Annotated in this window: 194 protein-coding genes, 3 tRNA genes and 1 riboswitch; of the genes, 110 read left to right on the top strand and 87 right to left on the bottom strand. The window is 73.1% G+C overall.

Annotation, left to right across the window (positions count from 1 at the left end):
• From CXR44_RS40170 to CXR44_RS17745, 5 genes are all read right to left on the bottom strand, one after another.
• The coding region (locus CXR44_RS40170) for a DUF7158 domain-containing protein (RefSeq protein ID WP_219601862.1) at positions 1-606 on the bottom strand (606 nt) is incomplete at its 3' end.
• Positions 603-4,829, bottom strand: coding sequence for a glycoside hydrolase family 38 N-terminal domain-containing protein (locus CXR44_RS17760; RefSeq protein ID WP_101787178.1), 4,227 nt, complete (start codon positions 4,827-4,829; stop codon positions 603-605). The genes CXR44_RS17760 and CXR44_RS40170, both read right to left, overlap by 4 nt.
• A gap of 100 nt (positions 4,830-4,929) precedes the next feature.
• The gene (locus CXR44_RS17755) at positions 4,930-7,437 is read right to left on the bottom strand and encodes an endo-beta-N-acetylglucosaminidase (RefSeq protein WP_219601861.1); all 2,508 of its coding nucleotides are present in this window, start codon (positions 7,435-7,437) and stop codon (positions 4,930-4,932) included.
• Positions 7,438-7,448: 11 nt separating this feature from the next.
• On the bottom strand, positions 7,449-8,669 hold the full coding sequence (locus CXR44_RS17750; RefSeq protein ID WP_101787177.1) for a glycoside hydrolase 5 family protein: 1,221 nt from the start codon (positions 8,667-8,669) through the stop codon (positions 7,449-7,451).
• Positions 8,670-8,715: 46 nt separating this feature from the next.
• Complete coding sequence (locus tag CXR44_RS17745) at positions 8,716-9,747, bottom strand: LacI family DNA-binding transcriptional regulator (RefSeq protein ID WP_101787176.1); 1,032 nt, start codon at positions 9,745-9,747, stop codon at positions 8,716-8,718.
• A 98-nt stretch (positions 9,748-9,845) separates the two neighbouring features.
• On the opposite strand from CXR44_RS17745, the gene CXR44_RS17740 reads away from it, so the two are divergent.
• From CXR44_RS17740 to CXR44_RS17725, 4 genes are read left to right on the top strand one after another with little or no spacing between them, the layout of a single operon-like run.
• Complete coding sequence (locus CXR44_RS17740; RefSeq protein ID WP_101787175.1) at positions 9,846-11,135, top strand: ABC transporter substrate-binding protein; 1,290 nt, start codon at positions 9,846-9,848, stop codon at positions 11,133-11,135.
• A complete protein-coding gene (locus CXR44_RS17735; protein ID WP_101787174.1) occupies positions 11,132-12,031 on the top strand; it encodes a carbohydrate ABC transporter permease in 900 nt (299 codons plus the stop codon). The genes CXR44_RS17740 and CXR44_RS17735 overlap by 4 nt, the downstream gene beginning before the upstream one ends.
• 1 nt (position 12,032) lies before the next feature.
• A complete protein-coding gene (locus CXR44_RS17730) occupies positions 12,033-12,902 on the top strand; it encodes a carbohydrate ABC transporter permease (RefSeq protein ID WP_101787173.1) in 870 nt (289 codons plus the stop codon).
• A 30-nt stretch (positions 12,903-12,932) separates the two neighbouring features.
• Positions 12,933-15,947 (top strand): alpha-mannosidase, encoded by a 3,015-nt coding sequence (locus CXR44_RS17725; RefSeq protein ID WP_101787172.1) that lies wholly within the window; start codon positions 12,933-12,935, stop codon positions 15,945-15,947.
• A gap of 57 nt (positions 15,948-16,004) precedes the next feature.
• Here CXR44_RS17725 and CXR44_RS17720 read toward each other — a convergent pair whose 3' ends face one another.
• Positions 16,005-16,505, bottom strand: coding sequence for a MarR family winged helix-turn-helix transcriptional regulator (locus tag CXR44_RS17720; RefSeq protein WP_101787171.1), 501 nt, complete (start codon positions 16,503-16,505; stop codon positions 16,005-16,007).
• Positions 16,506-16,600: 95 nt separating this feature from the next.
• On the opposite strand from CXR44_RS17720, the gene CXR44_RS17715 reads away from it, so the two are divergent.
• A complete protein-coding gene (locus CXR44_RS17715) occupies positions 16,601-17,842 on the top strand; it encodes a flavin-dependent oxidoreductase (RefSeq protein WP_101787170.1) in 1,242 nt (413 codons plus the stop codon).
• Positions 17,839-18,294, top strand: a complete 456-nt coding sequence (locus tag CXR44_RS17710) for a DUF3237 domain-containing protein (RefSeq protein WP_101787169.1) — start codon at positions 17,839-17,841, stop codon at positions 18,292-18,294. The genes CXR44_RS17715 and CXR44_RS17710 overlap by 4 nt, the downstream gene beginning before the upstream one ends.
• Here the strand turns inward: CXR44_RS17710 and CXR44_RS17705 are convergent.
• A complete protein-coding gene (locus tag CXR44_RS17705; protein ID WP_101787168.1) occupies positions 18,279-19,355 on the bottom strand; it encodes a LacI family DNA-binding transcriptional regulator in 1,077 nt (358 codons plus the stop codon). The two genes, CXR44_RS17710 and CXR44_RS17705, sit on opposite strands and share 16 nt — an antisense overlap.
• Positions 19,356-19,513: 158 nt before the next feature.
• On the opposite strand from CXR44_RS17705, the gene CXR44_RS17700 reads away from it, so the two are divergent.
• The 8 genes from CXR44_RS17700 to CXR44_RS17665 all read left to right on the top strand — a co-directional run bounded on the left by CXR44_RS17700 (position 19,514) and on the right by CXR44_RS17665 (position 31,945).
• Complete coding sequence (locus tag CXR44_RS17700) at positions 19,514-21,130, top strand: ABC transporter substrate-binding protein (RefSeq protein ID WP_101787167.1); 1,617 nt, start codon at positions 19,514-19,516, stop codon at positions 21,128-21,130.
• Positions 21,131-21,138: 8 nt separating this feature from the next.
• On the top strand, positions 21,139-22,089 hold the full coding sequence (locus CXR44_RS17695) for an ABC transporter permease (protein ID WP_101787166.1): 951 nt from the start codon (positions 21,139-21,141) through the stop codon (positions 22,087-22,089).
• The gene (locus CXR44_RS17690; RefSeq protein ID WP_101787165.1) at positions 22,086-22,946 is read left to right on the top strand and encodes an ABC transporter permease; all 861 of its coding nucleotides are present in this window, start codon (positions 22,086-22,088) and stop codon (positions 22,944-22,946) included. The genes CXR44_RS17695 and CXR44_RS17690 overlap by 4 nt, the downstream gene beginning before the upstream one ends.
• Positions 22,946-23,914 carry an ABC transporter ATP-binding protein gene (locus CXR44_RS17685; RefSeq protein ID WP_101787164.1) on the top strand — a complete coding sequence of 323 codons (969 nt, stop codon included), beginning with the start codon at positions 22,946-22,948 and terminating at the stop codon, positions 23,912-23,914. The genes CXR44_RS17690 and CXR44_RS17685 overlap by 1 nt, the downstream gene beginning before the upstream one ends.
• A complete protein-coding gene (locus CXR44_RS17680; protein ID WP_101787163.1) occupies positions 23,907-24,791 on the top strand; it encodes an ABC transporter ATP-binding protein in 885 nt (294 codons plus the stop codon). Before CXR44_RS17685 ends, CXR44_RS17680 begins: the two co-directional genes overlap by 8 nt.
• On the top strand, positions 24,788-26,206 hold the full coding sequence (locus CXR44_RS17675) for an amidase (protein WP_101787162.1): 1,419 nt from the start codon (positions 24,788-24,790) through the stop codon (positions 26,204-26,206). Before CXR44_RS17680 ends, CXR44_RS17675 begins: the two co-directional genes overlap by 4 nt.
• Positions 26,207-26,244: 38 nt before the next feature.
• Complete coding sequence (locus tag CXR44_RS17670; RefSeq protein WP_101787161.1) at positions 26,245-27,876, top strand: amidohydrolase; 1,632 nt, start codon at positions 26,245-26,247, stop codon at positions 27,874-27,876.
• A 211-nt stretch (positions 27,877-28,087) separates the two neighbouring features.
• Positions 28,088-31,945: an nSTAND1 domain-containing NTPase gene (locus CXR44_RS17665; protein ID WP_101787160.1), complete on the top strand. Its 3,858-nt coding sequence runs from the start codon at positions 28,088-28,090 to the stop codon at positions 31,943-31,945.
• Positions 31,946-32,078: 133 nt separating this feature from the next.
• On the opposite strand, the gene CXR44_RS17660 is transcribed toward CXR44_RS17665, so the two are convergent.
• Entirely contained in the window at positions 32,079-33,434 is a 1,356-nt protein-coding gene (locus CXR44_RS17660) for a lactonase family protein (RefSeq protein ID WP_101787159.1), read from the bottom strand.
• 416 nt (positions 33,435-33,850) lie between these two features.
• On the opposite strand from CXR44_RS17660, the gene CXR44_RS17655 reads away from it, so the two are divergent.
• Positions 33,851-34,252, top strand: coding sequence for a spore-associated protein A (locus CXR44_RS17655; RefSeq protein ID WP_101787158.1), 402 nt, complete (start codon positions 33,851-33,853; stop codon positions 34,250-34,252).
• Between the two features lie 175 nt (positions 34,253-34,427).
• Here CXR44_RS17655 and CXR44_RS17650 read toward each other — a convergent pair whose 3' ends face one another.
• Entirely contained in the window at positions 34,428-35,312 is an 885-nt protein-coding gene (locus CXR44_RS17650; RefSeq protein ID WP_101787157.1) for a TrmH family RNA methyltransferase, read from the bottom strand.
• Positions 35,313-35,383: 71 nt separating this feature from the next.
• Positions 35,384-36,355 (bottom strand): DUF4184 family protein, encoded by a 972-nt coding sequence (locus CXR44_RS17645; RefSeq protein WP_101787156.1) that lies wholly within the window; start codon positions 36,353-36,355, stop codon positions 35,384-35,386.
• Between the two features lie 167 nt (positions 36,356-36,522).
• Here CXR44_RS17645 and CXR44_RS41695 point away from each other — a divergent pair, with 167 nt between their 5' ends.
• The 8 genes from CXR44_RS41695 to CXR44_RS17605 all read left to right on the top strand — a co-directional run bounded on the left by CXR44_RS41695 (position 36,523) and on the right by CXR44_RS17605 (position 46,760).
• A complete protein-coding gene (locus CXR44_RS41695; protein ID WP_101787356.1) occupies positions 36,523-37,128 on the top strand; it encodes a cation diffusion facilitator family transporter in 606 nt (201 codons plus the stop codon).
• 133 nt (positions 37,129-37,261) lie between these two features.
• Positions 37,262-39,040, top strand: a complete 1,779-nt coding sequence (locus tag CXR44_RS17635) for a substrate-binding domain-containing protein (RefSeq protein WP_245899234.1) — start codon at positions 37,262-37,264, stop codon at positions 39,038-39,040.
• Between the two features lie 337 nt (positions 39,041-39,377).
• A complete protein-coding gene (locus tag CXR44_RS17630) occupies positions 39,378-40,988 on the top strand; it encodes a sigma factor (RefSeq protein WP_101787155.1) in 1,611 nt (536 codons plus the stop codon).
• 477 nt (positions 40,989-41,465) lie between these two features.
• Positions 41,466-42,584, top strand: coding sequence for a GNAT family N-acetyltransferase (locus CXR44_RS17625; RefSeq protein ID WP_101787154.1), 1,119 nt, complete (start codon positions 41,466-41,468; stop codon positions 42,582-42,584).
• Between the two features lie 177 nt (positions 42,585-42,761).
• A complete protein-coding gene (locus tag CXR44_RS17620) occupies positions 42,762-43,595 on the top strand; it encodes a glycosyltransferase family 2 protein (RefSeq protein WP_101787153.1) in 834 nt (277 codons plus the stop codon).
• Positions 43,596-43,621: 26 nt separating this feature from the next.
• Positions 43,622-44,575 carry a glycosyltransferase family 2 protein gene (locus CXR44_RS17615; protein WP_101787152.1) on the top strand — a complete coding sequence of 318 codons (954 nt, stop codon included), beginning with the start codon at positions 43,622-43,624 and terminating at the stop codon, positions 44,573-44,575.
• On the top strand, positions 44,572-45,384 hold the full coding sequence (locus CXR44_RS17610; RefSeq protein WP_101787151.1) for a polysaccharide deacetylase family protein: 813 nt from the start codon (positions 44,572-44,574) through the stop codon (positions 45,382-45,384). The genes CXR44_RS17615 and CXR44_RS17610 overlap by 4 nt, the downstream gene beginning before the upstream one ends.
• Positions 45,381-46,760, top strand: a complete 1,380-nt coding sequence (locus tag CXR44_RS17605) for a lipopolysaccharide biosynthesis protein (protein ID WP_101787150.1) — start codon at positions 45,381-45,383, stop codon at positions 46,758-46,760. The genes CXR44_RS17610 and CXR44_RS17605 overlap by 4 nt, the downstream gene beginning before the upstream one ends.
• Here CXR44_RS17605 and CXR44_RS17600 read toward each other — a convergent pair.
• A complete protein-coding gene (locus CXR44_RS17600) occupies positions 46,698-47,648 on the bottom strand; it encodes a glycosyltransferase family 2 protein (RefSeq protein ID WP_101787149.1) in 951 nt (316 codons plus the stop codon). The genes CXR44_RS17605 and CXR44_RS17600 overlap by 63 nt on opposite strands.
• Positions 47,649-47,747: 99 nt before the next feature.
• Here CXR44_RS17600 and CXR44_RS17595 point away from each other — a divergent pair, with 99 nt between their 5' ends.
• The 4 genes from CXR44_RS17595 (at position 47,748) to CXR44_RS17580 (ending at position 54,241) form a co-directional block, all read left to right on the top strand.
• Complete coding sequence (locus CXR44_RS17595; protein ID WP_101787148.1) at positions 47,748-48,920, top strand: DegT/DnrJ/EryC1/StrS family aminotransferase; 1,173 nt, start codon at positions 47,748-47,750, stop codon at positions 48,918-48,920.
• Positions 48,921-49,008: 88 nt separating this feature from the next.
• Positions 49,009-50,094 (top strand): glycoside hydrolase family 26 protein, encoded by a 1,086-nt coding sequence (locus tag CXR44_RS17590; RefSeq protein ID WP_101787147.1) that lies wholly within the window; start codon positions 49,009-49,011, stop codon positions 50,092-50,094.
• Between the two features lie 146 nt (positions 50,095-50,240).
• Complete coding sequence (locus CXR44_RS17585; RefSeq protein ID WP_101787146.1) at positions 50,241-53,834, top strand: glycosyltransferase family 2 protein; 3,594 nt, start codon at positions 50,241-50,243, stop codon at positions 53,832-53,834.
• The gene (locus CXR44_RS17580) at positions 53,831-54,241 is read left to right on the top strand and encodes a hypothetical protein (RefSeq protein WP_101787145.1); all 411 of its coding nucleotides are present in this window, start codon (positions 53,831-53,833) and stop codon (positions 54,239-54,241) included. The genes CXR44_RS17585 and CXR44_RS17580 overlap by 4 nt, the downstream gene beginning before the upstream one ends.
• Positions 54,242-54,291: 50 nt before the next feature.
• On the opposite strand, the gene CXR44_RS17575 is transcribed toward CXR44_RS17580, so the two are convergent.
• From CXR44_RS17575 to CXR44_RS17565, 3 genes are read right to left on the bottom strand one after another with little or no spacing between them, the layout of a single operon-like run.
• Entirely contained in the window at positions 54,292-55,062 is a 771-nt protein-coding gene (locus CXR44_RS17575) for an SDR family oxidoreductase (protein ID WP_101787144.1), read from the bottom strand.
• Positions 55,059-56,099 carry a phosphotransferase family protein gene (locus CXR44_RS17570; protein ID WP_101787143.1) on the bottom strand — a complete coding sequence of 347 codons (1,041 nt, stop codon included), beginning with the start codon at positions 56,097-56,099 and terminating at the stop codon, positions 55,059-55,061. The genes CXR44_RS17575 and CXR44_RS17570 overlap by 4 nt, the downstream gene beginning before the upstream one ends.
• 9 nt (positions 56,100-56,108) lie before the next feature.
• Entirely contained in the window at positions 56,109-57,728 is a 1,620-nt protein-coding gene (locus CXR44_RS17565; RefSeq protein WP_425437433.1) for an aminotransferase-like domain-containing protein, read from the bottom strand.
• Positions 57,729-57,854: 126 nt separating this feature from the next.
• Here CXR44_RS17565 and CXR44_RS17555 point away from each other — a divergent pair, with 126 nt between their 5' ends.
• The 7 genes from CXR44_RS17555 to CXR44_RS17520 all read left to right on the top strand — a co-directional run bounded on the left by CXR44_RS17555 (position 57,855) and on the right by CXR44_RS17520 (position 66,892).
• Positions 57,855-58,493 (top strand): pyridoxamine 5'-phosphate oxidase family protein, encoded by a 639-nt coding sequence (locus tag CXR44_RS17555; RefSeq protein ID WP_101787142.1) that lies wholly within the window; start codon positions 57,855-57,857, stop codon positions 58,491-58,493.
• Positions 58,494-58,578: 85 nt separating this feature from the next.
• Positions 58,579-61,143, top strand: a complete 2,565-nt coding sequence (locus CXR44_RS40165) for a protein kinase domain-containing protein (RefSeq protein ID WP_219601860.1) — start codon at positions 58,579-58,581, stop codon at positions 61,141-61,143.
• 112 nt (positions 61,144-61,255) lie between these two features.
• Positions 61,256-62,959: a serine/threonine-protein kinase gene (locus CXR44_RS17540; RefSeq protein ID WP_101787141.1), complete on the top strand. Its 1,704-nt coding sequence runs from the start codon at positions 61,256-61,258 to the stop codon at positions 62,957-62,959.
• 21 nt (positions 62,960-62,980) lie between these two features.
• Entirely contained in the window at positions 62,981-64,636 is a 1,656-nt protein-coding gene (locus CXR44_RS17535) for a protein kinase family protein (protein ID WP_101787140.1), read from the top strand.
• A 50-nt stretch (positions 64,637-64,686) separates the two neighbouring features.
• The gene (locus tag CXR44_RS17530; RefSeq protein WP_101787139.1) at positions 64,687-66,090 is read left to right on the top strand and encodes a DUF2510 domain-containing protein; all 1,404 of its coding nucleotides are present in this window, start codon (positions 64,687-64,689) and stop codon (positions 66,088-66,090) included.
• 70 nt (positions 66,091-66,160) lie between these two features.
• Entirely contained in the window at positions 66,161-66,754 is a 594-nt protein-coding gene (gene orn / locus CXR44_RS17525; RefSeq protein ID WP_101787138.1) for an oligoribonuclease, read from the top strand.
• A gap of 65 nt (positions 66,755-66,819) precedes the next feature.
• Positions 66,820-66,892: transfer RNA gene (locus CXR44_RS17520), tRNA-His, on the top strand.
• Positions 66,893-66,971: 79 nt separating this feature from the next.
• Here the strand turns inward: CXR44_RS17520 and CXR44_RS41950 are convergent.
• The gene (locus CXR44_RS41950) at positions 66,972-67,283 is read right to left on the bottom strand and encodes a helix-turn-helix domain-containing protein (RefSeq protein ID WP_342748557.1); all 312 of its coding nucleotides are present in this window, start codon (positions 67,281-67,283) and stop codon (positions 66,972-66,974) included.
• Positions 67,284-67,726: 443 nt separating this feature from the next.
• On the opposite strand from CXR44_RS41950, the gene CXR44_RS17510 reads away from it, so the two are divergent.
• The 3 genes from CXR44_RS17510 to CXR44_RS17500 all read left to right on the top strand — a co-directional run bounded on the left by CXR44_RS17510 (position 67,727) and on the right by CXR44_RS17500 (position 70,914).
• Complete coding sequence (locus CXR44_RS17510) at positions 67,727-68,464, top strand: LPXTG cell wall anchor domain-containing protein (RefSeq protein WP_101787137.1); 738 nt, start codon at positions 67,727-67,729, stop codon at positions 68,462-68,464.
• A complete protein-coding gene (locus tag CXR44_RS17505) occupies positions 68,454-70,223 on the top strand; it encodes a DUF4012 domain-containing protein (RefSeq protein ID WP_144069992.1) in 1,770 nt (589 codons plus the stop codon). Before CXR44_RS17510 ends, CXR44_RS17505 begins: the two co-directional genes overlap by 11 nt.
• A 112-nt stretch (positions 70,224-70,335) precedes the next feature.
• Entirely contained in the window at positions 70,336-70,914 is a 579-nt protein-coding gene (locus CXR44_RS17500) for an arsenate reductase/protein-tyrosine-phosphatase family protein (protein ID WP_101787135.1), read from the top strand.
• Here CXR44_RS17500 and CXR44_RS17495 read toward each other — a convergent pair.
• Genes CXR44_RS17495 through CXR44_RS17475 form a run of 5 tightly spaced genes read right to left on the bottom strand, consistent with a single transcriptional unit; the run spans position 70,892 to position 76,499 of the window.
• Positions 70,892-72,280, bottom strand: coding sequence for a tyrosine-protein kinase domain-containing protein (locus CXR44_RS17495; protein WP_180903516.1), 1,389 nt, complete (start codon positions 72,278-72,280; stop codon positions 70,892-70,894). The genes CXR44_RS17500 and CXR44_RS17495 overlap by 23 nt on opposite strands.
• 4 nt (positions 72,281-72,284) lie before the next feature.
• Positions 72,285-73,316 (bottom strand): glycosyltransferase family 4 protein, encoded by a 1,032-nt coding sequence (locus CXR44_RS17490; RefSeq protein ID WP_101787133.1) that lies wholly within the window; start codon positions 73,314-73,316, stop codon positions 72,285-72,287.
• A gap of 5 nt (positions 73,317-73,321) precedes the next feature.
• Positions 73,322-74,311 carry an NAD-dependent epimerase/dehydratase family protein gene (locus CXR44_RS17485; protein WP_101787132.1) on the bottom strand — a complete coding sequence of 330 codons (990 nt, stop codon included), beginning with the start codon at positions 74,309-74,311 and terminating at the stop codon, positions 73,322-73,324.
• Between the two features lie 56 nt (positions 74,312-74,367).
• Positions 74,368-75,321: an NAD-dependent epimerase/dehydratase family protein gene (locus CXR44_RS17480; RefSeq protein ID WP_101787131.1), complete on the bottom strand. Its 954-nt coding sequence runs from the start codon at positions 75,319-75,321 to the stop codon at positions 74,368-74,370.
• On the bottom strand, positions 75,318-76,499 hold the full coding sequence (locus CXR44_RS17475; protein WP_101787130.1) for a glycosyltransferase: 1,182 nt from the start codon (positions 76,497-76,499) through the stop codon (positions 75,318-75,320). The genes CXR44_RS17480 and CXR44_RS17475 overlap by 4 nt, the downstream gene beginning before the upstream one ends.
• A 331-nt stretch (positions 76,500-76,830) precedes the next feature.
• Here CXR44_RS17475 and CXR44_RS39490 point away from each other — a divergent pair, with 331 nt between their 5' ends.
• Positions 76,831-78,156 (top strand): hypothetical protein, encoded by a 1,326-nt coding sequence (locus CXR44_RS39490; RefSeq protein WP_180903514.1) that lies wholly within the window; start codon positions 76,831-76,833, stop codon positions 78,154-78,156.
• On the opposite strand, the gene CXR44_RS17455 is transcribed toward CXR44_RS39490, so the two are convergent.
• Genes CXR44_RS17455 through CXR44_RS17445 form a run of 3 tightly spaced genes read right to left on the bottom strand, consistent with a single transcriptional unit; the run spans position 78,115 to position 81,740 of the window.
• Entirely contained in the window at positions 78,115-79,494 is a 1,380-nt protein-coding gene (locus CXR44_RS17455) for a lipopolysaccharide biosynthesis protein (protein ID WP_101787127.1), read from the bottom strand. The two genes, CXR44_RS39490 and CXR44_RS17455, sit on opposite strands and share 42 nt — an antisense overlap.
• The gene (locus CXR44_RS17450) at positions 79,484-80,608 is read right to left on the bottom strand and encodes a glycosyltransferase (protein WP_101787126.1); all 1,125 of its coding nucleotides are present in this window, start codon (positions 80,606-80,608) and stop codon (positions 79,484-79,486) included. The genes CXR44_RS17455 and CXR44_RS17450 overlap by 11 nt, the downstream gene beginning before the upstream one ends.
• A gap of 40 nt (positions 80,609-80,648) precedes the next feature.
• Complete coding sequence (locus tag CXR44_RS17445; RefSeq protein ID WP_180903512.1) at positions 80,649-81,740, bottom strand: glycosyltransferase; 1,092 nt, start codon at positions 81,738-81,740, stop codon at positions 80,649-80,651.
• Positions 81,741-81,960: 220 nt separating this feature from the next.
• On the opposite strand from CXR44_RS17445, the gene CXR44_RS17440 reads away from it, so the two are divergent.
• Together CXR44_RS17440 and CXR44_RS17435 are read left to right on the top strand one after the other, a co-directional pair.
• Positions 81,961-82,830, top strand: coding sequence for a sulfotransferase family protein (locus tag CXR44_RS17440; protein ID WP_180903510.1), 870 nt, complete (start codon positions 81,961-81,963; stop codon positions 82,828-82,830).
• Between the two features lie 71 nt (positions 82,831-82,901).
• Entirely contained in the window at positions 82,902-83,657 is a 756-nt protein-coding gene (locus CXR44_RS17435) for a class I SAM-dependent methyltransferase (RefSeq protein WP_180903508.1), read from the top strand.
• A gap of 66 nt (positions 83,658-83,723) precedes the next feature.
• Here the strand turns inward: CXR44_RS17435 and CXR44_RS17430 are convergent, their stop codons facing one another.
• Both CXR44_RS17430 and CXR44_RS17425 read right to left on the bottom strand, forming a co-directional pair.
• A complete protein-coding gene (locus tag CXR44_RS17430) occupies positions 83,724-86,075 on the bottom strand; it encodes a hypothetical protein (RefSeq protein WP_144069991.1) in 2,352 nt (783 codons plus the stop codon).
• 63 nt (positions 86,076-86,138) lie between these two features.
• Positions 86,139-89,198, bottom strand: a complete 3,060-nt coding sequence (locus CXR44_RS17425) for a DUF4082 domain-containing protein (protein ID WP_245899232.1) — start codon at positions 89,196-89,198, stop codon at positions 86,139-86,141.
• Positions 89,199-89,535: 337 nt separating this feature from the next.
• Between CXR44_RS17425 and CXR44_RS39485 the strand changes: the two genes are divergently transcribed.
• The 3 genes from CXR44_RS39485 (at position 89,536) to CXR44_RS17410 (ending at position 94,005) form a co-directional block, all read left to right on the top strand.
• Entirely contained in the window at positions 89,536-92,001 is a 2,466-nt protein-coding gene (locus CXR44_RS39485) for a hypothetical protein (protein ID WP_180903506.1), read from the top strand.
• 79 nt (positions 92,002-92,080) lie between these two features.
• Positions 92,081-93,235: a dTDP-4-amino-4,6-dideoxygalactose transaminase gene (gene rffA, locus CXR44_RS17415; RefSeq protein WP_245899231.1), complete on the top strand. Its 1,155-nt coding sequence runs from the start codon at positions 92,081-92,083 to the stop codon at positions 93,233-93,235.
• Positions 93,235-94,005, top strand: coding sequence for a GNAT family N-acetyltransferase (locus CXR44_RS17410; protein WP_101787120.1), 771 nt, complete (start codon positions 93,235-93,237; stop codon positions 94,003-94,005). The genes rffA and CXR44_RS17410 overlap by 1 nt, the downstream gene beginning before the upstream one ends.
• Here CXR44_RS17410 and CXR44_RS17405 read toward each other — a convergent pair.
• Positions 93,959-94,960, bottom strand: a complete 1,002-nt coding sequence (locus CXR44_RS17405) for a glycosyltransferase family 2 protein (protein WP_101787119.1) — start codon at positions 94,958-94,960, stop codon at positions 93,959-93,961. The genes CXR44_RS17410 and CXR44_RS17405 overlap by 47 nt on opposite strands.
• Before the next feature lie 79 nt (positions 94,961-95,039).
• On the opposite strand from CXR44_RS17405, the gene CXR44_RS17400 reads away from it, so the two are divergent.
• From CXR44_RS17400 to rfbB, 3 genes are all read left to right on the top strand, one after another.
• Complete coding sequence (locus CXR44_RS17400; RefSeq protein ID WP_180903504.1) at positions 95,040-95,504, top strand: GtrA family protein; 465 nt, start codon at positions 95,040-95,042, stop codon at positions 95,502-95,504.
• A gap of 133 nt (positions 95,505-95,637) precedes the next feature.
• A complete protein-coding gene (locus tag CXR44_RS17395; protein WP_101787117.1) occupies positions 95,638-96,705 on the top strand; it encodes a glucose-1-phosphate thymidylyltransferase in 1,068 nt (355 codons plus the stop codon).
• Entirely contained in the window at positions 96,702-97,679 is a 978-nt protein-coding gene (rfbB, locus tag CXR44_RS17390) for a dTDP-glucose 4,6-dehydratase (RefSeq protein WP_101787116.1), read from the top strand. The genes CXR44_RS17395 and rfbB overlap by 4 nt, the downstream gene beginning before the upstream one ends.
• Before the next feature lie 122 nt (positions 97,680-97,801).
• Here rfbB and CXR44_RS17385 read toward each other — a convergent pair whose 3' ends face one another.
• Both CXR44_RS17385 and CXR44_RS17380 read right to left on the bottom strand, forming a co-directional pair.
• Entirely contained in the window at positions 97,802-98,878 is a 1,077-nt protein-coding gene (locus CXR44_RS17385) for an ice-binding family protein (protein ID WP_180903502.1), read from the bottom strand.
• 137 nt (positions 98,879-99,015) lie between these two features.
• A complete protein-coding gene (locus tag CXR44_RS17380; protein WP_101787114.1) occupies positions 99,016-101,079 on the bottom strand; it encodes a DUF4082 domain-containing protein in 2,064 nt (687 codons plus the stop codon).
• Positions 101,080-101,470: 391 nt separating this feature from the next.
• On the opposite strand from CXR44_RS17380, the gene CXR44_RS17375 reads away from it, so the two are divergent.
• On the top strand, positions 101,471-102,730 hold the full coding sequence (locus tag CXR44_RS17375; RefSeq protein ID WP_101787113.1) for a nucleotide sugar dehydrogenase: 1,260 nt from the start codon (positions 101,471-101,473) through the stop codon (positions 102,728-102,730).
• Between the two features lie 51 nt (positions 102,731-102,781).
• Here CXR44_RS17375 and lat read toward each other — a convergent pair whose 3' ends face one another.
• The 4 genes from lat to CXR44_RS17355 all read right to left on the bottom strand — a co-directional run bounded on the left by lat (position 102,782) and on the right by CXR44_RS17355 (position 106,976).
• Positions 102,782-104,053, bottom strand: a complete 1,272-nt coding sequence (gene lat, locus CXR44_RS17370; RefSeq protein ID WP_101787112.1) for an L-lysine 6-transaminase — start codon at positions 104,051-104,053, stop codon at positions 102,782-102,784.
• 74 nt (positions 104,054-104,127) lie between these two features.
• Positions 104,128-104,634: an HdeD family acid-resistance protein gene (locus tag CXR44_RS17365; RefSeq protein WP_245899230.1), complete on the bottom strand. Its 507-nt coding sequence runs from the start codon at positions 104,632-104,634 to the stop codon at positions 104,128-104,130.
• A 94-nt stretch (positions 104,635-104,728) separates the two neighbouring features.
• Positions 104,729-105,376, bottom strand: coding sequence for a PAQR family membrane homeostasis protein TrhA (trhA, locus tag CXR44_RS17360; protein WP_101787110.1), 648 nt, complete (start codon positions 105,374-105,376; stop codon positions 104,729-104,731).
• A 67-nt stretch (positions 105,377-105,443) separates the two neighbouring features.
• The gene (locus CXR44_RS17355; protein WP_101787109.1) at positions 105,444-106,976 is read right to left on the bottom strand and encodes a penicillin-binding transpeptidase domain-containing protein; all 1,533 of its coding nucleotides are present in this window, start codon (positions 106,974-106,976) and stop codon (positions 105,444-105,446) included.
• A 49-nt stretch (positions 106,977-107,025) separates the two neighbouring features.
• Here CXR44_RS17355 and CXR44_RS17350 point away from each other — a divergent pair, with 49 nt between their 5' ends.
• Entirely contained in the window at positions 107,026-107,847 is an 822-nt protein-coding gene (locus CXR44_RS17350) for a spermidine synthase (protein WP_101787108.1), read from the top strand.
• A gap of 81 nt (positions 107,848-107,928) precedes the next feature.
• On the opposite strand, the gene CXR44_RS17345 is transcribed toward CXR44_RS17350, so the two are convergent.
• From CXR44_RS17345 to CXR44_RS17305, 9 genes are read right to left on the bottom strand one after another with little or no spacing between them, the layout of a single operon-like run.
• On the bottom strand, positions 107,929-109,638 hold the full coding sequence (locus CXR44_RS17345) for an amylo-alpha-1,6-glucosidase (protein WP_101787107.1): 1,710 nt from the start codon (positions 109,636-109,638) through the stop codon (positions 107,929-107,931).
• The gene (locus tag CXR44_RS17340; RefSeq protein WP_101787106.1) at positions 109,635-110,456 is read right to left on the bottom strand and encodes a carbohydrate ABC transporter permease; all 822 of its coding nucleotides are present in this window, start codon (positions 110,454-110,456) and stop codon (positions 109,635-109,637) included. Before CXR44_RS17340 ends, CXR44_RS17345 begins: the two co-directional genes overlap by 4 nt.
• Before the next feature lie 11 nt (positions 110,457-110,467).
• The gene (locus CXR44_RS17335; RefSeq protein ID WP_101787105.1) at positions 110,468-111,418 is read right to left on the bottom strand and encodes a carbohydrate ABC transporter permease; all 951 of its coding nucleotides are present in this window, start codon (positions 111,416-111,418) and stop codon (positions 110,468-110,470) included.
• A 2-nt stretch (positions 111,419-111,420) separates the two neighbouring features.
• The gene (locus CXR44_RS17330; RefSeq protein ID WP_101787104.1) at positions 111,421-112,698 is read right to left on the bottom strand and encodes an ABC transporter substrate-binding protein; all 1,278 of its coding nucleotides are present in this window, start codon (positions 112,696-112,698) and stop codon (positions 111,421-111,423) included.
• A 42-nt stretch (positions 112,699-112,740) separates the two neighbouring features.
• A complete protein-coding gene (locus tag CXR44_RS17325) occupies positions 112,741-113,493 on the bottom strand; it encodes an SDR family NAD(P)-dependent oxidoreductase (protein ID WP_101787103.1) in 753 nt (250 codons plus the stop codon).
• Entirely contained in the window at positions 113,490-114,788 is a 1,299-nt protein-coding gene (locus CXR44_RS17320) for an ATP-NAD kinase family protein (protein WP_101787102.1), read from the bottom strand. The genes CXR44_RS17325 and CXR44_RS17320 overlap by 4 nt, the downstream gene beginning before the upstream one ends.
• The gene (gcvPB, locus tag CXR44_RS17315) at positions 114,785-116,326 is read right to left on the bottom strand and encodes an aminomethyl-transferring glycine dehydrogenase subunit GcvPB (protein WP_101787101.1); all 1,542 of its coding nucleotides are present in this window, start codon (positions 116,324-116,326) and stop codon (positions 114,785-114,787) included. The genes CXR44_RS17320 and gcvPB overlap by 4 nt, the downstream gene beginning before the upstream one ends.
• Positions 116,323-117,648 (bottom strand): aminomethyl-transferring glycine dehydrogenase subunit GcvPA, encoded by a 1,326-nt coding sequence (gcvPA, locus tag CXR44_RS17310; protein ID WP_101787100.1) that lies wholly within the window; start codon positions 117,646-117,648, stop codon positions 116,323-116,325. Before gcvPA ends, gcvPB begins: the two co-directional genes overlap by 4 nt.
• Positions 117,645-119,609, bottom strand: a complete 1,965-nt coding sequence (locus CXR44_RS17305) for a beta-galactosidase (RefSeq protein ID WP_219601852.1) — start codon at positions 119,607-119,609, stop codon at positions 117,645-117,647. The genes gcvPA and CXR44_RS17305 overlap by 4 nt, the downstream gene beginning before the upstream one ends.
• Before the next feature lie 101 nt (positions 119,610-119,710).
• Between CXR44_RS17305 and CXR44_RS17300 the strand changes: the two genes are divergently transcribed.
• The 8 genes from CXR44_RS17300 to CXR44_RS17270 all read left to right on the top strand — a co-directional run bounded on the left by CXR44_RS17300 (position 119,711) and on the right by CXR44_RS17270 (position 124,636).
• Positions 119,711-120,355, top strand: coding sequence for a GntR family transcriptional regulator (locus CXR44_RS17300; RefSeq protein ID WP_101787098.1), 645 nt, complete (start codon positions 119,711-119,713; stop codon positions 120,353-120,355).
• A gap of 805 nt (positions 120,356-121,160) precedes the next feature.
• On the top strand, positions 121,161-121,838 hold the full coding sequence (locus tag CXR44_RS17295) for a hypothetical protein (RefSeq protein ID WP_144069990.1): 678 nt from the start codon (positions 121,161-121,163) through the stop codon (positions 121,836-121,838).
• 4 nt (positions 121,839-121,842) lie between these two features.
• Entirely contained in the window at positions 121,843-122,349 is a 507-nt protein-coding gene (locus CXR44_RS17290) for a hypothetical protein (protein ID WP_101787096.1), read from the top strand.
• Positions 122,346-122,846, top strand: a complete 501-nt coding sequence (locus CXR44_RS17285) for a hypothetical protein (protein WP_101787095.1) — start codon at positions 122,346-122,348, stop codon at positions 122,844-122,846. Before CXR44_RS17290 ends, CXR44_RS17285 begins: the two co-directional genes overlap by 4 nt.
• 7 nt (positions 122,847-122,853) lie before the next feature.
• Positions 122,854-123,012, top strand: a complete 159-nt coding sequence (locus tag CXR44_RS39480) for a hypothetical protein (RefSeq protein WP_180903501.1) — start codon at positions 122,854-122,856, stop codon at positions 123,010-123,012.
• Between the two features lie 72 nt (positions 123,013-123,084).
• Positions 123,085-123,567 carry a hypothetical protein gene (locus CXR44_RS17280; RefSeq protein ID WP_101787094.1) on the top strand — a complete coding sequence of 161 codons (483 nt, stop codon included), beginning with the start codon at positions 123,085-123,087 and terminating at the stop codon, positions 123,565-123,567.
• Positions 123,568-124,098, top strand: coding sequence for a MauE/DoxX family redox-associated membrane protein (locus CXR44_RS17275; protein ID WP_144069989.1), 531 nt, complete (start codon positions 123,568-123,570; stop codon positions 124,096-124,098).
• A gap of 31 nt (positions 124,099-124,129) precedes the next feature.
• Entirely contained in the window at positions 124,130-124,636 is a 507-nt protein-coding gene (locus CXR44_RS17270) for a hypothetical protein (protein ID WP_101787092.1), read from the top strand.
• A gap of 129 nt (positions 124,637-124,765) precedes the next feature.
• Here the strand turns inward: CXR44_RS17270 and CXR44_RS17265 are convergent.
• From CXR44_RS17265 to selA, 3 genes are all read right to left on the bottom strand, one after another.
• Positions 124,766-124,858: transfer RNA gene (locus CXR44_RS17265), tRNA-Sec, on the bottom strand.
• Between the two features lie 24 nt (positions 124,859-124,882).
• Positions 124,883-126,661: a selenocysteine-specific translation elongation factor gene (locus CXR44_RS17260; RefSeq protein ID WP_101787091.1), complete on the bottom strand. Its 1,779-nt coding sequence runs from the start codon at positions 126,659-126,661 to the stop codon at positions 124,883-124,885.
• A gap of 19 nt (positions 126,662-126,680) precedes the next feature.
• Entirely contained in the window at positions 126,681-127,997 is a 1,317-nt protein-coding gene (selA, locus tag CXR44_RS17255; protein WP_180903499.1) for an L-seryl-tRNA(Sec) selenium transferase, read from the bottom strand.
• 267 nt (positions 127,998-128,264) lie between these two features.
• On the opposite strand from selA, the gene CXR44_RS17250 reads away from it, so the two are divergent.
• The 5 genes from CXR44_RS17250 to selD are packed head-to-tail and all read left to right on the top strand — an operon-like array spanning position 128,265 to position 133,524.
• Complete coding sequence (locus tag CXR44_RS17250) at positions 128,265-129,353, top strand: PQQ-dependent sugar dehydrogenase (protein WP_101787090.1); 1,089 nt, start codon at positions 128,265-128,267, stop codon at positions 129,351-129,353.
• Positions 129,350-130,468 carry an acyl-CoA dehydrogenase family protein gene (locus CXR44_RS17245; RefSeq protein ID WP_101787089.1) on the top strand — a complete coding sequence of 373 codons (1,119 nt, stop codon included), beginning with the start codon at positions 129,350-129,352 and terminating at the stop codon, positions 130,466-130,468. Before CXR44_RS17250 ends, CXR44_RS17245 begins: the two co-directional genes overlap by 4 nt.
• On the top strand, positions 130,465-131,304 hold the full coding sequence (locus tag CXR44_RS17240; protein WP_101787088.1) for a phosphate/phosphite/phosphonate ABC transporter substrate-binding protein: 840 nt from the start codon (positions 130,465-130,467) through the stop codon (positions 131,302-131,304). The genes CXR44_RS17245 and CXR44_RS17240 overlap by 4 nt, the downstream gene beginning before the upstream one ends.
• Positions 131,301-132,524: a ferritin-like domain-containing protein gene (locus CXR44_RS17235; RefSeq protein ID WP_101787087.1), complete on the top strand. Its 1,224-nt coding sequence runs from the start codon at positions 131,301-131,303 to the stop codon at positions 132,522-132,524. The genes CXR44_RS17240 and CXR44_RS17235 overlap by 4 nt, the downstream gene beginning before the upstream one ends.
• Positions 132,525-132,537: 13 nt before the next feature.
• A complete protein-coding gene (gene selD, locus CXR44_RS17230) occupies positions 132,538-133,524 on the top strand; it encodes a selenide, water dikinase SelD (RefSeq protein WP_101787086.1) in 987 nt (328 codons plus the stop codon).
• Positions 133,525-133,618: 94 nt separating this feature from the next.
• On the opposite strand, the gene CXR44_RS17225 is transcribed toward selD, so the two are convergent.
• From CXR44_RS17225 to CXR44_RS17210, 4 genes are all read right to left on the bottom strand, one after another.
• The gene (locus CXR44_RS17225) at positions 133,619-134,194 is read right to left on the bottom strand and encodes a superoxide dismutase family protein (protein WP_101787085.1); all 576 of its coding nucleotides are present in this window, start codon (positions 134,192-134,194) and stop codon (positions 133,619-133,621) included.
• An 82-nt stretch (positions 134,195-134,276) separates the two neighbouring features.
• Positions 134,277-134,561, bottom strand: a complete 285-nt coding sequence (locus CXR44_RS17220) for a 4a-hydroxytetrahydrobiopterin dehydratase (protein WP_101787084.1) — start codon at positions 134,559-134,561, stop codon at positions 134,277-134,279.
• 147 nt (positions 134,562-134,708) lie between these two features.
• Positions 134,709-135,923: an aminotransferase class III-fold pyridoxal phosphate-dependent enzyme gene (locus CXR44_RS17215; protein WP_101787083.1), complete on the bottom strand. Its 1,215-nt coding sequence runs from the start codon at positions 135,921-135,923 to the stop codon at positions 134,709-134,711.
• A gap of 11 nt (positions 135,924-135,934) precedes the next feature.
• A complete protein-coding gene (locus CXR44_RS17210; RefSeq protein WP_101787082.1) occupies positions 135,935-136,858 on the bottom strand; it encodes a carbohydrate kinase family protein in 924 nt (307 codons plus the stop codon).
• A 67-nt stretch (positions 136,859-136,925) separates the two neighbouring features.
• Between CXR44_RS17210 and CXR44_RS17205 the strand changes: the two genes are divergently transcribed.
• Entirely contained in the window at positions 136,926-137,510 is a 585-nt protein-coding gene (locus CXR44_RS17205; protein ID WP_101787081.1) for a TetR/AcrR family transcriptional regulator, read from the top strand.
• A gap of 55 nt (positions 137,511-137,565) precedes the next feature.
• Positions 137,566-138,207 (top strand): class II aldolase/adducin family protein, encoded by a 642-nt coding sequence (locus CXR44_RS17200; RefSeq protein ID WP_101787080.1) that lies wholly within the window; start codon positions 137,566-137,568, stop codon positions 138,205-138,207.
• A 4-nt stretch (positions 138,208-138,211) separates the two neighbouring features.
• On the opposite strand, the gene CXR44_RS17195 is transcribed toward CXR44_RS17200, so the two are convergent.
• Positions 138,212-139,783: a DUF885 domain-containing protein gene (locus CXR44_RS17195; RefSeq protein WP_101787079.1), complete on the bottom strand. Its 1,572-nt coding sequence runs from the start codon at positions 139,781-139,783 to the stop codon at positions 138,212-138,214.
• 22 nt (positions 139,784-139,805) lie between these two features.
• Between CXR44_RS17195 and CXR44_RS17190 the strand changes: the two genes are divergently transcribed.
• A complete protein-coding gene (locus tag CXR44_RS17190; protein WP_101787078.1) occupies positions 139,806-141,011 on the top strand; it encodes a DUF4032 domain-containing protein in 1,206 nt (401 codons plus the stop codon).
• Between the two features lie 236 nt (positions 141,012-141,247).
• On the opposite strand, the gene CXR44_RS40955 is transcribed toward CXR44_RS17190, so the two are convergent.
• From CXR44_RS40955 to CXR44_RS17155, 6 genes are all read right to left on the bottom strand, one after another.
• Complete coding sequence (locus CXR44_RS40955; RefSeq protein WP_245899229.1) at positions 141,248-142,084, bottom strand: hypothetical protein; 837 nt, start codon at positions 142,082-142,084, stop codon at positions 141,248-141,250.
• Positions 142,085-142,265: 181 nt separating this feature from the next.
• A riboswitch (cyclic di-AMP (ydaO/yuaA leader) is annotated at positions 142,266-142,401 on the bottom strand.
• A gap of 164 nt (positions 142,402-142,565) precedes the next feature.
• A complete protein-coding gene (locus CXR44_RS17180; RefSeq protein ID WP_101787077.1) occupies positions 142,566-142,766 on the bottom strand; it encodes a DUF5302 domain-containing protein in 201 nt (66 codons plus the stop codon).
• A gap of 125 nt (positions 142,767-142,891) precedes the next feature.
• A complete protein-coding gene (locus tag CXR44_RS17175) occupies positions 142,892-143,212 on the bottom strand; it encodes a YbaB/EbfC family nucleoid-associated protein (RefSeq protein WP_101787076.1) in 321 nt (106 codons plus the stop codon).
• Positions 143,213-143,432: 220 nt separating this feature from the next.
• A complete protein-coding gene (locus tag CXR44_RS17170; RefSeq protein WP_219601851.1) occupies positions 143,433-144,314 on the bottom strand; it encodes a hypothetical protein in 882 nt (293 codons plus the stop codon).
• Entirely contained in the window at positions 144,311-144,754 is a 444-nt protein-coding gene (locus CXR44_RS17165) for a hypothetical protein (protein ID WP_144069988.1), read from the bottom strand. The genes CXR44_RS17170 and CXR44_RS17165 overlap by 4 nt, the downstream gene beginning before the upstream one ends.
• Positions 144,755-145,176: 422 nt before the next feature.
• Positions 145,177-148,200 carry a hybrid sensor histidine kinase/response regulator gene (locus CXR44_RS17155; RefSeq protein WP_245899228.1) on the bottom strand — a complete coding sequence of 1,008 codons (3,024 nt, stop codon included), beginning with the start codon at positions 148,198-148,200 and terminating at the stop codon, positions 145,177-145,179.
• 169 nt (positions 148,201-148,369) lie between these two features.
• Between CXR44_RS17155 and CXR44_RS17150 the strand changes: the two genes are divergently transcribed.
• The 11 genes from CXR44_RS17150 (at position 148,370) to CXR44_RS17100 (ending at position 157,453) form a co-directional block, all read left to right on the top strand.
• Positions 148,370-149,056: a response regulator gene (locus CXR44_RS17150; protein WP_101787072.1), complete on the top strand. Its 687-nt coding sequence runs from the start codon at positions 148,370-148,372 to the stop codon at positions 149,054-149,056.
• Entirely contained in the window at positions 149,053-149,904 is an 852-nt protein-coding gene (locus tag CXR44_RS17145; RefSeq protein WP_245899227.1) for a glutamate ABC transporter substrate-binding protein, read from the top strand. Before CXR44_RS17150 ends, CXR44_RS17145 begins: the two co-directional genes overlap by 4 nt.
• Positions 149,905-150,013: 109 nt before the next feature.
• A complete protein-coding gene (locus tag CXR44_RS17140) occupies positions 150,014-150,757 on the top strand; it encodes an amino acid ABC transporter ATP-binding protein (protein WP_101787071.1) in 744 nt (247 codons plus the stop codon).
• Positions 150,758-150,768: 11 nt separating this feature from the next.
• Positions 150,769-151,599, top strand: coding sequence for a glutamate ABC transporter substrate-binding protein (locus CXR44_RS17135; protein ID WP_101787070.1), 831 nt, complete (start codon positions 150,769-150,771; stop codon positions 151,597-151,599).
• A 2-nt stretch (positions 151,600-151,601) separates the two neighbouring features.
• Positions 151,602-152,270 (top strand): amino acid ABC transporter permease, encoded by a 669-nt coding sequence (locus CXR44_RS17130; protein WP_101787069.1) that lies wholly within the window; start codon positions 151,602-151,604, stop codon positions 152,268-152,270.
• A complete protein-coding gene (locus CXR44_RS17125; protein WP_101787068.1) occupies positions 152,267-153,079 on the top strand; it encodes an amino acid ABC transporter permease in 813 nt (270 codons plus the stop codon). The genes CXR44_RS17130 and CXR44_RS17125 overlap by 4 nt, the downstream gene beginning before the upstream one ends.
• Positions 153,080-153,208: 129 nt before the next feature.
• Positions 153,209-154,075 (top strand): MBL fold metallo-hydrolase, encoded by an 867-nt coding sequence (locus CXR44_RS17120; protein WP_101787067.1) that lies wholly within the window; start codon positions 153,209-153,211, stop codon positions 154,073-154,075.
• Positions 154,076-154,261: 186 nt separating this feature from the next.
• Entirely contained in the window at positions 154,262-154,828 is a 567-nt protein-coding gene (locus CXR44_RS17115; RefSeq protein WP_101787066.1) for an RNA polymerase sigma factor, read from the top strand.
• Positions 154,825-155,799, top strand: coding sequence for a CU044_5270 family protein (locus tag CXR44_RS17110; protein ID WP_101787065.1), 975 nt, complete (start codon positions 154,825-154,827; stop codon positions 155,797-155,799). Before CXR44_RS17115 ends, CXR44_RS17110 begins: the two co-directional genes overlap by 4 nt.
• Positions 155,800-155,889: 90 nt before the next feature.
• Positions 155,890-156,525, top strand: a complete 636-nt coding sequence (locus CXR44_RS17105; RefSeq protein WP_101787064.1) for a GNAT family N-acetyltransferase — start codon at positions 155,890-155,892, stop codon at positions 156,523-156,525.
• Between the two features lie 112 nt (positions 156,526-156,637).
• Positions 156,638-157,453: a family 43 glycosylhydrolase gene (locus CXR44_RS17100; protein WP_101787063.1), complete on the top strand. Its 816-nt coding sequence runs from the start codon at positions 156,638-156,640 to the stop codon at positions 157,451-157,453.
• Positions 157,454-158,259: 806 nt separating this feature from the next.
• Here the strand turns inward: CXR44_RS17100 and CXR44_RS39475 are convergent.
• The gene (locus CXR44_RS39475) at positions 158,260-158,403 is read right to left on the bottom strand and encodes a hypothetical protein (RefSeq protein ID WP_180903542.1); all 144 of its coding nucleotides are present in this window, start codon (positions 158,401-158,403) and stop codon (positions 158,260-158,262) included.
• A 445-nt stretch (positions 158,404-158,848) separates the two neighbouring features.
• On the opposite strand from CXR44_RS39475, the gene CXR44_RS17095 reads away from it, so the two are divergent.
• A complete protein-coding gene (locus CXR44_RS17095; protein WP_101787062.1) occupies positions 158,849-159,082 on the top strand; it encodes a glycoside hydrolase family protein in 234 nt (77 codons plus the stop codon).
• 161 nt (positions 159,083-159,243) lie between these two features.
• Here CXR44_RS17095 and CXR44_RS17090 read toward each other — a convergent pair whose 3' ends face one another.
• The 3 genes from CXR44_RS17090 to CXR44_RS17080 form a co-directional block, all read right to left on the bottom strand.
• Complete coding sequence (locus CXR44_RS17090; protein WP_101787061.1) at positions 159,244-159,810, bottom strand: phosphoribosyltransferase; 567 nt, start codon at positions 159,808-159,810, stop codon at positions 159,244-159,246.
• 178 nt (positions 159,811-159,988) lie between these two features.
• A complete protein-coding gene (locus CXR44_RS17085; RefSeq protein ID WP_101787350.1) occupies positions 159,989-160,909 on the bottom strand; it encodes a DNA-processing protein DprA in 921 nt (306 codons plus the stop codon).
• Between the two features lie 364 nt (positions 160,910-161,273).
• Positions 161,274-161,347: transfer RNA gene (locus tag CXR44_RS17080), tRNA-Lys, on the bottom strand.
• 112 nt (positions 161,348-161,459) lie between these two features.
• Between CXR44_RS17080 and CXR44_RS17075 the strand changes: the two genes are divergently transcribed.
• The 5 genes from CXR44_RS17075 to CXR44_RS17055 all read left to right on the top strand — a co-directional run bounded on the left by CXR44_RS17075 (position 161,460) and on the right by CXR44_RS17055 (position 166,960).
• A complete protein-coding gene (locus tag CXR44_RS17075) occupies positions 161,460-162,305 on the top strand; it encodes an AAA family ATPase (protein WP_101787060.1) in 846 nt (281 codons plus the stop codon).
• 1 nt (position 162,306) lies between these two features.
• Complete coding sequence (locus tag CXR44_RS17070) at positions 162,307-163,737, top strand: vWA domain-containing protein (protein WP_101787059.1); 1,431 nt, start codon at positions 162,307-162,309, stop codon at positions 163,735-163,737.
• 154 nt (positions 163,738-163,891) lie between these two features.
• Positions 163,892-165,448 (top strand): PP2C family protein-serine/threonine phosphatase, encoded by a 1,557-nt coding sequence (locus CXR44_RS17065; protein WP_219601849.1) that lies wholly within the window; start codon positions 163,892-163,894, stop codon positions 165,446-165,448.
• 52 nt (positions 165,449-165,500) lie between these two features.
• Positions 165,501-166,604 carry a cobalamin B12-binding domain-containing protein gene (locus CXR44_RS17060; protein WP_101787058.1) on the top strand — a complete coding sequence of 368 codons (1,104 nt, stop codon included), beginning with the start codon at positions 165,501-165,503 and terminating at the stop codon, positions 166,602-166,604.
• Positions 166,589-166,960, top strand: a complete 372-nt coding sequence (locus CXR44_RS17055; RefSeq protein ID WP_101787057.1) for an STAS domain-containing protein — start codon at positions 166,589-166,591, stop codon at positions 166,958-166,960. Before CXR44_RS17060 ends, CXR44_RS17055 begins: the two co-directional genes overlap by 16 nt.
• A gap of 64 nt (positions 166,961-167,024) precedes the next feature.
• Here the strand turns inward: CXR44_RS17055 and CXR44_RS17050 are convergent, their stop codons facing one another.
• Positions 167,025-167,789 (bottom strand): nuclease-related domain-containing protein, encoded by a 765-nt coding sequence (locus CXR44_RS17050; RefSeq protein WP_101787056.1) that lies wholly within the window; start codon positions 167,787-167,789, stop codon positions 167,025-167,027.
• A gap of 160 nt (positions 167,790-167,949) precedes the next feature.
• Here CXR44_RS17050 and CXR44_RS17045 point away from each other — a divergent pair, with 160 nt between their 5' ends.
• Positions 167,950-168,567, top strand: a complete 618-nt coding sequence (locus CXR44_RS17045) for a TetR/AcrR family transcriptional regulator (RefSeq protein WP_101787055.1) — start codon at positions 167,950-167,952, stop codon at positions 168,565-168,567.
• On the opposite strand, the gene CXR44_RS17040 is transcribed toward CXR44_RS17045, so the two are convergent.
• Genes CXR44_RS17040 through CXR44_RS17030 form a run of 3 tightly spaced genes read right to left on the bottom strand, consistent with a single transcriptional unit; the run spans position 168,538 to position 172,108 of the window.
• Positions 168,538-169,704 carry an acyl-CoA dehydrogenase family protein gene (locus CXR44_RS17040; protein WP_101787054.1) on the bottom strand — a complete coding sequence of 389 codons (1,167 nt, stop codon included), beginning with the start codon at positions 169,702-169,704 and terminating at the stop codon, positions 168,538-168,540. The two genes, CXR44_RS17045 and CXR44_RS17040, sit on opposite strands and share 30 nt — an antisense overlap.
• Positions 169,701-170,852 (bottom strand): acyl-CoA dehydrogenase family protein, encoded by a 1,152-nt coding sequence (locus tag CXR44_RS17035; RefSeq protein WP_101787348.1) that lies wholly within the window; start codon positions 170,850-170,852, stop codon positions 169,701-169,703. The genes CXR44_RS17040 and CXR44_RS17035 overlap by 4 nt, the downstream gene beginning before the upstream one ends.
• A gap of 53 nt (positions 170,853-170,905) precedes the next feature.
• Complete coding sequence (locus tag CXR44_RS17030; RefSeq protein WP_101787053.1) at positions 170,906-172,108, bottom strand: acyl-CoA dehydrogenase family protein; 1,203 nt, start codon at positions 172,106-172,108, stop codon at positions 170,906-170,908.
• 106 nt (positions 172,109-172,214) lie between these two features.
• Here CXR44_RS17030 and CXR44_RS17025 point away from each other — a divergent pair, with 106 nt between their 5' ends.
• Complete coding sequence (locus CXR44_RS17025) at positions 172,215-172,793, top strand: GNAT family N-acetyltransferase (RefSeq protein ID WP_101787052.1); 579 nt, start codon at positions 172,215-172,217, stop codon at positions 172,791-172,793.
• A gap of 38 nt (positions 172,794-172,831) precedes the next feature.
• On the opposite strand, the gene CXR44_RS17020 is transcribed toward CXR44_RS17025, so the two are convergent.
• Positions 172,832-173,407, bottom strand: coding sequence for a TetR/AcrR family transcriptional regulator (locus CXR44_RS17020; RefSeq protein ID WP_245899225.1), 576 nt, complete (start codon positions 173,405-173,407; stop codon positions 172,832-172,834).
• Between the two features lie 100 nt (positions 173,408-173,507).
• On the opposite strand from CXR44_RS17020, the gene CXR44_RS17015 reads away from it, so the two are divergent.
• Positions 173,508-174,698 (top strand): FAD-dependent monooxygenase, encoded by a 1,191-nt coding sequence (locus CXR44_RS17015; RefSeq protein WP_101787051.1) that lies wholly within the window; start codon positions 173,508-173,510, stop codon positions 174,696-174,698.
• On the opposite strand, the gene CXR44_RS17010 is transcribed toward CXR44_RS17015, so the two are convergent.
• From CXR44_RS17010 to CXR44_RS17000, 3 genes are all read right to left on the bottom strand, one after another.
• Positions 174,601-175,470 carry a DMT family transporter gene (locus CXR44_RS17010; protein ID WP_245899224.1) on the bottom strand — a complete coding sequence of 290 codons (870 nt, stop codon included), beginning with the start codon at positions 175,468-175,470 and terminating at the stop codon, positions 174,601-174,603. The two genes, CXR44_RS17015 and CXR44_RS17010, sit on opposite strands and share 98 nt — an antisense overlap.
• A gap of 111 nt (positions 175,471-175,581) precedes the next feature.
• On the bottom strand, positions 175,582-175,956 hold the full coding sequence (locus CXR44_RS17005) for a VOC family protein (protein WP_101787049.1): 375 nt from the start codon (positions 175,954-175,956) through the stop codon (positions 175,582-175,584).
• 99 nt (positions 175,957-176,055) lie between these two features.
• The gene (locus CXR44_RS17000) at positions 176,056-176,616 is read right to left on the bottom strand and encodes a hypothetical protein (RefSeq protein ID WP_101787048.1); all 561 of its coding nucleotides are present in this window, start codon (positions 176,614-176,616) and stop codon (positions 176,056-176,058) included.
• A gap of 113 nt (positions 176,617-176,729) precedes the next feature.
• On the opposite strand from CXR44_RS17000, the gene CXR44_RS16995 reads away from it, so the two are divergent.
• Positions 176,730-179,372 (top strand): ATP-binding protein, encoded by a 2,643-nt coding sequence (locus tag CXR44_RS16995; protein ID WP_101787047.1) that lies wholly within the window; start codon positions 176,730-176,732, stop codon positions 179,370-179,372.
• Here the strand turns inward: CXR44_RS16995 and CXR44_RS16990 are convergent.
• The 4 genes from CXR44_RS16990 to CXR44_RS16975 all read right to left on the bottom strand — a co-directional run bounded on the left by CXR44_RS16990 (position 179,359) and on the right by CXR44_RS16975 (position 185,225).
• Positions 179,359-180,525: an MDR family MFS transporter gene (locus tag CXR44_RS16990; RefSeq protein ID WP_101787046.1), complete on the bottom strand. Its 1,167-nt coding sequence runs from the start codon at positions 180,523-180,525 to the stop codon at positions 179,359-179,361. The genes CXR44_RS16995 and CXR44_RS16990 overlap by 14 nt on opposite strands.
• Before the next feature lie 2 nt (positions 180,526-180,527).
• Entirely contained in the window at positions 180,528-181,802 is a 1,275-nt protein-coding gene (locus CXR44_RS16985) for an FAD-dependent oxidoreductase (protein ID WP_180903495.1), read from the bottom strand.
• Between the two features lie 161 nt (positions 181,803-181,963).
• Positions 181,964-184,165, bottom strand: coding sequence for an accessory Sec system translocase SecA2 (gene secA2, locus CXR44_RS16980; RefSeq protein ID WP_397023578.1), 2,202 nt, complete (start codon positions 184,163-184,165; stop codon positions 181,964-181,966).
• A 184-nt stretch (positions 184,166-184,349) separates the two neighbouring features.
• Positions 184,350-185,225 carry a DMT family transporter gene (locus CXR44_RS16975; protein ID WP_101787044.1) on the bottom strand — a complete coding sequence of 292 codons (876 nt, stop codon included), beginning with the start codon at positions 185,223-185,225 and terminating at the stop codon, positions 184,350-184,352.
• A gap of 234 nt (positions 185,226-185,459) precedes the next feature.
• Here CXR44_RS16975 and CXR44_RS16970 point away from each other — a divergent pair, with 234 nt between their 5' ends.
• Positions 185,460-185,804, top strand: a complete 345-nt coding sequence (locus tag CXR44_RS16970) for a hypothetical protein (RefSeq protein WP_101787043.1) — start codon at positions 185,460-185,462, stop codon at positions 185,802-185,804.
• A gap of 116 nt (positions 185,805-185,920) precedes the next feature.
• On the opposite strand, the gene CXR44_RS16965 is transcribed toward CXR44_RS16970, so the two are convergent.
• A complete protein-coding gene (locus tag CXR44_RS16965; protein ID WP_101787042.1) occupies positions 185,921-186,517 on the bottom strand; it encodes a nucleotidyltransferase in 597 nt (198 codons plus the stop codon).
• Positions 186,518-186,626: 109 nt separating this feature from the next.
• On the opposite strand from CXR44_RS16965, the gene CXR44_RS16960 reads away from it, so the two are divergent.
• Positions 186,627-187,112 carry a DUF1360 domain-containing protein gene (locus tag CXR44_RS16960; RefSeq protein ID WP_101787041.1) on the top strand — a complete coding sequence of 162 codons (486 nt, stop codon included), beginning with the start codon at positions 186,627-186,629 and terminating at the stop codon, positions 187,110-187,112.
• A 7-nt stretch (positions 187,113-187,119) separates the two neighbouring features.
• Here CXR44_RS16960 and CXR44_RS16955 read toward each other — a convergent pair whose 3' ends face one another.
• The gene (locus CXR44_RS16955) at positions 187,120-188,073 is read right to left on the bottom strand and encodes an LLM class F420-dependent oxidoreductase (RefSeq protein WP_101787040.1); all 954 of its coding nucleotides are present in this window, start codon (positions 188,071-188,073) and stop codon (positions 187,120-187,122) included.
• Between the two features lie 89 nt (positions 188,074-188,162).
• Between CXR44_RS16955 and CXR44_RS39470 the strand changes: the two genes are divergently transcribed.
• Positions 188,163-188,312 (top strand): GPGG-motif small membrane protein, encoded by a 150-nt coding sequence (locus CXR44_RS39470; protein ID WP_175593845.1) that lies wholly within the window; start codon positions 188,163-188,165, stop codon positions 188,310-188,312.
• A gap of 168 nt (positions 188,313-188,480) precedes the next feature.
• On the opposite strand, the gene CXR44_RS16950 is transcribed toward CXR44_RS39470, so the two are convergent.
• The 3 genes from CXR44_RS16950 to CXR44_RS16940 are packed head-to-tail and all read right to left on the bottom strand — an operon-like array spanning position 188,481 to position 190,487.
• Positions 188,481-189,188, bottom strand: a complete 708-nt coding sequence (locus CXR44_RS16950) for a metallophosphoesterase family protein (protein WP_101787039.1) — start codon at positions 189,186-189,188, stop codon at positions 188,481-188,483.
• A gap of 1 nt (position 189,189) precedes the next feature.
• Positions 189,190-189,438 (bottom strand): BON domain-containing protein, encoded by a 249-nt coding sequence (locus CXR44_RS16945; RefSeq protein WP_101787038.1) that lies wholly within the window; start codon positions 189,436-189,438, stop codon positions 189,190-189,192.
• A 44-nt stretch (positions 189,439-189,482) separates the two neighbouring features.
• The gene (locus CXR44_RS16940; RefSeq protein WP_245899222.1) at positions 189,483-190,487 is read right to left on the bottom strand and encodes a DNA topoisomerase IB; all 1,005 of its coding nucleotides are present in this window, start codon (positions 190,485-190,487) and stop codon (positions 189,483-189,485) included.
• A gap of 56 nt (positions 190,488-190,543) precedes the next feature.
• On the opposite strand from CXR44_RS16940, the gene CXR44_RS16935 reads away from it, so the two are divergent.
• From CXR44_RS16935 to CXR44_RS16925, 3 genes are all read left to right on the top strand, one after another.
• Positions 190,544-190,801, top strand: coding sequence for a hypothetical protein (locus CXR44_RS16935; RefSeq protein ID WP_144069987.1), 258 nt, complete (start codon positions 190,544-190,546; stop codon positions 190,799-190,801).
• Positions 190,802-190,803: 2 nt separating this feature from the next.
• A complete protein-coding gene (locus CXR44_RS16930; RefSeq protein ID WP_101787344.1) occupies positions 190,804-191,877 on the top strand; it encodes an SDR family oxidoreductase in 1,074 nt (357 codons plus the stop codon).
• A 116-nt stretch (positions 191,878-191,993) separates the two neighbouring features.
• Complete coding sequence (locus tag CXR44_RS16925) at positions 191,994-193,820, top strand: transketolase (protein ID WP_101787036.1); 1,827 nt, start codon at positions 191,994-191,996, stop codon at positions 193,818-193,820.
• An 86-nt stretch (positions 193,821-193,906) separates the two neighbouring features.
• On the opposite strand, the gene CXR44_RS16920 is transcribed toward CXR44_RS16925, so the two are convergent.
• Both CXR44_RS16920 and CXR44_RS16915 read right to left on the bottom strand, forming a co-directional pair.
• Entirely contained in the window at positions 193,907-194,293 is a 387-nt protein-coding gene (locus CXR44_RS16920; protein WP_101787035.1) for a ChaB family protein, read from the bottom strand.
• Positions 194,294-194,341: 48 nt separating this feature from the next.
• Complete coding sequence (locus tag CXR44_RS16915) at positions 194,342-194,623, bottom strand: hypothetical protein (protein ID WP_101787034.1); 282 nt, start codon at positions 194,621-194,623, stop codon at positions 194,342-194,344.
• On the opposite strand from CXR44_RS16915, the gene CXR44_RS16910 reads away from it, so the two are divergent.
• The 3 genes from CXR44_RS16910 (at position 194,622) to CXR44_RS16900 (ending at position 197,328) form a co-directional block, all read left to right on the top strand.
• Positions 194,622-195,182: a shikimate kinase gene (locus CXR44_RS16910; RefSeq protein WP_342748563.1), complete on the top strand. Its 561-nt coding sequence runs from the start codon at positions 194,622-194,624 to the stop codon at positions 195,180-195,182. The genes CXR44_RS16915 and CXR44_RS16910 overlap by 2 nt on opposite strands.
• Entirely contained in the window at positions 195,182-195,736 is a 555-nt protein-coding gene (locus CXR44_RS16905; protein ID WP_101787343.1) for a GNAT family N-acetyltransferase, read from the top strand. The genes CXR44_RS16910 and CXR44_RS16905 overlap by 1 nt, the downstream gene beginning before the upstream one ends.
• Before the next feature lie 110 nt (positions 195,737-195,846).
• Positions 195,847-197,328 (top strand): serine/threonine-protein kinase, encoded by a 1,482-nt coding sequence (locus CXR44_RS16900; protein WP_101787032.1) that lies wholly within the window; start codon positions 195,847-195,849, stop codon positions 197,326-197,328.
• A gap of 101 nt (positions 197,329-197,429) precedes the next feature.
• On the opposite strand, the gene CXR44_RS16895 is transcribed toward CXR44_RS16900, so the two are convergent.
• Entirely contained in the window at positions 197,430-198,383 is a 954-nt protein-coding gene (locus CXR44_RS16895; protein WP_101787031.1) for a LysR family transcriptional regulator, read from the bottom strand.
• Between the two features lie 152 nt (positions 198,384-198,535).
• Between CXR44_RS16895 and CXR44_RS16890 the strand changes: the two genes are divergently transcribed.
• The 4 genes from CXR44_RS16890 (at position 198,536) to CXR44_RS16875 (ending at position 203,977) form a co-directional block, all read left to right on the top strand.
• Complete coding sequence (locus CXR44_RS16890; protein WP_101787030.1) at positions 198,536-200,842, top strand: M9 family metallopeptidase; 2,307 nt, start codon at positions 198,536-198,538, stop codon at positions 200,840-200,842.
• A gap of 188 nt (positions 200,843-201,030) precedes the next feature.
• Positions 201,031-202,137, top strand: a complete 1,107-nt coding sequence (locus CXR44_RS16885) for a winged helix DNA-binding domain-containing protein (RefSeq protein ID WP_101787029.1) — start codon at positions 201,031-201,033, stop codon at positions 202,135-202,137.
• Positions 202,138-202,271: 134 nt separating this feature from the next.
• The gene (locus CXR44_RS16880; RefSeq protein WP_101787028.1) at positions 202,272-203,036 is read left to right on the top strand and encodes an IclR family transcriptional regulator; all 765 of its coding nucleotides are present in this window, start codon (positions 202,272-202,274) and stop codon (positions 203,034-203,036) included.
• A complete protein-coding gene (locus CXR44_RS16875; protein ID WP_101787027.1) occupies positions 203,033-203,977 on the top strand; it encodes a sugar kinase in 945 nt (314 codons plus the stop codon). Before CXR44_RS16880 ends, CXR44_RS16875 begins: the two co-directional genes overlap by 4 nt.
• Before the next feature lie 55 nt (positions 203,978-204,032).
• On the opposite strand, the gene CXR44_RS16870 is transcribed toward CXR44_RS16875, so the two are convergent.
• On the bottom strand, positions 204,033-204,515 hold the full coding sequence (locus CXR44_RS16870; protein WP_101787026.1) for a DUF4232 domain-containing protein: 483 nt from the start codon (positions 204,513-204,515) through the stop codon (positions 204,033-204,035).
• Positions 204,516-204,648: 133 nt separating this feature from the next.
• On the opposite strand from CXR44_RS16870, the gene CXR44_RS16865 reads away from it, so the two are divergent.
• The 6 genes from CXR44_RS16865 to CXR44_RS16840 all read left to right on the top strand — a co-directional run bounded on the left by CXR44_RS16865 (position 204,649) and on the right by CXR44_RS16840 (position 213,068).
• Positions 204,649-206,232 (top strand): ABC transporter substrate-binding protein, encoded by a 1,584-nt coding sequence (locus tag CXR44_RS16865; RefSeq protein WP_245899221.1) that lies wholly within the window; start codon positions 204,649-204,651, stop codon positions 206,230-206,232.
• Entirely contained in the window at positions 206,217-207,245 is a 1,029-nt protein-coding gene (locus tag CXR44_RS16860; RefSeq protein WP_245899220.1) for an ABC transporter permease, read from the top strand. Before CXR44_RS16865 ends, CXR44_RS16860 begins: the two co-directional genes overlap by 16 nt.
• 154 nt (positions 207,246-207,399) lie before the next feature.
• The gene (locus CXR44_RS16855) at positions 207,400-208,272 is read left to right on the top strand and encodes an ABC transporter permease (RefSeq protein WP_180903491.1); all 873 of its coding nucleotides are present in this window, start codon (positions 207,400-207,402) and stop codon (positions 208,270-208,272) included.
• A 227-nt stretch (positions 208,273-208,499) separates the two neighbouring features.
• Positions 208,500-210,380 (top strand): ABC transporter ATP-binding protein, encoded by a 1,881-nt coding sequence (locus CXR44_RS16850; protein WP_245899219.1) that lies wholly within the window; start codon positions 208,500-208,502, stop codon positions 210,378-210,380.
• A gap of 117 nt (positions 210,381-210,497) precedes the next feature.
• Entirely contained in the window at positions 210,498-211,292 is a 795-nt protein-coding gene (locus tag CXR44_RS16845; protein WP_101787024.1) for a hypothetical protein, read from the top strand.
• Between the two features lie 345 nt (positions 211,293-211,637).
• Complete coding sequence (locus tag CXR44_RS16840; RefSeq protein WP_101787023.1) at positions 211,638-213,068, top strand: PepSY-associated TM helix domain-containing protein; 1,431 nt, start codon at positions 211,638-211,640, stop codon at positions 213,066-213,068.
• Between the two features lie 170 nt (positions 213,069-213,238).
• Here CXR44_RS16840 and CXR44_RS16835 read toward each other — a convergent pair whose 3' ends face one another.
• Complete coding sequence (locus CXR44_RS16835) at positions 213,239-214,219, bottom strand: DsbA family protein (protein ID WP_101787022.1); 981 nt, start codon at positions 214,217-214,219, stop codon at positions 213,239-213,241.
• A 76-nt stretch (positions 214,220-214,295) separates the two neighbouring features.
• Here CXR44_RS16835 and CXR44_RS16830 point away from each other — a divergent pair, with 76 nt between their 5' ends.
• Both CXR44_RS16830 and CXR44_RS16825 read left to right on the top strand, forming a co-directional pair.
• On the top strand, positions 214,296-214,853 hold the full coding sequence (locus CXR44_RS16830) for a TetR/AcrR family transcriptional regulator (RefSeq protein WP_180903489.1): 558 nt from the start codon (positions 214,296-214,298) through the stop codon (positions 214,851-214,853).
• 158 nt (positions 214,854-215,011) lie between these two features.
• Positions 215,012-216,406, top strand: coding sequence for a glycoside hydrolase family 6 protein (locus tag CXR44_RS16825; RefSeq protein WP_245899218.1), 1,395 nt, complete (start codon positions 215,012-215,014; stop codon positions 216,404-216,406).
• Positions 216,407-216,449: 43 nt separating this feature from the next.
• Here the strand turns inward: CXR44_RS16825 and CXR44_RS16820 are convergent, their stop codons facing one another.
• The 4 genes from CXR44_RS16820 to CXR44_RS16805 all read right to left on the bottom strand — a co-directional run bounded on the left by CXR44_RS16820 (position 216,450) and on the right by CXR44_RS16805 (position 220,731).
• Positions 216,450-218,201 carry an FAD-binding oxidoreductase gene (locus CXR44_RS16820; RefSeq protein ID WP_219601846.1) on the bottom strand — a complete coding sequence of 584 codons (1,752 nt, stop codon included), beginning with the start codon at positions 218,199-218,201 and terminating at the stop codon, positions 216,450-216,452.
• Positions 218,162-218,902 (bottom strand): 4'-phosphopantetheinyl transferase family protein, encoded by a 741-nt coding sequence (locus tag CXR44_RS16815; protein ID WP_101787021.1) that lies wholly within the window; start codon positions 218,900-218,902, stop codon positions 218,162-218,164. The genes CXR44_RS16820 and CXR44_RS16815 overlap by 40 nt, the downstream gene beginning before the upstream one ends.
• Before the next feature lie 374 nt (positions 218,903-219,276).
• Positions 219,277-220,284, bottom strand: a complete 1,008-nt coding sequence (locus tag CXR44_RS16810) for a DUF1648 domain-containing protein (RefSeq protein WP_144069986.1) — start codon at positions 220,282-220,284, stop codon at positions 219,277-219,279.
• 57 nt (positions 220,285-220,341) lie between these two features.
• The gene (locus CXR44_RS16805; RefSeq protein ID WP_101787019.1) at positions 220,342-220,731 is read right to left on the bottom strand and encodes a GntR family transcriptional regulator; all 390 of its coding nucleotides are present in this window, start codon (positions 220,729-220,731) and stop codon (positions 220,342-220,344) included.
• A 146-nt stretch (positions 220,732-220,877) separates the two neighbouring features.
• Between CXR44_RS16805 and CXR44_RS16800 the strand changes: the two genes are divergently transcribed.
• Genes CXR44_RS16800 through CXR44_RS16785 form a run of 4 tightly spaced genes read left to right on the top strand, consistent with a single transcriptional unit; the run spans position 220,878 to position 223,678 of the window.
• Positions 220,878-221,384, top strand: coding sequence for a sporulation delaying protein family toxin (locus CXR44_RS16800; RefSeq protein ID WP_101787018.1), 507 nt, complete (start codon positions 220,878-220,880; stop codon positions 221,382-221,384).
• Positions 221,381-221,935 (top strand): SdpA family antimicrobial peptide system protein, encoded by a 555-nt coding sequence (locus tag CXR44_RS16795; protein ID WP_180903487.1) that lies wholly within the window; start codon positions 221,381-221,383, stop codon positions 221,933-221,935. The genes CXR44_RS16800 and CXR44_RS16795 overlap by 4 nt, the downstream gene beginning before the upstream one ends.
• Positions 221,929-222,924, top strand: a complete 996-nt coding sequence (locus tag CXR44_RS16790) for a sporulation-delaying protein SdpB family protein (protein WP_101787016.1) — start codon at positions 221,929-221,931, stop codon at positions 222,922-222,924. Before CXR44_RS16795 ends, CXR44_RS16790 begins: the two co-directional genes overlap by 7 nt.
• Before the next feature lie 37 nt (positions 222,925-222,961).
• Positions 222,962-223,678, top strand: coding sequence for an LmbU family transcriptional regulator (locus tag CXR44_RS16785; protein ID WP_180903485.1), 717 nt, complete (start codon positions 222,962-222,964; stop codon positions 223,676-223,678).
• Between the two features lie 208 nt (positions 223,679-223,886).
• Here the strand turns inward: CXR44_RS16785 and CXR44_RS16780 are convergent, their stop codons facing one another.
• Positions 223,887-224,171 (bottom strand): acyl carrier protein, encoded by a 285-nt coding sequence (locus CXR44_RS16780; RefSeq protein WP_101787014.1) that lies wholly within the window; start codon positions 224,169-224,171, stop codon positions 223,887-223,889.
• Between the two features lie 36 nt (positions 224,172-224,207).
• The coding region (locus CXR44_RS16775; RefSeq protein WP_101787013.1) for a ketoacyl-ACP synthase III family protein at positions 224,208-225,080 on the bottom strand (873 nt) is incomplete at its 5' end.

The raw sequence follows: 225,080 nt of genomic DNA, 5'->3' as shown, positions 1-225,080 counted from the left end.
GGCGTCGACCCCGCCACCCGGCGTGCGCAGCCGCCACACCGGCCCGGCGGGCGGCCGAGCGGTGGACTCCCGGTGGACGGCCGCCTGCTCCGGGGCCACGACGACGTCGGCGGTGACGGCCTCGTACACGGCGCGGACGGCTGCGCTGCCCTCGTACGCCGCCGCGGCGATGGAGCCCAGTTCGACGGCGGCCCGCTGGTCGAGCCGGACCGGCCGGGCGTCTCCGGGGTCCAGCCCGCGGGCGGCGGCCTCGGCGGCGCACAGCTTCTCGGTCAGCACGACCTGGGCCACCCAGCGCGTGAGCTGCCGGTCCTCGGCCGTGCCCGGCGCGGGGAGCGCCGTGGACCGGGGCCCGGCCCGCAGGGCGGCGAGCCGCCGGTCCAGCTCGGCGCGCGGGAGGGGGTTGCCGTCGAGCCAGCCCAGCACCGGTCCCACACCGGGCGCGACGGGCCCACCGGTGACGGGCCCACCGGTGACGGGCCCGCGGGTGACCGGCCCGCGGGTGACGGGCCCACCGACGACGGACCCGCGGGCGACGGGCCCATCGCTGACGGGCGCGGTCCCGAGGACCGGGCGGCCGTGGCCGTGGTGGTGACCGGCCGTCATGGGGCCACCACCAGTTCGACGGTCGGGGCGTACTGGCAGCGGCCGTACCACATGACCTTGACCAGCGCCCAGGACGAGCCGGGGTCGGCGTCGCGCGGCGCGGCCACCTCGAACGCGACGGCGGCCGTCGCCCCCGCCGCGAGGGCGAACCCGCGGACCGGGTCGGCGACCAGGTCCCAGGTGCCCCAGGGCGAGACCAGCTGCAGCTCGCCGCGGATCTCACCCCGGGTGCGGTTGCGCAGCGTGAGCCCCAGCACGGCCCGGCCGCCGGGGGCGACGCGCACCGACCGCGCGGTCACGTCCACCGACAGGCCGGTGTCACGGCCGGGGGCGTCCTTGCTGCCCTGCGCGGCCACCCAGTCCTCCGGGACGTCGCCGGGGACGGGCAGCAGGCCCGGCAGGTCGCCGACCGCGATCGTGGCCACGTCCTCGACGGCCTGGCCGTCGTACCGGATCCGGGCGGCGGCGAAGTACGTCCCCGGCTCCACGCCCTCCGGCGGGGTGAGCGTCACCGGGAACCGCAGGTGCCCGCCCGCCGCCAGCCGGTACGGCCGCCGCGTCAGGCTCGCCGTCCAGCCGTCGGGCGCGAGGAGCTCCACGGCCCCCTCCACGTCGGCGTCCACCAGGTGCGACGAGAGCACGACCGACATCTCGACCGGCTCGCCCCCGGTCCGCAGGAGCCCCGGGGAGACCGCGACGCTCACCGGCAGGTACCCCATCGGCGCCGGCCCCCGGTTGTGCAGCCAGTACCGCGCGTGCACCGGCTGCGCCGCCTCGGCCACCGGTCCCAGCACCGCCCCGCCGCACGGCGGCGCGCCCGCGTCGGCGGCGTCGTGCGGCGGCAGGCCGGGTACGGCGATCACGGTGGCGACCTCGGCGCCGGTCAGCCCGATGGCGCCCGTGACGGGTTCGCCCCGGCGTTCGAGCAGGTCGGCGCGGTGGGGCTCGGCGAGGGCGAGCGCGCCGGACAGGGTGGCGTCGCGGCCGTGCCCGGTGGACTCCATCAGGCGTACGGTCACCCCCGACGCCGGGTCGGGGGCCGCGGCCGATCCGTGCGCGGTCGGGTTGCCGGCCGGTTTGAGGGTGCCGACCAGCACCTCGCGGGCGGGCTCGGCCCGCAGGTACGACCGGGCCGGCGGCAGCGGGCCGGGGTGCGGCTCGGCGACCACGGCGTACAGGGGGTGGTTGAACTCCTGACCCCGGGCGGGCAGCGTCAGCGCGCGCCAGTCGCCCTCACCGGAGACCAGCGCGTAGCGGAACTCGTGGGTCCAGTGCATGAGCTGGAAGCCCGCGCCGTCGGGCAGCGTACGGCGGGGCGGGTCGATCCACACGCCGGACGGCCAGCCGGTGCACGAGCGCAGCAGCGACAGGTGCAGGGTCCCGGCCGGATCGACGGCGAAGCCCGGCAGGCCGTAGGTGAGCAGCGCGACGGTGTGGTCGGTGAGCCGCTCGGACTCGGGGATCTCCCCCGGGCAGGCGGCGCTCACGCGGGCGTCGGCGAGGTCGGCGGTCAGCGCGGCGGGGTCGGTGGTGACCAGGGCGGGCAGTGCGCGCAGGTCGCGCAGGTCGGCGTTGGGCCGCCAGACCTCGCGCAGCGGCCGCGCGGCGGGCACCCAGACGCGCCCGTCGCGTTCGAGGGTCTCGGTGTAGGCGGCCCCGGCGCTCTCCAGCAGCTCGCGCACCGCGTCGTTCTCCTCCGGACCGCCGATCATGACGCGGAAGTCGGGGAGGTTGGAGTCCACGTCGAGCCAGCCGTACCGGGACCAGTCGGCGCTCGCCGTGGTCGCGGTGATCCCGGCCCGGACCAGCGCGACCAGCAGGTCACGCGCGCCGGCGGCGTCGTCCAGCGCGGGCACGACGACCTCGGCGACCCCGAGCGCCCGGTCCCCCAGGAAGCGGCCGTCGGGCCCGGTCAGCGTGACCCGGGCGGTGGAGCCCAGTGCGAACCACGTGTTGGCGGGGTTGTCGAGGGTCCACGGCGCCTCGGCGGCGTCCACGTCGGGCAGGGCGAACCCGCGGCCGACCACGGCCCCGGCCACCTCGCTGACCGGCAGCGCGCCGGGGAGGTCGGCGGGGAAGCGCAACCGCAGCAGCCGGTCGGCCCCGCTGTAGCCGACGACGCGGGTGACGAGGTCCACCCGGTCCGCGCCGTCCCACAGCGTGACGGTCTGCTCGTAGCCGATGCCGTCCACCGTTCCGGTGATCAGCAGGCGCTCGCCGAGCGGGCAGATCTCACGGCGCACCACGGCAGGGCCCTGCGCCGCGCCGACGACCGGGCCCTTGGGCACCAGGTGCCAGGGGCCCTCGCCGAAGTCGGGGTGGGCCGGGTACTCCTCGTAGACGCGCAGCTCGTTGCCGACCTCGCCGTCCCGGACCAGTTCGCGCCCCGCCTTCTTGTCGAACACCGCGGACAGGCCGCCGCCGCGCAGGGGGTCGGCGGTGACGCGGTAGCGGGCGTTCTCGATCGTGGTGCCGTCGGCCGGGGTCCACGCGGGAGCGGCGGCGGACGAGCCGGGCAGCAGCCGCCAGGTGCGCCAGCCGGTCGCGGGCACGTCCTCGGCCAGGAACCGCAGGGTTCCCCGGTCCACGACGCAGGGCACGTCGGCGCCGATGTCGTCGATCACCCGCGCGCCGTCGGTCCCGGCGGGCAGCCGCACGGCGACGGGCGCCGACCGGTCGAAGGACAGCGTGTTCGCGACGACGACCGCGACGCCCTCCCCTGTGGTGTCCACGCGGGCGACGAGCGAGCCGAGCGAGGCGTCCAGCACGGCGGCCGCGAGGTCGTACGCCTCGCGCCAGCCGGACAGCAGGTCCAGGTAGACCTGGTCGGACTCGCTCCCGGTGATCGCGTCGTGGTGCGCGCCGTACGCGAGCTGCCGCCAGACCTTGTCGAGGGCGGCCTCGGGGTAGGCGCCGAGCCCTTCGAGCGCGGCCAGGGTGGCGAGCTTCTCCGCGTCCACGGCGGCCACCTCGCCCGCCCGCTGCGCCTGCTTGGTGTCGATGTAGGAGACGTCCTTGCCGGTGTAGATCGGGTTCATGTCCCGGGTCTGCGGGCTCGGCCGCCGGCCGGCGGCCGCCAGCTCGGCCCGGACCGCGTCGAGGAAGTCGCGGGGGGTGGCGCAGACGAAGCGCGGCCAGACGTAGCGGGAGTTCCAGGAACGGTGGATCTCGGTGACCCACTTGTTCGGCGGGGTGTAGTCGGTGCCCACGGGCAGCAGCAGGTTCTTCGTCGCCCCGACCGGCTTCAGCTTGCTGAACAGCTCGTACACGGCCTTCTCGGCGGCGGCCAGGTCGGCGGAGGAGTCCATCCACCAGCCCGCCGAGTAGTGGTGGGGCATGAAGTGCGTCAGCACGCCGAGCCCCGACGGGGAGATCCACTCGAACTCGCTGGGGAACTGCATGACCGTGGCGTCGTCCTTGGCCTCGCGGAAGTTCTTCTGGATCGGCCCCCACTGGTGGAACGGCCCGCGTGCCCAGGCGCTCCCGGTCAGCCCGGCCGCCGCGAGGTGTCCCGGGAACTGCGGGTCGTGCCCGAACGCGTCGAGCTGCCACGCCGTCGCCGGCTCGCCGCCCAGGATGTCGCGCTGGTAGCCGATGCCGTACACGATGTTCCGGATCGTGGTCTCGGCCCCGGTGAGGTTGGTGTTGGGCTCGTTGTACGTCCCGCCGACCAGCTCGACCTGCCCCCGCTCCAGCAGCAGCCGCAGGTCGGCCCGGCGTTCGGGGTGCACGTCGAAGTACGGCTTGAGGTAGTCGATCTCGGCCAGCACGAACGCGTAGACGGGGTCGCGCAGCGCCAGGTCCAGGTGCGCGTCGACCAGCGCGAAGCCGTTCCGCTCCCACAGCGGCCGGGTGGTGGCGTCCCCGGACAGCAGTTCCCAGGGCGAGGTGTACGCCGCCTGCGTGTTCCACCACACCGGGTCGTAGTGGAAGTGCGAGACCATGAACATCGTCCAGCCGGGCTCGGCCACGACGACCACGCCCTCGGCGCGCGCGTCACCCGCCGTCACCACGACCGGCAGTTCGGTCCCCGGGACCCGGTCCGTGATCTCCAGCGGGACCTCGACCTCGCCGGAGCCACGGGCCGCGCCCGTCACGCCGGGGCCGGTGACGGCGACCCGTGCGGGCGGGCCGTCGAGCGTCACGCGCAGCACCTGGCGCGGGGCGTCCTGCGTGCCCGCGAACAGGTCCGTGGACTCCACGGAGACGATGGTGACTGACACGGGATTCCTCTCTGCGGATCGGTGACCCGCGTGGCCGGCGGCCGGTGGCGCCGCCGGGTGCCCGGCGGCGCCACCGGCCTGGTGGGCGCGCGTCAACGCGCTAGTCGCCCCACGCCTCGAACTCGTAGATCCGGGCGGCCGGGTCGGTGGTCTGGGTCGGTCCGGTGATGGACAGCCTGACGTGGCGGGCGCTGAGGCTGACCGGGTGGGTGGTGGCGGCCGCCGTGTTGCCGGTGACGGTCACCGCGGTCCTCCACTCCTCGGAGACGGCGGAGCGCACCTGGATCGTGAAGTCCCGGGTGTTGAAGGCCGCGGGCTCCCCGCCGGCCTGCGCGTGCCGGACCACGAACCGGCTCAGGGAGCGGGCCTCGCCGAGGTCCACCTCCAGCCACCTGTCCGCGGTGAGGGTGCACCACTTGTCGGAGTTCCCGCCGGTGACGCTGCCGTTCACGGCCTTGGCCGGGCCCTCGCTCGCGGCGCACTGCCCGGAGGCGGTCGCCGGGCGGCCGAGGGCGTGGTTCTCCTCCCCCGGCTCGCCCGACCAGGCGACCGTGGTGGTCGCGGCGGCCGACCGGCCGTACTCGGTGGAGACGGCCTCGACCTCGATCGTCGTGCTGGTCTCGGCGCCGGCCCGGTCGAGCCGCGGCACGAAGTAGGCGTCGTTGGGCGTCGCGCCCAGGTAGGTGCGGGAGCCGTCGGCGTTGCGGCGGTAGACGTCGTAGTGGTGGACCTGGCCGGATCGGGCGGCGGTCCATGCGAGGCGGAGCGACTTGCGGGAGGCGGACACGTCGGTCGCGCCGAGCACCTGGAGGCCGGAGGGAGCGGCGGGCGCGTCCACGGCTCCGTCGTACACGGCGAGCTGCCCGACCCGGATGTCGTAGGAGGCCGCGGAGCCCTCGGCGCGCAGGCCGAGCTGGGCGATGGTCTTACCGGCGTGCGCCGACAGGTCCAGCGTCCGCCGCTCCCAGCCGGTGCCGGCCGTGGCCCCCAGGTCGAACGTGGTGAAGCGGTCCGGCGCGTCGGTGAACGCGACGGCCGCCTTGAGGCGGGTGGGGCCCGCGGCGGGCGTCTTGACCACGACGGACAGCTTGGTGTCGGCCGTCACCGGCAGCTTCGCCTGGTAGAGCCGCACGGTGTTGGCCGCGTCGAGCTTCCCGGTGAGCCGCAGCGAGGAGCCGCCCTCGTAGGCGTCGCCGTAGTCGATGGACGGCGTGAGCCGGGTCCCGGCGGAGTCCACCACCCACTGGTAGGTGGGCGGCACGTCCTGCACCGAGAGGTTGTTCCAGCCGCCGGTGCGCACGCGGGTCCCGCCGACGTTGTAGAAGTCGCCGTGCCCGGTGTTGAACCCGGTGACGAACGGCTTGGCGGTCACGGCCGTGGACTCGGCGATGTGGTGCGCCAGGCCCTTCCAGGGGGAGGACGTCGCAGTGTTGGACGGGTCGGCGTTGGCGCCCACCCAGTAGCGGGAGTCGCGGGTGCGGAAGTCGGCCGGGCCGGAGGAGGACTTCCACGTCCACTCGGGCCGGTAGATGCCCAGCGAGGTGACATGCGGCTGACCGGCGGGGAACACCGCGTCCCAGCTCACCCCGGTGTTGTAGCCGTTGGCCTCGGTGTCGATGCCCGCGTACAGCTCGTGCTCGTCCCGGCCGAGGGAGCGGGCCAGGTCGCGCGACGACCGCAGGTCGCCCGCGCTCCAGCCGAAGTCGAGGAACATCGAGTCGGACACGCGGGCGGGGTCGCTCAGGAAGGCGTCGTTCTCCGTGGTGAGCGCGTCCTGCCAGGTCACCGAGCCGCTCTCGGTCATCGCGTCGTACCACATGAACTCGACCGGGCCCTTGGCCCTGGCGTACTTCATCAGGGAGCGGAGCTCGGTCGCCAGGGCGGCGTCGCCGCCGGCGGTCTCCTGGTTGACGAACCAGCCGTCGAACCCGTAGTGCTGGGCCACCTGCACCAGTTTGTCGGCGACCGGGTAGGTCGAGCCGGACTTCCGCACGAAGTCGCGCACCCACTGGATCTGCCCGCCGTACGCGGTGGGCGGGAAGAACACCGTGCCGTAGACCTTGACGCCGTTGCGGTGCGCGGCGTCGATCACCGTCGCGTTGGGGGCGAGGATGAGGCCCTCGCTCGCCGAACCGCCCCAGAACACCAGGGTGTCGACGTACTGCCAGTAGGTGAAGGCGTAGTAGTCGGCGTCGAGGGAGCCCTGCGACGGGTTGCCCGAGGTGGGCCCGAACGACACCAGCGAGGCGACCCTGCCCTCGCCGGCGCGCGCGTTCGGGTTGGCCCTGAGCGCGGGGTCGGAGGCGCGGGGCCGCAGCGGCACCCGTGACCGGTTGAACCGGGCGTCCGGATCGGTCGCCGGGTTCCAGTTCAGGATCGTGTTCGGGTGCCAGTAGGAGGCGTAGGGCTGGCCGCCCGCCGCCCGCGCCGCGCCGCGGTCCGGCGCCGCCGGGGTGGACGGAGCGGCCGAGGGGGACGAAGCGGCCGAGGGGGACGGGCCGGCGGGCGAGTCGGTGGGCCGGGCCGTGGGGCCGGCCAGGGCGGGCTGGACGGCGAGGGCCGTCGCGATCAGGGCCCCGCACAGGGCGGGTAAGACGCGGCGTCGCATGTGGCTGCCTCTCATTCCTGGGTGAGGACGGTGTCGATCCCCCGAGTCGCGAGGTGGCCCGGGTCGCCGGCGCGGTCGCCGGCGACGATGGCCACGGGTCCGGTCTCGCGCAGCCGGACCCATCGGGTGTGGAAGGCGCTGCCGGGCGCGACCTCCGCCCGGCGGCCGGGCTCGGTGCGCAGGTCCACCTCGCACCGCAGGGCCGGGCGCCTGCCCCCGGTGCGGCGGCGGCGCTCGCCGATGATCGCCGCGAGTTCCTTGGCCGCCGGCTTGGGGTGGTGGTCCACGGTGAACAGGCCCAGGTCGTACTCCCGCTCCGGGAAGTCGGCGAGGGAACGATCCAGGTCGTGGGAGCACCACCAGGTGACGCCCCACAGGGCGGGGTTGGCGGTCACCGTGTCGAGCGTGCGGCGGACGAACTCGGCGGCGCCGGCCTCGGGCACGTCGGGCAGCGGCGCGCCGATCTCCTGCAGCCAGACGGGCCGTGCCGGGTCGAGCGAGGTGGCCGCGGCCAGTTCGACGAGGTAGTCGGCGTGGCCCACGGTGGCCGGGCCGAGCGGGCCGTCGATCGCGGAGACGCCGTTGAACACCCAGGAGTGGACCGTCGTCAGGTCGCCGAGGTCCACGTTGTCGGTGGGACTGAACGGGTGCTCCGGGTCGTACCAGGTGGCGTCGTACAGCGAGTGGAGGGCGAGCAGACCGGGCGCGGCGGAGCGCACGACGTCGACCAGCTCGGCGGCCCAGGCAGTTGACGCCTCGGGCGTGGTGGGGTTGCTCGGGTAGAGGTTGTTGACCTCGTTGCCGAGCGTGACGGCGAACACGTTGTCGCGGGTGGCGACGGCGCGGGCGAGCCGGTCGGCGTACGCGGCGAGGCCGTCGCGCACGGCGCGGTCGGTGAAGATGCTGCGCCGGTGCCAGGTGAGCACCCACGACGGCAGGAAGTCGAAGCTGGACAGGTGCCCCTGGAGCAGGTCGACGGCGACGGACAGGCCGAACTCGGCGGCGACGTCGATCACCGCCAGCAGGTCCTCCACGCCGCGCTGCCGGATCGCCGCCCGGTTGGGCTGGATCCACGGCCAGACGGGGAACACGCGGACGTGGTCCAGGCCGATCGAGGCCAGGTCCTGGAGGTCGCGGCGGACGGCGTCGAGCGAGAGGTCGAGCCAACTGTGGAACCAGCCGGCCGAGGGCACGTAGTTGGCGCCGTAGCGGATGGGGTCGGACAGGGGCACGCGTCCTCCGGGGGTCGAGCGATCTCCCGGCGCAGCCTAAAGCGTTTTAGTCCCCCTGCCAAGCCGCCGGCGGCGCCGTGCTCTCCCTGACCACGAGCCGCGGGGTCGCCGTCCTGACGTCCCGGCGCAGCCCCGGCTCGGCGATGACCTCCAGCATCACCTCGGCGAGCTGCCGGCCGAAGGCGAAGGTGTCGCGGGACAGCGCGCTGATCGCGGGGTGCGCGATCCGCGTCAGCACCGAGTCGTCGAAGGCCACGATGGACAACTCGTCGGGCACCTTCACCCCCATCTCGCCCGCCACGCCCAGCCCCGCCAGCGCCATGACGTCGCTGTCGTAGACGATGGCCGTCGGCCGGCGGGCGCGGGACAGCAGGGTCCGGGTGGCGGCGGCGCCCTCGGCGTCGCTGAAGTCGGTGGGCACCGACACCGCCTCCTCCAGGTCCAGCCGCCCGGCGCGGTCGCGCAGCGCGCGCGTGCGCCGCTGGGTGTGCCGGAACGCCGGCAGGCCCGCGACGTGGGCGATCCTGCGGTGGCCGAGCGCGGCCAGGTAGTCGACGACCGACAGCATCGCCTCGCGGTCGTCGGCCCAGACGCTCGACAGGCTGCCGTGCCTGCCGGGGCCGCCCAGGACCACCGCGGGCGCCCCCAGCTCCTCCAGCACCTCGATGCGCGGGTCGCGAACCTTGAGGTCCACCATGACGAACCCGTCCACCCGGTGCGCGGAGGCCCACTCCCGGTAGACCTCCATCTCGGCCTCGACGTCCTCGACGATCAGCAGGTGCAGCGCCACCGACTGCGCCGACAGCCCCGCCTGCAGCCCGGACAGCAACTGGGCGAAGAACGGCTCCACGCCGAGGGTGCTGGCGGGCCGGGCGATGACCAGGCCCACGGCCTCCGCGCGGGCGCCGCCCAGGGCCCGGGCGGCGCTGTGCGGACGCCAGTTCATCTCCTTCGCGACCTGCAGGATCCGCGCGCGGGTGGCCTCGCCCACCCCCGGGCGTCCGTTGAGCGCGAAGGACACCGCGCCCTTGGAAACCCCGACCTGCTTCGCGATGTCGGTGATCGTCGGTCGGCGCACCGCTGCTCCTTCACGAGTTCGTTTCAGCTATTGACACACGAGTCTAGCCAGGTGAATAGTCCGGCAACTAGAGCGATTTAGCATCCAAGGAGGGCGCTATGCGTGGGTACTGGACGGGGCTGGCGGTGGCAGCCGTCATGGTCGTCTCGGGCTGCGGGCTCGGCGGGGCCGACCCGCAGGGGGACGCCGCACCGGCCGCACCGGCCGCGGCGGCCACCGGCGAGGTGAAGGGCACGGTCACCCTGCAGACCTGGGCCCTGAAGCCCAAGTTCACGACGTACATGGAGCGCGTCATCGGCGCCTTCGAGAAGAAGTACCCGGGCACGAAGGTCGAGTGGCTCGACCAGCCGCCGGACGCCTACTCGGAGAAGGTCCTCAACCAGGCCGCCTCGGGCACCCTGCCGGACGTGACCAACCTGCCGCCGGACTTCGCCCGGCCGCTGGTCAAGCAGGAGATGCTGCTCGACGTCGCCCAGGCCGACCCCAGACTCGCCGAGGAGTACGTCGCCGGCGGGCTCGACGCGTACAGGTTCCGCGGGTTCTCCGGCACCTACGGCTACCCGTGGTACCTCAACACGGACGTCAACTACTGGAACTCCGAGCTGATGAAGAAGAACGGCCTCGACCCGGCCAAGCCGCCGACGACGTTCGACGAGCTGGTCGAGCAGGCCCGGACCTTCAAGGAGAAGTCCGGCGGCAAGGTCTACCTGATGAGCCGCCGCCCCGAACTGGGCGACCTCACCCAGGCGGGCGTGAAGATCATGTCCGACGACGGCAGGAGCTTCGTCTTCAACACCCCCGAGGCCGCCGCGGTGATCGACAAGTATCGCGCCGCCTACAAGGAGGGCCTGCTGCCGCGCGACGTGCTCACCGACACCTACGCGGGCAACGCCAAGCTGTTCAACGAGGGCACCGTGGCCTGGACGACGGCCGGGGCCAACCACATCATCGCCGTCAAGACCGACAACCCCTCGCTGGCGCCCAAGGTGGTGCCGTCGCCCGCCATGGGCGTCCCGCCGCTGTACGTCCAGGGCCTGTCGATCTCCAAGAGGACGAAGAACCCGGCCGCGGCGGTCGCGCTGGCCCGCTGGGTGACCAGCCCGGAGAACCAGGCGGCGTTCGCGCACGAGGTCAGCGTCTTCCCGAGCACCAAGGCCTCGGCGAACGACCCGTTCTTCACCCGCAGCGACGGCACCAACGGCGGCGACGCCAAAGTCATCGCGTTCAAGTCCCTGGCCACGGCCAAGGTGCTCCAGCCGGTGGAGGTCACCGAGGCGATGAGCAAGTTCGTCCGGCAGCAGATCGCGCTCGCGCTCACCGGGGAGGTCTCCTCGAAGGAGGCGTTGGACGCCGCGGTCGCCAAGTGCAACGAACTGCTCAACCAGTGACCGCTCCCGTCCTTCCCGCGCAGGGCGCCCTTCGCCGCCGGATCACCCCCTGGCTGCTGGTGGCGCCCGCCGCGCTGTGGTTGTTCGTCTTCAACGTCTGGCCCTCCCTGAACACGCTCGTCCTGGCGTTCACGAACGCCAAGCCGCTGAGCGGCGGGCACTTCACCGGCCTGGACAACTTCGGGCGCATGCTCGACGACACCCAGCTCGTCGACGCGCTGCTCAACAGCATCGTGTTCATGGTGGTCTGCCTGCCGGTGCTCACCCTGCTGCCGCTGCTGCTGGCGGTGCTGGTCGAGAAGAAGATCCCGGGCATCACGTTCTTCCGCACCGCCTTCTACACCCCCGTCGTCGCCTCGGCGGTCGTGGTCGCGCTGATCTGGAGCTGGCTGCTGAGCGACCGGGGCCTGATCAACGGGCTCGCGCAGGCAATGGGCGTGCTCCAGGGGCCCCTGCCGTTCCTGACCGACCGCTGGCTGCTGGTGTTCAGCGCCATCACGCTGACGGTGTGGAAGGGACTGGGCTACTACATGATCATATATCTGTCCGCGCTCGGAAACGTCCGGCGTGAGCTGCACGAGGCCGCGGCCGTGGACGGGGCCGGGCCGGTGCGCCGCTTCTGGAGCGTGACGGTCCCGGGCGTGCGCAACACGATGCTGCTGGTCTCGGTGCTGGTGGCGGTCTCGGCGCTGCGCGTGTTCTCCGAGCTGTTCGTCCTGTCGAACGGCACCGGCGGGCCCGGCGGGCGGGCGATGTCGCTGGTGATGCTGATCCAGCTCTACAGCCGTGGCTTCTACGGCCACTTCGGCTACGCCTCCGCGCTGAGCCTCCTGCTCTTCGTCATCACGATCGGTCCGATGCTCCTGCTGGCGCGGCTCAACAGGAAGGCGGCCTGACATGGCGGACCTGAAACGGCGGCGCGGCGGCCGGGGCGGGTTCGGCGCTCCGGGGCCCGGCGAGCTGGTGCTGCGGTACACGTTGCTGCTGCTCGTGCTGGCCATCACCGTCCTGCCGTTCCTGTGGCAGCTGTCCACCTCGCTCAAGGGACCGTACGAGGACGTCTTCGCGCAGACGCCGAGCTTCGTCCCGCTCCAGCCGACGCTGGAGAACTACGCGAAGGTCGCGGCGACGATCCCCGTCTGGACGTACGCGCTCAACTCGCTGATCGTGGCGGTCATCGTCGTGGGCGGCAACGCGGTCGGCGCGACGCTGGCCGGGTTCGCGCTGGCCCGGCTGGAGTTCCGGGGGGCGAAGCTGCTGCTGGCGTTGTTCCTGTCCACCCTCGTCCTGCCGGGCGAGGTGACGATCATCTCCCAGTACGTCACCGTCCGGAGCATGGGCCTGGCCGACACCCTGCTGGGCGTGGCGCTGCCCGGCACGATCGGGATGCTGAACGTGCTGCTGATGCGCACGGCGTTCCAGGCCATCCCCAAGGAGATGGACGAGGCGGCGGTCATCGACGGGGCGACGCCCTGGCAGCGGCTGGTGCACCTGGGCCTGCCGAACGTGCGCGGCATGCTCAGCGTGATCACGATCTTCGCGTTCATCGGGGCATGGGACGACTTCCTGTGGCCGCTCATCGTGCTCAACGACCCGAAGAACTTCACCCTCACCGTCGGCCTGCAGTACCTCAACGGGACGTTCAGCGCCAATCCCCGCCTCATCGCGGCCGGGACGATGATTTCCTTCCTGCCCATCGTGATCCTCTTCGCCTCGCTGCAGCGCTTCTTCTTCCGCGGCGTCGCCGAGGGCGCTATCAAGGGCTGAACCGGTTACCAGAACGAGGAGTACCCCTCCATGCATGACGACCGCCAACTGGTCGAAGCCCGCCTCAAGCGTGTCCTCGACGAGCGGATCCGCCCCGCGGTGTACCCCGCCTCCGTGCCGCTCGACGTGGCCGTGTGGCACGCGCCCGGCGAGCCCGTGCCGGTGGCCGAGGGCCTGGCGGCCTCGCCCACGCCGATCAGGGTCGGTGACGAGTGGGGCGCGCCGTGGGGCACGAGCTGGTTCACGGTCACCGGCACGGTGCCCGCCGACTGGGCGGGCCGGACCGTGGAGGCCGTCCTCGACCTGGGCTTCGACGAGAACATGCCGGGTTTCCAGTGCGAGGGCCTGGTCTACCGGCCCGACGGCAGCCCGGTGAAGGGCCTCAACCCGCGCAACCAGTGGGTGCGCGTCGGCGCGCCGGTCGCGGGCGGCGAGGAGGTGCGGCTGCACGTCGAGGCGGCCTCCAACCCGGTCATCCTCGACTACCACCCCTTCCTGCCCACGAAGCTCGGCGACAGGGAGACGGCCGGGAGCAAGCCGCAGTACCGGCTGGCCCGCATGGACTTGGCGATCTTCGACGAGACCGTCTGGCAGCTCGTGATCGACCTGGAGGTGCTCGGCGAGCTGATGGCGGAGCTGCCCGCGGACGGCGCCCGCCGCTGGGAGCTGCTGCGCGCCGTCGAGCGGGCCCTCGACCGGATCGACCTGCAGGACGTCAACGCCACGGCGGCCGCCGCCCGCGCCGAGCTGGCCGGGGTGCTGGCCACGCCGGCCGCGCCGTCGGCGCACCGGATCAGCGCGGTCGGGCACGCGCACATCGACTCAGCCTGGCTGTGGCCGCTGCGCGAGACCGTGCGCAAGGTCGCCCGCACCACCTCCAACATAACCGCGCTGCTGGAGGACGAGCCGGAGTTCGTCTTCGCCATGTCCCAGGCGCAGCAGTGGGCGTGGCTCAAGGAGCACCGGCCGGAGGTCTGGTCCCGGGTCGTCAAGGCCGTGGCCGAGGGGCGCTTCGTCCCGACAGGTGGCATGTGGGTGGAGTCCGACACGAACATGCCCGGCTCGGAGGCGATGGCCCGGCAGTTCGTGCACGGCAAGCGGTTCTTCCTCGACGAGTTCGGCGTCGAGAACCAGGAGGTGTGGCTGCCCGACACGTTCGGCTTCGCCGCCGGCCTGCCGCAGATCATCAAGGCGGCCGGATCGAAGTGGCTGCTCACCCAGAAGATCTCCTGGAGCCAGGTCAACACGTTCCCCCACCACACGTTCCTGTGGGAGGGCATCGACGGCACCCGGATCTTCACCCACTTCCCGCCCGTCGACACCTACAACTGCTCGATGAAGGGCAGCGAGATCGCCCACGCGGCCCGCAACTTCCGCGACAAGGGGGTGGCCCGGCACTCGCTGGCCCCCACCGGTTGGGGCGACGGCGGCGGGGGCACCACCCGCGAGATGGTCGCCAAGGCGGCCAGGATGCGCGACCTGGAGGGCTCGGCCACCGTCACCTGGGAGACACCCGCCCAGTTCTTCGCCAAGGCCGAGGCCGAGTATCCCGCCCCACCGGTCTGGGTCGGCGAGCTGTACCTGGAGCTGCACCGCGCCACGCTCACCAGCCAGGTCAGGACCAAGCAGGGCAACCGCCGCAGCGAGTCGCTGCTGCGCGAGGCCGAGCTGTGGGCGGCCACCGCTTCGGTGCGCGCCGGGTTCGACTACCCCCACGAGCGGCTCGACCGCATCTGGAAGACCGTGCTGCTCCATCAGTTCCACGACATCCTGCCCGGCTCGTCCATCGCCTGGGTGCACCGCGAGGCCGAGAAGACGTACGCCGCCGTGGCCGCGGAGCTGAACGAGATCATCGACGGCGCGCAGCAGGCCCTCGCGGGCGACCCCGCCTCCGGCGAGCTGGTCTTCAACGCGGCGCCGCACGCCCGCAACGGCGTCCCGGCCGGTGGCGCGGCCACGGTCCCGGCTCCCTCCCCCGCCGCCGCGGTCCGAACGCGCGGCGAGGGCGGGTACGTCCTGGACGACGGCCTGCTCCGGGTGGTGATCGACGGCCGCGGCCTCGTCGTCTCGGCGTACGACCTGCGGGCGGAGCGCGAGGCGGTCGCGCCGGGGCAGCCTGCCAACCTGCTGCAGATCCACCCCGACTTCCCCAACATGTGGGATGCCTGGGACGTGGACCAGTTCTACCGGAACACGGTGACCGACCTGGTGGACGCCGACGAGGTCGCCCCCGGTGAGGCGCCGGGCTCGGTCCGCGTGGTGCGCTCGTTCGGCGCGTCCCGGGTGACGCAGGTCCTCACCGTGGAGGCCGGGCGGCTCGACATCCGCACCGAGGTCGACTGGCACGAGACCGAGAAGTTCCTCAAGCTGGCCTTCCCGCTGGACGTGCACGCCGACCGGTACGCCGCCGAGAGCCAGTACGGCCACGCCTTCCGCGCCACCCACACCAACACGAGCTGGGAGGCGGCCAAGTTCGAGGCGTGCAACCACAAGTTCGTCCACGTGGAGGAGCCGGGCTGGGGGGTGGCGCTCGTCACCGACTCCACCTACGGCCACGACGTGACCCGCACCGTACGGGCGTGCGACTCGGGCACGACGACCACGCTGCGGGTGTCGCTGCTGCGGGCGCCGCGGTTCCCCGACCCCGAGACCGACCAGGGCCTGCATCGGTTCCGGCACGTGCTGGTGCCCGGCGCGGCGATCGGCGACGCGGTGCGCGAGGGCTGGTTCGTCAACCTGCCCGAGCGGCGGGTCCCCGGCGACGGCGAGGTCGCGCCGCTGGTCACCGTGGACGACGACGCGGTCGTGGTGACCGCCGTGAAGCTGGCCGACGACGGCAGCGGGGACGTCGTCGTCCGCTTCCACGAGTCACGCGGAGGCCGGGCCCGCGCTTGCGTCTCCACGGGCTTCGCCGCCACCGGCGTGGCCGTGACCGACCTGCTGGAGCGTCCGCTCGCCGACGCGGTCGCGCCGGAGCTCGCCGACGGGTCGGTCGCGGTGTCGCTGCGCCCGTTCGAGCTGGTCACGCTGCGCTTCAGCCGCTGAGCGCGCTCCCTCGGCGTGCCGCCTGGACGGGCGGCACGCCGAGGGGCCGGCGCGTCGTCAGTCCTGCGGCCGGGACTCGATGAGCCTGCGCGCCGTGGAGCTGAAGCGCCCCTGCTCGTGCTCGTCCAGCGCGGCGAACCAGGCGTGCTCGCGCCGGAGCTGGAGCTCGAAGGCCTCGCCCATCGTCGCCCGCCCCTTCTCGGTGAGGTCGACGTGGACCGACCTCCGGTCGGCGGCGGTCCGGCTGCGGGCCACGAAGCCGTCGCGCTCCAGCGTGTTGACCAGATTGGACACGGCCGAGCGGGTCAGCACGGACAGCTCGGCCAGCCTGGCCGGCCGGGTCGGGCCGAGCAGCCACAGCTTGAACATGAGCCGGAAGCCCGGCAGGGTGAGGCCGCGCGGCCGGTGCACCTGCGCTTCCAGGTCGTTGACCAGCAGCTGGGAGAGCTGCAGCAGGTTGTAGGAGAGCGTGAAGGCGCGGGACTCGGCCGGGGACCCCATGCCGGCCACCCGGTCCGCCGCATACCTCGCGTACCAGCTCTCCGCCGATTCGTCCATGCGTCCGATCTTCCCAGGGCTCTTGCGTGACGGCCTACGCGCCCAGATGATGAAGGGCAAAACAGTTAAGGCCATAATCATAACCGGGAGGCACGATGCGAGTGGTCATCGTGGGCGGCGGCATCGGCGGGCTGGTCTCGGCCCTGAGCCTGCACGCGGCGGGCATCACGGACGTGGTCGTCGCCGAGGCCGCCGCGGAGCTGCGCCCGCTGGGCGTGGGCATCAACCTGCTGCCGCACGCGGTCCGCGAGCTGACCGAGCTGGGCATGGCCGACCGGCTCGCCGGGATCGGCGTGCCCACCGCCGAGCTGTCCTACCACGACCGCCACGGGTCGCCGATCTGGTCCGAGCCCCGCGGTCTGGGCGCCGGATACCGGTGGCCGCAGTTCTCGGTGCACCGGGGCAGGCTGCAGATGATGCTGCTGGCGGCCGTCCGCGAGCGGCTGGGCGAGGAGGCGGTGCGGACCGGGCACACGCTCACCGGCTTTCACCAGGGGGGCGGCCGGGTGTCCGCCCGGTTCCGGACGGCCGGCGGGGAGGCCCAGCTGGCCGGTGACGTGCTCGTCGGCGCTGACGGGATCCGTTCGGCGGTCCGGGCCCGGCTCCACCCCGGCGAGGGCCCGCCCCCGTGGAACGGCCTGGTCCTCTGGCGCGGGGTGTCCCGGGCGCGGCCGTTCCTGTCCGGCCGGTCCATGGTCATGGCCGGGGACGGCACCGCGAAGTTCGTCGCCTATCCGATCGAGGAGGGCGACCCGGGCCTGGTCAACTGGATCGCCGAGCGGCCCGCGGAGCGGGCCGTCGCGCCCGGCGACTGGAACCGGGCCGTCGAGCCGGCCGAGGTGCTGCGCCATTTCGGCGGCTGGCGGTTCGACTGGCTGGACGTGCCGGGGCTGGTCTCGGCGGCCGAGGCCGTCTACGAGTACCCGATGGTGGACCGCGACCCGCTCCCCCGCTGGTCGCACGGCCGGGTCACGCTGCTCGGCGACGCCGCCCACGCCATGTACCCCATCGGCTCCAACGGCGCCTCCCAGGCGGTGCTCGACGCCCGCGTGCTCGCCTACGAGCTCGCCGTCGGCCCGTCACCCGAGCAGGCCCTGGCCGCCTACGAGGAGCGGCGGCGGCCCGTCACGACCGCCCTGTGCCAGGCCAACCGGGGCATGGGGCCGGAGGTCGTGATGAAGATCGCCCACGAGCGCGCCCCGGCGGGGTTCGCCGACATCGAGGACGTGATCCCGCTGGCCGAGCGCGAGAGCATCGCGGCCGCCTACAAGCGGACCGCCGGCTTCGATCCCCGGCTGCTCAACGAGCGCCCCTCCTACGGCGTGGCGCCGGCATGAGGCCCGAGCTGGCCCTGCTGGCCGCCTTCCGGGTCGAGCTGGACCCGATCCTGGAGCTCGGCGACTCGCCCTGGGGCCGCCGCCGGATCATCGCCATCACCGGCGGCTCGTTCCAGGGGCCACGGCTGTCGGGCGAGATCCTGCCGGGCGGGGCCGACTGGCAGCTCGTCCACGCCGACGGAAGCGCGAGCATCGACACCCGCTACACGCTTCGCACCTCCGACGGCGCCCTGATCTACCTGCGGACCACCGGGATCCGGCACGGCGCGCCCGACGTCCTGGCGCGGCTCGCGCGCGGCGAGGAGGTGGACCCGGGCGACTACTACTTCCGGCTGTTCTGCCGGTTCGAGACGGGAGCGCCCGGCTATCGCTGGCTCAACCGCTCGCTGGCCGTCGCCTCGGCCGTGCGGACCCGCGACGCCGTGCTCTACGACGCCTACGAGGTGCGGTGAGGTGCGCGGCCCGGGCGACGCCGCAGCCCGGCCGAGGACGCGCGGGCCTGGAAGTCGGCCGTGAAGAGGCGGCCGCGGTCGCCCTCGCGGTCCTCGACGCAGTCGACGAGCAGCTCCACCGCGGTCTCGGCGGTCTCCCCGGGCAGGAAGCCGAGCGTGCTGATCGGCGGCTTGGTGTAGCGGGCCGCCGGGTCCTCGGTCGTGCAGACGAGCAGCAGGTCGTCGGGCACGGACAGCCCGCGGCGCTGGATCGCGTCCAGCAGCAGCGGCGGGTTGGCCTCGACCAGGACGAAGAGCGCGTCCGGCGGGACGGGGTCGTCGAGCAGCTCCTCGACCGCCCCCAGCGCCCGCCGCACGCCGGGGCCTGACAGGTAGGAGACGAGGGGAGAGCGGCCCCGCTCGGCGCACCAGTCGCGGTAGGCCTGGACCGACTCCTGGTGGAAGCAGGCCGTGGTGGCGCCCGCGACGACGGCGATCCGCTCGGCCCCGGCGGCCTCCAGGTGGTCGAGGACCCCGCGCGCCGCGTCGCCGTGGTCGAAGTCCACCCACCGGCCGAGTTCCTGTCGCGACCCGTCCGCGACCGCCGCCAGCGCCCGCCGGTCGGAGACCACGGGAACGCCCGCCGCGAGGAAGTCGCCGACCATCGGGTCTCCCGCGACCGGGTCGACCACGAACACGCCGTCCAGCGGCATGTCCAGCCAGCAGTCGTCAGGTCCGGAGGTGGGCAGCAGGACGACCCCGTACCCGTGGGCCAGGGCCGCCCGGGTGGTGGCGATGACGAGTTGCCCGAAGTAGGCCAGCTCCGCGTAGACCCACGGGGTCTCGACGTACTCGCGTGCCACCAGGCCGAGCAGCCGGGCGTGCCCGGTGCGCAGCAGCCGCGCGGTGGCGTTCGGACGGTAGCCCAGGCGGCGCGCCACCTGCCGGACGTGTTCGCGGGTGGCCGCGGGCAGCCGTCCGGTGCCGTTGAGCGCGGCGGACACGGTCGTCTTGGACACCCCCGCCGCGCGGGCCACGTCCACGAGGCGCACCCGGGGGACGAAGCGGTCTGACTGGCTCATGGGCAGCGATCCTGCCATCGGATCCGGCGGCCCGCCAGCTCGCCTGCCGTTACGGAATCGTTCCTCCACCCCCTTGTGCGGGAACGTTCCTTCACGAATACTCGCTGCCACTCGAGCCGCCCGCCATACGGCACCCCACCCCAGAAAGAGGTGGTCCGATGCGCACCTCCCGCTTCGCCGCCGCGACCGCGTCGCTCGCACTCGCGGCCGCCGCCTGCGGCGGCCCCCACCCCGCCGGCCCCGACGGCTCCGTCCCCTTCGAGATCACCGGCGACATGCCCCCGGCCAAGGGCCCGGTCGACGCGGTGACCTGGTCGCTCTACGCCGAACCGCAGTCCCTCGACTACGCCTACGCCTTCGACTACCCGCCCAACACCGTGCTCGCCAACGTGTGCGAGCAGCTCATGCGGATCACCCCCGACATGCGGCTGGAGCCGGGCCTCGCCGTCGCCGTGGCCAGCCCCGACCCCAGGCGCTGGGTGTACACGATCCGCTCGGGCGTGCGGTTCCACGACGGGTCCACGCTCACCGCCGACGACGTGGTCGCCAGCCTGCGCCGCCACATGGACCCCGAGGTCGGCTCCTACTGGGTGTCGGTCTTCCAGAACGTCACGTCGATCGAGAAGACCGGGCCGCTGGAGGTCACCGTCCGCCTGAAGAAGCCCGACCAGCTCTTCAACGAGCAGATGGGCACCTCCGCCGGCACCGTCGCCTCCGCCGCGTCCCTCGCCGAGCGGGGCTACGGCACCCCGGACGCCGGCGTGGACTGCACCGGCCCGTACGCGTTCGACGGCTGGCAGAAGGGCCAGTCGATCACCCTCAGGAAGTTCGACGGCTACTGGGACCGGGCGCTCGCCCCCAAGGCGGGCACGATCCGGCACGTCTTCATCCAGGACCCCGCCGCCCGCGTCAACGCGCTCCTCGCCGGCGAGGTCGACGGCGGCTACCTGCTGCCGTCGAGCGGCTTCGCCAGGCTGCGCGCCGCCACGACCGGCAGGCTCTACTTCGGCCCCAACACCACGGCCGTGAACCTCATCCCCACCGATCTCAAGGGCACGCTGGGCGATCTCCGGGTCCGCAGGGCGCTGTCCATGGCACTGGACCGCCCCGGCATCATCAAGGCCGCCGCGGCCGGCGTCGGCACACCGTCGAAGGCGCCCGCCGCCATCGGCGCCTGGGGCATCGCCCCCGAGGCGGCCAAGGGCTACTACGACCGGCTCCCACCGCTCGGCCAGGACCTCGCCGCCGCCCGGAAACTCGTCCAGGAGGCCGGCGCCGCCGGTAGGAAGATCGTGATGGCGACCAGCACGCTCTCCCCCGAGATCGGCGTCATCGCCAACGCGGTGCAGTCGGCGGGGCAGGCCATCGGCCTGCGGGTCGAGCTGAAGGCCGTCGCCCCCGACGCCTATTCGGCGTTGTTCGCCGACGCCAAGGCCCGCGAGGGCCTCGACCTGGTGATGACGACCTGGTACGACTCCACCCCCGACCCGCTGGAGTTCTACGGCGTCCTGCAGACCGGCAACTTCGCCAACTACGGCGGTTACACCAACCCCGCCTACGACGCCCTGGTCGACGAGGCCAACGCCCAGGCCGACCCGGCCGCCCGCGCCGCCACGGTCGCCAGGCTCCAGGAGATCGCCGTCCGCGAACTCGTCTGGATCCCGCTGTACGAGGTGCCGCACAGCGTGTTCGTCAACAACAGGATCACGGGCGCGCCGACCGGCATCGCCCAGCTCGTCTACCCCTGGGCCGCCGCCCTGGGCTCGGCCGGCTGAGCCCGCTCATGGCAGGTTTCCTCCTCCGCAGGGCGGGCGGCATCCTCGCGACGCTGCTCGTCACCTCGCTCGCGGTCTTCGGCTCGGTCCACCTCGCCCCCGGCGACCCGGCGACCTTCCTCCTCGGAGGTCGCTCCGCGTCGCCGGAGGCCGTCGCGGCGATCGAGGCGCAGTACCACCTCGACGACCCCCTCCCCGTCCAGTACGTCAAGTGGGCCGGCGGCGTGCTCACCGGCGACCTCGGCCGGTCCGTGCAGTTCAGGCAGGACGTCGCCGACCTGATCCTGGCCCGGCTGCCGACGACGCTCTGGCTCGTCGGCTACGCCGCCCTGCTCATCGTGCTCGTCGGGCTGACGCTCGGTGCGCTGGCCGCGCTGCGGCCGGGCGCCGTCGACCGGCTCGTCCTCGTCGGGACCGGCGTCGCCACGGCCACCCCGGCGTTCGTGGCCGCGATCGGGCTGGTCTCGCTGTTCTCCGTCCGGCTCGGCTGGTTCCCCGCCTTCGGCAACGGCAGCGGCCTCGGCGGCCGGATCAGCCACCTGACGCTCCCCGCGGTGGCGCTCGCGCTGACCTTCACCGGCCTGCTGGCCCGGGTCACCCGCGCCTCCATGCTGGAGGAGCTGGGCCGCGACCACGTCGAGGTGGCCCGCTCCCGGGGGATCCCGGGCAGTGCGGTGGTCCGCAGGCACGTGCTGCGCAACGCGCTCGGGCCGATCACGACCGTGACCGGGACCGTGGTGGCCGGCCTGCTGGTCGCCACCTCGATCGTGGAGACCGCCTTCGGGCTGTCGGGGATCGGTCAGCTGCTCGTCGGCTCCGTCACGGTCAAGGACTTCCCGGTCGTGCAGGCCGTCAGCCTGCTGGTGGTGCTGGCCTTCGCCTGCGTCAACCTCCTCGTCGACCTGGCCCACCCGCTCATCGACCCCCGTCTGTCCCACGCGAAGGGAGCCGCCTCGTGACCGTCCTGCCGCTCCGTCGGCACCGGCCCTCGACGCCGGCCCGCCTGCTGGGAGGTGACAGGCTCGTCACGGCCGCGCTCGCCGTGCTGGCCGTGCCGGCCGTCGCGGCGGTGTGCGCGCCGCTGATCGCCCCGTACGCCCCCGACGCCGTCGATCTGTCCGCGACCCTGAGCGGCGCCGGCGCCGAACACCTGCTGGGAGCCGACCAGTCGGGCCGCGACGTGCTGTCCCGGCTGATCCACGGCGCCCGGACCGGGCTGCTCGGGCCGCTGCTGGTCGTGGTCGTCTCGACGGTGGCCGGCACGCTGCTCGGGGTGGCCGCCGCCTGGCTCGGCGGGGCCTTCGACGCGCTGCTGTCGCGTGCCATGGACCTCGTCTTCTCCTTCCCCGCGCTGCTGCTCGCCATCCTGCTCGTGGCCGTCTCGGGCCCCGGCCTGACGGCGCCGGTGCTCGCCATGAGCGTGGCGTACGCCCCCTATGTGGGCCGGCTGGCGAGAAGCGCGGCCCTGCAGGAGAAGACCCGCCCCTACATCCAGGCCTACCGGGTGCAGGGCTGGTCCGGCTGGGCGATCTGCCTGTGGCACCTGGTGCCGAACATCGCCCCGCTCGTCCTCGCCCAGTCGGTGACCAACTTCGGCTACGCGCTGATGGACCTGGCGGCCCTGTCGTTCCTCGGCTTCGGCGTGCAGCCGCCCACCGCCGACTGGGGCGCGATGGTCAACGAGGGCGCCGCCGCCCTGCTGCAGGGCGCGATGCTCCCCGCCCTCGCCCCCGGCGCCGCCATCGTGATCACGGTGGTCGCCTTCGGCATCGTCGGCGAGGCCCTCGCCGACCGCGTCGCCCGGCGGGAGCGGTGATGGCCGCTCCGCTGCTGGACATCGAGGACCTGCACGTGCGACTCGCCGCGGGCAGGGCTGCCCGCCCGGTCGTCGACGGGGTGTCCCTGCACGTCGCCTCGGGCGAGACGGTCGGGCTGGTCGGCGAGTCCGGGTCCGGCAAGTCCGTCACCTGCCGGGCGGTGCTGGGCCTGCTGCCGCGGGGCGCCGCGGCCACCGGAGCCGTCCGGGTGGACGGCTCCGACGTCCTGGCGATGTCCGCCGCCCGGCTCCGCGAGCTGCGCCGCCACCACGTCGCCATGGTCTTCCAGGACCCTCGGGCCGCCGTCAACCCCATCCGCCGGATCGGCGACTTCGTCACCGAGGGGATGCGCGCCGCCGGCGTGCCCCGCGAGGCCGCGCTCGGGCGGGCCGAGGACCTGCTGGAGTCGGTCGGCATCCGCGACCCCCGTACGGCGCTGCGCCGGTACCCGCACGAGTTCTCCGGCGGCATGCTCCAGCGCGTGGTGATCGCCGCCGCGCTGGCCGGAGAGCCGCGGCTGCTGCTGGCCGACGAGCCCACCACCGCGCTGGACGTCACCACCCAGGCCGAGGTCGTCTCGATCCTCGCCCGGCTGCGGGCCGAGCGCGCCATGGGGATGCTCTTCGTCACCCATGACCTGGAGCTGGCGGCGGCGATCTGCGACCGCGTGTACGTGATGTACGCGGGCCGGATCGTGGAGGCGCAGTCCGCCGACGGGCTCTTCGCCCGGCCCCGCCACCCCTACACGGCGGGACTGCTGGGGGCGACCCCGCGGCTCGGCTCGGAGCTGCCGCCGCGCGCCGTCCCCGGACGGCCCGTCTCGCTCGCCGAGGCTCCGGCCGGATGCGCCTTCGCCGCCCGCTGCGCCCACGCCCTGCCCCGCTGCGCCGACGAGCAACCCGTCCAGCGGGAGGTCGGCGGGGCCCGCGTGTCCTGCCTGCGCGCCGAGGAGACCGCCGATGACTGAACACGTGTTGCAGGTCGAAGGCCTGCGCAAGGCGTTCGGCGGCCACGTGGCCGTCGACGACGTCTCGTTCTCGTTGCGGCCCGGCGGCTCGCTGGCCATCGTGGGCGAGTCGGGGTCGGGGAAGACGACGACGGCGCGGATGCTCGCCGGGCTGGAACGGCCGGACGCGGGCCGGATCCGGGTGGCCGGCCGCGACCGTTCCGACGCCGCCCGCGGCAGGGCGGGCAGGCTGGCCCGCGCCCGCGAGATCCAGATGGTCTTCCAGGACCCCTACCTCTCGCTCGACCCGCGCGTCACCGTCGCCAGGTGCGTCGAGGAGCCCCTGCGCCTCCACCTCGGGGCGGGCGCGCGGGAGGGACGGGCCCGCCGCGACGAGCTGCTGGCCCGGGTGGGCCTCGGCGAGCGTGAGGCGGCGGCGCTCCCCCGGCAGTTGTCCGGCGGCCAGCGCCAGCGGGTCGCGCTCGCCCGCGCGCTGGCGACCGCGCCGAAGGTGCTGGTCCTGGACGAGGCGACCACCGCCCTCGACGTGTCCGTCCAGGCCCAGATCCTCGAACTGCTGGCGGAGATCCGCCGGGACACCGGCGTCGGATACCTGTTCGTCACGCACGACCTGGCGCTGGTCCGGCACGTCGCCGACGACGTCCTGGTGCTGTACGAGGGTCGCGTGGTCGAGTCGGGCCCGACCGTCGAGGTGCTGTCGGCCCCCCGGCACCCCTACACCCGCCTGCTGCTGCACTCGGTGCCCCGGCGCGGCTGGGATCCCGCTCGGATCGCCGCGGACCGGCGCGCTCTCGCCACCGCCCTGCGGGAGGGCCCGGCCTCCTCCGGCGCCCCTCACCCGAACACGAACCCCCCGACCAGGAGTGTGTCCCCGTGACCGACCTCCCCTACCTCTCCGCGACGGAGGCCCTGCGGCTGTTCCGGTCCCGCGCGCTGTCCCCGGTCGATCTGATGACCGCCGTCGTCGAGCGCGCCGAGGCCGTCGAGCCGCGGGTCAACGCGCTGAGCGAGCGCACCTTCGAGGAGGCCGTGCGCCAGGCCCGGCAAGCCGAGCGCGCCTACCTGCCCGGCGGCTCGCCGCGCCCCCTGGAGGGGCTTCCCGTGGCGGCGAAGGACGAGCACCCGATCGCCGGCCGGCTCGCCACCGACGGCTCGCTCGCCTGCCTCGACGAGGTGGCCGAGGCGACCCACCCGGTCGTCGAGCGGATCCTGTCCGCCGGCGGGATCGTGCACGCCCGCACGACCACCCCCGAGTTCTGCTGCGCGGCGTTCACCCACTCCCGGCTGTGGGGAGTCACCCGCAACCCGTGGAACCTGGACTACTCGCCCGGCGGTTCCTCCGGAGGCTCCGGCGCGGCGCTCGCCTCCGGGACGGCCACGCTCGCCACCGGCTCCGACATCGGCGGCTCCATCCGGCTGCCGGCGGCCTGCACCGGCACGGTCGGTTACAAGCCGCCCTACGGCCGGGTGCCCGCCATGCCGCCGTTCAACCTGGACCACTACTGCCATGACGGGCCGATGGCCCGCACGGTCGCCGACTGCGCCCTGCTGCAGAACGTCCTCGTCGGGCCGCACCCGCACGACGTGGTCTCGCTGCGGCCCGCCGTACGCATCCCGGACCGGCTGGGCGGGGTGGCCGGGACGCGCGTCGCCTACGCCCCCAACCTGGGCGACTGGGAGATCGAGCCGGACGTCGCGGCCAACACCGCGGCCGTGGCCGAGGCGCTGCGGCAGGCCGGGGCGATCGTCGAGCAGGTCGAGGTGGGCCTGCGCCGTGCCGACGTCATGCGGGCCGCGTTCATCCACTTCGGCTCGATCTTCGGCCCTTCCGTCGCCCGGGTCGCGGCCGAGCACGGCGACAGCCTCACCCGTTACGCGCTGGCCTTCGCGGAGGAGACCCGCACCGCCGCGGAGCGGCACGGCGGCTTCCTGGCCGGGCTGGAGCTGGAGGCGGCGATCTACCGGCCGATCGGTGAGCTGCTCGACCGCTATGACGTGCTCATCTGCCCCACCGCCGGGACGCCGGCGCTGCGCGCGGGCGAGGACTACCTCGACACCCGGCTCACGGTGAACGGCGTCGAGCTCGGCCACTACATGGAGCACTCGCTGACGACGGTCTTCAACGTCGCCAGCCGCTGCCCCGTGCTGAACGTCCCGTCAGGACGGGGATCCGACGGCGTGCCGACCGGCGTGCAGATCGTCGGCCGCGCGTACGACGACGCGACCGTCTTCCGCGCGGGCGCCGCCGTGGAGCGCGTCCGCCCGTGGGCGCACCGCCCCGAATCGCTGTGACCATGTCACGTTCCGAACCCCCGCCGAGGAGAACGCCCATGCCCGCCCCCGCCGACCTCGTCTTCCGCAACGGCCCGGTGCACACGCTCGCCCCCGCCGGCACCGCCGCCACGGCTGTCGCCGTCCGCGACGGCCGGATCGTCGCCGTCGGCCGGGACGCCGACGTGCGGCCGTTGACCGGCACGACCACCGAGGTCGTCGACCTGGCCGGGCGGGCCCTGCTGCCGGGGTTCCAGGACGCCCACGTGCACCCGGTCCTCGCCGGGCTCACCATGATCCGGTGCGACCTGCACGACGCCCGGGACGCCGGCGAAGCGGTGGCGACCGTGCGCGCCTACGCCGAGGCGAACCCCGACGCCCGGTGGATCAGCGGAGGCGGCTGGTCCATGGAGTGGTTCCCGGGCGGGACGCCCAGCCGGCACCTGCTGGACGCGGTCGTCCCGGACCGGCCGGTCCACCTGATCAACCGGGACGGCCACGGGGCCTGGGTCAACACCAGGGCCCTGGAGCTGTGCGGGATCGACGCCGGCACCCCCGACCCGGTGGACGGACGCATCGAGCGGGAACCCGGCGGCGCCCCGCAGGGCACCCTGCACGAGGGCGCGTCGGCCCTGGTCGGCAGGCACGTGCCGGAGCCGACGGCCGGCACGATGCTGGCGGCGCTGCGTGCCGGGCAGGGACGGCTGCACGCGGCCGGCGTGACGGCCTGGCAGGACGCGATGGTCGACCCCGACGTCCAGCGGGCCTACCTGACCGCGGCCGAGTCGGGCCTGCTGACCGGCCGGGTGGTGGGCGCGCTGTGGTGGGACCGGGAACGGGGCGAGGAGCAGATCCCCGAGCTGCTCGCGCGCCGGGGCGGCGCAGGCTGGTTCCGCACGACCAGCGTCAAGATCATGCAGGACGGGGTGGCGGAGAACTTCACCGCCGCGATGACGTCCTCCTACCTCGACGGGTGCGGGTGCCGGACCGGCAACCACGGGATCAGCTTCGTCGATCCGGACAGGCTGCGCGCGTACGTCACCCGCCTGGACGCCGAGGGTTTCCAGGTGCACGTGCACGCCGTGGGCGACCGTGCGGTGCGCGAGGCGCTCGACGCGTTCGAGGCCGCGCGCGCCGCCAACGGCGAGACCGGCCACCGTCACCACATCGCCCACCTGCAGGTCGTGCACCCGCAGGACGTGCCCCGGTTCGCCGCCCTCGGGGTCACCGCCACCATCCAGCCGTTGTGGGCGGCGCACGAGCCGCAGATGGACGAGCTGACGATCCCGTTCCTGGGGCCGGAGCGGGCCGGCTGGCAGTACCCCTTCGGGGACCTGTCCCGCGCCGGCGCCCCGCTCGCGGCCGGCAGCGACTGGCCGGTCAGCAGCCCCGACCCGTTCTTGGGGATCCATGTGGCGGTCAACCGCGCGCTGCCGGGGGACGACCGTGAAGCGTTCCTGCCGCACCAGCGCCTGGACCTGACGGCCGCGCTGACCGCCTACACGGCGGGCACGGCCCGAGTGAACCATCTCGACGCCGAGACCGGCACGATCGAGCCGGGCAAGCTCGCCGACCTGGTGGTCACCGACCGCGACCCCTACGCGATCCCGGCCGCCGAGCTCGCCGGCACCTCGGTGGTGGCCACCTACGTCGGGGGCCGGCGGGTCCACGCCGCGACGGAGCCGTCCTAGCGGCAGGCGCCGTCCGGGCGCGGCCGTCCAGTCCTTCACGGTCCGCGAGGAGGCCTGGACGGCATGGACCCGGGACCGGCCGCCGCTCCTCATCGGCCCCTGCGCCGGAGACGAGAGGCTCCCTCCCGGTCACCTTCCGGCCACACGGCGGCGGGCGAGGTCTCACCGACCGTAACGTGGTGGCTGCTTTGCACGCAGGGCCGGAGGGGAGATGACGGGCGTGGTCGAGGACGAGCCGGACCTGCCGGACCCCGGGCGGATCCGTACCCGGCAGGACTTCGCGCGCGAACTGACGCTGCTGCGCGAACGGTCGGGGATGACCGTCCGGCAGGTGGCCGTCAAGATCGGCGTCAGCGGCGCGCACAGCACGATCGGCGACTGGTTCGCCGGGCGCGGGCTGCCGTCCACGGCCCTGCGCGACCTGCTGGTACGGCTGCTCGACGCGTGCGGCGCGGACGATCCCGACACGGTCGAGCAGTGGTTACGCGCCTGGCTGCGGGTTCGGCGGGCACCTGGTCGCCGTCCGGCGGGGGCCGAGCCGTACAAGGGGCTGGCGAGCTTCGGGCCCGAGGACGCCGCCTGGTTCTTCGGGCGCGAGACCCTGACGAACCTGCTGCTCGACCGGGTCGACGCGCTGCGGGCCGCGGGCGGCGGGGTGCAGGTGGTCGTGGGGGCGTCCGGGGCGGGCAAGTCGTCGCTGCTGCGGGCCGGTCTGATTCCCGCCCTCTCGGCCGGACGGGTGCCGGGGGTGGCGCTGTGGCCGGACCCGCTGCTCACGCCGGGCGCCCATCCGATGAGCGAGCTGGCCGCCCGGCTGACACCCGCCCGGCCGAACGGCGCCGACGCGGCGAGTCCGGCCGAGGTGATGCGTCCCGGGCCGGGCGATCCGGCGCCCGTGCTGGTCGTCGACCAGTTCGAGGAGGTCTTCAGCGCGTGCGCCGACGAAGGCGAGCGGCAGGCGTTCGTCGGCGCCCTGTGCTCGGCCGCCGACGCGGGCGCGCTGATCGTGGTGGGCCTGCGAGCCGACTTCTACGGCCGCGTGCTCCGCCACCCGCGCCTGGTCGAGGCGGTGCAGGCCGGCCAGGTCGCGGTCGGCCCGATGAGCGAGGCCGAGCTGCGCGCGGCGATCGTCGAGCCCGCCCGCAAGGCGAAGCTGGAGCTGGAGGAGGGCCTGGTCGAGCTGCTGCTGCGCGACGTGGCGCCGCCCGGCGGGCAGGAGGGCACGGCGCACGAGGCAGGGGTGCTGCCGCTGCTGTCACACGCCCTGTACGCCACCTGGTCCCGCGCCCAGGGCAGACGCCTGACGATCGGCGACTACCGGGAGGCCGGCGGGATCGAGGGCGCCGTGGCGGCCAGCGCGAGCAAGGTGTACGACGAGCTCGGCCCGCGCGAGCGGGAGCAGGCCCGCCGGCTGTTCCTCAGCCTGGTCCACGTGGCCTCCGACACCGCCGACACGCGCCGCCGGATGGTCACCGCCGAACTGCTCGCCGAGGGCAGGGACGAGGGCCGCGAGGACGTGCTCGACCGGTTCGTCGCGCAGCGGCTGATCACGGCCGACGTGGACACCGTGGAGATCAGCCACGAGGCGCTGCTGACCGCCTGGCCACGGCTGCGCTCCTGGCTGGACGCCGACCGGGAGGGTCTGGTCGTGGGACGGCGGCTGGCCGAGGCGGCCGCCACCTGGCACCGCGAGCACCGCGACCCGGCCGCGCTGTACCGGGGCGCCCGCCTGGCCGCCGCGCGGGCATGGGTGGCCGGCACGACCACCGGCGCCCAGCTGAGCCCGCTGACCCGCGAGTTTCTCGACGCGTCCGTCGCGCGCGAGCTGGAGGAGCAGCGGGCCGCGCGCCGCGGCACCCGGCGGCTGCGCCGGCTGGTCGCCGGCCTGATCGTGCTGTTCGTCGTCACGGCCGCGGCGGGCGTCGTCGCCGTCAGGAGCCAGCGCGAGACCCAGGAGCAACGCGACATGGCCCTCGCCGGCAACGCCGCCAAGGAGGCGGCCGCCCTGCGCGCGGTCAACCCCGCGCTGGCCGCGCAGCTCAACCTGGCCGCCTACCGTCTCTCCCCCACGGCGGAAGCTCGCGGCGGCCTGCTCAGCGCCTTCGCCTCCCCCTACGCGACCCTGCTGACCGGGCAGGCCCTCGCCGTGTACGCCGCCGAGTTCAGCCCGGACGCGCGGCTTCTGGTCACCGCCGCGCTCGACGGCGTCGTCCGGCTGTACGACGTCGCCGACCGGCACCGGCCCACAGCCGTCGCGACGCTGACCGGGCACACGGACGGCGTCACGGCGGCGGTGTTCGCCCCCGGCGGGCGCATGCTGGCCACCGCGAGCACCGACCGCACCGTGCGGCTGTGGGACCTGGCCGACGCGCGCCGCCCGCGCGCCGCCGCCGTCCTCACCGGTCACGCCTCGGACGTCAGGCGCGTCTCCTTCAGCCCCGACGGGCGCACGCTGGCCAGCGCGAGCTACGACGCGACCGTACGGCTGTGGGACGTGACCGACCCCTCCCGCCCCGCCGTCCTGTCCGTCCTGACCGGCCGCCGCGACGCCGCGGGGCTGGCCGTGTTCTCGCCCGACGGCCGCACCCTCCTCACCCACGGCCCCGGGCACTCCCTTCGCCTCTGGGACGTGACCGACCGGCGCCGCCCCCACGTGCTGGCGCGCCTCGCCGGGCACACCGACCGGGTGTTGTCGGCGGCGTTCGATCCGAGCGGGCACCTGCTGGCCACCGGCGGCTTCGACGCCGCCGTGCGGCTCTGGGACGTCTCCGACCCTCGCCATCCGGGCCGGCCGGTGACCCTGGCCGGGCATCGCAACGGCGTCGTCTCCCTGGCCTTCAGCGCCGACGCCCGCGTGCTGGCCAGCGGCAGCTACGACACCACGGTACGGCTGTGGGACGTCTCCGACCCGGGCGCCCCGGCATCCCCGGTCGCCCTCGAAGGGCACGCCGGCACCGTCTACACCGTGTCGTTCAGCCCGGACGGCCGCACGCTCGTCAGCGGCGCGCAGGACAACACGGTCCGCCTGTGGGGCCTGCCGGGCCGCGTGATCGGCGGCCACGACGGCGGCGTGCACGCGGTGGCGCTCGCACCCGGGGGACGCCTCCTCGGCGTCGGCGGGCATCCCACGGCGGGGCTGTGGAACGTGGCCGACCTCGCCCGCCCGGTCCGGCTGGCCACGCTGCGCGGCCACACCGACATCGTGAGCCGGCTGGCGTTCAGGCCGGACGGCCGCGTGCTGGCCACCGCGAGCCTCGACTCCACCACCCGGCTGTGGGACGTGTCCGTCCCCGCCCGTCCCGTCCCGCTGGCCACGCTGCGGGGCCACACCTCCAACGTCTTCTCGGCGATGTTCAGCCCCGACGGCCGCACGCTCGCCACCGCGGGAGACGACTCCACCGCCCGCCTGTGGGACGTGACCGACCCTCGCCGCCCCCGCCAGGTCGCCTCGATCACGGGTCACGCCGCGCCGGTCGTCTCGGCGGTCTTCGGCCCTTCGGGGCGCGTCCTCGCCACGGCCAGCGCCGACCACACCACCCGGCTGTGGGACGTGACCGACCCGAGCCGGCCCACGCCGCTGTCCGTCCTCACCGGCCACACCAGCAGCGTCTTCAGGGCGCAGTTCAGCCCCGACGGCCGCACCCTGGCCACCGCGGGCGCCGACCACACCGCCCGCCTGTGGGACGTGACGGCGCCGGACCGCCCCGTCCCGCTCGCGGTGCTCACCGGGCACACCAGCAACATCAACGGCCTGGCCTTCACGCCCGACGGCCGCACCCTGGCCACGGCGGGAGCCGACCGCGTCCTGCGGATCTGGGACGTGACCGACCCGCGCGCCCCCGGCCCGCCCGTCACCCTGAGCGGGCACACCGACGTGCTCAACGCCGTGGCCGCGGCCCCCGACGGGCGCACGCTCGTCACGGGCGCCGACGACTCCACCGTCCGGCTCTGGGACCTCGATCCCGGCCGCGTCGCCGCCCAGGTGTGCGCGCTCGCCCACCCGCGCATCACGTCCGCCCAATGGGCCCGCTACCTGCCCGGACCGGCGTTCCAGCCGCCCTGCCGGTAGCGTCCCCGGGCCTTCGGCCTGCCGTAGCCCCACGCCCCGGCGGGTGGGACCCGACCACGGACGCTCGGCCGGGTCCCCGGCCGAGCGTCCGGCGATCCTTGTCGCCCCGCCCCTGGGCGGGGCCGCGCCGTGCCTACGAGGTCTGGCGCGTGAACTGGGTCAAGGCCCCGCGCCAGTGCACCCCCAGGCTGTAGAGCACCCGCGAGCCAGGCGCGAGGAGCGGGCCGGCGTGGTTCATCACGCCCGTCGGCCCGATCTCCCTGCACATGTCGGGCAGGCCCTCTCCCGCGCACCCCGCGTAGGTGAGGTCGCCGTTGGCGGAACGGCGCAGGTGGGTGGCCGCGCCCCACGCGAACGACGGGCCCTGGGTGCTGCCGTAGACGCTCCCGCCGTCGGCGGAGACGACCACGTCCACGTACGCCCCCCGGGGCCCGTCGGGCCGGCACCCCGCCGCCACGCCGATGCACCCCGCGTAGGCGAGGTCCCCGGTGCCCGTGACGCGACGCAGGTGACTGACGCCGCCCGGACCGGAGACGTACAGGCTGTCGCCGGCCGCGGTGACGGCGCCCCTGGAGATGCCGGTCAGGCCGCTGGTGGCGGGCACGTTGCAGCCGCTCGTGCCCGTCTGGGAGACGCAGCCCGCCTCCGCCAGCGAACCGGTGGCCAGGTCCCGGCGGAGATGCGTCACCGAGCCGGGGCTCCTGGCCACGATGTAGAGGCTGCGGCCGTCGGCGCTCAGCACGGCGTCGCCCGAGGAGGTCATGACGCCGGTACGGCCGATGGCGGTGCAGCCGGGCATCGCCTCGCCGATGCAGCCGCGGAAGGTCAGGCGGCCGGTGGGGTCGTCACGGCGCAGGTGGTAGACCGCGCCCTTGCCGGCTCCGGCCGCGTACAGGTACAGGTCGCGGCCGTCGGCGGTCGCGGCCAGCGCGTGGTCGGCGGTGGACCAGGGGGTGAGCCCGGGCAGGACGTCGACGTCGCCGCAGTTGAAGTCCCAGGCGCAGAAGTCGGTGTCGAGGTCGCCGTCGGTCCTCGTCCTGAACCCGACCACGGCCGCGGGGGTGGAGGCGTACACGTGGGTGCCGACGGCCACCACGGAGCTGGCTCCGCGCAGGCGGTCGGGGAACGTCACGCCGCCCACCCTCGTCGGCCGGCAGCCCGTGACGCCGCCCATGCAGCCGGTGAGGGTCAGCGTGTCGTCCGCGGCCCGGCGGAAGGAGGAGATCGCCGGCATGGCCGTGCCGCTCCCTCCGTCGCCGCCGGCCACGACGTACACGGTGTCGCCGTTGGGACGCATCGTCGCCGCCGACGCCCAGTCGAGCGGATTGACCGGGCCGATGTGCACGGTTCCGGGCACGTTGGAGGAGATCGTCCGGACGAAGCCGATGTCGCCCACCGCCGCCTGCGCGCCGGTGGGTAGCGCCAGAACCAGTGCCAGTGCCGCGGCGAAGCCCGCGGCCCAACGTGATGTACGGCCGACTGCCAGCACGTGGTGCTCCTTTCGTCAGATCGACGATCAGCGAGGCACCGGCCGGGACGGAACGCATCCCGAGTTATCCGGACAAGACCGTACAGCGAACCGCGGGCAGACCGCCGGCATCGCGACAAGGACCGCCGGCGCCGCAGTGTGCGAACCGGATGCCCCCTGGGGAGTACCTTCCGCGACAACGTTCGGCGCGCCCGGCGAAGAGGACGGACAGGCACGCTCATGCACGAACCCGCCCTGTTCAATAAGCAAGAATACAAACGCCCCATTAAGGGGCGTTTTGCGAGCATCACCGACGCGTCGTCAGGGCACGTCGGGGCTGTCGGTGACAAAAACCCTTTACCTTGATCAACTAGTGGATTTCGGATACCTTGCTCGGCGCAAGGCGCGTTATAAACAGTCCGAAACAAGGAATGAACATGAAGCTCTCCAAGCTGGCCATGGTAGGTACGCTCGCCACCGCGACGGTGGCCGGTTCGCTGATCACGGCCATGCCCGCGTCCGCCGCCTCGTACGGTGGCCAGTGCGGCTCCGGCTACTCCGTGGTCAACAGCGCGCCGGTCGGCAGCAGCGCCACCATGTTCCTCACGTACAACAACGGCTACAACTGCCTGGTGGTGATCCGGAACACCAAGGGCAGCGCCATGCCCATGGGGGCCTACCTCAAGAAGTCCTCGGTCGAGACCTGGACCAAGCAGGACACCGGCAACTACACGCACTACGCGGGCCCGATCTACCTGCTCGCGATCGACACGTGCGTGGACTGGGCGGGCAAGGTCGGCACCGCATACAACGCCGAGTACCGCACGAACTGCGGCTGACCCGCACGCCCCCGGCTGATCTCCGCGACCGGGACCGGCGCCACGACCCCATGGACGCCGTTGCCCGGGAGGACGCGGCCCATGGCCACGAGCTCGGCCGGCCGCCACTCGGCCGGACATGCCGTCCGGGGGCACCACCAAGGTCACCGTGCTCGTGATGGTGCCGCTGCGCGAGCTACGACCGGGCGCCGCTCCGCATCAGGCCGTGGCAGGCGATCGCGGCGGCGGCCACCACGTTGAGCGAGTCCACCCCGGCCTGCATCGCGCGGGAGCTCATCGGGATGCACACCGCCTCGTCCGCCTCGGCCAGCCACCGCGACGACAGCCCGTCACCCTCCGACCCCAGCAGCAGCGCCACCCGGTCCGTCATCTTCACCTCGTCCAGCGAGGTGACCGACTGGTCGGGCGTCAGGGCCAGCGTCCGGAAACCGGCCTCACGGATCCTGTCGAGGCCCGTGAACCAGTTGTCCATCCGCGCGTACGGGATCGAGAACACCGCCCCCATCGACACCTTCACCGCACGGCGGTACAGCGGGTCGGCGCACCGCGGGGACAGGATGATCCCATCCACCCCCAGCGCGGCGGCACACCTGAAGATGGCGCCGACGTTGCCGTGATCGACGAGGTCCTCCAGGACCAGGATGCGCCGGGCGGGCTGTGCGACGGGCTCCGCGTCCGCGGGGCCGGCCGGCCCCTCCGGGACGACGTCGCGCCGGGGGCCGGGCGCCAGGACGGCCTCGACCGGCGGCAGCGGGAGGCGGGCCATCGAGGCGAGGGCGCCGCGGTGCACCGGGAAGCCCGCGATGCCCGACATGGTCTCGTCGCTCACCACGTACACCAGCGCGTCGCCGAGCGCGTCGGCGAGGGGCTCCAGCCAGCGGCGGGTGGTCAGGACCGAGCGGACGGGATGGCCGGCGGCGATGGCGCGCCTGATCACCTTCTCGCCCTCCGCCAGGAACAGGCCCCGCTCGGCCTCCAGGCTCTTGCGCAGCTCCACGTCACGCAGCCGGGTGTAGTCGGCCAGGCGTGGGTCGGCGGCGTCGGTCACGTACTCGAGCACGTTCCGATCCTGCCACGCCCCGGGGCACGCCCCGCCCTCGCCGCCCTGAGCAAGGTCGCGGAGGGGCGGGGTCAGGCGCTCTCCTCAGGCGCGCCCTCCAGGCGAGGCCGCCCGGCGTGCTCGGACCGCCCGGCGTGCTCGGACGGAGCGACGTACTCCGGCCGCCCGGCGTGCTCGGACCGCACCGCGCGCTCGGATGGGGCGGCGTACTCCGGCGGCCGCGTGGCGTGCTCGGACCGCACGGCGTGCTCCGGCCGCGCGGGTCCGGGCCGCCCGGCGGCGAGCCGCCAGGCGTGCCAGCCCAGGGTGTAGCAGCCGAGCACCACGCACAGGCCGACCACCGTGCCGGCGCCCACCTTGGTGACCACGCTCGGCAGGCCGAGGGTCGGGGAGGGCGGGTCGAAGCGCGGCCACAGGTAGGCTCCGGCGACCGTGCCCGCCACGGCGGCGACGAGGACCCCCGCCCGGACGAACGGGGAGATCCGCAGCCGGCCGGGCAGCGGCGCGGGCGGCAGGGCCGACAGACGGCTCCACACCCACGCCAGCACGACGGCCAGCCCGACGAGCGACGAGCTGTACTGCAGCAGCCGGAACAGCCTGACGCCGAAGAACTGGTGGCTCAGCCAGTCGCCCCACTCCGCGGGCCCGGTCGAGTGGGTGAACGAGTCCCACAGCACGTGGCTCCCCGCCCCGATCACCGCCCCGGCCACGATCGGCAGCAGCCGGACGTACTGCCAGGACGGAGCGAGCGCCGCGACCCGGCCGCCCGCCGAAGGGGGCAGCAGCGAGATGAGCGGGTCTCTGAACACCTGGTGGAACACCCCCAGCAGCACCACGACCGCCGCCAGATCGAGGGTGACCACGCCGCGCCAGGAGTGCCAGTCGGTGTAGTCGGGCAGCAGGAAGTCGAGGAACGGCAGGAAGATCGGCAGATCGGGCGCCATCGCGCCGATCGCCAGCGCCCACGGGTCCACGAGCCTGCGCATCCGGGCCGACGACACGAGCGGGAGCACCGCCGCGACATGACTGGGCGTGAACGGCACAGCTCCTGCCCTCCCCCACCGACGATCATTGAAGATTATCGGCGGACCTTTGCCCCTCACCACTAAAGTCACGATACGTAATCGGTAGGCTACCTAACGCCGCCATCGGCCGTGCGTCGGGGATTCGGGAGGTCAAGGTGCCTGATCAGCGGGTTCGTGTGCATCCGGTGGCGTCAGCCGACTGGTTGCGTGCCGCCCGCGCGGCGCGCGCCCTGTCGGTGGTCACGCTGGTGTGGCTGGGGGTCGAGAGCTCGCTGGGCCTGATCGCCGGCATGGCGGCGCACTCGGTCGCGCTGCTGGGCTGGGGGCTGTCGGCGCTGGTGGAGGCGGCGGCGAGCCTCATCGTGGTGTGGCGGTTCACCGGGTCGCGGACACTGTCGGCCGGCGCGGAGGTGCGGGCGCGGCGCGCGGTCGCCGTGAGCTTCTGGGTGCTGGCGCCCTACCTGGTGCTCCATGTCGCCTACGACCTGGGCGCCGGTCACCGGGCCGAGGCGAGCGCGCTCGGCATCGCGGTCACCGCCGTGAGCCTGGTGAGCATGCCCGCACTGGGCCTGGCCAAGCGGCGGCTGGGCGCGCGGCTCGCGTCGCCCTCGACCTCGGGGGAGGGCACACAGAACCTCATCTGCGCGGTGATGGCGGGCGGCGTGCTGGCCGGGCTGTGGCTCAACACCCTGGGCTGGTGGTGGGTGGATCCCGCGATGGCGGTGACCTTGGCGCTGGTCGCGGCGCGGGAGGGTATGCGTGCCTGGCGCGGTCACGCTTGCTGCCATTGATCCTCACGGCGCGTGATATCCGCACCAAAAGGGCTGTTTTGCTGCAGCAAGCGCATTGAGTATCGTTCCGGAGGTATTGCGGAGCTTCTCCCGCTAGGGTCTCCGGAAGGTTACGACTACCTAAGAGGACATCGTGGGTCGACACCGCACAGACGAGTTCGACGGCGGCCACCACGCCCAGGAGCCCTCACCCTCCCCTCGCAGGCGCGCCCCGCGCGGCGGCCGGGGCAGGGTGCTGGTCCCGCTCGCCGGCGCCGTCGCGCTCGCCGTGCTGCTCGGCGTCGCCGCGTTCGTCATCTTCAACCGCGAGCACGACTGCTCGGGCGGCAAGCTGCCGTTGCGCGTGGTCGCGACCCCGGACATCCAGCCCGCGCTGAACAAGATCGCCGGCACCTACAACAAGGCCCTGCACTCCATCGACAGCCGCTGCGTCGAGGTCACGGTGGCCAAGGAGTCGGCGGCCCGCACGGCGAACGCGCTGGTCGCCGGGAAGGCGAACACCGACCTGTGGGTGGCCGACTCCAGCCTCGCGGTGTCCCGTCTCCGCGACGACCCCGCCACGGCGGTGCCCGAGCCGTCCGGTTCCGTCGCCGTCTCCCCCGTCGTGCTGATCACCGCGAAGTCCTCGGCCGACAAGCTCACCAGCAGCCTCAAGCCGAGCTGGGCGGGCCTGATCGCCGCCGCCAACGTGGCCGACCCCGACGGTCCCGGCAAGAAGGTCCGCGTGCTGGCCCTGGACCCGCAGAAGAACTCCGCCGGCATGGCCGCGCTGCTCGCCGCCGCCGGCTCGGCGAAGAAGGCGGGCCAGGACAAGGCCCTGGTGGGCGCGCTCAAGGAGCTGTCGGGCCAGCTCGCCACCGACCCGAACGCGCTGCTGGCCAGCCTCACCGTGAAGTCCGGCAGCAAGGTGCCGGTGGGAGCGGCCACGGAGCAGAGCGTCCAGGTGCACAACGCCAAGAAGCCGGACGCCCAGGTGGTGCCGCTCTACCCGGCCGAGGGCACGCTCAGCCTCGACTACCCCCTCGTGGTCGTCACCAAGGACGCGGCCGTGCAGAAGGCGGCGGCCGACTTCAAGCGGGAGCTGGCCACCGCGTCGGCCGTCAGGGTGCTGCAGAACCACGGCTTCCGCGCCCCGGACGGCAAAGCGGGCGAGAACCTGACCAAGGGCAAGGGCTTCAACCCGGCGCCGCCGAAGGCGCTTCCCGCGCCCGACCCCAAGACCGTGGCGAGCATGGCGCAGACCTGGTCGCGGCTGAACCTCGGCAGCCGCATGCTCACCCTGCTCGACGTCTCGGGCACCATGGCGCTGCCCGTGCCGGGCACGAACATGACCCGGATGCAGGCCATCTCCAAGATCGCGACCGAGGGCCTCGGCCTGTTCGCCGCCGACTCCGAGATCGGCGTCTGGGCGTTCTCCACGCACCTCGACGGTCAGGGCAAGGACTGGCGCGAGCTGGTCTCCGTCGGCCCGCTGACCGAGACCCTCGACGGCACCCTGCGCAAGGACATGCTGATCAAGGAACTGGCGACCGTCCAGGCCAAGGCCACGGGTGACACGGGCCTGAACGACACGCTCAAGGCCGCCTACACCGAGATGACCAAGTCGTACCAGCAGGACAAGATCAACACACTGCTGATCCTCACGGACGGCGCCGGCAACGACGACCCCCAGGGCGGCCTCGGCGACGCCCAGACGCTGGAGTTCCTGAAGAAGACCTACAACCCGAAACGACCGGTCAACATCCTGGTGATCGCGTTCGGGCCGGACGCGCCCAAGGGCAAGGAGCAGATGGACGCCCTCGCCAAGGCGACCGGCGGTGAGGCGTACATCGCCAAGGACGTGCTCCAGGTGCGCGACTTCTTCCTCCAGGGCATGGAGCGCCGCCTCTGCGCGCCCAAGTGCGACGGCTGACGTCCCCGCCCCCCGGCCCGGCCGCCCGTGACCTTTCCTGTACGGCCGGCCGTGGTCTGCCACCCGCCGTACGGGGCTGAGGGCCTCCAGGGGAACGGCCGCTGACCCGCACGTGGCCCGCCGCCGTCACGACGCGCCCCGCCGGCCCCGGCCTCCCTCGCGCAAGGGACGGAGCCGCCCACGAGGGAGGCCGGAGCAGGAACGCGCTGTCACATCGGCCACCTTTGCCCCGCTTGTCCCAAGTCATGCCTGTTGGGCATGGTTCAGCCAACCCCGGGGAGCGGGGCGGCGTCCTAGGCGCGTGGGGGTCCGTGAGCGAGTTGCGGGGAGGGACGTCGTGCCCGGATGGCCGACCGCCGATCGCACCGGCGACCAGTGCCTGGTGGACGCGCTGCGGCGCGGCGACGCCGACGGCCCGGCCGCGCTGTACGACGCGTACGGCGAGCGGCTGCACGACTACGCCTTCTCGCTGATCGGCACGGGTGACGGGGCGGCCGACGCGGTCCATGACGCGCTGGTCACCGCGCACGGGCGGGTGGCCCGGCTCAGGGACACCGCCCGGCTGCGCGCCTGGCTCTACGCCCTGACCCGGGCACAGGCCGTCGCCCGCCTGGCCCACCGCCGCGCCTCCGGCGGGCCGGGCCGGACCGTGCCCGCGGCGGTCGTCCCGGGAGCCGGCGGTGACGAGGCCGCGGATGCGGAGCTGGTCTCGCTGGTGGGCGAGGCGCTGGGCGAGCTGGGACGGGTCGGGCGCGAGGTGCTGCACCTGTCGCTGCGACACGGCCTGAGCCCGGCCGAGACCGGCGCGGTGCTCGGGCTGACCTCACGGCGGGCGGCGTCCCGGCTGAACCGGGCCCGGGACCACCTGGAGAACGCCGCCGCGGCCGTCGTCCTGGCCCGGGTCGGGCGGGCGCACTGTCCCGACCTGTCGGCGATGCTCGACTCGTGGACGGGACCGCTCACCCCGCTGCTCCGGCGCCGGCTGTCCGGGCACATCGCCGGGTGCGAGGTGTGCGTGGAAAGGCGCCGCCGCCACGTGTCGGCGGCCCGGCTGCTCGGCATGGCGCCGGTGGCGTATCCGCCGCTGTCCCTGCGGCGCCGGGTGGTCGGCACGTGCCTGAGCCGGGAGCCGGACGACGCCCGTACGCTGATCCTCGACCGGAGCGACGGCTTCGACCGGGCGGGCTTCCCGGCGCCGCCCGGGCGGCGCCCGCGCCGGCGCCGCCCGCTCGGGCTCGCCCCCGCGCTGGCGGCCGGCGCGTGCCTGCTCGCCACGACCGGCGCGGTGCTGGTGGCGGCCGGCGACGACCGCCCCGCGGCGTCGCGCGTGGCCCCCTCGCCCGGCGTCACCGCCTCGGTGGAGCAGCCGGGCGGCACTCGCGACCCCGACCCCGCCGCGGAGCCGGCGTCCCCCTCCAGCGGCCCGAGCGCGGAGCCGACGGCCACCCGGCCCACCGCCACCGCATCCGCCACGGCGCCGACCGCCACCGTGCCCACCGGGCCCGGCGTCACGAAGGCGGCCACGAAGCCCGCCACGGGACCCAGCGCGACCCGGCGGGCCGCACCTCGCGCCCGGCTCGGCGTCACCTGCCCGGGTGACGCCGACGGCGCCGCCACGGTGGTGCTGCGCGCCCGGAACGCCACCGTCACCTGGACCGCAGGCGCGTCGGAGGGGCTGGAGGTGTCCCCGGCGAGCGGCTCCATCCGGCCGGGCAGGTCGGCGACCATCGTCGTCACGGTCGCCGACCCGGACACGCCCGGCGACGGCACGGTCTCGCTCTCCTCCAACGGGGGAGGCGCGTCGTGCGCGCTGTCGTGGGAGGGACGGCCGCTGCCGGAGCCTCCCACCGATGATCCCTCGACCGCATCGGCCACCCCGGACCCGCCCGGCGACGGGACGGACCCGCCCGTTCGCGCACCGGAGGACACGCAGGCAGACGACTTGTAAGTCGGCCGCGCACCATGGCCAAGTAGATCAACTTTTGAACTACCCGTGATGCGAAATCCGGCCCGCGGGCCATGCCGGTGGCCCGGATAGGGCATCCTGGTGTGCTTGAGGACCGCGCCGGGGCCCCAGCCTTACCCGTGGGTGTGGCATGCGTCACCCGAAGCAGATTTTCTCATCTGTTGGTAAACCGGAGCGAGTCGTCAAGCGTCGGCATTGACGTGTTCACGAGCCGATTGATCCCATGACATGGGATGCGATCAGTCGTGCCCTGAGACGAACCAGGACATCCGGGAGAACGGTAATGATCAAGCACTACCGAGCGTTCACCGTCACGACGGTGGGTGCAACCGGACTGTTGCATGATCGTGACCTGCCCACCGTTCCATTAGGAGGAGCCCCTGGGAGCCTCGTGGTAAAGGTGCTTTCCGAGGCGCGTCATGGAAGGGACATCCGGACCGGACAGGGGGCCAGGGAAAGGTGAAGATCTCGGTCGTTCGCCCAAGGGATCTCGCGAACTCCGAACGCGCACGATGGCGTGAGCTGCAGAAGGCGGATCGGGCCCTGGACAACCCGTTCCTGTCGGTCGAGTTCGCCGTGGCGATGGACAGCCTGCGCGACTACGTACGGGTGGCGGTCGTCGAGGACGGCGGCAGGATCGTGGGTTTCTTCCCCTACGAGCGCCACGGGTTCGGCGTGGGCAAGCCGCTCGGCGGCTTCCTCACCACCTGCCACGGCCTGATCGCCGAGCAGGGCGTCAAGCTCGACGCCAGGGCGCTGCTGCGCGCGTGCAGGCTCAACGTCTACGACTTCGACCACATGGTCGCCGGGCAGCCCACGTTCGGCCCGTACGAGAGCGACGTGCGCCCGGCCCCGGTGATGGACTTCACCGCCGGCTTCGATGCATGGCTGGAGCAGGTCAGGGCCAACTCCCCCAAGAACCTCAAGACCGTCCGCTACAAGGAGCGCAAGCTCGGCCGGGAGCAGGGTGAGTTGCGCTTCGAGTGGGCCTCGGCCGACCCCGGGGTGCTGCGCACGCTGCTCGCCTGGAAGTCGGACCAGTATCGCCGCACCGGCCGTGTCGACAGGTTCGCGCAACCGTGGATCGTCGAGCTGACCGAGCAGATGCACGCGGAACGGTCCACGGACTTCGCCGGCGTGCTGACGATGCTCTACGCCGGCGACGTCCCGGTGGCGGGCCATTTCGGCCTGCGCACGGCCACCACCCTCGTCGGCTGGTTCCCGGCCTACGACACCGAGTTCGCCCGGTACTCCCCAGGTATCGTCCACCATCTCCAGATGGCCGAGGCGGCCGCCGGGGCCGGTTTGCACATGGTCGACATGGGCAAGGGCGGCAAGGAGTACAAGGACTGGTTGAAGAGCGGCACGCTCTACGTCTCGGAGGGTCGCATCTCGCGGCCGTCCCCGGCGGCGGCCGTGCACTGGATGGGCCGCGTTCCCCTCAACAAGGCCCGGACGATCGTCCTTGATCGGCCGTCTCTCTACAGGGCGGCCGATCGCGTGCTCAAGGGCTTCGGGCGGGTGCGCACCGCCCTGCAGCCTGATCAGACCGCCAAGGAAACCTCGGGAGCGCGCTGAGGCTCACTCCCGGTCCCCCTCGCGCACAGCATCACCGCAGCACAGCACACCCAGCAGAGCACACCCTTCACTCCCACAGGACCGTCAATGCACCGTTCGCCGCTTTCGGCGTTCCCTCAGCACCCAGGGGGCGTCCGGCGGCTCGCAGCGAGTGGTCCCGAAAGGATTGTTCGCATCATGAGTCCCGAGATGATCAGGCACAACGGCAAGGTGCATGTCGCGCCGCTGCGATCCATGCCGCCGCTCGAACGTTTCACCCCCATCACGCCGCACCTCGCGATCTCGCCCACGGTCAGCGTGGTGGTGCCCGCGATGAACGAGGCCGAGAACCTTCCTCACCTGTTCGCGACGCTGCCCCAGTGGATCGACGAGATCGTGCTCGTCGACGGCAACTCGGTGGACGACACCGTCGCCGTGGCCCGCCGCCTGCGCCCCAACATGAAGATCGTCACGCAGACCGGCAAGGGCAAGGGCGACGCGCTGGCGGCGGGGTTCGCCGCCTGCACGGGCGACATCATCGTGATGATCGACGCTGACGGCTCGATGGACGGACGGGAGATCATCTCCTACGTCGGCGCGCTCGTGACCGGCGCCGACTTCGTCAAGGGCTCGCGCTACGCGCCGGGCGGCGGCAGCGACGACCTGACGCTGGGCCGCAGCCTCGGCAACAGGGCGCTCACCCTGCTGGTTAACCTCATGTACGGGACGAAGTACTCCGACCTGTGCTACGGCTACAACGCCTTCTGGGCGCGCCACCTCGACGTGCTCGACCTCGACTGCGACGGCTTCGAGGTGGAGACGCTGATGAACGTGCGCGCCGCCAAGGCCGGCCTGAAGATCCAGGAGGTGCCCAGCCACGAGGGCTGCCGCATCCACGGCGAGAGCAACCTGCGGGCCGTCCGCGACGGGTTCCGCGTGCTCAAGACCATCCTGCGCGAGTGGCGCCGCCAGCCGGTCACCCCGCTCCCCGAGCCCGCCGCGCGGCCAGCCGCCGACCGGGGCGTGGCCTGACCAACGCCGGAAACAAGGTCCCGCCCGTGCTTACATCCGTCGTCATCTGCGTCTACACCGAGGACCGCTGGGAGGACATCAGGCAGGCCGTCGAGTCGGTCGAGCGCCAGCGGCGCCCCGCGCACGAGCTGATCCTCGTCGTCGACCACAACCCCGACCTGCTGCTGCGACTCAAGGCCGCATACCCGCGGGCCGTCGTGGTGGCCAACAGCCACGAACGCGGCCTGTCCGGCGGCAAGAACACCGGGGCGGACATCGCCACCGGTGACATCGTCGCCTATCTGGACGACGACGCGGTGGCCGATCCCGGTTGGCTGGAGGCTTTGGAGGAGGGCTTCCAGGACACCGACGCCGGCGGCACGGTCGTGGGCGTGGGCGGGCGGACGGAGCCACTGTGGGCGTCGAAGCGGCGCCCGCGCTGGTTCCCGTACGAGTTCGACTGGACCGTGGGCTGCACCTATCGGGGCATGCCCGCGGTCCGGGCGCCGATCCGCAACGTCATGGGCGGCAACGCGGCGTTCCGGCGCGAGGTGATCGGCGAGGTCGGCGGCTTCCACAGCGGCATCGGCCGCAGCGTGCAGGGCCGCAAGAGCCGCCCGCTGGGCTGCGAGGAGACCGAGTTCTGCATCCGGCTGAGCCAGCGCAGGCCGGGCTCGGTCATGCTGTTCGAGCCGCGGGCCCTGATCGGGCACAAGGTGCCCCGCCAGCGCGAGACGTTCTCCTACTTCCGCTCCCGGTGCTACGCCGAGGGGCTGTCCAAGGCGCTGGTCACCCGGGAGGTGGGCAGCCAGGACGGGCTGTCCAGCGAGCGGGCGCACGCCCTGAAGACGCTGCCGCTCGGCGCGCTGCGCAGCCTGGGCGAGGCGCTGCGCGGCGATCCCGGCGGGGTCGGCCGGGCCGTCGCCATCGTCGTCGGGCTCGCCTGGACCGCCTGGGGCTATCTGGTGGGGTCCGTACGGCTGCGAGGTGCGGGACGGTGATCCGCGTACCGATCCTCATGTACCACTCGGTCACCGACACGCCGAAGGACGAGACGCGCGGGCTGTCGGTGCGCCCGTCCGACTTCGCCGAGCAGCTCGCCTACCTCGCCGGCAGCGGCTTCACCCCGCTGACGTTCGGCGACCTCGCCGCCTCCCTGGCCCGGGGAGGCGGGAGGCCGATGCCGGACAGGCCGGTCGTGGTGACGTTCGACGACGGCTACGCCGACTTCCACTCCCAGGCGCTGCCCGTCCTGGAGCGGCACCGCTTCGCCGCCACGGTCTTCGTGACCAGCGGATGGCTGGCCGACGCCGGCGCCGACGCGGCGGGCCGCCCGCTGGACGACATGCTGAGCTGGGGCCAGGTCCGCGAGGCCGCGCAGGCCGGGATCGAGATCGGCGGCCACAGCCACAGCCATCCCCAGCTCGACCAGCTCCGCGACGCCGAGCTGCGCGACGAGCTGCGCCGCAACAAGGGGCTGCTGGAGGAGAAGGCCGGCGTCCCGGTGACGACGATGGCCTATCCCTTCGGCTACTCCAGCGCGCGGGTGCGCCGCGAGGCCGGGGCGGCCGGCTACGTCGCCGCCTGCGCCGTGGCCAACGCCGTGGCCGACGCGGTGCCCGGCGGGCGGCAGGACCTGCTTGCCGTGCCCCGGCTGACCGTGGCCAGGAACACCGGCATGGACAAGTTCCGCCGCGCCGTCGAGGGCCGCGGCGTCCCGCTGCTCTACCTGAAGGAGCGGGCGCTGACCAAGGGCTACGCGGTCGTGCGCCGGACCAGGTACGCGATCCGTCAGGTCGTGGCCCGGTGAGCGGGAACGTCCAGCCCGCCGACCGGCCGGCGGGCCCGCGCCGATGGTTGCCGTCCGACCTCGACGACCCGCTGCTGCGCAGCGCGTACGCCCTGATGCTGAACGCGGGGGCCGGCGCGGTCATCGGGCTCGGCTACTGGACCGTCACCGCCCGCGTCTTCGACGAGGACGACGTCGGCGTCGGCATGGCGATCCTGGCGGCCATGCGGTTCCTCGCCGCGATCACCTCGTTCGGCTTCGTCGGCACGGTGGCCCGGTTCGTCCCCGAGGCCGGGCGGCGGACCGGGCGGTTCGTCGCGACCGTCTACCTGGCCGGGGCCGGTCTGTCGGCCGCCGCGTGCCTGGTGTTCCTGCTGACGCTGACGAGCTGGGGAGAGACCTACCGCCTGCTGTCGGGCTGGACGGCCGGTGTGGTCTTCACCGCCATGGTGATCGTGTGGAGCATCTGCACGTTGCAGGACGTGGTGCTCACGGCGCTGCGCAAGGCGCCGTGGGTGCCGGTGGCCAATCTCGTCTTCTGGGTGGTCAGGTTCGGGGTGCTGGCCGCGTGCGCGTTCGCGCTGGCCTCGGCGTCGGGTGCGGCGGTGTCCTGGGCGGTCTTCCTCGCGTGGATCGCGCCCGGGCTGCTGGTGGCGCTCTGCCTGAACACGATCGTCTTCAGGCGGCTGATCCCCGGGCACTCACGGCTGACCGCCGCGAACACGCTGCCGCCGGCGCGGCAGATCGGCAGGTTCCTGGCCGGCGACTACGCGGGCTCCATCTTCACCCTGCTGTTCAACTACGGCGTGCCCGTGCTGGTGGCCGCCCAGGTCACCCAGGAGATGAACGCCTACTACGGGCTGACCATCACGCTCGGCGCCATGCTGGAGATGCTCAGCTACACGATGGCGTCCTCGCTCACCGTGGAGGGGGCGTTCGACTCGGCCCGGCTGGCGGAGAACTGCCGGCGGGCGCTGCGCCGGACGTTCCTCATCCTCACGCCGCTGGTGGTCGCGGCGGCGGTGCTGGCGCCCGTCGGGCTGCTGTTGTTCGGTGAGGGGTACGCCGCGCACGCCACCGACCTGATGCGGCTCATCGCGCTCGCGGCGCTGCCCCGGGCGGTGGTCGAGCTGTACCTGGGCGCGCTGCGGGCGTTGCGGCGCGCCGGGACCATCGTGTTCGTGCAGTTCGCCATGGCCGCGATGGCCATCGGCGGGGCGCAGCTGCTGCTGCCGCGCTACGGCATCACCGGAGTGGGCATGGCGATCTTCGGCAGCCAGACCGTCACGGCGCTGGCCGTGCTGCCGGGGCTGCGGCGGATCGCCGCGGGCCGGTCACGGGGCCCCGAACCCGCGCGCCTCCATCCGCCGGACCACCCAGGCCGGGTCGAGCCGTAGCAGGGCGATCACGGCGACGCCGTAGGACCTGATCTCCCGCGGGTCGGTGACGAAGGCCCGCGCCGCCCAGCGCAGCGCCTCGGCGCGGCGCCCGACGGCGACGCGGGTGAAGGCCACCTGGCCGGCCAGCCGCGAGTAGCCCTTGCGGGAGGTGCGGATCTCGGGATAGTGCTCCAGCAGCCACTGCAGGGCCTCGGCGATGGTGTCCCAGCGTCCGGCGAAGTGTGACTGGCCGTGCATCGCCACGTGCAGGTGCTCGCCGGGCACGTGCACGATCGGCGCGTGCCTGGCGGCGCGCAGCAGCATCTCGTAGTCCTCGCCGTAGCCGCTGGGGATCGTCTCGGAGAACAGCCCGACGGCGTCGCCCACGAGCGCGGCCCGCCGGGCGAGGAACCCGGACGGGTGCATCGCCGGCTGGCGGCCGTCGAGCAGGTCGGAGAACGGCACGCGCTCCTTGTCGAGCGGGATGTGGCGGGTCCACTCCGGGTGCACGATCAGCGAGCCGCAGGTGGCGAAGACCGCGTCGGGGTGCCGGCGCAGCGCCTCGATCTGCACCCGGACGCGGGTCGGCAGCCAGGTGTCGTCGTCGTCGCAGAAGGCCACCCACTCGACCTCGTCGCCGTGGGTGAGGATGCCGCAGTTGCGGGCGGCGGGCAGGCCGCGCCGCCGGTTGTTGCGGACCACCCTGACCGGTCGCGCCGGGTCGTCGGAGACCAGGTCGGGATCGGGGTCGTTGCCGTCGAAGACGACCACCGTGGTGACCTTGCCGGGGTAGTCCTGCGACTCGATGCCCTTGAGGGCCTCGCGCAGCATCTCCGGCCGGTCGCCGCGCGTGCAGACCACGACGCCGACGTCCGGCCACGAGGAGGTAACGCCAGATTCCGTCATGGAGACAACCACCCTGGAGACGTGAGCGCGATCCGCGCCGGCTGAGGCTTACAGCGTATCGTTCATGGAGTGCCGGACACCCAGCGAAAAGGACATTCGATGCGGCTTCGTGAGGTGGGCGACGACGCCCTGACCTGGTCGCTCACCCGGCGGACCGGCCGCCCCGGCCTCTATGTCCCCTCCGCCCGGCTCGGCCTCTATCTGGCCCTGCGCGGTCTCGTGCCGCGCGGGCGGCGGGTCCTCATGTCCCCGGTCAACTGCGAGACCGTGCTGTTCGCCGCGGTCGCCGCCGGGCTGCGCCCGGTCATGGCGCCGGTCTCCCCCGACGACGCGACCATCGACGTCGACCGGGTCGACTGGCGTGACATCGGCGCCGTGGTCGCCACCCACCTGTACGGCCTGCCGGGCCAGGTCGAGCGGCTGGCGGCCGAGTGCGACCGGCGCGGGGTCGTGCTCGTCGAGGACTGCGCGCACGCCTACCTGACCGAGGTGGACGGGCGGCACGTCGGCACGTTCGGCGCGGCCGGTGCGTTCAGCCTGTCCAAGCATCCGAGGGCCGGGGCGGGCGGCGTGCTGACCGTCGCCGACACGGCCACCCGCGACCGGCTGGCCCTGCTGCGCGACGGGCTGCTCACCGCGCCGTCCACCGGCGGAGAGGCGCGGGCGATGCTCGGCCCGCTGCTGCGCGACGCCGTCTACGCGCTGCGGCTGAGCACGCCGGCCTGGCGGGCGGCCCGCGCGCTCGGCATCGAGGCCACCCACACCAGCGACGACACGCGTGCCCGCGACCTGGCGGCGACGGCGGCCGAGCACGACGACCTGCCGGCGTTCGACCGGTGGATGTCGGTGGGCTCCGGCGGCTACCGCACCGCCCACGGGCCGCTGCTGCGCCGCTTCGCGGTCGGGCGGCAGCGCACGGCCGAGCGCGAGCGCGAGCGGCGGGTGCGGGGCGTGCGGCTGCTGGCCGAGCTTCCGGTGGTCGCGCCGCCGGTGCGGCGCTTCGCCGACCAGCCACTGTTCAGGGTGCCGCTGATCGTGGCGGACCGCGACGCGGCCAAGGAGGCGCTGGAGCGCCGCGGCGTCATCACCACGGCCCTCTACACGCCGCCGCTCGACGACGACTTCGGCCCCCTGCTCGCCGAGCCGGGACCGACGCCCGAGACCGCCCTGTGGTGGACCCGGCACGTGCTGCCGGTGGACCCGCTGCAGGCGGCCCGCGCGCTGCCGGTGCTGCGCACCCTGGGCGCGCCGACGCGCCCCGCGGTCCGATGACACGAGATGAAACAACTTTATAGTTGCCTGCATACACTCTAGGTCGCCGAGCGTAACCTACCGGCCACCGAAGATCACGGAGAGCCACATGCCGCAGGAGACCGGGGCCAAGCACGCCGTCCCCCGCAAGAGCCGTCGCAAGCTGTGGGCCGCGCTGGCCGGGTTCTCGGTGCTGGTCGCCGGAGGGGCGGTGGTCTACGTCGCCACCCGGCCCGGCACGCAGGCGGTCACGCAGGGGCAGGGCGTGCCCGAGCGGCCCTGCTCGGCGCCGGCCACGCTCAAGCAGGGGCCGGCGTGCGGCGCCTGGTGGGGGATCTACACCCCGCCTGCGCAAGGCAGCATGCTCACGTCGGTGACCCGCCTGGAGCAGCAGGTCGGGCGGACGTTCGACATCGTGTTCACCTACCACGACATGTCGGAGTCGCGTAACGGCATGATGCTGCGCGACGACGAGCCCGACCTCGGCCGCGACCGGCTGCTGCTGCTCGGCTGGGAGTCCGAGCGCTGGGAGAGCGGCGACAGCATCCCGTGGCGCGCCATCGCCCGCGGCGAGGCCGACGCGAGCGTCATCGACCCGCAGGCGCAGCGGATCAAGGCGTACGGCAAACCGGTGCTGGTCGGCTTCGACGGCGAGATGGAGCTGAGGCCCGACAGCGGCACCCCGGCCGAGTACGTCGCCGCCTACCGGCACATCGTCAACAGGTTCAGGGAGCTCGGGGTCACCAACGTGGCGTGGGTGTGGGGCGTCACCGGCTACTACCCCTACCGCAACCGGTGGAAGGCGTTCTACCCCGGCGACGCCTACGTCGACTGGGTCAGCTACGACCCGTACAACTTCGCCCGCTGCCGCAACGCCGCCTGGCAGAGCTTCGAGGACACCGTCGAGCCCACCTACGACTGGTTCATGAGCAACGGGTTCGGCCACAAGCCGTTCATCCTCAGCGAGTACGGCACCGAGAGCGACCCGAGGGACGAGGACGCGCGCGGCCGGTGGTACGAGGACGTGCCCGGGGTGCTGGAGGACCTGCCGAACATCAAGGCCGTGGTCCAGTGGAACGCTGTGGACGACAACAAGTGCGACTTCACCCTGACCGGCCCCGGCACGCTGGCCGCCTTCGCCGAGGCGGGCAAGGCTCCGTACGTCCGCAAGGACCTGCCGAAGACGCTGACCTGAGGCGAACCTCCACAGCGCCAGATATGTCGAAGTATCTAGGGATTCGCGCCGTAAAGCCTGATCATGAGGCATGCGTTGCGACCCCCGATACCGAGTAAAGTCACAGGCAGTCAGGACGCAGGGCCACGCCAGCGAAAGGTAATCCGGTGGAGGGCAGGAACACCGACGAGGTGACCGACGACTCGGCCACCAGGGCCATCCGGCTACCGCGCGGCCCCCTCTCCCAGCCCGGCGGGCCGCCGGCCGCCGAGGACGGCGACGGCTCGGAGACGATCCAGGTGCTCCGCCCCCGCCCCCGACCCGCTTCCCACGACGACACCGGGCCCGCCGACACCGGGCCCGCCGACACCGGGCCCGCCGACACGGAGTCCTCGGACGCCGGACCCGACGCCGGATCCGCCGACACCGGGTCCCCGGGAGCCGGATCCGACTCTCCGGACGACCTCGACGACGACCGTACGCTTCCCGGCCGGCCGCTGCCCGTTCGGACCGTTCCCGACGCCGCCGACGGTGACGACGGTGACGGGGGCGAAGCCGACGAGGACGTGACCGCCACCCAGGTGTGGGCGTTAACGGACGTCCAGAAGCTCGTGGACAAGGCCTCGAAGACCACACAGGACACGACCCCGGACACCGCACCCGGCCACGTCTCGGACGGCCCCTCGGGTGGGGCCCCGGACGGCGCCTCCGACGCGGCGGCGGACACGGCGGCCGGCGTCACGGCGGGCACGAGGACCGAAGCCCCGGCGGACCCCAAGCCGGACGCCCCGGCGGACCCCACGATCGACTCCCCAGCGGACGCCCCGGTGGACGCCCCGGTGGACGCCCCGGTGGACGCCCCGGTGGACGCCACGCTGGACTCGCCGGCCGACGCCACCGAGGACGTGGCGGCAGCGGACGTGGCGGGCGAGGAGGACGACGCCACCTACACCCGGCCCATCCCCAGGATCGCCGTCCGGGAGAAGCCCGCGGCACCCGGCGACCTCCCTTCCTCCCCTCCGAAGACGCCCACCCTCTCGGTGGTCATCGTCACCGGCGAGGTGGCCGCCTGGCACAACCTGCGGGTCACGCTCGCCTCCCTGCGCGCCCAGCAGGCGCCCCCCGAGCAGATCATCGTGGTCGTCGACCACTGCCCCGAGCTGGCGGAGCTGGCCCGGTCCGCGCTCGACGGGGTCGTCGTGCTGCACAACGAGGGCCACCGGGGCGTGGCCGCGGCCCGCAACCTCGGCCTGTCGACGGCCACCGGCGACGTGGTGGCCTTCCACGACGACGAGACCGCGGCCGAGCCCGACTGGTCGGCCGCCCTGCTGGCGGCGTTCGCCGACCGCCAGGTGCTGGCCGTCCGGAGCAACCTGACGCTGCGCTGGGTGTCGGGGCGGCCCACGTGGTTCCCCGAGGAGCTGACATGGCTCATGGGCGACTCGTGCACGGGCTCTCCTGACGAGGGCGAGCCGCTGTCCGACCTGTACGGCGCGGGCCTGGCGTTCCGGCGCGAGGCGCTGACCGAGGTCGGCGGGTTCCCCGAGGACCTCGACCACCAGGCCGGTCACGTGCTGGCGGAGCCGCCCGGCGGCGTCAAGGCCGAGCTGTGGCACCGGCTGCGCGGCCTGCACCCGAACGGCAAGGTCCTCTATGAGCCGTCGGCCAACGTCCGGTCCGGCATCTCGGCCCGGCGCGCCACCCGCGCCTACGTGCTGGCCCGCTGCGTCGCCGAGGGCAGGTCACTGGCCGCGGTGCCCCAGCGCGACCGGGGCCGCAGGGAGCTGAGCACCCACCTGGCCCAGGTGAAGGCGTCGTTGCCGCGGACGGCGTTCCACGCGATCACGCTGACCGGCCCCAACAACGTCAAGCCGTGGCAGGCGCTGCTGACCCGGCTGATGGCCATGGTCGCCACGCTCTTCGGCTACCTGAGCGGCCGCCTCGACTCCACCCGTACCGACCACATCCCGCAGGCCAGCAACCTGACGTGGTTCGTCGCGCGGACCGCGCTGCCGGTCTCCACCATCCTGTGGGGGCTGTCGCTGCGCTCGGTCAACCTCGACGAGATGACCGACCTGGGGTTGCTGACCGTGCTACCGGCCACCTTCTGGGTGGCGATAGCGCTCATGGTGATCGGGTTCGTCGCGCTGCTCGGCGACCGGCACGCGCTGGAGCTGTGGCATGCCGGCTACGTGCTGATCCTCATCGCGGTGCTGCACGCCACCCCGAGCCTCCTGTATCCCACGCTGCGCTACTCGTGGGCGTGGAAACACGTGTCGGTCATCGACTACCTGATCCGGCACGGGGCGACCGACCCCGGCACGGGGCCGCTGTCGGCCTACCACCAGTGGCCCGGCTTCTTCTCGTTCTTCGCGCTGATGACCGAGGCGGCCGGCCTGGACAACGCGATCGACATCGCCAAGTGGGGGCCGCTGGCCTTCAACGTGGCCACGCTGCTGCCGCTGCTGCTGCTGTTCCGTACGGTGACCCGGGACCGGCAGCTCATCTGGGGCGCGATCTGGGTCTACTTCTCGTGCTCGTGGGTCGGCCAGGACTACTTCTCGCCGCAGGCCACCACGCTGGCGCTGTACCTCATCGTGCTGGCGGTGGTGGTGCGGCGGTTCCGGCGGGGCCCGATCCGCGCCGGTGACGACCCCGACGGGCTGGCCGCCGAGCCGCCGCCCATGACCTCGACCTACACCCGGCTGACGTGGACGCTGCTGCTGGTCGTCCCGATCGCGGCCATCGCCTCCTCCCACCAGCTCACACCGCTCATGCTGGTGTCCACGCTGGCCTTCCTGTTCGTGCTGCGCAGATACCGCAACTTCGGCATCCTGCTGCTGAGCACCGCGCTGGCCGGCGGGTGGGCGGTCATCGTGGCGTGGAGCCTGCTGGAGAGCAAGCTCAACTACATCATCGAGTCGCTGGGCGACGCCCGGTCCAACCTCAACGCGGGTCTCGTCGCGCTCGGCGACGTCGCCCCGGGCCAGGTGATCGTGGCCTACGCCGACCGGGCGCTGTCGGGCGGGCTGTGGCTGCTGGCCATCGCCGGAGCCGTGCTGCGCAGGCGGTGGCTGCGCCGCCCCGGCCTGCCGCTGCTGATGATCGGGCTCAGCCCGCTGGTGTTCCTGGCGGCCGGCAGCTACGGCGGGGAGATCATCTTCCGGGTCTACCTGTTCACGCTGCCGCTCACGGCGTTCCTGGCGGCGTCGGTGTTCCTGCCCAACCGCCGCACGTGGGTCAGGGTGACGGTCCTTCCGCTCGTGCTGCTGCTCATGGTCGCGGGCTTCTTCTTCGGCAACTACGGCAAGGAGCAGAGCAACTACTTCACGCTGGACGAGGTGCGGCTGGTCAAGCAGCTCCACCGGATCGCGCCCGACAACTCCCTGATCGTGGCGCCCACGTTCTACCTGCCGGGCGCCTACGACGACTACGACAAGTTCGCCCAGCTCTGGCTGGACGAGCTGCCCCCGTCGCGCACGGCGGTGCCCAACCTGCCGGCGTACGTGCCGACCCTGTCCGAGTTCGTGAAGAAGCCGACGCCGTCGCTCATCAGCCTCATGTCGAAGATCCCGCCGGGGGCCAAGGCCTACCTGGTGCTCAACCGGGCGCAGCGGCCGGCGACGGAGACGGCGGGCATCCTGCCGAAGGGCACCATCGACCGGCTCAAGCGCGAGGTGGAGGCGAGCGGCCGGTTCACGCTGGTGCTGAGCAGCCCCGGCGGAGTCGTCTACGAGCTGCAACCTGCGAGGAAAAAATGACCTTCTCCCGGGTGTCGCTGCTGCTGCTGGCCGCCTCGGGCTGGCTCGCGGTGCTGGTGACCCAGGCCGCGCCGGGCTCGGCCCTGCGGGTGGTCACGACGATCGTGTTCCTGCTGGTGTGCCCGGGGGCGGCCGTGATCGGCCTGGTCCGCCCGCTGCTCGGGCGGCGTGACCACACCGGCGACGCCATGGAGAGCGGGGCGCTGGCGCTGGCCATCAGCATCGGCCTCGGCATGATCGTCAGCGAGCTCTACTTCCTGACGGCGACGTTCACCATGTCGCGCACGCTGATCACGCTCGCCGCCCTCACCTCGGCGGCGGCGCTCGGCGCGCTGGTGACGACCCGGCGCGCGCACCGCGTGCCGGTTCCCCGCGTCAACCGCCGCCGCGAGCCCCAGGACTGGTAACCCGGGTCAGCCGCTCCCGGCGCCGCGAGCCCCAGGACTGGTGGCCCGGGTCAGCCGCTCCCGCCGCCGCGCACCTCCGCCGGGGGCCGCTGGCCGCCGGCCGGGCCCGGGACGCCCGCGAACCGGTACGGCACCGGAGACCTGCCCGGCTGCACCACCAGGACGGCGCCCGGCTCCTCGGCGTAGAAGGCCGACTCGACGGCGGCGGCCACGTCCTCGGCGGTCAGCAGCGGGAATCCCGCCCCGCGGAACGTCTCGCGCATCTCCGACACCAGAGGCGTGTCGGTGAAGCCGGGGCAGACGGCGCCGATCCGGATGCCGTCGGCGGCGAGCGGCTGGGCCAGCGCGCGCACCAGGCCCACGACGGCGTGCTTGGTCATCGTGTAGATCGGGTCGGCGTCGTAGCCGACCAGCCCGGCGAGGGACGCGGTCACCACGATCGCGCCGCCGCCCGACCGGCGCAGCGCGGGCAGCGCCGCCTCGACGCCGAACACCACACCGTCCACGTTCACCCCGACGACGCGGCGGTAGCGCTCCGGATCGAAGGCGGCCAGGTCCACGCCGCCGACCACGCCGGCGTTCAGGTGGACGAGGTCGAGCCGCCCGTACGTCTCCAGGGCGAGGGCGACGGCGCGCTCCGACGTCTCGCGCTCGGTGACGTCGCCCGTCAGCGCCGTGCCGCCGAGCTCCTTGGCCAGCCGCTCGACCGCGTCGCGGTCGAGGTCGACCAGGACGCACCGGGCCCCGCCGTCGGCCAGCCGGTGGGCCGTGGCGGCCCCGATCCCGCTGGCCGCGCCGGTGATCAACGCCACTGAGCTCATGATGGGGCCTCCTGGTCGAGCATGCGGTGGGCGCGGGCGATCAGGGTGGGGACGGCGGCGCCGATGCCGTCGAACCCCTCCCCGACGGTCTTACCCTGCCGGAACCGGGCGTGGATACCCTCCACGATCACCGCGAGCTTGAAGTTGCCGAACGCCACGTAGAAGCCCAGGTCGCCGATGTCGCGGCCGGACACCTTGGCGTAGTGGGCGGCGAACTCGGCGGCGCTGAGGAAGCCGGGCGCGAGCGTCACGTCGCCCGCGACCGGCAGGCCGGCGCGCTCGTCGTCGCCGGGGTCCTGCCAGTAGGTGAGGGTGAGGCCGAGGTCGGCCAGGGGGTCGCCGAGAGTGGACATCTCCCAGTCGACCACGGCCATGATCTCCGGCCGCTCGCCGGTCAGGCGCACCAGCGTGTTGTCCAGCCGGTAGTCGCCGTGGACGAGCGTGCTCGCGGACGTGGCGGGCATGCGCGCGCGCAGCCGGGCGACCAGGCGGTCGTACTCGGGCAGGTCGGCGGTCTTCGACCGCTCCCACTGCTGCTCCCAGCGCTGGAGCTGGCGGGCCAGATAGCCTTCGGGACGGCCGAAGTCGGCCAGGCCCGCCTGCCGGTAGTCGACGTCGTGGATGGCGGCGAGCACCTCGGCCAGCCGTTCGGCGAGCCGCCGCGCCCGCTCGGGCGGCAGGCCGGCGAGCTCCTCCTTCTCGCGTACGGCGGTGCCGGCCACGTGGCCCATCACGTAGAAGGGCGCGCCGATGACGTCCTCGTCGGCGCAGAAGGCCAGCGCGGGCGGGACCGGCACGGGCGTGTCCGCCAGGGCGGAGATCACCCGCCACTCGCGCCGCATGTCGTGCGCGGTCGGGAGCACGTGACCGAGCGGCGGGCGGCGCAGCACGACGGGCCGCTCGCTCGCCTCCACGAGGTAGGTGAGATTCGACTTCCCGCCGGAGATCAGCGATGCCCGCAGGGGCTCGCCGGCGCTCGGGACATGCGCGGGCATCCAGGCGGCCAGCCGGGGCCAGTCAATGCCGGGTACGGTCATGGGACCACATTAGAACGCCGCTCGGGTTCGCTGCGCAATGAGCCGGGCGAGGATCGCGCACCCGCGGCGCACCTCCGGCAGCGAGGCGGAGCCGTACCCGATGACGAGGCCGTGCACCCGCGTCGGCCCGTGGTGGTGGCGGTCGGTGGAGTCGAGCAGGACGCCCTCCTCGCGGGCGGCGGCGACGAGCGGCGCGACCGCGTCCGCCGGGAGCTCGGCGAGGACGTGCAGCCCGGCCGTGTCGCCGCGCAGCCGGCACACGCCGCCCAGCGACTCGACGACCGTCGCCCGGCGGCGGGCGTACTCCAGCCGCATGCGGCGCAGGTGACGGTCGAGGTCGCCGCGCTCCAGCAGGGTGGCGACGGCCTGCTGGACCGGCCCGCTGGTCCGGTCGCCCAGCTCGTCCCGCAGGACCGCGACCCGGTGCACCAGCTCCTCGGTGCCGACCAGCCAGCCGAGCCCCACGTCCGGAGCCAGCGTCTTCGACAGGGTGCCGAGCAGCACGACGCGCGACGGGTCCAGCCCGAAGAGGGCGGGCAGCGGCGCGACGTCGTAGCGGAACTCGGCGTCGTAGTCGTCCTCGACGACCATCGCGCCGGTGGCACGCGCCCAAGTCAGCAGGCGTTCGCGGCGCGGGATCGGCAGGCGCGCGCCGAGCGGGAACTGGTGGGCCGGGGTGGTGTAGAGCAGACCGAGATCGGCGGGGAGGCCGTCGACGACCACGCCGTCCTCGTCGACCGGGCAGGGCACGATCTCGGCGCCCCTGGCCGCGAACACCGCGCGGGCCACCCGGTAGCCGGGCTCCTCCACTCCCGCCCGGCCGCCGCCGGCGAGCAGGGCCAGGGCGCACAGGTCGAGGCCGTTGCCGGTGCCGCGGGTGACGAGGATGTTCTCCGGGCCGACGGTCACGGCCCTGGTGCGCCTCAGGTGGTCGGCCAGCAGTCGCCTGAGGTGGGGCAGGCCGTACGGGTCCGGGTCGCCTCCGGGGGGCAGGTCGGCGGCCCTGCGCCAGGCGCGCCGCCAGGCGGGCTCGTCGTAGTCGCGCACCCAGGGATGTCCGGGCCGCAGGTCCACCGGGGAACCACCGGACGCCGTGCCGTTCCGGGCCTGGGGCCCGTGGGACGCCGTGCCGTTCCGGACCTGGGGTCCGTGGGAGGTCATGCCGTTCCGGCCGGCCCGGGGTCCAGGGGACAGCACGGCGTTGCGCTGGGGGCCGCCGGAGGCCGTGCCGTTCGGGATCGCCGACGCGCCGTGCGCGGTCGCGGGGTCCGGGACCTCGGCCGGCGCGGCGCCTCCCCGCTCCGGCACGCTCGGGCCGCCCTCGCCGCCACCCCGGCCGGCGCCCCAGCCGCCGCCCGGGCCGGTCGTCGCGCGACCCGGCGGGCCCAGACCGGTCGTGCCCGCCGGGGCGGGGCGGCGGGGCGTCTCGGCGGGGGCGACGAACGTGCCCGAGCCGTGGCGCCCCTCCAGCCACCCCTCGGCGTACAGCTGCTGGAACGCCTCCGTGATCACGGTCCTGCTGACCCCGAGCTGCGCGGCGAGCCCGCGCGACGACGGAAGCCGCTCCCCCGGCGCGAGCGTGCCCGCCAGCATGGCCCGCCGCAGCCAGTCGGCGAGCTGGGCCGACAGCGGCGTGGCCGCTCCCCGGTCCAGGGCTACGGGCAGATCGACGAGGCTGCGCACGAAAGTGGTCTCCAAGAAGCGCTCGATAGTGGCCCTACAGGATAGGTCCACTTCGCGGCTAGCGTCGAACGCATGCTCTCCACCACATCCCGCACCACGCTCGGTCGCGAGAAGCAGCGCGGCAGTACCGGCCGGAGCGACCTGTACGAGGTGCTCGACACCGGCCTGTTCTGCCACCTGGGCGTGGTGGTCGACGGATACCCGATGGTGGTGCCGACCGGATACGGCCGCATCGGCGAGACCCTCTACCTGCACGGCTCCACCGGAGCGCGCTCGCTGCGCGCCGGCGACGGCACGGAGGTGTGCGTCACGGTCACGCACGTGGACGGGATCGTGCTCGCCCGGTCGGTCTTCCACCATTCCGTGAACTACCGCTCGGCCATCGTCTACGGCCGGGCCAGACTGGTGACGGACGAGGAGGAACGGCTCGCGGGACTGCGGGCGCTGACCGAGCAGCTCGCCCCCGGCCAGTGGGACCACGCCCGGCCGCCGTCACGCAAGGAGCTGGCGGCCACGGCCGTCCTGGCCCTGTCGCTGGAGGAGGCGTCCGTCAAGATCCGGCGCGGCGGGCCGAGCGACGAGCCCGAGGACTACGCCCTGCCGGTCTGGGCGGGGGTGCTGCCGCTGGAGACCTCGTGGGGCGCTCCGCTGCCCGATCCGGTGCTCCCAGAAGGTATCGACGTACCTGTTCACATCAGCGGCCGACGGTAGTTCCATGAGACCGGAACCACCTGGCAAACTTTCCCTCTAGATCACGCGTCTCATCAGGTGGGCCGACTCCTGATGGGAGGCAGGCATGGAGTGGAGCGCTCCGGGTTACACCGAGGTCAGGCAGCTCGGCGCGGGTGCCGGGGGCCGGGTCGTCCTCGCGGTGCACGACGAGACAGGTGTCAGGGTCGCGGTCAAGTACCTGTCCGCGCGGCTGCTGAACGACCCCGAGGCACTGGACCGGTTCCAGGCGGAGGCCCGCCTGCTGATGACGCTGCGCGACCCGCACATCGCGACGCTGTGGGAGTACGTGCAGGAGCCCGAGGGCGCGGCCATCGTCATGGAGCTGGTCAACGGCGTCTCGCTGCGCGCGCTGCTGCGCGAGAACGGCACGACGGGGCCGGAGGCGGCACTGGTCGTGCTCAAGGGTTCGCTGCTCGGGCTCGCCAGGGCGCACGCGTCGGGCCTGGTGCACCGCGACTACAAGCCCGAGAACGTCATCGTCCGTCCTGACGGCGTCAGCAAGCTCGTCGACTTCGGCATCGCCGTCCGCCAGGGCACGGCCTCGACTCCCGCGGGGACGCCCCCGTACATGGCGCCGGAGCTGTGGGCGGGCGCGCCCGCCTCGCCGGCGACCGACGTGTACGCGGCGACGGCGGTCTTCTTCGAGTGCCTGACCGGTCACCGGCCCTACCGGTCCACCGAGCCGAGCGTGCTCGGCTACCAGCACGTGTACGCGCCCGTCCCGGTGCACGACGCCCCCGAAGCGGTCCGCGAGCTGCTCATGCGCGGCCTGGCCAAGGACCCGGCCGACCGGCCCGCCCGCGCCGAGGTGTTCGTGACCGAGCTGGAGGAGGCGGCCAGGGCCGCCTACGGCGACGACTGGGAGGAGCGCGGCAGGCGGCGGCTGGCCGCGCTCGTGGGGCTGCTCGCCATGCTGCTGCCCACGCCGGAGCCGCCTCCCGCCGAGGTGACCACCTCGCTGGCGCAGACGGTGTTCCGTGGGGCGGCGCGTGGCGCGCGCAACCACGCGGTACGGCTCGGCATGGGCGCGGGGCTGGCCGCCGTGGTCACCATCGCCGCGGTGGCCGTGCTGTCCGGGCGGACGCAGGGGCCGAAGTCCTTCGACGTGGCCGCCGCGCCGTCGCAGCCGGGCCCGGCCCAGCTCGGCTCCCCGGGCCCTCTGCCCGATCCGGGCGACAGCGGCTCGCCGGAGCCGGTCACGCCGCCGTCCGGCAGCGTGACCGGCGACCCGTCACCCGGCGTCCTGCCGTCCGTTCCGGGCACCGGCGGCCCGGAGACCGAAGGCCCGGAGCCGCGCGGGCCCGAGACCGGCGGCCCGCGCACGACGCCGCCGCAGCCGACGCCGCCACGGACGTCGGGGACGCCCGGGACGCGGACGGACACTCCTCGGCCGAGCGTCTCCCCCACCACCCCGCAGACGATCCGCCCGACCACGGGCACCCCGACGAGGACCGGCAGCCCCACGCCGACCCCCACGCCGACCCGCACGGCCACGCGGACTCCCACTCCCACCCCGACACCCACCCGGACCCCGACGCCCACCCCGACACCGACACCGACACCGACGCCCACCCCGACGCCCACCCCGACACTGACCCCGACGGCGACGCCGACGCCGGGCACGGCGGTGGCCGCCATCGGCGTCGGGTCCCTCACGGTGAACGCCGAGGCCGTCGCCGCCGCCACGGTCACCGTCCGGGCCACCGGCACCGCCCCCATCGCCGTCACCGCCACGTGGGCGGTCGGCGGCGTCGTCGTCGACACCCAGCGCTCGTCCCTGAGCGGCGACACCTCCTACACCCGCACCCTCAGCCACGACCTCGGCCGGCGGACCTGCGGCCGGACGGTCACCCTCACCGTCGCCACGACCCCCGCCGCACCCGGCGGCGCCGGGACGGCCACGCTGGCCGTGCCGCCCTGCCCCACCACGGTCACGAACCTGCGGGTCGCGCTCGCCATGGCCCACGGGCCGGGCCGGTCGGCCACCGCGCGGATCCGGGTGGCGACCAGCGGCACGGCGGCGGTGCCCGTGCGGGCCAGGTTCGCGGTGAACGGCGACACGGTCGCCACCAGGGAGGCGACGCTGTCCGGCAGCACCTCCTACAGCCGGTCGCTCGGCCACGCCTTCCGCAGCCGCCCGTGCGGCGCCACGCTCACGGTGCTGGTGACGGCCGGGGACCGGCAGGCCACGGCCCGCACCCGGGTGAGCTGCCCGCCGGGCGTCCAGCGCGTGTCGATCGTGCGGGCGGCGATGGCCGAGCCCGGCACCGCCACCGCGGTCGTCGTGGTGAACACGGTCAACGAGCAGCCGGTGGGACTCACCGTCTCGTTCACCGTGGGCGAGCTGTCGCGTACCGAACGGCTCAGCCTGTCGGGCGGCGCCTCCTACACGAGGACGATCGCTCACGCGTTCGGCGAGGTGCCGTGCGGCGCGACCTGGCGGGTGCGGGCGGTCACCGACCCGGCGGCGGGCAACGGCGCCGCCGTGAGATCGGGACGGACCGCCGCCTGCCCGCCGTCGGAGCCTCCGCCGGAGGAGCAGCCCGGGGACGGCGAGCCGGCGGAGCCACGCCCGCAGGACGGACGTACGAAGGAGACCCCGGCGGCGGGAACCGGCACAGTCCGTTGACCTGCGATTTCAACCTGATTCATCTACTAATGGGCGGATAGCGGTCCTTTCTGGTTAAGCTACGGTGCGTTTGTTTTGGGTGGGGGCCCAGAAGACTCCAGAGGAGACCGTTATGCACGGTGATGAGCAGTGGGAGGTCCCTGGGTACAGCGCCGTCCGCGAGCTCGGGAGCGGTTCCGCCGGCCGGGTGGTCCTGGCGAGGCGTGACCACGACGGCGCCGAGGTCGCCGTCAAGTACCTGGCCGACCAGCTCAGGTACGACGTGGGCTTCGTCGCCCGGTTCCGGCACGAGGCCCGGCTGCTCGCCACCCTGCGCAGCCCGTACAACGCCCGGCTGATCGACTACGTCGAGACCGGGTCCGGCGCCGCGATCGTCATGGAGCTCGTCAACGGGGTTTCGCTGCGCCAGATCCTCCGGTCGGAGGGGCCCACCGGGGCGGAGGCCGCGCTGACCGTGCTCAAGGGCTCGCTGAAGGGCCTGGCGGCCGCGCACGCGATCGGCGTGGTGCACCGAGACTTCAAGCCCGAGAACGTCGTCGTCCAGGGCGACGGCGCCAGCAAACTCGTCGACTTCGGCATCGCCGTCCGCACCGGTGAAGGCGGCAGCGCCGCGGGCACCCCGCCGTACATGGCGCCGGAACAGTGGTCGGGAGCCGCCGCGGCGCCCGCCACAGACGTCTACGCCGCCACGGTCGTGTTCTTCGAGTGCCTCACCGGCGCGCGGCCGTTCCGGGCGTCCAACCTCGCCGCGCTCGCCCGGCAGCACCAGAGTGTGCAGCCTCCGGTCGAGGAGGTGCCCGAGCCGCTTCGTGGCCTGGTCGAACGCGGCCTGGCCAAGAACGCCGCCGAGCGGCCGCCGTCGGCCGAGGCGTTCCTCACCGAACTGGAGGCGATCGCCGCCGAGGCGTACGGGCCCGACTGGGAGGAGCGCGGGCGCCGCCGCCTGGCGCGGCTCGCCGGCCTGCTCGCCCTGCTGTTCCCCAACAAGCCGGACGTGCCGGCGGAGACGCGGACCTCGCTCGCCGAGACCACGTTCGACCAGCCGTCCGGGCTGCTCGCCAAGCTCTCCACGAAGATCCTCATCGGTGCGGTCTGTGTCGGCCTGCTGGTGGGCGTGACGATGGTCGCGGTGAACGCCTTCGACGACGACGCGGCGCTGCGCGCGCAGAGCTCGGAGGTGACGCCGACCACGGCCGAGCCCGCGACGCTCGAACCCGCCGACGACACCACTGACGAACCCACCGACGAACCGGCCGACGACGTCCCGGAGGAGACCGAGGAGCCCACGGCGTCGCCCACCGCATCGACGTCCGACGAACCGGTGACGCGGCCCACGACGTCGGCCGCCGTCCCGGTCGCCACGACGAAGAGCCCCACGCCGAAGGCGTCGACGTCACCGTCGCGGCGGCCGACGCCCACCCCGGTCAGGTCCACCGGCAGGCCGACGCCCAGCGAGTCGCCCGACCCGGAGATCACCGGCACGGTCGACGACCCGCCCACCACGCGGGCGACGCGGTCGCCCGTCCCGTCGGCCTCGCCCACCACCGCCCGTCCCTCCGCCTCCTCGCCTCCCGCCTCCTCCCCCGCGGCCACCCCGTCGGGTACGGCCGGCACGCCGACGAGCGGTGACGGCGGCGGGGACGGCGGGTCGGGCACGCCCAGGGCGACCGGGTCCGACGGCGCGACCCCGGTCCCCGAGTCCACCGGGACGGCCGCGGCCACGCTGCTCGCGGCCGGGCTGGTGACGTCCGGCACGGTGCCCGTCACACTGGCGGTGAAGCGCCGCGTGGCAGGGCGGCATCGGAGGAAGCGCTAGCGGCACCGGGGAGCGACGGCGATGGAGAACACGAGGGACGGAATCGCCGGCTTCCGGCTCACCCAGCACACCTGGCACACCGAGCTGGGCAACTGGATCGACGCGATCTCGCCCGACGGCCGCAGGGCCGGGGCGCTGCTGTTCGATCCGCGGGTGATCGGGCTGCCCGGCGTGCGCGAACGGGTCGTGGCGGCCGTGCTGGCCGACCAGCGGCTGGTGGCCGGCGGGACCGGCGGCCTGATACTGGTGGCCGACGTGGTCGCGGCCGGTGAGCAGGTGTGGCTGCTCACCGCCCAGGCGGTCAGCCCCACCCTGGCCGACCTGCTGGCCGCGGCCCGGCTGGACGCGGGCGGCGCGGTGGCGGTGCTGGTGGACACGGCGCATACGCTGCTGGCGCTGCACGCGGCGGGCGTCACGCACGGCTCGCTGCACCCGCGGACCGTGGTCGTCGGGGCCGACGGGGTGGCGCTGCTGTCGGAGCGCGGGCTGGCCGACGCCGTCCGCGGCCACCTCTCACCACCCGGCAACGACGTGGCGGCGTGGGCCTCCCTGGCCCGCAGCCTGGCCGCATCACTCACCGGCGGCACAGCAGGCCCGTCCGGCGGCCCGTCCGGCGGCCCGTCCGGCGGCCCGTCCGGCGGCCCGTCCGGCGGTGCGGGAGGCCCGTCCGGCGGTGCGGGAGGCGCGAGCGGCGCGTTCGCTGCTGGTGCGGGTGGCGCGTTCGCTGGTGCGGGTGGCGCGTCCGGTGGGCCGGGAGTCGTGGAGCTGGTGGAGCGGGCGGCGGCGACGGCGACCGGCTACGGTCTGGCCGCCGCCCGGGACCTGCTGCTCGGCGGGCGCGGCGCGCTGCCGGGCGGCGTGATCAGTCGTGAAGGGCTCATCCAGGCCGCGCGCGGCCGGTCGGCGTTCGCCCGCCAGTCCCCGGACGAGAGGCCGCCCGCCTACGGCGTGGTCCCCCGCGACGAGGGCGACATCGTGACGCTCCTCCACGTGCCGGGCAGCGGGACGGGCGGCGCACCCGGCGGACCGTACGGCGGTGGCGGGACAGGCGGCTCCTCCGGCGGCGGGACGGGCGGCGGGACTGGTGGCGCGATGGGTGGCGGCGCCGGCGGCGGGGCGGGGAACGGCGGGGGCTCGGGGCCGGTGCGGTTCGGGCCGGGCGTCGGGACGCGGCAGGGGACGCAGGAGACCACCGCGGAGCGGATCTGGCGGGAGGGGAGGGCGGAGGCGGAGACGCTTCAGCGGGCCGGCACGATCCGCGACCGGGCGGGCCGCGCGCGCCGCCGCCGGACGGTCGTGTCGGCGGCGGTCCTCGCGGTCGTCGTCGCCGGAGCGATCCTGGCCTGGTTCAAGCTCGGCGACACCCCGGCACTGACGGTCGCCTCGATCGAGGTCGAGGCGCCGAAGAAGACCCAGGGCTGCGACAGCGCCGTGGTCGTCAAGGGCACCATCGTCACCAACGGCGCGCCCGGCGAGGTCACCTACGAGTGGCGCAAGAGCACGGACGACGAGGTGGTCAGGCAGACGCTGCGCACCGCTTCGGACCGGACCACGTACGAGGTGCCGCTGCGGTGGCGGCTCAAGGGACGCAGCACCGTCAAGGCCACGGCCACGCTCGTCGTGCTGTCGCCCGGCCCCCGCATGACGGACAAGGCGTCCTTCACGTACAAGTGCTGATCCCCGGGCCGAACAATGCACATCAAAGCGGTTCTTACTAATCTGGCGGCATGACCACGCAGACCCCCGCGGGCTGGTACCCCGACCCTTACGGATCGCCCCAACTCCGCTGGTGGGACGGCGGCCAGTGGACCGACGCCACCCACCCGGTCGAACCGGGCGGGCAGCAGCATCAGCAGCCGGCGCCCCAGGGGCAGCCGTCGGGGCCGCGCACCGTCCCCGACGTGCCCGTCACGCCGGCCAACCCGACCCTCCGCTTCGGCGAGCCGCTGCCCGGGCTGTCCCCGTACGGGGAGGGCCCGGCGCAGCCGTCGGGGCCGGGCGAGGCGCGGCAGCCGTTCGGCGCCCCGTCGGACCCTGCCGCGCCCGGACAGCCGGGCCACGACCAGCCCCCTCCCGGACCGGCCACATCCGGCCCGCAGGGTTACGGCCAGCCGGGGTCCGGCCCGCAGAGTCACGGCCAGCCCGGGTCCGGCCCGCAGGATCACGGTCAGCCGGGGTTCGGGCAGCCGGACCAGCCCCAGCAGGGCTACGGGCAGCCAGGGTTCGGGCAGCCGGGTTACGGGCAGCCGGGTTATGGGCAGCCCCCGTCCGGGCCGGTCGGGTACGGGCAGCCCGGATACGGGCAGTCCCCGTACGGGCAGGGGCACCAGCCGGCGCAGTGGAGCGGCGCGCAGCTTCCCGGCCCCGGCTTCGGAGGGCCGCCCAAGCGGAGCAACCCGCTGCCCTGGGTGCTCGGCGGGGTGGCCGCGCTGGTCGTGATCGGCGTGCTGGCCGCGGCGGCGATCTTCCTGGTCAACCGGGACGACTCCCCCGGCACGGCGCTGCCGCCGACGGCGACGCCCACCGAGCCCCGGCAGTCCCCGGACCCGGGGCAGTCCTCGGAGCCGCCGCCTCCGACGGGCGAGCTGCCGCAGCCGCAGGACGGCCGCATCACCGACGGGCAGGCCGGCATCTCCTACGCGCCGCCGCGGGGCTGGACCGTGCCGGCCTACGGCTCCGTCAACGGCACCGACCCGGCGCGCCAGCGCTGGTCGAGCGCCGTGCAGGCGGTCTCGCACGAGAAGTACGACGGCACCGACGACTGGATCGGCAACGTCTACACGGGCTCGCTGCACGAGCTCTACCCCTACGCCGGCACCCAGAGCCTCGGCACGACGGCCAAGCTGGTCTTCACCGACTTCGCCCGGTTCTACCAGCTCTCCCACCAGACCAAGATCGTCGCCGACAAGGCGACGAAGGTGGGCGACAGGGACGCGTGGGTGTTCCAGTTCGAGCTCGACTTCAGCACGGTGTCGAAGGAGCGGGACTACAAGTGGAAGAAGGAGAACGGCGCGATCGTCCTCATGGATCGCGGCGAGGGCGAGCGTCCGGCGATCGTGTACGTGTCCGTTCCGGACAATCTCGGCACCGATGTGGTGGATCAGGTTCTCGGCTCGCTGAAGCCGGCCTGACGCATGGCACTAGGCTGGACGTGTGAGCAAGCGGGCGGGCAGCTCCGAGCCGCTTGGGCGAGGAGTGCGAATGAGTGACTTGCTGGTCTGGATCGACTGCGAGATGACCGGGCTCGACCTCGGTCGTGATGCTCTCGTCGAGGTGGCGTGCGTCATCACCGACAGCGAGCTCAACCAGGTGGACGAGGGCGTCGACGTGGTCATCAAGCCGCCGCCGGAGTCGCTGGAGCAGATGTCGCAGGTGGTCCGCGAGATGCACACCGCCTCGGGCCTGCTGCCGGAGCTGCAGGGCGGGGTGACGCTGGCCGAGGCCGAGTCGTACGTGCTCGACTACATCCGCCGCCACATCCCCGAGCCGAAGAAGGCGCCGCTGTGCGGCAACTCCATCGGCACCGACCGGACGTTCCTCTCGCGCGACATGCCCGCGGTCGACGCCTACCTGCACTACCGCATGATCGACGTCTCGTCGATCAAGGAGCTGGTGCGGCGCTGGTACCCCCGCGTCTACTTCGCCGCGCCCGAGAAGCAGGGCGGGCACCGGGCGCTGGCCGACATCACCGAGAGCATCAGGGAGCTGCGCTACTACCGCGCGGCGGTGTTCGTGGCGCAGCCGGGCCCCGACTCGAGCACGGCCCGGACACTCGCCGAGCGTGTCACGGGTTAATAGATGGCGAAACGACTCCCGAACACCGCTACACTTTTCCTGTGCCGCTTTCGCGGCGGCGCGTGGTGGGTGTAGCTCAGTTGGCAGAGCGCCAGGTTGTGGTCCTGGATGTCGAGGGTTCAAGTCCCTTCACTCACCCTTGGAGATCACTCCACGCGAAGGGCCCGGCCGAGTTCATCGGCCGGGCCCTTCGCCGTTCCGCGGACGGGTGCGCCGATCACGTCCGCCGGGCCGGCACCGCGTTCGCCGCCTCGCCCGGCCCCGCGCCGCGGAGGGGCGCCGCCGCGTCGGCGTCGCCGGCCGCGCGATCGCGCCGCGACAACCACAGCCCGATGGCCGTGACGCGGGAGTCCACGCCCAGCTTCGCGTAGATGCGGTTGACGTGGTTCTTGACCGTCTTCTCGCTCAGGAAGAGCCGCCGCGCGATCTGCCCGTTGGACTCGCCGGTCGCGATCAGATCCATGACCTCGGCTTCACGCTTGCTCAACGAGGTGAGCACGCTCTCGAACGCTGCGTCGTCGACTCTCATCCGGCCTCCGGGGGCGGGCAGACGGTCAGAATCGCCGAGGGCCCCCGTGCTTCCGGCGTTAACGGTAGACAGCGAGCATAACTCGCATTGACATGATTTGGGGGACGTTAAGGAGAAAACGCCAGCGTTCGATCGGAAGACGGCGACGGGGGACCGCGGGCGGGCGGCCCCCGGGACCACACAAGATCGTTCAACGTTCCGAACCCCCGAACCGTGCAGAGCGCACCGAAGCGGACAGCGCCCGGCGCCCGGCCTCCGAGCGCGGCGCGAGGGCATGATCGACCGTCAACTTATGGAGAATCAATTGTCCTCATTCGGTAAGGCTCGTGCGGCGCACGGAGCCCCCCAGGAGGCGGCACATATAACGGGTTCCGTAGCGAACATGTCGCTGGTATGCCGGGCGAAATGTTCCAGGGCCGCACTACCGTCACGGGGAGTCCGAAATGGCAATAAAAATCAGGAAATCCATCCTGGCCGCGGTGGCCGTCGGGAGTGGATTGGCGTTCGCCAGCACGGGGATGGCGACGGAGGCCGGTGCCGCCTCCCACCCGTCTCCCATGCTGGCGGCGCTCCAGCCGTACCCGCCGGCGCCGATCGACTGCCCCGAGGGGGGTGACGTCAACGTCTGCGCCAACATCGTGAACAACAACGTGAACGAGAACGACAACGAGGCGGACGCCGACGCCATCGCCGTCTCGCAGTCGGAGCAGGAGGCGTTCGACAACGCGCTGACCTCGGACGACCCGAACCTCGCGCCTCTCGGGGACTTCAGCGACATCCAGTCGTTCCCGAGCGCCCACGAGCTGGACGGCGCCACGGGCATCGTCAAGCCCGGCCCGCTCAACCACGAAGGCGACGAGGACGGCGACGACTCCGACGGGGACGACGGGGACGACTCCGACGGCACGTCCGAGGACAGCAGCTCCACGCAGGACAAGCACTTCACCATCGACATCGGTGACGAGGACGGCAAGGAGTTCGACGACGACTTCGGCCACGGCTGGTGGGACGAGGGCGACTGCGACGGAGGGTACTGCGAGGAGGTCGTCAAGAAGGAACTGCCCATGACGGGCACGTCCTCCGTGAGCACCCTGGCAGGAGCCGGCACCGGCCTGCTGCTCGCCGGCGCCGCCGGCACGCTCATCGCCATGAGGCGTCGCCGCTCCACCGATGCCAAGTAAGAAGCGCCTCAACCGGCGTCGAGTCGTCGTATACGGGCTGCTGAGCCCCGTGGCCTGCCTCGTGCTGGCCGGGGGGTGGTCGGCGCGTCTCGGACTGAACGTGCGGGAGCAGCTCGAAGCGACCAGGAACGCTCTGGAGAACCTCCCCGTGGGCGACCCCGCTCGGCTGGGCGGGGCGCTCGCGCTCGCGCAGCGGCACGCGGCCGAGGCGCGCCGGCTCACCAGCGGTCCGGACTGGTCGTTGCTCACCCACTCACCCGTGGTGGGTGACGGAGCGGCGACCGTTCGCGGCCTGGCCGAGTCGGCCGCCGACCTGACCGGCGTGCTCGCCGGCGTCCACCAGGCCGGTGCGGGGCTGATCCAGCCGGGTGGCTTCTCCGTGGACGACATGGGCAAGCTGCTCGACCGTCTGGACTCCTCCGCGCCGGCCCTGGCGGCCGCCACCACGAAGATCGCCGGCACCCGGGCGCGCCTGGCCGCCACCCCGGCGGACACCGGCGTGACCCAGGTCGACGAGGCGCGGGCCACGGCGCTGCGCGAGGTCGACCGGCTGCACGGCTGGCTCCGCGCCGCCTCCGACGCCGCCGTCCTCCTCCCTCCGATGCTGGGCCGCGAGGGTCCGCGCCGCTACTTCCTGGCGTTCCAGACCAACGCCGAGGCCCGCGCGACCGGCGGGCTGGTCGGCGCGTTCGGCATACTCAAGGCCGGCCGGAACGGGCTCGCCATCGAAGGGCTCTCCTCCAACAGCGCGCTGGCGACGAGCCCGCGGCCGGTCGTCGACCACGGGGCCACCTACACCGCCCGCTACGGCCGCAACGCCCAGGCCGCCCTCAACATCTCCAACCTCTCCCCGCACTTCCCCTACGCCGCCGCCACCTGGACCGCCCTGTGGGAGCGCCAGCACGGGCGGCGGCTCGACGGAGCCATCGCCACCGACCCCGTCGGCCTGTCCCACCTGCTCCGGCTGATCGGGCCCGTCTCCCTGCCCGGCGGCGAGAAGGTGACCGCCGACAACGTCGTGGACCTCACCGAACGGCAGGCGTACGCCCGCTACGACGACCAGCACGCCCGCAAGAGGTTCCTCATGCGGATCGCCGGCGCCGTCGCCGACGCGGTGACCCGCGTCCGGCCGGACCCGCGGCAGGTGGTGCCCGTCCTGTCGAAGATGGTGCACGAGCGCCGGCTGCAGATCTGGAGCCGCCGGGACGCCGAGCAGCGACGGCTGGCCGCGACACCGCTCGGCGGCACGCTGCCCGGCCGGCCCGGCCCGTACGCGAGCCTGGTGATCAACAACTCGGCCGGCAACAAGCTCGACTACTACCTGGACCGGCAGGTGGAGTACCGGCTCGGCCCCTGCCGCGCCGACGGCCACCGCGTCTCGCGGGTGCGGGTCCGGCTGGTCAACGACGTGCCGCGGCGCAAGCTCCCCGAGTACGTCACCAGCCGGCTCGACCGGCCGGGCCGGCGCCACACACCGGGCTCGAACCTGCTGTGGGTCTCGCTCTACACCGCGCCCGGCACCAAGCTCGGCGGCGTGCGGATCGACGGGCGGAGCGCGTCGGCGCTGCAGGCGGTCGAGCGCTCCCATCCGGTCCTCACGACGATGATGCACTTCGCGCCCCGGCAGGCGCGCACGCTGGAGTTCCACCTGCTGGAGCCCGCGTCGCAGGCCAGGCCCGTGGTGCCGGTGCAGCCGCTGGCCCGCCAGCAGCAGACCCGGGTCGTGTGGGACACCAGGGGCTGCACCCCGGACGGCTGAGCGGGGCGGCAGAGCACCGGACGGCTGTCCGGGCAGCCGGGCGGGGCAGGGATGGGTAAAAGGCGGCGTGCCGCGGGCGGGTCCCGGGCCGTCGCGGCCTACGGTCGCGCCCATGGAGCGTACGCCGGAGCCGGATTTCCGCATCCTGTTCGTGTGCACGGGCAACATCTGCCGCTCGCCGCTGGCCGAGCGGCTGACGCGTGCGGCGCTCGGTCCGCCGTTCCAGGTGACCAGCGCGGGCACGCGGGCCAGGCCCGGCATGGAGATGACCGAGCGCGCCCGGCGGGTGCTGCTCGGTCTCGGCGGCGACCCGGACGGGTTCGCCTCGCGGCCGCTCACCGGTGAGCTGGTGGCGGCCGCCGATCTGGTGCTGACGGCCACGGTGGCGCACCGGGCCGAGGCGGTGGCGCTGCACCCGCCGGCGACCGGGCGGACGTTCACGATCGCCGAGTTCGGCGCCCTGAGCCGGGAGGTGCCCGCCGGGCCGCTGGCCGCCGAACGTGACGTGGCGCGGCGGGCGCGGTCACTGGTCGAGCAGGCCCGGGCACTGCGCGGGCTGGTCCACGTGGACCAGCCCGACATCCCCGACCCGTTCGGCGGCTCCCGGTGGACCTACCGGGCCGCGGGACGGCGCATCGCGCAGGCGCTCGCCGCCCCGCTGCGGCTGCTCACACAGCCGCCGGGGCCTTGACCGGCGGCACGTCCTCGGGCGCCGAATCGTACCCGTAGCCGTATCCGTAGCCGTCGTAGCGGCTGGCCTTGGCCGGCACGAAGTTCAGCACCGTGCCGACGACCCGGGCGTTGATGGACGCCAGCAGCTCGGTGCCACGCTGGATGTGCTCCTGGCGCGTCTTGCCGTAGCGGGCCACCAGCATCGTCCCGTCGCAGACCGCCGAGAGCGTGGCCGCGTCGGTGACCGGCAGCAGCGGCGGCGCGTCGATGATCACCATGTCGTACTCGGCGGTGAGCTGGTCGAGCACCTGCCGCATGCCCTGCGAGGCGAGCAGCTCGCTCGGGTTCGGCGGGATCTGGCCGCTCGGCAGCACGTGCAGCCGCGGCTCTCCCCAGGTCTGGACGACCTCGGCGAGCCGGGCGCGGCCGATCAGCACGTCGGTCAGGCCGACGCCGCCCTCGATGCCGAGGTAGTCGGGGATGCGCGGGCGGCGCAGGTCGCCGTCGACCAGGATGACCCGCCAGCCCGCCTGGGCGAGGGTGATCGCCAGGTTGGACGAGGTGGACGACTTGCCCTCGTTCGGCAGGCAGCTCGTGATGACGAGCGATTTCGGCTGCCGGTCCACGCCGATGAACTGCAGGTTGGTGCGCAGCGACCGGAACGCCTCCGCCCGGGACGAGCGGCCCTTGCGGCGCACGATCAGCGGGTTGCGGCGGGCGTCGCGCTCGTACCCGATGATGCCGAGCGTGGAGCTGCCGGAGGTCTGCTGCAGCGTGTGCGAGCTCTTGACGGTGGTGTCGAGCCGGTCGCGCAGCACCAGCGCGGCCAGCGCGACGAGCAGCGAGATCAGCACGCCGAACAGGACGTTCATGGTCGGGCGCGGGCTGACGGGCGCCTGGGGCACCTCCGCCTGGTCCACCACGGTGATCTTGATCGTCGAGTGGCTCTTGGGCGTGGGCCGCTCGATCCGGTCGATCAGGTCGGTGAAGCGCGCGCCCAGGGTGTTGGCGAGCTGTGCGGCGCGGGCCGGGTCGGTGTCGGTGACGGAGGCGCGCAGCAGGACCGTGCCGGGGACGACCTCGGCGGTGATGTTGCCCTGCACGCGCCGGACGTCCTCGGGGGCCACGACCTCGCTCACCAGCCGGCGGCTGGACAGCAGGGTGGCGTACGACTGCACGCGCTGCGCCGACAGCATCCCGGCCTGGTACGCGGTGGACAGGCTGCCTTCCTTGTCGTGGCCGGAGACCAGCATGGAGGTCGACGCCACGTACGTCGGCGGCGTGTTCGCGGTGACCATGACCGCCGCGGTCACCCCGATGACCAGCGACAGGATGATGAGCAACCAGTTCCTGCGCGCCAGCCGTACGTAATAGAGCAGATCCACGGGATCAACGCCGCCTTTCACGGATTCTCGGAGGAGCTTTGAGGTGTTCGATCGGCACGTAGACGTGCACGCCCTGCAGGCGGCCGACGAGGACCGCCGTCGCGGCTACCGCGACGACCGCCACGGCCGGCGGCGGCAGCAGGCTCAGGACGGTGGCGAGCCACAGCGCGCCGGCGCCGGCGGCGACCGCGCCGAGCAGGGCGGCGACCGCCCGCACGGGCATCCCCGTCCGGCGCAGCCGGTGCGACACGTGGTCGGTGCCGCCCATCAGCGGCGAACGCCCCGCCCGGATCCGCGACAGCAGGACGACCCCGGTGTCCACTGCCGCGACGAAGGTCGGCAGGAGCAGGCCGGCGACCGTGACGTCCAGGCCGCGCCCCGTCACCAGCAGGACGGCGGAGCAGGTGAGCACGAAGCCGATGAACAGCGACCCCGAGTCGCCCATGAAGATCCGCGCCGGCGCCCAGTTGTGCGGGAGGTAGCCGAGGCACGCGCAGGTCAACCCGGCGAGCAGCAGGCCGAGCCCGGCGTGGCCGCTGACGAACGCGGTCGCGGACAGGAGCCCGGCCGTCGCCGTGGCGATGGCCCCGAGGGCGCCGTCCATGTTGTCGAGCAGGTTGAACGAGTTGGTCATCACGACGATCCACAGCACCGTGACGACCAGGTCCGGCCAGCCGCCGACCAGCGTGACGTGCACGCCGGACAGCGCGACGCCCGTCGCGGCGACCGCCTCGGCGGTCAGCCGGGTGACGGCGGGCAGCGGCCTGATGTCGTCGATCAGCCCGAGCAGGGTGATCACCGCCCCGGCCAGCAGGATCGCGACGATCCGCTGGTCGGCGTCGCGGAGCACCACGAGCAGCGGCGCGACCGTGCCGAGCACGATGGCCAGCCCCCCGAGGTACGGGGTCGGCCGCGCGTGGGCCTTCTTCTCGCTCGGGCGGTCGGTCAGGCCCCAGCGCAGCGCCAGGCGCTTGAACGACGGCACGGTCAGGCCGCTGATGAGGTAGGCGGCGCTGCCGACCGTGAGGACGAGCATTCCGCTCACCGGAGGGACGCCGCGAGGTCTTCGCGCACCTTCCTGACGACCTCGGTGAGGATCTCGTCGAGGGTGCGCCGAGGCGTCCAGCCGGTGAGCTCGCGCAGCTTGGTGGTGTCCGGCACCCGGCGGACCATGTCCTCGAAACCGTGCTGGTACGCCTCGTGGTACGGGACGAGCTCCAGCGCCGAGGTGGACCCGGTGTGGTCGATGACCAGCTTGGCCAGCTCCAGGATGCTGACCTCCTCGGCGGAGCCGATGTTGAAGGTCTGGCCGACGGCCGCCTCCAGGTCGAGCAGGCGCAGCAGCGCGTCGACGACGTCGGAGACGTGCGCGAAGCAGCGGGTCTGCGTGCCGTCGCCGAAGACCGTGAGCGGCTGCCCCGTGAGGGCCTGCTGGACGAGCCGCGGGATGACCATGCCGTAGGCGGCGCTCTGCCGCGGCCCCACGGTGTTGAACAGCCGGACCACGACGGTCGGCAGCCCGCGCTCGCGGTGGTAGGCGTTGGCGAGGATCTCGTCGACGGCCTTGGCCGTGCTGTAGGCCCAGCGCACCACCGCGGGGCTGCCGAGGATGCGGTCGGCCTCCTCGCGCAGCGGCCCGGAGGAGTTCTTGCCGTAGATCTCGCTCGTGCTGGTGATGAGGATCTTCTTGCGGTACCGGTGGGCCGCCTCGATGACGATCTCGGAGCCGCGGATGTTCGTGGTCAGGCACCGCAGCGGCTGCTCGACGATCAGCTTCACGCCGACCGCGGCGGCCAGGTGGACGACCGTGTCGCACTGGTGCACGAGCTCGTCCACCATGAGCTCGTCCAGGACCGAGCCCTGCACGAAACGCAGGTCCGGGTGCGGCCGGAGGTTCTCCAGCCGGCCGGTGGACAGGTTGTCCAGGACGATGACCGCGTCGCCGCGGGCGAGCAGCGCGTCGGTCAGGTGCGACCCGACGAAGCCGCTGCCGCCGGTTATGAGGTAGGTGGTCTTCGCTGAATTGCTCACAGGCTTCCCCTAGTCACATACGTCGAGAGCTTGCAATGCCGGGGGGAAGCGGCAGGTCAGGCGGACACACCCGGGCCTGAGCCGCCCGCCTTCTCGTGCCAGGCCACCGTGAGCCTGAGCCCCTCTTCGAGCGAGACGGGCTCCACGGCGGGGAACAGCTCGCGCAGCAGCCTCGGCGAGGCCTGCGACTGGCGGATGTCGCCGGCCCGGGGCGGCTGGAGGTCCGCTTCGAGGGGCCGGCCGAGCACCCCCGCCAGGACGTCCATGAGTTCGCGCAGCGTGACCCGGGTGCCGAAGGCGAGGTTGACGGGCCTGTCGCTGACCACCCTGCGGACGGCGGCCTCGATCAGCACGGCCGTCACCGAACCCACGTAGGTGAAGTCGCGTGCCTGGTGACCGTCGCCGTGGACGGGGACCGGCCGGCCGCGCAGCGCCGCCGACACGAACGCCGGGATGACGGCCGCGTAGGCGTGGTCCGCCGGCTGCATCGGACCGTAGACGTTGAAGAAGCGGAACGGCAGGACCGGCAGGCCGAAGCTGCGGGCGTAGGCCAGCGCGTACGCCTCGGTCGCGAGCTTGCTCGCGCCGTACGGGCTGAGCGGCCTGGTGGGCAGGTCCTCGTGCTTGAACGGCTCCGCCGAGTCGCCGTACACCGAGGACGACGAGGCGAGGACGACGTGCGGGGCGGTGGCCCGGCACGCCTCCAGCACGTGCAGGGTGCCGGTGGCGTTGACCGTGTGGGAGGCCAGCGGGTCGGCGAGGGAGCGCGGCACCGACGGGCGGGCCGCCAGGTGGACGACGGTGGTGGCGTCGGGCACGAGGTCGGCCAGCAGGTCCCGGTCGAGGATGCTGCCCATGACGAACCGCACGCCGACGCCGTCGAGGTTGGCCAGGTCGCCGGTGCTCAGGTCGTCCAGCACCGTGATCTGTTCGACCTCGGGGCGGGTGGCCAGCGCGCGGCACAGGTTGGCGCCGATGAAACCGGCGCCGCCTGTCACGAGTACTCTCACTGCTTCGTTACCTCCGGGATGGAGCGGCGCCCGGACGGGGCGCTCAGCGACCGGTAGAGCTCCTGGGTGTCGGAGACGAGCCGGTCCACGCCGAACTCGTGCGTCGTCCAGGTGCGGCCCTCCTCGCCCATCCGGAGCGCAAGAGCCCGGTCCGACAGGAGCCGGATCGTGTGGTCCGCCAGTTCGACGGCGTCGGTGGCGGCCAGCAGGCCGGTCTGCCGGTCGCGGACGACCTCGGCGACGCTGCCCACGCGGGTGGAGACGACGGGGACCCCGGCCATGCCCGCCTCGACGAGGGTCAGCGGGGTGCCCTCGTTGTCGGAGGTCAGGACGACGACGTCGGCGGCCGCGTAGACGGTCTCGACGTCCTTGCGCCAGCCGAGCAGGTGGAAGGAGTCGCCGAAGGGCCGCGCGTCGCGCTCCACGGAGGCGGCCAGCTCGCCGCCTCCGCACACCACGAAGTGGCAGCCGGGCACGCGGTCCTGCACCATCCGGGCCACGGCGAGGAACCGGTCGGGGCGCTTGACCTGGGTGAGCCGGCCCACGTACGCGACGACCGGCGCGAGCGGCGGGATGCCGAGCAGGTCGCGGGCGGTGGACCGGTCGGGGACCGGGCCGAGCCCGACGCCCGGCGGGATGACGACGTACTGGCCGGGCCGGCCGATGCCGGCCGCGAGCAGGTCGTCGCGCACCTGCGCGCCGACCGTCACGAGCCGGTCGGACAGGGCGGCGAGGAACCGCTCGGTCTGCACGTAGAGGCGTCGTCGGGCGGGTGTGAAGTAGCCGTGCAGGAGATGGCCGTGGAAGACGTGCACGCGAGCCGCGCCCACCCCGGACAGGCGGGCAGCGACCCGGCCGAGGGCCCCGGCCTTGGCCGTGCGCGTGTGCACGATGTGCGGGCGGAACTCGCGCATGGCGCGGACCAGCCACAGCAGCGCGCGGGCGTCGTCACCGGGCCGGACCGACCTGCCGAGACCCGGCACCCGGTGCACGCGTGTCCCGGCCTGCCGGAGCTGGAGGTGGTCCTCCTCGTCGCCGTCCACGTGACCGGTGTAGAGGCGGTGGTCGAACTCGTCGCGGTTCAGCCGCTCGTACAGGCCCAGGACCTGAGTGGCGGGGCCGCCGACGTTCAGGCGCGCGATGATCTCCATGACACGGATGCGGTCGTCGGGTTTCACTCACGGGCTCCTCGGTGCTGGCCTGGTCACGTCGGAGAAGCTAACCCGTCGCCTGATATTTCGCCGACACCGTCACGGCGGTGCCGAAATGTTTTTCCTATTCCCTACCTTCGCATGAGCCAGCGAAACGCCCGTACCAGCCGCCACGTTTTTCCGACAAGCCGGACATGCCATCCTTTTTGGTGAGGCGAGCCGCAAGAAACGCTGGTCCTTATTGTCACCGGGGCTGGGCAGCGAAAACGTAATCCCCGCCCCATTGGCGCCCCCGGATGCCGGACCGTGCGCCTTTGTTCCCGGTCAGGGGGTTGGCCGCCGACTAAGGTCCGATTCCATGGAGTACGTAATTGTCGCCGCCGCCGCGGTGGCACTCATCCTGCTCGTCCGAGGCTGTTTCCAGGCGGACACGGCATGGCGGGTGCTCCCGGTGCTGATGCTCGCGTTCATCATCCGGCTGGTGACCCATGTCCTGGTGTTGCGCAGCGGCTCGCTCGATTACGGCGGGGACAACATCGGCTACGAGCTGACCGCCATGGAGATCGTCAACTATTGGAAGAACGACGGTTTCCAGTTCGTCTCCACCGAACAGGTGAACTCCCTGTACTCGGCGGCCGTCCCGTGCCACGTCTTCGCCCTGGTGATCTACGTCTGCGGCGGTTACGCCCCGCTGGCCTGCACGTCCCTGGTGGCGCTGCTGGCGTGCGCGATGTGCATCGTGATGTACAAGTTCGCCCGGCTGATCGGCGCCGAGGAGCGGTCCGCCTTCCGGCTGCTCGTCCTGGTGGCGTTCGTCCCGGCGTTCCTGGTGCACACCTCCGACATGTTCAAGGACGGCTTCAACGCCTTCCTCGTGGTGGCCTGCCTCGGGCTGGCCGCCTCCAACGTCCAGCGCTTCGACCTCCGCAAGATCATGCTGCTGCTTCCGCTGCTGTGGGCGCTGTGGCACGTGCGCCCGTACATGGTGTTCATGTGCGCGGTCCCGCTGCTGCTCGGCATCGTCAACCCCCGGCACGTCGTGTCCCTGCGGCTGATGCTCATCTCCGTCGCCGCCCTGGTGTGCGCCGCGGTGTTCGTCGAGGAGATCACCGCCACCGCGCCGGCCACGATGATGCAGCAGGAGCTCGAACAGGGACAGGCCGACAACGTCCGCCGCTCCAACGCCTCCGACGACTCCGGGGTGGTGTTCGACGACGGCGGCAACGCCTGGAGCCGGCTCGGGCCGAAACTCGTCTACACGCTGCTGTCGCCGTTCCCGTGGATGGGCGGCAGCATGGCGCTGCAGTTCGGCAAGCTGGAGGCGCTGCTGCTCTACTACCTGCTCTACTGCGCGGCCCGCGGCGCCCGCCGGCTGTGGAACTCCGACCGGCGGATGCTCCTGCTGCTGCTGCTGTTCATCGTGCCGGGCACCATCGCCTACGCGACGACCATGGCCAACATCGGCCTGATCTTCCGGCAGCGCATCCCGATCGTCATGGTCATCAGCCTGCTGGCCGCGATCGCCTGGAACAGGGCCCCGGTCCGCTCCCCCGCCGCCGACGAGCCCGCGGACGAGCCCACCGGGACGCCCACCGGGGGGCCCGCGACCAGGAGTGCGGTCCCCGGTCCGGCACCGGTCGGGTCAGCGCGCCCCGGAGCCGCCGCGCCGCCGCCCGCGCCATGAGGCGAACCCGCGTCCGGCCAGCCGCCGCCGCACCGCGCGGACGTCGGCCGGGCGCGGGAGCAACTCGCGCATCGGGATGCCCGCCGAGCGCGCGAACCACGCGATCTCCAGCAGGGCCATCGGGACGTAGGTGGCGCTCGACGCCAGCGCAGCCCCCACGGCACCCCAGTGCGGGATCAGCAGCAGGTTGAGCACGACGTTGGCGCCCAGGGCGCAGAGCGCGATCAGGGTCATCCCGATCGGCCGCGCCAGCCTGACGAGGTGCTGCTCCACCAGCCGGATCAGCGCCAGCGCGATCGCCCCCGGGGCCAGCACCCACAGGGGCGCGACGCTCCCGGCGAACGCCTCGCCGTACACCAGCGGGATCAGCAACGGGGCCGCGACCGCGAGCGTGCCGATGACGGCCGTGGACAGGATGAGGTTCAGCCGGAGCGTCCTGGCGGTCACCCGGTCGGCGTCACGGGCGTTCTCCCCCGCCTGGAAGGGCAGCACGACCTGGGCGATCGCGTCCGCCGGGATGCGGGTCAGCGCCAGGACGGTGACCGCGACGGTGTAGATGCCCACCGCCGCCGTGGAGTCCAGCGCGTTCAGCAGCAGGACGTCGAGCGTCAGCAGGAAGTGGAACGCGACACGCCCGGCGTGGTATCTGCCGCCGATCGCCAGCTGTCGCCGCGCGAGCCCGCCGTCCCACCGCAGGGGCAGCGGGCTGGAGGCCCGCAGGTGCAGGACGAACGGCACGACGATGGAGATCGTCCAGCACACCACGACGCTCGTCACCGTGAGTTCGCCGACCGCCATGAGCAGCAGGAGCGGCAGGCACTGCGTCAGCGCGGCGGCGAGCGTCCCGCGGTTGACGATGTCCACGCGGGAGCGCAGCAGGGCGATGCCGTTGAGGTTGATGGCCGCGACGCCGAACGGCACGGCGATCAGCGCCACGGCCATCAGCGGCGATGCCGTCGGGATGACGCCGCTCGCGGTGACGGCCAGCGCGCCCAGCGCGGCGACGGCGCCGAGCACCAGGCCCAGCACCAGGCTGTTGGAGGCGAGGGCGCGGTGCCGGTCACGCTCCGCCCACAGCGCGATCTGCGACTTCTCGACGGACAGGTGTCCCAGGACCATCGTCATGCCCGCGGTCGTGGCGATGACGGCGTAGATCCCCCGCCCCTCCGGCTGGAGGGTGCGCGCGATCAGCATGCCGGTCAGCGTGGCCAGCATCAGGCGCATGGTCCTGCTGGCCACCGTCCTGCCCACGGCCCTGAGGGAGAGCCCGGCGCTCGCCGGTGGCCGGTCGTGGTCGCCGACGGGTTCCAGCGTGGCTTCGTCCCGGCTATCCCGCACGGCGGACCCGCAGCAGCCGCTCGTAGAGCCTGACGTGCTCGTCGGCCATGGCGTGCGGGTCGAGGTTCTTGCCGGCCCAGGCGCGGGCCGCCGACGCCAGGCCGGCGGCCAGGTCCCGGTCGTCGAGCAGCCGGGTGACGCCCTCGGCCAGGGCCGCCGGGTCGGCGGGCGGGACGAGCAGCCCGCGCCCGTCGAGGAGTTCGGGGTTGCCGCCCACCGAGGTCGCCACGACGGGCCGGCCCGCCGCCATCGCCTCCATCACGGCGTTGCTGAGGCCCTCGGTGAGCGAGGCGAGGACCACCACGTCGGCGCGGGCGAGCAGCCCCGCCCCGCCGGTCGTGGCCCCCAGGAAGCGGACGTCCACCCCGGCGGCCGCCGCCTGCTTCTCCAGCGACGCCCGTTCGGGGCCGTCACCGGCCAGGACGAGCGTGCACGGGCGGCCGCGGTGAGCGAGCACCGCCATGGCGTCGAGGAGATGCCGGTGCCCCTTCTCGGCGCTGAGCCGGGCCACGCACGCCACCACGGGCAGGGCGGTGCGCACCTCCACGGGCGGGGCCGGGTCGAAGGCCGCCGGCAGCAGGCCGTTGTAGATCACGGTGAGCTTCTGGCGCGGCAGGCGCAGCATGGCGTGCGCGTCCACGGCCAGCGCCGCCGCGTTGACGACGACGTGGTCGGCCATCCGCGCCGCCATCCTGTCCAGCGCGAGGCTCCAGGGACGGGTGGCGGACAGCCGGGTCTCGTTACGCCGGCCCGCCACCACGACGGGCACCCCCGCCAGCCGGGCGGCGGGCACGCCGAGCAGGGTCGCCTCGTGCAGGAAGGCGTGCAGCACCTCCGGGGCCAGCCGGCGCACCAGCCCGCCCAGCCGGGCGCACGCGCGGGCGTTGCCGAGCCGCGAGCCGCGGCCGAACCCGAGCCGGTGCACCTCGATCCCGGCGTCGTGCAGGACCTCCTCGTACGGGCCACCGCGCGACAGCACCATGACGTGCACGTCGGTGCCGGCGTGCCGCAGCTCCTGCGCCAGCAGCGCCACCTGCTTCTGGGTGCCGCCCATGCCCAGGTGGCCGATGAGCAGCACGACCCGGCGAACCCGGGCCCCGCCTCCAGCCGTCATTGGCAACCCTCCTGATGTCGTGAACGGGCGTGCCGGCCCACTAGGCGCGCACGTCGTCGTAGAGCTTGTCGAACCACTCGCCGGTCCGGCCGATGTCCACCAGGTCCGCGCTGTCGCGCGCTCCCTGGCGCAGCAGGGCGTGCCGCTCGGGGCGCATCGCGTCGAGGATCGCCTCGGCCAGCGCTCCCGGGTCGCCGGCCCGGGTGAGCAGGCCGTTGCCGCCGTGCCGTACCAGGTCGGGCACGCCGCCCACGTTCGTGGACACGACGGGCACCCCGGCGGCGAGGGCCTCCATGACCACCACGGGCAGCCCCTCGTAGGAGGAGCTGAGCACGAGCAGGTCGGCGGCGGCGATGAGCCGGGCGGCGTTCGGCACCGGGCCGAGGAAGCGGACGGCGTCGAGGCCGAGCTCGGCCACCCGGCGGGCGATCCGGTCGTGCAGCGGGCCGGTCCCGGCCAGCAGGAACATCGCGCGCGGGTCGCGGGCCGCCACCCGGGCCGCCGCCGCGAGGAGCATCTCGTGGTCCTTCTGCGGCCGGAGGTTGGCCACGTGCACGATGAGGAAGGCGGAGTCCGGCACGTCCCACTCCTGCCGGACGCGGCGGGCCTCGGTGACCCTGCGGCGCTGCCCGGCGACGTCCACCCCGTGGATCCTGGTCGCCAGCCCGCGCGCGCCCCGGCTGACGACGGCCCGCGCGACCTGGGGCGAGACGGCCACAGTGCGGGCGTCCAGCCAGCCGGTGGCGCGGTCGAGCAGCATCGTCGGCACCCGGTAGCGGACGTTGTGCACCGTCGAGACGAGCACGGGCCGGGGCCGGGACAGCCGGGACGTCAGCCGGAGCAGCGACGCCGGCAGCGGCGAGTGCAGGTTCAGCACGTCCGGGCGCAGACGGCGGACGACGGCCGCCAGGCGGACGAGCCGCAGGGCGGGCGGGCACGGGGTCAGGTCCACGACCTCGATGCCCGCCGACCGGAGCCGGTCGGCCAGCTCCGCCGTGGAGGCGCGCAGGCACACCACCGTGTAGCGCTTGTCCCCGGGAGGCGACGCGAGCAGCCGCTCGACGAGCAGCACCTCCGCGCCGCCGACGTCCAGTGTCTTGATGACTTCGCAGACATGCACCCTGGTCTTCACCAGCGCCATCATCGCGATCAGGAGGTCCACCCGCCCGTGGCGGCGCTCCGGCGCCCGCAGACATTACGCACTCGTGCCCCTCCCATGACCGGAACGCCCGGTCACGGCACCACGAGACGCCCATCTCCGGGCGACACGGTCCAAGTCAGACCTCCAACACCAACGCCGTCGGCGGCCCTACGTTCGGGATGAACTGACCCGTCTCCACGAGGGAGGGCGTGTGCCCGACTTTCTCATCGGCACGGGACGCTGCGGCTCCACGCTGGCCTACGAGGTGCTCGCCCACCATCCGGCGGTGGGCTTCGTGTCCCGCCTGGACAACCGGTGGGCCCGCACGCCCCGGCCGCTCCGACGGCACGCGGCGACGATCTACCGCCGGCTGCGGACCGGACCGGTGACCGTGAGCCGGCGGCTCGGGCCGTCCGAGGCGTACGTCGCGCTGAGCCGCGAGGTGTCCCCGATGATCACCGACCCGTACCGCGACCTCACCGCCGAGGACGTCACGCCGTGGCTGGCGGGGCGGCTGCGGAGGTTCTTCGACGACCGGACCGCGCCCGGAGGGCGGTTCGTCCACAAGTTCACCGGCTGGCCGCGCGCGGGCTTCCTGCACGCGGTGTTCCCCGAGGCGCGGTTCGTGCACATCGTCCGCGACGGGCGGGCCGTGGCCAACTCGCTCGTGCAGATGCCGTGGTGGCGGGGCCATCTCGGGTCCGCGGGCTGGCGCTTCGGCCCCCTGCCCGACGCCTACGCCCAGGAGTGGGAGGCCGGCGGCCAGTGCCTGGTGCACCTGGCCGGGCTGGGCTGGAAGACGATGATGGACCGTTACGAGGACGCCCGCACGGCGGTGCCGTCCGACCAGTGGCTGGACGTCCGTTACGAGGACCTGCTGACCGACCCGCGCAAGCACCTGGACCGGATCCTCGGTTTCTACGAGCTGCCGTGGACCCGCGACTTCGAGCTGAGCCTGGAGCGCCGGAGGTTCAGCCGGGGCCGCGCCGAGGCGTACCGGACCGACCTGTCCGCCCGGCAGCTCGCCCTGCTCGACAGCTCGCTGTCGGACCATCTCCACCGTTACGGTTACCGCGTCTGACGCCCCTGGAGGGCTCCATGGGAATTCTCGACATCCTTCGCAACTCAGCGCGTCCGGCGCATCTTCCGGTCATGGCCCGCAAGGCGTACGTCCGGCTGCGCCACGGGCACGACCGGGAGCGGGCCGCGGCCACCGCCTGGGCGGCCGGCCAGGCGGAGGACCTGCCCACCTGGGGCGGGCGCATCGACGCGGCGCTGTGGGCGCGGGCCGAGGCGTTCGCGCGCTCGCTCACCCGATCCGCGGAGCCCGAGGTGAGGCGGCTGGCAGCCGCCGGCGTACGGCTCGGCGGGCCCGGCGGGATCGAGCTGCTGCACTTCCTCACGCTGGCGCTGCGGCCGAAGGTGGTCCTGGAGACGGGCGTCGCCGCGGGCTGGTCCACCGCCGCCGTGCTGGCCGCGATGCGGGCCAACGCCGCGGGGCACCTCTACTCCAGCGACTTCCCGTGCTTCCGGGTGCCGGACGCCGAACGGCACATCGGCCATGTCGTCCCCGACCTGCTCCGGGACCGCTGGACCCTGCACACCCGGGGCGACCGCCGCAACCTCGGCGACATCCTGCACCCGGTGATGCGGGTGGACCTGGTCCACTACGACTCCGACAAGACGCGCGGCGGCAGGGAGTTCTTCCTGCGCCGGGTCGCTCCCCATCTGACCGACGGGCACATCCTCGTCATGGACGACATCCAGGACAACCTGGTGTACCAGGAGTACGCCCGCACGCAGCCGCTCCACCGGGTCTTCGCCTACCAGGGGAAGTTCATCGGCGTGACAGGGCCCGGCCTCGGCGCGCTCGAGCGGCACGGGGTGGACCACATGGCCGCCCGCTGAGGCGCTGAACTCACGCCGCGGGCCCGGCCTCCCTCGGAGGCCGGGCCCGCGGCGTCCGTGCGGCGCTCAGCGGGTCGGCTGCGCGGCCTCGGAGTCGGGGGTCAGCTCGTAGACGCCGTAGTCGCCGGAGCGGAAGCGCAGCTTCGCGTGCGCCCACAGATGCGTGCCCGGCCGCATCCGGCGATGGTCGGCGAACAGCCAGCGCACCCCGTAGCCGTCACGCAGCCGGCGGACCGTCTGCGGCGAGGGCGCCTGGAAGACCTCGTCGTTGGCCTGGAGCCGGTCGTGGTCCCAGAACGGGCGGTTCTCCACCACCTCGCCGTCGCGCCAGCTGTCCATGTTGGTCGCCGTGTAGGCCCACCCCTCGACCAGCATCCGCCGTTCGGTCAGCGCCGTGGCCCAGAACACGCGGCTGTCGCACGGGTTCTCGTAGCCCCAGCGGCAGTGCGCGTTGGTGGCGACGAGGTCGCCGGGGGCGGAGTTGGCGCGCAGCCACCGCCCGGCCGCGAAGACGCCCTTCGGGATCATCGCGGCGGTCGGTGTGCCGTTCGGGTTGGGCGGGGCCGACGTCGGGCTGCGGTAGGTGCCCGGCAGGACGCGGGTCGCCCACGCGGCGGGCGTGCCGGCGGCCGTCACCAGGCAGACGACCAGGGCGAACGCCCGCAGCCTGCCTCGCCCGGCGGCCAGCAGCGCCACACCCGCCAGCGCCGCCACGCCCAGCAGGGCGAGGTAGGGCGCGTACAGCGCGAAGTCGGCGCGCCCCGGCTCCAGCGGAACGCGGACCGCGAACACCATCCTGATGGCGTAGACGGCGGCGATGCCGGCGACGGCCGCGACGGCGATCTGCCTGACACCCAGCCGCGCCCGGCGCACGACCGTGACCAGTCCGAGCACCGCCACCATCGCCACGTACGGGTACGGGGCCTGCAGGAAGTACCCCTGCGACAGGTGCGGATGGCCGAGCAGGAGCGCCGCCCCGAGCCCGGCGACGGCCATGCCGAGCGCCAGCACGACAGCGGGCCGCAGCAGCAACCGCGGCCTGCACAGCAGCCCCAGCACGCCGCACCAGGTGATCGCGGCGCACAGCACGCACAGCAGCGTGACGCCGAGCGCGGCGCCCGCCGTGACGGCGGCCGCGTCGCGCCCGGCCAGGTTGCCGAGCGTGACCCGCATGATCGACAGCGGGTCGAGCACGATGCCCTGCCGCACGCCGCCGAAGAAGACGAACTGGGCGAACAGCAGCGTCGACCCCGCCATGGCCAGCGCGAGGAGCAGCCGACGCGGCACCCAGAACCATCTGATCGCCTCGACCAGCACGACGGCCGCCAGGCCCGCGGTGAGCAGCGGCAGGTAGGTGGCCTTCGCGCCCATGACGGCCAGCAGGAAGACCGCCAGCAGCGCCCACGTGTGGCGGGACCGCTGCCGGCCCTCGAACTGGTCGATGAGCAGCAGCACGATGGGGGCGAACAGCAGGGCGCCGAACGTCTGCGTCGGGCTCGACCAGGACTGCACGGTCTTCCAGGTGAAGACGCCGGCCGTCGACCCCAGGTAGAGGGTGGGGGCCGTGACCAGGATCGTCGCCGCGAGGGCGCCCAGCGAGCCGGCGCGCGATCCCGTGACGCGCCGCCCGATCAGCGCGAGGAGGACGACCAGCGCCGCCAGCATGGGGAGCACGGCGAGCCGGAACAACAGCACCAGCGGCTCCACCCCGGTGACCCAGCTGGTGGCGGCCAGGTGGGCGTAGACGAACCAGTGGTACACGAGCGGCTCGCCCGCGACGGTGGGCACCATGGGCGGCATGTGGTGCTTCACCTCGCCCACCAGCGCCAGGTGGAACGGCATGTCCACGAAGGACGCGCCGAGCGCCGGCCAGGTGAGCGCCTGGGTCCTGAAGAAGTTGACGGCCGTCCACACCACCAGGTAGATGACGGTGAGCGCCAGGCTCCACGACCACCACAGCGGTGCCGGCCGCGGCCGGGCCCGCCCGCGCCAGTGCCTGCGCAGCCCCGGCACGGCGAGGAAGAGCGCGTACGTGCCGACCGGCCAGGCCAGCACCAGGAGCGGGGCGCCGAGGGCGCGGGCCGGGATGTAGGTGAGCGCCTCGGCCGCGTAACCGAGCGTCGCGCCGAGGGCGAGCCCCTCGGTGAGCGTGAGGGCGGGGCGGTACACCGCGCGGATCCACAGCAGGCCGGGCAGCGCGATGCCGAGACCGACGTAGCCGGCGAACCTGGCCATGTCCCAGGCGGAGACGCCGTAGCGGCTCAGCACGATCGCGACGCAGCCGATCACGGCCACCGCGGGCAGCCGGTTCAGGAGCCGGCGCCGGCCGGTGAGCGGGACGGGCGGTGAGCCCTCCGCGTCCGGTCCGGGCGCGGAGGGCTGATGCGTGGAACGCTGAAAGGGTGGAGCTTCGGCCATGCGCGCAAGCCTGGCGACACCGGCCTGCCGGGCGGGCGCGAACGACCGAATGCGGAGATGTTCTTACCGGCGCTTTGCGGCCTTTTCAGATCTCGCCGCCAGGCGGGCGGCGGGCCCGCCCTGCTGCCCCGCGGCCTGCGTCCCCGTCGCCGGGCTGAACAGCGGGCTGACCCAGTAGTTGGTGAACTGGTAGGTGTTGTTCGGGAACGTGCTCGCCGAGCCGTACCGGTACACGCCGTTCCCGCCGACCGTGGCGCCCGCCGGGGCGATGAGCGATCCCCTGCCGTACTCGGTGGTGAAGAACGGCCTGGTGATCGAGTAGTTGCCGTTCGGGGCGTGGTAGGCGGCGACGTACGTCGTGTTCGCGGTGATGGGCACCGGCGTGGCGAAGTTCACCTGCTGCCAGCCGCTCGGCGTCTCGTCGGTGAAGGTGGCGCTCGCCAGCAGCTGGCCGCCGGCTGTCCACAGGGTGCCGGTGTGCGTCCCGGTGTTCTGCGGCGCCTTGTAGAAGCGGATGCCGGTCACCAGGCCGTCGGTGATGCCGGCGAACTTCACGCCGACGACGACCGCCTTGGCGTCGCCGGCGGTGTCGAGGGCCGGTTCGGCCGTGTCGTCCCACAGCGCGTTCGACGGGCTGAACACGACGTCCACCCAGTAGTTCGTCGAGCGGTACGTGCTTGTCGGGAAGGTGGGCGTGCTGCTGTAGGAGTACAGGCCGTTGCCCACGTTGACGCCGCTGGCCAGTCCGGTGAGCAGCCCGGAGGAGTACTCGGCGCCGAAGTAGGGCCTGGTCAGGGCGTAGCCGGAGGTCGAGTGGTACGACGCGACGTAGGTGGTGCCCGAGCTGATCGGTACCGGCGTGGCGAAGCTCACCTGCTGCCAGCCGCTCCCCGACTCACTGGTGAACGTCGCGCGCGCCAGGAGCTGGCCGCTCGCGCTCCACAGGCTGCCGATGTGCGTGCCGGTGTTGCCGACGCCCTTGTAGAACCTGATCCCGCTGATCAGGCCGGGGCTGGACGCCTGGAAGCGCACCCCGACCTCGACGGGCTTGAGGTCCCCGCTGTCGGCCAGCGCCGGGGTGGTGGACACGGGCCAGGTGCTGCAGGGGCACGGCCCGCCGACGGTGACGGCCCGGGTGGCGGGCGTCGTCTGCAGATTTCCGGAGTCGTCGACCGCGCGGACCCTGATCGTCAGGGGCCCGGTCTCGGTGCTCGTCCAGGCGAACTGCCAGCTGGTCAGTCCCTTGGCCTGGAACCACCTGGTGCCGCCGTCCATCGACACCTCGACGCCCGCCACCACGCCGCCGCCGCTGTCGGCGGCCGTGCCGCGCAGGGTGATCGTGGTGCCGCTCGGAGTGGTGGCCCCGACGGTCGGGGTGCTGAGCGTGGTCGTCGGCGGGGTGGTGTCCGTCGACGGCGAAGCGGGCACCAGCCCGGCCTGCAGGCTCGCCGGCTGGAGCCCCATGTCGGCGAAGAGGTTGACCGTCGCCTGCTGCATGCGGATGTCGGCGGGCGGTCCCGGCCGGTCGTGCACGGCGTCGAGGCCCCACGACCACTGGGTGGTGCCGGCGCCGAACACGCGGGCGCCGCTGGAGTGCTTGTAGAGCACGAGGTTGTGCGTCGGAACCCCGGCGCCGTACGTGCTGCCGAAGTCGAGCAGGATCTTGTCGAGCCTGCCGACCGTCGTCCTGGAGTACTTGACCGAGCCCGCCGGGGTGAAGGCCGTGTCGGGGGCGGCGTCCCACTCGTAGCCGAGCGTCCCGGCCGGGAAGACGGCCGTCTGCCCCGGCAGGAGGCCGGCAACCGACGTGTTCCGCCACAGCCGCAGCCTGCTGTAGTCGTAGGGGACGGCCAGCGAGTCGGCGACGGTGCCGTTGGTGGCGAACAGGGTGCCGGTCAGCTCGTTCTCCGGGAAGCCGCCGTTGGGCGGCGCGGCGAACCGCGGGTCGCGCCAGGTGCCGGTCCACTCGGGGCTCGGGTCGATCTTGCGGTTGGCCAGCGTCTCCTTGTAACAGACCATCGTCCGGAACGGTGTCCCGGAGTCGGCGATGCTGCTCTCCCACCGGGTCTTCCAGAAGACCTCGTTGCCCGAGAAGAACGCGAGGCTGACACCGTTGCCGCGGGCGGTGGCGAGGTTGTCACGCATCGACAGCGACCAGTATTCGTCGTGCCCGACCGACAGGAACGCCTCGTGTTCGAGGATCTCCGGTCCGGACCTGGCGGTGTCGACGTTGGTGGTGTAGCTCACGTCGTAGGCGTTGGCCTCCAGCCACCTGATCATCGGGTACTCGGAGTTGAAGAAGTAGGACTGCAGGGCGCCGCTGAGCCCGGACCCGCGGTTGACGAACGGGCGGTTGTAGCTGACCTTGAACGCCCGCCCGGCGGGGCTGCCGCTGTAAAGGCTGTTGCCGCCGTAGGTGTTGTACGCCTGCCACGTCGCGTCCGAGGTCTGGACCAGGACGTCGGCGCCGCGGGTGTCGTCACGGACCACGAAGATCATCTGACTTCGGCCGGCGGTGCCGTCCTCCCGGACGAGGTTGGCGAGGTAGACGCCGGAGACGGCGGTGACGGGCACCACCCAGGCGGCGGAGACGTCCCAGTTGCCGCAGTCCACCAGACCGGTCTCGGTCTGGCGGGCGCACGCCGGCTGAGTCTGCGGCAGGACCGCGAACGGCTGGACCGTGGTGATGAACCGCGCCCCCAGGCCGCCGTAGTATCCGACCCGGTAGATGTCCACGCGGTAGTCGGTGGCCGGCGTGTCCACCTTGAACTCCACCGCCTGGCCCTTGTCGACGCTGATGTCGGTGGTGAACCCCAGGATCGTGGAACTGCCCCCGCCGGGGACGTCCCACTCGCTCGGCGGGCTGCCTGGCAGCTCGTTCTCCAGGCAGATCACCGAGGTGGGCGGGCAGTCCTGCCGCGCCCGGCGGGCCTCGCCCCGTGCCGCGCGGAACGGGCGCAGCCGCTTCCGCACCCCGGGAGCGACCTTCTTGAGGGTGTCGTCCTCGGCGGTCCGCCCGGCCGGGTCCGGCATGCCGGTCACCTCCGCGGCTTCGGCGGCCCGGTGCCCCGGCGCCCAGCAGGTGCCCGCCACCGCCAGCAGGGCGACCACGGTCGCGGCCACGGCGACGCGGACACCCCGGACCGGCCATGGTGCGGGCCGGCGTGGCGCATCGGGTTCTCTCTCACCGACGGGCATGGCATCTCTCCCGATTGCAGCGAACACAGCGAAAGTCCCCGGCCGGTCATCGGGCGGGGCATGCACCAAGGCATATCCCGATGCACGACTTGCCGCCGGTTATTGCCACAGCAGGGCGATTTCCCGGCAAGCTTCACAGGGATTCGGTTTTCCGGCCGAAAGCCGCTCGCGTTCTCCCGGCTCCCACAAGGAAAAGCCAAGAAACGCCCGCACACGGAGGTCCCGCCCGAAACGAGCGGCCGGCATCACCAAGCTTGCGGCCATGGACAAGGCCATGGAGAAGATGCCGCGGACCGCCTCCGGTTCCCGGACGGCGCCCGGACGCGCGGTTCCGCCGACCGAGGGGGCGTCGGCGGCCGGGGGCGCACGCGGGGCCGGGCAGGGGCGTCCGCTCACCAGGTGGCTGCCCGCCGCGGCGCTGGCCGCGTTCACCGCCGCGGTGCTGATCCGGTACGGCGTGTCCGGCGCCGACCTGGCGCTGTTCGCCGGCTACGTGACGCTCGGGCTGGCGCTGCCGGGCATGCTGACGGTCCGGGCGCTGTACGGCCGCTCCCGCACCCTGGCCGAGGAGGTCGCGCTCGGCCTGTCCCTCGGCTACGCCGTGGAGATCCTCGCCTACATCGGCGCCCGCGCGGCCGGGCTGCCCCTGCTCGTCCTCGCCTGGCCCCTCGCCACCTACGCGGCCTTCCTCGCCGTGCCGTCGCTGCGCCGGCACTGGCGGGGCGGCCCGCCCCCGGCCGGCCCCTGGTGGTGGCCGTCGTTCCTGGCCCTGGTCACCGCCGCCCTCGTGGCCTGGAGCGCCGTCAAGTTCTTCGCGACCCACGCCGTCGCCTGGCCGGCACTGGGCACGGCGGCCCCCGACATGCCGTTCCACCTGGCGCTCATCGGCGAGCTGCGGCACCACATGCCGCCCATGGTGCCGATGGTGGCGGGCGAGCCGCTCGCCTACCACTGGTTCGTCTACGCGCACCTCGCCGCCACCAGCTGGGTCACCGGGGTCGAGCCCCTGATCCTGCTGTTCCGCCTCGGCGTGCTGCCCATGCTGGCCGCGCTCGTCGTCCTGGCCGGCCTGACCGGGCGCCGGCTCACCCGCACGTGGTCCGGCGCCGCCGTCACCGTGGTGGGCACGGTCCTCGTGGGGGCGCCGAGCCTCTACCTGGGAGCCAACGGGCTGTTCACGTGGGGCGGGATTCCGGACACGGCGTGGATCAGCCCCACGCAGACGCTGGGGGCGCTGCTGTTCGCGGCCGTCGTGCTGGTCCTGCTCGACCTGCTGGAGGATCGGCCGCGTGATGTGCGCGCCTGGTGCCTCGCCGGGGTGCTGCTCGTGGCGCTGACCGGCGCCAAGGCGACCTATCTGCCCCTGCTCGGGGCCGGACTCGCGGTCGTGGCCGCCGTGCGGGTGGTCCGGGGGCGGCGGCCGTCCCGGCCGGTCCTCGCCGGCTTGGCGCTGACCGCGGCCTGCGTCCTGTTCGCACAGTTCGTGCTGTTCGGCCGGGCCCGGCAGGGGCTCGTCGTGGACCCCTTCTCCTTCATGCGGCACACCTGGAACGAGCTCACCGGGGCGGCCGGGACGACGGCCGGAGACGTGCCGGGCATCGCGGCGATCCACCTGATCTGCTGGCTGGTCACCTGGCTCGGCATCGCGGGCCTGGCCGCACGGCCGGGGCAGCTCACCCGCCCGGCCGTCACCCTGATGCTCGGCATCGGCGGCGCCGGGCTGGCCGCCGCGCTGCTGTTCGGCCATCCCGGCCGCAGCCAGCTCTTCTTCCTCTGGGGCGGCTACCCCTACCTGGCGGCGGTCACCGCCTGGGGGCTGCTCGTGCTCGTCCGGTGGGCCGGGCTCTCCGCGCGGGCGGCGGCCGCCGCGGCGGGCGCCGGGCTGGCCGCCGCCTACCTGGTGCCCCTGCTGTGCGGCGTCACGATCCCGCTGGCGCCGGGCCTGGACCCCCGCCTGCTGTACCGGCCGTACCTGGTGCTGGTCGCCGCCGCCGTGACGGCGGCGGTCCTGCTGGCCCTGTGGCGCGGGGTCCGCCACGCGGCCGCTCTCGTGGTGGTCGCGCTCGCCGCCGTCGGCCTGCCCGCGTACGGGCACGCCCGGGTCCTGTCGGCGCTCGACGGCTTCGTCTCCGCGCCCGCCCCGTCGTCCGTCCCGTCCTCCGCCCCGCCGTCGGCCCCGTCGTCGGCCCCGTCGTCGGCTCCGTCGTCGGCGACGGCTTCGACGACGGCTTCGACGACGGCTTCGACGACGGCGCCGGCGCGCGGGCCCGTGACCGAGCGGATGATCCCGGAGGGCGGCCTGACGGCCGGCCGGTGGCTGCGCGCCCACTCCGCGCCCGGTGACCTGGTCGCCACCAACGCGCACTGCCGCTGGGGCCGCGAGAACCCCTGCGACAGCCGCTTCCCCTGGGTCGCCGCGCTGGCCGAACGGCGCGTGCTCGTCGAGGGCTGGGCGTACACGGCCGCCAACCTGAGCCGGTGGCGGCCGGGGCTGCCACCCGAGAGCCTGCCGTTCTGGGACCGGGACCTGCTCGCGCTGAACGACGCCGCCTTCCGGGCCCCCTCGGCGAAGGTCATGAGCGAGCTGCGCGAGCGCCACGGGGTCCGCTGGCTGTTCGCCGAGGAACGCCCGGGCACCTCCCTCGGCAGGATCGGCGACTTCGCCACCCTGCGCTTCCGCTCCGGCGGGTACGCCGTCTACCTGCTGCCGGGCTCCTCCCCCTCGTGAGGTAAGGCTTGCGCAATGCGTCGCCCAGCGGCACCGGGGGGTGCGTGCCGGTGCCGACGGCGCGTTGTTCACTGCGTTCGTGCATGCGACTGGTGTGACGGTGGTCCCGTTCAACCGGACCCACATCTCGGACAACGAGCTCGACTACCTGGCGGAGGCCGTGCGCGGCCGCGCCACCTGCGGCGACGGCCCCTTCACCCGGCGGGCCGCCGCCCTTCTGCGGGAGATCACCGGCGCCCGGCAGGCGCTGCTGACCACCTCCTGCACCCACGCGCTGGAGATGTCGGCGATCCTGCTCGACCTTCGGCCCGGCGACGAAGTGATCATGCCGTCCTTCACGTTCATGTCGACGGCCAACGCCTTCGCGCTGCGCGGCGCCGTACCGGTGTTCGTCGACTGCCGCCCGGACACGCTCAACCTGGACGAGCGGCTGGTCGAAGCGGCGATCACCGGACGCACCCGGGCCATCGTCGTGGTCCACTACGCGGGCGTCGCCTGCGCGATGGACGCGATCGGGGACCTCGCCCGCCGGTACGGCCTGGCCGTCGTCGAGGACAACGCCCACGGGCTGGGCGGCCGCTACGGTGACCGGCCGCTCGGCTCGTTCGGCTGCCTGGCGACCCAGAGCTTCCACGAGACGAAGAACGTCCAGTGCGGGGAGGCGGGCGCGCTGCTCGTGAACGACCCCACCCTGGTCGAGCGGGCCGAGGTGGTCCGGGAGAAGGGCACCGACCGGAGCCGGTTCTTCCGCGGCCAGGTGGACAAGTACCGGTGGATCGACATCGGGTCGAGCTACCTGCCCTCCGACGTGCTCGCGGCCCAGCTCACCGCGCAGCTCGAATCGTTCGACCGGATCCAGGAACGCCGCCACGCGGTGTGGACCGCCTACCACGACCGGCTCGCCGACTGGGCGGCGGCGGGCGGCGTCGCCCAGCCGGCGGTGCCGGACGGCTGCGCGCACCCGGCGCACCTGTACTACCTGCTGCTTCCGGACCTGGACAACCGCCAGGCCTTCATCGGCCATCTCGCGCAGCGGGGGGTGCAGGCGGCCTTCCACTACCAGCCGCTGCACGCCTCCCCCGCCGGCCTGCGGTACGGGCGGACGGCGCCCGGCGGCTGCCCGGTGACGGAGCAGGTCGCGGACCGCCTCGTGCGGCTGCCGCTCTTCGCCGACCTGGACGAGGCCGGCCTGACCCACGTGATCGACACGGTCCGTACCTACGAGGTGAGCTGATGGCCTGGCACGACGTGATGGAGGCGCCCGCGCTGCGCGCCCAGCCCTCCCCCTTCGAGTCGGCGCGCTTCGGCCGCTCGGTGGAGCGGCTGACCGTGTCCGCCGGCGCCGGGACGGAGCTCGACGCGGTCCGCGAGGCGGTGCTCCGCTCCGACGCGGAGGTCGTCGTGCTCCGCTACCCGGCCGAGCGGATCGGCTGGTTCGCCGGGCTGACCGCGCTCGGCCGGACCGCCGTCTTCGCCGACTCGCTGGTCTACTGGCGGCTGCCCGCCGGCCGGGGCCGCGCGCCCGAGCCCGCCGCCGGCCTGGTGGCCGAGCCGACGCGCGACACCGCGGCGGTGGAAGGGCTGGTGGCCGACATCTTCGCCGCCTACGGCAGTCACTACCTGGCCAACCCGCTGTTCGACGCCGCCGCGGCCCTCGCCGGCTACCAGGAGTGGGCGCTGCGGTCGGCGGAGGCGGACCGGTGCCTGACCCTGCGCGACGACGCCCGCATGCTCGCGCTGGCCACGCTGGAGGAGGACGCCGGCCGCACCGAGATCCTGCTCGCCGGCGTGGTGTCCGGCTGCCAGGGCCGCGGCCTGTACGCCCACCTGCTGAAGGCGGTCGAGGACCGGACGCTGGCCCGCGGCGCCACGGAGGTGGTCATCTCCACCCAGGGGCACAACACCCGGGTGCAGCGGGCCTGGGCGCGCTACGGTTTCGAGCCGGTGCAGACGATCCTCACGGCTCACCTGGTCCGGAGCTCGCTCCTGCCTGGACGGGAATGACGGGTCCGTCCGGGCACGGGTCCGTCACGTGTGACGGGCCCACCCGGTCGCGGACGACGTACGTGGGCCGGCCCATCCCGCTGCCGTGGATGCGGCCGACGTACTCGCCGAGCACGCCGATGGCGATGAGCTGCGCCGACGAGAAGAGCGCCACCATCGAGGCGATCGTGGTGAACCCGGCCACCGTGGTGTCGCCCGTGGCGAAGCGCCACAGGACCCCGGCGCCCAGCAGCAGACCGACGACGCCGGCCAGGAACCCCAGGTAGCTGGCCGCCCGCAGCGGGGCCGTGCTGTAGCCGACGAGCATGTTGACCGCGTGGCGGATCAGCGTGCGCGCGGTGTAGTTGGACCGCCCGTGGGCGCGCTGGTCCATGTGCACCCGCACGGAGCCGACCTTCGCCGTCGCCCACGACAGCGCCACGTCGATGGAGGCGTGCGGGCCGGACAGGCCCTCGAACCCGTCGCGCAGCCGGGTCCGGAAGGCGCGGAAGGCGCTGATGTCCTGGGCGGCCCGGATGCCGAGCGCCCCCGCCATGCCCGCCTTGACCGAGCGGGACGCCAGGCTCCGCAGGAAGCCGTGCTCCTCCTCGTGCGACACGCCGTACACCAAATCGAGCCGGTCGCCTTCGAGCGCGGCCAGCAGGTGGGGTATCTGCTCGGGCGGGTGCTGCAGGTCGTCGTCGAGCGTGACGACGACGTCGTGGGCCGCCTCCCGGATGCCGGCGACCAGCGCGTTGTGCTGCCCGTAGTTGCGGGACAGGTGCAGGGCGCGTACGGCCTCGATCCCCCGGGCGAGCCGCGCGGCCGTCTCCCACGTGTCGTCCGGGCTGCCGTCGACCACCAGCAGGATCTCGTGGCGGACGTTCGCCTGGCGCAACGTCGAGACGATCCTGCTCACCAGCGTGGGCAGGGTGCGCGCGGACCGGTAACAGGGAATTACCACCGACACCGACATCGATCCCCCGATCATCCAGTGTTCACCGGTTACACTCATGCCGCCCCCACCACGCGATCAGAAGCGGAGTGCGGGCGACATGGTCGATCTGAGAAGCCGGACCAAGCGCGGCGAAGAAGCGTCATTCGGATGGCGGGCCCTGATCGCGGCTCTTGGTGCACACCGCATCACATATCTGCTGGCCGGCGCCATGACGGCAGTGGTCTATTACGTTCTCCTTGGCCTAGCATTGCTGGCCGCGGAGGATGCGGCTCCCTATCTTGTGCTGGTCGTGGCCAGCCACTTCGTCACCGTGGTCATCGTCTATCCGGCGTACCGCCTCATCGTCTTTCGCGTTTCGGGCGAATCATGGCTGACCGGATATCTGCGCTTCTATGCGGTCGGGCTGACCTTTCTCGGCGCCTCCCTCGCGGGGCTCCCCCTCCTGGTGGAGATCGTCGGGATGCCGCTGATGCTCGCGCAGGGCCTGATCATCCTCGCCAGCCCGCCGCTGAGCTACCTGGCGCATCGCACCTGGACGTTCCGCGACCGGGCGAACGTCTAGTCTCGGCAACGTCCCGGACGTGCTTGGACAAGCGCGTCCGGGCGCGGGCCGGTGCGTGCGCACCCTGCATAAACTCCTGCGAGCAGGCGGCCGCTCCGGCCACGTCCTCTTCGCGGAAGGACCAACGCACCTGATGAAGGCGCTCGTACTGGCGGGTGGCAAGGGGACGAGGCTGCGCCCGCTCACCCACACCTCGGCCAAGCAGCTCGTCCCCGTGGCGAACAAGCCGGTGCTCTACTACGGCCTCGAAGCGCTGCGCGACGCCGGCATCACCAGCGTGGGGATCGTCACCGGCGACACCGGCCAGGAGGTGCGCGCGGCCGTCGGCGACGGTTCGCGGTTCGGCCTGGAGGTCGAGTACATCCCGCAGGAGGCGCCGCTGGGGCTGGCCCACTGCGTCGTCATCGCCAGGGACTTCCTCGGCGACGAGCCGTTCGTCATGTACCTGGGCGACAACTTCCTGGTCGGCGGCATCCGCGACCTGGTGGAGTCCTATCGGGCGGCCGGCCACGACGCGCAGATCCTGCTCACCAGGGTGGCCGAGCCGCAGTTCTACGGGGTCGCCGAGCTGGGACCGTCGGGCGAGATCCTCCGCCTGGAGGAGAAGCCGCCGAATCCGCGCAGCGACCTGGCGATCGTCGGGGTCTACATCTTCTCCCCCGCCATCCACGAGGCGGTCCGCGCGATCAGCCCGTCGGCGCGGGGCGAGCTGGAGATCACCGACGCCATCGGCTGGCTCATCGAGCGGGGCTACCACGTCCACTCCCACCTGGTCAGCGGCTACTGGAAGGACACCGGCCGGCTGCAGGACATGCTGGAGTGCAACCGCATCGTCCTCGAACAGGTGGAGCCCGAGGTCAACGGCACCGTCGACGGCCTGAGCGAGATCACCGGCCGGGTCGTCATCGAGCGCGGCGCGGTGGTGGAGAACTCCGTGCTGCGCGGGCCCATCGTCGTCGGCGCCAACGCCAAGATCGTCTCCTCCTACGTCGGCCCGTTCACCTCGATCGGTCCCGACTGCGTGGTGGCGGACGCCGAGATCGAGTACTCCATCGTGCTCGACGGCTCCTCGGTGATCGGCGTCTCGCGGATCGGGCACTCGCTCATCGGGCGCAACGTGGAGGTCACCGGCACCACCGGCGCCCCCAACACCCACCAGCTCATGGTGGGCGACCACAGCAAGATCAAGGTACGCGCATGAACATCCTCGTCACCGGCGGCGCCGGTTTCATCGGTTCCCACTACGTGCGGTCCCTGCTGCTCGGGGCCTACCCGGGCTACGAGGACGCGCACGTCACCGTGCTGGACAAGCTCACCTACGCCGGCAACCTGGCCAACCTGGAGCCCGTCTCGGGTCATCCCCGCTACGCGTTCCGGCAGGGGGACATCGCCGACGCCCGGCTGCTGGCCGAGGTCGTGCCGGGGTTCGACGTGGTGGTGAACTTCGCGGCCGAGACGCACGTCGACCGGTCCATCACCGGCGCCGGCGACTTCGTGACGACCAACGTGCTCGGCACCCAGCGGCTGCTGCAGGCGGCGCTCGACGCGGGCACCGCCACGGTCGTCCACGTCTCCACCGACGAGGTGTACGGCTCGATCGCCGAGGGGTCCTGGACCGAGGAGGAGCCGCTGCTCCCCAACTCGCCGTACTCCGCGGCCAAGGCGGGCGCCGACCTGCTCTGCCGGGCCTACCACCGCACGTACGGCCTGGACGTGCGGGTGACGCGCTGCTCCAACAACTACGGCCCGCACCAGTACCCGGAGAAGCTGATCCCGCTCTTCGTCACCAACCTCATCGACCGCGAGCCGGTCCCGCTCTACGGCGACGGGCGCAACGTCCGCGACTGGCTGCACGTCGACGACCACTGTCGCGGCATCCAGCTCGTGCTGGACAAGGGCTCGCCGGGAGAGGTCTACAACATCGGCGGCGGCACCGAGCTGACCAACAGGGAACTGACCGGCCTGCTGCTGGAGGCCTTCGGGCTGGGCTGGGACCTGGTCCGGCGGGTGCCCGACCGGCCGGGCCACGACCTGCGCTACTCGGTCGACTGCGGCAAGCTGCGGGGTCTCGGCTACGAGCCGCGCACGGGCTTCGAGCAGGGGCTGGCCGAGGTGATCCGCTGGTACGCGGACAACGAGCCCTGGTGGCGGCCGCTCAAGGCGCGCCCGGCCTGATCGCTCCCGCGCCCGGCCTGCTCGCGTACGGCCGGTGCGTTACGGCCTGCTCGCGTCCGGCCTGCTCGCGTCCGGCCTGACGTTGCGGGCGCTCGGGGGGCGCCGGGGGGAGCGTGCCTGCCTCAGGAGGGAAGCAGCACGACCTGGAACACCGGCTGTGACGTGCTGCCGGAGTGGCGCACCGGGTCCTCGTTCTGGAAGGTGTCACCGCCCAGGTAGACGGCGACGATCCGGTGCTGCCCGCGGGCCAGGTTGGACAGCACGAACGTGGCGCGTCCCGTGGCGTCGAGGAACGTCGCGCCGAGGACGACCGAGCGCCGCTTCAGCAGCACCTCGCCCTGCGGCACGAGCGTGCCGTCCACCGGCTTCACCGTGGCGGTGAACGTGACGGGCTGGCCGACCAGTGACGGGTTGGGCTCGGAGGTGAGCGTGGTGATGGTCGGCGGCTCGTCGGGCAGGCCGATCCGCGTGACCACCGAGGTGTTCTCCGTACCAATGATGGTCACGCTGTGGACGAAGGCGAAGACCCTGCCGATCACGTTCGCGCCGAAGTCCACCGCCGCGAAGTCGTCGACCAGCAGGGTGCCGCGGAAGGTGGAGTAGACGCCGATGCGGGCGGAGTGACCGATCTGCCAGAAGATGTTCTCGGTCTTCGCGCCCCGCAGCAGGCTGATGTTGCTGACCCTGGCGGTGTTGAGCGTCTCGGCCCGGAAGATGAAGACGGCGTCGGGATTGCCCTGGGCGTCCAGGGTGAGCGAGCCGTCGATGGCGAACGCCCCGGTCTGGGAGTCCCAGATGCCGGGTCCCCGGGTGGTGCCGCCGAGCTGCGCGGGCAGGCTGCCGGTCGGGACCCGCGAGACGATGTCGTTGTAGGCGTTGACCGCAGCGATCCGGGCGTTGGCGGCGGTCGCGTCGCCGATGTGCCGGTCGCCGTCGACCACGCCGGGCGGGAAGCCGGTCACCAGGCTCCCCGGGCTCACGCCCAGGTCGCCGGTGACCCGGGTGGCGTGCCTGTTGTCGACGGACGCCCCGCCGAAGACGGCGAACGGTCGCGCGGCGCCGAGGTCGACCGGCTCCTGCGCGTGGGCGGCGGGTGACAGCGCGACGAGCGTGCTCGCCGCCATGACCGTCACCACGGCCAGCGGCCTCCAGGAATGCCGGGCCCTCGACAGGATGCCGGAAAAGCGGAATTGCAGCATGAGCGTATCCTTGCTAATTCGGACTACTCTGTGCATTTGACAGTACCGGCCGCCGAGGACATCGGACGGAAATGACATGCGGACGCGGCGGTCCCGCCGGAGGGAAATTGATCCGCCCGGCGGGACCGCGTGTCGGATTATGGCCGGAAAATGACGTCGACCCAGTAGTTGGTCGCCTGGTAACTGCTCGTCGGGAACGTGCTCGACGCGCCGTAGCTGTAGACGCCGTTTCCGCCGGCCGAATGCGCCAGGGCGGTGAGGGGGCTGTTGACGTACGCCGAGGTGAAATACGGCCGCGTCGTCGAGTAGAACCCCGACGTCGTGTGGTAGGCCGCTATATAGGTGGTGCCGGCGGTTATGGGGACGGGCGTCGGGAAATTCACCTCCTGCCAGCCGGTCGCCGTCTCGTGGACGAACGGCGTGCTCGCGAGCAGGTCGCCGGTGGCGCTCCACAGGCTGGCCACGTGGGTGCCGGTGTTCTGCGGCCCCTTGTAGAAGCGGACGCCGTAGACGTTGCCGCCCGTCGACGCCTGGAACTTCGTGCCGACCGTGATGGGCTGGCTGTCGGGGTTGGACGGGTCGGCGGGCGTGGCCGCCTTGTTCCACAGGCTGTCGGACGGCTGGAAGACGACGTCGACCCAGTAGTTGGTGGCCTGGTAGGTCTGCGTGGGGAAGGTGTTGACAGCGCCGTAGGTGTAGACGCCGTTGCCGCCCGCGGCGCCGCTCGACGGCGCGGTGAGCGGTCCGTTGGTGACGGGCCCGCCGAAGCCCGGCCGGTTGATCGAGTAGCGCCCCGCGGTCGTGTGGTAGGAGGCGACGTAGGTGGTGTTCGCGCTGATCTCGACGGGCACCGGGAAGGCCACCTCCTGCCAGCCCGAGGCGGTCTCGTCGGTGAAGGTGGCGGTGGCCAGCAGGTCACCGCCGACGCTCCACAGGCTCCCGACGTGGGTGCCGGTGTTCTGCGGGCTCTTGTAGAACCGGACGCCGGAGACGGTGCCCTTCGTCTCCGACCGGAACTTCACGCCGAGCGTGACCGGCTGGCCGTCGGGCTGGGACACGACGGCGGGTGTGGCCTGCCGGTTCCACAGGCTGTCCTCGACGAAGTGGGAGTCCGCGGGCGAGGTGCTCGGCGCGAAGTGGATCAACGCCTCGCCGTCGAAGGTGTCGCCGCCGAGGTAGACGGCGGTGAGGTTGCGCTGCCCCCCGGGCAGCGTCGTGGTGGTGAACACCGCCGGCCCTTCGCTGCTGTGGTAGGCCGAGCCCAGCACCCGCGAGCCGTCCTTGAACACCACCTCGCCGAACGGGACGACGTCGCCGCTCACCGGCTGCACCGTGGCGGTCAGCGTGACCGGCTGGCCCTTCCACGAGGGGTCGGGCGACGAGGTGAGGGTGGTGGTGGTCGGCGGGTCGTCCGGCAGCGAGATGCGCGTGTGCGGGGTGCCGTCGGTGCCGGTGATGGTGATCGAGCTGTCGAGGGCGAACAGGCGCCCGTCCACGTCTGCCCCCCACGCCACCGCGATGGAGCCCTGCGCCAGCACGGTGCCGCGGAACGTCGCGAACATGCCGATGCTCGCGTTGCCGCCGACCTGCCAGAAGACGTTGTCGGGCTGCGCGCCGCGGACCAGGGCGACGTTGCCCACCTGCGCCACGGTCAGGGTGGAGGCGCGGAAGACGAAGACGGCGTCGGGGTCTCCCTGGGCGTCGAGGGTGAGGGTGCCGTTGAGGGAGAAGGCGCCGCTGGTCGACTGGTAGACGCCCGGCCCCCGGGTGGTGCCGCCCAGCTGGGGGGCGATCGTGGCGGTGGTGGCCCGCCCGGCGAGCTCGGTGTCCACGGCCTCGGCGTCGGCCATGGCCGCGGCCGAGGTGGCGTTGCCCAGGTGCCGGGTGCCGTTGACCACACCGGGCGGGAAGCCCGTCAGCGTGCTGCCGGGGCTGATGCCCAGGTTGCCGGTGACGGTCGTCAGGTTGGTGTTGCTGACGGACGTGGCGGCCAGGACCGCGAAGGGCTCGGCGTCACCGAGGTCGACGGGCTGCGCGGCGCGCGCGCCACCCGGCGCGGCGACGAGCGCGCCGGCCGTGAGGACGGTGGCGACCAGTGCCCGCCCCCACGAGCGACGGCCGATTTTTCCCCTTTTGGGGATGATGTGCCGATGAGACGCGCCGGCTGCCCGGTCGGGCGCATCGCGATGTGATGAGAACATGCGCCACAACTCCTTACTTCTTCTGGTGATTGACCGGGCGATCGGGCGGGATGAGGGGTCTTCACGGGCGCTCGTCCGGTTTTTGCCATTTGTCGGGTTATTTGCGAAAAGGTGAGCCGTACGGGAAAGACGCTAGGGCATCAGGGAGCGCCACATGCGATACGACGGCCGCCGAAACGCTTATATGATCAACAAAAGCCGGGGCTCATGCGCTATTGGCCCGCACTTTACCCGGTAACTCTCTCCCTCAATACTTACTCGGAAGAGTCAAAAAGGTCCCGAATCGCCGGTGAAGAGCGACACGCCGAGACAATCGCCGAATCGGCGGTCTGCGAAGGAGCGGCTCCTACAGTCAGGTGATATCTCATCTCGAAGTGACGGGGGTCCAGATATGGGAGAGAAACTGGTGGTCGTCGGCCAGGGCTATGTCGGCCTGCCGCTGGCGATGCGCGCGGTCGAGGCCGGCTTCGACGTCGTGGGGATCGACGTCGACGCGTGGCGCGTCAAACGGCTCAACGCCGGAGAGTCGTTCGTCGAGGACATCGGCGACGAGCAGGTGGCCTCCGCCCTGCGCCACGGGCGCTATCTCGCGAGCACCGACTACGCCGACGCCGCCGGCTTCGACGTGTGCGTCATCACCGTGCCGACACCGCTGTGCGAGGGCGCCCCCGACCTCCGGCACATCGCCTCGGCCGGGCAGTGCATCGCGCCGCTGCTGCGGCCCGGCGCCACGGTGGTCCTGGAGTCCACCACCTATCCCGGCACCACCGAGGAGTACCTCCTGCCGATCCTGGAGGAGGGGTCGGGGCTGCGCGCGCCGGAGGACTTCCTGCTCGGCTACAGCCCCGAGCGGATCGACCCGGGCAACCCCGTGTGGCGGCTGGAGAACACCCCGAAGGTGGTCTCGGGCCTCGACGAGGCGTCGCTGCGGCGGATCCGGGCCTTCTACGAGCAGGTCGTCGACCACGTCGTGCCGGTCTCCTCGCTGCAGGTGGCGGAGCTGTGCAAGCTGCTCGAGAACACCTTCAGGCACGTCAACATCGCCCTGGTCAACGAGCTGTCGATGTTCGCCGGGCAACTCGGCATCGACGTGTGGGAGGCCATCGACGCGGCGTCCACCAAGCCCTTCGGGTTCATGCGGTTCACGCCGGGGCCCGGCGTCGGCGGGCACTGCCTGCCGATCGACCCGTCCTACCTGTCATGGAAGGTCAAGCGGAGCCTGGGGCACAACTTCCGGTTCGTGGAGCTCGCCAACGACATCAACGACCACATGCCCGACCACGTCGTCCACCGGCTGGTCCTCGCGCTCAACCGGCGCGGGAAGCCGGTCAACGGCAGCCGGGTGGTCACGCTGGGCCTGGCGTACAAGAAGAACGCCGGCGACTGCCGTGAGTCGCCGGCCATCGAGGTGGTCAAGTCGCTGCACAAGCTGGGCGCGCGGGTGCGGGCGGCGGACCCGCACGTGGAGGACTACCCGCTGCCGGCGGGCGTCGAGATCATCGAGGTCACGCGCCGTGAGCTGGCCGAGGCTGACGCGGTGGTGGTACTCACCGACCACGACCGCTTCGACTTCCGGCTCGTCGAGGAGGCCAGCCCGTACGTCTTCGACACGCGCAACCGCTGCCGGGGGCCGAACGTCGAGCTGATCTGACCGTCGCCACGGGAGGAGCCCTCCGGGTCGATCCGGGGGGCTCCCGCGTACTCAGCCGAGGGCGGCCGCGATGGCGGCGAGGCCGTGGTCGACGTCGTCGTCGGGGATGTTGAGCGCCGGGCGCAGCCGGACCGAGCGGGGGCCGCAGGACAGCGCGAGCACGCCGTGCCCCTCCCGCAGCCGGGTGACGAAGGCGTCGCGGGCGGCCCGGTCGGGCAGGTCGAAGGCGCACATCAGGCCGCGGCCGCGCACGCTCGACACGACGTCGGGGCGTTCGGCCTGCAGCTTGGTGAGCCGCTCGACCAGGTGCTCGCCCAGCACGGTGGCGCGCCGGATGAGCCGGTCACGCTCGATGATCTCCAGGAGCGCGCGCGAGCGGACCATGTCCACCAGGCCACCGCCCCAGGTGGAGTTGATCCGGCCGCTGACCTGGAAGACGTTGTCGGGCACCTGGTCCACCCGGCGGCCCGCCATGATCCCGCCGACCTGCACCTTCTTGGCGAACGCCACGATGTCGGGCGCCAGGCCGAGCTGCTGGTAGGCCCACGGGGTGCCGGTCGTGCCACCGCCCGTCTGCACCTCGTCCAGCACGAACAGCGCGTCGTGCTCGTGGCACAGGCGCTGCATGGCCTGCAGGAACTCGGGCCGCATGTGGTTGTCGCCGCCCTCGCCCTGGATGGGCTCGGCGATGAAGCAGGCGATGTCGTGCGGATGGCGCTCGAACGCCTCCCGCGCCTGCGCCAGCGCGCGGGCCTCGGCCGCCTCGACGTCGCCGAGGTGGACGGCGGGCACGTCGATGCGCGGCCAGTCGAACTTGGGGAAGCGGTCGGTCTTGCCGGGCTCGGTGTTGGTCAGGCTGAGCGTGTAGCCGCTGCGGCCGTGGAAGGCACGGGTGAGGTGCATGACGCGGGTGCCGAGGTCGGGCGAGCGGCCGGCGGCCTCGTTGCGGCGGCTCTTCCAGTCGAACGCCGTCTTCAGGGCGTTCTCCACGGCCAGCGCGCCGCCCTCGACGAAGAACAGGTGGGGCAGGTCGGGGTCGCCGAGCACGCGGGTGAAGGTGTCGACGAAGTCGGCGAGGTGCTCGGTGTACATGTCGGGGTTGGCGGGCTTGTTGCGCGCGACCCGGCCGAGCAACTCGGTGGTCTGCGGGGAGAAGGGCGGGTTCACGCCGAGCGGCGCGGAGGCGAAGAACGTGTAGAAGTCGAGGTAGCGGCGGCCGTCACGGGCGTCGACGAGCCAGGAGCCCTGACTGCGCTCCAGATCGAGCACGAGCCGGTAGCCGTCGACGAGCAGGTGCCGGGCGAGGCGGGCGTGTACGTCCATGTGTCCTCCACGTTGAGCCGACACGGCATACGTTCCCCACCTTAACCGGCTTTCATCCGGAAAATTTCCGGATTTTAGTGCTGCGGCGCAAGCTTCTTCAATCTGAACGACAGGACGACCGTCGCCAGGCCGTACAGGATGGCGAAGACGCCGACCAGCCAGACGAGCGTGAGCAGGCCCGCGCCCGGCCAGATCAGCAGAAGAACGCCGAAGATGACCGACAGCGCGCCGCCCAGGATGAGCGCCCACTCGTTCTCGATGACCTTGCGCATCTGGATGCCGGCCACGATCTCCGAGATGCCGGTGACGATGGCCCAGAACGCCACCACGTAGAGCAGGGCCAGCGACGTGATGCCCGGCCAGACGAGCGCGATGATGCCCGCCAGGATGCTGACGATCCCGGAGATGATCAGCCAGGCCCGCGACTTGGCGTCGTGACGGAACCCGGAGAACAGCGTGAAGAAGCCGTGCACCAGCGCGTACGCGCCGAAGAAGATCACCAGTACGTAGAGCGTGATCGCCGGCCAGATGAGCGCGAGGATGCCGAAGATGATCGCGGCGATCCCTCGGATCAGGACCATCCACCAGACTCGTGCGAGTTGTTCCATGTTGGTCTGTTGTCCAGAAAGATCCCGAATACAGACCACCCACGGGTCAAAAGTCGGCCCGGTCGCGTCAAGAGGTGGAGTAGACCACGATCGAGACCGCGATGTACTGCACGAGGTAGGCCGCGAGGGTGAAGGCGTGGAACACCTCGTGGAAGCCGAACCAGCGGGGCGAGGGGTCGGGCCGGCGCAGGCCGTAGACCACGGCTCCGGCGCTGTAGAACAGCCCGCCGACGGCGACCAGCACGACGGCCGCCACGCCCGCGCCGGCCAGGAGCTGCGGCATGACGAAGATCGCCGTCCAGCCGAGGGCGAGGTAGAGGGCCGTGTAGAGCCAGCGCGGCGCTGTCATCCAGCACACCCGGAACACCACGCCGGCCAGCGCGCCGCCCCAGGTGACGCCCAGCACGGCGACGCGGGCCGCCCCGTCCAGGGCCAGCAGCGCGAACGGGGTGTAGGTGCCCGCGATGATCAGATAGATGTTGGCGTGGTCGAAGCGGCGCAGCGCCTCGGCCAGCCGGGGGCCCAGCCGGCCGCGATGGTAGGTGGCCGAGACGCCGAAGAGCAGGGCCGAGGTGACGGCGTAGATCGCCGAGGCGATCCGGGCCTGGAGCGTGGGGCCGAGCGCCACGAGCACGAACCCGGCGACGAGGGTCACGGGCAGCGCTCCGGTGTGCAACCAGCCACGGAGGAGGGGCTTCGCGGTGATGGTCGTCATGAAACCTACGGTACCGTAGGTTACCGTCGCCCGGCCCGTGGGGCCCACCGGACACGGCCCGCGGGCGTCAGAGTCCGTTGACGAAACGGGCGGTGATCGGCAGGGCGGCCGACCGCCCCGAGCCGCCGTGCCGCACGAAGACGCAGAAGGCCAGGTCGCCCCGGTAGCCGATGAACCAGCCGTGGTCCGGCCGCCCCTCCACCTCGGCCGTTCCCGTCTTGCCGGAGACGCCGGCCGGCAGGCCCGCCCCGCCGGCCGTCCCGTGGTCCACGACGGCCGCCATCATCTCGCGCAGCGCGGCGACGACCCCCGCGTCCAGGGTCACCGGCTCCGGCGGCGAGCCCTCGACGGCGCGCACCTCCTCGGCCGCGAGCAGCCGCGGCGGGCGCCAGGTGCCGTCGCTGACCGCCGCCGCGACGGCGGCCATGCACAGCGGGCTGGCCACGACCGTGCCCTGGCCGATGGCGTTCGCGCCGAACCAGTCGAGGTTCGCGGGGTCCTCCAGCGCGCCGCACCTGCCGCCCACGCCGGTGGGCAGCGAGCGGTGGAAGCCCCACTCCTCGGCCGTCGCCCGCAGGTCCTCCTCGTCCAGCCGGGTGACGGCCTCCTGCACGAACGTGGTGTTGCACGAGTGGGCGAAGGCGTCGGCGAACGACAGGGTGCCGCGGTCCAGCCCGCCCGCGTTGCCGAAGGACCGGTGGAACGGGATCGTGTACGTGGCGGGGCAGCTCACCTCCGAGGCCGGGTCGAGCCCGGCCCGCAGCAGCGCCGCCGCCGTGATCGTCTTGAACGTGGAACCCGGCGGGAACAGGTCGTGGAAGGCGCTGCGGTCGTCCAGCAACCGGTCGGCCACCGCCAGCACCTCGCCGGTGCTGGGCCGTAACGCGACGATGGCGGCGTCCTGCACGCCGTCCAGCGCCCGAGCCGCCGCCGCCTGCACCGGCCGTGACAGGGTGGTGCGCCGGACGTCCTGCTCGGGCGTCACGGCCAGCAGCCGCTGCTCGGCCCGTCCGGGCACCGCGGCGACCAGCGCCAGGCCCTCCTCCGCCGGCTCGAACTCCGCCCTGAGCCGGGCGAGGTAGGCGTCGGCGTAGCTGTTGCGCGGGATCGGGTCGCCCTCACCCGTGACCAGCTCGGGCGGGGGTCCGGCGAACGCGGCCAGATCCAGGGTGCCGCCGTCCTTGAGCAGCGGGTGCAGCGTCTCCGGCGTCCACAGCACCTTCCACTCCCGCTCCCGCACGCCGAGGCGCAGCGTCGCGGTGAACGGCCACGGCCCGAGGTCGCGCAGCCGCCGGGTGCCGGCGAAGGCCACCTCCGCCGTGTCCTCCCCCGTGCGGCGGACCGGGCCGGGCCGCAGCTCGATGGACTGGACACGCAGCTTCTCGCTGAGGTCGACATGTCTGCTGACGAAGTCGGCCGGCGGGCGGTGCACCAGGCCAGCCATCGCCCGCACGTCCGCCTCCCGCCAGGCGCGGAAGTAGGCCGCCGCCACCTCCTCGGCGCTTCCCCGTACGCGCTGGGCCGACAGGACCGCGAAGCCGTACGCTGCGATGATCGCCGTCACCGCGATGACCAACGCGATCAGCCTTCGTCGTCGCATACGGTTCTCCCTGGGAGGGAACAGCGTGGCACGAGCACAGCGGGAGCCGATGCCCGGCCTGTACCCGGTGACGTTCGGCGAGATCGAGCTTCTCCGGGATCTGGACCGGCAGGACGGCTGGGTGCTGTCCAAGGATGGCGTACCTCAGTCGTACGTCGATCTACAAGACCCCACATACCTGGACTTCGAGTACGTACGGCTGATGGCCGACGTGATCGACCTCATGCCGGGCGGAGCGTTGAGCTGCGTCCACGTCGGCGGCGGGGCCTGCACGATCCCCCGTTACGTCGCCACGACCCGGCCGGGCTCGCGGCACATCGTCATCGAGCCCGACGGGCTGCTGGTCGACCTGATCCGCGAGCAGCTCGACCTGCGCTCGGTGCCGCGGCTGAAGGTCATGGTGCTCGACGGCCGGGAGGGCGTCGCCCGGGTGTGGGACGGCACGGCCGACCTGGTCGTCCTCGACGCGTTCGCCGGGGCGACCATGCCGGTCGAGCTGGCCACGGCCGAATACATGAGCGACCTGGCCCGGGTGCTGCGCCCGTCGGGGACCCTGCTGGTCAACCTGGCCGACGGCAAGGGGCTCGCGTTCGCGCGGCGGCTGGTGGCCACGGTGCGCGGCACGTTCGGCGACGTGGCGCTGCTGGCCGAGCCGGGTGTGCTGCGGGGCCGCCGGTTCGGCAATCTCATCGTGGCGGCGGCGCGGTCCGGACTGCCGGTGGACCTCCTCACGCGGCGCGCCGCCGGCGGCCTCACCCAGGCGCGCTGCCTGCACGGTGAGGAGCTGACGAGGTTCGTCGCCGGCGCCCCGCCGATCAGGGACGGCGAGCCGGTCTCGGCCCCCGTCCCGCCGCCGGCGGTCTTCGGCTGATCCGTTCGCGGGCGGCCCCGGTCACGGCCGGCAGCCGCCCGGGACGGCGCGGCACCGGCCACGCCGCCCGTCCGGCGGGATTCAGGGGTTCAGGACGGCGTCGTGGGCGAGGTCCACGAAGAGGGCGGCCGACCAGCCGAAGCCGCTCGTCGCCCGGCCCGCCCGGCGGCCGGTCAGCGGGTTCCAGTACTCGTACAGGCCGCCGCCGTCGCGGACCATCGCGAGCGTCCGGTCGCGCAGCTCCCGGGCCGTCTCCTGGTGGCCCGACCGGCGCAGGCCCTCGATCAGCAGGTAGTTGACGTTCAGCCAGACCGGGCCCCGCCACATGGCGTCGGGGTCGAACCTGGGGTCGTCGAACGCGACGGTCGGCACCGGGCGCTCCGCCCAGAAGCTCGGCGAGCGCAGGTCCGCGACGAGCCGGTCGGCGATGCCCGCCGGCAACCGTCCCGTCAACAGCGGCAGCAGCTCCAGCGGGGTGCGCACGTCCGCCTCCCGCCCGCCGACCAGGGTGACGAACCGGCTGCCGGTCCACCGGCGCGTCACCATGAGGTTCACCAGCGCACCCGCCCGGGCCCGCCAGCCCGCGGGGTCCCGGCCGAGCGCGGCGGCGATGTCGCCGAGCCGGTCGTACTGCAGGGCGAGGTAGGAGTTGAGGTCCGGCGGCTCGGCGCGTGGCCCGGCGTCCCAGATCGGGCTGTCGTCCAGGCCCGAGCTGTACGGGTGGAGGTATTCGGCCAGGCCGTCGCCGTCGGGGTCGGAACGGGCGAACCACCACGCCTGCGAGCGGGCCAGCGGCTCGTACACCTCGGCCAGGAAGTCCGGGTCGGGGTCCACCTCGTGGATCTTCCAGACGGCCCACGCGGTGAGCGGCGGCTTGGTGACGGGCACGACCTCCCTGACCGGCTCGCCGCCCACGTGCTGGGCCAGCCGGGCCAGGTCGGAGCGGGGCAGGTCGGTCGTCTCGGCGAGTGCCCCGTGGTCGTGCACCACGTCGGGGATCAGGCCGTCCGGGCGCTGGTGGTCGAGGAGGATGCGGATCTGCTCCCTGGCCAGCGCCGGGTCGGCGTGCCGGAGGGCGATCGCGTGGAAGTAGGAGTCCCAGTTCCACAGGCCGACGTAGCCGTACTTGGACGGGATCAGCGACTCCCTGCCCCGGATGGTCACCAGGTTGACCGCCAGGGTCCACCACGCCTGGCGGGCGCGGTCGCGCAGCTCGGCGGGCACGGCGGGCATCCGGGCGAACCAGTCGCGCCAGCGCGCCCCGGCCGCCTGCAACACCGCCCGCCCGTCGGGGCGCGGCCCGCCCGGCACGACGACGTGCCGGACGTCCCCGGCGGCTGCGGGGTCCGCGCCGGCCGCCGGACCCACCAGGACGAGGCAGCCGTCGACGTCGGCGTGGCCGCCGTCCCACACGGCGCGCGCGGCCGTGCCGACGAGCACGATCGTGTCCGGGCCGGCGAAGGCCATGGACACCCCGCCCGCCAGTCCGGCGGCCCCGCCGTCGTCCCCGTCCGGGGCCCCCTCAGAGGCCCCGCCAGGGGTTCCGCCAGAGGCCCGGTCGAAGGCCCGGTCCGTGGCTCCGGGCGCGAAGTCGACGCGGTCCGGCAGGGCGCGCCGTACGGGGAGCTCCCGGTCGCCGGCGAGGACGCGCAGGCCCGTCAGGACGGTCGTGTCGCGGAGCGGGGTCTCGTAGCGGGCGGCGGCGATCCGGAGGGAGCCGTCGTCCGCCGCCATCACCAGCAGCCGGGATCCCCGGTCGGTGAAGGGTCGTTCGCGCAGGTCCAGCATCATCGCCCGCCCAGTCCGGAGGCCGCCATCGAGTTGATGATCCTCCGTTGCCCGATCAGGAAGGCGATCAGCGTGGGCACCACCGCGATCGCGGACCCGGCCAGGATCAGCCCGTAGTCGACCGCCGTGCGCTCTCCGGAGAACTGGCTGAGCAGCAGCGGCACGGTGGCCAGCTCGGGCGAGTTCAGGAAGATCAGCGGGAAGAAGAAGGAGTTCCAGGAGGTCAGGAAGGCGATGATGCCGAGCGCGCCGAGCCCGGGGCGGATGTTCGGCAGCACGATGTTCCAGAAGCACCGCCAGCGGCCGGCGCCGTCCATCCGGGCCGCCTCCTCCAGCTCCACCGGCACCGCCCTGATGAACTGCCGCAGCAGGAACACCGCGAACGGGTTGGCCACCGCCGGCACGATCAGCGACAGGTGCGAGTCGATCCAGCCGAACTCTGCCAGCATGAGGTAGAGCGGCACGATCGTGACCTGCGCCGGCACCATCTGCGTGGCCAGGAACACCACGAACAGCACCTCCGAGCCCCTGAACCTGATCCGGGCGAAGGCGTAGGCGGCCATGGCCGAGGTGAGCAGGGTGAGCGCGACGGTCACCGCGGCGATGTAGAGGCTGTTCCAGTACGCGGTGCCGAACGGCATCGCCGCGAGGGCGTCGGGGTAGTTCTGCCAGCGCCACGGGTCGGGCAACCAGTCGAGCGGGTTGTTCAGCATCTGCCGCACGCCCTTGAACGACGTCAGCAGCATCCAGGCGAACGGGAACAGCATCGCCAGCCCGCCAAGGGTGAGCGCGGCGTGCAGGGCCACCTGCCGGGGTCGCATCGGGGCTCCCCTCACGAGTCGTAGTGGACGAGGCGCTTCTGCGCGGCGAACTGGACGAGTGTCACGAGCAGCGTCAGGACGAGCAGGATCAGCGCGGCGGCGCTGCTCATGCCGAACTGGAAGTCCTGGAACCCCAGCTCGTAGACCTGGTAGACGATCGTGCGCGCCCCCTCGTTGTGCTTCGGGTTGACCAGCACGTAGATCTGGTCGAACGCCTGGAACGAGCTGATCACCGCGACGACCGTGGAGAAGAAGATCGTGGGCGAGAGCATGGGCAGCGTGACCGAGCGGAAGATCCGCAGCCCGCTCGCGCCGTCCACCCGGGCGGCCTCCACGATCTGCGGCGGGATCGTCTGCAGCCCCGCCAGGAAGATCACCACGTTCAGCCCGAGCGACGACCAGATCGTCACGACCGCGATGGCCACGATCACCCAGTCCGGATCGCCGAGCCAGTCGGGCGCGTCGACGCCGAACCAGCGCGCCAGGGAGGTGTTCAGCACGCCGTACTCGTCGCCGGCCAGGATGACCTGCCACATCAGCGCGACCGCGACCGAGCTGGTGACCACGGGCATGAAGTACAGCACCCGGTAGAAGCCGCTCCCCCGGACGCTGTTGAGCGCGATCGCGATGAGCAGCGCCAGGGCCAGCCCGAACGGCACGGTCAACAGGGCGAGCTTGACCGTGTTCCACACCGCCAGCCCGAAGTCGGGATCGGCGAGCTGGGCCGCGAAGTTGTCCAGCCCGGCCCACTCCTTCGCCCCGAGCCCGTCCCAGCGCATGAACGCCAGCACGACGGCGAACCCGAGCGGGAAGACCAGGAACACGGCCAGCGCCGCGAGCTGGGGCGTGAGGAAGAACGCGGCCCACCAGCCGTCGTGGGTGCGCACCCCCGCGGCCGGGCGGGCGAGGCCCGGCCGCGGGTCCGGCCGACGGCTCGGCCGGAGACGGGTGAGGACGGCCACGGCTAACCCAGCTTGCTCTCGACGAGCCGGGCCAGCTCGGTCATGCCCTGGTCGAAGTCCACCTTGCCGGTCCACACCGTCAGCAGGTGCTCGTTGATCGCCGCGGTCAGGCCGGGCACCGCGACCTCCTCGGGATAGTTCGCGAAGCCGGTGTCGCGCACGTCGAGGAAGGTCTGGGCGTGGGCGGGGTAGCCGTCCTCCAGGACGACCTGCTCGGCGCCCTTGACGGACGGCACGGCGCCGCCGCCCTTGAGCCGGAGCAGCTGCCCGTCCTTGCCGACGAACTCGGTGAGGAAGGTGAACGCCTCCTTCGGCAGCTTCGTCTCCTTGTTGATCGACAGGTAGGAGGCGGCGACGGCGCCGGGCATCGGCTCGCCGGTCTGCGACGGGAACGGGACGATGTCGTAGTCGTCGAGCTCGCCGCCCTTCCGCAGGGAGTCGATCACCCATCGCCCGCCGGCGTAGAAGCCGACCTTGTGCTTGAGGAACTGGGTGCTGGGCCCGTTGCTGTCGGGCAGGACGTCGGCGCTGAGGAAGGTCTTGTCCTGGTAGCCCTTGGCGAGGGTGCGCAGCGCCTCCAGCGACTTGGGGTCGGTGGTGGCGACGAACTTCCCGCCGTCCCACACCTTCCCGCCGAAGCCGTTGATCATCGAGTACGTGGAGCCGTACCAGTTCCAGAAGATCGAGCCGGCCTTGCCCGCCGCCCTGAGCTTGGCGTTCATGTCCAGATATTTCGCCATCGTCCACTGTTTGGCCTCGTGGAGGGCGGCCGGGTCCTCGGTGATCCCGGCCTCCTTCAGGGCCTTCTTGTCGAACCAGAGGACCTCGGGGTTGGTGTCGTTGGGGACGCCGTAGATCTGGCCGTCCCGCTTGGCACCGCCGTACACGCCGTCGAAGAAGTCCTCCGGCCGGCTCTTCGAGTCGGGACCCGCCAGCTTGTCGTTGAGCGGGGTGAGCACGCCGGCGGAGACGAACTTGCCGATGTTGTCGTCGCCCACGAAGAACACGTCGGGCGCGGTCTTGCTGGTGAGCTGGGCGAGCAGCTTGGGGTGGTAGTCCTCGTACTTCGCGACGGACTCCAGCTTGAGCCGGATGCCGGGGTACCGCCGGTGGAAGTCCTCGGTGAACTTCTCGTACAGCTTCACGTCCTCGGCCGAGCCCCAGGTGGACCAGCGGACGGTGACCGGGCCACCGCTCGTTCCGGGAACGTTCCCGCCGCCGCCGCTGCAGGCGGTGGTGGCGAGGGTGAGGACGCCGAGGATGGCGAGGGCACGCTTCATGGTGGTTCCTTTGGTTCTTGCGGGGGGTGGTGCAGAAGCGGGTCAGGCGAGCCCGCCGCCGTCGACGACGAGGGCGGAGCCGGTGACGTAGCTGGCGGCGTCACTCGCCAGGAACAGGACGGCCTGGGCGATCTCGTCCGGGGTCCCGGCCCGGCCCATCGGCCGGTCGGCGGCGTCGCTGGCGAAGGCGGCCCAGTCCTCGCCGAGCTGGCGGGCCTCGTCGCGGAGCATGGGCGTGTCGGTGTCGCCGGGGTTGACGGAGTTGACCCGGATGCCGGCGCGGGCGTGGTCGATGGCCAGGGCCCGGGTCATGTTGACGACGGCGGCCTTGGAGGCGCAGTAGGAGATCGCGTTCCCGCCGCCCTTGAGGCCCCAGCCGGAGCCGGTGTTGACGATGGAGCCGCCCTCGGTCATGGCGGGGACGGCGTACTTGCACATGAGGAAGACCGACCGGACGTTGACCGCCATCACCCGGTCCCACTCCTCGACGTCGAGGTCGAGCGCCGTGGTTCGGCGGATGATGCCCGCGTTGTTGAACAGCACGTGCAGCCCGCCGAACGTGTCCACCGCGGTCGCGACGATCCGTCGGCAGTCCTCCGGCCGCGACACGTCCGCCCGCACCGCCACGACGCTCCCCTCCGGGACGGCCTGCGCGGCCACCGCCTCGGCGGCCTCGCCGTCGATGTCGGCCACCACCACGCGGGCGCCCTCCCGGGCGAACAGCAGGGCGGTGGCCCGGCCGATGCCCGAGGCGCCACCCGTGACGATCGCGACCTTGCCTGCGAGCGTGTTCATCCGTCGTACTCCTCACTTGCCGCGCGGACGCGGTAGATCGTGCTCTCGCGGTGTCCGGTGATGACCTGGACGTGCCCGCCGAGCTTGCTGTCGAGTTCCTCGTCACCGGTGTCGGCGAGCAGCGGCCGGCCGCCCAGGGCGGCGAGCTTGTGCGGGGTGGCCAGCACGAGCATCCCGGTCACGGCGTCCAGCACGCGCGGGGACACCTGCTGGTTGCCGCGCCCGAGCACGAACCCCTGCCCGCCGATGACCGAGAGTACGACCACCGCCTCCGTGCCCCTGACCAGGTCGAACAGTTCGGCCTCGGAGACGTCGGCGGCCACCAGCCGGTGGGGGTCGCCGAGCTCGGCCACGTCCACGCCGAGCAGCGTGGTGGCGAGCCCGAGCGCGCGGCCGACGGCCTGCGTGGTGGCGCCGGGCCCGAGGACGTAGCGGACGCCGGGCCGCATCCGCGCCACGACCTCCCGCGCGATCCCGTCGACCGTGCCGGGCGCCGTGCCGGACGAGCCGGCCTTGCGCCCGGAGAGGGCGACCGGGGCGGCCGGGACGCGCAGGCTCCCGTACAGCCGGGGGCTCACCAGCCCGCGCCGGTAGGCCTCCTCGTCGAGATCGACCACCTCGGCCTCCACCGTCCGTCTACCGCCGGCCTGCCCGCGCCCGTGGAGGAAGTCGGCGGCGAGGAACCCTGCGGCGGCGGGGGCGACGGCGAAGCACCCGGAGTAGACCTTCACTCCCGCCGGGATGCCGAGCACGGCGGGCGCCCGGTCGCCGAGGTCGCGGACCGCGTCGAGGACGTCCCGGGCCGTCCCGTCACCTCCGGCGAACAGCAGCAGGTCCACCCCGGCGAGCGCGGCCACGGCCCGGCGCGTGTCCCGCGCCGTCGTCCCGCCCACCGGACCGGCCGTCGGGTCGGCCGTCGGGTCGGCCATCGGACCGGCCGTCGGGTCTGCGGTCGGACCGGCCGTCGGACCGGCTGTCGGGTCTGCGGTCGGGTCGGCCGCGGGGTCGAGCCGTACCAGGTCGCAGGCGGCGCCGGCGGCGCGCACGCTGTCCTCGCCCATGGGGCCCGGCACCGTGAGCAGCCGGGTACCCGGACGGCGGGCGAGCAGGGTGCGGACGGCCCGCGCCGCCCGCTCCCCCGCCCGCGGCGTCGCGCCCCGCGCCAGAGCCTCGCGCTGCGTGCCGGCTCCGTCGCTGCCCTTGAGCCCCGCCGCGCCGCCCAGCCCGGCGACCGGGTTCACGACCAGCCCGACCAGTCCCGGTCCGGAGAGCGGCGCCACCGCCGGCCCGGTCATGGGCGGTGCTTGCGGACGTAGGCGCGCCAGGTGGGCGCCCACGCCTTGGGGTCGTCGAGCGGGGTGGGGTCGATCTTGTGGATGGTCTGGTTGTACGGCGCCCCCTTGACCAGCTCCGGGTCCCGGCGGGCCTCCTCGGCCACGTGGGCCAGGATGGCGGCGTACTCGTCCAGGTCCTCCTTGGTGTACGACTCCGTGGGCTCCAGCGTGAAGGGTTCGGGCACCACGTACGGGTGGTGGCTGGTCCAGTAGTGCACGCCGAAGTCGGCCGCCCGGACGCCGATCTCCTCGGAGTGCACCCCGGTCTCCTCCGACAGCTCCTGCCAGGAGTAGCGCACCTGCTCGATGCGCCGCCTGCCCCAGGGCGCGGACGCGCCGCGGATCTGCAGGACCTTGTGCATGAGGTAGTTGTTGTTCAGCGCGGCCGTCTCGGCCACCTGGCGCAGGCCGTCGCCGCCCAGGGCCATGATCCAGGCGTACGCCCGGACGATGTTGGGAGTGACGCCCAGGAACGGCCTGATCTTGCCGATCGAGCGCGGCGGCGTCTCCAGCCGGTACGCGTCGCCGTCGCGGGTGACGACGGGGCCGGGCAGGAACGGGGCCAGCTCGGCCGAGACGCCGCACGCGCCGGCCGCGGGGCCGCCGCAGGCGTGCGGGGTGGAGAACGTCTTGTGCAGGTTGAAGTGACACAGGTCGAACCCGGCGTCGCGGGCGCGGGTGATGCCGAGGATGCCGTTGGCGTTGGCCTGGTCGTAGCAGGCCAGACCGCCCGCCTCGTGCACCAGGTCGACGAACTCCTGGATGCGCGGGTTGAAGATGCCGGTGTCCTCCGGATTGGTGATCATGAGGGCGGCGGTGCGGGGGCCGACGGCGGCGCGGAGCGCCTCGATGTCGGGCAGGCCGTCGGCGTCCGGCATGAGGGTGATGACCTCGTAGCCGGCGGTCTTGGCGCACGCCGCGTTCGACGGGTGGGAGAACATCGTGGTGATGACCTGGTCCCTGGCGCCGCCGCCGGTGGCCGCGTGGTAGGCGCGGATCATGGCGATGTTGGCGTAGATGGCCGCGGAGCCGGAGCCCGGCTGGAGGGAGACGCGGGACAGGCCGGAGATCTCGGCCAGCATCCGCTCGAGCCGCCAGTAGATCTCCAGGACGCCCTGCACGGTGTCCTCGTGCTGGAGGGGGTGCACCTCGGCGACGGCGGCGGCGAACCGGTCGTTGACCTTGGGGCTGTACTTCATCGTGCAGGTGCCCTGCCCGACGTCGACGTTGAGGTCGGCGCCGAGGTTCTCCTGCGACAGGCGCAGGTAGTGGCGCAGCACGAGCTGCTGCGACAGCTCGGGCAGCCGGGGCGGCTCGGCGCGCCGTACGGACTCCGGCAGCTCCACGCGCGCGGCGCCCGGCTCGGGGACGGCGAGGCCGCGGCGGCCCGGCCTGGACAGCTCGAAGATGATCGGCTCGTCCCAGCGGGCCTGGTGGAAGCGGCGCAGCGGCGGCTTCGGCGTGACGGGGAGCTCGGCGAAGGACTCCGCGGTGTTCACAGCACCTCCTGGACGGCTGCGGCGAGACGGTCGATGTCGGCGATGGAGTGGCGTTCGGTCACGCAGACGAGCACCGTGCGCGCGTCCAGCGGGACTCCGCCGTAGATGCCGCGCTCGCGCAGCGCGTCGAGCAGCGCCGAGCTGGAGGGCACCTCGATCGCGAACTCGCGGAAGTGGATCGCGTCTGGGTGCAGCACGGTGACGGACCGGGCCAGGGCGTCCATGGCGTAGCGGGTGCGGGCGAGGATGGTCTCGCCCAGCTCGCGCAGGCCGTGCGGGCCCAGGAGCGCGAGGTAGACGCCGGCCGTGATGCCCCACAGGGCGGCCGCGGTGCCCACCCATTCCTTGCCCTCCTCGCGGTGGGCGAAGGAGGTGCGGTCGTAGAAGACGTCGCCGAAGCCGTACTCGCCGGGGACCTTGGTGGGCGCGATGCCGAACAGCCGGGACGGGAACTCGGCGACCAGCGGCTCGTGGTCGTGGGTGGCGATGTAGCCGGCGTGGCCGCCGCCGTGGCTCTGGTGCATGCCGAGCGACTGGATGTCGCCGCAGGCGATGTCGGCGCCGTAGGCGGCGGGCGGGGCGAGCACGCCCAGCGAGATCGGGTCGGCGCCGACGACGAGCAGCGCCCCGTGGGCGTGGGCGAGGTCGGCCAGCTCCCGCCCGCGGGTCTCCACGACGCCGTAGACGTTCGGGGTCTCCAGGTAGATCGCGGCGAAGGCGGCGTCGAAGGCAGGGACGGTGATCTCGCCGCCGTCCCCCACCGGGGCGAGGACGATCTCGATGTCCGGGGCGAGGAAGTCGCGCAGCTTGCTCAGCTTGTCGGCGCTGACGGCCGCGCTGACCAGCACCTTGGACCGTCCGGTGTGGCGGCAGGCCATCCGCAGCGCCGTGCCCGCCGCCTGGAAGCCGTCGTAGGTCGGGACGTTGACCACGTCCATCTCGAGCAGCTCGCCCATCATGCTGACGTACTCGAACAGCGCCTGGAAGCGGCCGTGGTCCTCGTACGGTTCGCCGGCGTACGCGGTCAGGAACTCGCTGCGGGAGTTGACCTCGTCGCAGACGGCCGGCACGTGGTGCGGGTAGCAGCCGTGGCCGAGGAAGCTCAGCGCCTGCTCGGTGTCGGTCACCCGGTCCAGCAGGCCCTTCATGTGGCGGGCCAGGTCGTGCTCGGCCGTGAGCGCCGGCGGCAAGTCCAGCGGGCGGTCGAGCCGCAGCCCGGCGGGGATGTCGGCGTAGAACTCCTCGACGTCGCGCGCGCCGATGGCGGCGAGCATCTCGGCCCGCACGCCCGGTTCGGCGTTCGGGATGTAGGGGTGGGTCACGTGTCTCCTTCGATCCTGAGCACGACGGCGTCGCGCGGGGCGAGCCCCACGGAGCCGCGCAGGTCGGTGTCGGTGAGCAGGTCCCGGCCTGCGAACGGCAGGGTGATCCGCTGCGGGTCGATGGTGTGGTTGAGGAGGAAGAGGTGCCGGCCCCGCCTGACGGCCTCGACCCCGGGGGGTACGCGCAGCGCGGGGACGTCGCCCAGCACCCGGTCGAGCACGGGCGTGACGTCGTCGAGGAGGCAGCTCACGTAGGTGGCGCGGCCCCTGCGGGTGACGGCGGGCAGCCCGTCGAGGTCGCCGCCCGCGTAGCGGGCCAGCACCGTCACGTCGTCGTCCGGGCGCAGCCACTCGGCCCACGTCCGGGCCAGGCCGGTGCCGCCGTCCGCGTGCCGTACCCGCTGCGTGGCGCCGTCGGGCAGCGGCCAGAACTCGTCCACGGCGACGCCCAGCAGGTCGCGCAGCGGGCCGGGGGCGCCGCCGGGGTGGACCTGGTCCGAGGCGTCCACCACGCCGCTGAACGGGCCGACGACCAGCTCGCCGGTGACGGCGGCCAGGGCCTTGGCCTGCTCGGCCGTGCACAGGTAGAGGTTCGGGACGATGACCACGCGGTAGGCCGACAGGTCGCGGTCCGGCGGCGCCAGGTCCACGGCGATGCCGCGGGCGTGCAGCGGCGCGTACCAGGAGAGCAGCAGGTCCTTCAGCCGGAGCCGGTCGGACGGCATGGACTCCGGCGCCTCCAGGCCCCACCAGCTCTCCCAGCCGAAGACGAGTGCCACCTCGGCCCGCGTGGCGGCGCCCGCGACCTCCGCCAGGCGCCGCAGGTCGGCGCCGAGCCGCAACGTGTCCTGCCAGCCGCGGGTGTGGACGCCGCCGTGCGGGAGCAGTGCGGAGTGGAACTTCTCCGGCCCGTACCTGGCCTGGCGCCACTGGAAGAACATCACTCCGTCGGCGCCGTGGGCGACCGCCTGGAGGCTGTGCAGGCGCATCATGCCGGGCGGCTTGGGGACGTTGACCTCGCGCCACGACACCGCCGACGGCGCCGACTCCAGCAGCAGCCAGGGCCGTTGCCTGAGCGAGCGCATCAGGTCGTAGCTGAGCGCGACGGCGACGTGCGAGCCGGGGTCGGCCGGGTCGGGGTAGGCGTCGTCGCTCACCAGGTCCTCCTCCGCCGCCCACGCCCAGTAGTCGAGGCCGTGCAGCAGGCTCATGAAGTTGGTGGTGACGGGGACGCCGGGGGTGATCGCGCGCAGCGCGTCCCGCTCGGCGGTGAACAGCTCCAGCAGGGCGTCGCTGCAGAAGCGCCGCCAGTCGAGGAGCTGGCCCGGGTTGACCGGCCCCGGCGCCCTGCGCGGCGGCTCCACCTGCTCGAAGCCGGTGTAGTGCTGGCCCCAGCAGGAGGTGCCCCAGGCGGCGTTGAGCGCGCCGACGCTGCCGTAGCGGGCTCGCAGCCAGGCGCGGAAGTGCCGGGCGGACTCGGGGCAGAAGCACTCCAGCGTGTGGTCGGCGTACTCGTTGCCGACGTGCCACATCGCCAGCGCCGGGTGCCCGCCGTAGCGGGTCGCCATGGCGGTCGCCAGCCGTACGGCGTGCTCGCGGAAGACCGGCGAGCTGGGGCAGTAGCCCTGGCGGGAGCCGAACTCCAGCCGCACGCCCGCGGCGTCCACCGGCATGACCTCGGGGTGGTCGCGGACCAGCCACGGCGGCGGGGTTGCGGTCGCGGTGGCCAGGTCGGCGGCCACCCCGTGCTCGTGCAGCAGGTCGAGGACGCGGTCGAGCCAGGAGAAGTCGTACGCGCCGGGAGCGGGCTCCAGCCGGGACCAGGCGAACACGGCGACGGTGGCCATGGTGACCCCGGCCTCGGCCATGAGCCGGACGTCCTCGGCCCAGACCTCCTCCGGCCACTGCTCGGGGTTGTAGTCGCCGCCGAACAGCAGCCCCGGCACTCGGGTCAGGCTCACACGCACTCCCTTCGCTGTGTTTTGTATTCAGAATTCATAGTGCAGTATTTTGAATCACGTCAAGAGCTACACTTGGGCCTGGCCGAAACCGAAGGAGCGTCATGCCGATCGACCGGCGACCGCTACGCGAGCAGATCCGGGAAGAGCTGCTGAGCAGGCTGGATCGGGGTGAGTTCGCCGCCGGAACCGACATCAACGAGGTCGCGCTGGCGGCCGAGCTGGGCGTCAGCCGCACCCCGCTGCGCGAGGCGCTGATCACCCTGGCGGGCGAGGGAGTGCTCCAGAGCAACCAGGGCCGGGGGTTCCGGTTCGCCCCGGTGAGCCGGAAGGAGTTCCGGGAGCTGTGCGAGATCGTCGCCGGCCTGGAGTCGCTGGCGCTCGGCTGCTCCGATCCCGACTACCTGCGCGAGATCGCGCCCGAGCTGCTCCGGCTGGCCCGCGACTTCCCCGACCGGATCGCCGAGCAGGAGGTGATAGAGCGCCACGACGACGAATGGCACGACCTGCTGCTGAGCGGCTGCCGCAACGAGCGGCTGCTCGACCTCATCACCAGCGTCAAGGCGGGGCTGCGCCGCTACGCCCACCTGCTCGCGGGCGACGAGACGCCGCTCGAACGGGAGGCCGCCGAGCACTGCCGGGTGGCCGAGCTGCTCATGAGCGGCGACCTGGCCGGCGCCGGTCAGGCGCTGCACGACAACTGGGTCAACGGCATGGAGCGACTGATGTCCCGCATCCCCCAGTCCTGACGGCCCGGTCGCCGGGCGGCAGGTGGGTGAGCTCGCCGAGACGCCCGGCGGACGACCGCGCCATCTCCTTCGGCGCCGGTCGTCGAGGCCGACGCCGGCGCGGGCGCGAAGCGCCGGGACATGTCCTGGAATGGACCGAGAAGAGAATCGCATGGCTTCTCGATGTGCGCGGTCCGGCATGATGTCCGTCCGCGTGCGAGAACGAGTCCGGGAAGACACCGGCGGCCCCGGAGAATGCCCGCGGAACCGACCGGCGCGACATTCCATCGACGTTCTTCACGATTCTCCGTGAGGCTCTTCCCCGCTTCCTCCTCACCACCGGAAGCGCCGGATGTCAAGGCAGTCGTCAAGGACGTCATCCCGCGCCCTGCCCGACATCACCGAGATCAGCGGCACCGAGCCGCGACGCCTTCCCGAATCCCCGGCCCGCCCGGGTGGGTCGTCATGAAGCCCTCCGGACTTTCCGCGGCCGCCCCCCGGAATCGGACGACCCGTGGACGAGATCCACGGCGGCTTTCGCGCATGCGCAGAAACAGGCCAAGCAGCCCCTTGGGAAATGCCCGTCCGGAACGGTCGATACCTGAACGCCGGCGGGAGTCTCGCCCCTCGTCGCACCGCCCTGTCTGCCCCGGTCAACGGCCAGAACAAAGATCTTGACCCCCTTCAAGATCGCGTGAGATAGTCCCATCGATCTTGATCGTGCCTCGCGACAGGGCTCGGCACGTACGCACCTCCTTTGCAGCGCAAACAGCACGTGGACCCTGGTTCGGCGTGCCCTTCTCCCCCCCTCGCGGAAGGCGACGACATGCAAGTGCGTGCACCCAACGGACAGACTCTCACCGTCGACGGGAACCCCCAGCCCTTCATCGGCGGCTGGGCCTACCTCATCTGGGCCCACGGCCCCACCGGCGGCATCCGCTTCCAGGTCACCCCGGCGGGCTCGGCCGAGCTCGTCTCCAAGCAGCTGGGCGACTGGTCCCGCTTCACCGTACGTGAGGCCCAGTGGAACGGCGGCCGGCTGATGTCTCTGGAGGACCCGGAGAGCGGCACCAACATGGTGTGGGTGGGACCGCATCACGAGGTCGCCACCTTCATCAACGGCACGGCCGTCCCGTTCGAGACCTTCATGGACATCCTTGCCAAGTTCGACGTGCAGGACACGCCGGAAGGGCTGACCATGCTGCCCCGGGCGGGGTCGGGCCTGACCCTCGGCAACCTGCTGGCGGTCAACACCATCGACCAGGTCTGCAACGTCCAGGTCAAGCCGGTCGCCGACAGCTCGGAGGCGATCCCGCGCTCCTCGGGCAAGCGGGTGCGCGGCGGCGCGATGTGGCGCGTCGACGAGCGGGACGAGTCCGGCGCCGTGAAGACCCGCTCCGTCTTCGTGGTCAACGAGACCGCCGCCACGACCGTCGTCGCCGCCAACCCCGACGACAGCCGGTTCATCAACGTCGTGGAGTCCCTCTCGTGCAGTCTGAGCTAGACCGATGAGGGCCTTCCTGGATTCGCTGGCGGTTCTGTCCTTCCTCGGGACGGTCCTGCTGCTCTTCGCCTTCTCCGCACTGCTGGGCATGGTCCGCCAGCTGCAGAGCAAGCTGGTCCAGGCGCAGGCGGCCGTACCGGCGGCGCCCGCCGTCAGGTCGGTGGCCAGATTCGCCTCCGACGACGGCCTGCCCACCTTCGTCCTGGTGGTGTCCGAGCACTGCCCCAACTGCCGGGAGCGCAGCCGGCGCCTCGCCGACACGGCCGGCCCCGACCGGCCCTGGCACGCCGTGGTGCTCGGCTCCGCCGACCGTTGCGCCGAGTGGGTGGCGGGCAGCCAGGTCGTGCCCGTCATCGACGCTGCCCTGGTCGGCACGGTCGCCGTCGGCGCGACCCCGTCACTGGTCAAGTACTCCCCCGACGGGACGGAGGAATGGCGCAGGGTCGTCGGCTCCGACGAGGACCTCGACGCCTTCCTCGCCGTCAGTCCCGCAGAGAGGTCAAACGCATGACAGTCGATGTCGACCGCTACTGGGCCGACGTGCCCTCCGTCGAGGACGACGAGCCGGTCAGCGGCAGGCGCCCCCGCCTGACGGGGCCGGCCCCCTCCCGCAGAACCGTCTTCAAGACCATGGGCGTGCTGGGCGGCGCCCTGGCCCTGAACGTGCTGTCCGCCCTGCCCGGCAAGAACAACAGCGCCCACGCGGTCGTGGGCACCGAGTACACCGACTGCGCCGGCTACAGCAGCACCGCCGGCTACAGCGACAACACCAAGGTCTGCGTCGGAGCCCCGTACTCCCGCAGCTACTGCGGCGGCGACGGCTGGTTCCTGCGCTCCTCCGGCACCTGCTACAACAGCTACGCGATCAAGGCGTGCGGCGCGGGCAGCCTGACCGACCGCAACGCCTGGCGCTGGACGCACAACGGCACCCGGTACCGCTGCGCCGACGGAAACGTCGCCACCTGCGGCGGGACCACCTTCTACATCTGCTCCTGGGCCAACCCCTGATCATCGGATGACCGACACCTTCGCCGCCACCCGGGTCGCGCTCGGCATCACGCTGTGCGCGGCCCTGGTGGCGGCCGCGCACCTGGTCTGGACCCCGTCGTTCACCCCGCTCGCCTGGACGTTGCTGGGGGTGACCGCCGGGTTCTCGCTGTCCGGCTCCGTTTGAAGCCTCAACTCAGCGGACCTGCTGACCTCGTCGGTCTGGCGAGGCAAGTTACCGGTATTCACCCTCGGACTCATGCTCGGCGCGCTGCTGGCCGGGCTCATCATGGGAGCGCTCGGCGGGCTGGCCTCGATCGTCCCGGAGGCGGTGCGGCTGTGGACGCTCGCCCCGATCGTCGCCGTCATCCTGCTCTTCGAGCTGGCCGGACGGCCGCTGTCGCTGCCGCAGAACCGCCGGCTCGTGCCGCAGGACGTCATCCCGCGCGCGGGCTTCGCCGGGCCGCTGCAGTTCGGCTTCGAGATGGGCACGGGTGTGCGCACCTTCACCCCGACGGCGTTGCCTCAGCTGCTCGTCCTGGTCATCGTGCTGACCGGAGGGCTGGGCCCGGGCCTGCTGGCCGGGCTGGGCTTCGGCGTGGGCAGGACGCTCATGCCGCTCTCCCGCGCGCTCAGCGGCGAACCGCGCCGGTGGGACACGAAGCTGCTGGCCTCGACGGCATGGGTGGGGCGCTTGTGCGCCACCGGGTTCCTGCTGTCACTCGCGCTCCTTTGGACGTAGATGACCGTTTCTGACACGTTGCCCGCCGGCTTCGCCCTGGCGGGCGCCGTGCTGCTGGTGGTCGCGGCGGTGCGCCGCCGCGACCTGCCCTCGGTGATCAGGACTCACGACCTGCTGCCCGCCTTCCTGGTACGGCTCGCGCCGCTGTTCGGCCCCGCCGAGGGGCTGGCCGGCGCCGCTGTGCTGGCGGGCTGGCTGACGGGAGAGGTCCGCCTGCTGCGGTTCGCCGCCGCCGCCGTGGCGCTCTGGTACCTGGCACTGGCGGCCTACCTGGCCGTCCTGCTGCGGCGCAGAGGCGGAGTGCCGTGCGGATGCCTCGACGAGACCAGCCCGGTCTCGCCGGCGAAGGTCGGCCGTGCCGTGCTCCTGGCCCTGGCGACGGCACCGCTCGTGGCGGGATGGCCGCCCGTACCGGGTGGGGCGGGCGCCCGGATGCTCGCCTGCGGACTGGCCGCCTTCGTGGCCGGGATCGTGATCACCGCCGGCAATCTCGCCGATCTACGGGGAACCTCCGCGGCCCACGGGCAGTAGTCACGATGACGCCACCCGGAAGGATCCAGACGTGAAGCGCGCCATCGTGACGCTCGTCGTGCTGCTCTGCGCCGCCTGCGGCACCGCCGCCCACGGGAGGGCCGACGACCCCGCCTCGCCTCTCCTGGAGCCGGACCAGCTCAAGGACGGCCGGACGTGGACGGTGACGGCCACCTCGCACGGAACGTGGGGCGAGCTGGACGAGAACCTGGTGCCCTGCGGCAGGCGGATCATCGCGCCCTCGGAGGCCGCGACCCGGTGGCGGACCTTCACGGCGACCGACGGGACCACGGTGTCGCAGGTCGTGGTGAGCGGGGTCGACGCCATGAACTCGTTCAAGGCCTTCTATGCGGAGTGCGGCGCCGTGGGCGGCGTCGACTCGGTCCCCGGGCCCAGGAACGTCGCCCGCCACGACGGCGAGGTGGAGGTGGCGGCGATGTCGAAGGACAGGTTCGTCGTGATCGGCGGCACCGCCTCCGACACGGAGCTCCGACAGTTCGCGGAGACCGCCCGCCTCCACCTGGCCGCCGCCGGGTGAGCCCGCCGTGGTCAGGGGATCCGGCCACGCTCGCCCCTGCTCGCGCCGACGGCGGTGTCGCCGCCGTCGGACCTCCGGTCCGCGTGACGGTGCGCGGATGTCCGGCGGGCTCGCACGCGCGGATGCGAGCGGAGGCGGACGGGAATCGAACCCGCCGCGCCGAGATGCTCGGCGCCACCGGTTTTGAAGACCGGGAGGGCCACCAGGCACCCAGTCGCCTCCGCCCCACATCCTAGCGAGGCGTACTCACCCGACGATCATCCGGTGCGTGTCGTCGACGCGACGGGTGCGGCCCAGCCCGTCCAGGTACTGCAGCACCGCGAGCGCCACCCGGCGGGAGGTGCCCATCGCCTGACGGGCCTGGGCGACGGTGAACGGCTGCGCCAGCCCGGCCAGGACCCGCACCGCCTCCTCCGGAGCGCCCGGCAGCAGCACGACTCCCGGCTGCACCCGCAACAGCGCGCCGGCGGCCTCGGCGATGGCCAGCGCCCTGGCGTCCAGCTCCAGCTCGGCCAGCCTGCCCGCGTCGGGCGCGGCGAAGGGGGCGCCGGCCAGATCACGCTGGACCGCGGCGACGGCCCCGCGCAGCCGCTCCGGCAGCACGGGCAGGGCGGCGGCCAGCCGGCCGCGCCGGCGGCGCAGCGGCGTCCCGGCGGCGAGCGCGTCGACGAGGGCGCGGTCCGGCAGGCCGAGAGCCTGCCGGACGGCCTCGGGCGTCAGGCCCGGGTCCTCCGGATGCGCCCTGTCATGCTCCTCGACCAGCCGGAGCAACCTGTCTCGGAGCCCGGCCCAGTGCTCACCGTCCGCGAGCCAGTCGCCCGCCACGGGCGGGCCGGGCGGCGACGCGCCCATGGCCAGCAGGTCGGCGCGCCGCATCAGCCCGCGCCGCCGCAGCTCGGCCGCGCCGTCCGGCACGCCGGTCAGCGTGGCCAGCTCCGCGGCACGGGCTCGCGCCGCGCCCCGGCGGCCGAGCGCGGGAGGCCGCACGTCCAGCAGCGTCACCCCGTACACGTGGCGGTTGCCGGGGTCGCGCAGCAGCGCCCGGTCGCCCAGACGGAGCGGGAGCGGGCGGCTCAGCGTGACGCGGGCGGTGCCGGAGCCCAGAGGACGGACCCTGGCCGGCACGGCCGCCGAGCCGACGTGCCAGACGAGCTGCGCGGGCACCCGCGCGACCCCGCCGTCCCCCGCCGCCCGCGACCGCGCGGCGGCGCCGGTCGCGTCCAGCCGGACGTCCACCTCGCCGACCGCCGCCCAGCGGTCCGGGTCGACCAGCGCGTCGCCCCGGCGCAGCGCGGCCGCCGCCCGCCCGCGCAGGTTCACCGCCACCCGCGCCGGCCCGCGCACCTCCTCATGCGCCACCTTCAGGCTGTGCAGGCCGCGCACCTCGACGAGTTCGCCGGCACCGGCGATCTCCAGTGTCTGCGCCGTCCTGAGCGTGCCGTGGCCCAGCGTCCCGGTGACGACGACGCCACGCCCGTCCACGGTGAACGCCCGGTCGATCCACAGGCGCACGTCCGCCGACGGATCGGGGACGGGCAGGGCGGTGGTGAGCCTGCCCAGCGCCGCCCGCAGCCCGGGCAGCCCCTGACCGGTGACCGCGCTGACGGCCACCGCCTCGACCTCGCCCAGGCTCGTACGGCCGAGCCGCTCGGCCGCCTCCGCCAGCACCGGAGCCGGGTCCGCCAGGTCGGCCCGCGTCACCGCCAGCACCCCGTGCCGGATGCCGAGCGTGTCCAGCACCGTCAGGTGCTCTTCGGACTGCACCTGCCAGCCGCCGTCGGCGGCCACCACGAACAGCACGGCGGGGACCGGCCCCACCCCGGCGAGCATGTTCGACAGGAACCGTTCATGGCCCGGCACGTCGACGAAGGCGACGTCCGGGTCGCTGGTCCACACGAAGCCCAGATCGATGGTGAGGCCCCGGCGCCGCTCCTCCGCCCAGCGGTCGGGCTCCATCCCGGTCAGGGCGCGCAGCAGGGTGGACTTGCCGTGGTCCACGTGGCCGGCGGTCGCGACGACGTGCACGCTCGTTCCTCCCACCTCGTCAGCCCGGCAGGCGATGGGCCACGGCCAGGACGGCGTCCAGCAGCGTCTCGTCGTCGTCCTCCGGAACGGCACGCAGGTCGAGGAGGCAGCGTCCGCGCTCCACCCGGCCGAGCACGGGCGGCTCGCCACGGCGCAGCGGGGCGGCCAGGCGCTCGTCGAGGGCCACGGCGGCGCCCGGAAGCCGCACCCCTGGCGCGCCGCCGCCGCCGACCACGGCGGCGCTGTCCACCACCTCGGCCGCGATCGCCTTGTCGCCCAGCCGGGCCGCCAGCTCCGCGGCCCGGCGGCGCAGCCCGGCGGGGTCGGCGTGCAGCGCGTCGCGGGTGGGCGTGCCGGGGCCGCCGACCGTCGCCTCCAGCGCGGCGAGGGTGAGCTTGTCCACCCGCAGCGCCCGCGCCAGCGGGTGGCGCCGCAACCGCTCGACCAGCTCCGCCCGGCCGAAGACGAGTCCGCTCTGCGGGCCGCCCAGCAGCTTGTCACCGCTGGTGGTGACCAGGTCGGCGCCCTGGCGCAGCCAGGTGGCCACGTCAGGCTCGTCCGGCAGCAACGGCTCGGGCCGCAGCAGCCCGGAGCCCGCGTCGCCCACGAGGGGGACCCGGTGCCGTCGGCACAGCGCCTGGAGATCGGCGATCGGGACGGTCGCGGTGAAGCCCTCGATCCGGTAGTTGGACGGGTGCACCTTGAGCACCATCCCGGTGTCCGGGCCGATCGCCTCGGCGTAGTCGCGAACGGCGGTGCGGTTCGTGGTGCCGACCTCGCGCAGCCGCGCCCCGGTGGCGACGAGCAGGTCGGGCAGGCGGAAGCCGTCACCGATCTCGATGAGCTCGCCCCGGCTGATGACGATCTCCCGGCCGGCGGCGAACGCGGTGGCCGCCAGGGCGAGCGCGGCCGCGTTGTTGTTGACGACGTGCACGGCCTCGGCCTCGGGTACGGCGGCGGCCAGAGTGTCCAGGGCGGTGCGCCCGCGCCTGCCGCGTGCGCCCGTGTCGAGGTCCAGCTCGATGTCCGTGGCGCCGGCCGCCCTGTCCACCGCCTCGCGGGCGGCGGCCGACAGCGGGGCGCGGCCCAGGTTGGTGTGGAGCAGCACGCCGGTGGCGTTGATCACGCGGCGCAGCCCGGAGGCACTCGCCGGCAGCGCGGCCAGCGCCTCCGGCAGGACCTCCTCCGGCGAGATGGCCCCCTCCCGGGCACGCCGCTGCGCGGCGACGACCACGCCCTTGACGCGCTCGGCCCCCAGCCGCCGGCCCGCCTCGGCCAGTCGCGGGTCCGCGAGCAGCACGTCGGTGCGCGGGATCGACCGGCGATGATCCATCATGCCCGGAAACCTACCGCCTCCGGCATTTCCTTTTGCGTCGGTGACAGCTCACTGAGCGTAGGTCACCGGCCGAATAATCCGGAAATCCCACGTTCCCGAACGCCGCGCGGTGAAAGGGGACGACCCGCGGGACGACTCTTGATCATGTTCATGCGCCCCGGTAGATTCCTCACGGATCGCCTTCTGAGCAGCGTTTTCACGGGGCGTGGCCCTGCCTTTTCCCTGCCGGGGCCCTGTTCATGATGTCTTTCGTGAGGGGATGACGTTTTGCCGTTCTCACCACGTGTGCCCGGCGTCCGGCGAGGCCGGGCCCTGGCCGCCGGCCTCGCCCTCGCGTTCCTCGCGGCGCAGCCGGCCCTGGCCGCCACCGAGCCCCGCTCCGACGCCGGCGGCGAACCGGCGGTCACCGGCACCGTGGCCACGGACCTGCAGGTGCCCTGGGGTGTGGCGTTCCTGCCGGGGGGCGAGGCGCTGGTCAGCGAGCGCAACACGGCCCGCGTCATGTCGGTCGTCTCCGGCAGGACGGTCCGCGAGGTGGGCGTCGTCCCCGGCGTGAACGTCGTCGGCCAGGGCGGGCTGATGGGCCTGGCCGCCTCACCCGCCTTCGCGCACGACCGGTACGTCTACGCCTACTACACCGGTACGGCCGACCAGCGCATCGTGCGCATGCGGTACGCGCACGGCCGGCTCGGCACGCCGGAGCCGGTGCTGACCGGCATCCCCACCGGCACCTCCCACCTGGGCGGGCGGATCGCGTTCGGCCCCGACGGCCACCTCTACGTCGGCACCGGCGACGCCGGCGTCTCCAGCCACTCCCAGGACCCGGCCAGCCTCGGCGGCAAGATCCTGCGGATCACCGCCGACGGCGCCCCCGCACCCGGCAACCCCTTCCCCGGCTCCCCCGTCTACTCCCTCGGCCACCGCAACGTGCAGGGCTTCGGCTGGGACTCACGCGGCCGCCTGTGGGCGTCGGAGTTCGGTCAGGCCACCTGGGACGAGCTCAACCTCATCACCCCGGGCGCCAACTACGGCTGGCCGGTCGTGGAGGGCCAGGCAGGCACGCCCGGCTACGTCGATCCGCTGTGGCAGTGGGCCCCCGCCGAGGCGTCCCCCAGCGGGCTCGCCGTCGCCCGCGACGTCATCTACGTCGCGGGCCTGCGCGGCCAGCGGCTGTGGCGCATCCCCCTCCGGGGCGACGGCATCGGCACTCCCGCCGCCTTCCTGACCGGCGAGTACGGCAGGCTGCGCACCGTCGTCCGCTCCCCCGACGGCTGCCTGTGGCTCACCACGAGCAACCGCGACCAGCTCGGCACGCCAGGGCCCGGCGACGACAAGATCCTGAAAGTGAAGCCGTGACCCCCGCCCTCTCAGCCGTGATCGCCGACGTCGTGGCACCGGCCGCGACCGAGGTCGACAGGAGCGGCGTCTTCCCCCGCGCGGGCATCGAGGCGCTGGGCAAGGCCGGCCTGCTCGGCCTGACCAGCGCCACCGAGGTGGGCGGCGCGGGCCAGGGCCTGGCCGCCGCGGCCCAGGCCGTCACCGCCCTGGCCGCGGCCTGCGGATCCACCGCCATGGTCATCCTGATGCACTACGCGGCCGCCTCGGTGATCGAGGCGCACGGCCCCGACGAGGTCCGCCGCGCCATCGCCCGCGGCGAGTACCTGGCCACGCTCGCCTTCTCCGAGACCGGCTCACGCAGCCACTTCTGGGCGCCGCTCGGCACGGCCACCGAGCACGGGGGCGAGGTCCGGCTCGCGTCCCGGAAGAGCTTCGTCACCGCGGCGGGGGAGGCCGACGGGTACGTGTGGTCCAGCCGCTCCCTGACCGGCCGCGGACCGATGACGCTCTGGCTGGTGCCCGACGGCACGGCGGGGCTGTCGGTCAGCGGCGCGTTCGACGGGCTGGGCCTGCGCGGCAACGCCTCCAGCCCGATGACCGCCGACGGCGTGCGGCCCGAGACCATGCTGGGCGCCGACGGCGCCGGGCTGGACATCGCGCTGAGCACCGCGCTGCCCACGTTCCTCGTGCTCAACGCGGCCTTCTCGCTGGGCGTCATGGACGCGCTCGTCGCCGGGGCCCGCGCGCACGTCGCCCGGACCCGGCTGGAACACCTCGGGCAGACGCTGGCCGAGCAACCCGGCGCCCGGTCGGCGTTCGCCCGGCTCGCCGCCCGCCGCGACCAGGTGCGGGTCTTCCTGAACGACGTCCTGGCCGCGCTGGAGGACGGCAGGGACGACGCGATGCTCCGCGTCCTGCAGGTCAAGGCCGTCGCGGCCGAGGCGGCCGTCGAGATCGCCGACGAGGTCATGCGGCTGTGCGGCGGCTCGGCGCTGCGCCGTGACGCGGGCGTCGAACGACACTTCCGCGACACGCTCGCGGCCCGGGTGATGGCCCCCACCACCGAGGCGCTGCACGACTTCGCCGGCCGGCTCGCCTTCGGCCTGCCGCTCCTCGACGGGAGCGGTTCATGACGCTCCTCATGGGGGCCGTGGCCTACGACGCCAAGGTGGTCACCATCTGGTCCGGGTTCCGCGCCTGGTTGCGGCGGCAGGGCCTGCCGTTCGACTTCGTCCTGTACTCCCACTACGAGCGCCAGGTCGAGGACCTGATCGCCGGGCGGATCCACGCCGCCTGGAACTCCCCGCTCGCATGGGTGCGGGCGCGGCGGCTGGGCGTGGCCCGCGGCGAGCCGGTGCACCCGCTGGTGATGCGGGACACCGACTGCGACCTGCGGTCGGTCGTGGCGGTCCGCGCCGACTCGGGCATCGAACGGGTCGCCGATCTCAAGGGCGCGACCGTGGGCGTCGGAGCCGTCGACTCCCCCCAGGCCACCCTGCTGCCGCTGCGTCACCTGCACGAACTGGGTGCCACGGTCGAGCCGAGACTCTTCCAGGTGGGCGTCGGGCTGCACGGCGATCACGTCGGCGGCGAGCGGGACGCGGCGCGGGCGCTGCTGGCCGGCGAGGTGGCCGCCGCCTGCATGCTCGACGCCAACCACCTGCTCTTCACCCAGGAAGGCACCCTGCCCGCCGGTTCCACCCGGATCCTCACCATGACCGCCCCCTACGACCACTGCAACATGACGATCGCGGCGAGTGCCCCCCGCGACCTGGTCGAGGAGTTCGGCGGGCTGCTGACCGGCATGTCCTACGCCGACCCCGAGGTGCGTCCCCTCCTCGACCTGGAAGGGCTCACGCAGTGGCGGCCGGGCCGCGCCACCGCGTACGCGGCGCTCGAGGCCGCGGTGGACGCGACCGGCTTCTACGACCCGGCCGGCCGGGTCACCGCCACGGCCTACGACCCGTGACCTCGCGGACCGCCGACCTGGCGGGCATCGGATTCGACCAGGGCGCCCAGGTCATCCTGCGCAGGGAACTCGCGCTGCTCCCGCCGGGCGGCCGGCTCGGTGTCATCGGAACCCACGACGCCCTCGTCGCCCACCTCGCCGCCTGGTGCCGGCGGGAAGGCCACGCGCTCACGGTCCCGCCGGACGGGGATCCGGGCGGGCCGGACACGCCGGGCGGGCCGGTGCGTGCCTGGATCGTCCCCGGTCCCGCCACCCGCGGGCGGTGGGCCGGCGCCGAACGGGCCGGCGGCGTGGACCCCTCCCAGGTGGTGTCCCGCCCGGCCGCGCACTGGGGGCTGGCCGCCCGCGGCGCGCTGGTCGAGCCCGGCGGGCCGCCGTCGCCGTTCGACCTCGACCGCAAGGAGGTCGTCTGGGCCGACCTGGCGCCCGCCCTGTACGCGCAGGCCGCGGCGCGGCAGTGGGACCCGGCCACCGCGATCGACTGGGACTGCGCCTTCGAACTGCCCGCCGAGGTCGAGGCGGCCGTCGTCCAGGTGATGACCTACCTGGTGGAGAACGAGCAGGCCGCCCTGGTCGTCCCGGCGCGGCTGCTGGCGCGGGTCCACCCGCACTTCCGCGAGGTGACGCAACTGCTCGCCGTCCAGGCGGCCGACGAGGCCCGGCACATCGAGGTGTTCACCCGCCGCGCCACGCTGCGCGGCGACGAACTGGGCACCTCGTCGGCCGGCGGGCGCGCCTCGCTGACGTCCCTGCTGGCCGAGCCGGACTTCTCACTGGCGTCGTTCCTGCTCTCCGTGCTGGGCGAGGGCACGTTCCTCAACCTGCTGTCGTTCCTCGGCCAGTACGCGCCGGACCCGGTCACCCGCCGGATCGCGGCGCTGGCGCACCAGGACGAGGCCCGTCACGTCGCGTTCGGCGTCGCCCACCTCGCGGAGCAGGCCCGGCGCGATCCCGCCTTCCGTGGCAGGCTCAGAGGAGCGATCGAGCGCCGCCACGACGTGCTGGCGGACACCGCCGGCATCAACGAGCACGTGCTCGACGCCCTGACGCTGCTGGCCGCGGGCTCGTGGTCTCCGCGGGCCGTCGCCGACGGGCACGCGGCCGTCCAGCGGCTGCAGGCCGAGATGTTCGAGGGCCGCCGCAACCGCCTCGTCCACCTGGGCTTCCCGGCCGGAGAGGCGGCCGAGCTCGCTGCCCTGCACACACGCAACTTCATGTGAAACGGAGTCCACGATGCGGCTGACGCAGTACGCGCAGGGCGGCGGGTGCGCCTGCAAGATCCCGCCCGGCGAGCTGGAGGAGGTGCTCGCCGGCCTCGGCGCGCCCGCCCCGCGCGGAGCCGCCGGCGAGCTGCTGGTGGGCCTGGAGACCGGCGACGACGCCGCCGTGGTGCGCATCGAGCACGGCACGGCCGTGGTGGCCACCGCCGACTTCTTCACCCCCGTGGTGGACGACCCCTACGACTGGGGCCGGATCGCCGCGGCCAACGCGCTCTCCGACGTGTACGCGATGGGCGGCCGGCCGCTGATCGGGGTCAACCTGCTCAGCTGGCCCAGGGACGTCCTGCCGTACGAGGTCGCCCGTGAGGTGCTGCGCGGCGGCGCGGCCGTCGCGGCCGAGGCCGGCTGCCACCTGGCGGGCGGGCACAGCGTCAACGACCCCGAACCCAAGTACGGCCTGGCGGTGACCGGGATCGCCGACCCGGAGCGGCTGCTGCGCAACGAGGCCGGGGAGGCGGGCCGGCCCCTCACGCTGACCAAGCCGCTCGGCCTCGGCGTGCTGAACAACCGGCACAAGGTCACGGGAGAGGTGTTCGCGGAGGCCGTGGAGGTCATGACGAGGCTCAACGCCGAAGCCGGCCGGGCGGCGGTCGAGGCGGGCCTGCGCTGCGCCACGGACGTCACCGGATTCGGGCTGCTCGGTCACCTGTACAAGCTGGCGCGGGCGTCCGGGGTGTCGGCGGTGGTGGACGTGGCCGCGGTGCCGTACCTGGCGGGGGCCCGCGAGGCCGTACGCGACGGCTACGTGCCCGGCGGAACCCGCCGCAACCTCGACTGGGTGGCCCCGCACACCGACTTCGGCCGCACGGACGAGGCGACCCGGCTGCTCCTGGCCGACGCGCAGACATCGGGCGGCCTCCTGCTCGCCGGCGAGGTCCCGGGCCACCCGGTGATCGGAGAGCTCGTGCCGAGGGGCGAGAGCGTCCTCATCCTGCGGTGAGTCCGGCGGGCGTGACCCGCGCGGCGACCCCCCGCGGCGACCCCGCGCGCCGGGCCCGCCCCCACATGGGGCCCGGCAGGCGGGTGGCGGTCGCTCAGCCGAGGGTGAGGCAGGCCACCCGGGGCCCCGCCTCGCCCCGCGCGGGCTTCTTGACCTTGGTGCGATCGGCGTGGATGACCAGCGAGCGGGGCATCCGGTCGGAGGCCAGCAGCCACGGGTTGCGCGCGGAGGCGTTGGCCGAGCCGGTGCCGTCGGTGGTGAAGTCGAGCCAGATCTCGTTCTTGGCCGTGGCCTTGCCCGGCTTGTTCTGGTAGTGGGGACCCGAGTCGTCGGGCTTGGCGCCGCACGGCTGGGTATGCAGGTGGGCGCCGTACGTGCGGCCGGGCAGGAACCCCTCGACGACCAGGGACGACCGGGTCCGGCCGGCCTCCATCTCCGACTCGACGAGCAGGCTGGCCCGGGCGCCCTCGGGGGCGAGCTTGCGGTCGTAGGCGATGGCCTGCGTGGCGTCGGGCGCGAAGTCGCCGCTGGCGGAGAGCGCCAGGTTGGGGTTGGCCGACGGGCCGGCCGAGGCGGTGCCGGCCGTGCCGCTCGGCGCCGGGGGCGCACCGGTCTGGGCACAACCGGCCGCGGCCGCTAGCAGGGCGAGCAGGAGCGCGCGCAGGCGCATGAGAACCCCCAGAGTGGTGACAGTGCAGGAGCCGGTACGACAGGCTCGCGAAGGGCCACCACTCTAACGGGTAATCGACTCGTCACACAGCGTGTTCGGCGACGATGCGGTCGATCTCGGCGGCCAGGGTGAAGTCCATGTCCGTCAAGCGTCCTTTGTCGTGCGTGGTGAGGGCGAGGTGGAGCGTCCGCCACCGGATGTCGATGTCGGGATGGTGGTTGAGCTCCTCGGCCCGGACCGCGATCTCGTCCACGATCCTGATGGCCGTGGGGAAGTCGAGCGCGGTGACCGTCCGCCGGATCTCCTCGCCCTCACGGCGCCACTCGGGCACCCCGGCGAGCTTGTCGTCGATGTCCATCGGGTCCATGGGGCTCACGTTACTGCAGCCCCCGGCGCCGCCCGCGGCACGCCGCCCGGGACCGGGCCGCGGACCGGCCGGGGGTGCGCGCCGCGGACCGGCCGGGGGTGCGGGCCGCGGGCCGGCCGGGGGGTGCGGGCCGCGGGCCGGCCGGGGTCAGCCGAGGTGGGCGCGGGTTTCGGCGAAGGCGCGGTCGGTGCCCTCCAGGGCGCGGGCCACGTCCTCCTCCGTGTGGGCGGCCGACAGGAACCAGTTGTGCCACGGGTGCAGGTAGACCCCGTGCCGCAGGCAGGCGTCGCTCCAGTGCAGCGCCGTGGACAGGTCGGCGTCGCCGTCGAAGCTCAGCCACGGGATCGTCACCGGCCCGGTCTGGTTGACCGTGAACCCGTGCGCCTTGGCCTGCGCGTACAGCCCCTCGCGCAGTTGCGTGCCGGCGCGCTCCATGGCGGCGATGCCGTCGGTGTCGCGCAGCGTCTCGATGGTGGCCTTGGCCGCCGCCATGGCCACGGCCGAGAACCAGAACGAGCCGGTCGAGTAGAGCGACTGGGCCGCGCCGCGCAGCGCGTCGACGCCGGTGACGGCGGCGATGGCGTAGCCGTTGGCCATGGCCTTGGACCAGGCCGTGAGGTCGGGCCGCACCCCGTACGGCTCCCACGACCCGCGCAGGTCGATGCGGAAGCCGGCCCGCACGTCGTCGATGACCAGCGCGGCGCCGATCCGGTCGGCGAGCGCCCGCGCCCCCCGCGCGAAGGCCGGCTCCACGAGCTCCTGGTCCTCGAACGAGTCGTGCTTGAACGGGGTCACGATGATCGCCGCCACGTCGCCCTCCGCGGTCGCGGCGGCCGCCTCCAGCGACTCCAGCGAGTTGTAGGTGAACTCCACCAGGTCGGCCCGCTCGTTCGGGGTGGTGCCGGCGGTCGACGGCGTGCACCACGGGTCGGCCCCGTGATAGGCGCCGTGCGCCATCAGCACCTTGGCGCGGCCCGTCGCGGCCCTGGCCACCATGAGCGCCTGGGTGGTGGCGTCGGTGCCGTTCTTGGAGAACATCGCCCAGTCCGCGCTGGGGACGGTGTCCACGAGCAGCTCGGCCAGCTCGACCATGACGGGGCCGGGCCCGTTGAGGCAGTCGCCGAGGGCGAGCTGCCGGGCGGCCGCCTCCTCGACCTTCGGGTGCCGGTGCCCGAGCACGACGGGCCCCCAGCTGCACATGAGGTCGATGTACTCGCGCCCGTCGGCGTCCCACTGCCGGCAGCCCTCGCCGCGCAGGAAGAACTGGGGGTAGCCGGGGGCGAAGATGGCGGCGTTGAGGTGCCCGTACATGCCGCCGGGCACCACCTTGAGCGCGCGCTCGCGCAGCTCGGCGTCGGTCATGGGTCGGCCTTTCAGGAGTCGGTGAGCAGGGCGAGCGTGGACGGCAGGTCGGTGATGCCGGCGTCGGAGCCGAGACCGGTGGCCACGCGGGCGGCGGCGGCCGTGCCCCAGCGGGCGGCGGCCGGGACGTCCCTGCCGTGCAGCAGGCCGGTGAGGAAGCCCGCGCAGTAGGCGTCGCCGCAGCCGGTGGTGTCGGCGACCTCGACCTTCAGGGCGGGCACGTGCTCCACCCCGGCCTCGGTGGCGACCACGCTGCCCTCGGCGCCGAGCGTGACCACGACCCCGCGCGGCCCCTCGGCGAGCAGGGCGAGTGCGGCGGCCCGGACGTCGTCCTCGCCGGTCATGAGCCGCGCCTGCGACTCGTTGGGCAGCACGTGATCGACGTGCGGCAGGAAGGCGCGGGCCATGCCCAGCAGGTCGGGGAGCTCGGACAGCACGTCCATGGTGACGACGACGCCGTCCGCCCGCAGCTCGTCGAGCAGGCCGAAGAAGGCCGGCTCGGCCAGCCCGAACGTGACGTCCACGCCGCCGAGGTGCACCGCCCGCGCGGCGCGCAGCGTCTCGACGTGGAGGTCGGCGAGCGTCACGCCGAGGTTGGCCCCCGGCACGTGGAAGCTGGGCCGCCCGCCGTCGGGGCGGATCGGCAGGATGGAGGCGGCGGTCTGCTCGCCCGGCCGGCGCGCCAGGCGGGAGACGTCCACGCCCCGTTTGGCCAGCACGGCCACGAGGAAGTCGCCGAGCTCGTCGTCGCCGACCGCCCCCATGGTGACGACGTCGTTGCCCAGCTTGACCAGGTCCACCGCCGTCCCGGCCGCGGCGCCCGCGGCGGTCAGGCGGATCTGGTCGACCAGCACGGTGTCCTGGCCCGGAGGGATGTGCTCGACGGGCCTGGCGAGGATGTCGACGATGTGGACGCCGACGGTGGCGACGGTCATGGTCTAAATAGACAGACGTCCGAATAAAAAGTCAATATGCTGGGAGGAGCACCACGGAGGGAGCGCCATGCCCAAGATCGTCGACCATGACGAGCGCCGCCGCGAGCTGCTGTCGGCGGCCCACCGGGTGATCGTCAGAGACGGCATCGACGCCGCCACCACCCGCGCCATCGCCAAGGAGGCGGGCTACTCCAACGGCGTGCTCGCCCACTACTTCGCCGACAAGGACGAGATCCTGCTGTCGGCGCTGCGCCAGTCCCACCGGCGCATCCGCGAGCGGCTGGCCCGCAAGGTCGAGGGCGCCGGCGGGCTGGCCGCCCTGCGCGAACTGCTGCTGGACAACCTGCCGCTCGACGCCGAGCGCACCCAGGAGACGCGCCTGGAGGTGAGCTTCTGGAGCCGCAGCCTGGCCTCCGAACGGCTGGCCGAGGTGCAGCGCACCGAGGCCGATGAGCTGCGCGCCGTCGTGCGCGGGCTGCTGGCCGAGGCGCGCGCGGCGGGCGAGCTGCGCGGCGACGACAGCCTGGACGACGTGACCGAGCACCTGCTCGCCCTGGTCGACGGGCTCAGCCTGCACCTGCTGCTCTACCCGGGCCGGCTCCGGCGGGTGGACCTGGAGCGCATCATGCTCGCCCAGCTCGACCGCCTCTAGCCCGGCAGCCGGCCGGGCGTTGAAGCATTTCGGACGACCGACTACATTGCCGCTCATGAGCCTCCGCGAGCAGTTGTGCGCCTACGGCAGGCGCGCCGTCGAGCTGGGCCTGGTGATCGGCAGCTCCGGCAACCTGAGCGTGCGCGAGGGCGACCTCGTCGCCGTCACGCCGGCGGGCGCGGCGCTCGACCGGCTCACCCCGGAGATGTGCCCGGTCGTGGACGTCGAGGGCCACCTGGTCGAGGGCGAGCTGCAGCCGTCCTCGGAGACCCCCATGCACCTGGCGGTCTACGCGGCGACCGGCGCGGGGGCGGTGGTGCACACGCACGCGGTGTTCGGCACGGTGGTGGCGACCACGATGACCGAGCTGCCGCCCGTCCACTACAACGCGCTGCTGCTCGGCGGGGCGGTCCGGGTGGCCCCGTACGCGACGTACGGCACGCCCGAGCTCGCGGCGAACGTCCGGCAGGCGATGGAGGGCCGCAAGGCCGCGCTGATGGCCAACCACGGCGGGGTGACCGTCGGCGCCACGCTGGAGGAGGCGTTCGAGGCCACCCGCCTGCTGGAGTGGCTGTGCGAGGTCTACGTGCGGGGGCTCGGCGTGGGCACGCCCACCGTCCTCACCGGCGAGCAGCTCGACGCGGTGGTCGAGCGGGCGCTCAACCCGCCCGTGTTCCCCCGCCGGCCCCCGTCCTGACCCGCTACGCGCCCGTGACCGCCTGCTCGGCCAGGCCGAGCGGGAGGCCGCCGGAGCCGGCGATCAGGTCGTGGAACGACTTCAGCGACCCGCCGTACGACTCCCTGATCCGGTCGATCTCGATGGCCCCCGTCAGATAGGACGGGGCCTGGGTGGGCCAGGCGCAGTAGCGGTTCACCTCGCCCTTGGCCGTGCCCGGCGTCAGCGACGCCTTGGTGGCCATGAACCGCTCGGCCTCCTCGATCGGCAGGTCGTCGCAGTGCAGCGCCGTGTCCACGACCATCCGGGCGGCCCGGAAGATCCGGCAGTCGAGGTGGGCCAGCTCGGTGGCCGGGGTGTCGAAGTAGCCCTGCTCGTGCAGCATCTTCTCGACGTAGAGGGCCCAGCCCTCGGTGAAGTACGGCGTGCGGAACACCTTGCGCACGGTCCGCGGGTTGCCCGCCATGTGCGACAGGTGCCAGTGGTGGCCGGGGTAGGCCTCGTGCACGGCGATCGACGGCATCTGGGCGCGGGAGTTGGTCCGCAGGCGCTGGCGCACCTGCTCCTCGGTGAAGCCGTCCGGCGTGTACGGCACGAAGAAGACGCCGGTGCGCGAGCTGGTCAGCGGCGGCGGCGCCAGGTAGTGGGCCACGGCCAGGATCGGCCTGACGTACTCCGCCGACGGCAGCACCAGGCACTCGTCACCCTCGGGGAAGGTGACCAGGTCGCGGTCGCGGACGAAGTCACGGGCGCGCAGCGTCTCGGCCTCGTACTCCTCGCGCATCGCCGCCAGCGTCGGCGGATGGTCGTCCATCAGCGACTCCATCGCCGCCCGCCAGTCGCGGCCGCCGTTGACGCGCACGGCGACCTCGCTCATGCGCTCGTCCAGCGCGGCCCAGGCGGCCTTGCCCTTCTCGTGCAGCTCGGCGGCGCCGTAGCCGAGCAGCTCGCGCTCGCGCAGCAGGGTGGAGTAGAGGCCCTCCCCCATCCGCCAGGTGCCGCCGCACCGGAAGCCCTCCAGGAACGTGACCAGCTCGTCGAAGGCGCGGCCGGCGGGCTCGGCCGCCGCGGCCAGCTTGGCGCGCAGGCCCTCGTCACGCACCATCGACGGCACCGTCACGGTGAGGAACTGCCGGCCGGTGCGGGCCTGGCCGAGCCCGCGCTCGACGAGCAGCGGCGCGGCGAGGTCAGGGTCGAGGTTGGCGCGGCAGGCGGCGAGCACGCCGGGCACCTCGGCCAGCCGGGAGATCGCGGCGTCCACCAGCTCCGGCTCCGGCTTGAGCCGCTGCTGGAACGGCGTGAACATGGCCGCGAAGATCGGTGAGAGGTAGGCGGCCGGGTCGCGGCGCCATTCGGGCCAGGACGCGAGCGCCAGCCAGCCCCGCAGCTGTGCCAGCACGAGGTCCCTGTCGATCGCGTCGTCCGGCGTGGGGGTCTCCAGCCGGGAGAGCCGCTCGAGCCAGCGCTCCTGCTCACCGGTCCTGGCGGCGAAGGCGGTGGCGGAGAAGTCGCCGAGCGTGCGGTCGTAGCCGTCCGCTCCGAGCAGGCTGGCAGTAACGGGGTGTCCGGAAAAGTACCAGGTGAGAAACTCGTCCACCGCCGCACCCTATCCTGAGGGCATGCCCCTCCAGATCACCGGCGCGCTCGGCGACCCCGATCTCCTCAGCCTGCCCTGGGACGTCCCGTTGGCCGACTGGCCGCAACACCACCTGGTGGACCTGCCCCGCGGCATCTCCCGGCACGTGGTGCGGTTCGCCCGGCTCTCCGGCAAGGTGTACGCGATCAAGGAGATCAGCGAGCGGTACGCCAGACGCGAGTACCAGCTCCTGTGGGACCTGGCCAGGCTGGACGCGCCGGCCGTGGAGCCGGTCGCCTACGTCACCGGCCGGGAGGAGGGGCTCGACGCGGCGCTGATCACCCGGCACCTGCAGTTCTCGCTCCCCTACCGGGCCGTCATGTCCGGCACGCTGCGGCCCGACACGCTGACCCGCCTGCTGGACGCCCTGGCCGTGCTCCTCGTCCGGCTGCACCTGAACGGCTTCTACTGGGGTGACTGCTCGCTGTCCAACACGCTGTTCCGCAGGGACGCCGGGGCGTTCGCCGCGTACCTGGTGGACGCGGAGACCGGCGAGATGCACCCCATGATCAGCGAGGGGCAGCGGCTGGGCGACATCGACAACGCCCACACCAACATCTTCGGCGAGATGCTGGACCTGGAGGCCGGTGGGCTGCTGCACCCCTCGATCGACCCGATGGAGACCGCCGAGGACATCGTCACCCGCTACCACCGGCTGTGGGGCGAGATCACCCAGGACGAGATCATCGAGGAGGTCGACTGGCACCGGGTGGAGCAGCGGATCAGGCGGCTCAACCTGCTGGGCTTCGACGTGGCCGAGATGATGGTGCGGCGCAAGGTCGGCACCGGGCGGCTCATCGTCCGGCCCAAGGTGGTCGACGCCGGGCACCACCAGCGACGGCTGCTCCGCCTGACCGGGCTGGACGTCGAGGAGAACCAGGCGCGGCGGCTGCTCAACGACCTCGACGGGTTCCGGGTGGCCAAGGGGCTGCGGCACGAGGACGAGGCGATCGTGGCGCACCGGTGGCTGGCCGAGGTGTTCCAGCCGACGGTGGCGGCGCTGCCCGCAGAGCTGCGCGGCAAGCTGGAGCCCGCCCAGCTCTTCCACGAGGTGCTGGACCACCGGTGGTACCTGTCGGAGGCGGCGGGCGGCGACGTGGGGCTGCCGGCGGCCGTGAAGTCGTACATCGAGAACGTGCTGGTCTACAAGCCCGACGAGAAGGCGGTGCTCCCCGACGAGCCGGGCTGACCCGCTCCGGGCGGGGCAGCCGGGCGCGGGGACGGCGTCTCACGGGGACGGCCTCTCACGGGGACGGCCTCTCACGGGGACGGCCTCTCACGGGGACGGCCTCTCAGGGGGACGGCGTCTCAGGTGTCTCCGCGGGGCGACGGGTCCCGGGACGGGGTGTCACGGTCGTGGACGCGCGTGAGGGCGCCCCCGGTGCGGGGACGCCCTCACGGAGGACCGCTGCTGCGAGGAGCCGATCAGCGGCGGACCAGCTTGCGGAGGCGGTCGCGGCCCACGACGGCGCCGCCGCCGATCGCGACCAGGGCGACGGCCGCGACCACGCCGGCCGTGCCGCCGCCGGTGCCCTCGGCCACCGGCTGGGCGGCCGCGGAGGTGGTGACCTGCGCGGCGGGGGCGACCCGGAGGGTCTTGCCGGCGGTGCCGGCGGCCTCGGCGGGCTTGGCGGGCTCGGTGGCCTTCTTCTCGTCCGCCTGGGCGTTCTCCGACACGGTCTGCGTGGCGGGCGCCTTCTTCTTGGCCAGGACCTGCGGCGGCTTGGCCGGGTTGTTGTCCACGCGGGCGTAGGCGCGGGTCGCGAACGGCACCGGGTGGTTCTTCTTGCCCGGGCCCTTGCCCCACTTGGTGATGACGTACTCGATCTTGATGTGCCCCATGCCGCCGTTGCCGTTGACGTGCAGCGTGCTGGCGTTGAAGGTGCCGCCGGTCAGCTCGGCGAACGTCTTGCCGTCGAGGTCGAGCATGATGCCCCGGTTGGAGGGCTCGCCGGGGCCGCGGTCGCCGACGAAGAAGGGCATCTTCTTGCCCTTGTAGACGACGTACCCCTCGGTCAGCAGCGGCCAGCTCGGGCTGGCGGCCATCCCCTTCTGCATGGGCTTGCCGCTGGCCGGCAGGCCGGTGTCACCGGCGCGGCCGGAGGCGTCGTCCCAGAAGTAGGAGGCGGTGGTGGAACCCTTGAGCAGAACCTGCTGGTCCTCGGGAACGTCTGCGTGGGCGGCGGTGCCGCCGATCGTCAGCGCGCCGGCCACGGAGGCGGCCGTCAGGGCGAGGGAACGCATGCCGAAACGGGGAGACATGGGGCGGTAGATCCTTTGACTGGGCAACAGGGGAGTCGCGCTCGCACAGCAGGGCGTAGCCGGGCAGAGGCCGAACGGTCGCTACGCGCGGGAGCGCGGAAAAGGTCTGTGGTGGGGGCCGCTCAGCAGGCGGCGGATGACGCTACGCAGTGGGGGGATACGCGGTAGTGCATCAGGGAAGGTGTCCTCTCCATCTCGCCTACCGGGTTAGCTGACGGGTTCGGGCGTGGAGATGCCCTACCGACACGGCTGGTCGGATTCACCCCAGGAGATGGGTCCCCGGTTCCCGCTGGCGCGGGATTCGGCGCCGGTCAGCCGCCTCTTCCTGGTGAAGGGCTAGGTCGCTGGCCGGTAACGCGCTCGACTCTAGCGCGCAAATCGGACAAGGGCAAAGGAAACCCCATGAATCGGGCGAAGATCTACCTATGACGGCAAAGAAAAAAGGGGCACGGCATGCCGTGCCCCTGGGTGTGGTGCTGCCTCATCCACCGCTCTTGCGCCGGAAGGAGCGCTTGCTCGCGGCGGGACCGTGCGCCCCGTGGATCTTCGACGCGTCGGCGCCCCTGCCACCCGCGCCCGCGCCGGCCTGCTGGCCGCGCTTGCGCTCCAGCGCCTCGCGGAACTTGCGCTTCATCTCGTCCTCGGGAGTTTCGCTGACTTCCGGCTCCGGTGTTTCGGCCATGAGGACCTCCTGGGGTTGGGGACATCCACAGCTTCGCATGGTCCCGCGCGTGACGCGAAACCGGCCTTCCCGGCGGTTTCCTCGTGTCGGCCGCGGGTTGCGCCCGACGCGTGGAGATCGGCGGGTCAGCGGCCCTCCGGTTCGGAGAGAAGCCGCCGGGTGGCGGCGAACGTCTGGCCGGTGACGTCCTCCTCGGCCCGCCGGGCCGCCTCCATGATCGCCTCGGCCAGTTCCTCGGAGCCGAGCCGCATGGCGCGCGGGGCGATGCGCAGGGCGGCGAGCCCGCCGCTGGCCAGCACCTCCACCTCCACCAGACCGTCCGCCGCCGCACCGTGCCCCCGCGCCGCCTCAAGACTGCGGCCGACCTCCTCCAACAGCTCCGTCTGCTCGGCGAGCTGGGCGAGCATGCGGTCGATCTCCGGGTCGCCGCTGCGCGGTGTGGTCATGACTGCTCCCTTCCGTGTGTCCGGCGTCCCCGCCGATGTGGCCGCCGATGTGGCCGTCCCGCCGTCCCGCCGTCGTGTCCCGGGGGTCCACGCCGCCGTGTGTCCGGCGCTTCCGTGTCGTCCTGTGTGCGAGAGGTCCGCGCCGCCCGTGTGCCCGGCGCGTTCCCGCCCGTGCGTGTTCCATGCGTCCCCGCCGCCCTCGCGCCGTCCGGGCGCCGGCCTAGCGGCGCAGCAGGAACGCGCGGGGGCCGTGGGCGAGGGCGGAGCGCAGGGTGCCCTCGTCGCTCATCTCCCCGCTTGCGACCAGCGCGTACAGGACGGAGGCGGACGTGGTGCGGCGGAAGAAGGTGCCCATCGGGCCGGTGCCGAGCATGGTCTCGGTGAACCTCGTGGCCGGCATGACCTTGCGCACGTCCCGCAGGCCCTTGATGCCGCCGTTGTAGGCCATCTCGGCGACGAAGTGCTTGCCCGCGTACGCCCAGAGGTTGCCCATGTCCTGGCCCGAGGCGGCCGAGCTGGCTGCGTGCACCGCCGTCTTCCCGACGGCCCACACGACCGAGTCCGCCAGCGCGTCGAGCCCCTCGCGCACCACGTACGTGCCGACGTCGAACCTGCCGATCCGCCGGGTGAGAACCGCCTGCGTCACCTTCTGGAAGATCGTCTTTTCCAGCCTGGCCCGGGCCACCAGCCACTTGAACACCGCCTCGGCGGCGACCCTGGCCGCCGGGTAGAGGTAGCCGAACAGCAGGGTGAACGCCATCGCGGCGAGCTGCGTTCCGATGATCTTGAGCTGCTCGCGGTGCTCGTCGACGATGTCCGCGTACTCCTCGCAGCCCTCGGCCAGCTCGGTCAGCGCGGCGCGCATGTTGGCGTAGCGGGGGCCGAGCTCGGCCGCCCACAGGGCGGCGAAGCGCTCCACGTTGCGGCTGTCGTTCTTCCGCAGCGCCGCCTCGATCGCCTCCCGGACGCCGCGGGCGATCTCGTCGATGTCGCCGGCGAGCGCGCGCAGGTCCCGGGCGCGGGCGCGCAGGTTGGACACGTCGGCCTCGGGCACGTGCACGCCCGCGAACCAGGCGAGTGCCTGGAAGGGATCGAGCATCACGCTCCTATCTGATGCGGTGGCGCCGGGGGGATCGGCGGCTCGGGGACGTCGGGGATCGCCGGCAGGGACGCGATGATCTTCTGTTCGAGGAGATCCCAGAGCGTCTCGAAGTCCCGGGCCGTGGTCGCGGCGGTGAAGCTCGCGTCGGCGACCCGTGTCAGGGACGCGGTCAGCTCGTCGTAGCCGCGGACGTACCACGCGGCGAACGCGCGGCCGTCCTCGTCGTCGCCCACGAGGGACGACGTGCCGCCCAGGGGGCCCGCGAGGCGGTGCGCCCGGACGACGTCGTCGCCCGCCCTGTCGAACAGCCGCGCCAGCTCCCTGACGGCCGTCCAGTCGATGGCCACCTGCCCGGACCCGCCCGGACCCGGCCCCGGGACGCTGGGGACGGGGGCGTCCGGTGCGGGGGCGGCCGGGCCGGAGGGTGAGGGGCTCGGCATGCCGGGCGGGTCCGGCGGGTCCGAGGGTGCCGGGGTCTGCGGCGGGGTGGTCGGGAGCGGACCCGAAGGCGAGGGGCTCGGCGAGCCCGGCGGGGTGGGGCCGGGGGTGCCCGGCGGGGTGGGGCCGGGGGTCGGCGGGGTGGGGCTCGGGGTCGGGGTTCCCGGGCTCGTCGGGGTACCCGGAGAGGTGGGGGTCGGGGTGGGGGTGCCCGAAGGGGGCAGGGTGGGGCCGTCCGACGGCGTGGGGCCCGACGTGGGGGTGGGGCCGTCCGACGGCGTGGGGCCCGGTGTGCTCGTCGGGGCCGGCGTCCCGGGCTCACCCATCAGGCTCTCCCCTCTTCGAAGTAACAAAGCGCATGATCGAGGACGGCAAGACACTAACGATGACAAATTACGCCGGTGTAACCATGGGTCATGGCGCGTTAACTTACGTTCATCCACCCCGGCAGGCCGCGGAACTCCTGGTCGAGCCGGGCGAGGAGATCCCCGTCCTGGCCACCCAGGCGGGCCAGGTCCTCGACGCGGCGGCACAGGGCGGCCGCGCCCGTGGCCCCGACGGTGGAGCAGCTTCCCGCGAGCCGGTGCGCGAGCCCCGCCGCCCGGTCCAGCTCGCCCTCCTCCACGGCCCGCCGCAGCTCGTCCAGCGTCCGGCCCGCCGTCGCGCGGAACGCGGCGGCGATCGCCCTGACGTCCTCCGGTGACAGGCCCTCCAGCTCCGGCGGCAGGCCGGGCGCCGCGATCCAGTCGGGCACCCGGGCGAGGACGTGCTGCCAGTTCACCGGCTTGGTGAGATGGTCGTCCATGCCCGCGTCCAGGCAGCGCACCCGGTCGGCCGGCAGGGCGGCCGCGGTCATGGCGATGATCGGCACGCGCCGCGCCTCGTGGAGCCTGATCTCCTCGGTCGCCGCCAGCCCGTCGAGGACCGGGAGCTGGCAGTCCATGAAGACCAGGTCGTACGCGCCGGACAGCGCGGCGGTCACCGCCTGCCTGCCGTCGTCCACGGTCTCGACGTGGTGACCTGCCTTGCGCAGGACGATCGTGGCGACGTCCCGGCTCACCTCGTCGTCCTCGGCCAGCAGGATCCTCGCCCGGACCGGGGACTCCACGACCGCAGCGCCGAGGTGCAGGTCCGGGGCGTGCAGGTCAGACAGGTCCGGGGTGTGCCGGTCAGGCAGGTCCGCGCCGCACGCGGGGATGCCGGGTGATGGCGCGGTGGGGCGGGCTCGCGGCGGAGGCGGCGTGCCGGCGGGAGGTGCGGCGCCGAGGGCGTTCTCCACGGCGGCGAGCAGGCGGCGGCGGCTCAGCGGCCGGGTGATCGGCTGCACCACCCGGTCGGCCGAGGCGATCGGCCAGGCGACGCCCGGCCGGCCGGGCGTGACGAGGACGACCACGCTGGTGTCGCACGGCGGCGGGTCGGCCAGGATCGCCGCGCCCACCTCGAGGTCGGCCACGGCCAGGTCGAAGGGCCGCCCCTCCGCGGCGGCGGCCCGCAATGCCTCCAGCGCCGACCGCGCGTCCGCCGCCACCTCGACGTCCAGCCCGGCGTCCCGGAGGATCCGCGCGGCCAGCCCGGCGTCCGCACGCTCGTCGCCCCACGGCCCGTGGGAGGACGTCCCGGCGTCCGCACGCCCGCCGCCCCACGGCCCGTGGGAGGACGTCCCGGCGTCCTCGCCGGTGTCGGTCACGAGGGCGCGGCGGCCGCGCAGCGCCGGTGAGGCGGGGGGCGACCAGGTGACCACGTCCACCGGCAGCCGCACCCAGAACCTGCTGCCCACCCCCTCGACGCTGTCGAGCCCGATCCGGCCGCCCATGAGCTCGGTGAGCTGCCTGCTGATGGCCAGCCCGAGCCCGCTGCCGCCGGTCCTGCGGGTGATCGGCGAGTCCACCTGCCGGAAGATGGCGAAGACCCGTTCGCGGTCCTCCGGCGCGACCCCGACGCCGGTGTCGGTGACCGTGAAACGCAGGGTCACCCGCTCGTCGCCGGCGACCCCGTCCTCCAGCTCGACCTCCAGCCCGACGCCGCCCTGGTCGGTGAACTTCAGGGCGTTGCCCACCACGTTGGTGAGCACCTGCCCGAGGCGTACCGGATCTCCGACGACCCGCTGCGGGACGCTGTCGCCGAGGCGGAGCGTGAGCCACAGGCCCTGCCGGTAGGCGTGCGGGGCGAACGGCGCCACGACCTCGTCGCACAGCCGCGGCAGGTCGAACGGGACCGCCTCGACCTCCAGGTGACCGGCCTCGATCTTCGACAGGTCGAGGAAGTCGTCGAGCAGGCGCAGCAGGCTCTGCGCCGACTCCCGGGCCGTGCCGGCGTAGTGGCGCTGCTCGTCGTCCAGCGGCGTGTCCAGGAGCAGGGTGTTCATGCCCAGCACGCCGTTGATCGGGGTGCGGATCTCGTGGCTGATCTTGGCGAGGAACTCGGTCTTGGCCTCCGACGCCTTGACCGCCTCGTCCCGGGCGGAGGCGAGCGCGGCGGCGTACCCGGCGAGCTCCTGCTGGGCCCGGCGGCGCCCGCGCGTGGTGTGCAGCTGCACCCCGAGCCCGATGAGGATGAGCAGGGCGAGGACGGCGGCGATGGCGAGCACCCGCACCCGGAGCTGGTCGGCGGAGGCCAGCGCGGTGGCGGCGGGCACCTCGGCGGTGACCGTCCAGCCGATGTCGGGGATCGGCTCCGAGGCCGACAGCACGGTGCCGTCGGCGCCCTGGTGGGTGGTGAACCAGGTACGGCCGGCCAGCGCGGCGTCCACCCGCGGGTCCTCGCGCAGCGAGGTGAGCGCGTACAGCTTCCTGCCGGGGTCGGCCACCAGCACGCCCGACTGGTCGGTGATGAGCAGCCTGATCCCCTGCGCCTCGGCGGCCTGCGAGGCGAGGTCCTGGATGGCGTCGAGGCTGTAGACGACGGCGACGACGCCGAGCAGGCTCTTGCCGTCGGCGCTGGAGACGGGCGCAGCGGCGGCGATGGCCCGGGACACGCCGGGCATCGGCGGGGTGTAGGCCTGGGAGATGTAGGGCCGGCGCTGGTTGTGCACCGTGAGGTACCAGTCGGTGTTGCGCACGTCCTGCGGCAGCACGCTCTGCGGCCGGGCGCCGACCATGTCGCCGCGCGGCCCGATGACGATCACGCCGCTGACGCCGCCGCGCATGCGGGCCAGCTCGCCGTGGAAGCGTTCCATCGTCGCGGCGGGCGCGGGCTTCCCCGAGGTGACCGCCTGGAGCACGTCGGGACGCTGGGCGTAGGCGCTGACGAGCTGCTTGAGCGAGCTCATCTGCTGCTCGACCACGACGCGGCTGACCGAGGCGGTAGTCCTGACCCGGTCGCCCACCTCGTCGTGCACCGCGCCCTGCGACAGCTCGATGCTGGACGAGGTGAGCAGCGCCAGCGGGAGCAGGCCGAGCAGGATCCACAGGGCGGTCACGGCCAGCAGCCATCCGCGGTCGCCTCGCACCGGCGCGCACCTCCCCCCTGCGGCCTCGTCGGCCTGCGTGCGGGTACACAGTAGGAGGGTTTGGCCGCCGGTGGAGCACCGCACTGAGCAAAACGAGCAGAATGCGATTTGCTGTAACAAAGCGCGCCTAAGATGCGCGCGTCGGCCGAACCTGACGAGGAGCGTGGCCATGCCCGGGGCGGCGGAGCACACCGTTCTCATCGTGGACGACGACCCGGTCGTCACCACCGCGCTGCACGCCCAGGTGAACCGGGTGCCCGGCTTCAAGGTGGTCGGGATCGCCCACACCGGGCAGGTGGCCCTCGCGGCGGCGCAGCGGTTCGCGCCCCGGCTGGTGCTGCTCGACCTGCACCTGCCCGACCTGCCGGGGCTGGAGGTGGCGCACCGGCTGCGCCGGCCCGACCAGCCGCCGGCGGACGTCATCGTGATCTCCGGTCGCAGGGAGTCGGCGGCGGTCCGCGCCGCCATGCAGCGCGGCGCCCTCTACTACCTGGTCAAGCCGACCAGGGCGGCCGTCCTGGAACAGACGCTGCAGCGCTACGCCGCCACCGTCGAGCAGTTCGGCCCGGACGGGCGGTTCGTGGAGCAACAGGAGATCGACCGCGTCTTCCGCTCGCTGCACCTCGACGCGGCGCCACGCGCCAAGAGCATCGCCGCCGCCACCGAGCGGGCCGTCCTCGACGCGCTGGCGGCCGCCGAGGACGACCTGTCGGCGTACGAGCTGGCCGAGACCGTCGGCATCAGCCGGGCGACCGCCCGCCGCTACCTGGAGCACCTGGCCGAGCGCGGGCAGGTGGAGGCGCGGCTGAGATACGGCCCGACAGGCCGGCCGCAACACCGGTACTGGGTACGGTGAGGCCGGTCCGGGCGCTGCTGGCCGTCCTGGCCTGCGTGGCGCTGACCGCGTGCGGCGGGACGGACGCGGCGGCGTTCCCCGAGGGCTCCACCATGGCGCGCATCCGGGAGCGCGGGGTGCTCACCGTGGGGATCAAGTTCGACTACCCGCTGCTGGGGTACAAGGACCCGGCGTCCGGGCGGATCACCGGGTTCGACGCGGAGATCGCCCGGCTGGTGGCCAGGGACCTGACGGGCAGCGAGCGCAACATCCGCTTCGTGGAGACCATGCCGTCCCACCGGGAGGACTTCCTCCGGCAGGGTGTGGTCGACATCATCGTCGCCACGTACTCGATCACGCCGGCCCGGCAGGCGGTGGTGAGCTTCACCGACCCCTACTACGTGGCGGCGCAGGACCTGCTGGTCAGGGCGGACGAGACCGGCATCGACGACACCGGCGACCTCGACGGGCGGACGGTGTGCACCGCCGTCGGGTCCACCTCGGCCGACCGGCTGCGCGCCCTCGCGCCCGGCGCCGAGCTGGTCGTCGCGGACACCTACAGCGAGTGCGTGCCCGCCCTCGTCGCCGGCCGGATCGACGCCATCAGCACCGACGACACCATCCTGCTCGGGCTGCTCCACCGCAATCCCGAAGGGCTGAAGCTGGTCGGCAGGCCGTTCGGGCGCGAGCCGTACGGGATCGGCGTGCCGAAGGACGACGTGGTCTTCCGCGACCACCTCAACGGGCTCATCGCCCGCTACCTGCGCGACGGCCGGTGGGACCGCGCCTTCCGCGACACGATCGGCACCGCGGGCGCCACGCCCGATCGAGGGCGGCCGACGCCCGCCCCGGCCGGATCCGCGCGCTGATCCCTGAGCAGAACGCGCACAACCCCTCTCCGGAAACACCCGGCTCCTACGGTTACGCCAACCACCGCAACCCAGCCGCCTGCGCGGACGGACGGAAGGAGCGCGAACCGTGCCCGACCAGGAGCTGGTCGTCCTCGACCAGGTCAACAAGCGCTTCGGCGATCACCACGTGCTCAGGAACGTCAACCTGAGCGTCCGGCGGGGCGAGGTCGTGGTCGTCATCGGCCCGTCCGGCGCCGGCAAGTCCACCCTGTGCCGTGCGATCAACCGGCTGGAGACCATCGACTCCGGCACGATCACGGTGGACGGCGTGCCGCTGCCCGCCGAGGGGCGGGCCCTGGCCCGGCTGCGCGCCGAGGTCGGCATGGTGTTCCAGTCGTTCAACCTGTTCTCCCACCGGACGGTCCTGGACAACGTCGTCCTCGGCCAGGTCCACGTGCTGAACAAGCGCAGGGACGCCGCCGAGCGCCGCGCCCGCGAGCTGCTCGACCGGGTCGGCATCGGCGCGCAGGCCGCCAAGTTCCCCGCCCAGCTCTCGGGCGGGCAGCAGCAGCGGGTCGCCATCGCCCGGGCCCTGGCCATGGACCCGAAGGTGATGCTGTTCGACGAGCCCACCTCCGCCCTCGACCCCGAGATGGTCAACGAGGTGCTCGACGTGATGACGTCACTGGCCCGCGACGGCATGACCATGATCGTCGTCACGCACGAGATGGGCTTCGCCCGCCGGGCCGCCGACCGGGTCGTGTTCATGGCCGACGGCGAGATCGTCGAGCAGAACGGCCCGGACGACTTCTTCGGGACGCCGGCCACCGAGCGCGCCCGGTCCTTCCTCGCCAAGATCCTCACGCACTAAGGACAGCAATCATGTTCGGTACATCCCGCTACGCCGTGGTCGCCCTGCTCGCGCTCGCTCTCACCGCCTGTGGAAGCGGCGAGGAGACGTACGCCTCCATCGTGGACAAGGCGAAGAACGCCAAGAAGCTCGTCGTCGGCGTCAAGGCCGACCAGCCCGGACTCGGGCTGCGGACCCCCGACGGGAGCTTCAGCGGCTTCGACATCGAGGTGGCCAGGTACGTGGCCAGGGAACTGGGGGTCAAGGCCGAGGACGTCACCTTCAAGGAGACCGTGTCGGCCAACCGTGAGGCGTTCCTGCAGCAGGGCCAGGTCGACATGGTGGTGGCGACGTACTCCATCAACGACGCCCGCAAGGAGAAGGTGTCGTTCGCCGGGCCGTACTTCGTGGCCGGGCAGGACCTGCTGGTGCGCGCGGACGAGGCGAGCCTCACCGGGCCGGAGGCGCTCAACGGCAAGAAGCTCTGCTCGGTGGCGGGTTCGACGCCGGCGCAGAAGGTCAAGGAGAGCTACGCCAAGGAGGTGCAGCTCCAGGAGGAGCGCACCTACTCGGCCTGCGTCGACCGGGTCCTCGGCGGCCAGCTCGACGCCATCACCACCGACAACGTGATCCTCGCCGGGTACGCCGCCCAGCACGCCGGCAAGCTCAAGGTCGTCGGCAGGACGTTCAGCACGGAGAAGTACGGCATCGGCCTGAAGAAGGACGACAAGCAGGGCCGGGACGCGGTGAACGACGCGCTGGAGAAGATGTTCGCCGACGGGAGCTGGAAGAAGGCGCTGGAGGGCAGCGTCGGCGCCGCCGGCTTCGCCGTGCCGCAGGCCCCGCAGCTGGAGCGGTACTGACCGTGGACGCGCTGCTGACCGAGTGGCCGACGATCACTCTCGCCTTCTGGATGACGGTCAAGCTGGCCGCCGTCAGTGCGATCGGCTCGCTGGTGCTGGGGACGGCGCTGACCGCCATGCGGGTGGCGCCGCTCGCGACCCTGCGCGGCGCCGCCGGCACGTACGTGACCGTGGCCAGGAACACCCCGCTGACGCTGGTGCTGCTGTTCACCGGCCTCGGCGTGGGGGCGAACCTCGGCGTCGAGCTGTCGGCCGACATCGCCACCAACAACTTCTGGCTCGCCACGATCGGGCTGACGGCCTACACCTCGGCGTTCGTCTGCGAGGCGCTGCGCTCGGGCATCAACACGGTGCCGGTCGGCCAGGCCGAGGCCGCCCGGTCGCTCGGGCTGGGGTTCGTCAAGACGCTGGCGCTGATCACGCTGCCGCAGGCGTTCCGGGCGGTGATCGCGCCGCTGGGCAGCATCCTCATCGCGCTGACCAAGAACACCACGATCGCGCTGGTGGTGGGCGTGAGCGAGGCTTCGGTGCGGATGCGGGAGATGATCGAGACCTACGGGGACCAGGTGCTGCAGATCTTCTTCGGGTTCGCGCTCGGGTTCGTGGTGCTGTGCCTGCCGACCGGGCTGCTGTTCGGCTGGCTGTCGCGCCGCCTGGCGGTGGCGCGATGAGCTACGCGAACCTGTACGAGGTGCCCGGGCCGCGCGGCGTCCGCCGCAACCGGGTGCTGGGGGCGGTCATCGCCCTCGCCCTGCTGGGCGTGGCGTACGTGGTCTACGTGCGCTTCGACGACAAGGGCCAGTGGGCGGCCGAGAAGTGGACGCCGCTGCTGCGGGCCGACGTCTGGACCACGTTCATCCTGCCCGGGCTGGCCGGGACGCTGCTGGCGGCGGTCGCCGGGGTGGTGCTGGCCGGGCTGTTCGGGCTGGTGTTCGCCGCGGCCCGGCTGTCGGAGCACCGGTGGGTGCGGGTGCCCGCGGGGGCCGTGGTCGAGTTCTTCCGTGCCGTGCCGCTGCTGTTGCTGATCTTCTTCGCGTTCTTCGGCTCGTACGTGCTCATCGGCGGGAACGTCTCGGCCTTCGCGGCCGTGGTGTTCGGCCTGACCGTCTACAACGGCTCGGTGATCGCCGAGATCATCCGGGCCGGGGTGCTCAGCCTGCCACGCGGGCAGTCGGAGGCCGCGTACGCGGTGGGGATGCGCAAGAGCCAGGTCATGCGGCTGGTGCTGCTGCCGCAGGCGCTGCGGGCCATGCTGCCGGCGGTGGTGTCGCAGTTCGTCGTGCTGCTGAAGGACTCGGCGCTGGGGCTCATCGTGGGGTACGACGAGCTGGTGGACCGTGGACTGAACGGCATAGCGGCCAACTTCTCCAACGTGATCCCGGCGGCCATCCTCATCGCCGCGATCTTCATCGTGATCAACCTTTCGCTGGACCGCCTCGCCCACTGGCTGAACGACCGCCGGTCGGCGGGGGCCCGCTGACCCGGCGGCCCGCGCGGCTCCCGCCCCGGACACGACCTGTCCGGGGCGGGAGCCGTCCTACCAAGCAAGGGCTTGCTGGAGAGCCGTCCTTCGATCTACGGTGAGCCCCGGAGCCGGAGGAGGAGCCGCATGGCCACGTTCCAGGTCGGGGCGGTCAGCGTGACCGAGATCGTCGAGACCGACATGCCGGTGCCCGTCACCCTGGCCTTCCAGGGTCTCAACGGCGAGGCCGACCTGGTCGGCACGCTCCGCGACCGCTACCCGGCCGCCCTCTTCACGGCCGGCGGCGACCCGCTGCTCGTCTTCCGCAGCCACGTCCTGCGCACCCCCTCCAGCGTGATCGTGCTGGACACCTGCTGGGGCAACCACAAGGAACGCCTGCTCGACCCGTACGCGCACCGCCTCGACACCCCCTACCTGGAGCGCCTGGCGGCGACCGGGACCGACCCGGCCGAGGTGGACTACGTCTTCTGCACCCACCTGCACCAGGACCACGTCGGCTGGAACACCCGCCTGGTGGACGGCGCCTGGGTGCCCACCTTCCCCAACGCCACGTACCTGTTCGTCGCCGCCGAGTACGAGCACTTCAGCACGGTGCCGCCGGGCACGCACGGCCACGACTCGTTCGCCGACAGCGTCCTGCCGATCGTCGCCGCCGGCCGGCACCGCCTCGTCGGGCCCGGCTTCGCGATCGACGACACGGTCCGGATCGAACCGCTGCCCGGCCACACCCCCGGCCACAGCGGCCTGCACGTCACGTCCGGCTCCCAGGAGGCCGTCTTCACCGGCGACCTCTTCCACGTCGCCCACCAGTTCGCCCGGCCCGGCTGGCACATCGTCTCCGAACACGACGCGCGGCAGGCCACCGAGACCCGCCGCGCCCTCCTCGCCCGCTACGCGGACACGCGCGTCCGGGTCGTCCCCGCCCACTTCGCCCTCCCCGCCGGCGGCTACCTGGAGTCCCGGCCCGACGGCTACGGTTACGTCCCCGCCTGACACGTCCCGTACGGCCGTCTGCCGCACCGCGGGATGGAACCTTTCCCCGGCATCCGGATAAGTACGGTCGTGATATCCATTCCACACGAGGAGTCGGCCCTGGCGGACCCGACGCTTCACAGGGCGGCACCTGACGGCCGCGGTCGCACGCGTGGAGCAGAGGCGACTCCCGACCCGCCGTTACCGATGCACGACTCGGCGGTCATCGAAACGTCGCTGCGCGAGCCGGAACGCTTCGCCGAACTGTTCGACCGGCATGCCGCCATGCTGCACCGCTACGTCGTCCGGCGCCTCGGCCCGGACCAGGCGGAGGACGTGGTGGCCGAGACGTTCACCCGGGCGTTCGAGAAGCGGCACAAGTACGCCTTCCACCGCCCGGATGCCCTGCCGTGGCTGTTCGGCATCGCCACGAACATCATCGGCACCCACCGCAGGGCGGAGGTACGCGGATACCGAGCGCTCGCACGAACCGGCGAGGACGCCGTGGCGGTCGCCTTCGATGAGCGGGTGGTCGCCCGGGTCTCCGCCTCGGCGACACGGGAACGGCTCGCGGCCGCGCTCGCCAAGCTGGGCCGGGGGGAGCGCGACGTCCTGCTGCTGATCGCCTGGGGCGACCTCAGCTATGAGGAGACGGCCCAGGCGCTGGACGTGCCCATCGGCACCGTGCGGTCCCGGCTGTCCCGCGCCCGACGCAAGATCGTCCACACGCTGGGCGGCAGCAACCCGAGCGACGTCATCGAGGAGGTCCGATGAACGACCTGGACATGGTCCGCGACCTGCGTTCCCAGGTGCGGCAGAGTGAGGCGAGCGATCTCCACGACGCCCGGCGGCGGCTGCTGGCCGCCATGGCTCCGGAGCGGCGGGCCCGCAGGACCCGCCGTACGGTGCTGCGCGTGGCCGTCGTCAGCCTCTGCGGTGTCACGATCACGACCGGGGTCACGGTCGGGCAGACCTTCCGCACGGACGGCGACGGGCAGGTGACCGCCACCGCCCCGGCGTGGCTGGGCGTGGCGAACGCGGAGACCTTGGCCAGGCGCGCGACGGCGGCGGCGGCGGACCAGCCGGACGTCTATCCGCGAGTCGACCAGTGGGTCTACGTCAAAAGGGACATCTACCGCTCGCCCAAGGTCACGCGCAGGTCGGCCGGGGAAGGTCAGGCACCTTCGCGCCACACCGAGGAGATGTGGATTCGGGGGGACGGCAAGGAGAGGGCGCTCCGGGAGCAGGGCAGCACATCCATCAAGCGACGCCAGGGCGGGGAGAATCCCCGTATCCGGTTCGACCCCGCCTACCTGCGCTCGCTCCCCCTGGAACCTGCCGCCTTGCTGGAACGCCTGAAGAAGGACTCAGCAGCTGCGACCTCTCTGCCCGCGGAGCGGGCGGTGAGCCATCAGATCCTTGTCATCCTCCAGGAGGGCGCTCCGGCCGCCCGCCTGCGTGCCGCGCTCTACACCGTCCTCTCGCAGCTGGACGACGTCGGTGTGGAGAGGGTGCACGACCTGCTCGGAAGAGAGGGCGTAGGGATCTACACGGTCGACGACGAGGGGATGCGTCAGGAAGTCATCATTGATCCGAACACCTACGTCCTGCTCGGCGGGCGCCGCGTCTACGTCGGCGGATCGCCGCCGCCGCCTCCCTACGGCAAGGTCCCCGTGGGTGAGGTGATCCTCTCGGTGGCCCAGGTGACCACCGGCATCGTCGACCGCGCGGGAGACGTCCCGTAGGCGAAGCCCCGGCCGGTGCCTGTCACGAGGGCCGGGCACCGGCCGAAAACCAGGTGAGACAGCCGGGCCGGCACGGAAGGATGGCGCGGTATGCGCCACTGGCCCCTTTTCGACCTCCGCCTGACCACGCCCCGCCTCGAACTGCGCCTGCCCGGCCCCGACGACCTCGACCAGCTCGCGGACCGCGCCCTCGAAGGGGTGCACGACCCCGAGCGGATGCCGTTCTTCGTGCCGTGGACCGACCTGCCGTCCGACGAGCTCGGCGGCGAGGTGGTCCGCTACCAGCTCGGCGTCATGTCGCGGTGGCGTCCCGAGCAGTGGAGCTGCAACTTCGCCGTCGCGCACGAGGGCCGGGTGATCGGCGTCCAGGAGCTGTCCGCCACCGACTACGCGGTCACGCGCGAGGTGTCCAGCGGTTCGTGGCTGGGCCTGAGGCACCAGGGCCGGGGGCTCGGCACCGAGATGCGGGCCGCCGTGCTGCACCTGGCCTTCGCCGGGCTGGACGCGTTGACGGCCGTCTCCGACGCGTTCACCGACAATCCGGCCTCGCTGGCCGTCTCCCGCAAGCTCGGATACCGGCCCGACGGCCTGTCGGTGCAGGCCAGGCGCGGCGAGCGGGCCGTGCAGCAGCGCCTGCGCCTCGACCGCGCGGACTTCGCCTGCCCGGTGCCAGTACGGATCACGGGGCTGGAGCCCTGCCTCCCGCATTTCGGCCTCCGTCCCTGACGAAGCCCGCCGGAATCCCGAGGCCGCGGACCGGCGGGGCCCCGCGCCGGCGGCCGGAGCCGCGCATGCCAGGCTGTGCCGTGCAACGCAGCCGCCCAGATCGGAACAGCACATGAGGTATGTGGACCCCGTCTTCGCCGGACCCACCGATCCCACCGTGGTGCGCGACGGCGACCGCCGGCTGATGTACTACACCAGCCGCCGCGCCAACGTGCCCGGCCTGCCCGGCCACTCGTGGGTGTTCGGCACGCCCATCGGGATGGCCGAGTCGCCCGACGGGGTCACCTGGAGCTACGCCGGCGACGCGGTGATCGACATCCCGGGCGAGGACCTCACCTTCTGGGCCCCCGAGGTCGTCGTGCACGACGGGCTCGGGCACATGTTCCTCACCGTGATCCCCGGCATCCACACCGACTGGGGACACGACGGCGCCATCGTCCACCTGACCAGCACCGACCTGCGGACGTGGGGCGACCCCCGGCCGCTCAGGCTGGCCACCGACCGGGTGATCGACGCCTGCGTGCTCCGCCTGCCCGACGGCACCTGGCGCCTCTGGTACAACGAGGAGACCAGCGGCAAGAACACCTACTACGCCGACAGCCCCGACCTGTTCACCTGGACCGACCACGGCCGGGCGATCGCCGACCAGCCGGGCGAGGGCCCCAACGTCTTCCACTGGCGTGACCGCTACTGGATGATCACCGACGTGTGGCAGGGCCTCGCGGTCTACCACTCCCCCGACGCCCTGACCTGGACCCGTCAGCCCGGCACCATCCTCGCCGCCGACCCCCGCGGCCACCACGCGGACGTCGTGATCGACGGCGGGCGGGCCTTCGTCTACTACTTCACACCCACCGGCGACCGCACCAGCGAAATCCGCCGCGCCGAGCTGGTCCTGGCCGACACCGGAACCCTGACCACCCGCTGAACGCCACTTCGCGTATCCGCGATCACGGTGAATCAGGTGGTGAACCCACACGGCTCGACCAACAAGCGCTGCGCCCCCGTCCACCGTTAGGGCACACTGGAAACATGGGCTGTCGCGGGACCGGCCGAGACCTACACCCGGCGGTGGGAGCCCCGTAGCCCGCCCAGCGGACAACGCGGAAAGCCCGCGGCAAGGCGCAGAACCTCCCGCGGGGGAACCGCGCCTGTTCCGCGAAGACGGCGCCCTGACATCTGACGACAGGATGGGTGGCGGGACTGGCCAGATCCGCCCCCACTCTGCGTGTCCTTATTCGCAGTCCCTCGGCGCGTATGGAATGGAGCCACCTCTAAACGTCTGTCCACGCCTTGACGATGTGGCAGTTGTAGGCGTCACCCGACACCCTCGAGAACGGCGGGCTCGGAGTATCCGACTTTCGCGACACCCAGTTGCCGTAAATCGTGGTCGTGTAGGGGTACGTCGGCGAGTCACACTTCGCCGCCACGCGATATCTCCCGAATCCGGCGAAGCACCAGGCCGCCGCCTTGTTACTCCCGCTGCGGGAGGCATGACAATCATCGACGGCCGCTTGAGCGGGCGAGCTGACCAGACACAGCGTGGTCGCGGCCACAGCGGTCGCCGTCAGGGCTCGTAAAACGTTGGCGCGGTTCATCATCTTTCCCTCTTCGATGACGTGGTCTTACTTCTGGAGGTCGTATCCTCCGCGCGGCATAAGGTTCGATGCGTAGGTGCCGCAAGTTGATCTTAGGCTGCCTCGACAGTAGCTGCCAAGATCGCACCCTCCGCCGTCAGTGGCGGGCGGCCGCGCCGGCGAGCTCCCCTGACGGATCGGTGCGCCGACTCCACCACCACGGCGCGAGCTGCACGAGGCCGAACGCCACCTCGACGACGAAGATCAGCCACAGCAGCCGCGGCCCCGTGGGCCACGGCATACGCCTGCGGTCCGCGCCTCTGCAGGAGCGCCACTTCACGAACTCCGGCAGGTTAGCGCCGCCTGATGGACGATTTCCAGGAACGGCTCGCCCGACTGGCACTCACGCTCATCTCGGACCATTCGTCCTGGGTGGCGGTCACGCCGTACAACTTCACGGCATGGGGCCGGTTGGTGAACAGGTCGATGTCTTCGGAGGGGCGGCTGTGTCCACACCGCGCTGGAGCACGAATTCCGCCGCCACGGCTACACCGTGAACGTGACCAGGCACACCCCGGATCTCGTCCAGATGATCATCACAGACTAGAACGGCCTGGCCTGCAAAGTCGAGCTCAGCGTCTTCTGGCAGGCCCACGCTCCAGTCCACCTGGACCGACCATGGCCAGGCGATCGCCGACCAGCCGGGCGAGGGCCCCAATGTCTTCCACTGGCGCGACCGCTACTGGATGATCACCGACGTGTGGCAGGGCCTCGCGGTCTACCACTCCCCCGACGCCCTGACCTGGACCCGTCAGCCCGGCACCATCCTCGCCGCCGACCCCCGCGGCCACCACGCGGACGTCGTGATCGACGGCGGGCGGGCCTTCGTCTACTACTTCACACCCACCGGCGACCGCACCAGCGAAATCCGCCGCGCCGAACTGGTCCTGGACGCCACCGGAACCCTGACCACCCGCTGACCGTCGCGGGCCGGCCCGAGCCAGGGCGGCCGAACGGCCGGCCGTGGCTCACCGAGATCCCCGCGTTCGGGCCGTGAATAAGGGAATCCCAGGCCGGAGCACCACCGAGTACCATCTCCGAAATTGCCGGGGGTACGTTCGGGCAGCATGCGCACCTCCCATCACCCGCCGTCCAGGCGGTGGACGGCGCAGACCTCCTGCTGGTAGGGCCGATCCTTGATCGCGTCAAGGATCGGCTTCCAGTCCGGGTACCCCGGGTTCACATGCCGTCCTAGAACGACCGCTCCGACTCGGGACGCTCCGGCCTGCTTCAACGCGAAGGCGGCCGACTGCACCCGGGCGCCCGTCGTCCAGGTGTCGTCGAGCAGCAGGACGGCAGCGCCGTCGAGTTCTTCTTGAAGGGCAGTGAATCTATCCGGGTGGAAGGCGCGCGACTCGGAGCCGATCTCGGAGTTCGCGGTGAGTTCCGCCCAGAGGAAGCGAAGCCGGTTACCGACCAGCGCCTTGAGCGGGTGCTCGCCCTCGCGACCTTTCGTACTGGGCACCACGGTCACGTGCGTCCACTGATCGACGTGGGCGGCCCCGCTGACGCACCTGTGGTGGTCCACCAGGAAGACCATGAGGAGAGCGAGGAGATCGGTCTGCCTGTCCCTCGACGGATATGCCGCCTTGTACGCCGCCAGCGCGTGCGCGTGCTGTTGCCCCTTGATCGCGTATGAGATCGGCACCACCGCATCCGCCCCGCCGTTCTTCGCTGCCCGCAGTTGCTGGTCGCAGGGGTAGCAACGCGTCCATGGCGGCTTGGCTGGACCCCGACAGATGCCGCAGACCCCAGGTGTCAACGCGAGAGGATTTCGTAGATACGAAACCTGATCAGCGACGCGTTGCCGCGCCTCGTTCCAAGGGTCAGTTGCTCCAGGCAAAGGCGGGGATCTCCGGAAGCGAGTCGGGGCCTGCATTCAACCGGTTGATCAATCTTTCCACAACGGAGAGCAACTCGCTCAGGCTGGAGACTACATGGACGCCTGGTCTTTCGGCGTATGCCCTGGCCCAATCGTGCTCAAGAAGGTGATCTGGCATCACGACGGGGCGGCCGTGCTCCAGCGCCAGCCGTGCCTGGATTCGCGCGCCACTCTTCCACGGCGCCTCAACCACGACGGTGGCCGCCGCATAGCCACTCATCACGGCGTTCCGCATCGGGAAGGTCTTCTGGCTCGGCGGAGTATCCGGCCAGAACTGGCTGATCACTAGGCCTTCCCGACTGATCTGCTCCTGCAGGCGATGGTTCTCCGCCGGATAGAACTGATTGATCCCGGTGCCGATGACCGCCACGGTCCGGCCGCCTGCCCCCAGCGCCGCCCGGTGGGCGGCGGTGTCGATTCCCTTTGCCAGCCCGCTCACCACGGTCACGCCGTTGACCGCAAGCTCCCGCGCCACAGTGGAGGCGATCCGCAGGCCATTCTCGCTGGCCTGCCGGGTCCCCACAACGGCGATAGCCCGCCGCTCCTCCATCAGCCGGCCTCGAAAGAAGAGGATCGGCGGCATTTGATGGATGCCACGCAGTTGGCTTGGGTAGTCCTCATCGAGGCATGTCCGTACACCGATGCCCAGAGCTTCCCACTCTGCCAGTGCGTGCTCCGCCTTCGTGATCGCCGACTCCACGGGGTCAGTGTCGGCGAACAGGGTCTCCTGAATCCGCATCTCACCGTTGAGAACGGCGACCGCGCTGCCCTGTTCCAGGATCGAGAGCGCGATCTCGGCCCATTTCGCACCGGGACGCTGCAACAGCGCCACGAGCGCGGCACGTTCACGCAGCTCCGAGGACATGCCACCGATGCTACCCATGCGAGACCCCATAGCCCAACGATACCCAGGGAGCACTCAGAATTAGAACAGTTCGAATGGCGGATCTACAGCTCAGGGAGGGCTGGAGGTCAGCGACCGCACCATCGCCCTGGACGCCGAAACCGTCACTGTCTGCGCAACCACCGGCTCCGCCAGCAAGACGACGCGACCGCTGCCCCCACCGACTGTGTCCGAAAGGGATGATGGATGATCAGGCCGGACACACCGCGGACACACGACCACACCACGAGCAGCGCGAAGATCAACAACACCCAGACAGCCGAATATGTCGAGCCGTCAAACAAAGAACCCCCAGCTCAAACGCTTGAGCTGGGGATTTTCGCGGTGCGCCGCCAGGGACTCGAACCCCGGACCCGCTGATTAAGAGTCAGCTGCTCTGACCAACTGAGCTAGCGGCGCCTGCGTGCTGAGAGGAATATACCGGCCCTCGGCATTCTGGTCGAATCGGCGCCGGGCGGGCGGTCCGGGAGGCATGGCTAGAATAAAGTTCGGCACGTAGACGGGAGCACCGATGTTCGACTCGCCCGCCGAGGTGACGGAGCGGCTCGCCGCCGCGGACTACCTTTCCGACGACGCCATCTCCACGTCGGTGTTCCTCGCCGCCGCCCTGGGCAAGCCGCTGCTGGTCGAGGGGCCGGCCGGGGTGGGCAAGACGCAGCTAGCCAAGGCGATGGCCCGCGCGACCGGGTCGCAGCTCATCAGGCTCCAGTGTTACGAGGGGCTGGACGAGGCCAGGGCGCTGTACGAGTGGAACTACAGGAAGCAGCTCCTGCGCATCCAGGCCACCAGCGCCGACGACGACATCTTCACCGAGGAGTTCCTGCTGGAACGGCCGCTGCTCAAGGCCATCCGGGCGGGCGTGCCGACGGTGCTGCTCATCGACGAGACCGACAAGGCCGACGTCGAGGTCGAGGGGCTGCTGCTGGAGCTGCTGTCGGACTTCCAGGTGACGATCCCCGAGCTGGGCACCATCACGGCCACGCGCAGGCCGTACGTGGTGCTCACCTCCAACGCCACCCGCGAGCTGTCGGAGGCGCTCAAGCGGCGCTGCCTCTACCTGCACATCGAGTATCCGACCCCCGAGCGCGAGCGGGACATCGTGCTCAGCCAGGTGCCCACGATCCGCGCCGACCTGGCGGAGCAGCTCGCGCGGACCGTCGCCACGCTGCGGGCGCTGGAGCTGAAGAAGGCTCCGTCGGTGGCCGAGACGGTCGACTGGGCCAACACCCTGCTGGCGCTGGGCCGCGAGGAGCTGGACGAGGCGACGGTGGCGGGCACCCTGGGGGTGGTGCTCAAGCACGCCTCCGACCAGACGCGGGCGGTCAAGGAGCTCGGTCTCCCCACAGCCGGAGGGTGACATGTCGCTCATCGACAGGCATGTCGGGTTCGTCCACGCGTTGCGGCAGGCGGGGCTGCCGGTGTCGCTGGCCGAGGGGCTGGACGCCGCGCGGGCGCTGCGGGTCATCGACCTGGCCGAGCGCGGGTCGCTGCGCGCCGCGTACGCGGCGACGCTGGTCAAGAAGCCGGGGCACCGGGCCGCGTTCGACGTGCTGTTCGACCTGTGGTTCCCGCCCGCGACGACCAGCCGGTACGGCGAGCCGCCCGGCGCCCGCCCCGAACCGGCGGCCCCGGACGGCGGCAGGGAGGGCGACGGCGGGGACGGCGACACGGGCCCTCCCGACCTGGGGACGGCCGGGCGGGACGAGCTGCGCGCTCACCTGGCGCGGCTGCTGATGGGCGGGGCGGAGGCCGACGCGGAGCTGCGCGGCTTCGCCCGGGCCATGGTCGGGCGGTTCGGCCGCCAGGATGCCGGTCCTGGCCGGCAGAACTGGTTCTCCTACAGCGTGCTGCGGGCGTTGTCGCCCGAGACGCTGATGGCCGGCATCCTGCGCGAGGTCCTGGCCGGTCACGAGCGCGGCGGGCTGGCCGAGCGGACGGCCCGGCAGCGGGTGCACGACGGCGTCAGGCGCTTCGAGGAGGCCGTCGCCGCCGACGTGCGCCGCCGGATCGCCGAGGACTCCGGCGTGGAGCGCATCGCCCGCTCGGCGGTGCGCCCGCCGCTGGACCAGCTCGACTTCCTGCGCGCCACCCGGGCCGACCTCGCCCGGCTGCGCCGGGAGGTGCACCCGCTGGCCCGGCGGCTGGCGACCCGGCTGACGATCAGGCAACGGCGCGGGCGGCGCGGCCGGCTCGACTTCCGGCGCACGATGCGGGCCTCGCTGCAGACCGGTGGCGTCCCGCTGACCACGCACTTCAGACCGCCCCGGCCGCACCGGCCCGAGCTGGTGATCCTCTGTGACACCAGCGACTCGGTGTCGTCGTTCGCGCACTTCACGCTGCTGCTCACGTACGCGCTGAGAGAGCAGTTCGCGAAGGTGCGGGCCTTCGGGTTCGTGGACACGGTGGACGAGATCAGCCGCTTCTTCGAGCCGGGCGCGGACGTCGTGGAGGCCATGACGCGGCTCGCCGAGGAGGCGGACATGGTCAGGTTCGGCCGCACGAACTACGGCCACGCCCTGGAGCGGTTCGCCGAGCGCTACGGCGACGCGGTCGGGCCGAAGACCTCGCTGCTGATCCTCGGCGACGCCCGCTCCAACTACCAGCCGCCGGCCCTGGACATCCTGCGGTCGCTGGCCGGCCGCGCCCGGCACGCCTACTGGCTCAACCCGGAGCCGCGGCGGCAGTGGGACACGGGCGACTCCGTCGCGGGCGCGTACGGGACGGTCGTCCCCATGTCCGAGTGCCGCAACGTCGCCCAGCTCACGGCGTTCATCGAGCAGCTCGGCTGATGCCCGGCGGGTGGTTACCGCGCGGTAAGCAGGGTAGTCGTGTCGGTTACAGTGAAGGAATCGTCCACAAATTGGGCGATATGACACTGAGGAGGCAGAGCCCCGTAGCGGGCTCGCTGTTGTGACGGGTGCAACTCCAGATCTGGGCCCGAGCGTGACCAGGACGTGGCTGAGCGCCCCCTGGCCGGTGCTCCAGGTCGATGCCGAGGGGATCATCAGCCAGGCCAACGACGCGGCGCGCTCCCTGCTGACGGGCGCCGCGCCCGGCGTGCCGCTGGACGACGCCGTTCCGCACTGGCTCGCGCGCGCCGCTCCGGGCGCCGTGGCGCGCGGGCGGGTGGGCGAGAGCCTCTTCGAGGCCCATCCCACCGTCGACGGCGCCGGCGTGCTGTGGTGGCTGATGGACGTCACGGAGCGCGAGCGGGTGTCCGAGGCGCTGCGGGACGAGCGGCGGCGCACCGCCTTCCTCGCCGAAGCCTCCAACGAGCTGCTGTCGTCGCTGAACCTCGACCGGTGCATGGAGGTGACCGCCCGGCTGGCCGCCCGGCACCTCGCCGACGCGGCCCTGGTCATCCTGCCCGAGAGCGGGCACCGGTACCCGGTCGCCTACTGCGGCCCCGACGGCCGGGTGGTCCGCGAGAACCTCGCCGTCGACCCCGGCCAGGTGCCCGGCCTGGAGGAGGCGCTGCGGGGGTTCCCGCCGATGCCCTCGCGCTGGATCGATCCCGCCGCCGCCCCCGGCTGGCTGGCCCGCGAGGGGCTCGGCGAGCTGGGCTCCGTGGTGGTGACGGCGCTGCCCGGTCACGGCGTCCCGGCCGGGGCGCTGGTGCTGCTGCGGCGCGCCGTACACGCCGGGTTCTCCGCCGGCGAGGAGGTGTTCACGCGGCTGTTCGCCGCGCGGGCAGGCGCGGCCATCTCGGCGGCCTGCCTGTACGCCGAGCAGGCGTCCATCACCGAGGTGCTGATGCGCGAGCTGCTGCCGCCCCGGACGCGCCGGCTGGACGGCGTGGAGCTGGCGGCCCGCTACCGCCCCTCCGGTGCCACCGCGCTGGTCGGCGGCGACTTCTACGACCTGCATCCCGGCGCCCCCGGCGAGGAGTCGCTGGTGGTGCTGGGCGACGTGTGCGGCAAGGGCCTGGAGGCCGCCGTGCTCACCGGCAAGATCCGTGACACGCTGCACGCGCTCCTGCCCGTGGCCGACGACCACCAGCGCCTGCTGAGCATGCTCAACCAGGTCCTGCTGACCGGCGAACGGAACACGTTCGTCACGCTCGTGCTGGCGTCCGTGCGGCGGGACGGCCCGCGGGTACGGCTGCGGCTGACCAGCGCGGGGCACGCGCCCCCGGTGATCGTCCGGGCCGGCGGCCGGGTCGAGGAGACCCACACCAAGGGCACCCTCATCGGGATGCTGGAAGCCGTCACCAGCGTCACGGACACCGTGACGCTCGACCCGGGCGACACCTGCCTGCTGTTCACCGACGGCATCACCGAGGCGCGGGGCGGCCCGCTGGGCGACGAGCTGTTCGGCGAGCAGCAGCTGCTGGAGGAGCTCGAACAGTGCGCGGGCATGCCGCCCGAGGCGCTGACCGAGCGCGTCCAGATGCTCGCCTCCGAGTGGGCGGGCGGCGGCGACCAGGACGACATGGCCGTCATCGCCATCACCGCCCCCGTCGAACCCCGTCCGGCGAGCGAACGGAGCCCGGCCCGATGACCGCGCCGCACGACGGCCTCCCACGTCCGGCGAGCGAACGGAGCCCGGCCCGGTGACCGCGCCGCACGACGGCCTCGCCGTATGGGCCGACCGGCTGTGGGACGCGGCGGTGGCCGGGGACGAGTACGCGGCCGTGGATGTCGCGCTGGCGGCCCTCGACGCGGGCGTCGACATGGAGACCCTGCTCATGGAGGTGCTCGCCGCGGTCCAGGCCCGGGTCGGCCGCGAGTGGGCGGCCAACCGGATCACGGTGGCGCAGGAGCACACCGCCACGGCCGTCAACGAACGCGTGCTCGCCGCGCTGGCCCACCACCCGATCGCCCGCCGGGCGGCGCGGGCGGGCGAGTCGGGGGCGGGCCGCGGCCGGATCGTGGTGGCCTGCATCGACGGCGAGTGGCACGCCTTCCCCGCGCGCATCCTCACCGAGGTGCTGCGCCTGCGCGGCTGGCGGGTGGACCATCTCGGCGCGCAGGTGCCCACCCCGCACCTGATCGCGCACCTGCACCGCACCGCGCCCGACGCGATGGCGCTGTCGAGCTCCATCGCCACCCGGCTGCCCGGCGCGCACGCCGCGATCACGGCGTGCCAGGCGACCGGCACGCCGGTGCTGGTCGGCGGCGCCGCCTTCGGCCCCGACGGCCGCTACGCCCGCCTGCTCGGCGCCGACGCCTGGGCGCCCGACGCCCGTACGGCCGCCGACCTGCTGGCGGGCGGTCCGCCGCCGCGCCCGGCCCTCGACCGGCAGGCGGTCGACGACCTGCCGCACCTGGACGACCAGGAGTACACCTTCGTCGCGCAGTCGGGCCCCCGGCTGGTCCGGGCCGTCATGGACGGGCTGCAACAGCGCATCCCCGAGATGGCCTCCTACACGGCCCGGCAGCGCCGGCACACCGCCGAGGACGTGGCGCACATCGTCGACTTCCTGGGGACCGCGCTCTACCTGGACGACCCGGAGCTGTTCAGCGGCTTCCTGTCGTGGACGGCCGGCATCCTCACGGCCCGCGGAGTGCCGCCGCGCACCCTGCTGCCCGCGCTCGACCTGCTCGGCGCGCGGCTCACCGACTTCCCCCGCGCCACCGGGATGCTGGCGCACGCCCGTGAGTCGCTGCGGGGCGACGAGCCCGAGTCGGAGGAACCGGCGTGGCGGACCCGCTGACGCTCACCACGACGCCCCGGGGCGGGCACGCCGTGGGCATCGACGTGCGCGGTGACCTCGACCACGCCACCGCGGGCGAGCTGCTGGAGGCGGCGACCGCCGTCCTGGGCACCGCCGCCCTGCGTGACCTGCATCTGGACTGCGCCGGTCTGGGGTTGTGCGACTCCAGCGGGCTGGCGGCCCTCCTGGTGATCCGCCGCCGGGCGGGCGAGGCGGGCGTCAGGCTGCACCTGGACCACCGTGGCGCCGGCCTGGACCGCCTGCTCGACCTCACCGGCACACTGGAGCACCTCACCGGTGACCCGGCCCCGCCGCCCGGCCGGACCCGCGACGCCGAGGGGGTCCGGGGGGCTTAGGAATGTGCCGTGGATCGCGCCGCCACCGGCGCGATGGTGAGATCCACCGGCCGGTCGGGGCCCGTCAGACGCGCTGGAGCTCGCGCGCCGCGGTGCGGGCCAGCACCTCGATCTGCTCGGCGTCGAGGACGACGTCCGGCACCGCCTTGATGCGCCTGGCCGCCACCCGCGGCTTCGCCAGGGTGATCCCCTCGGCGGTGACCGACCCGCCACGCGGCAGCGAACCGCAGTGGACGGCCAGCACGGGCGTGATCGTGACCTCGATCCCGGTCTCGCGGGTCAGCAGCTCGGCGAAGGCCGCGGCGGTGTCGACGAGCGGCTTGACCTCCTTCGAGCCGTACTTCTCGCCGAAGAACAGCCGCCCGCCGTACGCGGCGATGTCGGTGTCGGGGCTCCACGACTCGTTGTCGATGATCCAGACGCCGCCCGGGCCGATGACCAGGTGGTCGATCGACGCCTGCCCGCGGATCGCGCGGCCGTCGAGCACGCGGTAGCCCCGCCGGCCGAGCGAGCGGCGCAGCAGGCGGCCGGTGATGACCTCGCCGCGCCGCCTGCCGCGCCAGACGGCGGTGGCGTTGTACGTCCGCCAGCACCACCACCAGTCGGCGGCGGCCACGAGCGCGCCGGCCGCCAGGGCCCAGAGGACGAGCGGCTGGAGGTCGAACCTGATCGACAGCCCGATGCCGGCGACGACGCCGACGGCCGCCTTGACGGCCCTGGACTTCTGGCGGTTCTTGGTGTCCTCGCGCCAGAACTTCTCGTACCACCACTGGGGGGACGAGCCTGCGAACTTGGCGTCCTGCTGCACGTAGATAGAGCCACCGGGCACGGCAAACTCCCCGAATCAGTGTGAGGTGACCAACCGGGATCTGCCACGCCGAAGATCCCTCGCCGCATCTATTAATACCCCATACGAAGGAAGGGCACCCTAAGGTGACGGAAATAGCACCCACCCGTACAACCGATCATCCGACCAGTCGGTACGCTGGATGCGGTTGACGAGGGGGGAAACAGGCGTGAAGGAAGAGCCGGTGCGCGCGAGGCTGCTGGCCGCGGCGACGCGGTTGTTCGCCGATCGGGGCTTCGAGGGCACGTCCGTGCAGGAGATCGTGCTGGCGGCGGGCGTCACCAAGGGTGCCATGTACCACTACTTCACCTCCAAGGACGACCTGCTGCACGAGATCTACGCCCGCGTGCTGCGCATGCAGACCGATCGGCTGACCCGGATCGCCGACGGCCCCGGCACGCTGGCCGAGCGGCTGCACGCGGCGGCGGCCGACGTGGTCGAGACCACCACGGCCAACCTCGACGACTCCAAGATCTTCTTCCGGTCGATGCACCTGCTGGCTCCCGAGACCCAGAAGAGCGTGCGGGCCGACCGCCGCCGCTACCACGAGCGCTTCCGCGCCCTGGTGGCGGAGGGCCAGCGGGAGGGCGTGTTCAGCGACCGGGTGCCGGCCGAGCTGGTGGTCGACTTCTTCTTCGGCTCGGTGCACCACCTGGGCACGTGGTTCCACGCGGACGGGCCGCTGACCGGCGCCCAGGTGGGCAGGCACTTCGCCGACCTGCTGCTCGCCTCACTCCGGCCCGGGGACGTCCGCGAGTGAGGCCACCGCCGCGCGGTGGTCGCCTGGCGTGCCGAGCGCGATCTCGGCGGCCTTGGCCCGCTTGAGGAACAGGTGCAGGGGGTGCTCCCAGGTCATCCCGATCCCGCCGTGCAGCTGCAGCGCCTCCTCGGCCACCCGGACGGCCACGCCGCTGTTCCACGCCTGGGCGACGGCGACGGCCAGCGCCGACCCGTCGGCGGCGGCGGCCCGGGCGGCCGCCCTGGCCCGGACCACGTCGAGCCACAGGTCGGCCAGCCGGTGCTTGATCGCCTGGAAGGAGCCGATCGGGCGGGCGAACTGGCGGCGTTCGCGGACGTAGGCGAGCGTGGTGTCCAGGCACCACTCGGCGACGCCGAGCTGCTCCGAGGCCATCAGCCCGGCGCCGAACCTCAGCACCCCGGCCAGGTCCACGGCGCCGAGCCGGGCGGCGGGGGCGTCGGCGAACGTCACGGTGGCGACCGGCCGGGTCAGGTCGAACGACGGCGTCGCCTCGATCCGGGCCGCCGCCGGGTCCACGGTGTAGAGCTCCCCACCGGCCGGCACGAGCAGCACGTCGGCCACCTCGGCCCCGGCCACCCCGGACACGACCCCGGACAGCCGCCCCTCCCGGGCGGTGACCGACGAGCCGCGCCCCGGCTGGTACGGCGAGGCGGCCAGCGACACGACGAGCGCGGCCGTCTCCCGGCCCTCGGCGAGCCGCCCGAGCAACTCGCCGGACAGCTCGCCGGACAGTCCAGCGCGTAGCCCGTCGTGCGGCCCGTCGTGCGGCCCGTCGTGCGGCCCGTCGTGCGGCCCGTCGTGCGGCGCGTCGTGCGGCGCGCCCGGGTCGTCGCGCACGTCCAGCAGTGCCCGCGTGGCCAGCACCGCGCTGGTGAGGAACGGCACCGGCGCGACGCCCCGGCCCAGCTCCTCCAGCACGACCGCGGCCTCGCTCGCCGACGCGCCGGCTCCGCCGTACTCCTCGGGGACGAGCAGCCCGGCCACCCCGATCTCGGCCGCCAGCGTCTTCCACAGGGCCGGGTCGTGAGGGCCGGCCTCGGCCCGCTCCAGCACCGCGGCGGGCGGGCAACGGTCGGCGAGCAGGCCGCGCACGGCTGAGCGCAACTCCTCCTCGACCTCCGAGTACAGCAGCGTCATCGAGGCAGGTCCTTCCAGGGCACGTCCTTGTCGGCGCGGGGCTCGGCGGGCAGGCCGAGCACCCGCTCGGCGATGATGTTGCGCAGGATCTCCGACGTGCCGCCCTCGATGGAGTTGCCCTTGGCCCGCAGGTAGCGGTAGCCGGGGCCGCGGCCGTAGAAGTCGACGGTGTCCGAGCGGCGGAAGGTCCAGTCGTCGTAGCCGAGGTCGCGGCGCAGCTCGACGTCGAGGCCGGACAGCGCCTGGTTGAGCCTGGCGAACGACAGCTTCATGCCCGAGCCCTCGGGTCCGGGCTGGCCCGCGGCGAGCTGCTCGCGCAGCCGCGCGCCGGACAGGCGGGTCACCTCCGCCTCCACCCACAGCTCCAGCAGCCGCTGGTGCAGGTCGTGGGTGCGCAGCTCGGGGTGCGCGCGCCAGGTGTCGAGCACGGCGCCCGCCATGCCGCCGCCCTGCCGTACGGGGGCGCCGCCGATCGCGACGCGTTCGTTCATCAGCGTGGTCTGCGCGACGCGCCAGCCGTCGCCGACCTCGCCCAGCCGCAGGTCGTCGGGGAGCCGCACGCCGGTGAGGAAGACCTCGTTGAACTCGGCCTCGCCGGTGATCTGCCGCAGCGGCCGCACCTCCACGCCGGGCGCGTGCATGTCGCAGACGAAGTACGTCATGCCGCGGTGCTTCGGCACGGCGGGGTCGGTGCGGGCGACCAGGATGGCCCAGCGGCTGTGGTGGGCGCCCGACGTCCACACCTTCTGCCCGTCGACCACCCACTCGTCGCCGTCCCTGACGGCCCTGGTCGCGAGGGTGGCCAGGTCGGAGCCGGCGCCGGGCTCGCTGAACAGCTGGCACCAGATCTCCTCGCCGGTCCACAACGGGCGCAGGAAGCGGCGCTTCTGCGCCTCGGTGCCGAACGCCAGGATGGTCGGTGCGGCCATGCCGAGGCCGATGCCCTGCACGCCGGTGTCGAGCTGCGGGGTGTGGGCCAGCTCGCGTTCGACCACCTGTTGCAGCTCGCGGGGCAGCCCGAGCCCGCCGAGCCCTTCGGGGAACCACACCCATGCCAGCCCGGCGTCGAACCGGGCCCGCAGCCACTCCAGCCGGTCGCCGCCGGGGTCGTGCCGGTCGAGGAGCGCCGCGACGCGCTCCCTCAACAGCTCCTCGTGCCCCGTCTTCCCGGAGCCCGTCTCCTGCACCGCGTCCGCCTCTCTCACATGTACTTCTTCAGCTCGCGGTAGGCCAGCGACCGCTTGTGCACCTCGTCCGGGCCGTCCGCCAGGCGCAGCGACCGCGCGCCCGCCCACAGCGCGGCCAGCGGGAAGTCCTGCGAGACGCCGCCCGCCCCGTGCACCTGGATGGCCTTGTCGAGGATCCATTCCACGGTGATCGGCGTGGAGATCTTGATGGCCTGGATCTCGGTGTGGGCGCCCTGGTTGCCGACGGTGTCCATGAGCCAGGCCGTCTTGAGCAGCAGCAGGCGCAGCTGCTCGATCCGGACGCGCGACTCGGCGATCCAGTCCTGGACGACGCCCTGCTGCGCGATGGGCTTGCCGAACGCGGTGCGGTCGAGCGCCCGGCGGCACATCATCTCGACCGCGCGCTCGGCCATGCCGATGAGGCGCATGCAGTGGTGGATCCGGCCGGGGCCGAGCCGGGCCTGGGCGATGGCGAACCCGCCGCCCTCCTCGCCGATCAGGTTGTCGGCCGGGACCCGTACGTCCTCGAAGAGGATCTCGGCGTGGCCGCCGTGGTCGGCGTCGTCGTAGCCGAACACGTGCATGCCGCGCCTGATGTGCATGCCCGGGGTGTCGCGGGGCACCAGCACCATGCTCTGCCGGCGGTGCGAGGGCGCCTCCGGGTCCGTCTTGCCCATCACGATGAAGATCTTGCAGTCGGGGTTCATCGCGCCGGAGATGTACCACTTACGGCCGTTGATGACGTACTCGTCGCCGTCGCGGACGATCGAGGTGGCGATGTTCGTGGCGTCGGAGGAGGCCACGTCGGGCTCGGTCATCGCGAAGGCCGAACGGATCCGCCCGTCGAGCAGCGGTTCGAGCCACTCCTTGCGCTGCCACTCGCTGCCGAACATGGAGAGCACCTCCATGTTGCCGGTGTCGGGCGCGGCGCAGTTGGTGGCCACCGGCGCGAGCTGCGGGCTGCGGCCCATGATCTCCGCCAGCGGCGCGTACTGGAGGTTGGTGAGCCCCGCCCCGTGCTCGCCGGGCAGGAACAGGTTCCACAGGCCGCGCTTGCGCGCCTCGTCCTTCAGGTCGGCCAGCAGCGGCGGCGTGCTCCACCCGCTGGCGGCCGCCTGCTCGGCGAAGGCGGCCTCGGCCGGCAGCACGCATTCGTCCATGAAACGCAGCAGCCGCCCGCGCAGGTCCTCGGTGACGGCGTCGAAGGCGAAGTCCATGCAGCGAGCCTACCGACCGGCCGGTATGAGGTCCACAGGTGGTCGCCGGCAAAATCGCACGTGTGGCCCTCAACGCGCCCGGCCGGTCCTGCCTAGGGTGGCCGCCATGACCGCGAAGCTCCCCACGCCCGTGGTGCTCGAGAACGACGTCGTACGGCTCGAACCCCTGGCCATGTCCCACGTCCCCGACCTGTTCGCCGCCGGAGGCCGGGACGACGAGGTGTGGCGCTGGATGCCCACCCCGACGCCGCGCACGGAGGCCGAGCTGGCCGAGGTCGCCGCGGGGCTGATCGCCGACGACGCGCACGTTCCGTTCGCGGTCGTCGTCCGGGACGGCGGCCGGGCCGTCGGCTGGACCACCTACGCCGACGTGCCCGGCTTCGCCGAGAGCATCGAGATCGGCTGGACCTGGTACGGCCGGTCGGTCTGGCGCACGGCCGTGAACACCTCCTGCAAGCTGCTGCTGATCGACCACGCCTTCGACAAGCTCGGTCACAACCGGGTGCTGCTCAAGACCGACGTGCTCAACACCCGCTCGCAGAACGCGATCCGCCGCATCGGCGGGGTGCACGAGGGGACGCTGCGGCGGCACCGCAGGCGGGCCGACGGCACCTGGCGCGACACCGTCTACTTCGGCATCCTCGACGAGGAGTGGCCCGAGCACCGGGCCCGCCTGAGCAGCTGACCGGAAGGCGCCGCAGCCCGGCGCGGACGCGGCCTCCGCTACGGAAGAGCGGCAGGCGGGAGGTCGAGCATGCCGGACAGCAGTTCGCGCATGGCCTCGCGGAGCTCGGTCCGGGTGGGCACGGCGCCGGCGCCGGCGATCGCGTCGAACATCATGCCCTCGCCGAACGCCACCACCTGGCGCGCGTGCCGCACCGGGTCGCGCGAGCCGACGGCGGCGAGGAGGGCGACGGCGGGGTCGCGGAAACGGCGGCCCGCCCGGTCGTAGATCGCGCGCAGCTCCGGCCGCCTGGTCGCCTCCAGAGCCAGCTCGTAGCGGGCCAGGGTGCGCCGGCGGTCGTTGACCTGGACGTGCACCGCCTCGGCCAGCACGTCGGGCAGCTCCTCGCGGGAGGGCGGGCCGCCGCTGATCGCGGGAGCCAGGGCGTGCTCCTCCAGAGCGGTCAGGCGGGCCAGGGCGAGTTCGAGGAGGGCGGCGCGGGTACGGGCCAGGTTGGAGGTGGATCCGGGTGGCAGGCCGGCGGCCTCGTCCACCGCCCGGTGGGTCAGGCCGCGCATCCCCCGCTCGGCCAGCAGCGTGATCGCCGCCTCCGCGACCATGTCGGAACGCTTCACGAACACCGATCCTACGCGTGCGACTACACCCGTAGTCACACCCAACTACAGGCGTAGTAGCATGGGGCCGACTACAGGCGTAGTGACGAGGAGGCCGGACGTGCCGGAAGCAGTGGTGATCGGTGGCGGTGTGGGCGGGCTGACGGCGGGCGTCGCCCTGCGCCGCAGGGGCTGGGACGTGACGGTGCTCGAACGCGCCGGCCGGCTGGAGAACGTCGGGTCGGGGTTCGTCATCGCGGCGAACGCGTTGCGGGCGCTCGACACGCTGGGGCTCGGCGACCGGGTGCGCGAGCTGTCGCGGGTGCAGGGCGAGGTGGGGATCCGCCGGCCGGACGGCCGGTGGCTGGTGGCCACCACGGAGGACCGGGCGCGCGAGCGCTACGGCGACTCGATGGTCCTCCTGCTGCGCGCCACGCTCATCGGCCTGCTCGCCGAGGCGCTGGGCGGGGAACGGCTGCGGCTCGGCGTCGAGGTGACCGGGGTGGACCCGGACACCGGCACCGTGCGCGTCTCACCGGCGCGCCCGGAAGGCGCCGGCGCGGGCGAGCTGCGGGCCGATCTGGTCGTGGCCGCCGACGGGATCCACTCCGCGACGCGACGCGCGCTCTTCCCCGATCACCCCGGCCCCGTCTACTCCGGCGTGACGGCCTGGCGCGGGCTCGCGCCGCGCCCGGACGTGACGGTGTCCAGCACGGAGACCTGGGGGCGCGGGCTGGTGTTCGGCACCCACCTGCTCGCCGGCGACCTCGTCTACTTCTACGCCACGGACCTCTCCCCCGCCGGCGCGGTGCACGCCGACGAGCGCGAGGAGCTGCTGCGCAGGTTCGCGGGGTGGCACGAGCCGATCCCGGCGCTGCTGGACGCGGTCGAGCCGGAGCGGATCCTGCGCAACGACGTCTTCTCCTTCGCCACCCCCCTGCCCGCCTTCCACCGCGGCCGGGTGGCGCTGCTCGGCGACGCCGCCCACCCGATGACCCCGAACCTCGGCCAGGGCGCCTGCCAGGCCGTCGAGGACGCGGTCGTGCTCGCGCACGTGGTCGGCGAGGGCCAGGGGCTGGCCGCCTACACGGCCGCGCGGCGGGACCGGACGGCGGCCATCACCGGCAGCGCGATGTCGATCTGCCGGGCGACCCAGGTGCGCAACCCCGTCGTGGTCGGGCTGCGCGACGCCGGGATGGCGCTGGCCTCGCGGCTCAGGTCCGATCTGATGTTGCGCTCAATGGACGCGGTGCTGGGGTGGCGTCCACCGGCTTCGGCCGGGAATGGTCGGGGGCCAGCCGGCCCAGCGTGATCGTGCCCGCGATGGTGAGCGCACCCGCGAGCAGCGCGGGGACGGCGGTGGACGGGCTGGTCGGCAGCGGCTCGCCCAGCAGGATGGCGCCGGCCAGCACGGAGGTGATGGGGTCGACGACCTGCACCCCCGCGTACGCGATGCCGAAGTAGCCGACCGCGTAGGAGTGCTGCAGCAGCACCACGGCGCAGACCAGCAGCACCGGCACGGCGAGGGTGAACCAGTGCAGCAGCCGCCCCCAGTCGCCCTCCAGCCCGCCGCCCACCACGCGGACGAACGTGGACACGCTCGCCGTGACGGCCCCCGCCCCCACGGCGAGCAGCAGTGCCCGGCCCGGCCCGTGCATCCGGTTGGCGAGGAGCTGCGCGACGAGCACGATCGCGCCGATCACGCCGATGAAACCGAGCGCGGCGCCGTCGCTCAGGCGCGGCGTGACGTGGTGGGCCGGCACGAGGAGCATGAGCCAGAGCAGGCCCACCGCCACGGCGATCGATCCGAGGATCTCCGCCCGGTACGGCCGGCGTCCGAACATGAACGCGGCCAGCGGCACCGCGAACACCAGCGTCGCCACGCTGATCGGCTGCACCGCCACCAGCGGCGCCATGCTCAGCGCCACGGCGTGCAGGCAGGCCCCGGTGAAGGCGATCACTCCGCCGACCCACCAGCGGGGGCGCTTCACCAGCTTGAGCGAGGCGCCCTCCGCCACGGCTTCGTACTGCTGCAACGCCGCCCCGAGCGCGTATCCCAACGCGCCGACCAGGGCGATGAGCATGCCGGCCCACGTCATCGGCGGCCACGCAGGGGTAGGGATCGGTCCAGGAGCATTGCTCCAGACTACGGGGCGGACGCCGCCGGAGAATCATCCTTTAGGCTGAACGTCCCCTCAGGACGGGTCAGGGCAGACGCAGAAGAGGTGGCCCTCCGGGTCCTGCAGCACCACCCACCTGACGCCCTCGTCGGTCACGCCCGGCTGGAAGCCGGGCCTGGTGGCGCCGAGCGCGACGTACTCCTCGACCGCCTTCTCCACGTCCGGCACCAGCACGTCGAAGTGGAACTGCTTGTCGTCGCCCGGCCAGGCCGAGGGCTTGCGGCCGAGGTTGCGGCCGAAGTAGATGGACAGGGTGCCGTTGCCCACCGCGGCGTACTCGTCCTCGGCGTGCTGGATGTCCATGCCGAAGACCTGATGGTAGAACTCGGCCAGCTTCTTGGGCTCCGCGCAGTCGAGGGAGACCGCGAGGAGTTTCGCCTTCGTCGTCATGACACCGAGTCTTCCGGCCGTACCTGCCATCTTCTGTCAGGTACGGCGACCGTCATCCTGTCCTTCCCCCTGCGAACGGACGACGCCCGCGCTGGAGCCTCACTGGAGGGTGAGGGCGTCGGTTCCCCCGGCGACGAGGATGTCGTAGCCGTCCTCGCCCTCCTCGAACCCGGGGTCGGTGTGCGCGTACCGGGTCCGGGCCGTCGCGAAGTGCTGCTCGCCTATGGTCAGGCGGGTCGAGCCGCCGGTCACGGCCAGCCGTACCGGGACGCCGGCGGGACGCCGGAAGGTGAGGTCGGCCGCGCCTCCGGCGACGCGGACGGGCACCGTCCCGCGCGGTCCGGGGAGGTTCACCCGCACCTGCTCGGCCCCGCCCTGTAGGTCGAGCCCCGCCAGCCGCAGCCCGCGCAGGTCGGCGTCCACGCGCGCGGTGCGGCCCTGGACCTCCACCGTCCACGGTTCGGCGGCGTTGAGCACGATCCGGCCGCCGTGCCGCCGGTCGCCGACGTGGAAGCTGCGCGGGAAGTCGACGACGACTCCCCCGGTGACCGGCCGCACCTCCGGCAGCACACCGTCGAAGCCGAGGGTGTACGGCTCGGCCATGGCCGGGTCCACCCGGAGGGTGAGGTCGGCGGCGCCCGGCACGAATACGATCTTCACGGTTGCTCTCCTGTCGTGTTGTCGCTGGTCACGACGGTACGCAGGAGCGAGATCAGAGTAATCAGTCATATAGCGGTCACCGCTACCTAAGACGGCATAAGTAGGATCTTGAGATGCTCTACGGCAGGACTCGTGAACAAGAGACGCTCGACCGGCTCCTCCACGAGGCGGCGGGAGGCGTCAGCGGCGTCCTGGTCATCAGCGGCGACCCGGGCGTCGGCAAGTCCGCGCTGCTCGATCATGCCGCGGAGCGCGCCGGCGCGGAATTCACGGTGCTGCGCGGCATGGGCGTGGAGTCGGAGGCGGAGCTGCCCTACGCGGGATTGCATCTGTTGCTGACGCCCGTGCTGGAGCAGGTGGCGGACCTGCCGGAGGTCCAGGCGACGGCGTTGCGCGGCGCGCTGGGCATGACCGCGACGCGGGCCGGTGACCGGTTCCTGGTCGGGGTCGCGGTGCTGAGCCTGCTGGCGGCGGTGTCGGCGGAGCGGCCCCTGCTGTGCGTGATGGACGACATGCAGTGGCTGGACCGGGCCTCGGCCGACGCCTTGCTGTTCGCCGCACGCCGGCTGCGCAGCGAGCGGGTGGCCCTGCTGCTGGCCGCGCGCCAGGAGTTCCACGCGCCCGGTCTGCCGGAGCTGCGGGTGCCCCCGCTGGCGGCCTCGGCCGCGGGCGAGCTGGTGGACGCGATCGCTCCCGGCCTGGCCGGGGACGTACGCGCGCGGGTGCTGGCGGAGGCGGGCGGCAACCCGCTGGGACTCATCGAACTGCCCCGGAACGCGTCCTGCGGCGAAGACGTGGGTGAGCTGCCGCTCACCCGCCGGCTGCTGGAGGCGTTCGGGCAGCGCGCCACGGCGCTGAGCGAACCAGCCGGGACGCTGCTGCTGGTGGCGGCGGCGGAGGACACGGGCGAGCCGGCCCTGATCCTGCGGGCCGCGGCCCGCCTGGGCGCCGACGAGCGGGCCCTGGAGGAGTGCGAAGGCTCCGGGCTCGTCGAGGTGGCCGGTACGCGGGTGCGCTTCCGCCATCCGCTGGTCCGGTCGGCGGTCTATCAGGCGGCGGGCTTCGCCAGGCGCGGAGCGGTCCACCGGGCGCTGGCGGAGGTCAGCGCTCCCGAGCGGCGGATCTGGCACCTGGCCGCCGCGGTGACCGAACCGGACGAGGAGCTGGCCGCCGAGCTCGACCGGTCAGCCGAGACGTTCCTGCGGCGCAGCGGGCACTCGGCCGCGGCGGCGGCGTGGGAGCGTGCCGCGCTCCTCACTCCCGGACCGGAGCGCAGGGCCGCGCGGCTGGCCAAGGCCGCCGAGGCGGCCATCTCCGCCGGGCGGCTGGGCCGGGCGGCCCAGCTCACCGACCAGGCGGTGCGCCTGACCAGTGACGAGCTCGTCCTGGCCCATCTGGCGAACCTCCGGGCCGACGTCGACTTCGAGCGCGGCGCCGTCGAGGCCGCGAGCCTCACCCTGCTGGAGGCGGCCAGGCCGCTGGCCGTCGCGCATCCCGGCCGCGCCACCTCGCTGCTGATCCAGGTCGTACGCAACGCCTGGTACACCCATGACCTGAAGCTCGCCCGCCAGGCCACCGACGTGCTGCTCTCCCTGGACCACGGCACCGACCCGGCACGACCGGCGCCGGCCATGGCCCGCGGGATCACGGCCCTGCTGGAGGACGATCCGGAACGGGCTCTGCCGCTGCTGCGCCAGGTGGTCGACGGCGCGAGGCACGCCGGCCAGGGAGAGTACGGCCTGCGCAACGGCGCTCTGTCGATCGCGCTGCTCATCGGTGACCACGCCACCGCGCGGGGCATGGCTCGTGCGCTGGCCGCCGAATGCGCCTCGCTCGGCATGGTCGCCTGGCTGCCGCACGTTCACCTGGCGCTGGCCGCCGTCGAGCTCCTGGAGGGCCGTCACCTGGACGCGGCCGCCGACGCCGACCACGCCGAGCAGGTGGCGGCGCAGACCGGTCAGACGCATCTGGAGGCGCAGGCGTGCGGGGTGCGGGCCTGGCTCGCCGCGGTCCGCGGACTGGAGGAGGACTGCCGGCGGCTCGCCGAGCGGGCCGCGGCGACGCCCGCGGGCCAGGTGTGGGCGCGATGGGCGCTGGGCGTGCTGGAGCTGGGCCGCGGCCGTTACGAGCAGGCTGCCGGTCACCTGGCCCGTGCCGCCCGGCAGCAGCCCGCCGCCACCCCCGACCTGGTCGAGGTGCTGGTCAGGCTGCAGGAGCCGGAGCGTGCCCGCGCGGCGTGCGACCGGTTCGCCCGCTGGGCGGCCGCCACCGGCCGGCCGTGGGCGCAGGGCCTGCTGGCCCGCTGCCGGGCGCTGCTGGAGGACGACGAACGGGACTTCACCACAGCCGTCGATCTTCACCAGGCCGCCGACCATCCCTTCGACGCCGCGCGCACGCGGCTCCTGCTGGGTGAGCGGTTGCGGCGCGAACGGCGCAAGCAGGAGGCCCGGGAAGCCCTGCGGGAGGCGATGGACACCTTCGAACGGCTGGGTGCCCGCCCCTGGCTGGAGCGGGCTTCGTCGGAGCTGCGCGCCACCGGTGAGTCCCTTGCCAGGAGCGCCGACACCGACGTGCTGTCGCGGCTCACGCCGCAGGAGCTGCAGGTGGTACGGCTGGCCGCGACCGGAGCCAGCAACAAGGAGATCGCCGCCCAGCTGTTCCTCAGCCCGAGGACCGTCGGCCACCACCTGTACAAGGCGTATCCGAAGCTGGGCGTCACCACCCGGACCGAGCTGGCCGGCCTCATCCTGCCGTGACGCGCAGCGGGATCTCCACGACGAGCGCGGCGACCACGACGGCGGCCACCGCGATGACCGTCAGCGCGGCGAAGGCGAGGTGGAGGGAACCCGGCTCGTACAGCGCCCCGGTCATCGTGACCCCTGCCACGCCGCCGAGCTGGCGCAGGAAGGGACCGGCGCCGCTGGCCACACCGACGTCCTCGGCGGGGACGCTGTTCTGCGCGACCAAGGTGACCAGTTGCATGAGCATGCCCGCCCCGAGGCCCAGCACGGCCAGAACGGCCCAGCCTGCGCCGGTCAGCGCGATGCCCGCCGTACCGGCCGCGATGAGGACTGTCCCCGTCACCAGCACCGGCCGGTAGCGGCCGGTGCTGGTGATCACCCGTCCGGACAGGAAGGACGCGGCGACCGTCCCGGCCAGCAGCGGCAGCAGCAGGACGCCGCTGGCGGCCGCGGAGTCGCCCCCGGCCTGCAGATGGAGCGGGAGATAGGTGACCGAGGAGAGCATCACCGCGCCCTGGAGCGGGGCGAGGATCGCGGCGAGGGCGAAGTTCCGTACGGCCAGCAGACGCGGCGGCAGCACGGCCAGGTAGTCGGTCAGGCGCCGGGCGCGGCCCTCCCTCACCCGTGGCGGGAGGCGTACCAGCAGGACGAGCGTCACGAACGCGACGGCGCCCAGCGGAAGGTTGATCAGATAGGCCCAGCGCCAGGACAGCGCGTCGGCGAGCAGACCGCCCGCCAGCGGGCCACCGATCATGGCCACGGCCGTGACGGCCGTGACGTACCCCTGGTAGCGGGGGCGTTCGCGGGGCGGGAGCAGTGCGGCGAGCACGGTGACGACGCCGACCATCAGCCCGCCCGCTCCGACGCCCTGCACCGCCCTGGCCGCCACCAGCTGGGGCATGTCCTGCGCCGCCGCGCAGGCCGCAGACCCGATCTCGAACAGCGCGAGCGCGGTCAGCAGCACCCGCTTGTGCCCGAGCAGGTCGCCCGCCCTCCCCCACAGCGGCAGGGTCACGGTGGAGGCCGCCGCGTAGGCCACGACCACCAGCTCCACCTGCTCCCCGCCGCCCAGCTCGGCGACGAGGGCGGGGGCGACGACGCCGGTCAGCGTGGTGTCGAGCGTGGCCAGCAGCAGCAGGATCAGCAGACTCGCGAAGACGATCCGCATGGCTACTTCATCATCGAGGCGGACATCTGCCTCTTCAGCGGCGGCACCGCGTTGAAGAAGCGGAACATGGTCTTGGTGAGGAAGCGCTGCACCGGGCTGGCGCTGACGCCCATCCTCAGGTTCCGCATGGCCAGCGCCACCGCCTTGAAGGCGTAGTCGGTCATCTCGGCCTCGTAGGCGTGCACCGCGTCCAGCAGCGTTCGCCGGCCGTTGACGTGGTCGACGAGGTTCGCGCACAGCAGCCGGGCGTCGAGGATCGCGGTGTTGGCGCCCACCCCCGCGGTGGGTGGCATGTTGTGGATCGCGTCGCCGATCAGGGTGACGTTGGCGGTCGGCCACGGCTTGACCGGGGTGGAGCTCTTCAGCGGGAAGACGGAGACGCTGCCGAGGTCGCTGCGGGCGATCAGATCGTGCAGCCGGGGGCTCCAGCCCTCCAGCGCCCGGAAGGCGACCTGCTGCAGCGCGGCGCCGTCCATGCTTTCCAGCTCGGCCCGGTCGCCCAGCTTGTCCCAGGTGGTGACGATGTTCCACATGATGTAGTCGGCGGTGTCGTCCAGCAGCAGGCCCCCGCTGGGAGCCTTGGCCACCGAGCTCTTGGTACGGAACTCGTGTGCCGCGAGGAAGACGGCCTTGCCCTGCGGCCCGAACACGAACCCCGAGCCGGCGAACAGCTGCCTGGGCAGCAGCCCTCGGGTCTCGTCGTCCAGCGGGACCTTGGCCGAGAGCGACAGCGCGCCGGTGTCGACGCGCTCGGCCCCCGGCAGCAGTTGCCCGCGGACCCGCGAGTTGACTCCCTCCGCGCCCACCAGCAGGTCGCCGTCGGCGTGGGTGCCGTCGTCGAAGTACGCGCGCACCCCGCCGTCCGGGCGCTGTTCGTAGTGGGTGAACGTCTTGCCGTAGTGGACGATCCCTTCCAGGTCGCTCAGCAGCACCTCCCGCAGCGAGATGCGGCTGACGGACTTGAAGCTGTCGATGTAGTGCTCGGGCGCGTCCGGGTCGCCGATGGCCAGCAGCTCGGAGAAGTCGGAGTCGTAGAAGCCCAGCGTGGTGTTGGGCTTGCCCGACGTGGCCACGAACCGGTCGTACAGCTCCTCCGGCAGGCACTCGTGCAGCGCCGCGCACCCCTTGGGCGAGATGTGGATCCGGTAGCCCTGCAGCCGGTCGTCCTTGGCGCGGTCACGCTCGTAGACCGCCACCGAGATGCCGGCCTTGCGCAGGCCTTGGGCGAGCGTGAGCCCGCCGATGCCGCCACCGGCGATCAGAACGTGGAACGACATGGTGCCCTCCGAAGCGGTTGATCGGGATTCGACGCTTCCGACGGTATGGACCGGGCCGTTACGGGGCATCGGGCATCCGACTTAGGGGGCGACCCATCCTGCTCACTCCGTGACAGCGGCACCCGCCCGGAGGTCAGGGGTGGACGGGCACCAGCGGTGCGCTAGCGGCGGCGGCCGGACGAGCCGATGCGCTTGACGATCCGGTCCCACTCCGTGCCGAACGGGTTGTCCTGCACCATGTAGGTCCAGGTGGCCGTGGGCCGGGCCAGGTCCGGCTCGGGCGCCTCGAACGCGTCCAGCGAGCGGCGCTCCACCTCGGCGAGCATCGCCTTGTACTCGGCCACGGCCTCGCGGTGGAATTCGTCGATCGGGTTCATCCGGCCCAGGGCCCGCAGGTGGATGCCCTCACGCAGGTCGGTGAGGAAGGCCAGGTGCTCGGTCCAGCACCGGTCGATCGCGTGCAGCACGATCTGCCGGGCCGTCTCCTCGCGGGTGTCCTCGGGCAGCTCCGCCCAGCGTTCGGGGTCGCCCTCGGCCAGCGCCCGCGCGGCGGCGTCGCCGTGCAGCACCTTGTCGCGCCACTCCAGGATGAGCTCGCGCTGCTGTTCGAGCAGGCGGGTGTAGCGCCAGGTGTTGCGATGGATCTGCAGGTTGACGCCCTCGGCGACCCGCTGGGCGTGGCCGACCAGGTAGGCGCCGCGGCGGTGGCGGACGAGGCCGTCGGCGTCGGCCGCGGGCGGCCGCTCGTCGGGGACGAACTGGGTGATCAGGTCGTCCTCCATGCTGACGAAGAACACCGAGCCGCCCGGGTCGCCCTGCCGGCCCGCCCGGCCGCGCAACTGGTCGTCCAGGCGGCTGCTGGCGTGCCGGCCGGAGCCGATCACGTACAGACCGCCCAGTTCGGCGACGCCCTCGCCGAGGCGGATGTCGGTGCCCCGCCCGGCCATCTGGGTGGAGACGGTGATGGCGTCGCGCTCGCCCGCCCGGGCGATGATCGCCGCCTCCTCGGCGTCGTTCTTGGCGTTGAGCACCACGGGCTCGAGGCCGCGCCGCTGCAGGAGCATGGCGAGGTTCTCCGACTCCGCCACGTCGAGGGTGCCGATGAGGATGGGCCGTCCGGTGGCGTGCACCGCCTGGATCTCCTCGACGAGCGCCGCCACCTTGTCGGGCACCGTCGGGTAGACGCGGTCGGGCTCGTCGATCCTGACGCACGGCCGGTTGGACGGGATGACCGCGACCTTCAGCCCGTAGAACTCGCCGAGCTGCTCGCTGACGGCGACGGCCGTGCCGGTCATGCCGCAGATCCGGGGATAGCGGCGGACGAGGCCCTGCACGGAGATGGAGTCGAGGATCTCGCCCTTCTCGCTGGGCGCGAGGGCCTCCTTGGCCTCCACGGCCGCCTGCAGGCCGTTGGGCCAGCGCTGCAGCAGAGCCACCCGGCCGCGGGAGGCGTTGATGAGCTGCACCTTGCCGTCGCGCACGATGTAGTCGACGTCGCGGGTGAGCAGGGCGTGGGCGTGCAGGGCGAGGTTGAGCTCGATGAGGGCGCCCGGCTCGTTCTCGTCATAGAGGTCGACACCCAGGAGGTTCTCGACGGTGTCGGCGCCCTTGGGAGTCAGGTAGACGTTGCGCGCCTGGTCGTCGATCTCGTAGTGGTAGCCGCGGACGAGCTGCCTGACCAGGGCTGCCATCTCCGGCACCGCGTCGCCCGCGTCGGACGCGCCGGCCATCACCAGCGGCACCCGGGCCTCGTCCACCAGCACGGAGTCGGCCTCGTCCACCAGCGCGACCTCGGGCGCGGGGACGATGATCCGGCTCGCGTCGGTGCGCAGCCGGTCGCGCAGCACGTCGAAGCCGATCTCGCTGACCGCGCCGTAGGTGACGTCCCTCGCGTACGCCTCGCGCCGCTCCTCGAAGGTGGAGCTCTGCCCGACCCACCCCACCGTGACGCCCATCGCCTCGTAGAACGGCGCCATCCATTCGGCGTCACGGCGGGCCAGATAGTCGTTGACGGACATGACGTGCACCCGCCTGCCCTGCAGGGCGTGGCCCGCCGCCGCCATCGCGCCGGCCAGCGTCTTGCCCTCGCCCGTGGCCATTTCGGCGATCTTGCCGTCGAGGAGGGCGAGCGTCCCGAGGAGCTGCACGTCGTAGGGCCTCAGCCCGAGCGTCCGGTCGGCCGCCTCGCGCGCGACGGCGCAGAACCGGGCCAGATCGTCCATCGCCGGTCTGGGCAGCTCGCCGAGCTTCCCGACCTCGCCGGCCAGCGCACCGGCCGCTTTGACGATCTTCTTGTACGGGCTCAGGTTCGACCCTCCTGGACGGTCCAGGAGGTTTCTGAGGATTCCGGTAATCGACGCCACAGTCCCTCCAACGCGCGCTCTGCCGGCACCGTTCCCCGCGTGCCCCGCCGCTGGTCGGCACTGCTCGGTCCGCGGGGAGCGGAGCGACGGTACGGCATGCGTCGCCGTACCGGACCCTAACCCATACGGCGGGCCGGGCGGCTCATCCGGCGTTCCGGCGCCGCCGCCCCGCTCCCCGGACCCGTCAGCGCTCGCCCGGCCGGACGGTGAGCACCACCACGGCGGCGATCAGCAGCACGCACCCGCCCCAGGCGGCAGGCGTCAGCCGCTCACCGAACAGCAGCACGCCCAGCACGGCGGCGCCGGCGGCCTCGCCGAGCGAGATGACCGACACGGTGGCCGCGCTGAGCGTGGCCAGCGCGCGGAAGTACAGCCCGTAGGCGAGCGCCGTGGGCACCGCTCCGAGGTAGAGCAGCAGGGCCACCGATGACAGGCTGAACACGGGCAGCGCCCCACCGGCCACCGCGAACGGCGCCAGGCAGGCCGCCGCCACGACGAACCCGCCCACGGCCATGCCCTGCGGGTCGTCGTGATGGCGCCGGGAGTAGAGCGTGACGGCGGCGTACCCGGCGGCCGACAGCAACGCGAACCCGATCCCGGCCCACTGTCCCGGCCGCGTCCCCGAGCCGAGGTCGCCCCCGGTGAGCAGGAGCAGCCCGGCCAGCGCCCCGGACATGGCGAGCGCCCCGGACCGGCCCAGCCGCTCGCGGAGCAGGAAGCGGCTGCCCAGCGCGGTGAGCACGGGAGTGGCGCCCATCGTCACCACGGTCGCCACGGCCACACCGGACCGGGCGATGGCGGCGAAGTAGGCGGCCTGGTAGACGGCCATCCCGATGCCCACGGCGACGACCCGTGGGCCGAGCCGGACGGGAAGGCCGCCGGTGAGGCGGAGCAGGACGAGCAGGAAGGCGGCGCCGAGGAGGTAGCGCCACAGGGAGACGCCGACGGGGCCGAGGCCGCCCGACTGGAACAGCAGCAGGCCGGCGGTGCCGCCGGTGCCCCAGGCGGCCGCGGCCACGGACACGTAGAACGCGCCCCGCCGCGTGGAAACAGGGGTCATGAAAGGTCTCTCCGATGGGAGTGGTCGTTCAGGGGCCCGGTGCGCGGGCGGCGACCACCCCCGGATCGGTCAGACCCGGAGTCGTGAGGAGAAGCCGCCCGCTACGGGGCGGGCGGCGGGGAGCAGATCAGGAAACGCGGCACGCCGCTCACCCTAGCGGAGGTTTGGGCGGTGCCGTGCGGGTAGCGGAGGGGGTGCCCGGAACAGGACGGAAGAAGAGAGGAGAGGAGCTCCATGGAGCTCTGGGACTATCGACCTGACGTCTACGACCGCGGCAGCAGCCTGGACCTCGTGGGTTACCACGTCCAGGCGACCGACGGGAAGATCGGGACCGTGGACGAGGCGACGTACGAGGTGGGCGCGAGCTACCTGGTCGTCGACACCGGTCCGTGGATCTTCGGTAAGAAGGTCATGCTCCCGGCCAGGGTGGTGACCAGGATCGACCCGCAGGAACGCGAGGTGCACGTCTCGCGGACCAAGGCGGAGATCAAGGACTCGCCCGAGTTCGACGAGGCACGGTTCAAGGAACCCGAGTACCGGACCGTGATCGGCGACTACTACGGCCGGTTCACTTACTGACCCGTCGGAGAACGAAGGAGAGGGCCGCATCCCCGGAAGGGGGTGCGGCCCTCTCCTTCGAGTCAGGGCGCGGGTGTCAGGGGCGCCGGTGTCACGGCGCGGTGTCACACGCGGTGTCACGGCCAGGCGGGCTCGCCCTTGGGCTCGACGGGCGACTCCAGCACGCCGAGGCGTTCCAGCAGGGTGAGGAACGTGGCCGCGTACGGCGAGTCGGCGGTCACGACGGCGACCCGCGACCAGTCGACCTGCTCGCGCAGCGCCCGCACCTGGGGCAGCAGCGCGCCGTAGTCGCAGGCGTGCTCCGACAGCGGCAGCAACCACGAGATGACCAGGTCGGTCGCCTCCAGCACGGGCACGATCACGGCCGAGGCCTTCATCGGCTCGGCCCGGTCGAGCAGCTCGTGCGTGATCGGCCGGTCGGAGACCCGGAAGATCAGGTCCACCAGCCGGCCCTCGTCGAACGCCTTGACCAGCCAGTCCTCCGGAGGCTTGGCCGTCTCGAACCCGATCGAGCGCAGCGCCTCCAGGGCGGCCGGCACGTCGTGCTCGGTGATCACGAAGTCGACGTCGTGCAACGAGGGCGCCGCTCCGCGGGCGTAGGCCGCGCACCCGCCCGCCAGCGCGAACTTCACGCCGGCGTCCTTCAACCCCGAACTGGCGCGTTTCAACGTGTCGAGAATGGCATCGGTGACCGCATGACTATGGCTGCTCATGAGACGGGGCTACCCTCAGGCGTACCGAATAGGCGTTCCGGATCACGCGCGCGAGGACTTCGCGTTCCGGCGCGAGTAGCGGCCCGGCGCGGGGGTAGCGCCAGGCCGTATGACCGACTTTCTGGAGAAGACCGAACAGGAGTACGCGGGCGGGCACGACCGGCCGATCCGCGGCTACCTGCGCATCCTGACCGTGTACGGCGGGGCGGTGGCGGCGGCGGTAGGCGCGGCCGCGCTGACCGGGCGGCGCGCTCCCGACCGCATCGCGCTGCTGGATCTGGCGCTGATGGCGGCGTGCACCCACAAGGTGTCGCGGCTGCTGGCCAAGGACCCGGTGACGAGCCCGCTGCGGGCGCCGTTCACCCGCTACGAGGGGGTGAGCGGGCCCGCCGAGCTGAAGGAGGAGCCGCGCAACCCGGTGGGCGAGCTGGTCTCCTGCCCGTTCTGCCTGGCGCAGTGGACGGCCACCGCGTACGCGGCGGGCATGGTGTTCGCGCCCCGCCTGACCCGGCTGGCCGGAGCCACGATGACCGCGGTGGCCGCCTCCGACTGGCTGCAGCTGGCCTACGCCCGGCTCATGCAGAAGGTCTCCTGACGCGGAGCTAGCGGAGCCTCGGCAGGACCTCACGGGCGTAGAAGTCGAAGAACGCGTCCTGGCCGGGGCCGATCTGGTTGACGTACACCTCGTCGAAGCCCGCGTCCACGTACTCGCGCACCGCCTGGACGTGCGCCTCCGGATCGGGGCCGCAGGGGCTGGCGGCGACGGCCTGCTCCTCGGTGACGCCCTGGGCGAGCTGCTCGAAGTGGCGGGGCAGCGGCAGCAGCTGCGCCGCCTCGCCCTGGATGCCCTGGGTGGGCCACAGGCGGTGCACGGTCCTGCGCGCCTCGGCCTCGTCGGCCGCGTAGCAGACCTTGAGCCCGCCGGCCACCGGCTTGCCGGAGCCCCCGGCCTTGTGGAACGCCTCGACGCTGTCGGCGCTGGGGCCGGTGGTGATGTACCCGTCGGCGATGCGGCCGGCCAGCTCGATCGACTTGCCGCCGAAGCCGGACATGTAGATCGGCGGCGGCTCGTCGGGCAGCGTGTAGAGCCGGGCCGTGTCCACCCGGTAGTGGGTGCCGCGGTGCGTGACGAGCTGTCCGGTGAACATCTCGCGGATGAGGCCCACGGCCTCCTCGAGCATCTCCAGCCGCTCGTCGGCGGGCGGCCAGCGCGACTCGACGACGTGCTCGTTCAGCGCCTCACCGGTGCCCACGCCGAGCCGGAAGCGGCCGTCGGTCATGACGGCGGACGTCGCGGCGGCCTGGGCCACGATGACCGGGTGGAGGCGGACGAGGGGGCAGGTGACGGCCGTGGTGATGGGCAGCGACGTCGCCTGGGCGACGGCGCCGATCACGGTCCAGACGAACGGGCTCTGCCCCTGCTCGTCGAGCCACGGGTGGAAATGGTCGGAGATCCACAACGCCTCGAAGCCGGCGCGCTCGGCGGCCTGGGCCTGCCGGACGAGTTCTCTGGGGTCGTGCTCCTCACAGGAGAGGAAATAGCCGAATGTCGTCATGGGCGACAACTGCCCCGGAAAAGCGGGGAAAACATGCGCGTCGCCCGGAAAGGATGTTAACTGCCCGCGGCCCGGGGCAGTAGCGGGTCATGGCTACTTTGCTTTGGATCATCGCAGTCGTTCTCGTCATCGCCGGGATCTACGTCATCCTGGCCCGTCGCGACCTCCTGTGGGGGATCGTGCTCATCGTCCTCGGTTTCCTCGTGGGGCCGGGCGGCGTCAGCATCTTCAATGTATAGCGGCGTGCAGAGCACCTTTCCGTCGCGCCGGTTATGCACGGGGCAACGCGAAATGTGATCGGCTTCTTTGTCGCCAACCAACCGCGAAAACGGCCGCCCCCTTCCGGGGGCGGCCGTTTCAGCTTTTCCGGTACGGCGCCGCGTCGCGCGCCGTACGGTCCGGGCGGCTCAGTCCAGGCAGTAGACCGCGTACGCCTTGCCGAGCACGGGGAGGGCCACGTTGCGCACGCGGATGCCGCCGGGGGTGAGCCCCTTCTCGCTGCCCTTGTGCGCGTGGCCGTGCAGGATCAGCTCGGCGCCGACGGTGTCGACGGCCTCGGCCAGCAGGTAGGAGCCGAGGAAGGGGTAGATCTCCAGCGGCTCGCCGTGCAGGGTCTCCTTGACGGGCGAATAGTGCGACAGCACCACCCGGCGGTCGGCCTGCATCTCCTTCAGCGCCACCTTCCACGCCTCGGCGATGGAGCGCGTGTGCGCGACGAAGTCCTTGATCTCACGTTCGCCGAACTCGCTGGCGCACTTGCCGGCGAAGCCGCCGCCGAAGCCCTTGCCGCCGACGACGCCCAGCTTGGTCCCGCCGCACTCGATGACGACGCCGTCGTCGTTCAGCACGATCACCCCGGCGTCGCGCAGCTCGCCCGCTATCGCGTCCTGCTGGTCGGAGTGGTAGTCGTGGTTGCCGAGCACGGCGACGGTGGTCACCGGCAGGTCGCGCAGCTCGTCGGCCACGAGCCTGCCCTCCTCCAGCGTGCCGTGCCGGGTCAGGTCACCGGCCAGCATCAGCACGTCGGCGCGCTCCTCGATGCCCTCCAGTCTCTTGCGGTACTCGCCGCGGACGTCCTCGCCCAGGTGGATGTCGCCCACGGCCGCTATGCGCACGTTAGTCAAGGTGCTCATCCTCTCCGGGCTCGCTGACGACGACGACCTTGATCTCGTTGTGCATCCTCAGGTCCGGCGCGGCCTCGTGCGCCACCTGGCCCAGCCGTTCGCGCTGCTCGGTGCCGCTCACCTGGCCGCGCAGGAACAGCTGGTCCCCTCGCACGTCGACGTGGATGCCGAGCTCGTGGGTGCGAGCGTCCTCAGCCAGCGCCTGCTGGATCCGGGCCGCGACGTACTGCGGAGCTTCCATCGCTTCCTCCTTCTCCAGACGCCGCATGCCCGGGGACGAAAAGCTCAAACGGCGCGGATGAGCTCCACAACGGCGCGTTCCACGGTGCCGTGGGTGGCCAGCCCGCCGAAGTCGGCGTCGGCTCCCAGCTCGGTCAGCACCGGAGCGATCGTCCTGCCCTTCTCGTAGGCCTCGACCACCCGCGGGTCCACGTACGACTCGCGGGCCACCGTGGGCGTGTTGCCGAGGTACTCCGACACCTCGCGCATCACCCGGGTGACGGCCCGCTTGCGGGCGGTCGGCCCGGTCCGCGCGGCGGGGCCGGACACCGCCAGGCCGACCGCGGCCAGCACGGTCGCGTGCCAGGTGCGGAAGTCCTTGGCGGTGAAGTCGTCGCCGATCGTCTCGCGCAGGTAGGCGTTGATGTCGTCGCTGCGCACGTCCGCCCAGCCGCCGGCGTGCCGGTAGCGCAGCAGCTCGCCCTCGCACCCGAGGCACTTCAGGGACCGGATGACCGCGCACGCCGCCCGGTCGGCCACCACCACCTCGCGCGGGATGTCGCCCTTGGCCGGGTAGGAGCAGGTGACGGTGTTGCGCGAGCACGTCACGTGCTCCATCCGCAGCGTGGCCAGGCCGAAGGAGTCGTAACTCTCGCCGCCGACCCGGAAGAACCCGACGTCCAGCAGCCGGGCCGCCGCGGCGAGCACCCGCTCCTTGGTCAGCCCCCTGCCGGCCAGCGCCTGGTCGACCGCCTTGCGGAAGGCGGGCAGCCGCTCGGCCAGCTCCAGCACCCGGTCGAACTTGAGCCGGTCCTGCTGGGCGCGCCACAGGTCGTGGTAGCGGTACTGCCGGCGCCCGGCCGCGTCGGTGCCCGCCGCCTGCAGGTGTCCGTACGGCGAGGCGCAGATCCACACGTCGGTCCAGGCCGGCGGGATGGCGAGCGCCCTGATCCGGGCGCGCTCCTCGGGGGTGACGGGGCGGCCGTCGGCGTGCTGGTAGCTGAAACCGCGCCCCCGCCGCCGCCGGAGGATTCCCGGCTCGTTCTGGTCACTCGGATGCAGCTCAGGCACGTGACCGCGGCTACCCCTGGCGTTAGGCGGCAAACGGCAGGGGCAGGTGACGACCCATGTCTGAGAACAACCAATGGGACGAAAGGCGTTCGGAGTCGGGCAAGCCCATGGTGCCGGCGACGCCCCGTGACGTCGCGCACATCAGGGTCGGATCCTTCATCCTCGTCTTCGCGGTCGCGCTGGCCCTCATGGGGCTTGTCTCCACCCTGCCGGTGCTGACCGGCATCGCGATCGTGGTGGCCCTGATCACGGTGGTGGACATCGTGCTCGCCGTACGCCGTCAGAAGAAGCGCAACGTAGGAGAGGCAGGGTGATCATGCCCCCGCAGCGAACCGATGTGCTCACGGAGTCCCCCTCCGCGAGCGAGTCCCCCGAGCGGCCGCACGACCTGCGCGGCAAGGTGGTCGTCGTGACCGGCGCGAGCGGCGGCGTGGGACGGGCCGTGGTGCGCGAGCTGGGCGCCAGGGGCGCCAGGGTGGCGTTGCTCGCGCGCGGCATGACCGGGCTGGGCGCCGCCGCCGTGGACGTGGGGGCCGCCGGCGGGGTGGGCCAGGTCTACGAGGCGGACGTCGCCGACTACGAGCAGGTACGGCAGGCGGCCGAACGGGTCGAGGACGAGCTCGGCCCCATCGACGTGTGGATCAACGTGGCGTTCTCGTCGGTCTTCGCCCGGTTCACCGACATCACGCCGGAGGAGTACGAGCGGACCACCGCCGTCACCTACCTCGGCTATGTCTGGGGCACCCGGGTGGCCCTGGACCTGATGCGTCCCCGCGGCCGGGGCACGATCGTCCAGGTCGGCTCGGCGCTGTCGCAGCGCGGCATCCCGCTGCAGTCGGCGTACTGCGGCGCCAAGCACGCCGTCAAGGGCTTCACCGAGTCGGTGCGGACCGAGCTGCTGGCCGACCGGAGCGGCATCGACATCACGCTGGTGCAGCTCCCGGCGGTCAACACCCCGCAGTTCGACTGGGTGCTGTCGAAGCTGGGCCGGCACCCGCAGCCCGTGCCGCCCATCTACCAGCCGGAGGTGGCCGCGCGCGGCATCGTGTTCGCGGCCGAGCATCCGGAGCGCAAGGAGTACTGGGTCGGCGCCACCACGGCCGCCACCCTGCTCGCCCAGCGGATCGCCCCCGCCCTCCTCGACCGCTACCTGGCGCGTACCGGTGTGGACTCGCAGCAGACGACCGAGCAGCCGCCGAGCGGCGTGGCGAACCTGTGGAAGCCGGCCGACGAGACGGCCGACTACGGCGCGCGCGGCAGCTTCGACCACCGCTCGCACGGGCGCAGCCCGCAGTTGTGGCTGTCGCAGCACCGGCGGCCGGTCGTGCTGTCCCTGGCCGCCGCGGGCGCCGCCGGGATCGCGATGGCCGTGCTCCGGCGCCGCGGCTGACCCCTCCGGGACGGGCCACCGACCATCTGCCTGACCCTCGGTCAACCCGCGAGTTGACCATCGCGTTAACCAGAGCGAGAAGGGGTAGGCGGCGGGGGACCAGGAGGAGGCCCGCAATGCCCGAACGCGATCTGCACTTCCTGACCGAACTCGCCGCCCAGCTACGCGTGGACTCCGTGCGCAGCTCGGCCGCGGCGGGCTCCGGTCATCCCACGTCCTCGTTGTCCGCCGCCGACCTGATGGCGGTGCTGTTCGCCTGTCACCTGCGCTACGACTTCGACCGGCCGGACGACCCCGGCAACGACCATCTGATCTTCTCCAAGGGACACGCCTCGCCGCTGCTGTACGCGCTGTTCAAGGCCGCGGGCGCGATCGACGACGAGGAACTGCTGTCGTTCAGGAGACGCGGCAGCCGGCTGGAGGGGCACCCGACGCCCAGGCTCCCGTGGGTGGACGTGGCCACCGGGTCGCTCGGGCAGGGTCTGCCCGTCGGCGTGGGGATGGCGATGGCGGGACGGCTGGAACGCCTGCCGTACCGGGTGTGGGTGCTGTGCGGCGACGGCGAGCTGGCCGAGGGGTCGGTGTGGGAGGCCGCCGAGCACGCCGGGGACGAGGGCCTGGCCAACCTGACGCTGATCGTGGACGTGAACCGGCTGGGCCAGCGCGGCCCCACCCGCCACGGCTGGGACACCGGCGCGTACGCCCGCAGGTTCGGCGCGTTCGGCTGGCGCACGATCGAGATCGACGGCCACGACCCGGGCGAGATCGACTTCGCCTTCGGCGACGCGCGCAACACGCGCAGGCGGCCCACCGTGATCCTGGCCAAGACCCGCAAGGGCGAGGGCGTGCTGGAGGTGGAGAACCGCGAGGGCGCCCACGGCAAGGCGTTGCGCGACCCGGAGACGGCCGTCGGCGAGCTGGGCGGCTCACGGAACATCACGCTGCGGGTGCACCGGCCGGAGAGCACGGCCGTGCCGCACCGGTTCGAGGACGGTCCGCTGACGCTGCCCGAGTACGACGTCGGCACGCGGGTCGCGACGCGCACCGCGTTCGGCGAGGCCCTCGCGGCGCTCGGGGCCGCGCGCGGCGACGTGGTGGCGCTGGACGGCGAGGTGGCCGACTCCACCAAGGTCGAGGAGTTCGCCAAGGCGTTCCCCGAGCGCTTCTTCGAGATGTACATCGCCGAGCAGCAGCTCGTGGCCGCCGCCGTCGGCATGCAGGCGCGCGGCTGGGTGCCGTACGCGGCGACGTTCGCCGCGTTCCTCACCCGGGCGCACGACTTCATCCGGATGGCCGCGGTGAGCAGGGCGTCGATCCGCCTGGTCGGCTCGCACGCCGGCGTGGCCATCGGCGAGGACGGCCCCTCCCAGATGGGGCTGGAGGATCTCGCCATGATGCGGCCGGTGTACGGGAGCGTCGTGCTCTACCCCTGCGACGCCAACCAGACGGCGGCCCTGACCGCCCAGACGGCCGACCTGCCCGGCGTGACCTACCTGCGCACGACGCGCGGCGACACGCCCGTCATCTACCCGCCCGGCGAGCGCTTCCCCGTGGGCGGCTCGCGGGTGCTGCGCCACTCCCCCACCGACCGGGCGACGATCGTGGCCGCCGGGGTGACCGTGCACGAGGCGCTGGCCGCCGCCGACGAGCTGGCCGAGCAGGGCGTCCCCGTGGGCGTGATCGACCTCTACTCCGTCAAGCCGGTCGACGTCGCCGCGCTCACGGCGGCGGCCACCACGACGGGCAACCTCATCACGGTCGAGGACCACCGGCCCGAGGGCGGGCTGGGCGACGCGGTGCTGGACGCCGTCGGCGAGCTCGGGCCCCGGGTGGTGAAGCTGGCCGTACGCGGGCTTCCGGGGTCGGCCACGCCGCGGCAGCAGCTCGCGGACGCCCGCATCGACCGGCAGGCCATCGTCGAGGCGGTCAGGCGGCTCCTCTGAGCGCCGCAGCGGCCGGCCGGCGTCCCGGTGGCGGGCGCACGGGAACGGCGGGCCTCGTCAGGGGCCCGCCGATCTCGGCGAACGGGTCAGCCGCGAGCCTTCGCGGTGGCCCGCCGGTTGGCCTTCTTGATGGCGTCGACGAGCTCCTGCTTGGTCATCCTCGACCGGCCGCGCACGCCGAGCTCGGCGGCCACGTGCTGCAGGTGCTCCTTGGTGGCGTTCGCGTTGACGCCCTCGGCGGTCCTGCCGGACCGGTCCGTGGCGCCCCTGTCCGACGGGCCCTTCTCCGACTTGGGCTCCCAGTGGTCGCCCACCTTCTCGAAGGAGTGCTTCAGGGCCGCGAAAGCCGTCATGTGGGCGCGGCGGCCCTCGCCGTACGTCTCGACGGCGGAGTCGTGGGCCTTCATCCACGTCTCCTGAGCCTTCTTCGGCGATCGTCGAAGGGTCGACGGCAGTTCCTGCCTGGCCGGCATGTCGGTTCACCTCTTCCTGGTGCGGCGCCGCGGCGGCGACCGGGGTCGCTACAGCGGCGGCTCGTTGTAGTGGCGGCGCTCCTCGTACACGGTGGTCCGGCGGGCCTCCGGCGACTCGTAGATCTCGTGGCGCTGCACCGGCTCGTCGATCGGGCCGACCGCCCTGCGGGTGACCCTGATCCGGTAGATGCCGAACGCGAGCCCGATCAACCCGCCGAGCATGAGGATGACGCCGACGACGTTGATGTCCAGACCGGCGAGGTCGAACTCGACGGCCCAGGTCAGGATCGCGCCGAGCATGATGAGGATGATGCTTCCGGCGATGGTCATGATTACCTCCTTGACACGAGGAACCTCTATCCACATGGCAAAAAACAAACCAGTAGTGATGGTCGGGCTTATGGGCTCGGGCAAGACGAGCGCGGGACGCCTGATCAGCGAGGCCTTGGGCGTGCCGCTCAGCGACAGCGATCCGTTCCTGGTCGACGCCTACGGCGGCACCGCCGCGCAGATCGCCGCCCGCGAGGGGGCGGACGTGCTGCACGCGCGGGAGGCCGAGCACGTGCTCGCCGAGCTCGCCGGCGGCGCGCCCAAGGTGATCACCGCGGCGGCCAGCTCCGTCGAGGACGCCCGGGTGCGGGCCGCGTTGCGGGCGGCGTTCGTGGTGTGGCTGGACGCGCCCGACGAGGTGCTGGCCGAACGGATGCGCTCCGACGACCACCGGCCCGCCTTCTCCCCGGCCGAGATGCGGGCGCGCCGCGGGGCGTACTTCCGGGAGGTGGCCGACATGACGTGCGACGTGAGCGTCATGTCGCCCGAGGAGGTGGCGGAGGCGGTGCTGCGCGAAATTCGGTTGCCCGCGCCGGACCGGCAGGGTAGTCAGGGGTGATGTTCGCCGAGAAACCCACCCTGCGGGGCAAGCGTGTGACGCTGCGCCCGGTCGGCCCCGAAGACGCCGACGACCTCTACGCGCTGGTCACCGACCCCGAGGTGCGGCGGATGACCGGCTCGCACGGGGAGTTCGACCTGGAGGCGGCCCGGCGGTGGTACGCCACCAGGGGCGCGCACGACGACCGGCTCGACCTGGCGATCGTGGCGGACGGCCACTACGTCGGCGAGATCGTGCTCAACGAGCTCGACGCCGACAACCTGGCGTGCAACCTGCGCATCGCGCTGGTGGGGCCGAGCGTGTTCGGCCGGGGCTACGGCACCGAGGCCATCAGGCTGACGCTCGGTCACGCGTTCGCGACGACGCCGCTGCACCGGGTCAGCCTCGGCGTCTACGCCTTCAACGAACGGGCCGCCCACGTGTACAAGAAGGTCGGCTTCGTCCAGGAGGGCGTGCTGCGCGACGCGCTGCTGTGGGACGGCCGGTGGCACGACTCGATCACCATGTCGGTGCTGCGGACGGAGTGGCCTGCGGGGTCTCCGGCCCTGCAATAATGATCATGGCGCACGGGTCCTCCGAGGCGCGCGGGGGGCCTGTCGCGTCCTTTCCCCTCCGCATCCGCGTCCCGCGCAACCAATCCCGCTTCGGCCGCATCTAAGCAGCAGTGACGAAGTGCTTGGTGCCCGGTGATCCGCGAAGCCTCGGCGGCTACTGGCTGGCGGGACGACTCGGCGCCGGAGGGCGGGGTGTCGTCTACGACGCCTACGACGACGAGGGACGCAGGTTCGCCGTCAAGGTGCCGAGGGGCGAGGTCACCCAGCAGCTGACCGACGCGGTGCTCCGGGTCCGGCCGTGCCATCTGGCCAGGGTCGTCGACGTGGGCGTCGACGGGACGGTGCCGTACATCGTGAGCGAGTTCGTCGAGGGGCCCGACCTGAGGCGGGCGGTGGCGCGGCACGGGCCGTACGGGGGCGCGGAGCTGCGCGTGCTCGCCGTCGCCGTCGCCACGGCGTTGCGGACGCTGCACGGGATCGGCGTGGCCCACCGCGACCTGCGTCCCGAGAGCGTGCTGCTGTCGCCTGGCGGGCCCACCCTCATCGATCTGGGCGTGGGCGGCACGGGGACGGTCGGCACGCCCACCTACCTGGCCCCCGAGGTGATCACCGGGGCGCGGCCGGGCCCCGCGGCGGACGTGTTCGCCTGGGGCGGGGTGCTGCTGTTCGCGGCGACCGGGCGCGACCCGTTCCACGGGACGAGCCTGGGCGGGGTGATGCACCGGCTGCTGGCCGTCGATCCCGACCTGGACGCGCTGCCCGACGGGCTCCGGGAGCTCGTGGGCGGGGCCCTGGACAAGCGCCCCGCCGACCGGCCGTCGGCCGACGACCTGCTCGACGGCCTCGCCGCCCTCCCCCCTGCGGCCCCCGCTCTGCGCCCGGTCCCCGACACCGCACCGGCGACGGCCGGCGGTGCGGCCGTCGCGACGCGGCGCCCCGCGCCCCGCGATGCGGATGGCACCGCGCCAGAGGGCACCGCACAGGAAGGCACCGCGCAGGAAGGCGCCGTGCTGGAAGGCGCCGTGCAGGAAGGCGCCGTGCAGGAAGGCGCCGTGCAGGAAGGCGCCGCGCAGGAAGGCGCCGCGCAGGGGGGTGGGGGTGCCGTGTTGCGGGCCGTTCCCGGGGACGCCGGGGTGGCGGGCGCGGGGCCGGAGCCGGGGCTGGTGCCGCCCGACGGGCTGGCCGGGCCGCCGTCGCTCGGCGAGCTGGCCGAGCGGGTGTACGCGTCGCTGACGCCGCGCCAGCGGGAACGGCTCCCCTCGCTCCTGCTCCGCCTGCTCAACGGCTACCTCCCGGAGGCGGCGGGCGTGTTCCGGTCGGTGCCCGACGACGCCCCGGCGGTGGACGGCGACGTGTCCGCCGAGGACGCGGAGGAGGCCGAGGTGCTCGCCAAGCTGACCGACGCGGGCCTGCTCGTGCGGCGGAGCGTCCCCGTACGGGCGATCCGGACCGAGGTCGGCACGCTGGTGGCCGTCAGCGGCGAGCCGATCGCCCCCGCCGGCGCGGCCCTCGTCCGCGCCTGGCCCCGCCTGGGCGCCTGGACGGCCGAGACCCGGCCCGCCCGCCCGAAGGCCGCGGGCGCCTCAGGTTAATCCCATCGGGGGACGAATCGCCGCGCGAAGCCATCACGGCCATGGTGCGTCGGCTCGTCTCTCCCGGTCCGGCAGGAGGCTGATGCGGCGCTGGTTCCCGTTCAGAGGGGATGGGTCTCGGGGTGGGCGTCCCACCAGCGACGGAAGACCGGGTTGTCGTCCACGTGGTCCCGGAAGGCGGTGGCGAGGCCGCGGTAGACGGCTGTCGCCGCCGCTGCGCCGAGGCGGTCGCGGCGCCAGGCGACGACGAGCCGGGCGACCTGGGGCTCGCCGGCGAGCGGGCGGACGACGGTGCCCGGCGGCGCGGGCCAGGTGGGATCCACCAGCCGGATGCCGTGGCCCGCGGCCACCAGGTGGTGCCCGCCCCCGCTCGGCGCGTCGTAGCGCACGTCCGGCTCGAAGCCCGCCGCGCGGCACGAGGCGCGCAGGGCCGCCAGGGAGCCGTCGTCCGCGCCGGGCGGGCTGATCCAGGACTCGTCGCGCAGGTCGGCGAGGCTGATCTCGGCCTGGCCGGCCAGGCGGTGCCGTTCGGCCAGGGCGACGAAGATCGGGTGGTGCGGGATCAGCGTCCGGCTGACGATCGGCGCGGGCAGCGGGACGTCGAAGCCCTCGATCATGCCCACGAGCGCCGCGTCCAGCGTGCCCCGGGTCAGGGCGTCGGCGAGGAGCACGGCCGACGGCTCGATCCGCAGGGAGATGAGGCGGCCGGGGAGGACCTCGCCGACGCGGCCGACGACGCTGGCGACGCAGGCCGTGTGGACGCTGCCCAGGTGCAGGCCGGCCGCCGGGGCGCGGGCGTCGCGCAGGTCGCCCACCAGCCCGTCCATCTCCGACAGCACGACCCTGGCGCGGGCGATGACCTGGCCGCCCAGCAGGGTCGGGACGGCGCCGGAGCGGCTGCGCGCGAACAGCTCGCCGCCGACGATCTGCTCGACCTTGCGTAACTGGACGGTGAGGGCCGGCTGCGACAGGCCGAGCCGGGCGGCCGCCCGGGTCACGCTGCCCGTCTCCGCTATCGCGCAGAGCATCCGGAGATGCCGGAGCTCAAGCTCCATGACAGAAAATTATGTGACATACCACCGTACGGGGCCAGGCGTTCCGGTGAACACATAGCCAACATCTATGCCGGGCCCTATGACCACGCGCTCCGCCCGGGCCGCACACTCGGGGCACCTCACAGCCCAGCGGACACCCCCCGGAGGTCCCCGTGTCCACAGTGTCCAGGCGATTACTGCTGCCGTTCGTCACCCTCAGCCTCCTCCTCCAGCCGGTCTCCCCCGCGTACGCGAGCGCGCAGACGCGCACGACGGAAACACGCACGACGGAGACGCGCACGACGCGGGGCGCGGTCACGGCGGACCCGCCGCCCGTCGCGTCCCTGACCGGCGACGGCGAGCGGGAACACCTGCGCGAGTCGCGGCTGGACGTCAGCGAGCGGGCCCCGCTGCCCGCCTCCGCCGACGCGTCGCGCCGCGACTACGACGACCCGCGCCCCGCGCCGCGAACGCGGCGGCCCTCGGCCGGCAACCTCACGGCCGGGGCGGCCGCCTGCGACGTCGCCGGCTTCACCGGCCGCACGGGCGGCGACCTGGTCAGACACGTGAAGTCGGCCACCACCGACTGCGTCAACACGCTCTTCGGCCTGACGGGGGCCGACGCCCGCGGCGCCTTCCGCGAGGCGCAGATGGTGAGCGTCGCCACCGCCCTGCGCGACGACGGCGCCGGCTATCCGGGCGACAACAGCGCCGGCACCGCCCAGCTCGTGCTGTACCTGCGGGCCGGCTACTACGTCCAGTGGTACCACCCCGACGACGTCGGCCCGTACGGGTCGCAGCTCAGGACCGCGATCCGGGCGGGACTCGACGCGTTCTTCGCCAACCCGCGCGCCTGGACGGTCAGCGACGCCAACGGCGAGGTGCTGTCCGAGGCGGTCGTCCTCATCGACAGCGCCGAGCAGAACGACCGCTACCTGTACGTCGTCGAGCGGCTGCTGAACGGCTACGACTCCTCCTACGACGCGTCCTGGTGGATGCTGAACGCGGTCAACGGCGCCTACACGGTGCTGTTCCGCGGCCATCAGGTGCCCGCCTTCGTGAGCGCCGTCCAGGCGGACACCGGCGTGCTGCGGACGCTCGAGTCCTTCGCCGTCCGTCACCTCGGCCTGCTCGGCACCGACCGCGGCCACCTCACCGCCAACGCAGGACGCGAGCTCGCGCGGTTCCTCCAGCACAGGGCCCTGCGTGACGTCGTCCGGCCGATGGCTCGCAACCTGCTCGGCCGCAGCTCCATCACCGGCCCGACCGCGCGGCTGTGGGTCGGCGTGGCCGAGATGGCCGACGCCTACGACAGGGCCTCCTGCTCCACCTACGGCACCTGCGACCTGGCCGCCCAGCTGGCCGCCAAGGTGCTGCCCGTCACCCACGCGTGCGGCCCGGCGATCCGGATCCGCGCCCAGGAGATGACCTCCGGCCAGCTCTCCGGCACCTGTACGAGCCTCGCGGGCCAGGACGCCTTCTTCCACGACCTGGCCCGTGACGGCGGCCGGCCGGTGGCCGACGACCACAACACCACCCTGGAGGTGGTGGTGTTCGACTCCAGCACCGAATACCGGACCTACGCGGGCGCCATGTTCGGCATCGACACCGACAACGGCGGCATGTACCTGGAGGGCGACCCCGCCCGGCCGGGCAACCAGCCGCGGTTCATCGCCTACGAGGCCGAGTGGCTGCGCCCGGCGTTCCAGATCTGGAACCTCAACCACGAGTACACCCACTACCTCGACGGCCGGTTCACCATGTACGGCGACTTCGCCGCCGGCGTCTCCACGCCGACCGTCTGGTGGATCGAGGGCTTCGCCGAGTACGTCTCCTACTCCTACCGGAAGCTGACCTACGACGCCGCCGTCGCCGAGGCCGGCCGCCGGACGTACGCGCTGAGCACGCTGTGGGACACCACGTACGACCACGACACCACGCGCGTCTACCGTTGGGGCTACCTGGCCGTGCGCTACATGTTCGAGCGGCACCGCGCCGACGTCGACACCATGCTCGGCCACTACCGCACCGGCTCGTGGAGCGCCGCCCGCGCCTTCCTGACCGGCACCGTCGGCAGCCGCTACGACGCCGACTGGACCTCGTGGCTGGCCGCGTGCGCGGCGGGCGGCTGCGCGGGCGACGCCCAGGTCCCGGAGTGCGCCGACCCGGACACCCGGCGGCTCGACCGCGACTGCCGGCGCAGCGGGCTGTCCGCCGCCGCGAGCGATTACGCCTACCTCTACCTCTACCTGCCCGACGGCGTCGGCAGCCTGACCATCACCTCGTCCGGCGGGACCGGCGACGCCGACCTCTACTACAGCGACCGCGGCTGGGCCACTGTCTCCTCCCACACCCGGCGCGCCACCGGGCCCGGCAACCGGCACACCATCACCGTCACCGCCCCGGCGGCCGGCTGGCACTACGTCAGCCTGCACGGCGCGGCGGCCTTCTCGGGCGCGGCCGTCACGACCGAGTACTGAGCCCACCGGTACCCGCCAGGCACCGGCGCCCGTCACCCCCACGCCCGCACGGCGCCCCGCGTCGCCGTGCGGGTCCGTGCGGGTCCGGGCGGGTCCGTGCGGGTCCCAGCGGGTCCGAGCGGGTCCGTGACCGCGCGCGGGGTCAACGCGGAACGTCGTCTGCCGCGATTGGGCCTAGCGTGGAGCGCATGGACCCCCTCATCAGCCGCCGGGCCCTGAACCGGGCGACCCTGGAACGGCAGTTGCTCCTGCGCCGTACGGACCGGCCCGTCGTCGAGGTCGTCGAGCACCTGGGCGGCCTGCAGGCGCAGACCCCTCACACCTGGTACACCGGCCTGTGGAACCGGATCGCCGGCTTCCGGGCGGCGGACGCCTCGGCCATGCTGGAGTCGCGCGAGCTGGTGCGGATCGCGCTGCAGCGCTCCACCATCCACCTGGTCAGCGCCCGCGACTGCCTGGCGATGCGGCCGCTGGTGCAGGTGGTCACCGAGCGGATGACGCGGACCACGTTCGGCCGGCGGCTGGCCGGCGTGGACCTGGACGAGCTGGCCGCGGCTGGGCGGGCACTGCTGGCGGAGCGGCCGATGACGTTCGCGGAGCTGGGGCGGGCGCTGGCCGGTCGGTGGCCGGACAGCGACCCGCACGCGCTGGGGCAGGGCGTGCGCTGGCTGGTGCCGCTCGTCCAGGTGCCGCCGCGCGGGCTGTGGGGCAGGAGCGGGCCGGTCGCGCACGCGCCCGCCGACGTGTGGCTCGCGACCGGGGCGGGCGTCGCCCCGATGACGCCCGCCGAGCTGGTGCGGCGTCACCTCCAGGCGTTCGGTCCCGCGACCGTCAGGGACGTGCAGACCTGGTCGGGGCTGACGCGGCTGGGCGAGGTGGTCGAGGCGATGGATCTGGTGCGGTTCCGCGACGAGGACGGGCGGACGTACTACGACCTGCCCGGCGCGCCCCGGCCGGACGCGGACGTGCCCGCGCCGGTACGGCTGATGTACGACTTCGACAACCTCTTCCTGTCGCACGCCGACCGGTCCCGGGTGATCACCGAGGCCGGCGCCGCCGCCCTGCGGGGCTTCATGGGGACGAACGTCATGCCGCGCCTCATCCTCGTGGACGGCTTCACCGCCGGCCACTGGACGGTCACGCGGGCGGGGGGCACCACGACTCTCTGCATCCACCCGTGGGAGCCGATCGCCGATCTGGAGGCGGTGGAGGAGGAGGGGCGGCGGCTGCTGGAGTTCCTGGCGCCGGGGGGCAGGCACGAGGTGTCCGTCCTTGACGGCCCCTCCAGGACCTGACAAGGAGCCGGTGCTCACCTCCTGACGCCGGGACCAGGAACGACCCGGGCGGCGCAGAACGGCTCCACCGATCTGTTGTGCACTGCACAACGACGTGCTGCAGATGCTGACGGCCGGCGACCGCGCGGCCTACGATGGCCCGCGTGGCCGAGCGCAACCAGTCAGCATCCCTCCGCCGCGCGCTCGCGGTGCTGGACCGGGTGCGCGCCTCCAGCGGCCTGACGCTCACCCAGCTCGCCGAGGCGGTGGGCCTGTCCAAGAGCACCGTGCTGCGGCTGACCGTTCCGCTCGTCGAGGCCCGGCTGCTCGAGCGCGACCGCAGGACCGGCGTGTACCGGCTCGGCCACGGCACGCTGGAGCTGGGCCAGGCCTACCTCGCGGGCCTCGACCTGCGCGCGGTCGCGGCCGAGGAGTCGCACCGGCTGGTGGCCGAGGTGGGCGAGACGGTCCATCTCGTCGTGTACGAGCCGCCGCACGTCGTCTACATCGACAAGGTGGAGAACGAGACCAACGTGCGCATGGCCTCGCGCATCGGCAGCCGCAGCCCGCTGCACAGCACGGCCGTGGGCAAGGCCGTCCTCGCCTGGCTGCCGGACGAGACCGTCGACGGGCTCGATCTGGCGGTCATGACCAGGCACACCATCAGCGATCCCGCCCGGCTGCGCGCCGAGCTGGCGAGCGTGCGCAGGCGCGGATACAGCGTGGACGACCGCGAGAACGAGCCCGAGGTGCGCTGCGTGGGCGCACCGATCTTCAACCACACCGGCGCCGTGGTCGCCGCCATCTCCATCTCCGGCCTCTCCTCGCGGATCACCGCCGCGCGGGTGCGGGAGCTGGGCCCGATGGTGGCCGCCGCGGCGGCGCGCATCTCCAGGAAGCTGGGTGGCCCCCCTCGATGACCGATCTGGTGACCTTCGGTGAGACCATGGCGCTGTTCGCCGCCCGCCGTACGGGACCGCTGCGCTTCGCCCGCGACTTCGACCTCGGCCTGGGCGGGGCGGAGTCGAACGTGGCGATCGGCGTGGCCCGCCTCGGCCACAGCGTGACCTGGGTGGGCCGGGTGGGCGCCGACGAGTTCGGCGACCTGATCCGCGCCACGTTGCTCGGCGAGGGGGTGGACACCCGGGCCGTCGCCGACCACGAAGCCCCGACAGGATTGATGATCAAGGGCAGGCGGACGGCCGACCTCATCGACGTCAGCTACTACCGCAGGGGCAGCGCCGGCTCCCGGCTCGCCCCCGCCGACCTCGACTCGGCGCTCATCCGGGGCGCCCGCGTGCTGCACGTGTCGGCGATCACGCCGGCGCTGTCGGCGTCCGCCCGCGAGGCGACGCACCACGCCGTCGCCGCGGCCCGTTCCGCCGGGGTGCTCGTCTCGCTCGACGTCAACTACCGGCGGGCGCTCTGGTCTCCGGAGGAGGCCGGCCGGTGGCTGCGCGACGTGCTCCGCGACGTGGACGTGCTGTTCGCGACCGTGCCGGAGGGCCGCCTGGTCTCCGATGTCACCGAACCGGTCGCGCTGGCCGAGGCGCTGGCGTCGCTCGGGCCGCGCCACGTGCTGATCAAGTCGGGCGCCGAGGGCGCCCTTGAGCTGTCCGACGGGGTGGTCCGGCACGCCGAGCCGTACGAGGTGACCGAGGTGGACCCGGTCGGCGCGGGGGACGCGTTCGCGGCCGGGTGGCTGGCCGACTGGCTGGCCGGGGCCGAGCCGGCGGAGCGGCTGCGGACGGCGTGCGCGGCGGGGGCGTTCGCCGTCACCTCACAGGGCGACTGGGAGAGCCTGCCCCGCCGCGAGGACCTGAGCCTGCTGCGGCGGGGCGGTGCCGACATCAGTCGATGATGCCCGGATGACCGACGGGGAGACGCCGGGACCGCGCCCGTCGCACCGCCCCGGCCTAGCGGACGGGCGTGACGTCGAGTCCTCCGCACACCCGTCCGGCCGGGAAGTCGAGCGTGGTGACGGCGTCCTGCCCGGGCGGGGCGACCCGCAGGGCGGAGGCGTCGGGGCAGTCGTCGGCCGTGACCGTCCAGTGCAGCACCGACCGGGCACTGCCGCCGGGCTCCAGGGTGACCGTCTCCTCCGGCCCCTCGGCGACCGGCTCCCCGTCCGGCAGCGGGTCGCCTGAGGCGTCGAGCACCACCAGGGCCGGATGGCCGCGCAGGGTGCATCCGGCCCCGGAACGATTGGTGAACACCAGCGGCGCGTACCGGTTGCCCGCGCCCGGATCGATCCGGTCCAGCCGCACGTCGAGCTGGGCCGGGGAGCACCCGCCCGGGTCCGTCTCCGCGCCCGGCACGGGCCCGCGGGCCAGCGCGGGCGCGGCGCCGCCCGCCAGCAGCAGCCCGCCCACGATTACGGCGATTCTCAGAACTCTCATCGGCACGCCCCGTCACTTTGTCACCTTGCAGGTGGTATTTCCGCTGGTCAGCGCCTTACACCGGGAGCTCGCCCCGCCGCCCCACAGATGCCACTCCACTGCTCTTGCATATGATTTGCAATAATGCGGGATCATGCACAGACGTCCGGTTCTGACCGCGCTCGCCGCGATGTCCGTCGCCGTCGTCCTCGCCGCCTGCGGGCAGGACGGGCACGACGGCGGGCAAGGCGGCACGAGCGCTCCCGCCCGCGACGGCACGCTCACCTACGCCCTCGGCGACGAGCCCGAGACCTTCAACCCCGGACTGCAGGACGAGCACACCGACCCGGTGACCGAACTGGTCTTCCGCGGTCTGACCCGACGGGACGCCGACAACAAGGTCGTGCCCGCCCTCGCCGAGTCATGGCAGATCGCCAAGGACGGCAGGTCCTACACCTTCCGCCTGCGCAAGGGCCTGACCTGGCACGACGGCAAGCCGGTCACCTCGGACGACGTCGCGTTCACCATCGAGACCGTCAAGGCGGCCGGCGCCGACTCGCCGCTCGCCCGCAACTTCACCGCCGTCACCTCCGTGACTGCGCCCGACGCCACGACCGTCCGGCTGGAGCTGGAACGGCCGTTCGCCCCGATGCTGGACGCCATGGCGATGGCCGTGCTGCCCAAGCACGTCCTGAACGGCAAGAAGATCACCGACCCGGACTTCGGCCGGCAGCCCGTCGGCGCCGGGCCGTTCAGGCTGACCGCGTACAAGCCCGGCCAGTACGCCGAGCTGCGGGCGTTCGGCGGGTACTACGAGGGCGCCCCCGGCCTGGAGAAGATCATCATCAAGTACGTGCCGGACGACAGCGCCCGCCTGATCCAGCTCGCCAACGGCGAGGTGGACGCCGCCAACCTCGCCCCGCAGCAGGCCGCCAAGGTGCGCGGCAAGCGGCTGGAGGTCTACCCGACCGCCGACTACCGGGCCCTGATGTTCAACCTGACGAACCCGCGCTTCGCCGACAAGCGGGTGCGCCAGGCGATGAACCACGCCGTCGACCGCGACGCGATCACCGAGAGCGTCGTGCTCGGCTACGGCACCCCCGCCAAGGGCCCTCTCGACACCACCCCGTACGCCTCGGCGCCGGGCTTCGCCTTCAACCCTGCCCGGGTCACCGCGCTCATGACCGAGGCCGGCTACGCCCGCGACGGGCAGGGCCTGTGGGCCAGAAACGGCAGCACCCTGCGGTTCGAGCTGAGCACGTTCGCCGAGGACTCGCTCCGGGTCGCCATCCTCAACGTGGCCGCCACCCAGCTCCGGCAACAGGGCTTCGACGTGGTGCCGACGCCACGCCCACGCGACTGGGTGCGCAGACACTGGAGCGACCTGGAGGTGTTCGTGGTCGGCTGGGGCACGCCCTACGACCCGGACACCTCGGTCTACGGGCCGTTCCACTCCTCCGAGGCGCTGGCCGAGGGCGGTTCCAACTTCGGCTCCTACGACAACCCGGCCGCCGACAAGGCACTGGAGGACGGCCGCGGCACGCTCGACCCGGACAGGCGCAAGGCCGCCTACGACGCCTTCCAGCAGGCGCTCCAGGACGACCCGCCGTTCGTGTGGATCTCCTACCTGAAGGCGATCAACGCGGTGCCGGACGACCTGACCGGGCCCCGTCAGCGGACGCTCGGCCATCACGGCTACGGGTTCTTCTGGAACGCCGAGACGTGGCGCTACCGCTGATCCGGCGGGCGGCGACCGCGCTCGCCGTGGTCGCCGCCCTGTCGGTGGTCTGCTTCGCCCTCCTCGACGCCGCGCCGGGCGACCCGGCGGCGTCCGTGCTGGAGGCGCGCAACGGCGGCCGGCCGCCCGCCGCCGCGGACGTGGCCCGGTTGCGCGCCGACATGGGGCTCGACGAGCCGCTGCCCGTCAGGTACGCGCGCTGGGTGTCGGCGGCGGTCCGCGGCGACCTCGGCACCTCCTACCTGACGGGCCGGCCGGTGACCGAGACCCTGGCCGCCACCGCGCCGTGGACCGCGCTGCTCACCGCCGCCGCGACGCTGCTGTCCGCCGCCGGCGCGGTCGCCGTCGGGCTGGTGGCGGCACTGACCCGGCGGGCCTGGCTGCGCCGGGCGATCGACGGGCTGTCGTTCGTGCTCGGCGGGCTGCCCGGGTTCGTGGCCGCGCTGCTGCTGCTGTACGTGTTCACGGCGGCCACCGGGCTGCTGCCGTCCGGCGGGGTGGGCAGGCCCGGCGAGCCGGTGACGCCGTACAGGCTGCTCACCCACCTGGTCCTGCCCGCCACCGCGCTCGCGTTCGGCCACCACTTCGGGATCTACGTCCGGCTCGTGGCGAGCGGCGTCGGCCGGCTGCGTGACGCCCCGCACGTCGACAACGCCCGCGCCCGCGGGCTGCCCCGGCGGGTCGTCACGACGCGGCACCTGATGCGGCCCGGCCTGGTGCCGTTCACCGCCAGGCTCGGCGTCAGCGTGGGCACGCTGCTGACCGGCGCGTACACCACCGAGGTCGTCTTCTCCTGGCCGGGCATGGGCCGCCAGGCCATCGACGCCGCCCGCGGCCAGGACTACCCGGTGCTCGTCGCGGTCGTGCTGGTCACCGGGCTCGTGGTGGTGGCGGCCAACCTGGCCGCCGAGCTCGTCGTCGCCGCCCTCGACCCCCGCACCCGCGCCCCCGGGAGACCCTCCATGCCCACCGACCCCCACCCCACCCCGGGGGAGACCGCCCATGCCCGCTGACCCCCCACCCCACCCCCGGCGAGACCGCCCATGCCCGCTGACCCCCACCTTGGCCAGGGGACGACCACCCACGGCCGCCGGGCCGTACCCGCCGACGAGACGAGCGCCCATGCCCGCTGAGCCGCGCCCACCCACGCCGACGGAACGAGCAGCCATGCCGTCCGGCCGGGTGGGCGCCGGGATGCGCCCGCGCGGGCTGCTCGCCGTGCGGATGCGGCCACGCCGTCCGGGGCTGACGGCCGCGCTGGTCGTGCTCGGCGCGATGGTCGCGCTGGCCGCCGCCGCGCCGCTGCTCACGCCGTACGAGCCGCTCGCCACCGACACCTCCGCCACCTCACTGCCGCCCGGCTCCCCCGGCCACCCCCTCGGCACCGACATGCTGGGCCGCGACCTGCTCAGCCGCATGCTGCACGGCGCGCGGACCTCTCTCGCCGTCGGGATCACGGCCGCCGCCGTCACCGTGGGCGCCGGGACCCTCATCGGGGGCCTGGCCGCCGTCGCGCCCCGCTGGCTCGACGGGCTCATCGCCCGCACCGCCGACGTGCTCCTGTCGCTGCCGCTGCTCGTCGTCGTGCTGGCGCTGGCCGCCGTCGCCGGGCCGTCCACGCGCGTGGTGATCGCGGGCATCGCGGTGACGAACTGGATGCCGGTGGCCATGGTCGTCCGCGCCGAACTGCGCAGCCTGCGGGAGCGCCTGTACGTACGGGCCGCCTACGGCCTCGGGCTGACCCGCAGGCAGGTCCTGTGGCGGCACCTGCTGCCCGGCGCGGCGCCGCCGGTGGCCGCCATCGCGGCGTTCGAGGTGGGACACGCGATCCTGACCGAGTCCACGCTGAGCTTCCTCGGGCTCGGCATCCCGCCCAACCAGCCGAGCTGGGGCAACCTCCTCACCGAGGCGCAGTCGCACCTGCTGACCGGCGAGTGGTACACGGTCGCCGTGCCCGCGGCGGCGGTGATCGTGACGATCGTCGCCGTGAACCTCGTCGCGAACGCCGTCGGCGGCCGATCGGAAGGCAGGTCCTGGTGACGCCCGTCCCCGACGCACGCGACCCCGCCACAAGCGGCGCGGCCCCAGGCCACCCGGACACGGGCCACCCGGCCCCAACCCACCCGGACACGGGCCACCCGGACACGGGCGGCCCTCACACAGGCGGCTTGAACGCGGGCGGCTTGAACGCGGGCGGCTTGAACGCGGGCGGCTTGGACACGGGCGGCCGCCTCCACGCGGGCGGCCCTGACACAGGTGGTCTGGTCGTGCGTGGTCTGGTCGTCGAGGCCGGGGGGCGCCGGGTCGTGGACGGGCTCGACCTGGACGTGCCGCGTGGCCGGGTGGTGGCCCTGGTCGGCAGGAGCGGCAGCGGCAAGAGCCTGACGGCCCGCGCCGTGGCGGGACTGCACCCGGCGGGCGGCTCTGTGTCGCTGGACGGGGCGCCGGTGCTGGCGGGGCGTGACGTCGGCTACGCCTTCCAGGACGCGCTCGCCTCCCTCAACCCGACGATCACGGTCGGCCGCCACCTCGCCGAAACCCTGCGCGCCCACCCCCCGCTCCCTCCCGCCCACGACGAACCGCACCCGCCGCCCTGGCCGGGCGAGGATGACACAGGCCCGGCGGCGAGGACCGTGCTCCGGACAGTGGCGAGGACCGTGGCACGGACAGCGGCGACGACCGCGGTACGAACGGCGGCCGTGCCGTGGCGGGTACGGCGGGCGGAGATCCGGGCGGCAGGGGAGGCGGCGCTGCTGTCCTGCGGGCTGCCCGGCGCGCTGTGGGACGCCTACCCGTTCGAGCTGTCCGGCGGCCAGGCGCAGCGGGTGGCGCTGGCCCTCGCCGTCGCCACGTCGCCGCCGCTGCTCATCGCCGACGAGGTCACCTCCGCACTGGACCCGGTCACCCAGGCCCCGGTGCTCGACCTCGTCCGCGCCCAGGCGCACGAGCACGGCCGAACCGTGCTGCTGATCACCCACGACCTGGCGGCGGCCTCACGGTGGGCGGACGGCATCATGGTGCTGGACCGCGGCCGCATCGTGGAGCGTGGCCCGGTGGGCGACGTGCTGTCCGCGCCGCGGGCCGAACTGACCCGCGCCCTGGTCGCCGCCTCGGCCCCGCCTGCCACTCCGCTCCCTCGGCCCCCCGGCACCCCCGATGGTCTCGCCGCCACCCCTGAGACCCGCACCCCCGACGATCTCGCCATCACCCCCCATACCGGCACGAAACTCCCCACCATCACCCACGCCCCCGACGGACTCGCCACCGCCTCCGACGGGCTCGCCGGCAGGTCTCCGGGGTCGCCTGGAGTCCCTGGGTCTCCAGGATCACCGGGCCTCCTGCCTCCGTCCGAGCGGTCGCCGCGGGGGACGGCTCGGGGCGGGGCCGCGCTGCGCTGCGTGGACGTTCGCCGGGTGTTGCGGGGCCGGGGCCGGAGCGTTCGGGCGCTCGACGGGGTCGCCCTGGCGGTCGAGCCGGGCGAGTCGGTCGCCGTGGTGGGCCGCAGCGGCTCGGGCAAGACCACGCTCCTCGGCACGCTGTCCAGCCTCGACCGTCCCACCTCGGGGAACGTGACGGTGGACGCCCGTGACGTGTGGGCGATGCGGGACCGCGACAGGCGGGCGGTCCGCAGGGCCACGGGCCTCATCTTCCAAGATCCGCTGTCGTCGTTCGACCCCCGCCACACCGTCGGGCGCGTCGTCGCCGAGGCCCTCCCCACGGGCGGCGCGGCGGGCTCCACCGGAGCCGAGGTGGCGGCACTGCTGCTGCGGGTGGGGCTGGACCCCGGGTTCGCGTCGCGGCGCCCCGCCACGCTGTCGGGCGGGGAACTGCAGCGCGTCGCGATCGCCCGCGCGCTGGCGCAGCGTCCGCGCGTGCTGCTCGCCGACGAGCCCACGAGCGGGCTCGACGTGCTCGCCACCGAGCACGTCCTCGGGCTGCTGGCGGGCCTGCGGTCGGAGGGGCTGACGCTGGTCGTGGTGACGCACGACCTGCGGGTCGCCCGCCGCGTCGCGGACCGGATCGTCACCATGAGCGAGGGCCGTGTCGTGGAGGACCTGCCCGCCGGAAGCCTGACCGCCGCGGCTCATCCGGAGACGAGGAGACTGCTCGCCGCCACCCCTGCCATGCTGGACGAGGACCCGCTGTGACCGCCGTTCCCGGGCACCCGTGACGGCGCGGAGGAGATCTCCGGCGCGAAATCCGCCGTGGCGTTGAGCCGGGGCGGCCCGCGGGCCGTATCTCCGGGCGAGGAAGGGAGCTGGGCGATGGCTGCGCGACCGGGCCCGTCCCCCGTCGACGGGGGCGCCGGTCGCGGCTGCCGTGACGGCGACCCGCACGTGGGCCGGCCGCACCTCCGGGCGCTGCGCGCCGGGGTCTTCGCGGTCGTGTGCGTGCTGCTGTCGGCCGGGTTGCACACGGCCGCCGGAGGCGGCGCGGTCGAACTGCCGGTGCTCGCCGGCGCGACCGCGGCGACCTGGGTCGGGGCGTACGCGCTGGCCGCCCGCCGGCGTGGGCGCGGCGCGCTGCTCACCGCCTGCCTGGTCGCCCAGTACGGCCTGCACAACCTGTTCACCGGCCCGGAAACACCGCCGGCCGGAGCGGCGACGGGTCCGGCCGGGCACCACACCGGACACCTCCCGTCTCCGGACGGTCTGCTCGGCTCCTCGCTCGCGCCTCCGGGCGGTCTGTTCGGCTCCTCGCTCGCGACTCCGGACGGTCTGTTCGGCTCCTCGCTCGCGACTCCGGACGGTGCACTCGGCCCCGCGCTCGCGCCTGCCGAGGCGGGCGGCAGCATCGCGATGCCGCTGGTGCACGTGGCCGTCGCCCTGATCTCCGGCTGGTGGATGGAGCGGGGCGAGACGGCGCTCGCCACTCTTCTGCGCCTCGCCGTCACCTCGGTGCGCGGCTTCCTGGTCCAGCTGCTCGTCGCGCTCGTCTGCCCGGTCACCGTGGCAGGCCCGGCGGTCAGCGCCGCCTCGACCGCCGCCGCGCCTCCCCCGCCGCCGCACGTCTCGGCGATCTCCCGGCGCGGCCCGCCCCTCGCGTTCTCCGTTCGCTGACCCCGGGCCCACCGGGCGGCAGGACCGTCCACGTCCGGCCGCACGGGCGCCCGCCCCATGCCGTGCCCGACCCCGCGCCGAGCGCCACGGCCGTGCCGCCGTGCCGCCGTGCCCGGTGCCACGGCCGTCCAGCCGTGCCCGGACCCCCGCCCGGACTACGCCCAGCCCATGCCCGGACCGCGCCCGGGACCGCCTTCGGAGCCCCATCCCGGAGCCCCATCCCGGAGCACCGTCCGTGAACCCCTGTCCGGGAGCGGGAGCACCGTCGGGCCGGCATCCCCCATCGCTCGTACGGCGGCGCGCGCACGCCCGGCGTGCCCGCGTCCCGGAAACGGAGAACGCCCCATGTCCTCGACCCTCGAAACGGGACCCACCACCGAGCCTGAGGGCTCACCCACCCCCCGCGGCGGGAGCCCGGCGGCGCTGCGCCCCCTCGTGCTGCGGCTGCACTTCTACGCCGGCGTCCTCGTCGGGCCGTTCCTGCTCGTGGCCGCCGTGACCGGCCTGCTCTACGCCGTCTCCTGGCAGGTGGAGAAGATCGTCTACAGCCACGAGCTGTACGTGCCCGCCAAGCCCGCCACGGTGCCCCTCTCCCAGCAGGTCGCGGCCGCCCGCGCCACCCAGCCCGGGGGAACCGTCACCTCCGTGAAGACCCCGGCCGAGCCGGGGCGCACCACCGCGGTGCTGATGGAGGTGCCCGGCCTGGCGCCGAGCACGAAGCTCGCCGTGTTCGTGGACCCGCACACCGCCGAGGTGCGCGGCACGCTGGAGAGCTACGGCGGCTCCGGCGCGTTGCCCGTCCGCGCCTGGATCTCCCACCTGCACCGCGACCTGCATCTGGGCGAGGCCGGACGGATCTACAGCGAGCTCGCGGCGAGCTGGCTGTGGGTCGTGGCGCTCGGCGGGGTGCTGCTGTGGCTCAGCCGCCGCCGTCGCCCCGGCCGGCGGCTGCGCCGCCTGCTCGCCCCCGAGCCCGGCACCACCGGCCGGCGCCGCAGCCTGTCGTGGCACGGCGCGGTCGGGCTGTGGGCGGTGGCCGGCCTGCTGTTCCTGTCCGCGACCGGGTTGACCTGGTCCGCGTACGCGGGCGAGAACGTCTCCGACCTGCGCGCCGCGCTCGACTGGTCGACCCCTTCGCTGTCGTCGGCCTCCGGCGGCGGTGACCACTCCGCGCACCTGGGCACGGACCATGCGGCGCACTCGGCGCACGGCACGCCGCCCGGCGCGGTGGTGGATCGGGTCGCCGGAGCCGCGGCCGGCGCCGGGCTGTCCGGGCCGCTGGAGATCGTCTGGCCGGACGGGCCGGGAGGCGCCTACGTGGTCAAGGAGATCGACAACGTGTGGCCGCAGCGGCTGGACCAGGTCGCCGTCGACCCGGCCACCGCTCGGGTCACCGAGGAGCTGCGCTTCGCCGACCATCCTCCGGCCGCCAAGCTCGCGCGGTGGGGCATCGACGGGCACATGGGGGTCCTGTTCGGCCCGGCGAACCAGCTCCTGCTCGTCGTCCTGGCCGCCGGCCTGGTCTTCCTGGTCGGGTACGGGTATCGGATGTGGTGGCAGCGGCGGCCCACCCGCGGCTTCGGACCGCCGTACCGGCGGGGCGCCTGGCGGCGGGCGCGCTGGGCCGTCCTGGCGCCGTCGGTCGTGCTCGCCGTGGCGGCCGGGTGGTTCATGCCGCTGCTGGGCGTGTCGCTGGCCGCCTTCCTGCTGGTCGACGTCCTGCTCGGGCTGCGCGCCCGTGCCGCGTCGAAGCGCGCGACCAGCTCCCCGGCGTAGCCCTCCCGGCCTTCCGCCCTCGCGCCTTCCGCCCCCGCGCCTTCGGCCCCCAGAGACCCTTCGGCTCCCGAGCGCCTTCCGCCCCCCGCGCCTTCCGCCCCCGGCCCTTCCGCCCCCGGCCGTTCGCCGCCCTTGGCCCGCCCGGCCGCGACCGGGTGGGCCGAGGCGGGTCAGGTCGCGTAGGACGGGGTCATGGCGGAGGCCATGGCCAGGTGCGGGACCGCCTCCTCGTGCCGGCCCTGGCGCTGCAGGGTGCGGCCGAGCAGGTGGCGGGCGTACGAGTCGTCCGGCGACTCGGCCACCAGCCGCTCCAGGGTGGCGGCGGCCCGGCCGAGCTGCGCGGAGGCATAGTAGGCGCGGGCGGCGAGCATGCGGACGCCGCGGTCGTCGCCGTGCTCGCCGAGCAGGGGCCGCAACAGGGTGAGCGCGCCCAGCGGGTCGCGCTGGTCGAGCAGCGACTCGACGTGCCGGAGTCGTTCGACCTCCGCCGGGAGCCGGCGGACGGCCGTCGCGCCGGCCTCCTCCAGGAACTCCCTGATCACCTCCGGCGGCTGGGCGCCGGCCAGCGCGCGGCCCGCCACCACGAGGGTGGGCGAGGTCCGCACGCCCATGGCCTTCCCGACGAGCAGCGACTCGCGTACGTGCTCGTCGCCGGCACCGGTCGCGAGCAGGTCCGCCCCCTCGGCGAAGCCCGCTCCGGCGGCGACGCGGCCGAGCACCTCGGGACGGCTCAGGTCGAGGGCCTCGACGAAGTGCGCCCGCAGCACCCCCTCGGCCACGGCGTCCTGCAGTGCGGCGCCGCCCCGCTCGTACGCCAGCGCGATCAGCCGGTGCGCGTCGTGGGTGCTCGCCCGCCACGCCGCGCCCCACGGCGGGCCGAGACCCTCGGCGGCGGCGATCCGCTCGACCAGCGTCCGGTTGTCGGCCGGGGTCAGGTCCGGGTTGCACGCCCGCAGCGCCTCGTCGACCTGCGGGTCGCGCAGCACGTCGGCCAGCGGCTCGCCGGGCGCGGGCGCGGTCGGGTCGATGCGGTACGGCCGCCACACCACCTCGACCGGCTCCCCCTCCCAGCCGGCCAGCGCCTTCTCCAGCCGCCTCTTCCCGATGTACGCCCAGGGGCAGACCACGTCGGCCCAGATCTCCACTCGCATGCCCCACACCTTAGGCGACAAGTGTCAATTAAGCAACACCTGTCTTCTAAGCGACTGTCGTCGTATAGTTCTCGGCGTGAACCCCGACGATCCGCGCGCACAGCGCACCCGGGCCCGGCTGCGGGCCGCCGTCCTCGACCTGGCGGCCGAGCACGAGTTCGGCTCGATCACGATGTCGGCGGTGGCCCGGCGCGCCGAGGTCAACCGCGCGACGGTCTACCTGCACTACCCCGACCTCGACGCCCTGGTCACCGACGCGATGGACGACACGATCAGCCACGTCGCCCGAGCGGCGGCGCTGTGCCCGCTGGACAGCCCGCGCGACCACGCGCCGGAGCCGCTGGTCACCCTCTTCGGCCACGTGGCGGCGCACGCGACCCTGTTCGAGCGCATGCTGGACGCCCAGGGCAGCGCCCGCTTCACGGCCCGGCTGCGCGAGCGGCTGACCACCGAGCTCACCGGCCGCTTCGCCCGGGGCGCCAGGCCCGCCGGGCACGCCGACGTGCCGGTGGAGGTGCACGCCGCCTACCTGGCCGGCGCCCTGACGGGCGTGGTCGCGCACTGGGTGTCGGGCGGCCGCCGCACGCCACCCGAGGAGATCGCCCTGGCCTTCTGGCGGCTCTTCCGGGCCTGACACCCGTGGAACGTGCCCACCGGCCACGACCCGCGAGCGCCTCCGAACGGGCGCCCACGCGCGCCCAGAAGTTCCAGCGAACCAGCACAAAACGGGTCCCATCCCTGTGATATTTGATCATCGATCGCGATCTGACAGCCCAGAAAGGGACCCGTCTCGTGCGACTGTTAACCCGCCTCACGGCGATCACGGCCTCGGCGCTCGCCGTCCTGTCGGCGACCACGGCCGGAGCCGCCGCCGCGGCACCCGAGCTGGTGGTCAACGGCACCTTCGCCAACGGCACCGCCCCGTGGTGGAACTCCGCCAACACCTCGATGACCGTGGACGCCGGACGGCTGCGCGTCACCGTGCCCGGCGGCACCGCCAACCCGTGGGACGCCATGATCGGCCAGAACGCCATCACCCTGGCGCAGGGCAAGTCCTACACGCTCTCGTTCGACGCCTCGGCCTCCACCTCCGTCTCCGCCGTGACGACCGTGCAGCTCGCCGACGCCCCGTACACCAACACGCTCACCCGGTCGATCGCGCTCACCACCGCGAGCAAGCGCTTCAGCTTCCCCTTCACCTCGAGCCTCGCCACCTCGGCCGGGCAGGTCTCGTTCCAGCTCGGCAAGAACGCCGGTTTCACCTTCTTCGTGGACAACGTCTCCCTCACCGAGACGACCACCACGCCGCAGCCGGGCTCCGGACCGGTGGGGATGACCAACGGCTTCCACGTCGATCCCGACTCCAACCCCGCCCTGTGGGTGGCGCGCAACCCCGGCCCCGACGCCGACCGCATCAGGGCGGCCATCTCGACCAAGCCGATGGCCCGCTGGTTCGGCGCCTGGAGCGGCGACATCCGCTCGGCCGTCTCCAGGTACGTGGCCGGCGCCGACGCCGCCGACAGGCTGCCGGTCCTGGTGGCCTACAACATCCCCGGCCGCGACGCCTGCGGCGGGCACTCGGGCGGCGGCGCCGGCAGCGAGGAGGCGTACCGGACGTGGATCTCCGAGTTCGCGGCCGGCATCGGCGACCGCCCGGCCGTCGTCGTCATCGAGCCCGACTCCCTCGGCGACTTCGGCTGCATGGACGACGCCGCCAAGCAGACGCGCACCCGCATGCTCAACCACGCCACCCAGCAGTTCCGCGACAGGGCCGCCAACACCTGGGCCTACCTCGACGCGGGCAACGCCGGCTGGACCCAGCCCGCGCCGATGGCCGACCGCCTGCGTGACGCGGGCGTCGGCAACGTCCGCGGCTTCGCCGTCAACGTCTCCAACTACTACACGACCGACCAGTCGGCGACGTACGCGAAGGGCGTCTCCGACGCGCTCGGCGGAGGCGTCCCGTTCGTCATCGACACCAGCCGCAACGGCAACGGCTCCAACGGCCAGTGGTGCAACCCGGCCGGGCGCAAGCTCGGCACCCCGGCACAGGTCGGCGGCGGGGCCGAGATGCTGCTGTGGGTCAAGGTGCCCGGCGACTCCGACGGCAACTGCGGCATCGCGCCGGACGTGCCCGCCGGCACGTTCAGCCCGACCCTCGCCATCCGCCTGATCGACGGGACCTGACGCACGCCGCGGCGGGAGCCGGGCCGGGCCCGGCTCCCGCCCCTCAACGCCGGGCGTCGAGGATGCGGTGCGCGACACCGTGCGCCGGCGCCGCCGGCCGGGCATAGGACTCGGGCTCGGGCCGGGGCAGCCGGCCCCCGCCCGCCGGAACCGCGGCCTTCCGGACGGGGGCGTCCGCGCCGGGCGGCCGTACCGACAGACCGTGGTGGAACAGGTCGAGCGGGTCGAAACGCGCCTTGACCCGCTGCAGGCGGGCGTAGTTGTCCTTGTAGTACAGGGCGTGCCAGGCCGTCCCCGAGGTGTTGTGCGCGGGATCGGCCAGGTCCAGGTCCGGATAGTTGATGTACGCGCCGTCGTTGCGCTCGTCCGGCACCGGCACGCCGCCCGTCTCCTCGTACACCTCGCGGTAGAGACGCCGCACCCAGGCCAGCCGGTCGTCGTCCTGCGCCGGGTCGTACCAGCCCACGTCGTAGAACGCGATCATGGACGAGGACCTGTGGGGGAAGGCCGTGGCGTCGGCCGCGACCTTGTTCACCGTCCCGCCGAAGGAGTTCAGGTAGACGGCGCCGCCGGGGTCCTCCTCCCCCTCGGTCAGGTGCCGGTACACCGTCTCGACCTGTCTCGCCGTCCACGGCGCCCGGAGGTAGCCGCACTTGGACTTGGACCTGAGGTAGAAGGCCCCGGCCGCGTCCGTGGAGGAGGTGACCAGGCGCAGGTACGGGGCGGTGCCGAACACCTCGATCAGCGGCTCGCCCACCCCCTGGCCCATCGCCTCGACGAATCGGCCCATCGCCTCCTCTGCGGCCGGGCCGGAGGCGTCGAGGAGGGCCGTCAGGCCGATCCTGCCGCCGGCCCGGTGCGGCATGGCGAGGGTGGTGTCCATGCCGGCGTAGACGGGCTCGGTCATCGGGCCCCGCTGCCAGCGCCCATAGTTGTCCAGCAGGCCGGCGAACGCGCTCGGGGTCAGCCGCGCCCAGTCCCAGGACATCTGGCACGCCAGTATCCCGGCCGGCGGCGCGGGCAGCAGGCCCGCCGGCCCGGTCCGGCGGGTCGCGTGCGGCGAACGCATCAGGTAGCGGGTGACGATCCCGAAGTTCCCGCCGCCGCCACCCGTGTGGGCCCACCAGAGGTCGTGGTGCGGATCGTCGCGCTCACGTGTCGCCACGACGACCCGGGCCCGGCCGGACCTGTCGACCACGACCACCTCGACGCCGTGGAGATGGTCCACGACCAGCCCGTGCCGCCGTGACAGCAGGCCGTACCCCCCTCCGGCCACGTGCCCGCCGACGCCGACGGACGGGCAGGTGCCCGCGGGGAGGGTCACCCCCCACCCGAGGTAGAGGGAACGGTAGACCTGCCCGAGCGTCGCGCCGGCCTCGACCGCGAAGGCGTGGTGGCGCGGGTCGTAGGACACGCCGTTCATCTGGCTGAGGTCGATGACCACCTGGGCGGACGGGTCGTCGACGAAGTTCTCGAAGCAGTGGCCGCCGCCACGCGCCACGATCCGCTTGCCCGCGCGCACCGCCTGGTCCACCGCGCGCACGACCTGGCCGGCCGAGTGCACCACGTGCACGGTCTCGGGGTTGCCGAGGAAACGGGCGTTGTAGCCCCTGAGGATCAGGTCCTGGTAGCGGGGGTCGTCGGGTCCCACGCTCACCATGCCGGGCGTCGGCGGGCAGGCGCGCGAGAGCGTGTCCGCCCGCGCGTCCGCGCCCTCCACGACCGCGGTCGCCACCGCGGCGCCGCCCATCGCGGTCATCGTGCCGAGGAATCCGCGTCGTGTCGCGTCGGCCACTGTCGCACCGTGCCTTTCGGTTGTCGGGCTCCGCGGAGCCGCGTCTGTGACTCACGATCCGGCCGGAACACCGCCCGGATCACGGCGGTGACGAGCAGGCCGCCGCCAGCCCCCCAGCACCCGTCGAACCGGGCCACCCGGCCGCCGCGCGGCAGCCGGGCGGTGAACGTGCCGGCGGCCGCGTCCACGGAGATCACCGCGTCGGTGAAGCCCAGCCACCGTCCGGTGAGCGGGGACCACGCCTTGTAGACCGACTCCTTCGCGCTGAACAGCAGCCGCCCCCAGGCGACCTCCGGCCGCTCGGCGTCCAGCCGTTCGAGCCACTCCCGCTCCTCCGGCAGCGCGATGCCGTCGAGCACGCGCCGCGGGACGGGCAGGCCGGGTTCGGCGTCCAGCCCGAGGACGGGCAGCTCGCGGCGCCAGGCCACGGCGGCGGCGCGGTAGCCGGCGCAGTGGGTGATGGAGCCCACCACGCCGGGCGGCCAGAGCGGGGCGCCCGAGCCGGTGCGCAGGAGGGGACCGGACGGCGCTCCCAGCCTTGACAGCGCCCGCCTGGCGCACGTCCTGCCGTCGGCGACGTCCCGCCTGCGGCGCGGGCCCGCGCCGGTGACCAGCGCCTCCTCCTCGGGCAGCAGCGCGCCCGTCCCCTCGGCGAACGCCTCCTCGACGGCCACGGGCGCGGGCAGGAGGGCGGCGAGCATCTCAGCCGCCCCCGGCGGCGGGCAGCGGCCGGCGCTCCGGCCTCGAATTCACGGGCACCGGGGGATTGTGAGCCATTTTCCGGCGCCATTCCAAGAAGCCGGTCGCTGTCCCGCCAGCGAGACGCGCTTTTCGCCGCCCTTTGTTTCGGCCGGCGGCCCTCCCATTCGGTCAGGAGGCTTTTCTTTGACATCGCGGACGTCGCCGATCATGCTGAGATCAGCGTGGCCGGCCGTCGCGGACGATCCCGTACGACGGCTGATCACCTACGACGGCTCTGCGCTGACGACGGCCGGCCGCCGCACGGCAGCCGATATCGGGCGGCAGCGGTTCCTGTGCGACCGTGGGGAGGCTCCGGCGGCACGTCTCGCCGGGTTCATGTCGCGGTGGACCGCCCCGGACCGGTCTCTCCGGCCTCTCCGGGCGGCACGCTCTGCCGGTCGGCCGGGTGCTGCCCGGCGCGCGTCCGGCATCTGAGCGCGCGGCGGATCTCGGCCGCCCCCGTGGCCGCGTCGTCGACGGTGACGACGAACTCACCGCCGTCGCGCAACGCCACCAGGAGGGCCTCGCCCTTCCTGACCACCACCACGTGCCGCCTCATGCTGCGCACCCGCCAGCCCCACCCCCACTGGCACGGATCGATCCGCACCGCCTCCGCGGTCTCGATGCGCGACAGCTCGACGTGCCGGGGGAACAGGAACGGCAGGCCGCCGCGGACGGTGAGCCGCCTGCCGTCGAAGACGGCCGTGACGCCGCTCCAGAAGTGCAAGGTCAGCAGCGACAGCACGGCGGGCAGCACCATCCAGGTCGTCCCCATCGCGACCAGGACGAGCATCAGGCAGATGGCGGCGATGGTCCGCCAGAAGTAGGCCCTGTTCCGCGCCCCGCCGATCCAGACGGCGGGCTTGCCGCTGGGCAGCCCGGTGACGCAGTCGTCCGGCAGGTCGGCGCCGTGTTCCGCGACCCGCCGGCGACGCGGGCTGACGGTCACGGCGGCGGCGACCATGGCCAGCGCGCCGCCGCCGATCGCCACGGCGGGCCCGTAGGCGGGCGCCGACGCCTGCCGCCACTGGCCCGCGTCCACGTTCGCCACCACGACCCCCGTGAGGAACGCGAGGTCCAGCAGGACCAGCACGCCCAGTGCCAGCCCCGCGGCCGCCCGCCGCCCCATCGACCCGTCATGGCGTAACCAGGCCAGCAGCCCGAAAACCGTCCAGGCACTCGTGCTCAGGACGAAGTTCTCCCCCACGGCGGTCCACAGCGGACCCGACCTGTCCGGATTCCCCTCGGTGAAGTGCGTGGCGACGGGTTCGGGCAGCCGGTCACGAAGGGCCAGCGGAACCGCCAGCGTGACCGCGTGTAATGCCGCGGGAATGAGAATCACGACCCCCAGGAAGCGCGACCTCATGTATTGGTCTCCCCGTAGCGCTGATAGCGAATTTCACTCGCCCGAAATCCTGTCATAGCCGACATTGCTTCGGAAGCTGTGCGTCACCAAGCGGATCAATTCGTTCTCGGTGAGCCCCACCCGTCGCGCCTCCACCAGCAGGGCGTCGATCGCGCCGGTGAGACGGGGGTCGAGCCGCTGCGGCGAGCGGGAGACGACGACCGTGCCCCTGCCCCTGCGGACCTCCAGCAGGCCCTCGTCACGCAGCAGGGCGTAGGCGCGCAGGACCGTGTGCAGGTTCACCCGCAGGCTGTCGGCCAGCTCGCGGGCCGGCGGCAACCTGTCTCCCGGCTGGAGCGCCCCTGTGGCGAGTGCCTGACGTAGGCTCCGGGCTATCTGGTCGAAAAGGGGTTCCGCCGAGCTCGGGTCGATGCTCAGGCGCATTCGTCGCTCCTTCGAGAGCCGCACCCTGGACGGACAGGGCAGTCCTGCAGGTTCCCATGCTGGTCCCATTTACAACATTGTTCGAGAAGTTATATAACAACAAGACCTGGTGGGCCTCATGATGACCTGGAGCAGGCATGCGACGTATGAGAGCGATCTTAGGAACCTTCCTGGTCATCGGCCTTATCGGTGGGGGCACCGCGCGGGGGGAGTCGTCCCCCGCCCGCTACGACGGCAAGGAGCTGTACAGGGGCCTCTTCCTGGCGGAGGGACCGGTGGCCCGGGCCCACCCCGAGCTCAGCCTCCACCAGGGGCAGCCCTGGACCACCGCCGAAGCCGATGATCTCACTGCCCGGATCGAGGCACTCGAACCGGGTTTCTTCGACGGCTTCGCGGCCGGCATCACCAGCGGCGACAGGGTCCGCATCGCGCAGTCGGCCGACGCCGCCTACGGCAGGACGGTCGAGGCGACCTCCGCCGTGGCGCCGGGCAAGGGCGTGCACGGCAGCTTCATCGTGGTCCACCGGACGGTCGTCAAGGCGACCCACATGGTCGTGAACAAGCACAGCTACTGGCATCGAGCCTCCTCCCGGAGCGCCGCCCTGGTGCGCGAGCGCTGGGCCGACGACGTGGCCGAGACCCTGACCCCGTGAGCCCGCACAGCCGGCTCGGGGCGCTCCTGCTCGTGCTCGGCCTCGCCTGGTCCGCCGTCGCCGGCTACGTCGTCCTCGGCCAGTTGCCGTCGGCCGCGCTCCAGCTCCCCGGCCAGCGTTCCGCCGCCGAGCACGCGAGAGTCGTGGCGCCGCAGGGGTGGGCGTTCTTCACCAGATCGGCGCGCGAGCACCGCGAGATCGTCTGGCGCCGCTCCCCCTCCGGCGGCTGGGAGCCGGCGCTGCTCGGGCCGCACGCCGAGGCCCGCAACCTGTGGGGGTTCGACCGCCGCTCACGGGCGCAGGCGGTGGACCTCGGCATCCTCCTGGGCGCCGTCCCGGCCGGCGAGTGGTCGAGCTGCGACACCGGCGAGATCACCCGCTGCCTCGGCTCCCTGACGCGGGCCGTTCCGGTGGCCAATCCGGCGCCGCGCCCCCTCCTCTGCGGCACGCTCGGCGTGTCCCGGCAGGAGCCGCTGCCGTGGGCGTGGGCCGGCGCGGCGGCCCGGACCCGGATGCCCGCGACGGTCGTGCGCCTGGACGTGCGATGTTGAGCCGCCTCGGGACATGGGCGCACGGCATCGCCCGGGTCAGTCCGTGGACCGACGTGTACGGCACCGCCAGGAGCCTGATCGCGGCCGCGACGCTCACGACGCTGCTGGCCAGCGACACCGCCACGCTCTTCAGGCCCGCCGCCGGCGTGCCCGGCCACCCCCACTGCGACGGCCTCGCGGGCGCCGGACTGTTCTGCGTGATGGACGTGGACGTGGCCCATCCGGTCGCGATCGTGATCCTGGTCCTGGCCGCCTCCGGATGGCGGCCCCGGCTCACGGCGCTGCCGCACTGGTGGGCGACGGTGAGCTTCCAGGCCTCGACCACCATTCCCGACGGCGGTGACCAGGTCGCCGCCGTGCTGACCCTGCTGCTGCTCCCCCTCGCGCTGACCGACGGCCGCGCCTGGCACTGGCAGCGCCCCGGCGAGGTCCGCGACGAGGTCGCGTCCCTGGTCGCCTGGTCGGCCCTGCTCGTGATCCGCGTCCAGGTCGCCGGCATCTACCTGCAGGCGTCCATGGCCAAGCTCGGGCGCGAGGAGTGGGCGGACGGCACGGCCCTGTACTACTGGCTCGGCGATCCCCTCTTCGGCGTGCCTGGCTGGGCCTCCCCCCTCGTCGCCCCGGTGCTGGCCCACCCGGTGGGCGTCACCCTGCTCACGTGGGGCGCGGTCGCGGTCGAGTTCGCCCTGGTCATGGGCCTGGTGGCGCGGCGGGCCGCCAGGCCGTACCTGCTCGCGGCCGGCGTGCTCCTGCACGGCTCGATCGCGGTGCTCATGGGGCTCGGCAGCTTCAGCCTGGCCATGATCGGCGCCCTCGTGCTGTTCCTGCGGCCGCTGGACGTGCCGTTCGCCCTGAGGGTCAAGGAGCCGATCGCCCTCGCGGCCCGCCGGTGGCGGGCGGGCGTCATCCCCCGAGGAGAGCCACCGGCGGCGGGACAGCGAGAAGAGAGCACGCGGGAGAAGGCACTTCAGCAGAACCAGAGTCCGTGACACCGAGATTCACCAGCAATCCGCTTTCGGAGGATCCATGAATCACCCCGTCAATGGCCTCACGAGGAAAGGGCACGGTGAAGGACCGCCCCACCCGGGCGCGGGCCAGCGCCTGGGGCTGGACCGGTCCGTCGTGACCCGGCGTACCGGTCTGCAGTTTCCGAATCGACTGGAATTTCCCATCTGGGAGCGTATCGGCAAGCAAATATCCCTTATTTCCGACTCCTCCGCTTGGTGGCTGGGCGACTGGCTCATCTACGGGGAGAAGGAGTACGCGGATCGCTATCGCATGGCCATCGAGCAGACGTCCCTCGACTACCAGACGCTGCGCAACTACGCCTGGGTCGCCCGCCGGTTCAGCCTGGCGCGGCGGCGGGACAAGCTGAGTTTCGCCCACCACGCCGAGGTGGCGGCGCTCGCCCAGGAGGAGCAGGACGTGTGGCTGGAACGGGCCGAGCAGTGCGGCTGGTCACGCAACCGGTTACGCCGCGAGCTGCGCAGGACCCCCGGCGCGAGCGTGCCGGTGGAGGCCGTCGAGGCGGCGGACGGCCGGGGGTCCGCCGCCGGGTCGGTGGACGTGAAGGTGCGCCTGACCTCCAGCCGCGAGCAGCTGGAACGCTGGAAGAAGGCCGCCGACCTGCAGAACCGCGACCTGGTGAGCTGGATGGTGCAGGCGCTGGAGAGCATCGCCCAGGAGGTCATCAGCAAGAAGACGCCCGAGGCCGGCGAGGTGGTGGCCTCCTCCCGCGGCTGACCCGCCGTCCGGTGCGCGTGGCCGTCTCGCCGGCGAGACGGCCACGCGCACCCCGGCCCGCAGCACGGCGGGAAACCGGACGGGACTGGGAACGGGAGGAAGGCGGGAACGCGGAAAACTCGGGGAAGCCCCGGAACGCCGGGAATGCCCCGGGAACGGGGGGAACGCCGGGAAGGCGGCGACGCCGGGGATCGCGGGGACCGGGTGGCTACGCCGGGGGGACAGGCCTGCACGCCCGCTCGCACAGCATCGAGGCGATGCCGCGCACGGTGTGGAACGCCCGCGGATCGACATCCTCGACCGGCACCACCGACCCCCACTCCTCGTGGATGAAGTTGATCAGGATCGCCGTGTTGAGCGACGTCAGGATCCCCCCGTCCAGCAGCGGCGTCGAGTCGCCGAACGCGCCGGCCGGATCGCCGTAGAGGAACCGTTCCCTGATGAACCCGGTCAACCGTGCCGAGACCTCGCGCTCGACCAGGACGTCCGTCACCTCTGCCGCCTCTCTCCCATGGTGGAACCCCGGCGCTCAGCCCCGGCGGTCCAGGATGCGGACCACCGCGCACGAGATCGTGACGCCGGAGCCTATGCCGCCCAGCAGGACGTGGTCGCCCGGCCTCACCTTGCCGGTCTCCAGCAGGTGGTGCAGCGAGACGAGCGGGTCGCTCGCGCCCAGGTGACCGATCGTGCGTCCGAAGTCCCACGTCGACCTGGACATCGGCATCCGGAGGATCTCCATCCAGCGGTGCTCGATCGCGTCGGGGGCGAGGTTGGTCAGGGCCGCGTACGCGAGGTCCTCGAAGCGGACGCCGGCCTCGGCGACGACCCGGCCGATGAGCTGCATCATCGTCTTCTGGACCATGATCCAGGCGATGCGCAGCTCGCTGCTGGTCTCGGCCACCTTCCCGAACGCCTCGTCGCGGGCGATCCAGTCGACCGGCGCGCCCGTGGTGGCGCCCGGCGGGAACATCGGCTCGCCGTAGCGTCCGCCCTCCTCCAGCTCCGGCACGGCGGCCGACCCGACCGACAGCACCTGCGCGATGCCCGGCCGGCGGGTCAGCACCATCGCGCTGGCCGCGTCGCCGAAGACGGTCGGCGCCGAGCGCCACCGGTCGAAGCGCGGCGTGCCGAAGTTGTCGGCGGCCACCACGAGCGCGTCGGGCCGCCCCGCCGGGGCGACACTCAGATACGGCGCGGCCAGCTCCAGCGCGCTGAACACGCCGTTGCAGCCCTGGTGCAGCTCGACGGCCAGGGCGTCGCCGCCGACGAGGTGCCGCTGCAGGAAGTACTGCGGCAGCCACCCGTCGGGCCCCTGGTGCCACACGTCGCAGTAGAGCAGCAACCCGACCTCCGCCGCACGCCCGCCCGCCGCCTCCAGGGCCGCACGGGCGGCACGCAGAGC

It is taken from the genome of Nonomuraea indica, assembly GCF_002850745.1.
Lineage (GTDB): Bacteria > Actinomycetota > Actinomycetes > Streptosporangiales > Streptosporangiaceae > Nonomuraea > Nonomuraea indica.
The sequence above is the reverse complement of the archived record's forward strand: the minus strand, read 5'-3'. Positions and strand labels throughout refer to the sequence as shown.

Bases quoted from the DNA above. Each gene is read 5' to 3' on its own strand.
- CXR44_RS17215 (WP_101787083.1), bottom strand. From the start codon at position 135,923: ATGACCGACGCCGAGCTGCGCGAGCGCGCGCTCAAGGTGGTGCCCGGC.
- CXR44_RS17400 (WP_180903504.1), top strand. From the start codon at position 95,040: ATGGTCGATCTGAGAAGCCGGACCAAGCGCGGCGAAGAAGCGTCATTC.
- CXR44_RS17095 (WP_101787062.1), top strand. From the start codon at position 158,849: ATGATCACCGACGTGTGGCAGGGCCTCGCGGTCTACCACTCCCCCGAC.
- CXR44_RS17030 (WP_101787053.1), bottom strand. From the start codon at position 172,108: ATGGACTTCGCCTTCGACGCCGTCACCGAGGACCTGCGCGGGCGGCTG.
- CXR44_RS17355 (WP_101787109.1), bottom strand. From the start codon at position 106,976: ATGCGACGACGAAGGCTGATCGCGTTGGTCATCGCGGTGACGGCGATC.
- CXR44_RS17275 (WP_144069989.1), top strand. From the start codon at position 123,568: ATGACCGTTTCTGACACGTTGCCCGCCGGCTTCGCCCTGGCGGGCGCC.
- CXR44_RS17190 (WP_101787078.1), top strand. From the start codon at position 139,806: ATGCCCCTCCAGATCACCGGCGCGCTCGGCGACCCCGATCTCCTCAGC.
- CXR44_RS17395 (WP_101787117.1), top strand. From the start codon at position 95,638: ATGAAGGCGCTCGTACTGGCGGGTGGCAAGGGGACGAGGCTGCGCCCG.
- CXR44_RS17085 (WP_101787350.1), bottom strand. From the start codon at position 160,909: ATGTCCTCGGAGCTGCGTGAACGTGCCGCGCTCGTGGCGCTGTTGCAG.
- orn (WP_101787138.1), top strand. From the start codon at position 66,161: ATGAGTGACTTGCTGGTCTGGATCGACTGCGAGATGACCGGGCTCGAC.
- CXR44_RS16845 (WP_101787024.1), top strand. From the start codon at position 210,498: ATGGCTGCGCGACCGGGCCCGTCCCCCGTCGACGGGGGCGCCGGTCGC.
- CXR44_RS16925 (WP_101787036.1), top strand. From the start codon at position 191,994: ATGCCCGAACGCGATCTGCACTTCCTGACCGAACTCGCCGCCCAGCTA.
- CXR44_RS17730 (WP_101787173.1), top strand. From the start codon at position 12,033: ATGGCGGACCTGAAACGGCGGCGCGGCGGCCGGGGCGGGTTCGGCGCT.
- CXR44_RS39480 (WP_180903501.1), top strand. From the start codon at position 122,854: ATGACCGACACCTTCGCCGCCACCCGGGTCGCGCTCGGCATCACGCTG.
- CXR44_RS17125 (WP_101787068.1), top strand. From the start codon at position 152,267: ATGAGCTACGCGAACCTGTACGAGGTGCCCGGGCCGCGCGGCGTCCGC.
- lat (WP_101787112.1), bottom strand. From the start codon at position 104,053: ATGGACGTACACGCCCGCCTCGCCCGGCACCTGCTCGTCGACGGCTAC.
- CXR44_RS17200 (WP_101787080.1), top strand. From the start codon at position 137,566: ATGAGCCTCCGCGAGCAGTTGTGCGCCTACGGCAGGCGCGCCGTCGAG.
- CXR44_RS17700 (WP_101787167.1), top strand. From the start codon at position 19,514: ATGCGCACCTCCCGCTTCGCCGCCGCGACCGCGTCGCTCGCACTCGCG.
- CXR44_RS17100 (WP_101787063.1), top strand. From the start codon at position 156,638: ATGAGGTATGTGGACCCCGTCTTCGCCGGACCCACCGATCCCACCGTG.
- CXR44_RS17580 (WP_101787145.1), top strand. From the start codon at position 53,831: ATGACCTTCTCCCGGGTGTCGCTGCTGCTGCTGGCCGCCTCGGGCTGG.
- CXR44_RS16960 (WP_101787041.1), top strand. From the start codon at position 186,627: ATGACCGACTTTCTGGAGAAGACCGAACAGGAGTACGCGGGCGGGCAC.
- CXR44_RS16970 (WP_101787043.1), top strand. From the start codon at position 185,460: ATGGAGCTCTGGGACTATCGACCTGACGTCTACGACCGCGGCAGCAGC.
- CXR44_RS17345 (WP_101787107.1), bottom strand. From the start codon at position 109,638: ATGATGCTGGACCTGCGCGAACGACCCTTCACCGACCGGGGATCCCGG.
- CXR44_RS39485 (WP_180903506.1), top strand. From the start codon at position 89,536: ATGGACAAGGCCATGGAGAAGATGCCGCGGACCGCCTCCGGTTCCCGG.
- CXR44_RS16985 (WP_180903495.1), bottom strand. From the start codon at position 181,802: ATGTCGTTCCACGTTCTGATCGCCGGTGGCGGCATCGGCGGGCTCACG.
- CXR44_RS17285 (WP_101787095.1), top strand. From the start codon at position 122,346: ATGACAGTCGATGTCGACCGCTACTGGGCCGACGTGCCCTCCGTCGAG.
- CXR44_RS17500 (WP_101787135.1), top strand. From the start codon at position 70,336: ATGGAGCGTACGCCGGAGCCGGATTTCCGCATCCTGTTCGTGTGCACG.
- CXR44_RS17225 (WP_101787085.1), bottom strand. From the start codon at position 134,194: ATGCGCCTGCGCGCGCTCCTGCTCGCCCTGCTAGCGGCCGCGGCCGGT.
- CXR44_RS17375 (WP_101787113.1), top strand. From the start codon at position 101,471: ATGGGAGAGAAACTGGTGGTCGTCGGCCAGGGCTATGTCGGCCTGCCG.
- CXR44_RS17210 (WP_101787082.1), bottom strand. From the start codon at position 136,858: ATGACCGTCGCCACCGTCGGCGTCCACATCGTCGACATCCTCGCCAGG.
- CXR44_RS17385 (WP_180903502.1), bottom strand. From the start codon at position 98,878: ATGCTGCAATTCCGCTTTTCCGGCATCCTGTCGAGGGCCCGGCATTCC.
- CXR44_RS16790 (WP_101787016.1), top strand. From the start codon at position 221,929: ATGTTGAGCCGCCTCGGGACATGGGCGCACGGCATCGCCCGGGTCAGT.
- CXR44_RS16915 (WP_101787034.1), bottom strand. From the start codon at position 194,623: ATGACCATCGCCGGAAGCATCATCCTCATCATGCTCGGCGCGATCCTG.
- CXR44_RS16965 (WP_101787042.1), bottom strand. From the start codon at position 186,517: ATGAGCAGCCATAGTCATGCGGTCACCGATGCCATTCTCGACACGTTG.
- CXR44_RS17175 (WP_101787076.1), bottom strand. From the start codon at position 143,212: ATGACCACACCGCGCAGCGGCGACCCGGAGATCGACCGCATGCTCGCC.
- CXR44_RS17240 (WP_101787088.1), top strand. From the start codon at position 130,465: ATGACGCTCCTCATGGGGGCCGTGGCCTACGACGCCAAGGTGGTCACC.
- CXR44_RS17755 (WP_219601861.1), bottom strand. From the start codon at position 7,437: ATGCGACGCCGCGTCTTACCCGCCCTGTGCGGGGCCCTGATCGCGACG.
- CXR44_RS16870 (WP_101787026.1), bottom strand. From the start codon at position 204,515: ATGAGAGTTCTGAGAATCGCCGTAATCGTGGGCGGGCTGCTGCTGGCG.
- CXR44_RS16805 (WP_101787019.1), bottom strand. From the start codon at position 220,731: ATGCGCCTGAGCATCGACCCGAGCTCGGCGGAACCCCTTTTCGACCAG.
- CXR44_RS17535 (WP_101787140.1), top strand. From the start codon at position 62,981: ATGGAGAACACGAGGGACGGAATCGCCGGCTTCCGGCTCACCCAGCAC.
- CXR44_RS17695 (WP_101787166.1), top strand. From the start codon at position 21,139: ATGGCAGGTTTCCTCCTCCGCAGGGCGGGCGGCATCCTCGCGACGCTG.
- CXR44_RS17450 (WP_101787126.1), bottom strand. From the start codon at position 80,608: ATGACGGCTGGAGGCGGGGCCCGGGTTCGCCGGGTCGTGCTGCTCATC.
- CXR44_RS17595 (WP_101787148.1), top strand. From the start codon at position 47,748: ATGCGGCTTCGTGAGGTGGGCGACGACGCCCTGACCTGGTCGCTCACC.
- CXR44_RS17105 (WP_101787064.1), top strand. From the start codon at position 155,890: ATGCGCCACTGGCCCCTTTTCGACCTCCGCCTGACCACGCCCCGCCTC.
- CXR44_RS16875 (WP_101787027.1), top strand. From the start codon at position 203,033: ATGACCGATCTGGTGACCTTCGGTGAGACCATGGCGCTGTTCGCCGCC.
- CXR44_RS16885 (WP_101787029.1), top strand. From the start codon at position 201,031: ATGGACCCCCTCATCAGCCGCCGGGCCCTGAACCGGGCGACCCTGGAA.
- CXR44_RS17540 (WP_101787141.1), top strand. From the start codon at position 61,256: ATGCACGGTGATGAGCAGTGGGAGGTCCCTGGGTACAGCGCCGTCCGC.
- CXR44_RS17380 (WP_101787114.1), bottom strand. From the start codon at position 101,079: ATGTTCTCATCACATCGCGATGCGCCCGACCGGGCAGCCGGCGCGTCT.
- CXR44_RS17575 (WP_101787144.1), bottom strand. From the start codon at position 55,062: ATGAGCTCAGTGGCGTTGATCACCGGCGCGGCCAGCGGGATCGGGGCC.
- CXR44_RS17490 (WP_101787133.1), bottom strand. From the start codon at position 73,316: ATGCTCGTCCTCACGGTCGGCAGCGCCGCCTACCTCATCAGCGGCCTG.
- CXR44_RS17205 (WP_101787081.1), top strand. From the start codon at position 136,926: ATGCCCAAGATCGTCGACCATGACGAGCGCCGCCGCGAGCTGCTGTCG.
- CXR44_RS17150 (WP_101787072.1), top strand. From the start codon at position 148,370: ATGCCCGGGGCGGCGGAGCACACCGTTCTCATCGTGGACGACGACCCG.
- CXR44_RS17680 (WP_101787163.1), top strand. From the start codon at position 23,907: ATGACTGAACACGTGTTGCAGGTCGAAGGCCTGCGCAAGGCGTTCGGC.
- CXR44_RS40165 (WP_219601860.1), top strand. From the start codon at position 58,579: ATGGAGTGGAGCGCTCCGGGTTACACCGAGGTCAGGCAGCTCGGCGCG.
- CXR44_RS17330 (WP_101787104.1), bottom strand. From the start codon at position 112,698: ATGAAGCGTGCCCTCGCCATCCTCGGCGTCCTCACCCTCGCCACCACC.
- CXR44_RS16865 (WP_245899221.1), top strand. From the start codon at position 204,649: ATGCACAGACGTCCGGTTCTGACCGCGCTCGCCGCGATGTCCGTCGCC.
- CXR44_RS16785 (WP_180903485.1), top strand. From the start codon at position 222,962: ATGAATCACCCCGTCAATGGCCTCACGAGGAAAGGGCACGGTGAAGGA.
- CXR44_RS16955 (WP_101787040.1), bottom strand. From the start codon at position 188,073: ATGACGACATTCGGCTATTTCCTCTCCTGTGAGGAGCACGACCCCAGA.
- CXR44_RS16880 (WP_101787028.1), top strand. From the start codon at position 202,272: ATGGCCCGCGTGGCCGAGCGCAACCAGTCAGCATCCCTCCGCCGCGCG.
- CXR44_RS17115 (WP_101787066.1), top strand. From the start codon at position 154,262: ATGCACGACTCGGCGGTCATCGAAACGTCGCTGCGCGAGCCGGAACGC.
- CXR44_RS17300 (WP_101787098.1), top strand. From the start codon at position 119,711: ATGCCGATCGACCGGCGACCGCTACGCGAGCAGATCCGGGAAGAGCTG.
- CXR44_RS16815 (WP_101787021.1), bottom strand. From the start codon at position 218,902: ATGCTCGCCGCCCTCCTGCCCGCGCCCGTGGCCGTCGAGGAGGCGTTC.
- CXR44_RS39475 (WP_180903542.1), bottom strand. From the start codon at position 158,403: ATGCCGTGGCCCACGGGGCCGCGGCTGCTGTGGCTGATCTTCGTCGTC.
- CXR44_RS16995 (WP_101787047.1), top strand. From the start codon at position 176,730: ATGCTCTACGGCAGGACTCGTGAACAAGAGACGCTCGACCGGCTCCTC.
- CXR44_RS17570 (WP_101787143.1), bottom strand. From the start codon at position 56,099: ATGACCGTACCCGGCATTGACTGGCCCCGGCTGGCCGCCTGGATGCCC.
- CXR44_RS17530 (WP_101787139.1), top strand. From the start codon at position 64,687: ATGACCACGCAGACCCCCGCGGGCTGGTACCCCGACCCTTACGGATCG.
- CXR44_RS17325 (WP_101787103.1), bottom strand. From the start codon at position 113,493: ATGAACACGCTCGCAGGCAAGGTCGCGATCGTCACGGGTGGCGCCTCG.
- CXR44_RS17405 (WP_101787119.1), bottom strand. From the start codon at position 94,960: ATGTCGGTGTCGGTGGTAATTCCCTGTTACCGGTCCGCGCGCACCCTG.
- CXR44_RS17180 (WP_101787077.1), bottom strand. From the start codon at position 142,766: ATGGCCGAAACACCGGAGCCGGAAGTCAGCGAAACTCCCGAGGACGAG.
- CXR44_RS17685 (WP_101787164.1), top strand. From the start codon at position 22,946: ATGGCCGCTCCGCTGCTGGACATCGAGGACCTGCACGTGCGACTCGCC.
- CXR44_RS16910 (WP_342748563.1), top strand. From the start codon at position 194,622: ATGATTACCTCCTTGACACGAGGAACCTCTATCCACATGGCAAAAAAC.
- CXR44_RS17165 (WP_144069988.1), bottom strand. From the start codon at position 144,754: ATGCCGAGCCCCTCACCCTCCGGCCCGGCCGCCCCCGCACCGGACGCC.
- CXR44_RS16920 (WP_101787035.1), bottom strand. From the start codon at position 194,293: ATGCCGGCCAGGCAGGAACTGCCGTCGACCCTTCGACGATCGCCGAAG.
- CXR44_RS17005 (WP_101787049.1), bottom strand. From the start codon at position 175,956: ATGACGACGAAGGCGAAACTCCTCGCGGTCTCCCTCGACTGCGCGGAG.
- CXR44_RS17350 (WP_101787108.1), top strand. From the start codon at position 107,026: ATGCCCGGCCTGTACCCGGTGACGTTCGGCGAGATCGAGCTTCTCCGG.
- trhA (WP_101787110.1), bottom strand. From the start codon at position 105,376: ATGACGACCATCACCGCGAAGCCCCTCCTCCGTGGCTGGTTGCACACC.
- CXR44_RS17365 (WP_245899230.1), bottom strand. From the start codon at position 104,634: ATGGTCCTGATCCGAGGGATCGCCGCGATCATCTTCGGCATCCTCGCG.
- CXR44_RS17135 (WP_101787070.1), top strand. From the start codon at position 150,769: ATGTTCGGTACATCCCGCTACGCCGTGGTCGCCCTGCTCGCGCTCGCT.
- CXR44_RS17510 (WP_101787137.1), top strand. From the start codon at position 67,727: ATGGCAATAAAAATCAGGAAATCCATCCTGGCCGCGGTGGCCGTCGGG.
- CXR44_RS16930 (WP_101787344.1), top strand. From the start codon at position 190,804: ATGCCCCCGCAGCGAACCGATGTGCTCACGGAGTCCCCCTCCGCGAGC.
- CXR44_RS16835 (WP_101787022.1), bottom strand. From the start codon at position 214,219: ATGCGAGTGGAGATCTGGGCCGACGTGGTCTGCCCCTGGGCGTACATC.
- CXR44_RS17590 (WP_101787147.1), top strand. From the start codon at position 49,009: ATGCCGCAGGAGACCGGGGCCAAGCACGCCGTCCCCCGCAAGAGCCGT.
- CXR44_RS17025 (WP_101787052.1), top strand. From the start codon at position 172,215: ATGACCGCGAAGCTCCCCACGCCCGTGGTGCTCGAGAACGACGTCGTA.
- CXR44_RS17435 (WP_180903508.1), top strand. From the start codon at position 82,902: ATGGCCCGCAAGGCGTACGTCCGGCTGCGCCACGGGCACGACCGGGAG.
- selD (WP_101787086.1), top strand. From the start codon at position 132,538: ATGCGGCTGACGCAGTACGCGCAGGGCGGCGGGTGCGCCTGCAAGATC.
- CXR44_RS17720 (WP_101787171.1), bottom strand. From the start codon at position 16,505: ATGGACGAATCGGCGGAGAGCTGGTACGCGAGGTATGCGGCGGACCGG.
- selA (WP_180903499.1), bottom strand. From the start codon at position 127,997: ATGATGGATCATCGCCGGTCGATCCCGCGCACCGACGTGCTGCTCGCG.
- CXR44_RS17725 (WP_101787172.1), top strand. From the start codon at position 12,933: ATGCATGACGACCGCCAACTGGTCGAAGCCCGCCTCAAGCGTGTCCTC.
- CXR44_RS16840 (WP_101787023.1), top strand. From the start codon at position 211,638: ATGTCCTCGACCCTCGAAACGGGACCCACCACCGAGCCTGAGGGCTCA.
- CXR44_RS17715 (WP_101787170.1), top strand. From the start codon at position 16,601: ATGCGAGTGGTCATCGTGGGCGGCGGCATCGGCGGGCTGGTCTCGGCC.
- CXR44_RS17340 (WP_101787106.1), bottom strand. From the start codon at position 110,456: ATGCGACCCCGGCAGGTGGCCCTGCACGCCGCGCTCACCCTTGGCGGG.
- CXR44_RS17505 (WP_144069992.1), top strand. From the start codon at position 68,454: ATGCCAAGTAAGAAGCGCCTCAACCGGCGTCGAGTCGTCGTATACGGG.
- CXR44_RS16945 (WP_101787038.1), bottom strand. From the start codon at position 189,438: ATGGAAGCTCCGCAGTACGTCGCGGCCCGGATCCAGCAGGCGCTGGCT.
- CXR44_RS17075 (WP_101787060.1), top strand. From the start codon at position 161,460: ATGTTCGACTCGCCCGCCGAGGTGACGGAGCGGCTCGCCGCCGCGGAC.
- CXR44_RS17600 (WP_101787149.1), bottom strand. From the start codon at position 47,648: ATGACGGAATCTGGCGTTACCTCCTCGTGGCCGGACGTCGGCGTCGTG.
- CXR44_RS17280 (WP_101787094.1), top strand. From the start codon at position 123,085: ATGCTCGGCGCGCTGCTGGCCGGGCTCATCATGGGAGCGCTCGGCGGG.
- CXR44_RS40955 (WP_245899229.1), bottom strand. From the start codon at position 142,084: ATGTCTCCCCGTTTCGGCATGCGTTCCCTCGCCCTGACGGCCGCCTCC.
- CXR44_RS17655 (WP_101787158.1), top strand. From the start codon at position 33,851: ATGAAGCTCTCCAAGCTGGCCATGGTAGGTACGCTCGCCACCGCGACG.
- CXR44_RS17295 (WP_144069990.1), top strand. From the start codon at position 121,161: ATGCAAGTGCGTGCACCCAACGGACAGACTCTCACCGTCGACGGGAAC.
- CXR44_RS16935 (WP_144069987.1), top strand. From the start codon at position 190,544: ATGTCTGAGAACAACCAATGGGACGAAAGGCGTTCGGAGTCGGGCAAG.
- CXR44_RS17220 (WP_101787084.1), bottom strand. From the start codon at position 134,561: ATGGACCCGATGGACATCGACGACAAGCTCGCCGGGGTGCCCGAGTGG.
- CXR44_RS17010 (WP_245899224.1), bottom strand. From the start codon at position 175,470: ATGCTCATCGCCCTGGTCGGCGCGTTGGGATACGCGCTCGGGGCGGCG.
- CXR44_RS17320 (WP_101787102.1), bottom strand. From the start codon at position 114,788: ATGACCGGGCCGGCGGTGGCGCCGCTCTCCGGACCGGGACTGGTCGGG.
- CXR44_RS17110 (WP_101787065.1), top strand. From the start codon at position 154,825: ATGAACGACCTGGACATGGTCCGCGACCTGCGTTCCCAGGTGCGGCAG.
- CXR44_RS16895 (WP_101787031.1), bottom strand. From the start codon at position 198,383: ATGGAGCTTGAGCTCCGGCATCTCCGGATGCTCTGCGCGATAGCGGAG.
- CXR44_RS17670 (WP_101787161.1), top strand. From the start codon at position 26,245: ATGCCCGCCCCCGCCGACCTCGTCTTCCGCAACGGCCCGGTGCACACG.
- CXR44_RS17290 (WP_101787096.1), top strand. From the start codon at position 121,843: ATGAGGGCCTTCCTGGATTCGCTGGCGGTTCTGTCCTTCCTCGGGACG.
- CXR44_RS17045 (WP_101787055.1), top strand. From the start codon at position 167,950: ATGCGGTTGACGAGGGGGGAAACAGGCGTGAAGGAAGAGCCGGTGCGC.
- CXR44_RS16800 (WP_101787018.1), top strand. From the start codon at position 220,878: ATGAGAGCGATCTTAGGAACCTTCCTGGTCATCGGCCTTATCGGTGGG.
- CXR44_RS17120 (WP_101787067.1), top strand. From the start codon at position 153,209: ATGGCCACGTTCCAGGTCGGGGCGGTCAGCGTGACCGAGATCGTCGAG.
- CXR44_RS17620 (WP_101787153.1), top strand. From the start codon at position 42,762: ATGAGTCCCGAGATGATCAGGCACAACGGCAAGGTGCATGTCGCGCCG.
- CXR44_RS39490 (WP_180903514.1), top strand. From the start codon at position 76,831: ATGGAGTACGTAATTGTCGCCGCCGCCGCGGTGGCACTCATCCTGCTC.
- rfbB (WP_101787116.1), top strand. From the start codon at position 96,702: ATGAACATCCTCGTCACCGGCGGCGCCGGTTTCATCGGTTCCCACTAC.
- CXR44_RS17705 (WP_101787168.1), bottom strand. From the start codon at position 19,355: ATGAGCCAGTCAGACCGCTTCGTCCCCCGGGTGCGCCTCGTGGACGTG.
- CXR44_RS17665 (WP_101787160.1), top strand. From the start codon at position 28,088: ATGACGGGCGTGGTCGAGGACGAGCCGGACCTGCCGGACCCCGGGCGG.
- CXR44_RS41950 (WP_342748557.1), bottom strand. From the start codon at position 67,283: ATGAGAGTCGACGACGCAGCGTTCGAGAGCGTGCTCACCTCGTTGAGC.
- CXR44_RS39470 (WP_175593845.1), top strand. From the start codon at position 188,163: ATGGCTACTTTGCTTTGGATCATCGCAGTCGTTCTCGTCATCGCCGGG.
- CXR44_RS16975 (WP_101787044.1), bottom strand. From the start codon at position 185,225: ATGACCCCTGTTTCCACGCGGCGGGGCGCGTTCTACGTGTCCGTGGCC.
- CXR44_RS16990 (WP_101787046.1), bottom strand. From the start codon at position 180,525: ATGCGGATCGTCTTCGCGAGTCTGCTGATCCTGCTGCTGCTGGCCACG.
- CXR44_RS17410 (WP_101787120.1), top strand. From the start codon at position 93,235: ATGGCCTGGCACGACGTGATGGAGGCGCCCGCGCTGCGCGCCCAGCCC.
- CXR44_RS17040 (WP_101787054.1), bottom strand. From the start codon at position 169,704: ATGACGCTGCTGTACTCGGAGGTCGAGGAGGAGTTGCGCTCAGCCGTG.
- CXR44_RS17710 (WP_101787169.1), top strand. From the start codon at position 17,839: ATGAGGCCCGAGCTGGCCCTGCTGGCCGCCTTCCGGGTCGAGCTGGAC.
- CXR44_RS17555 (WP_101787142.1), top strand. From the start codon at position 57,855: ATGCTCTCCACCACATCCCGCACCACGCTCGGTCGCGAGAAGCAGCGC.
- CXR44_RS16905 (WP_101787343.1), top strand. From the start codon at position 195,182: ATGTTCGCCGAGAAACCCACCCTGCGGGGCAAGCGTGTGACGCTGCGC.
- CXR44_RS17740 (WP_101787175.1), top strand. From the start codon at position 9,846: ATGCGTGGGTACTGGACGGGGCTGGCGGTGGCAGCCGTCATGGTCGTC.
- CXR44_RS17430 (WP_144069991.1), bottom strand. From the start codon at position 86,075: ATGGCCGAAGCTCCACCCTTTCAGCGTTCCACGCATCAGCCCTCCGCG.
- CXR44_RS16855 (WP_180903491.1), top strand. From the start codon at position 207,400: ATGCCGTCCGGCCGGGTGGGCGCCGGGATGCGCCCGCGCGGGCTGCTC.
- CXR44_RS17070 (WP_101787059.1), top strand. From the start codon at position 162,307: ATGTCGCTCATCGACAGGCATGTCGGGTTCGTCCACGCGTTGCGGCAG.